This is a genomic window from Vibrio profundi, from assembly GCF_005281835.1.
Classification (GTDB): domain Bacteria; phylum Pseudomonadota; class Gammaproteobacteria; order Enterobacterales; family Vibrionaceae; genus Vibrio; species Vibrio profundi.
In genome coordinates, this window is sequence record NZ_RZIS01000007.1 from 1 (window position 1) to 227,975 (window position 227,975).

231 protein-coding genes, 5 tRNA genes and 1 riboswitch are annotated in these 227,975 nt (G+C 44.9%); of the genes, 133 read left to right on the forward strand and 103 right to left on the reverse strand.

The features are described from left to right. The first annotated feature begins 43 nt into the window (after window positions 1–43). A tRNA-Asp gene (locus tag ELZ11_RS16305) sits at window positions 44–120 on the forward strand. 710 nt (window positions 121–830) lie between these two features. On the opposite strand, the gene pssA is transcribed toward ELZ11_RS16305, so the two are convergent. Both pssA and ELZ11_RS16315 read right to left on the reverse strand, forming a co-directional pair. Next, complete coding sequence (gene pssA / locus ELZ11_RS16310; RefSeq protein ID WP_137358482.1) at window positions 831–2,171, reverse strand: CDP-diacylglycerol--serine O-phosphatidyltransferase; 1,341 nt, start codon at window positions 2,169–2,171, stop codon at window positions 831–833. A gap of 91 nt (window positions 2,172–2,262) precedes the next feature. Further along, window positions 2,263–2,694, reverse strand: a complete 432-nt coding sequence (locus ELZ11_RS16315) for a GNAT family N-acetyltransferase (RefSeq protein ID WP_137358483.1) — start codon at window positions 2,692–2,694, stop codon at window positions 2,263–2,265. A gap of 67 nt (window positions 2,695–2,761) precedes the next feature. On the opposite strand from ELZ11_RS16315, the gene murB reads away from it, so the two are divergent. After that, window positions 2,762–3,808 (forward strand): UDP-N-acetylmuramate dehydrogenase, encoded by a 1,047-nt coding sequence (murB, locus tag ELZ11_RS16320; RefSeq protein WP_137358484.1) that lies wholly within the window; start codon window positions 2,762–2,764, stop codon window positions 3,806–3,808. After that, window positions 3,805–4,770: a bifunctional biotin--[acetyl-CoA-carboxylase] ligase/biotin operon repressor BirA gene (birA, locus tag ELZ11_RS16325; RefSeq protein ID WP_137358485.1), complete on the forward strand. Its 966-nt coding sequence runs from the start codon at window positions 3,805–3,807 to the stop codon at window positions 4,768–4,770. The genes murB and birA overlap by 4 nt, the downstream gene beginning before the upstream one ends. Before the next feature lie 14 nt (window positions 4,771–4,784). Here the strand turns inward: birA and coaA are convergent, their stop codons facing one another. Continuing rightward, window positions 4,785–5,708, reverse strand: a complete 924-nt coding sequence (coaA, locus tag ELZ11_RS16330; RefSeq protein WP_137358486.1) for a type I pantothenate kinase — start codon at window positions 5,706–5,708, stop codon at window positions 4,785–4,787. Between the two features lie 208 nt (window positions 5,709–5,916). Between coaA and ELZ11_RS16335 the strand changes: the two genes are divergently transcribed. The 13 genes from ELZ11_RS16335 (at window position 5,917) to rpoC (ending at window position 19,827) form a co-directional block, all read left to right on the forward strand. Continuing rightward, window positions 5,917–5,992 (forward strand) — tRNA-Thr (locus tag ELZ11_RS16335). 45 nt (window positions 5,993–6,037) lie between these two features. Beyond that, window positions 6,038–6,122 (forward strand) — tRNA-Tyr (locus ELZ11_RS16340). Between the two features lie 38 nt (window positions 6,123–6,160). After that, window positions 6,161–6,235: transfer RNA gene (locus tag ELZ11_RS16345), tRNA-Gly, on the forward strand. 14 nt (window positions 6,236–6,249) lie between these two features. Next, window positions 6,250–6,325: transfer RNA gene (locus ELZ11_RS16350), tRNA-Thr, on the forward strand. A 98-nt stretch (window positions 6,326–6,423) separates the two neighbouring features. After that, the gene (tuf, locus tag ELZ11_RS16355) at window positions 6,424–7,608 is read left to right on the forward strand and encodes an elongation factor Tu (protein ID WP_137358487.1); all 1,185 of its coding nucleotides are present in this window, start codon (window positions 6,424–6,426) and stop codon (window positions 7,606–7,608) included. A gap of 226 nt (window positions 7,609–7,834) precedes the next feature. Then, on the forward strand, window positions 7,835–8,212 hold the full coding sequence (secE, locus tag ELZ11_RS16360; protein ID WP_137358488.1) for a preprotein translocase subunit SecE: 378 nt from the start codon (window positions 7,835–7,837) through the stop codon (window positions 8,210–8,212). A gap of 12 nt (window positions 8,213–8,224) precedes the next feature. Further along, on the forward strand, window positions 8,225–8,773 hold the full coding sequence (gene nusG, locus ELZ11_RS16365) for a transcription termination/antitermination protein NusG (RefSeq protein ID WP_032549909.1): 549 nt from the start codon (window positions 8,225–8,227) through the stop codon (window positions 8,771–8,773). A 211-nt stretch (window positions 8,774–8,984) separates the two neighbouring features. Beyond that, window positions 8,985–9,413: a 50S ribosomal protein L11 gene (gene rplK, locus ELZ11_RS16370; protein WP_137358692.1), complete on the forward strand. Its 429-nt coding sequence runs from the start codon at window positions 8,985–8,987 to the stop codon at window positions 9,411–9,413. Window positions 9,414–9,417: 4 nt separating this feature from the next. Then, a complete protein-coding gene (rplA, locus tag ELZ11_RS16375) occupies window positions 9,418–10,122 on the forward strand; it encodes a 50S ribosomal protein L1 (RefSeq protein WP_137358489.1) in 705 nt (234 codons plus the stop codon). A 243-nt stretch (window positions 10,123–10,365) separates the two neighbouring features. Continuing rightward, a complete protein-coding gene (gene rplJ, locus ELZ11_RS16380; RefSeq protein WP_137358490.1) occupies window positions 10,366–10,860 on the forward strand; it encodes a 50S ribosomal protein L10 in 495 nt (164 codons plus the stop codon). A 57-nt stretch (window positions 10,861–10,917) separates the two neighbouring features. Next, complete coding sequence (gene rplL / locus ELZ11_RS16385; RefSeq protein ID WP_137358491.1) at window positions 10,918–11,286, forward strand: 50S ribosomal protein L7/L12; 369 nt, start codon at window positions 10,918–10,920, stop codon at window positions 11,284–11,286. 237 nt (window positions 11,287–11,523) lie between these two features. Beyond that, window positions 11,524–15,552, forward strand: coding sequence for a DNA-directed RNA polymerase subunit beta (gene rpoB / locus ELZ11_RS16390; protein WP_137358492.1), 4,029 nt, complete (start codon window positions 11,524–11,526; stop codon window positions 15,550–15,552). Window positions 15,553–15,627: 75 nt separating this feature from the next. Beyond that, window positions 15,628–19,827, forward strand: a complete 4,200-nt coding sequence (rpoC, locus tag ELZ11_RS16395; RefSeq protein ID WP_137358493.1) for a DNA-directed RNA polymerase subunit beta' — start codon at window positions 15,628–15,630, stop codon at window positions 19,825–19,827. Window positions 19,828–19,985: 158 nt separating this feature from the next. Here the strand turns inward: rpoC and rsd are convergent, their stop codons facing one another. Beyond that, window positions 19,986–20,483, reverse strand: coding sequence for a sigma D regulator (gene rsd, locus ELZ11_RS16400; RefSeq protein WP_137358494.1), 498 nt, complete (start codon window positions 20,481–20,483; stop codon window positions 19,986–19,988). 173 nt (window positions 20,484–20,656) lie between these two features. Between rsd and nudC the strand changes: the two genes are divergently transcribed. Then, entirely contained in the window at window positions 20,657–21,454 is a 798-nt protein-coding gene (nudC, locus tag ELZ11_RS16405; protein ID WP_137358495.1) for an NAD(+) diphosphatase, read from the forward strand. A gap of 257 nt (window positions 21,455–21,711) precedes the next feature. Further along, the gene (gene hemE / locus ELZ11_RS16410) at window positions 21,712–22,779 is read left to right on the forward strand and encodes a uroporphyrinogen decarboxylase (protein ID WP_137358693.1); all 1,068 of its coding nucleotides are present in this window, start codon (window positions 21,712–21,714) and stop codon (window positions 22,777–22,779) included. 48 nt (window positions 22,780–22,827) lie between these two features. Here hemE and ELZ11_RS16415 read toward each other — a convergent pair whose 3' ends face one another. After that, a complete protein-coding gene (locus ELZ11_RS16415; RefSeq protein WP_137358496.1) occupies window positions 22,828–23,403 on the reverse strand; it encodes a uracil-DNA glycosylase family protein in 576 nt (191 codons plus the stop codon). Continuing rightward, a complete protein-coding gene (locus ELZ11_RS16420) occupies window positions 23,403–24,329 on the reverse strand; it encodes a D-2-hydroxyacid dehydrogenase (RefSeq protein WP_137358497.1) in 927 nt (308 codons plus the stop codon). Before ELZ11_RS16420 ends, ELZ11_RS16415 begins: the two co-directional genes overlap by 1 nt. A 71-nt stretch (window positions 24,330–24,400) precedes the next feature. Between ELZ11_RS16420 and ELZ11_RS16425 the strand changes: the two genes are divergently transcribed. After that, window positions 24,401–24,994 (forward strand): YjaG family protein, encoded by a 594-nt coding sequence (locus tag ELZ11_RS16425; protein ID WP_137358498.1) that lies wholly within the window; start codon window positions 24,401–24,403, stop codon window positions 24,992–24,994. A gap of 52 nt (window positions 24,995–25,046) precedes the next feature. Here the strand turns inward: ELZ11_RS16425 and ELZ11_RS16430 are convergent, their stop codons facing one another. Beyond that, window positions 25,047–26,135, reverse strand: coding sequence for a CNNM domain-containing protein (locus ELZ11_RS16430; RefSeq protein WP_137358499.1), 1,089 nt, complete (start codon window positions 26,133–26,135; stop codon window positions 25,047–25,049). Between the two features lie 267 nt (window positions 26,136–26,402). Here ELZ11_RS16430 and hupA point away from each other — a divergent pair, with 267 nt between their 5' ends. Together hupA and ELZ11_RS16440 are read left to right on the forward strand one after the other, a co-directional pair. Then, on the forward strand, window positions 26,403–26,675 hold the full coding sequence (gene hupA, locus ELZ11_RS16435) for a nucleoid-associated protein HU-alpha (RefSeq protein WP_004729753.1): 273 nt from the start codon (window positions 26,403–26,405) through the stop codon (window positions 26,673–26,675). Between the two features lie 47 nt (window positions 26,676–26,722). Continuing rightward, window positions 26,723–27,421 (forward strand): DUF1481 domain-containing protein, encoded by a 699-nt coding sequence (locus ELZ11_RS16440; protein WP_137358500.1) that lies wholly within the window; start codon window positions 26,723–26,725, stop codon window positions 27,419–27,421. 68 nt (window positions 27,422–27,489) lie between these two features. Here the strand turns inward: ELZ11_RS16440 and purD are convergent, their stop codons facing one another. Beyond that, the gene (gene purD, locus ELZ11_RS16445) at window positions 27,490–28,779 is read right to left on the reverse strand and encodes a phosphoribosylamine--glycine ligase (RefSeq protein WP_137358501.1); all 1,290 of its coding nucleotides are present in this window, start codon (window positions 28,777–28,779) and stop codon (window positions 27,490–27,492) included. Between the two features lie 215 nt (window positions 28,780–28,994). Next, window positions 28,995–30,587, reverse strand: a complete 1,593-nt coding sequence (purH, locus tag ELZ11_RS16450) for a bifunctional phosphoribosylaminoimidazolecarboxamide formyltransferase/IMP cyclohydrolase (RefSeq protein ID WP_137358502.1) — start codon at window positions 30,585–30,587, stop codon at window positions 28,995–28,997. Between the two features lie 294 nt (window positions 30,588–30,881). On the opposite strand from purH, the gene zntR reads away from it, so the two are divergent. Continuing rightward, window positions 30,882–31,328 carry a Zn(2+)-responsive transcriptional regulator gene (zntR, locus tag ELZ11_RS16455; protein ID WP_137358503.1) on the forward strand — a complete coding sequence of 149 codons (447 nt, stop codon included), beginning with the start codon at window positions 30,882–30,884 and terminating at the stop codon, window positions 31,326–31,328. On the opposite strand, the gene ELZ11_RS16460 is transcribed toward zntR, so the two are convergent. The 11 genes from ELZ11_RS16460 to ELZ11_RS16510 all read right to left on the reverse strand — a co-directional run bounded on the left by ELZ11_RS16460 (window position 31,325) and on the right by ELZ11_RS16510 (window position 44,207). After that, window positions 31,325–32,284, reverse strand: coding sequence for a GGDEF domain-containing protein (locus tag ELZ11_RS16460; protein WP_137358504.1), 960 nt, complete (start codon window positions 32,282–32,284; stop codon window positions 31,325–31,327). The two genes, zntR and ELZ11_RS16460, sit on opposite strands and share 4 nt — an antisense overlap. A gap of 186 nt (window positions 32,285–32,470) precedes the next feature. After that, the gene (locus tag ELZ11_RS16465) at window positions 32,471–34,111 is read right to left on the reverse strand and encodes a methyl-accepting chemotaxis protein (RefSeq protein ID WP_137358505.1); all 1,641 of its coding nucleotides are present in this window, start codon (window positions 34,109–34,111) and stop codon (window positions 32,471–32,473) included. Window positions 34,112–34,328: 217 nt separating this feature from the next. Continuing rightward, window positions 34,329–34,625 (reverse strand): DNA-binding transcriptional regulator Fis, encoded by a 297-nt coding sequence (gene fis, locus ELZ11_RS16470; RefSeq protein WP_004729744.1) that lies wholly within the window; start codon window positions 34,623–34,625, stop codon window positions 34,329–34,331. A gap of 23 nt (window positions 34,626–34,648) precedes the next feature. After that, window positions 34,649–35,617, reverse strand: a complete 969-nt coding sequence (dusB, locus tag ELZ11_RS16475) for a tRNA dihydrouridine synthase DusB (RefSeq protein ID WP_167494709.1) — start codon at window positions 35,615–35,617, stop codon at window positions 34,649–34,651. Window positions 35,618–35,756: 139 nt separating this feature from the next. Next, a complete protein-coding gene (gene prmA / locus ELZ11_RS16480) occupies window positions 35,757–36,644 on the reverse strand; it encodes a 50S ribosomal protein L11 methyltransferase (protein ID WP_137358507.1) in 888 nt (295 codons plus the stop codon). 178 nt (window positions 36,645–36,822) lie between these two features. After that, window positions 36,823–38,166 carry an acetyl-CoA carboxylase biotin carboxylase subunit gene (gene accC, locus ELZ11_RS16485; RefSeq protein ID WP_137358508.1) on the reverse strand — a complete coding sequence of 448 codons (1,344 nt, stop codon included), beginning with the start codon at window positions 38,164–38,166 and terminating at the stop codon, window positions 36,823–36,825. Window positions 38,167–38,181: 15 nt separating this feature from the next. Continuing rightward, complete coding sequence (gene accB / locus ELZ11_RS16490) at window positions 38,182–38,652, reverse strand: acetyl-CoA carboxylase biotin carboxyl carrier protein (RefSeq protein WP_137358509.1); 471 nt, start codon at window positions 38,650–38,652, stop codon at window positions 38,182–38,184. Between the two features lie 97 nt (window positions 38,653–38,749). Next, the gene (gene aroQ, locus ELZ11_RS16495; RefSeq protein ID WP_137358510.1) at window positions 38,750–39,199 is read right to left on the reverse strand and encodes a type II 3-dehydroquinate dehydratase; all 450 of its coding nucleotides are present in this window, start codon (window positions 39,197–39,199) and stop codon (window positions 38,750–38,752) included. Window positions 39,200–39,508: 309 nt separating this feature from the next. After that, window positions 39,509–41,458, reverse strand: coding sequence for an acetate--CoA ligase (gene acs / locus ELZ11_RS16500; RefSeq protein ID WP_137358511.1), 1,950 nt, complete (start codon window positions 41,456–41,458; stop codon window positions 39,509–39,511). 226 nt (window positions 41,459–41,684) lie between these two features. Continuing rightward, window positions 41,685–42,320, reverse strand: a complete 636-nt coding sequence (locus ELZ11_RS16505) for a 3'-5' exonuclease (RefSeq protein WP_137358512.1) — start codon at window positions 42,318–42,320, stop codon at window positions 41,685–41,687. A 60-nt stretch (window positions 42,321–42,380) separates the two neighbouring features. Further along, the gene (locus ELZ11_RS16510) at window positions 42,381–44,207 is read right to left on the reverse strand and encodes a DUF294 nucleotidyltransferase-like domain-containing protein (RefSeq protein ID WP_137358513.1); all 1,827 of its coding nucleotides are present in this window, start codon (window positions 44,205–44,207) and stop codon (window positions 42,381–42,383) included. 223 nt (window positions 44,208–44,430) lie between these two features. On the opposite strand from ELZ11_RS16510, the gene ELZ11_RS16515 reads away from it, so the two are divergent. Beyond that, complete coding sequence (locus ELZ11_RS16515) at window positions 44,431–45,603, forward strand: 3-phenylpropionate MFS transporter (protein ID WP_137358514.1); 1,173 nt, start codon at window positions 44,431–44,433, stop codon at window positions 45,601–45,603. Window positions 45,604–45,699: 96 nt separating this feature from the next. Beyond that, entirely contained in the window at window positions 45,700–49,131 is a 3,432-nt protein-coding gene (locus ELZ11_RS16520) for a hybrid sensor histidine kinase/response regulator (protein WP_137358515.1), read from the forward strand. 64 nt (window positions 49,132–49,195) lie between these two features. Here the strand turns inward: ELZ11_RS16520 and ELZ11_RS16525 are convergent, their stop codons facing one another. From ELZ11_RS16525 to aspA, 9 genes are all read right to left on the reverse strand, one after another. Continuing rightward, window positions 49,196–50,581 carry a class II fumarate hydratase gene (locus ELZ11_RS16525; RefSeq protein WP_137358516.1) on the reverse strand — a complete coding sequence of 462 codons (1,386 nt, stop codon included), beginning with the start codon at window positions 50,579–50,581 and terminating at the stop codon, window positions 49,196–49,198. Between the two features lie 12 nt (window positions 50,582–50,593). After that, entirely contained in the window at window positions 50,594–50,974 is a 381-nt protein-coding gene (locus ELZ11_RS16530; protein ID WP_137358517.1) for a hypothetical protein, read from the reverse strand. 179 nt (window positions 50,975–51,153) lie between these two features. Beyond that, complete coding sequence (locus ELZ11_RS16535; RefSeq protein WP_137358518.1) at window positions 51,154–52,857, reverse strand: sodium:solute symporter family protein; 1,704 nt, start codon at window positions 52,855–52,857, stop codon at window positions 51,154–51,156. Between the two features lie 11 nt (window positions 52,858–52,868). Continuing rightward, on the reverse strand, window positions 52,869–53,135 hold the full coding sequence (locus ELZ11_RS16540; protein ID WP_137358519.1) for a DUF4212 domain-containing protein: 267 nt from the start codon (window positions 53,133–53,135) through the stop codon (window positions 52,869–52,871). Window positions 53,136–53,476: 341 nt separating this feature from the next. Beyond that, window positions 53,477–54,100 (reverse strand): MarC family protein, encoded by a 624-nt coding sequence (locus ELZ11_RS16545; protein WP_137358520.1) that lies wholly within the window; start codon window positions 54,098–54,100, stop codon window positions 53,477–53,479. A gap of 115 nt (window positions 54,101–54,215) precedes the next feature. Beyond that, the gene (locus ELZ11_RS16550) at window positions 54,216–54,851 is read right to left on the reverse strand and encodes a response regulator transcription factor (RefSeq protein WP_137358694.1); all 636 of its coding nucleotides are present in this window, start codon (window positions 54,849–54,851) and stop codon (window positions 54,216–54,218) included. Window positions 54,852–55,020: 169 nt separating this feature from the next. Then, complete coding sequence (locus tag ELZ11_RS16555) at window positions 55,021–56,868, reverse strand: protein-disulfide reductase DsbD (protein ID WP_374939836.1); 1,848 nt, start codon at window positions 56,866–56,868, stop codon at window positions 55,021–55,023. Window positions 56,869–57,010: 142 nt separating this feature from the next. Further along, window positions 57,011–58,318, reverse strand: coding sequence for an anaerobic C4-dicarboxylate transporter (locus ELZ11_RS16560; protein ID WP_137358522.1), 1,308 nt, complete (start codon window positions 58,316–58,318; stop codon window positions 57,011–57,013). Between the two features lie 159 nt (window positions 58,319–58,477). Then, a complete protein-coding gene (gene aspA / locus ELZ11_RS16565; protein WP_137358523.1) occupies window positions 58,478–59,929 on the reverse strand; it encodes an aspartate ammonia-lyase in 1,452 nt (483 codons plus the stop codon). A 284-nt stretch (window positions 59,930–60,213) separates the two neighbouring features. Here aspA and ELZ11_RS16570 point away from each other — a divergent pair, with 284 nt between their 5' ends. Further along, window positions 60,214–60,726 (forward strand): FxsA family protein, encoded by a 513-nt coding sequence (locus tag ELZ11_RS16570; RefSeq protein WP_137358524.1) that lies wholly within the window; start codon window positions 60,214–60,216, stop codon window positions 60,724–60,726. Between the two features lie 89 nt (window positions 60,727–60,815). On the opposite strand, the gene trmL is transcribed toward ELZ11_RS16570, so the two are convergent. From trmL to ELZ11_RS16590, 4 genes are all read right to left on the reverse strand, one after another. Beyond that, a complete protein-coding gene (trmL, locus tag ELZ11_RS16575; RefSeq protein ID WP_137358525.1) occupies window positions 60,816–61,295 on the reverse strand; it encodes a tRNA (uridine(34)/cytosine(34)/5-carboxymethylaminomethyluridine(34)-2'-O)-methyltransferase TrmL in 480 nt (159 codons plus the stop codon). A gap of 96 nt (window positions 61,296–61,391) precedes the next feature. After that, window positions 61,392–62,006 (reverse strand): superoxide dismutase, encoded by a 615-nt coding sequence (locus tag ELZ11_RS16580; RefSeq protein WP_137358526.1) that lies wholly within the window; start codon window positions 62,004–62,006, stop codon window positions 61,392–61,394. A gap of 73 nt (window positions 62,007–62,079) precedes the next feature. Next, window positions 62,080–63,462 (reverse strand): envelope stress sensor histidine kinase CpxA, encoded by a 1,383-nt coding sequence (gene cpxA, locus ELZ11_RS16585; RefSeq protein WP_137358527.1) that lies wholly within the window; start codon window positions 63,460–63,462, stop codon window positions 62,080–62,082. Further along, window positions 63,462–64,148 (reverse strand): response regulator, encoded by a 687-nt coding sequence (locus ELZ11_RS16590; protein WP_137358528.1) that lies wholly within the window; start codon window positions 64,146–64,148, stop codon window positions 63,462–63,464. Before ELZ11_RS16590 ends, cpxA begins: the two co-directional genes overlap by 1 nt. A gap of 196 nt (window positions 64,149–64,344) precedes the next feature. Here ELZ11_RS16590 and ELZ11_RS16595 point away from each other — a divergent pair, with 196 nt between their 5' ends. The 3 genes from ELZ11_RS16595 to pfkA all read left to right on the forward strand — a co-directional run bounded on the left by ELZ11_RS16595 (window position 64,345) and on the right by pfkA (window position 67,146). Beyond that, on the forward strand, window positions 64,345–64,842 hold the full coding sequence (locus ELZ11_RS16595; protein WP_137358529.1) for a CpxP family protein: 498 nt from the start codon (window positions 64,345–64,347) through the stop codon (window positions 64,840–64,842). 125 nt (window positions 64,843–64,967) lie between these two features. Continuing rightward, window positions 64,968–65,876: a CDF family cation-efflux transporter FieF gene (gene fieF, locus ELZ11_RS16600; RefSeq protein ID WP_137358530.1), complete on the forward strand. Its 909-nt coding sequence runs from the start codon at window positions 64,968–64,970 to the stop codon at window positions 65,874–65,876. A 307-nt stretch (window positions 65,877–66,183) separates the two neighbouring features. Continuing rightward, window positions 66,184–67,146, forward strand: a complete 963-nt coding sequence (gene pfkA / locus ELZ11_RS16605; protein WP_137358531.1) for a 6-phosphofructokinase — start codon at window positions 66,184–66,186, stop codon at window positions 67,144–67,146. A gap of 209 nt (window positions 67,147–67,355) precedes the next feature. On the opposite strand, the gene tpiA is transcribed toward pfkA, so the two are convergent. Then, window positions 67,356–68,126 carry a triose-phosphate isomerase gene (tpiA, locus tag ELZ11_RS16610; RefSeq protein ID WP_137358532.1) on the reverse strand — a complete coding sequence of 257 codons (771 nt, stop codon included), beginning with the start codon at window positions 68,124–68,126 and terminating at the stop codon, window positions 67,356–67,358. Between the two features lie 249 nt (window positions 68,127–68,375). Here tpiA and ELZ11_RS16615 point away from each other — a divergent pair, with 249 nt between their 5' ends. Further along, complete coding sequence (locus tag ELZ11_RS16615; RefSeq protein WP_137358533.1) at window positions 68,376–68,723, forward strand: 5-carboxymethyl-2-hydroxymuconate Delta-isomerase; 348 nt, start codon at window positions 68,376–68,378, stop codon at window positions 68,721–68,723. Window positions 68,724–68,766: 43 nt separating this feature from the next. Next, a complete protein-coding gene (locus ELZ11_RS16620) occupies window positions 68,767–69,192 on the forward strand; it encodes a DUF805 domain-containing protein (protein ID WP_137358534.1) in 426 nt (141 codons plus the stop codon). Window positions 69,193–69,233: 41 nt separating this feature from the next. Here the strand turns inward: ELZ11_RS16620 and ELZ11_RS16625 are convergent, their stop codons facing one another. The 3 genes from ELZ11_RS16625 to glpX all read right to left on the reverse strand — a co-directional run bounded on the left by ELZ11_RS16625 (window position 69,234) and on the right by glpX (window position 71,458). Next, window positions 69,234–69,563, reverse strand: coding sequence for a DUF3135 domain-containing protein (locus ELZ11_RS16625; protein WP_137358535.1), 330 nt, complete (start codon window positions 69,561–69,563; stop codon window positions 69,234–69,236). Window positions 69,564–69,678: 115 nt separating this feature from the next. Continuing rightward, entirely contained in the window at window positions 69,679–70,302 is a 624-nt protein-coding gene (locus ELZ11_RS16630; RefSeq protein WP_137358536.1) for a helix-turn-helix transcriptional regulator, read from the reverse strand. Window positions 70,303–70,450: 148 nt separating this feature from the next. Beyond that, a complete protein-coding gene (gene glpX, locus ELZ11_RS16635; RefSeq protein ID WP_137358537.1) occupies window positions 70,451–71,458 on the reverse strand; it encodes a class II fructose-bisphosphatase in 1,008 nt (335 codons plus the stop codon). Window positions 71,459–71,779: 321 nt separating this feature from the next. Between glpX and zapB the strand changes: the two genes are divergently transcribed. Then, window positions 71,780–72,022: a cell division protein ZapB gene (zapB, locus tag ELZ11_RS16640; RefSeq protein WP_137358538.1), complete on the forward strand. Its 243-nt coding sequence runs from the start codon at window positions 71,780–71,782 to the stop codon at window positions 72,020–72,022. Window positions 72,023–72,103: 81 nt separating this feature from the next. Here the strand turns inward: zapB and rraA are convergent, their stop codons facing one another. From rraA to priA, 7 genes are all read right to left on the reverse strand, one after another. Continuing rightward, window positions 72,104–72,616, reverse strand: a complete 513-nt coding sequence (gene rraA, locus ELZ11_RS16645) for a ribonuclease E activity regulator RraA (RefSeq protein WP_137358539.1) — start codon at window positions 72,614–72,616, stop codon at window positions 72,104–72,106. Between the two features lie 73 nt (window positions 72,617–72,689). Continuing rightward, window positions 72,690–73,607: a 1,4-dihydroxy-2-naphthoate polyprenyltransferase gene (locus tag ELZ11_RS16650; protein WP_137358540.1), complete on the reverse strand. Its 918-nt coding sequence runs from the start codon at window positions 73,605–73,607 to the stop codon at window positions 72,690–72,692. A 153-nt stretch (window positions 73,608–73,760) separates the two neighbouring features. Continuing rightward, the gene (hslU, locus tag ELZ11_RS16655) at window positions 73,761–75,095 is read right to left on the reverse strand and encodes an HslU--HslV peptidase ATPase subunit (protein WP_137358541.1); all 1,335 of its coding nucleotides are present in this window, start codon (window positions 75,093–75,095) and stop codon (window positions 73,761–73,763) included. Between the two features lie 59 nt (window positions 75,096–75,154). Next, on the reverse strand, window positions 75,155–75,703 hold the full coding sequence (gene hslV, locus ELZ11_RS16660) for an ATP-dependent protease subunit HslV (RefSeq protein ID WP_137358542.1): 549 nt from the start codon (window positions 75,701–75,703) through the stop codon (window positions 75,155–75,157). A gap of 122 nt (window positions 75,704–75,825) precedes the next feature. Continuing rightward, window positions 75,826–76,374: an SPOR domain-containing protein gene (locus ELZ11_RS16665; protein ID WP_137358543.1), complete on the reverse strand. Its 549-nt coding sequence runs from the start codon at window positions 76,372–76,374 to the stop codon at window positions 75,826–75,828. A 115-nt stretch (window positions 76,375–76,489) separates the two neighbouring features. Further along, entirely contained in the window at window positions 76,490–77,497 is a 1,008-nt protein-coding gene (gene cytR, locus ELZ11_RS16670; RefSeq protein ID WP_137358544.1) for a DNA-binding transcriptional regulator CytR, read from the reverse strand. A gap of 213 nt (window positions 77,498–77,710) precedes the next feature. Continuing rightward, window positions 77,711–79,912 (reverse strand): primosomal protein N', encoded by a 2,202-nt coding sequence (priA, locus tag ELZ11_RS16675; RefSeq protein ID WP_137358545.1) that lies wholly within the window; start codon window positions 79,910–79,912, stop codon window positions 77,711–77,713. 325 nt (window positions 79,913–80,237) lie between these two features. On the opposite strand from priA, the gene rpmE reads away from it, so the two are divergent. Beyond that, window positions 80,238–80,456, forward strand: a complete 219-nt coding sequence (gene rpmE / locus ELZ11_RS16680; RefSeq protein WP_137358546.1) for a 50S ribosomal protein L31 — start codon at window positions 80,238–80,240, stop codon at window positions 80,454–80,456. A gap of 210 nt (window positions 80,457–80,666) precedes the next feature. Beyond that, entirely contained in the window at window positions 80,667–81,941 is a 1,275-nt protein-coding gene (locus ELZ11_RS16685) for a malic enzyme-like NAD(P)-binding protein (protein WP_137358547.1), read from the forward strand. Between the two features lie 209 nt (window positions 81,942–82,150). Here the strand turns inward: ELZ11_RS16685 and metJ are convergent, their stop codons facing one another. Further along, window positions 82,151–82,471, reverse strand: coding sequence for a met regulon transcriptional regulator MetJ (metJ, locus tag ELZ11_RS16690; RefSeq protein WP_004415993.1), 321 nt, complete (start codon window positions 82,469–82,471; stop codon window positions 82,151–82,153). 209 nt (window positions 82,472–82,680) lie between these two features. Between metJ and ELZ11_RS16695 the strand changes: the two genes are divergently transcribed. From ELZ11_RS16695 to metF, 3 genes are all read left to right on the forward strand, one after another. After that, entirely contained in the window at window positions 82,681–83,865 is a 1,185-nt protein-coding gene (locus ELZ11_RS16695; RefSeq protein ID WP_137358548.1) for an O-succinylhomoserine (thiol)-lyase, read from the forward strand. Then, window positions 83,865–86,276, forward strand: a complete 2,412-nt coding sequence (locus ELZ11_RS16700) for a bifunctional aspartate kinase/homoserine dehydrogenase II (protein ID WP_137358549.1) — start codon at window positions 83,865–83,867, stop codon at window positions 86,274–86,276. The genes ELZ11_RS16695 and ELZ11_RS16700 overlap by 1 nt, the downstream gene beginning before the upstream one ends. Window positions 86,277–86,531: 255 nt before the next feature. After that, on the forward strand, window positions 86,532–87,431 hold the full coding sequence (gene metF, locus ELZ11_RS16705; protein ID WP_137358550.1) for a methylenetetrahydrofolate reductase: 900 nt from the start codon (window positions 86,532–86,534) through the stop codon (window positions 87,429–87,431). A gap of 84 nt (window positions 87,432–87,515) precedes the next feature. Here metF and ELZ11_RS16710 read toward each other — a convergent pair whose 3' ends face one another. From ELZ11_RS16710 to argE, 3 genes are all read right to left on the reverse strand, one after another. Further along, window positions 87,516–88,055 carry a PadR family transcriptional regulator gene (locus tag ELZ11_RS16710; protein ID WP_137358551.1) on the reverse strand — a complete coding sequence of 180 codons (540 nt, stop codon included), beginning with the start codon at window positions 88,053–88,055 and terminating at the stop codon, window positions 87,516–87,518. Window positions 88,056–88,408: 353 nt separating this feature from the next. Then, entirely contained in the window at window positions 88,409–91,039 is a 2,631-nt protein-coding gene (gene ppc / locus ELZ11_RS16715; RefSeq protein ID WP_137358552.1) for a phosphoenolpyruvate carboxylase, read from the reverse strand. Window positions 91,040–91,296: 257 nt separating this feature from the next. Continuing rightward, on the reverse strand, window positions 91,297–92,433 hold the full coding sequence (argE, locus tag ELZ11_RS16720; RefSeq protein ID WP_137358553.1) for an acetylornithine deacetylase: 1,137 nt from the start codon (window positions 92,431–92,433) through the stop codon (window positions 91,297–91,299). A 155-nt stretch (window positions 92,434–92,588) separates the two neighbouring features. Between argE and argC the strand changes: the two genes are divergently transcribed. The 4 genes from argC (at window position 92,589) to argH (ending at window position 97,888) form a co-directional block, all read left to right on the forward strand. Then, on the forward strand, window positions 92,589–93,593 hold the full coding sequence (argC, locus tag ELZ11_RS16725; protein ID WP_137358554.1) for an N-acetyl-gamma-glutamyl-phosphate reductase: 1,005 nt from the start codon (window positions 92,589–92,591) through the stop codon (window positions 93,591–93,593). A gap of 12 nt (window positions 93,594–93,605) precedes the next feature. Next, entirely contained in the window at window positions 93,606–94,394 is a 789-nt protein-coding gene (argB, locus tag ELZ11_RS16730) for an acetylglutamate kinase (protein WP_137358555.1), read from the forward strand. Between the two features lie 104 nt (window positions 94,395–94,498). Then, window positions 94,499–95,710 (forward strand): argininosuccinate synthase, encoded by a 1,212-nt coding sequence (locus ELZ11_RS16735; protein ID WP_137358556.1) that lies wholly within the window; start codon window positions 94,499–94,501, stop codon window positions 95,708–95,710. Between the two features lie 303 nt (window positions 95,711–96,013). Then, the gene (argH, locus tag ELZ11_RS16740; RefSeq protein WP_137358557.1) at window positions 96,014–97,888 is read left to right on the forward strand and encodes an argininosuccinate lyase; all 1,875 of its coding nucleotides are present in this window, start codon (window positions 96,014–96,016) and stop codon (window positions 97,886–97,888) included. Between the two features lie 163 nt (window positions 97,889–98,051). Here argH and ELZ11_RS16745 read toward each other — a convergent pair whose 3' ends face one another. Continuing rightward, window positions 98,052–98,318, reverse strand: coding sequence for a DUF3624 domain-containing protein (locus tag ELZ11_RS16745; protein ID WP_137358558.1), 267 nt, complete (start codon window positions 98,316–98,318; stop codon window positions 98,052–98,054). A gap of 88 nt (window positions 98,319–98,406) precedes the next feature. Here ELZ11_RS16745 and ELZ11_RS16750 point away from each other — a divergent pair, with 88 nt between their 5' ends. Next, window positions 98,407–98,769, forward strand: a complete 363-nt coding sequence (locus tag ELZ11_RS16750) for a RidA family protein (RefSeq protein ID WP_137358559.1) — start codon at window positions 98,407–98,409, stop codon at window positions 98,767–98,769. 104 nt (window positions 98,770–98,873) lie between these two features. On the opposite strand, the gene ELZ11_RS16755 is transcribed toward ELZ11_RS16750, so the two are convergent. Both ELZ11_RS16755 and ELZ11_RS16760 read right to left on the reverse strand, forming a co-directional pair. After that, window positions 98,874–100,340, reverse strand: coding sequence for a dihydrolipoyl dehydrogenase (locus ELZ11_RS16755; protein ID WP_137358560.1), 1,467 nt, complete (start codon window positions 100,338–100,340; stop codon window positions 98,874–98,876). Between the two features lie 263 nt (window positions 100,341–100,603). Further along, complete coding sequence (locus tag ELZ11_RS16760; protein WP_137358561.1) at window positions 100,604–101,332, reverse strand: glutathione peroxidase; 729 nt, start codon at window positions 101,330–101,332, stop codon at window positions 100,604–100,606. A gap of 174 nt (window positions 101,333–101,506) precedes the next feature. Here ELZ11_RS16760 and oxyR point away from each other — a divergent pair, with 174 nt between their 5' ends. Then, a complete protein-coding gene (gene oxyR / locus ELZ11_RS16765; protein ID WP_137358562.1) occupies window positions 101,507–102,400 on the forward strand; it encodes a DNA-binding transcriptional regulator OxyR in 894 nt (297 codons plus the stop codon). Window positions 102,401–102,475: 75 nt separating this feature from the next. On the opposite strand, the gene ELZ11_RS16770 is transcribed toward oxyR, so the two are convergent. Continuing rightward, complete coding sequence (locus ELZ11_RS16770; protein WP_167494710.1) at window positions 102,476–105,037, reverse strand: penicillin-binding protein 1A; 2,562 nt, start codon at window positions 105,035–105,037, stop codon at window positions 102,476–102,478. 156 nt (window positions 105,038–105,193) lie between these two features. Between ELZ11_RS16770 and pilM the strand changes: the two genes are divergently transcribed. From pilM to ELZ11_RS16860, 18 genes are all read left to right on the forward strand, one after another. Next, window positions 105,194–106,216, forward strand: coding sequence for a type IV pilus assembly protein PilM (gene pilM / locus ELZ11_RS16775; protein ID WP_137358563.1), 1,023 nt, complete (start codon window positions 105,194–105,196; stop codon window positions 106,214–106,216). Beyond that, window positions 106,200–106,799: a PilN domain-containing protein gene (locus tag ELZ11_RS16780; RefSeq protein ID WP_137358564.1), complete on the forward strand. Its 600-nt coding sequence runs from the start codon at window positions 106,200–106,202 to the stop codon at window positions 106,797–106,799. Before pilM ends, ELZ11_RS16780 begins: the two co-directional genes overlap by 17 nt. After that, complete coding sequence (locus tag ELZ11_RS16785) at window positions 106,792–107,385, forward strand: type IV pilus inner membrane component PilO (protein ID WP_137358565.1); 594 nt, start codon at window positions 106,792–106,794, stop codon at window positions 107,383–107,385. The genes ELZ11_RS16780 and ELZ11_RS16785 overlap by 8 nt, the downstream gene beginning before the upstream one ends. Beyond that, entirely contained in the window at window positions 107,372–107,890 is a 519-nt protein-coding gene (locus tag ELZ11_RS16790) for a pilus assembly protein PilP (protein WP_137358566.1), read from the forward strand. The genes ELZ11_RS16785 and ELZ11_RS16790 overlap by 14 nt, the downstream gene beginning before the upstream one ends. Before the next feature lie 61 nt (window positions 107,891–107,951). Beyond that, the gene (locus ELZ11_RS16795; RefSeq protein ID WP_137358567.1) at window positions 107,952–109,661 is read left to right on the forward strand and encodes a type IV pilus secretin PilQ; all 1,710 of its coding nucleotides are present in this window, start codon (window positions 107,952–107,954) and stop codon (window positions 109,659–109,661) included. Between the two features lie 174 nt (window positions 109,662–109,835). Beyond that, on the forward strand, window positions 109,836–110,354 hold the full coding sequence (gene aroK, locus ELZ11_RS16800) for a shikimate kinase AroK (protein ID WP_137358568.1): 519 nt from the start codon (window positions 109,836–109,838) through the stop codon (window positions 110,352–110,354). A gap of 24 nt (window positions 110,355–110,378) precedes the next feature. Further along, window positions 110,379–111,467 carry a 3-dehydroquinate synthase gene (aroB, locus tag ELZ11_RS16805; RefSeq protein ID WP_137358569.1) on the forward strand — a complete coding sequence of 363 codons (1,089 nt, stop codon included), beginning with the start codon at window positions 110,379–110,381 and terminating at the stop codon, window positions 111,465–111,467. Window positions 111,468–111,545: 78 nt separating this feature from the next. Further along, entirely contained in the window at window positions 111,546–113,102 is a 1,557-nt protein-coding gene (locus ELZ11_RS16810; RefSeq protein WP_137358570.1) for an AAA family ATPase, read from the forward strand. 69 nt (window positions 113,103–113,171) lie between these two features. Continuing rightward, a complete protein-coding gene (locus ELZ11_RS16815) occupies window positions 113,172–114,005 on the forward strand; it encodes a Dam family site-specific DNA-(adenine-N6)-methyltransferase (protein WP_137358571.1) in 834 nt (277 codons plus the stop codon). 257 nt (window positions 114,006–114,262) lie between these two features. Beyond that, window positions 114,263–114,937, forward strand: coding sequence for a ribulose-phosphate 3-epimerase (gene rpe / locus ELZ11_RS16820; protein WP_137358572.1), 675 nt, complete (start codon window positions 114,263–114,265; stop codon window positions 114,935–114,937). 76 nt (window positions 114,938–115,013) lie between these two features. Continuing rightward, window positions 115,014–115,700 (forward strand): phosphoglycolate phosphatase, encoded by a 687-nt coding sequence (locus tag ELZ11_RS16825; protein WP_137358573.1) that lies wholly within the window; start codon window positions 115,014–115,016, stop codon window positions 115,698–115,700. A gap of 126 nt (window positions 115,701–115,826) precedes the next feature. After that, window positions 115,827–116,846, forward strand: a complete 1,020-nt coding sequence (trpS, locus tag ELZ11_RS16830; protein ID WP_137358574.1) for a tryptophan--tRNA ligase — start codon at window positions 115,827–115,829, stop codon at window positions 116,844–116,846. A 384-nt stretch (window positions 116,847–117,230) separates the two neighbouring features. Continuing rightward, window positions 117,231–119,825 (forward strand): ExeM/NucH family extracellular endonuclease, encoded by a 2,595-nt coding sequence (locus ELZ11_RS16835; RefSeq protein WP_137358575.1) that lies wholly within the window; start codon window positions 117,231–117,233, stop codon window positions 119,823–119,825. A gap of 149 nt (window positions 119,826–119,974) precedes the next feature. Then, window positions 119,975–120,553, forward strand: a complete 579-nt coding sequence (locus ELZ11_RS16840; RefSeq protein ID WP_137358576.1) for an aminodeoxychorismate/anthranilate synthase component II — start codon at window positions 119,975–119,977, stop codon at window positions 120,551–120,553. A gap of 379 nt (window positions 120,554–120,932) precedes the next feature. Further along, window positions 120,933–122,144: an aspartate aminotransferase family protein gene (locus ELZ11_RS16845; RefSeq protein ID WP_137358577.1), complete on the forward strand. Its 1,212-nt coding sequence runs from the start codon at window positions 120,933–120,935 to the stop codon at window positions 122,142–122,144. A 95-nt stretch (window positions 122,145–122,239) separates the two neighbouring features. Then, window positions 122,240–123,259, forward strand: a complete 1,020-nt coding sequence (astA, locus tag ELZ11_RS16850; RefSeq protein WP_137358578.1) for an arginine N-succinyltransferase — start codon at window positions 122,240–122,242, stop codon at window positions 123,257–123,259. Between the two features lie 44 nt (window positions 123,260–123,303). After that, on the forward strand, window positions 123,304–124,761 hold the full coding sequence (gene astD, locus ELZ11_RS16855) for a succinylglutamate-semialdehyde dehydrogenase (RefSeq protein WP_137358579.1): 1,458 nt from the start codon (window positions 123,304–123,306) through the stop codon (window positions 124,759–124,761). Window positions 124,762–124,942: 181 nt separating this feature from the next. Beyond that, entirely contained in the window at window positions 124,943–125,734 is a 792-nt protein-coding gene (locus ELZ11_RS16860) for a DUF1338 domain-containing protein (protein WP_137358580.1), read from the forward strand. Between the two features lie 346 nt (window positions 125,735–126,080). On the opposite strand, the gene crp is transcribed toward ELZ11_RS16860, so the two are convergent. From crp to ELZ11_RS16885, 5 genes are all read right to left on the reverse strand, one after another. Continuing rightward, complete coding sequence (crp, locus tag ELZ11_RS16865) at window positions 126,081–126,713, reverse strand: cAMP-activated global transcriptional regulator CRP (RefSeq protein ID WP_004410522.1); 633 nt, start codon at window positions 126,711–126,713, stop codon at window positions 126,081–126,083. 242 nt (window positions 126,714–126,955) lie between these two features. Next, window positions 126,956–127,825, reverse strand: coding sequence for a phosphoribulokinase (locus ELZ11_RS16870; RefSeq protein ID WP_137358581.1), 870 nt, complete (start codon window positions 127,823–127,825; stop codon window positions 126,956–126,958). 88 nt (window positions 127,826–127,913) lie between these two features. Beyond that, a complete protein-coding gene (locus ELZ11_RS16875) occupies window positions 127,914–128,126 on the reverse strand; it encodes a YheU family protein (RefSeq protein WP_137358582.1) in 213 nt (70 codons plus the stop codon). Window positions 128,127–128,167: 41 nt separating this feature from the next. Further along, window positions 128,168–129,145: a hydrolase gene (locus tag ELZ11_RS16880; protein WP_137358583.1), complete on the reverse strand. Its 978-nt coding sequence runs from the start codon at window positions 129,143–129,145 to the stop codon at window positions 128,168–128,170. Further along, window positions 129,142–130,530, reverse strand: coding sequence for an aminotransferase-like domain-containing protein (locus ELZ11_RS16885; RefSeq protein WP_137358584.1), 1,389 nt, complete (start codon window positions 130,528–130,530; stop codon window positions 129,142–129,144). The genes ELZ11_RS16880 and ELZ11_RS16885 overlap by 4 nt, the downstream gene beginning before the upstream one ends. 131 nt (window positions 130,531–130,661) lie before the next feature. Between ELZ11_RS16885 and ELZ11_RS16890 the strand changes: the two genes are divergently transcribed. Then, a complete protein-coding gene (locus ELZ11_RS16890; RefSeq protein WP_137358585.1) occupies window positions 130,662–131,258 on the forward strand; it encodes a LysE family translocator in 597 nt (198 codons plus the stop codon). Window positions 131,259–131,294: 36 nt separating this feature from the next. On the opposite strand, the gene ELZ11_RS16895 is transcribed toward ELZ11_RS16890, so the two are convergent. Together ELZ11_RS16895 and ELZ11_RS16900 are read right to left on the reverse strand one after the other, a co-directional pair. After that, on the reverse strand, window positions 131,295–131,774 hold the full coding sequence (locus ELZ11_RS16895) for a TIGR02444 family protein (RefSeq protein ID WP_137358586.1): 480 nt from the start codon (window positions 131,772–131,774) through the stop codon (window positions 131,295–131,297). Beyond that, window positions 131,771–133,693: an ABC transporter ATP-binding protein gene (locus ELZ11_RS16900; RefSeq protein ID WP_137358587.1), complete on the reverse strand. Its 1,923-nt coding sequence runs from the start codon at window positions 133,691–133,693 to the stop codon at window positions 131,771–131,773. The genes ELZ11_RS16895 and ELZ11_RS16900 overlap by 4 nt, the downstream gene beginning before the upstream one ends. A gap of 179 nt (window positions 133,694–133,872) precedes the next feature. Between ELZ11_RS16900 and kefG the strand changes: the two genes are divergently transcribed. The 5 genes from kefG (at window position 133,873) to ELZ11_RS16925 (ending at window position 138,282) form a co-directional block, all read left to right on the forward strand. After that, window positions 133,873–134,457, forward strand: a complete 585-nt coding sequence (gene kefG / locus ELZ11_RS16905) for a glutathione-regulated potassium-efflux system ancillary protein KefG (RefSeq protein ID WP_137358588.1) — start codon at window positions 133,873–133,875, stop codon at window positions 134,455–134,457. Then, the gene (gene kefB, locus ELZ11_RS16910; protein WP_137358589.1) at window positions 134,444–136,240 is read left to right on the forward strand and encodes a glutathione-regulated potassium-efflux system protein KefB; all 1,797 of its coding nucleotides are present in this window, start codon (window positions 134,444–134,446) and stop codon (window positions 136,238–136,240) included. Before kefG ends, kefB begins: the two co-directional genes overlap by 14 nt. Window positions 136,241–136,284: 44 nt before the next feature. Further along, window positions 136,285–136,485: a YheV family putative zinc ribbon protein gene (locus ELZ11_RS16915; protein ID WP_137358590.1), complete on the forward strand. Its 201-nt coding sequence runs from the start codon at window positions 136,285–136,287 to the stop codon at window positions 136,483–136,485. A gap of 97 nt (window positions 136,486–136,582) precedes the next feature. Beyond that, window positions 136,583–137,164: a peptidylprolyl isomerase gene (gene slyD / locus ELZ11_RS16920; RefSeq protein ID WP_137358591.1), complete on the forward strand. Its 582-nt coding sequence runs from the start codon at window positions 136,583–136,585 to the stop codon at window positions 137,162–137,164. A gap of 140 nt (window positions 137,165–137,304) precedes the next feature. Next, complete coding sequence (locus tag ELZ11_RS16925) at window positions 137,305–138,282, forward strand: isoaspartyl peptidase/L-asparaginase family protein (protein ID WP_137358592.1); 978 nt, start codon at window positions 137,305–137,307, stop codon at window positions 138,280–138,282. A gap of 59 nt (window positions 138,283–138,341) precedes the next feature. Here ELZ11_RS16925 and ELZ11_RS16930 read toward each other — a convergent pair whose 3' ends face one another. Both ELZ11_RS16930 and ELZ11_RS16935 read right to left on the reverse strand, forming a co-directional pair. Continuing rightward, complete coding sequence (locus tag ELZ11_RS16930; RefSeq protein ID WP_137358593.1) at window positions 138,342–138,569, reverse strand: SlyX family protein; 228 nt, start codon at window positions 138,567–138,569, stop codon at window positions 138,342–138,344. Between the two features lies 1 nt (window position 138,570). Next, window positions 138,571–139,551 (reverse strand): WD40 repeat domain-containing protein, encoded by a 981-nt coding sequence (locus tag ELZ11_RS16935; RefSeq protein ID WP_137358594.1) that lies wholly within the window; start codon window positions 139,549–139,551, stop codon window positions 138,571–138,573. Window positions 139,552–139,682: 131 nt separating this feature from the next. Here ELZ11_RS16935 and fkpA point away from each other — a divergent pair, with 131 nt between their 5' ends. The 39 genes from fkpA to rplQ all read left to right on the forward strand — a co-directional run bounded on the left by fkpA (window position 139,683) and on the right by rplQ (window position 162,080). After that, window positions 139,683–140,459 carry an FKBP-type peptidyl-prolyl cis-trans isomerase gene (fkpA, locus tag ELZ11_RS16940; protein ID WP_137358595.1) on the forward strand — a complete coding sequence of 259 codons (777 nt, stop codon included), beginning with the start codon at window positions 139,683–139,685 and terminating at the stop codon, window positions 140,457–140,459. A 191-nt stretch (window positions 140,460–140,650) separates the two neighbouring features. Beyond that, entirely contained in the window at window positions 140,651–141,373 is a 723-nt protein-coding gene (locus ELZ11_RS16945) for a helix-turn-helix transcriptional regulator (protein ID WP_137358596.1), read from the forward strand. Beyond that, window positions 141,370–141,768 carry a sulfurtransferase complex subunit TusD gene (tusD, locus tag ELZ11_RS16950; protein WP_137358597.1) on the forward strand — a complete coding sequence of 133 codons (399 nt, stop codon included), beginning with the start codon at window positions 141,370–141,372 and terminating at the stop codon, window positions 141,766–141,768. Before ELZ11_RS16945 ends, tusD begins: the two co-directional genes overlap by 4 nt. Next, window positions 141,765–142,121 carry a sulfurtransferase complex subunit TusC gene (gene tusC, locus ELZ11_RS16955; RefSeq protein WP_137358598.1) on the forward strand — a complete coding sequence of 119 codons (357 nt, stop codon included), beginning with the start codon at window positions 141,765–141,767 and terminating at the stop codon, window positions 142,119–142,121. The genes tusD and tusC overlap by 4 nt, the downstream gene beginning before the upstream one ends. Before the next feature lie 8 nt (window positions 142,122–142,129). After that, window positions 142,130–142,405: a sulfurtransferase complex subunit TusB gene (gene tusB / locus ELZ11_RS16960; RefSeq protein ID WP_137358599.1), complete on the forward strand. Its 276-nt coding sequence runs from the start codon at window positions 142,130–142,132 to the stop codon at window positions 142,403–142,405. Between the two features lie 181 nt (window positions 142,406–142,586). Beyond that, complete coding sequence (gene rpsL / locus ELZ11_RS16965) at window positions 142,587–142,961, forward strand: 30S ribosomal protein S12 (RefSeq protein WP_004737194.1); 375 nt, start codon at window positions 142,587–142,589, stop codon at window positions 142,959–142,961. A gap of 104 nt (window positions 142,962–143,065) precedes the next feature. Next, window positions 143,066–143,536, forward strand: coding sequence for a 30S ribosomal protein S7 (gene rpsG / locus ELZ11_RS16970; protein ID WP_017073678.1), 471 nt, complete (start codon window positions 143,066–143,068; stop codon window positions 143,534–143,536). 143 nt (window positions 143,537–143,679) lie between these two features. After that, window positions 143,680–145,776 carry an elongation factor G gene (fusA, locus tag ELZ11_RS16975; RefSeq protein WP_137358600.1) on the forward strand — a complete coding sequence of 699 codons (2,097 nt, stop codon included), beginning with the start codon at window positions 143,680–143,682 and terminating at the stop codon, window positions 145,774–145,776. 147 nt (window positions 145,777–145,923) lie between these two features. Further along, window positions 145,924–147,108, forward strand: coding sequence for an elongation factor Tu (tuf, locus tag ELZ11_RS16980; protein ID WP_137358487.1), 1,185 nt, complete (start codon window positions 145,924–145,926; stop codon window positions 147,106–147,108). A gap of 210 nt (window positions 147,109–147,318) precedes the next feature. After that, entirely contained in the window at window positions 147,319–147,507 is a 189-nt protein-coding gene (locus ELZ11_RS16985; protein ID WP_137358601.1) for a (2Fe-2S)-binding protein, read from the forward strand. A gap of 67 nt (window positions 147,508–147,574) precedes the next feature. Beyond that, window positions 147,575–148,057, forward strand: coding sequence for a bacterioferritin (gene bfr, locus ELZ11_RS16990; RefSeq protein WP_137358602.1), 483 nt, complete (start codon window positions 147,575–147,577; stop codon window positions 148,055–148,057). A 368-nt stretch (window positions 148,058–148,425) separates the two neighbouring features. Beyond that, window positions 148,426–148,737, forward strand: a complete 312-nt coding sequence (gene rpsJ / locus ELZ11_RS16995) for a 30S ribosomal protein S10 (RefSeq protein ID WP_001181007.1) — start codon at window positions 148,426–148,428, stop codon at window positions 148,735–148,737. Between the two features lie 14 nt (window positions 148,738–148,751). Beyond that, the gene (gene rplC, locus ELZ11_RS17000; RefSeq protein ID WP_004738804.1) at window positions 148,752–149,381 is read left to right on the forward strand and encodes a 50S ribosomal protein L3; all 630 of its coding nucleotides are present in this window, start codon (window positions 148,752–148,754) and stop codon (window positions 149,379–149,381) included. Window positions 149,382–149,397: 16 nt separating this feature from the next. Beyond that, the gene (gene rplD, locus ELZ11_RS17005) at window positions 149,398–150,000 is read left to right on the forward strand and encodes a 50S ribosomal protein L4 (protein WP_108118502.1); all 603 of its coding nucleotides are present in this window, start codon (window positions 149,398–149,400) and stop codon (window positions 149,998–150,000) included. Continuing rightward, window positions 149,997–150,299 carry a 50S ribosomal protein L23 gene (gene rplW / locus ELZ11_RS17010; protein WP_004738802.1) on the forward strand — a complete coding sequence of 101 codons (303 nt, stop codon included), beginning with the start codon at window positions 149,997–149,999 and terminating at the stop codon, window positions 150,297–150,299. The genes rplD and rplW overlap by 4 nt, the downstream gene beginning before the upstream one ends. A 15-nt stretch (window positions 150,300–150,314) precedes the next feature. Then, window positions 150,315–151,139, forward strand: a complete 825-nt coding sequence (gene rplB / locus ELZ11_RS17015) for a 50S ribosomal protein L2 (RefSeq protein ID WP_137358603.1) — start codon at window positions 150,315–150,317, stop codon at window positions 151,137–151,139. A gap of 19 nt (window positions 151,140–151,158) precedes the next feature. Continuing rightward, on the forward strand, window positions 151,159–151,437 hold the full coding sequence (gene rpsS, locus ELZ11_RS17020) for a 30S ribosomal protein S19 (RefSeq protein ID WP_004736729.1): 279 nt from the start codon (window positions 151,159–151,161) through the stop codon (window positions 151,435–151,437). Window positions 151,438–151,447: 10 nt separating this feature from the next. Continuing rightward, window positions 151,448–151,780: a 50S ribosomal protein L22 gene (rplV, locus tag ELZ11_RS17025; protein WP_004736732.1), complete on the forward strand. Its 333-nt coding sequence runs from the start codon at window positions 151,448–151,450 to the stop codon at window positions 151,778–151,780. An 18-nt stretch (window positions 151,781–151,798) separates the two neighbouring features. Beyond that, window positions 151,799–152,497, forward strand: a complete 699-nt coding sequence (gene rpsC / locus ELZ11_RS17030; RefSeq protein WP_004738797.1) for a 30S ribosomal protein S3 — start codon at window positions 151,799–151,801, stop codon at window positions 152,495–152,497. Window positions 152,498–152,508: 11 nt separating this feature from the next. After that, window positions 152,509–152,919 carry a 50S ribosomal protein L16 gene (rplP, locus tag ELZ11_RS17035; RefSeq protein WP_004398466.1) on the forward strand — a complete coding sequence of 137 codons (411 nt, stop codon included), beginning with the start codon at window positions 152,509–152,511 and terminating at the stop codon, window positions 152,917–152,919. Further along, window positions 152,919–153,110 carry a 50S ribosomal protein L29 gene (gene rpmC / locus ELZ11_RS17040; RefSeq protein ID WP_004736737.1) on the forward strand — a complete coding sequence of 64 codons (192 nt, stop codon included), beginning with the start codon at window positions 152,919–152,921 and terminating at the stop codon, window positions 153,108–153,110. The genes rplP and rpmC overlap by 1 nt, the downstream gene beginning before the upstream one ends. Beyond that, window positions 153,110–153,364 (forward strand): 30S ribosomal protein S17, encoded by a 255-nt coding sequence (gene rpsQ, locus ELZ11_RS17045; protein ID WP_137358604.1) that lies wholly within the window; start codon window positions 153,110–153,112, stop codon window positions 153,362–153,364. The genes rpmC and rpsQ overlap by 1 nt, the downstream gene beginning before the upstream one ends. Before the next feature lie 162 nt (window positions 153,365–153,526). Continuing rightward, window positions 153,527–153,898, forward strand: a complete 372-nt coding sequence (rplN, locus tag ELZ11_RS17050) for a 50S ribosomal protein L14 (RefSeq protein ID WP_004738793.1) — start codon at window positions 153,527–153,529, stop codon at window positions 153,896–153,898. A gap of 11 nt (window positions 153,899–153,909) precedes the next feature. Next, a complete protein-coding gene (gene rplX / locus ELZ11_RS17055) occupies window positions 153,910–154,227 on the forward strand; it encodes a 50S ribosomal protein L24 (protein ID WP_113795478.1) in 318 nt (105 codons plus the stop codon). A gap of 24 nt (window positions 154,228–154,251) precedes the next feature. Continuing rightward, the gene (gene rplE, locus ELZ11_RS17060; protein WP_137358605.1) at window positions 154,252–154,791 is read left to right on the forward strand and encodes a 50S ribosomal protein L5; all 540 of its coding nucleotides are present in this window, start codon (window positions 154,252–154,254) and stop codon (window positions 154,789–154,791) included. A gap of 17 nt (window positions 154,792–154,808) precedes the next feature. Then, window positions 154,809–155,114, forward strand: coding sequence for a 30S ribosomal protein S14 (gene rpsN / locus ELZ11_RS17065; RefSeq protein ID WP_047047646.1), 306 nt, complete (start codon window positions 154,809–154,811; stop codon window positions 155,112–155,114). 29 nt (window positions 155,115–155,143) lie between these two features. Next, window positions 155,144–155,536 (forward strand): 30S ribosomal protein S8, encoded by a 393-nt coding sequence (gene rpsH, locus ELZ11_RS17070; protein ID WP_004738788.1) that lies wholly within the window; start codon window positions 155,144–155,146, stop codon window positions 155,534–155,536. Between the two features lie 13 nt (window positions 155,537–155,549). Next, entirely contained in the window at window positions 155,550–156,083 is a 534-nt protein-coding gene (gene rplF, locus ELZ11_RS17075) for a 50S ribosomal protein L6 (protein ID WP_137358606.1), read from the forward strand. Between the two features lie 9 nt (window positions 156,084–156,092). Then, a complete protein-coding gene (rplR, locus tag ELZ11_RS17080) occupies window positions 156,093–156,446 on the forward strand; it encodes a 50S ribosomal protein L18 (protein WP_137358607.1) in 354 nt (117 codons plus the stop codon). Window positions 156,447–156,460: 14 nt separating this feature from the next. Next, on the forward strand, window positions 156,461–156,961 hold the full coding sequence (gene rpsE, locus ELZ11_RS17085) for a 30S ribosomal protein S5 (RefSeq protein ID WP_137358608.1): 501 nt from the start codon (window positions 156,461–156,463) through the stop codon (window positions 156,959–156,961). 7 nt (window positions 156,962–156,968) lie between these two features. Beyond that, window positions 156,969–157,145, forward strand: a complete 177-nt coding sequence (gene rpmD, locus ELZ11_RS17090; protein ID WP_004736756.1) for a 50S ribosomal protein L30 — start codon at window positions 156,969–156,971, stop codon at window positions 157,143–157,145. Window positions 157,146–157,150: 5 nt separating this feature from the next. Further along, window positions 157,151–157,585 carry a 50S ribosomal protein L15 gene (rplO, locus tag ELZ11_RS17095; RefSeq protein WP_137358609.1) on the forward strand — a complete coding sequence of 145 codons (435 nt, stop codon included), beginning with the start codon at window positions 157,151–157,153 and terminating at the stop codon, window positions 157,583–157,585. Window positions 157,586–157,605: 20 nt separating this feature from the next. After that, complete coding sequence (gene secY / locus ELZ11_RS17100; protein ID WP_137358610.1) at window positions 157,606–158,940, forward strand: preprotein translocase subunit SecY; 1,335 nt, start codon at window positions 157,606–157,608, stop codon at window positions 158,938–158,940. Between the two features lie 40 nt (window positions 158,941–158,980). After that, window positions 158,981–159,094: a 50S ribosomal protein L36 gene (gene rpmJ / locus ELZ11_RS17105; protein ID WP_000868186.1), complete on the forward strand. Its 114-nt coding sequence runs from the start codon at window positions 158,981–158,983 to the stop codon at window positions 159,092–159,094. 148 nt (window positions 159,095–159,242) lie between these two features. After that, window positions 159,243–159,599 carry a 30S ribosomal protein S13 gene (gene rpsM, locus ELZ11_RS17110; RefSeq protein ID WP_017029081.1) on the forward strand — a complete coding sequence of 119 codons (357 nt, stop codon included), beginning with the start codon at window positions 159,243–159,245 and terminating at the stop codon, window positions 159,597–159,599. A gap of 19 nt (window positions 159,600–159,618) precedes the next feature. Continuing rightward, window positions 159,619–160,008, forward strand: coding sequence for a 30S ribosomal protein S11 (gene rpsK / locus ELZ11_RS17115; protein WP_004738778.1), 390 nt, complete (start codon window positions 159,619–159,621; stop codon window positions 160,006–160,008). Window positions 160,009–160,039: 31 nt separating this feature from the next. Continuing rightward, window positions 160,040–160,660, forward strand: coding sequence for a 30S ribosomal protein S4 (gene rpsD / locus ELZ11_RS17120; protein ID WP_137358611.1), 621 nt, complete (start codon window positions 160,040–160,042; stop codon window positions 160,658–160,660). A 22-nt stretch (window positions 160,661–160,682) separates the two neighbouring features. Beyond that, window positions 160,683–161,675, forward strand: a complete 993-nt coding sequence (locus tag ELZ11_RS17125) for a DNA-directed RNA polymerase subunit alpha (protein ID WP_004729813.1) — start codon at window positions 160,683–160,685, stop codon at window positions 161,673–161,675. Window positions 161,676–161,699: 24 nt separating this feature from the next. Continuing rightward, window positions 161,700–162,080, forward strand: coding sequence for a 50S ribosomal protein L17 (gene rplQ / locus ELZ11_RS17130; RefSeq protein WP_004729812.1), 381 nt, complete (start codon window positions 161,700–161,702; stop codon window positions 162,078–162,080). Window positions 162,081–162,224: 144 nt separating this feature from the next. Here rplQ and ELZ11_RS17135 read toward each other — a convergent pair whose 3' ends face one another. Together ELZ11_RS17135 and bamJ are read right to left on the reverse strand one after the other, a co-directional pair. Further along, window positions 162,225–162,713 carry a DUF2780 domain-containing protein gene (locus ELZ11_RS17135; RefSeq protein WP_137358612.1) on the reverse strand — a complete coding sequence of 163 codons (489 nt, stop codon included), beginning with the start codon at window positions 162,711–162,713 and terminating at the stop codon, window positions 162,225–162,227. Between the two features lie 96 nt (window positions 162,714–162,809). After that, the gene (gene bamJ, locus ELZ11_RS17140) at window positions 162,810–163,430 is read right to left on the reverse strand and encodes a BamJ family beta-barrel-assembly machinery protein (protein ID WP_137358613.1); all 621 of its coding nucleotides are present in this window, start codon (window positions 163,428–163,430) and stop codon (window positions 162,810–162,812) included. Between the two features lie 213 nt (window positions 163,431–163,643). Between bamJ and ELZ11_RS17145 the strand changes: the two genes are divergently transcribed. Beyond that, window positions 163,644–164,201 carry a LysM-like peptidoglycan-binding domain-containing protein gene (locus ELZ11_RS17145; RefSeq protein WP_137358614.1) on the forward strand — a complete coding sequence of 186 codons (558 nt, stop codon included), beginning with the start codon at window positions 163,644–163,646 and terminating at the stop codon, window positions 164,199–164,201. 23 nt (window positions 164,202–164,224) lie between these two features. Here ELZ11_RS17145 and ELZ11_RS17150 read toward each other — a convergent pair whose 3' ends face one another. From ELZ11_RS17150 to ELZ11_RS17200, 11 genes are all read right to left on the reverse strand, one after another. Beyond that, the gene (locus tag ELZ11_RS17150) at window positions 164,225–165,091 is read right to left on the reverse strand and encodes a DMT family transporter (protein ID WP_137358615.1); all 867 of its coding nucleotides are present in this window, start codon (window positions 165,089–165,091) and stop codon (window positions 164,225–164,227) included. After that, window positions 165,091–165,543, reverse strand: coding sequence for a GNAT family N-acetyltransferase (locus ELZ11_RS17155; RefSeq protein WP_137358616.1), 453 nt, complete (start codon window positions 165,541–165,543; stop codon window positions 165,091–165,093). Before ELZ11_RS17155 ends, ELZ11_RS17150 begins: the two co-directional genes overlap by 1 nt. Before the next feature lie 57 nt (window positions 165,544–165,600). Next, a complete protein-coding gene (locus tag ELZ11_RS17160; protein ID WP_137358617.1) occupies window positions 165,601–166,167 on the reverse strand; it encodes a Crp/Fnr family transcriptional regulator in 567 nt (188 codons plus the stop codon). A gap of 81 nt (window positions 166,168–166,248) precedes the next feature. After that, the gene (locus ELZ11_RS17165; protein WP_137358618.1) at window positions 166,249–167,994 is read right to left on the reverse strand and encodes a lysophospholipid acyltransferase family protein; all 1,746 of its coding nucleotides are present in this window, start codon (window positions 167,992–167,994) and stop codon (window positions 166,249–166,251) included. A 2-nt stretch (window positions 167,995–167,996) separates the two neighbouring features. Next, entirely contained in the window at window positions 167,997–168,449 is a 453-nt protein-coding gene (locus ELZ11_RS17170; RefSeq protein ID WP_137358619.1) for a hypothetical protein, read from the reverse strand. A 12-nt stretch (window positions 168,450–168,461) separates the two neighbouring features. Then, a complete protein-coding gene (locus tag ELZ11_RS17175) occupies window positions 168,462–168,899 on the reverse strand; it encodes a YHS domain-containing (seleno)protein (RefSeq protein WP_137358620.1) in 438 nt (145 codons plus the stop codon). Between the two features lie 24 nt (window positions 168,900–168,923). After that, window positions 168,924–169,673, reverse strand: coding sequence for an NRDE family protein (locus tag ELZ11_RS17180; protein ID WP_137358621.1), 750 nt, complete (start codon window positions 169,671–169,673; stop codon window positions 168,924–168,926). A gap of 1 nt (window position 169,674) precedes the next feature. Next, window positions 169,675–170,217 (reverse strand): DinB family protein, encoded by a 543-nt coding sequence (locus tag ELZ11_RS17185; RefSeq protein WP_137358622.1) that lies wholly within the window; start codon window positions 170,215–170,217, stop codon window positions 169,675–169,677. Between the two features lie 22 nt (window positions 170,218–170,239). Beyond that, window positions 170,240–171,373, reverse strand: a complete 1,134-nt coding sequence (locus ELZ11_RS17190) for an ATP-grasp domain-containing protein (RefSeq protein ID WP_137358623.1) — start codon at window positions 171,371–171,373, stop codon at window positions 170,240–170,242. Continuing rightward, window positions 171,370–171,957 (reverse strand): DedA family protein, encoded by a 588-nt coding sequence (locus tag ELZ11_RS17195; protein ID WP_137358624.1) that lies wholly within the window; start codon window positions 171,955–171,957, stop codon window positions 171,370–171,372. The genes ELZ11_RS17190 and ELZ11_RS17195 overlap by 4 nt, the downstream gene beginning before the upstream one ends. A gap of 569 nt (window positions 171,958–172,526) precedes the next feature. Further along, window positions 172,527–174,503, reverse strand: coding sequence for a bifunctional 2',3'-cyclic-nucleotide 2'-phosphodiesterase/3'-nucleotidase (locus ELZ11_RS17200; protein ID WP_137358625.1), 1,977 nt, complete (start codon window positions 174,501–174,503; stop codon window positions 172,527–172,529). A gap of 428 nt (window positions 174,504–174,931) precedes the next feature. Here ELZ11_RS17200 and cysD point away from each other — a divergent pair, with 428 nt between their 5' ends. The 4 genes from cysD to cysC all read left to right on the forward strand — a co-directional run bounded on the left by cysD (window position 174,932) and on the right by cysC (window position 179,769). Further along, window positions 174,932–175,876, forward strand: coding sequence for a sulfate adenylyltransferase subunit CysD (cysD, locus tag ELZ11_RS17205; protein WP_137358626.1), 945 nt, complete (start codon window positions 174,932–174,934; stop codon window positions 175,874–175,876). 19 nt (window positions 175,877–175,895) lie between these two features. Continuing rightward, window positions 175,896–177,323: a sulfate adenylyltransferase subunit CysN gene (cysN, locus tag ELZ11_RS17210; RefSeq protein ID WP_137358627.1), complete on the forward strand. Its 1,428-nt coding sequence runs from the start codon at window positions 175,896–175,898 to the stop codon at window positions 177,321–177,323. A 64-nt stretch (window positions 177,324–177,387) separates the two neighbouring features. Continuing rightward, a complete protein-coding gene (locus ELZ11_RS17215) occupies window positions 177,388–179,112 on the forward strand; it encodes an SLC13 family permease (protein ID WP_137358628.1) in 1,725 nt (574 codons plus the stop codon). A gap of 33 nt (window positions 179,113–179,145) precedes the next feature. Continuing rightward, window positions 179,146–179,769 carry an adenylyl-sulfate kinase gene (gene cysC, locus ELZ11_RS17220; RefSeq protein WP_137358629.1) on the forward strand — a complete coding sequence of 208 codons (624 nt, stop codon included), beginning with the start codon at window positions 179,146–179,148 and terminating at the stop codon, window positions 179,767–179,769. A gap of 17 nt (window positions 179,770–179,786) precedes the next feature. Here the strand turns inward: cysC and ELZ11_RS17225 are convergent, their stop codons facing one another. The 7 genes from ELZ11_RS17225 to ELZ11_RS17255 all read right to left on the reverse strand — a co-directional run bounded on the left by ELZ11_RS17225 (window position 179,787) and on the right by ELZ11_RS17255 (window position 185,272). Next, complete coding sequence (locus tag ELZ11_RS17225; RefSeq protein ID WP_137358630.1) at window positions 179,787–180,698, reverse strand: TIGR03899 family protein; 912 nt, start codon at window positions 180,696–180,698, stop codon at window positions 179,787–179,789. Window positions 180,699–181,001: 303 nt separating this feature from the next. Then, window positions 181,002–181,499, reverse strand: a complete 498-nt coding sequence (locus tag ELZ11_RS17230; protein WP_137358631.1) for a DUF3299 domain-containing protein — start codon at window positions 181,497–181,499, stop codon at window positions 181,002–181,004. Between the two features lie 14 nt (window positions 181,500–181,513). Then, window positions 181,514–182,773, reverse strand: coding sequence for an ABC transporter permease (locus ELZ11_RS17235; protein ID WP_137358632.1), 1,260 nt, complete (start codon window positions 182,771–182,773; stop codon window positions 181,514–181,516). After that, window positions 182,770–183,483: an ABC transporter ATP-binding protein gene (locus ELZ11_RS17240; protein WP_137358633.1), complete on the reverse strand. Its 714-nt coding sequence runs from the start codon at window positions 183,481–183,483 to the stop codon at window positions 182,770–182,772. The genes ELZ11_RS17235 and ELZ11_RS17240 overlap by 4 nt, the downstream gene beginning before the upstream one ends. 76 nt (window positions 183,484–183,559) lie before the next feature. Continuing rightward, window positions 183,560–184,303 carry a zinc uptake protein ZrgA gene (gene zrgA, locus ELZ11_RS17245; RefSeq protein ID WP_137358634.1) on the reverse strand — a complete coding sequence of 248 codons (744 nt, stop codon included), beginning with the start codon at window positions 184,301–184,303 and terminating at the stop codon, window positions 183,560–183,562. Between the two features lie 41 nt (window positions 184,304–184,344). Further along, window positions 184,345–184,635, reverse strand: coding sequence for a DUF2607 family protein (locus ELZ11_RS17250; protein ID WP_137358635.1), 291 nt, complete (start codon window positions 184,633–184,635; stop codon window positions 184,345–184,347). An 85-nt stretch (window positions 184,636–184,720) separates the two neighbouring features. Then, window positions 184,721–185,272, reverse strand: a complete 552-nt coding sequence (locus ELZ11_RS17255) for a YtfJ family protein (RefSeq protein ID WP_137358636.1) — start codon at window positions 185,270–185,272, stop codon at window positions 184,721–184,723. A 251-nt stretch (window positions 185,273–185,523) separates the two neighbouring features. On the opposite strand from ELZ11_RS17255, the gene ELZ11_RS17260 reads away from it, so the two are divergent. Then, window positions 185,524–185,724, forward strand: coding sequence for a DUF1107 family protein (locus tag ELZ11_RS17260; RefSeq protein WP_137358637.1), 201 nt, complete (start codon window positions 185,524–185,526; stop codon window positions 185,722–185,724). A gap of 32 nt (window positions 185,725–185,756) precedes the next feature. Here the strand turns inward: ELZ11_RS17260 and msrA are convergent, their stop codons facing one another. Then, window positions 185,757–186,389 carry a peptide-methionine (S)-S-oxide reductase MsrA gene (gene msrA / locus ELZ11_RS17265; RefSeq protein WP_137358638.1) on the reverse strand — a complete coding sequence of 211 codons (633 nt, stop codon included), beginning with the start codon at window positions 186,387–186,389 and terminating at the stop codon, window positions 185,757–185,759. A gap of 170 nt (window positions 186,390–186,559) precedes the next feature. Between msrA and tamA the strand changes: the two genes are divergently transcribed. From tamA to ELZ11_RS17285, 4 genes are all read left to right on the forward strand, one after another. Next, window positions 186,560–188,272: an autotransporter assembly complex protein TamA gene (tamA, locus tag ELZ11_RS17270; protein ID WP_137358639.1), complete on the forward strand. Its 1,713-nt coding sequence runs from the start codon at window positions 186,560–186,562 to the stop codon at window positions 188,270–188,272. Then, window positions 188,269–192,033 (forward strand): autotransporter assembly complex protein TamB, encoded by a 3,765-nt coding sequence (gene tamB / locus ELZ11_RS17275; protein WP_137358640.1) that lies wholly within the window; start codon window positions 188,269–188,271, stop codon window positions 192,031–192,033. The genes tamA and tamB overlap by 4 nt, the downstream gene beginning before the upstream one ends. Before the next feature lie 24 nt (window positions 192,034–192,057). Further along, the gene (locus tag ELZ11_RS17280) at window positions 192,058–192,402 is read left to right on the forward strand and encodes a gamma-glutamylcyclotransferase family protein (protein ID WP_137358641.1); all 345 of its coding nucleotides are present in this window, start codon (window positions 192,058–192,060) and stop codon (window positions 192,400–192,402) included. 91 nt (window positions 192,403–192,493) lie between these two features. After that, window positions 192,494–192,853 carry a DUF2799 domain-containing protein gene (locus tag ELZ11_RS17285; protein ID WP_137358642.1) on the forward strand — a complete coding sequence of 120 codons (360 nt, stop codon included), beginning with the start codon at window positions 192,494–192,496 and terminating at the stop codon, window positions 192,851–192,853. 90 nt (window positions 192,854–192,943) lie between these two features. Here the strand turns inward: ELZ11_RS17285 and ppa are convergent, their stop codons facing one another. Further along, complete coding sequence (ppa, locus tag ELZ11_RS17290) at window positions 192,944–193,471, reverse strand: inorganic diphosphatase (protein WP_137358643.1); 528 nt, start codon at window positions 193,469–193,471, stop codon at window positions 192,944–192,946. A gap of 149 nt (window positions 193,472–193,620) precedes the next feature. Here ppa and ELZ11_RS17295 point away from each other — a divergent pair, with 149 nt between their 5' ends. Both ELZ11_RS17295 and ELZ11_RS17300 read left to right on the forward strand, forming a co-directional pair. After that, entirely contained in the window at window positions 193,621–194,535 is a 915-nt protein-coding gene (locus ELZ11_RS17295) for an ABC transporter substrate-binding protein (protein ID WP_167494711.1), read from the forward strand. Further along, window positions 194,532–196,472, forward strand: coding sequence for an ATP-binding protein (locus ELZ11_RS17300; protein WP_137358645.1), 1,941 nt, complete (start codon window positions 194,532–194,534; stop codon window positions 196,470–196,472). Before ELZ11_RS17295 ends, ELZ11_RS17300 begins: the two co-directional genes overlap by 4 nt. A 33-nt stretch (window positions 196,473–196,505) precedes the next feature. Here the strand turns inward: ELZ11_RS17300 and fbp are convergent, their stop codons facing one another. After that, complete coding sequence (gene fbp / locus ELZ11_RS17305) at window positions 196,506–197,516, reverse strand: class 1 fructose-bisphosphatase (RefSeq protein WP_137358646.1); 1,011 nt, start codon at window positions 197,514–197,516, stop codon at window positions 196,506–196,508. A gap of 253 nt (window positions 197,517–197,769) precedes the next feature. Here fbp and mpl point away from each other — a divergent pair, with 253 nt between their 5' ends. The 5 genes from mpl (at window position 197,770) to thiQ (ending at window position 203,310) form a co-directional block, all read left to right on the forward strand. Further along, on the forward strand, window positions 197,770–199,131 hold the full coding sequence (mpl, locus tag ELZ11_RS17310; protein ID WP_137358647.1) for a UDP-N-acetylmuramate:L-alanyl-gamma-D-glutamyl-meso-diaminopimelate ligase: 1,362 nt from the start codon (window positions 197,770–197,772) through the stop codon (window positions 199,129–199,131). A gap of 41 nt (window positions 199,132–199,172) precedes the next feature. Then, entirely contained in the window at window positions 199,173–199,796 is a 624-nt protein-coding gene (locus ELZ11_RS17315) for a flavin prenyltransferase UbiX (RefSeq protein WP_137358648.1), read from the forward strand. A gap of 45 nt (window positions 199,797–199,841) precedes the next feature. Beyond that, a riboswitch (TPP riboswitch) is annotated at window positions 199,842–199,961 on the forward strand. A 50-nt stretch (window positions 199,962–200,011) separates the two neighbouring features. Then, window positions 200,012–200,998, forward strand: coding sequence for a thiamine ABC transporter substrate binding subunit (gene thiB, locus ELZ11_RS17320; RefSeq protein ID WP_137358649.1), 987 nt, complete (start codon window positions 200,012–200,014; stop codon window positions 200,996–200,998). A gap of 15 nt (window positions 200,999–201,013) precedes the next feature. Next, window positions 201,014–202,612 (forward strand): thiamine/thiamine pyrophosphate ABC transporter permease ThiP, encoded by a 1,599-nt coding sequence (gene thiP / locus ELZ11_RS17325; RefSeq protein ID WP_137358650.1) that lies wholly within the window; start codon window positions 201,014–201,016, stop codon window positions 202,610–202,612. Continuing rightward, on the forward strand, window positions 202,606–203,310 hold the full coding sequence (gene thiQ / locus ELZ11_RS17330; RefSeq protein ID WP_137358651.1) for a thiamine ABC transporter ATP-binding protein: 705 nt from the start codon (window positions 202,606–202,608) through the stop codon (window positions 203,308–203,310). The genes thiP and thiQ overlap by 7 nt, the downstream gene beginning before the upstream one ends. A gap of 76 nt (window positions 203,311–203,386) precedes the next feature. Here the strand turns inward: thiQ and yjgA are convergent, their stop codons facing one another. Then, the gene (yjgA, locus tag ELZ11_RS17335; protein WP_137358652.1) at window positions 203,387–203,911 is read right to left on the reverse strand and encodes a ribosome biogenesis factor YjgA; all 525 of its coding nucleotides are present in this window, start codon (window positions 203,909–203,911) and stop codon (window positions 203,387–203,389) included. Window positions 203,912–204,028: 117 nt separating this feature from the next. Here yjgA and pmbA point away from each other — a divergent pair, with 117 nt between their 5' ends. Then, window positions 204,029–205,372 (forward strand): metalloprotease PmbA, encoded by a 1,344-nt coding sequence (gene pmbA, locus ELZ11_RS17340; RefSeq protein WP_137358653.1) that lies wholly within the window; start codon window positions 204,029–204,031, stop codon window positions 205,370–205,372. Window positions 205,373–205,443: 71 nt separating this feature from the next. On the opposite strand, the gene mgtE is transcribed toward pmbA, so the two are convergent. The 12 genes from mgtE to ELZ11_RS17400 all read right to left on the reverse strand — a co-directional run bounded on the left by mgtE (window position 205,444) and on the right by ELZ11_RS17400 (window position 214,711). Continuing rightward, window positions 205,444–206,799: a magnesium transporter gene (gene mgtE, locus ELZ11_RS17345; RefSeq protein WP_137358654.1), complete on the reverse strand. Its 1,356-nt coding sequence runs from the start codon at window positions 206,797–206,799 to the stop codon at window positions 205,444–205,446. 129 nt (window positions 206,800–206,928) lie between these two features. After that, window positions 206,929–207,204 (reverse strand): HPr family phosphocarrier protein, encoded by a 276-nt coding sequence (locus ELZ11_RS17350; RefSeq protein ID WP_137358655.1) that lies wholly within the window; start codon window positions 207,202–207,204, stop codon window positions 206,929–206,931. 8 nt (window positions 207,205–207,212) lie between these two features. Beyond that, complete coding sequence (rapZ, locus tag ELZ11_RS17355; RefSeq protein ID WP_137358656.1) at window positions 207,213–208,076, reverse strand: RNase adapter RapZ; 864 nt, start codon at window positions 208,074–208,076, stop codon at window positions 207,213–207,215. Between the two features lie 18 nt (window positions 208,077–208,094). Beyond that, window positions 208,095–208,541 (reverse strand): PTS IIA-like nitrogen regulatory protein PtsN, encoded by a 447-nt coding sequence (gene ptsN, locus ELZ11_RS17360; protein WP_137358657.1) that lies wholly within the window; start codon window positions 208,539–208,541, stop codon window positions 208,095–208,097. 1 nt (window position 208,542) lies between these two features. Further along, entirely contained in the window at window positions 208,543–208,830 is a 288-nt protein-coding gene (gene hpf, locus ELZ11_RS17365) for a ribosome hibernation promoting factor (protein WP_137358658.1), read from the reverse strand. Window positions 208,831–208,877: 47 nt separating this feature from the next. After that, the gene (locus tag ELZ11_RS17370; protein WP_137358659.1) at window positions 208,878–210,350 is read right to left on the reverse strand and encodes an RNA polymerase factor sigma-54; all 1,473 of its coding nucleotides are present in this window, start codon (window positions 210,348–210,350) and stop codon (window positions 208,878–208,880) included. Window positions 210,351–210,404: 54 nt separating this feature from the next. Continuing rightward, window positions 210,405–211,130 (reverse strand): LPS export ABC transporter ATP-binding protein, encoded by a 726-nt coding sequence (lptB, locus tag ELZ11_RS17375; protein ID WP_137358660.1) that lies wholly within the window; start codon window positions 211,128–211,130, stop codon window positions 210,405–210,407. 2 nt (window positions 211,131–211,132) lie between these two features. After that, window positions 211,133–211,627, reverse strand: coding sequence for a lipopolysaccharide transport periplasmic protein LptA (lptA, locus tag ELZ11_RS17380; protein ID WP_137358661.1), 495 nt, complete (start codon window positions 211,625–211,627; stop codon window positions 211,133–211,135). Then, window positions 211,608–212,171, reverse strand: coding sequence for an LPS export ABC transporter periplasmic protein LptC (lptC, locus tag ELZ11_RS17385; protein ID WP_137358662.1), 564 nt, complete (start codon window positions 212,169–212,171; stop codon window positions 211,608–211,610). Before lptC ends, lptA begins: the two co-directional genes overlap by 20 nt. After that, a complete protein-coding gene (gene kdsC, locus ELZ11_RS17390) occupies window positions 212,168–212,725 on the reverse strand; it encodes a 3-deoxy-manno-octulosonate-8-phosphatase KdsC (RefSeq protein ID WP_137358663.1) in 558 nt (185 codons plus the stop codon). Before kdsC ends, lptC begins: the two co-directional genes overlap by 4 nt. Continuing rightward, window positions 212,725–213,696: an arabinose-5-phosphate isomerase KdsD gene (gene kdsD / locus ELZ11_RS17395; protein ID WP_137358664.1), complete on the reverse strand. Its 972-nt coding sequence runs from the start codon at window positions 213,694–213,696 to the stop codon at window positions 212,725–212,727. The genes kdsC and kdsD overlap by 1 nt, the downstream gene beginning before the upstream one ends. A gap of 49 nt (window positions 213,697–213,745) precedes the next feature. Further along, window positions 213,746–214,711, reverse strand: a complete 966-nt coding sequence (locus ELZ11_RS17400; RefSeq protein WP_137358665.1) for a calcium/sodium antiporter — start codon at window positions 214,709–214,711, stop codon at window positions 213,746–213,748. A 266-nt stretch (window positions 214,712–214,977) separates the two neighbouring features. Between ELZ11_RS17400 and mlaF the strand changes: the two genes are divergently transcribed. The 8 genes from mlaF to ELZ11_RS17445 all read left to right on the forward strand — a co-directional run bounded on the left by mlaF (window position 214,978) and on the right by ELZ11_RS17445 (window position 220,385). Continuing rightward, the gene (mlaF, locus tag ELZ11_RS17410; protein ID WP_137358666.1) at window positions 214,978–215,772 is read left to right on the forward strand and encodes a phospholipid ABC transporter ATP-binding protein MlaF; all 795 of its coding nucleotides are present in this window, start codon (window positions 214,978–214,980) and stop codon (window positions 215,770–215,772) included. A 1-nt stretch (window position 215,773) separates the two neighbouring features. Then, on the forward strand, window positions 215,774–216,553 hold the full coding sequence (mlaE, locus tag ELZ11_RS17415; RefSeq protein WP_137358667.1) for a lipid asymmetry maintenance ABC transporter permease subunit MlaE: 780 nt from the start codon (window positions 215,774–215,776) through the stop codon (window positions 216,551–216,553). Between the two features lie 2 nt (window positions 216,554–216,555). Next, window positions 216,556–217,041, forward strand: coding sequence for an outer membrane lipid asymmetry maintenance protein MlaD (mlaD, locus tag ELZ11_RS17420; RefSeq protein WP_137358668.1), 486 nt, complete (start codon window positions 216,556–216,558; stop codon window positions 217,039–217,041). Between the two features lie 8 nt (window positions 217,042–217,049). Further along, window positions 217,050–217,682 carry a phospholipid-binding protein MlaC gene (gene mlaC / locus ELZ11_RS17425; RefSeq protein WP_137358669.1) on the forward strand — a complete coding sequence of 211 codons (633 nt, stop codon included), beginning with the start codon at window positions 217,050–217,052 and terminating at the stop codon, window positions 217,680–217,682. A 2-nt stretch (window positions 217,683–217,684) separates the two neighbouring features. Continuing rightward, window positions 217,685–217,993, forward strand: coding sequence for an STAS domain-containing protein (locus ELZ11_RS17430; RefSeq protein WP_137358670.1), 309 nt, complete (start codon window positions 217,685–217,687; stop codon window positions 217,991–217,993). A gap of 13 nt (window positions 217,994–218,006) precedes the next feature. After that, a complete protein-coding gene (gene ibaG, locus ELZ11_RS17435) occupies window positions 218,007–218,261 on the forward strand; it encodes a BolA family iron metabolism protein IbaG (protein ID WP_137358671.1) in 255 nt (84 codons plus the stop codon). Window positions 218,262–218,269: 8 nt separating this feature from the next. Beyond that, a complete protein-coding gene (murA, locus tag ELZ11_RS17440) occupies window positions 218,270–219,535 on the forward strand; it encodes a UDP-N-acetylglucosamine 1-carboxyvinyltransferase (protein ID WP_137358672.1) in 1,266 nt (421 codons plus the stop codon). A gap of 109 nt (window positions 219,536–219,644) precedes the next feature. Beyond that, window positions 219,645–220,385, forward strand: coding sequence for a 1-acylglycerol-3-phosphate O-acyltransferase (locus tag ELZ11_RS17445; RefSeq protein WP_137358673.1), 741 nt, complete (start codon window positions 219,645–219,647; stop codon window positions 220,383–220,385). An 81-nt stretch (window positions 220,386–220,466) separates the two neighbouring features. Here the strand turns inward: ELZ11_RS17445 and ELZ11_RS17450 are convergent, their stop codons facing one another. From ELZ11_RS17450 to arcA, 5 genes are all read right to left on the reverse strand, one after another. Continuing rightward, window positions 220,467–220,856, reverse strand: coding sequence for a RidA family protein (locus tag ELZ11_RS17450; protein ID WP_137358674.1), 390 nt, complete (start codon window positions 220,854–220,856; stop codon window positions 220,467–220,469). A gap of 123 nt (window positions 220,857–220,979) precedes the next feature. Then, the gene (pyrI, locus tag ELZ11_RS17455; protein ID WP_137358675.1) at window positions 220,980–221,441 is read right to left on the reverse strand and encodes an aspartate carbamoyltransferase regulatory subunit; all 462 of its coding nucleotides are present in this window, start codon (window positions 221,439–221,441) and stop codon (window positions 220,980–220,982) included. A gap of 15 nt (window positions 221,442–221,456) precedes the next feature. Beyond that, window positions 221,457–222,386, reverse strand: coding sequence for an aspartate carbamoyltransferase (gene pyrB, locus ELZ11_RS17460; protein ID WP_137358676.1), 930 nt, complete (start codon window positions 222,384–222,386; stop codon window positions 221,457–221,459). Window positions 222,387–222,631: 245 nt separating this feature from the next. Beyond that, entirely contained in the window at window positions 222,632–223,636 is a 1,005-nt protein-coding gene (gene argF, locus ELZ11_RS17465) for an ornithine carbamoyltransferase (protein WP_137358677.1), read from the reverse strand. A gap of 157 nt (window positions 223,637–223,793) precedes the next feature. Then, a complete protein-coding gene (arcA, locus tag ELZ11_RS17470) occupies window positions 223,794–225,014 on the reverse strand; it encodes an arginine deiminase (RefSeq protein WP_137358678.1) in 1,221 nt (406 codons plus the stop codon). A 576-nt stretch (window positions 225,015–225,590) separates the two neighbouring features. Between arcA and rraB the strand changes: the two genes are divergently transcribed. Beyond that, window positions 225,591–226,007, forward strand: a complete 417-nt coding sequence (gene rraB / locus ELZ11_RS17475; RefSeq protein WP_137358679.1) for a ribonuclease E inhibitor RraB — start codon at window positions 225,591–225,593, stop codon at window positions 226,005–226,007. Between the two features lie 131 nt (window positions 226,008–226,138). Beyond that, complete coding sequence (locus tag ELZ11_RS17480) at window positions 226,139–226,939, forward strand: glycosyl hydrolase 2 galactose-binding domain-containing protein (RefSeq protein ID WP_137358680.1); 801 nt, start codon at window positions 226,139–226,141, stop codon at window positions 226,937–226,939. 13 nt (window positions 226,940–226,952) lie between these two features. Here the strand turns inward: ELZ11_RS17480 and ELZ11_RS17485 are convergent, their stop codons facing one another. Beyond that, entirely contained in the window at window positions 226,953–227,861 is a 909-nt protein-coding gene (locus tag ELZ11_RS17485) for a bifunctional helix-turn-helix transcriptional regulator/GNAT family N-acetyltransferase (protein ID WP_137358681.1), read from the reverse strand. Window positions 227,862–227,975: the final 114 nt, after the last annotated feature.

Sequence of the window (227,975 nt, forward strand, 5' to 3'; positions counted from 1 at the left end):
TAAATTATGAACGACTTGTCCATAGTGACAAGTAGTCCACTGCGGAGTGGTAGTTCAGTTGGTTAGAATACCGGCCTGTCACGCCGGGGGTCGCGGGTTCGAGTCCCGTCCACTCCGCCACTTATTAGAAGAGCCCGATACTCACGTATCGGGCTTTTTTACGTTTACAGCTTTCTATTGTTACTTTCAAAGCTTCTCTCAATTACTTCTGTTAACCGTCCCTTATTACGAAGCGTGTAAGCCCCATATTGTTTATGCCAACTTTGAAATGTAAGCACTTGAAAAGTTGGAGGGGGAAACCCCTATCGTTCTATGTATGCTTGCTACAAACATAAACAGTGCTGGGCTCTATTACCAAGCGTTAAACCATTGCAAGTTCACCTGGTCGTATCTGACCTGAATTATACTCACTTGTTTGCTCCTAGCTTCTAAGGAGGAGTGTAGTTCGTTAACAAATGTTAAGATACTACAATCAGGACCAATTTTTGGGGTGGAGGCTTTCTAGGCTCGCTATAGCATCATCTCCGTTCGTAGCTGAAATCGCTTGTTTGTAATGGAGCGATAATTGCCTTTCTAGAAGCTAATTGATGGGAATGAATTAATTTAAAGTTTCTTTAAAGCAAAGCAGCAAAGAAGAACTATGTAATATTCTGCTAGCCGAACTAAAGTTGAAAACTTTAGCACAGCGTGAGACCAACATTCACGGTAGTGATCTAGATGGTCACTTTTAGGTGAAGTAAAAAGAGTTCGTTGATGCTAGAAAGAAATAAGCGAGTAGGAAAAACTACATAGCGCTAAAAGAAAACGCTCAGCAAGTGCTGAGCGTTTAGTTATAGGATTTGCTTTAGAATACGGTCTGCTTTGACTCGTGTGATTTTCCTGATCAGTTTCTGTACCGCATCTGGATACGTTTCAATTTTATCTAGTTGTTTATAGGTACAGATAAGCTCTGTTTGTTCCAAGATATTATCAACTTCTTGCTGGAATTTATCTGCAAGGTGGTTGTAGTGATCTTGAACAAAAATCCCGTTTTCCAAGTCAAGTTTCCATGCTCTCGGATTTAGGTTATTACCTGTTAGCAGCATATAACGTTTATCGACCCAGATGCCTTTTAGGTGAAAGCTATTCGATTCATGTTTCCAAACATGAATTGATAGGTTTCTGCTCGCGATGTTAGCCTCGTTGGCTTTAGCAAAACGACGTAGGTTTAGTTCATATAGGTAAGGCAGCCCACCTATGGTTTTAAACTCTTCTTCAGGCGAAATAAAGAAATCGTTCGCGGTTTTATCTCCAACAACGATCGTTACTTTTACGCCACGCTTCAGTGCCTTCTTCACTTCCTTCGCTAAGCTTTTTGGAAAGTTGAAATATGGTGTGCAAATGAAGACTTCGTCTTTCGCCTGAGCGATAAGTTGATTGATGCCTTGATTTAACTGGTTACGACGTTTACCAATACCAACAAGTGGTGTTAACGCAACCTGCTCAGGAGTGACCTCTTGGCTATCGAAGCGATATTCAGATCGAGATAACGCTGCGCGAAGCTGTCTGATTGCTGGTTTTATTTCTTTAGTCGTCGGCTTGTGATTACCGCATAGGTCGTTTACAGCCGGATCTTCAATCATTTCGGAACGCACATACTCAAACATCGAGTTTGCTAGTTCTTTATTTTCGATGACGTGGTAGCGATCAAAGCGATAGCGGTCATGGTAATTCAAGTAGATATTATTAAGGCTGGCACCACTGTAGATAACCGTGTCATCAACGATGAAGCCTTTAAGATGTAATACACCAAATACTTCACGGCCACGTACAGGTACGCCAAATACCGGAACTTTGTGTTCATACTTAGACGCATAGGCCTTATACATGGCAGCATTGCCTTCAGAAGATTCTGCACCAATTAGCCCACGTTGAGCTCTATGCCAATCGACACAAACACTAATATCTAGCTCAGGGTTACGTTGTTTAGCTTCATATAGAGCCGTTAAAATTTCTCGGCCTGCTTCATCATCTTCTAGGTAAAGAGCAACCAAAGATATTCTGCTCGCAGCATGCTTTATTGAGTGCAATAAACGAGTTCTGAATTCTTCTGCAGAAAGTAGTACTTCAAACTTATCAGGATCTTGCGCTATGGTCGGCAACTGTTCGAATGGATTCCTACTGGCAATCATATTGGGTGTCTTACCTTAAAGTTTTGCAAAATTGCGAATCTGTAATTTTACCAAAGTAGCGTATCTCAATACTAGAAAATAGAGAGATTCTCTAACAATTTAGCTGAAAATGCATTGGAATGAGATCTTTACCGCTATTGGTATAGCGCTCATACAAAATTCGCAAACTGTTTGGAAGCTCTTTTGCATTGATTACTTGAAAATCGTGCCGTTTATAGAAGCTTTCTAAGTGAGCGTAGGCGAAGCAATAATCACTGTTATTGAGCACTTCTGCCTGGCAATGTTCCATAAGGGAGTGACCGAGCCCCAGTCCTCGTTTCTCAGTGCTAATAGCCATTCCGGTCAGTAGTCGATATTTATCTATCGTTCTAAATCGAACGACACCGTTTACCTGGGTGTCGATATAAAGAGCAATAATGAGTTCACTCTTGTTCGCCTTCCCGGATGGATAGTGCTCTTTATAAAAGCGTTTGATCAGAGGGAGTTTAATTGGGTCGAGTTGCTCGATCATGACATTGTTCATTCAGTCACTGCACTATAAGTAATATCTAGGATAGAATGCTGAGAGTTTAATTTAAGTAATCGTGACCATGCAATTTAATCCTCAAGCCAATTTACAACCGTTTCATACCTTTGGAATCAAACAGAACTGTGACTACCTCGTTGAAGTCTCTACGACCCAAGAGCTAGTCGATATATACCAAAATTCTGATTGGGCGGGCATCCCTAAACTTATCCTAGGGAAAGGCAGCAATATTTTGTTCACGGAACCATTTAAAGGCTTAGTTATTGTCAATCGAATTACCGGTAAAACGCTAACAGAAACGGACGAACACTATCAGATAAGGGTAAATGCGGGAGAAGATTGGCCTTGTTTAGTAGAGTGGAGTATTGAAAATTCTATTGGTGGATTAGAAAACTTAGCGATGATCCCTGGCTGTGCAGGATCGGCACCGATTCAAAATATAGGTGCTTATGGCAAGGAATTTAAAGATGTATGTGAGTATGTGGATTTTCTTTGTTTACAAAGCTTAGAGATAAAACGGTTATCACTTGAAGAATGTCAGTTTGGTTATCGGGATTCAATTTTTAAGAATGCTTTATACGAGAAGGGCATTGTTGTCGCTATTGGTTTGAAACTAATGAAGTGTTGGCAACCTTGTAACCATTATGGCCCTTTGCAATCGTTGACGGGGGCAGAACTTACACCGCGAGGTGTGTTTGAGGCAGTGTGCGATATTCGTACTAGTAAGTTACCTGATCCTAAACAGCAAGGAAATGCGGGCAGCTTTTTTAAGAACCCAGAGATCGATGTTGATCAGTTTGATCGATTGCAAACTCAGTTTCCTTCGATCGTAGGTTACCCAAGTAACGGAATGATCAAGGTGGCAGCCGGTTGGTTAATTGATCAATGTGAGTTTAAAGGCGTCACTGTTGGAGGTGCGCAAGTGCATCCAAAACAGGCGCTAGTTTTGGTGAATTACAAAGATGCGACTGCGGATGATGTTATCAAGCTTGCAAAATCAGTACGAGATGCTGTCTTTGAGCGTTATCAGATCACTCTCGAACATGAAGTGAGATTCATGGGAGCAACCGCAGAGACGAACCTAACCTGCATTACTGAGAAGATGTCATGAAAGAACACCACACAAAGTTAGCCGTGCTTCATCAATTGTCGGATGGGCAGTTCCACTCTGGAGAAGCACTAGGTGAATCGATAGGTATTTCTCGAGCAGCTATCAGTAAACATATCAAAGGTATACAAGAGTGGGGAATTGATGTCTACCGCGTGCAAGGTCGCGGATATCAATTGGCGCAATCACTTGAGCTACTGGATATTGAGAAACTTAGCGCACTGGAAAGTCATGGTAGCGTAGAGTTAATCCCAGTGATCGATTCAACAAACCAGTATTTGCTTGATAGAACTCATGCACTGGAATCTGGTGCAGTATGTATAGCCGAATATCAATCGCAAGGCCGAGGTCGAAGAGGGCGCCAGTGGGTGTCCCCATTTGGTGCAAACCTTTATCTTTCAATGTATTGGCGCTTAGATGCGGGTATGGCGGCGGCCATGGGGTTGAGCTTAGTGGTTGGAGTCGCGGTTGTTGAAGCATTAGAAAAGCTAGGTATCGATGGGGTAAAGCTTAAATGGCCAAATGACCTGTACCACAATGACAAAAAGCTTGCAGGTATTCTTGTTGAAATGTCAGGACAAGCAGGAGGCGCGGCTCACCTTGTTATTGGTATGGGGCTTAATATTGCGATGGAAACCGGAACTGAGAATATTGACCAACCATGGACCTCTTTGACCAGAGCAACACAGGGCAATTTACCGGAACGAAATGAGTTGGCCATATCCTTAATAGAAGCTTTACGCACTTCGCTTGTAGATTACGAGCAGTATGGAATGGCTGGTTTTGTTCCACGTTGGAACCGATTGGACAATTTCTTGGGACGAAACGTTAGACTTATCATCGGACCGAGAGAGATTGAAGGCGAAGTGATGGGGATCGACGAACAAGGTGCTGTAGTCCTTAGCACAGAACAAGGTATACAAAGTTATATTGGTGGGGAGATATCATTAAGGAAAAATGATTAGCAGGGGTGAGCCTCCTATTTCCTTAACAAGACTTCTTCTACAGTGTGATTCTCACCTTTCCTAAGAATAAGGTGAGCTCGCTCTCTTGTTGGTTGAATATTCTGCTCTAGGTTCAGGCCATTAATCGAGTGCCAGATACTAGAAGCTTTTTCGACTGCTGCGGGCTCGGTCAATTTTGTGTAGTGGCCAAAATATGAACCAGGCCTTGCAAAAGCACCCTGTCGGAATTTCATGAACCTTTCTACATACCACTTTTCAATTAATTGACTGTCTGCATCAACATATAAAGAGAAGTCTAAAAAATCCGAAATAAAGACACGATGTGGTTCGTGCGGATAGTTCATTCCCGTCTGTAGAACGTTTAGCCCTTCAATGATAAGCACATCGGGTAGGTCGACAACCTTTTCTTCGTCTGTGATGTTATAGGTGAGATGGGAGTAAACAGGCGCGGCGACATTACGCTTGCATGCTTTTACATCAGAGACAAACTGAACTAACCGCTTGATGTCGTATGACTCTGGAAAGCCCTTCTTAGACATCAGCCCTTTCTCTTCAAGAACTTCATTGGGATAAAGAAAGCCATCAGTAGTAATGAGTTCTACTTTAGGGTGGTTTTCCCAACGAGATAGCAGAGCCTTAAGTAAGCGAGCGGTTGTACTTTTTCCTACCGCAACACTGCCTGCAATACCAATGATAAACGGAGGCGCATGCTCAGATTTGCTAAGAAACTGATGAAGGACAGAGTTACGACTTTGCCTAGCTTCGACATATAAGTTCAGTAGACGAGAAAGCGGTAGGTAGATATCAACAGCTTCTTCCATCGTAAGATTTTCATTGATGCCTTGCAGCTCTTTTAAGTCTGACTCTGATAGCGTCATAGGTACAGAACTTCTTAGTTCAGACCAACTTGCACGGTCAAAGGACATAAATGGGCTCATACAATACTCTATGAAAATTAAATATAAGAGCATGGAAAATACAGCAAGTAACTAATAAATCAAATGACTAAACGGGTAGAACGCCGATTTTCACGACTTAAATTCGCCTATTTGTCGCTTCTGGCAACTAATTGCTGAGAATTTTAAATTTTTTTTAAATTAGGTATTGCAAGGTGGAAAATCATTCAATAAAATGCGCCCCACTTGTGCCGACTTAGCTCAGTAGGTAGAGCAACTGACTTGTAATCAGTAGGTCACCAGTTCGATTCCGGTAGTCGGCACCACTTTCTTCCCTTTCATTAGAAAGCGAGAAGGAAGCTTAAAAATTTGGAGGGGTTCCCGAGTGGCCAAAGGGAGCAGACTGTAAATCTGCCGGCACTGCCTTCGATGGTTCGAATCCGTCCCCCTCCACCATATTCTAAAGGTTAAATAGCTCAAAAGAGTTACGTGTTGCGTGCATCGTATAATGGCTATTACCTCAGCCTTCCAAGCTGATGATGCGGGTTCGATTCCCGCTGCACGCTCCAACTCATATTTGTGTGCTGATATAGCTCAGTCGGTAGAGCGCACCCTTGGTAAGGGTGAGGTCCCCAGTTCGACTCTGGGTATTAGCACCAGTCTAAAGCATACTTTTCCTTTTGATTTTAAATAACGCCATATTTTTTGGTTGCGTGGTCTTAAAAGCCACCTAAATCCGTACCTAGAGGGACACCCCATGTCTAAAGAAAAATTTGAACGTACGAAACCGCACGTAAACGTTGGTACTATCGGCCACGTTGACCACGGTAAAACAACTCTAACTGCTGCTATCTGTACTACACTTTCTAAAGTGTACGGTGGTGAAGCGAAAGACTTCGCATCTATCGATAACGCTCCAGAAGAGCGTGAGCGCGGTATCACAATCGCAACTTCTCACGTTGAGTACGACACTCCAACTCGTCACTACGCACACGTAGACTGCCCAGGACACGCGGATTATGTTAAAAACATGATCACTGGTGCTGCGCAAATGGACGGTGGTATCCTAGTTGTTGCTGCGACTGATGGCCCAATGCCTCAAACTCGTGAGCACATCCTACTTGGTCGTCAAGTTGGTATCCCTTACATCATCGTATTCATGAACAAATGTGACATGGTTGATGACGAAGAGCTACTTGAGCTAGTAGAAATGGAAGTTCGTGAACTTCTTTCTGAGTACGAATTCCCAGGTGATGACCTACCAGTAATCCAAGGTTCAGCTCTTGGTGCACTAAACGGCGAAAAGCAATGGGAAGACAAGATCGTTGAGCTTGCAGAAGCACTAGATTCTTACATCCCAGAGCCAGAGCGTGCAGTAGACCAACCGTTCCTACTACCGATTGAAGACGTATTCTCAATCCAAGGTCGTGGTACTGTTGTAACTGGTCGTATCGAGCGTGGTATCCTACGTGTAGGTGACGAAGTAGAAATCGTTGGTATCAAAGAGACTACTCTTACTACTTGTACTGGTGTTGAAATGTTCCGTAAGCTGCTTGACGAAGGTCGTGCAGGTGAGAACGTTGGTGCACTACTACGTGGTACTAAGCGTGACGAAGTTGAACGTGGCCAAGTACTATCTGCTAAAGGTTCTATCAACCCACACACTAAGTTCGAGTCTGAAGTATACGTACTTTCTAAAGACGAAGGCGGCCGTCACACTCCTTTCTTCAAAGGTTACCGTCCACAGTTCTACTTCCGTACAACTGACGTAACAGGCGACATCACTCTACCAGAAGGCGTAGAAATGGTAATGCCAGGTGACAACGTTCAAATGACTGTTGAGCTAATCGCTCCAATCGCAATGGACGAAGGTCTACGTTTCGCAATCCGCGAAGGTGGCCGTACAGTTGGTGCTGGTGTTGTAGCTAAAATCTTTGCATAAGATTTGACTAACCACTAGTAAAAAGGGCATCATTTGATGCCCTTTTTCTGCGCTAAAAAAAGTGTAACTTGATTTCATATCAAATGTACGCTTTCAGCAAAGAATTCGATGGCTAATATCATCGATATTTGGCTGTCAAATGTGTTGTATTGCAACGCAAAGGAATGTGCCCTGCAACAGCGGGGTTATTGTCGTCTATATTTAAGACTTATCACAGGTTGGTTTTATGAAAGCAAACGCTGAAACTCCTGATAGCTCAAGTGCAGCAGATACATTTAAGTGGGTAGTCGCTTTTGTTCTGCTAGCCGCCGCTGTTGTGGGTAATTACCTGTATGGTGAATTGTCTGTTGTAATTCGCGCTGCAGGTGTAGTTGTGCTGATTGCTGCCGCACTTGGCGTTGCAGCGACAACAACTAAAGGTAAAGCTGCGATCACGTTCGCTCAAGAGTCTCGAGTTGAAATTCGCAAAGTGGTTTGGCCTACTCGCCAAGAAACTATGCAAACTACGTTGATCGTTCTAGCTGTATGTATTGTTATGTCTCTAGTACTTTGGGGAATTGACGGCATTATGGTTCGTCTAGTTTCTTTTGCTACTGGGGTGTGAGGGTTCTGATTCATGAGTGAAGCTCCAAAAAAACGTTGGTATGTAGTTCAAGCCTTTTCTGGTTTTGAAGGTCGTGTAGCACAGTCTCTACGCGAGCATATTAAAATGCACAACATGGAAGAATTGTTTGGCGACGTACTAGTACCTACTGAAGAAGTAGTGGAAATGCGTGCGGGTCAACGCCGTAAGAGCGAACGTAAGTTCTTCCCTGGCTACGTATTAGTGCAAATGATCATGAATGATGAATCATGGCACTTAGTTCGTAGTATTCCTCGTGTAATGGGCTTCATTGGTGGTACCTCTGATCGTCCTGCACCTATCACTGATAAAGAAGCTGACGCTATTCTTAACCGTTTAGAGAAAGCAAGCGAAGCACCTCGTCCGAAGACGATGTTTGAAGCTGGTGAAGTGGTACGTGTTAACGATGGTCCATTTGCTGACTTCAACGGTACTGTTGAAGAAGTAGATTACGAGAAGAGCCGCATTAAGGTGTCTGTATCGATCTTTGGTCGTGCAACGCCAGTTGAGCTTGAATTTGGTCAGGTTGAAAAACTGGACTAAGACTCGATTGATTTGAGTAAGCTGTGGATAAATATTCAATAAGCTGTTCAAAATAAAAGAGTATAAAAAATCACCTTTTTAGGGTTGTTTAAGGCGCGAATTATGCTTATAATTTCGCGCCTTTTTGCAGGTATCACTGCAAAAAGATTTTAATGAAAATACGGGGAGCTTACCGAAAGGTTGGCGTATGAACCCAAAATTAGGAAATATCATGGCTAAGAAAGTTGAAGCTTATATCAAACTGCAAGTTGCAGCTGGTATGGCAAACCCGTCGCCACCGGTTGGTCCTGCTCTAGGTCAACACGGTGTGAACATCATGGAATTCTGTAAAGCGTTCAACGCAAAAACAGAATCTATTGAGAAAGGTCTTCCTACTCCAGTAGTAATTACTGTTTACAACGACCGCTCTTTCACGTTCCTAACTAAGACTCCACCTGCTGCTGTTCTTCTTAAGAAAGCTGCTGGCGTTAAGTCTGGTTCTGGTCGTCCAAACACTGAAAAAGTGGGTACAGTAACTGACGCTCAAATCCAAGAAATCGCAGAAACTAAAGCTGCTGATATGACTGGTGCTGACATCGAAGCAATGAAGCGTTCTATCGCTGGTACTGCTCGTTCAATGGGCCTAGTGGTAGAGGGATAAGATCATGGCAAAACTTACTAAGCGTATGCGCGTAATCCGCGAAAAAGTTGACGTAACTAAAGAGTACGAAATCAACGAAGCTGTTGCTCTTCTTAAAGAACTAGCTACTGCTAAATTCAATGAGTCTGTTGACGTTGCTGTTAACCTAGGCATTGATGCTCGTAAATCTGACCAAAACGTACGTGGCGCAACTGTGCTACCTCACGGTACTGGCCGTGAAATCCGCGTTGCTGTGTTCACTCAAGGTGCAAACGCAGAAGCAGCTAAAGAAGCTGGCGCTGATGTTGTAGGTATGGAAGATCTTGCTGAGCAAGTTAAGAAAGGCGAAATGAACTTCGACGTTGTTGTTGCTTCTCCAGATGCAATGCGTGTTGTTGGTCAACTAGGTACTATCTTAGGTCCACGCGGTCTTATGCCAAACCCTAAAGTTGGTACTGTAACTCCTAACGTTGCTGAAGCAGTTAAAAATGCTAAAGCTGGTCAGGTTCGTTACCGTAACGACAAGAACGGCATCATCCACACTACTATCGGTAAAGCATCTTTCGAAGCTAACCAGCTTCAAGAGAACCTAGAAGCACTTCTAGTTGCTCTTAAGAAAGCTAAGCCTTCTTCTGCGAAAGGTACTTTCCTGAAGAAAGTAAGCATCTCTACTACTATGGGTGCTGGTGTTGCTGTTGATCAGGCTAGCCTGAACACTCTAGCAAACTAATTTGCTTAGGTGCAGATTTATGTGTATACTTCTGCGCCTAATATTTGTGGTTGGGTGATTTTTGAAGCAATTCAAATCATCTATCCCAAGACCGTAGGCGCTGTACTCTTCGGAGATATGGCTTAATAAAACCTACGTAGGCGATGTTGTAGTTTAAAACGAATTTATTTGTTTTTAATAACATCGTAAACGCTCATTACATTTTGTAGTGAGTGCTGTAATCACAACCAGAGGTTAATCCAAATGGCTTTAAATCTTCAAGACAAAAAAGCAATTGTTGCTGAAGTCAACGAAGCTGCCAGTGGTGCACTTTCTGCAGTTGTAGCTGATTCTCGTGGCGTTGAAGTTGGCGCAATGACTTCTCTACGTAAGCAAGCTCGCGAAGCGGGTGTTTACGTGAAAGTTGTTCGTAACACACTAGCACGCCGTGCGGTTCAAGGTACAGACTACGAGTGTCTAGTAGACACTTTCACTGGTCCTACTCTGATCGCATTCTCTAACGAGCACCCAGGTGCTGCAGCGCGTCTTTTCAAAGACTTCGCTAAAGAGAATAAAGATTTCGAGATCAAAGCTGCTGCATTTGAAGGCGCAGTTACTGATGCTGAAGTACTAGCGACACTACCAACTTACGACGAAGCAATTGCACGCCTAATGATGTGCATGAAAGAAGCTTCTGCTGGCAAGCTGGTACGTACTATCGCTGCACTACGCGACCAAAAAGAAGAAGCTGCGGCTTAAGCCTTGCTTTTCACTGGTTGCTAAATAAACTTATTGTTGACTTAAAAGAGAATTGTTATGTCTATTACTAACGAGCAAATCCTAGACGCAGTTGCAGAAATGTCTGTAATGCAAGTTGTTGAACTAATCGAAGCTATGGAAGAGAAATTCGGTGTATCTGCTGCTGCTGCAGTAGTTGCAGGTGGCGCAGCTGGCGGCGAAGCTGCTGCTGAGCAAACTGAATTTGACGTAATCCTAACTGCTGCTGGCGGTAACAAAGTTTCTGTTATCAAAGCAGTACGTGGCGCAACAGGTCTAGGCCTTAAAGAAGCTAAAGGTCTTGTAGACTCAGCTCCAGCACCTCTAAAAGAAGGCGTTGACAAAGCTGAAGCTGAAGCTCTTAAAGCACAGCTAGAAGAAGCAGGCGCTTCTGTTGAAATCAAGTAATTATTATTTGATTTCTTAGCCGTAAGGCTAATGGCTGGTGGTTATTTAACCACCGGCCTTTTTGCGCTGTAGGGCTTTGATGAATTTTCCCGCTGTTTAAACATCATCGTCCGAGCAAAAAACCAATTCATGTTTTCGAAATGATTGGTCACTACAGTAAACAGCCGTTTGTCACTACCCCCTCTGTGAGAGTGTTTTGGGTAGTTTGGGTCACTTATCAGCGAGCTGAGGAACCCCATGGTTTACTCCTATACCGAGAAAAAGCGCATCCGTAAGGACTTTGGTACTCGTCCACAAGTTTTGGACATTCCATACCTGTTATCGATCCAGCTTGATTCTTTCGATAAATTTATTGAACAGGATCCTGAAGGTCAGTACGGTCTTGAAGCTGCTTTCCGTTCTGTATTTCCAATTCAGAGCTACAACGGCAATTCTGAGCTGCAATACGTTAGCTACCGTCTTGGTGAGCCAGTTTTTGACGTTAAAGAATGTCAAATCCGCGGTGTAACTTACTCAAAGCCACTACGCGTTAAATTACGTTTAGTTATCTTTGATCGAGACGCACCTGCAGGTACTGTAAAAGACATTAAAGAACAAGAAGTCTACATGGGCGAAATTCCGCTTATGACAGACAATGGTACTTTCGTAATTAATGGTACCGAGAGGGTTATCGTATCCCAGCTGCACCGAAGCCCAGGCGTGTTCTTCGACAGCGATAAGGGTAAGACTCACTCATCAGGTAAAGTTCTTTATAACGCACGTGTAATTCCTTACCGCGGCTCATGGCTAGACTTTGAGTTCGACCCTAAGGATAACTTATTCGTACGTATCGACCGTCGTCGTAAGCTACCTGCTTCAATCATCCTTCGTGCACTAGGTAAATCGACTGAAGAGATCCTTGATCTGTTCTTCGAGAAAGTGAACTTCGAAGTGAAAGACCAAACTCTACTTATGGAGTTGGTTCCTGATCGTCTACGTGGTGAAACTGCGTCATTCGACATTGAAGCGAACGGAAAAACTTACGTTGAGACTGGTCGTCGTGTTACTGCTCGTCACATCCGTCAACTTGAAAAAGATGGCGTTGAGCACATCGAAGTACCAGTAGAGTACATCGTTGGTAAAGTTGCATCGAAAGATTACATCAACGAAGCAACTGGCGAGATCATCGTTGGCGCGAACCAAGAAATCAGCCTAGAAGCACTTGCGAACTTGTCTCAAGCAGGTCACAAAGCTCTAGAAGTTCTGTTCACGAATGACCTAGACCATGGTCCATTCATGTCAGACACTCTACGTGCAGATAGCACTGTAGATCGCATCTCTGCATTGGTAGAAATCTACCGCATGATGCGCCCTGGCGAGCCACCAACAAAAGAAGCTGCAGAATCTCTATTCGAAAGCCTATTCTTCTCTGAAGAACGTTACGACCTATCAACTGTAGGCCGTATGAAGTTCAACAGCTCTATCGAGCGTGAAGAAGAAGAAGAGCGCGGTACGCTAGACGAATCAGACATCATCGAAGTGATGAAGAAGCTGATCGCTATCCGTAACGGTAAAGGTGAAGTTGATGATATCGACCACCTTGGTAACCGTCGTATCCGTTCAGTAGGTGAAATGGCAGAGAACCAATTCCGTGTTGGTCTAGTTCGTGTAGAACGTGCCGTTAAAGAGCGCCTAAGCCTTGGTGACCTTGATGCAATCATGCCTCAAGACCTTATCAACGCTAAGCCTATTTCTGCTGCTGTTAAAGAATTCTTTGGCTCTTCACAGCTTTCACAGTTCATGGACCAAAATAACCCATTGTCAGAAGTTACGCACAAACGTCGTATCTCTGCTTTAGGTCCTGGTGGTCTTACTCGTGAGCGCGCAGGCTTCGAAGTACGTGACGTTCACGTAACTCACTACGGTCGTCTATGTCCGATCGAAACGCCTGAAGGTCCAAACATCGGTCTAATTAACTCGCTATCTGCATTTGCACGTTGTAACGATTACGGTTTCCTAGAAACTCCGTACCGTCGCGTAGTAGATGGTGTGGTAACAGACGAAGTTGATTACCTGTCTGCAATCCAGGAAGGTCAATTTGTAATCGCGCAGGCGAACACCGTTCTTACTGAAGAAGGTACGTTCGCAGATGAGCTAATCACTGCTCGTCAAAAAGGTGAATCTGGTCTTCACCCTCGCGACCACGTTGACTACATGGACGTTGCAACAAACCAAGTAGTATCTATTGCTGCATCGCTTATCCCGTTCCTAGAACACGATGATGCGAACCGTGCATTGATGGGTGCGAACATGCAACGTCAAGCAGTTCCAACTCTAAAAGCTGATAAGCCTCTAGTTGGTACTGGTATTGAGCGTAACATCGCAGTTGACTCTGGTGTTACAGCTGTTGCTAAGCGTGGCGGTCAAGTTCAGTCTGTAGACGCTTCTCGTATCGTAGTTAAGGTTAACGAAGATGAGCTGGTACCTGGCGAAGCTGGTATCGACATCTACAACCTAACTAAGTACACGCGTTCGAACCAAAACACATGTATCAACCAACGTCCTACTGTGCTTCCAGGTGAACCTGTATCACGTGGCGATGTACTAGCTGACGGTCCTTCAACAGACCTTGGTGAACTAGCACTTGGTCAGAACATGCGTATCGCATTCATGCCTTGGAACGGTTACAACTTCGAAGACTCGATCTTAGTATCTGAGCGCGTAGTTCAAGAAGACCGTTTCACGACTATCCACATCCAAGAACTATCTTGTGTGGCTCGTGATACTAAGCTGGGCTCTGAAGAGATCACAGCGGATATTCCAAACGTAGGTGAGTCTGCTCTGTCTAAACTAGACGAGTCAGGTATCGTTTACATTGGTGCTGAAGTTAAGGGTGGCGACATCCTAGTTGGTAAAGTAACGCCTAAGGGTGAAACGCAACTGACTCCTGAAGAGAAGCTACTACGTGCAATCTTCGGTGAGAAAGCATCTGATGTTAAAGATACTTCTCTACGTGTACCAAACTCTGTTTCAGGTACGATCATTGATGTACAAGTCTTCACTCGCGATGGCGTAGAAAAAGACAAGCGTGCACTTGAAATCGAACAGATGCAGCTGAAAGAAGCTAAGAAAGACCTAACTGAAGAGTTCCAAATTCTTGAGGGTGGCCTTCTTAACCGTGTTAAAGCTGTTCTTCTGTCTGGTGGTTACTCTGAAGCTAAGCTTGATGCAATCGGCCGTAAGAAATGGCTAGAGCAAGCACTAGAAGACGACGCGCTACAATCACAGCTTGAGCAACTTGCTGAGCAGTGGGATGAGCTAAAAGCGGACTTCGATAAGAAGTTTGAAACTAAGCGTCGTAAGATCACTCAAGGTGATGATCTAGCGCCTGGTGTACTGAAGATTGTTAAGGTTTACCTAGCAGTTAAACGTCGCATCCAGCCTGGTGATAAGATGGCGGGTCGTCACGGTAACAAAGGTGTAATCTCTAAGATTAACCCTGTTGAAGACATGCCATACGATGAGAAAGGTCAACCTGTCGACATCGTACTAAACCCACTGGGTGTACCATCGCGTATGAACATCGGTCAGATCCTAGAAGTACACTTAGGTCTGGCTGCGAAAGGTATCGGTGACAAGATCAACCAAATGGTTAAGGAACAACAAGAACTGCATAAGTTCCGCGAGTTCCTACAGAAGGTTTACGATCTTGGTGATACTCGTCAGAAAGTTGACATTGCTGAACTGTCTGATGATCAAGTTCGTACTCTGATCAAGAACCTACGTGGCGGTCTACCGATTGCTACTCCTGTGTTCGATGGTGCTTCTGAAGCGTTAATCAAAGAACTACTTAAACTGGGTGACCTACCAGAATCTGGTCAGCTAACTCTGTTTGATGGTCGTACTGGTGATGCGTTTGAGCGTCCTGTAACTGTTGGTTACATGTACATGCTGAAACTGAACCACCTTGTTGATGACAAGATGCACGCTCGTTCAACTGGTTCTTACAGCCTAGTAACTCAGCAACCACTTGGTGGTAAAGCTCAGTTCGGTGGTCAGCGTTTCGGTGAGATGGAAGTATGGGCACTAGAAGCATACGGTGCTGCTTACACGCTTCAAGAAATGCTAACAGTTAAGTCGGATGACGTTAACGGCCGTACTAAGATGTATAAGAACATCGTAGATGGCAACCATAGCATGGAACCTGGCATGCCAGAATCGTTCAACGTATTGTTGAAAGAGATCCGCTCGCTAGGTATCAACATCGAGCTAGAAGACGAAGAGTAATCCCTCGGGATTATTTGGTAGAAGGGGGCTCACTTTAGCGGGTGGGCTCCTTTTAACTCCTTACAGGAGCTGAATGTGAAAGACTTATTAAACTTTCTAAAAGCACAGCATAAGACCGAAGAATTTGATGCTATCAAAATCGGTCTATCTTCACCTGACATGATCCGTTCATGGTCTTTTGGTGAAGTTAAAAAACCTGAGACGATCAACTATCGTACGTTCAAACCTGAGCGCGATGGTCTGTTCTGTGCGCGTATCTTTGGTCCAGTTAAAGACTACGAATGTCTTTGTGGCAAATACAAGCGTCTGAAACACCGTGGTGTTATCTGTGAGAAGTGTGGCGTTGAAGTTACACAAACTAAAGTTCGTCGTGACCGTATGGGCCACATCGAGCTTGCTTCACCAGTTGCTCACATCTGGTTCCTAAAATCACTACCGTCTCGTATCGGTCTACTAATGGATATCCCACTGCGTGATATCGAACGTGTTCTTTACTTCGAAATGTACGTAGTAACTGAACCAGGTATGACTGATCTAGAAAAATCTCAGATGCTTACTGAAGAAGAGTATCTGGATCGTCTAGAAGAGTGGGGTGACGAATTCACTGCTAAGATGGGTGCGGAAGCGATCAAAGATCTGCTTTCAACTATGGACCTTCATCAAGAAGCAGAAGAAATGCGCGAAGAGTTGGAAACAACTAACTCTGAAACTAAGCGTAAGAAAGTCACTAAGCGTTTGAAGCTAGTTGAAGCATTCATCCAGTCTGGTAACGATCCACAATGGATGATTCTGACTGTACTTCCTGTGCTTCCGCCAGATCTACGTCCTCTAGTACCTCTAGATGGCGGTCGTTTTGCGACTTCAGATCTGAACGACCTTTACCGTCGTGTGATCAACCGTAACAACCGTTTGAAGCGTCTTCTAGAGCTAGCGGCTCCGGACATCATCGTACGCAACGAAAAGCGTATGCTGCAAGAGTCTGTTGATGCACTTCTAGATAACGGTCGTCGTGGTCGTGCAATCACAGGTTCGAACAAGCGTCCTCTGAAATCTCTTGCTGATATGATCAAGGGTAAACAAGGTCGTTTCCGTCAGAACCTTCTAGGTAAGCGTGTAGACTACTCTGGCCGTTCTGTAATCACAGTAGGTCCATACCTTCGTCTGCACCAGTGTGGTCTTCCTAAGAAGATGGCACTTGAGCTATTTAAACCATTTATCTACAGCAAGTTAGAAACTCGTGGCATGGCTACGACAATCAAAGCTGCTAAGAAGATGGTAGAGCGCGAAGAAGCTATCGTTTGGGACATCCTAGACGAAGTAATCCGCGAACACCCAGTACTACTTAACCGTGCACCTACACTTCACCGTCTAGGTATCCAAGCGTTTGAACCAGTACTAATCGAAGGTAAAGCGATCCAGCTTCACCCACTAGTGTGTGCGGCATATAACGCCGACTTCGATGGTGACCAAATGGCGGTTCACGTGCCTCTAACTTTAGAAGCACAGCTTGAAGCTCGTACTCTGATGATGTCGACAAACAACATTCTGTCGCCAGCATCGGGTGATCCGATCATCGTACCTTCTCAGGACGTTGTATTGGGTCTTTACTACATGACACGTGAGAAAATCAACGTGAAAGGTGAAGGTATGTACCTTGCTGGCCCTGAAGAGGCTGAGAAGGCATACCGTACTAAGACTGCTGAGCTACACGCTCGCGTTAAAGTACGTATCACTGAAACAGTAGTAGACGAAGACGGCAATAGCACTACAGAGACTAAACTAGTTGATACAACCGTTGGTCGTGCAATGCTATGGCAAATCGTACCGAAAGGTCTTCCGTACAGCATCGTTAACCAAAAGCTAGGTAAGAAACAAATCTCTAACCTACTTAACGAAGCGTACCGTAAGCTTGGTCTTAAAGACACGGTAGTATTTGCTGACCAAATCATGTACGCAGGTTTTGCTTACGCAGCACTTTCTGGTGTTTCTGTAGGTATCAACGACATGGTTGTACCTCAAGCGAAGTACGACGAAATCGAATCTGCTGAAGAAGAAGTTCGTGAAATCCAAGAGCAATTCCAATCTGGTCTTGTTACTGCGGGTGAGCGTTACAACAAAGTTATCGATATCTGGGCGTCTACGAACGACCGCGTTGCGAAAGCGATGATGGATAACCTTTCTTCTGAAACGGTTGTTAACCGCGATGGTGAAGAAGAGCAGCAAGAATCGTTCAACAGCATCTACATGATGGCCGACTCGGGCGCACGTGGTTCTGCAGCTCAGATTCGTCAGCTAGCAGGTATGCGTGGTCTGATGGCGCGTCCAGATGGTTCAATCATCGAAACGCCGATCACTGCGAACTTTAAAGAAGGTCTAAACGTCCTTCAGTACTTTATCTCAACGCACGGTGCTCGTAAGGGTCTTGCGGATACAGCACTGAAAACAGCAAACTCGGGTTACCTAACTCGTCGTCTAGTAGACGTTGCTCAAGACGTTGTAGTTCACGAACATGACTGTGGCACACATGAAGGTGTCGACATGATGCCTCATATCGAAGGTGGTGACGTTAAAGTTGCACTTTCTGAGCTGGCTCTTGGTCGTGTAGTAGCTGAAGATGTTCTTAAGCCAGGTACTGAAGATGTACTGATCCCACGTAACACTCTGATTGATGAGAAGTGGTGTCAGATCATGGAAGACAACTCTGTAGATAGCATGAAAGTGCGTTCTGTTGTTACCTGTGATGCAGACTTCGGTTGTTGTTCACAGTGTTACGGTCGTGACCTAGCACGTGGCCACCTAGTGAACCAAGGTGAAGCAGTTGGTGTTATCGCTGCACAATCTATCGGTGAACCTGGTACACAGCTAACGATGCGTACGTTCCACATCGGTGGTGCAGCATCTACTGCAGCAGCAGAGAACAGCATCCAAGCGAAAACAACTGGTACTGTGAAACTTCACAACGCTAAGTTCGTTATCAACAAAGAGAAGAAACTGGTTATCACCTCTCGTGCATCTGAGATGACGATTGTTGATGAGTTCGGCCGTACTAAAGAGAAGCACAAACTTCCTTACGGTTCTATGCTGAACAAAGCAGACAACGACGCAGTAGAAGCTGGTGAAGTTGTAGCTAACTGGGAAGCGCACACCATGCCAATCATCACTGAAGTGGCAGGTCGCATTCAATTCGTTGATATGATCGATGGTGTTACTGTTTCTCGTCAGACAGATGACCTAACTGGTCTATCTTCTTCTGAAGTGACAGATGCAGCCGCTCGTCCAGCAGCAGGTAAAGATATGCGTCCAGCTATCAAACTTGTTGATGACCAAGGTAACGACGTAATGATCCCTGGTACTGATATGCCAGCTCACTACTTCCTACCAGGTAAAGCGATTGTTAACATCGAAGATGGCGCTGAAGTTGGCATCGGTGACACACTATCTCGTATCCCTCAGAAATCTGGCGGAAACAAAGATATCACCGGTGGTCTACCACGCGTAGCTGACCTATTCGAAGCTCGTAAGCCGAAAGAGCCTGCGATTCTTGCTGAGCACACAGGTACTGTGTCTTTCGGTAAAGAAACGAAAGGTAAGCGTCGTCTTGTGATCACTCGTGACGGTGGCGAAACTTATGAAGAAATGATTCCTAAGCATCGTCAACTGAACGTGTTCGAAGGTGAGAAGATCGAACGTGGTGATGTAATCGCTGATGGTCCAGAAACTCCACATGACATTCTACGTCTACGTGGTATTCACGCTGTGACTCAGTACATCGCTAACGAAGTACAAGAAGTTTACCGTCTACAAGGCGTAAAGATTAACGATAAGCACATCGAGACTATCGTTCGTCAAATGCTACGTAAGTGTACTATTACACACGCTGGTGACTCTGAGTTCCTACCTGGTGAGCAAGTTGAGTATTCTCAAGTTAAGATTGCTAACCGTGCTCTAGAAGCAGAAGGTAAAGAACTAGTACGCTTCGAACGTGAACTACTAGGTATCACTAAAGCATCTCTTGCTACTGAGTCATTTATCTCAGCGGCATCATTCCAAGAGACAACTCGCGTACTAACAGAAGCTGCGGTTTCTGGTAAGCGTGATGATCTACGTGGTCTGAAAGAGAACGTTATTGTTGGTCGTCTGATCCCAGCTGGTACTGGTTTCGCATACCACCAAGATCGTCAAAAGCAACGTGAAGAGCAAGAAGGCCCATCTGCTGAACAAGCAACGGATAACCTAGCTGCACTTCTAAACGCTGGTTTCTCTTCTGACGAGTAATCGTTAAGAGATACGAAAAAAGGCACCTTCGGGTGCCTTTTTTGTAGGTGTTACTTTAGAGCCTGATGACGAGATAAATTTAACCGAAAAGATTTACGGCTCGTAACGATGCACTTGAACTGCTTAACAGCTCAAGCGCAGATTTGGATTAATCGAGCTTACGCGCCTGGTGGCACTGCTAAGCTATCAGCAATCTGTTGGATCAGTTGATCTTCTACTTCAAATCTTGCCTCAATGATTTCGCCAATAAGCGATAAATCACTATCAAACGATTCAAGTTCATCATTATTTGATATGGCGGCGTACCTGTCAGTGAAATTGAGCAGAGGCTCAGTGGTGAGTACGATATGCCCATAAGTCTGATTGATTTCTTCTGTGACTTTAAAGCCGGTTGCCTGCCACTTATCCATGACCATGTCATAGATCTTGAAGTGTCCTTCAGAAATATAGTCGACTAAGTGTTGGCAAAAAGATTGGAGTTCATCAGAAGAGGGGAGTTCAGCGATAGTAGAGTTTTTAGTGGTACAAGGTTGAAGTGCAGCAAGTTTACAATATTCGACAATCAGTGATTGACGAGTCTCTAGCCAATGATCGATGACCTCGTGTGAGCCACCCCATTGTTCTTGTGTTTGTTTGAATTTATTTAGCATGACCATGTCCTCATGATCTGATCACAGCCGTGTGATCAAAGTAAATTGCCGAAGCAGGGAATCCATTTCATATTATTGTTAATACTAAAAGTAATAGCCGGAATAATTCTTTGCAACAACTCTAGTATGAAATTAGATTGCCAGTAAAATGAACGAACTGCAAGCGGTGAGAGGCAAGGATGTTAAAAAAAAGTGACAAGATAATGACTGAGCCAGCGTATTGGTGTGTTGTTGCGGGAAGTGAAATTTGGACGCTAAATGGTGCGCTTCCTTTTGGAAGTGCCGCTGAGTTTGAGATCCCAGTTGATCAAGCCATTTGTATTGGGCGACATTTAGATAAGCCAGTATATTGGGTGAATGAGTCAGAGCTCTCGCAAGCATTAGAACTCACATCCCTTCGTTCGTTATTAGATTGGGATGAGGCGGCTTTTTTGTTAGCCAGTAAAGCGGTGCAATATGGGCACATGACTCAAACGATACGTTTTTGTCCACAATGTGGCGGGCGAACATTTTTAAACCATAATCAAATCGCCATGCAGTGTAGCGATTGCCGAACTTTACATTATCCTAGGATCTTTCCCTGTATTATTGTCGCTGTCCGCAATCAATCCCAAATTCTGTTAGCGCAGCACCCTCGTCATCGCACGGGTATGTATACTGTGATTGCGGGTTTCCTTGAGGTTGGGGAAACATTAGAGCAGTGTGTTGCGAGAGAAGTGAAAGAAGAAACGGGTGTTGATGTAAAAAACATCGAATACTTTGGCAGTCAGCCATGGGCTTTCCCTTCTAGTATGATGATGGGGTTCATTGCTGAATACGCTGGTGGTGCGTTGAAACCGGACTACAGTGAGCTGTCTGATGCTCAGTGGTTTTCACCGAATGATATGCCTGAAATTGCCCCAAAAGGCACCATCGCTCGAGCATTGATCGAACATACGCTTTTGCAAATAGAAAATGCCAAAGATATTGAAAAATAAGTAAAAAAAACCCTCCACAAGTGGAGGGGGTAAGTAAGATGTCGTTATGAGATGCTGAGTACTGTGTACTCAGTTTATAATTGTTATTTTCGCTAGCGAACAAATTTTTAACATGCTCCCCTAAGGGGTGCAAACTAAGCATTGATTTAAAAGTTAATAACTTGATCTAGGTTGCAAAGCACACAGCTTTTATAGGTGAATCAGTGTTAGAATACCTGCCATCAAAACTAGACAAGATTGAATTGGAATTTAACGGAATGACCGAACTAAAAAATGATCGCTATTTACGCGCACTGTTAAAGCAACCTGTAGACCACACGCCAGTATGGATGATGCGTCAAGCAGGCCGCTATCTTCCTGAATATAAAGCGACTCGTGCTGAAGCTGGTGATTTCATGTCTCTGTGTAAAAACGCAGAACTGGCATCAGAAGTGACGCTTCAGCCTTTACGTCGTTTCCCATTAGATGCGGCAATCTTGTTCTCTGATATTCTGACTATCCCAGACGCGATGGGCTTAGGCTTATACTTCGAAACTGGTGAAGGCCCTAAATTTGAGCGCCCTATCACGTGTAAAGCTGACGTAGAAAAAATTGGCCTACCGGATCCAGAAGGTGAACTGCAATACGTAATGAATGCAGTTCGTCAGATCCGTAAAGATTTGAACGGCGACGTTCCATTGATTGGCTTCTCTGGCAGCCCGTGGACGTTGGCTACTTACATGGTTGAAGGTGGCAGCTCTAAAGCGTTCACTAAGATCAAAAAGATGATGTACGCAGAACCTCAAACGCTGCATCTGCTTCTAGATAAGCTGGCCGACAGCGTGATCGAATACTTAAACGCGCAAATCAAAGCGGGTGCTCAATCGGTAATGGTATTTGATACATGGGGTGGTGTACTGACTCCTCGTGACTACAACCTATTCTCACTGCAATACATGCACAAAATCGTTGATGGCTTGATCCGTGAAAACGATGGTCGTCGTGTACCAGTAACACTATTCACTAAGAATGGTGGCATGTGGTTAGAGTCTATTGCTGCTACAGGTTGTGATGCGGTTGGTCTAGATTGGACGATTAACATTGCTGACGCGAAAGCACGAATCGGCGATAAGGTTGCTCTACAAGGTAATATGGATCCATCGATCCTTTATGCTCAGCCAGAGCGTATTTGTCAAGAAGTGGCATCTATCTTAGAAGGCTTCGGCGATGCGGGTACCGGTCACGTATTTAACCTAGGCCACGGTATCCATTTGGATGTGCCGCCAGAAAACGCAGGTGTATTTGTAGACGCGGTACACGAGCTTTCTAAGCCTTACCACAAGTAAGCCAAGCTTATTGTTATAAAAACGCCGATTCAGTGAAGTCGGCGTTTTTTATTGCGTGATGGCTGGGGCTAGTTGTTTGCGTATGAATGGCAGAACATCACGCTCAAACCACGGGTTCTTTTTAAGCCAGATGTTGTTGCGTGGCGACGGATGAGGTAAAGGAATATATTGTGGAGCCCAACGTTTCCATTGTTCTACAGTCTCAGTCAGCGTTTTAGGCTTGTCCGCTAAATAATAGTTCTGAGCGTATTGGCCAATCAGTAGCGTCATTTCTACATTCGGGAGTAGTGCCCGTACTCGTTTGTGCCACAGCGGAGCACATTCTTTCCGCGGAGGTAAATCCCCACTTTTCCCTTTGCCTGGATAGCACAGCCCCATCGGCATAATGGCTATTTTCTTGGGATCGTAGAAGTCATCCACTTTGATGCCTAACCAGTCCCTTAGCCGCTCCCCACTTGCATCGTCCCAAGGGGTGGAACTCCTGTGAACTTTAATCCCAGGTGCTTGGCCTATGATCAGAAGTTTCGCTTCCACAGATGCTTGAATCACAGGGTTTGCCCCATGCGTTAGACTTGCGGCGCATACCTGGCATTGGCGAATTTCACTGAGAAGGTTATCGAGCATTAATAGCCTTTTTCGAAATCAATCGTGTTATCCAATTGGAAACCGTCACGCCATAACTGGTAATTACGTGCGAATATATTCACCACTTGCCTCGGTTCACTTAACGCGGCGATATGGGGCGTGACCGTGATTTGCGGTAAGCTCCAATATGGGTGGTTTTGTGGTAACGGTTCCTGCGTAAAGACGTCTAAGAAAGCGTGTTCAACCCAATGATTCTTGAGTGCGAGCAGCAGTGCTTTATTATCCAATGTTTCCCCTCGTCCTACATTGAAGAGTAATACACGTTTACAGTAACTGAGTGTATCTTCGTTAAGCAGTGCTCGGGTTTCGTCGGTTGCGGGCAAAGTATTGACTACGATGTCGGCTTGTTCGAGCGCGGCTTTGATCTCGTTAATGTGGAATGTATCTTTAAAACTTAAGCTTTTAGAAGGAATACCGGTACGGTTAATGCCGACGGTGTGAAGCCCCAAAGCGGCTGCTGCATGAGCAAGGTGGCTACCAATTGAGCCTGTACCCAAGATAACCATGACTTTCCCTGACAGCGACGAGTATAGGTGTGGTTGCCATTGGTTTTGAGATTGTTGCTGGTGGTATAGCTGAAAGTGACGATAGTGATGAATACTATAGCCTAATACGTACTCTGCGATGGCTGGACCAAATATGCCTTTAACGTTGGTCAGAGTGTAGTCTTGGCGCAAATGATCATTAATGAGTGTATTGATTCCCGCGTAGGTAGACTGTAGCCAGTCTAACTGAGTAAAGCGATCGAGTTGGTCTACAATCAAAGGGGGAGAGGCGAGCACTATCTCGGCGTCTTCTGGTGATTCACAAATTTCCAGCTCAGGTAAAGACTGATTGATGATGAGCTGTTTATAGGTGTCGTTGTGCTCAGTGAGGATATAAAGCTTATTCGTGAAATTGTTCATAGGCTTGCCTTTTTTCCCTTGTATTTATCAAGTACACTTCCGCTGTCTTTTTCTGCAATTATTGAGTGACTATGCTACAGAATCCACTTCAGGTTCGTCTTGAAAAGTTAGAACCTTGGCAACAAATTACCTTCATGGCGTGCTTATGTGAGCGTATGTACCCTAACTATGCCATGTTTTGTGAAAATACAGAATTTGCCGAGGCACGTATTTATCGCGATGTACTTGATAGTGTTTGGGAAATTCTGACAGTCAAAACGGCAAAAGTGAACTTTGAGCGTCAATTAGAAAAGCTGGAAGAGTTATTTCCTAGTGCAGACGATTTCAATTTTTACGGCGTATACCCTGCGATGGATGCGTGCCAAGGTTTATCGACGTTACTTCACGGCTTGTTAGATCGCGAGCATCTGTTTGAAGCAATGTTAAAATTGAGCCAGCAATCGGTACAAACAGTCGTTGATTTAGAGCAGGCGCAAGGTAGTGAAGAAATCACTAACGATAATCAGAAAGAAAATGAAGCAGTATGTGAAGAGTGGGACGTGCAATGGGCTATTTTCCGCCCTCTACGTGAAACTCAAGAGCGTGACATTGAATTGATTAAAGACTTACGCTTGGAGCTGCGAGAAGACGCGGTGAGCAACATAGGCGTAACGCTAGAACATTAATAAACAAAGGCTCCTAATGGAGCCTTTGTTTTATGTGAGGTTTAAAGCCGAGTTAGCTTTCTTTCTTCTCTTGCGGTTCGGCTTCTTCATCGTCATCACGATTCTCAATTACCCCATGCTTTTCCTTCCAGCTTTCCCAGCGCTGAAATGCTAGCTCTTGCATGTCAGTATTTTTATCCGCTTCATCAACAATTTCTTCACCCAGTAAGTGCTCGAAAATATCTTCTAATGTCAGTAGGCCTTGAATTGTGCCGTATTCATCGACCACTAGCGCCAGTTGCAAGCGGTTAGACATCATCTGGTCAAAAGCTTTTGCTAAGCCAAGGTTGTTGAGTAACACGTGAATTGGACGCATCACATCACCCAGTGATTTATCACCACAGCCTGCTTGTTGCAGCCTAAATAGCTCTAACCTGTGTACAAAGCCGATGATGTTGTCCGATTGCTCTGAATAGACCAAAGGGCGCGAGAACGGCGTGTCTTTGTGTTCTTCAAGGAAAGCATTAATTGTCATTTCGGCATCAACGCGAAATACCACAGGGCGAGGCGTCATAACTTGCGTGATAGCGACATCTTGAATACCCAGTAGGTTGCTCAAGATTTTAGATTCACCTTCTGCAAATTCACCACTTTCTTTGGCTAGAATCGCCATCGCAGACAGCTCATCACGCATTTTTGGTGCTTGATGGCCGCTAGCCAGTCGTTTGGTGATTTGCTCTGAGAACCATACGAATGGTGTTAAGAAGAATACCATCCAGCGCAATACAGTGGCTGATGCAGGAGCCAGTTGACGCCAGTACGTCGCACCAATGGTTTTTGGTACGATTTCAGACAAGACCAAAATACCCAGTGTCAGAACCGCGGAGAATGCACCTAGCCATTGGCTACCGAATACGACCGCAGCTTGAGCACCTGCTGTCGCAGCACCAATCGTGTGGGCAATAGTATTCAGCGTAAGAATGGATGCCAGTGGGCGATCGATGTCTGTTTTCAGCTTATCTAAAGACGCCGCTGCAGGGTGATCTTGTTGCTTCAGTTGAGCGATGTAGCTCGGGCTAATACTCAAAAGCACGGCTTCTAAAACAGAACAGATGAATGAAATTCCGATAGCAACGGAAACGTATAAGGTTAGCAGCAGCATAATTGACCTTGCATAAATGTAATTTAGGTATCCAGAAATCGTTCGTACTCTAACAAATACGCTTGCTCTGGTACCTTATAAATTGGCCCGAAACCTTTATAAAACAAGGTTTCAATACGATGAAGAAGTAACAAATTGTGAGTTATTACTCATATTATGGCTAAAAGTGCGGCATTAGAGCTAAAGATCGTCGACAAACCTTTGCCAGATAGGGCATTTATGTTTTAGAGTGAATCCGAATTCAAAATTACAAAGAAGGGAAACCTAATGAACAAGACCCAATTAATCGACTTTATTGCTGAAAAAGCGGACCTTTCTAAAGCTCAAGCAAAAGCAGCACTAGAAGCGACTCTTGGCGGTGTAACTGATGCTCTTAAAGACGGCGACCAAGTTCAACTAATTGGTTTTGGTACTTTCAAAGTAAACCACCGTGCAGCTCGCACTGGTCGTAACCCTAAGACTGGCGATGAAATCCAAATCGCAGCAGCAAATGTTCCAGCATTTGTAGCGGGTAAAGCACTGAAAGATTCAGTGAAATAATCTAAACTGTACCGAGGTAGTTTCACCTCACCTCGGTACAGGTTTTTATGAACAAAGCATTTCTAATCGTTCCACTTTTATCTTCTCTCATTATCGGATGTTCCTCATCCAACCCTCGTTCAAATTTAGATCAATTTGTAGAATCCTCTGGCGGCCAAGTCATGGGAGATGCCACAAGCTTTTACTGGGTGACCAATAAACTGACGACGCCTGACACGGCTTCTGATTATGTTACGGTTGGGGATTACGGCTGGTACAAAAGCGAATATCGTTGGCAAGATGGCAACTTAAGAGAGTTTGTTCGCCAAGGTGAACAGCGCAATTCTGTTAACGATTTGGTTCCATACCGTATTCATGTTCGTTTTAATAAAGAAAACGAAGCAATCTATCAGCAATATCGCATTGATAACCGTGTATTGCCTATTCAAGCTGAACAACTACAACGCTACCAAAAAGAAGCTAACTCTGTTCTAGAGCGCACTCAGGAGCAGAAAAGCGATGGTTTGGAGTTGATTCAAGGTTATTGGGACGGCAGTACTTTCGAAACATGTTCTGGCAAAGAATATGAAGATTTGGAGTTCAACCAAACTCTTCCAAGCTTTGTGATCAACCGATTAGCAAGCGTCGATAGTTATGCTGCATTCCTTGGGAGTCAGTCGCTAGGAAAGGTTTCAGTAGAAGAATTGTTGATGTTGGCGGAAGATAGCCAAGATTGCATCGAGCGAACTGCGCTTTTAGAAGAGTAAGCGGTCGTTATATCTTAGAAAACGAAAAAGGCGCAATTAAGCGCCTTTTTGTATTTTTGCAGTGATTATTACTGCTCTTGCTCGCGCGCAATCGCACGGTAACCAATGTCATTGCGGTGGAACATACCATTCCAGCTCACTTGTTTAGTTAGCGCGTAAGCACGCTCCTGAGCTTCAGAAACCGTGTTACCTAGTGCTGTAGCACAAAGTACACGACCACCGTTTGTCACAACATCGCCAGCTTCGTTATTTGCAGTACCTGCGTGGAAAATCTTTTGACCTTCAACTTCGCTTGTCGGTAATGAAATTACGTCACCTTTTGCGTAGTCAGCAGGGTAGCCGCCAGCTGCAAGAACAACACCAATTGAAGCTCGTGGATCCCACTTAGATTCAGCTTCGTCCAGCTTCTCGTCGATAGCCATTAGGCAAAGTTCAACAAGGTCTGACTCCATACGCATCATGATAGGTTGCGTTTCTGGATCGCCGAAGCGGCAGTTGTATTCAATAACTTTAGGAGTACCGTCAGCGTCAATCATTAGGCCAGCGTAAAGGAAACCAGTGTAAGGTGCACCTTCTGCATCCATGCCACGTACTGTTGGGTAGATAACTTCTTCAAGGATACGGTTGTGGATTTCAGGCGTTACCACTGGAGCTGGAGAGTAAGCACCCATGCCGCCCGTGTTAGGACCAGTGTCTTTGTCGCCAACACGTTTGTGGTCTTGGCTGGTGGCCATAGGCAGAACGCTAGAGCCGTCAACCATCACGATGAAGCTCGCTTCTTCGCCTTCAAGGAACTCTTCGATAACTACGCGGCTGCCAGCTTCGCCAAATGCGTTGCCTGCTAGCATATCTTTGATTGCGTCTTCCGCTTCTTCAAGAGTCATCGCAACGATAACGCCTTTACCTGCCGCAAGGCCATCAGCTTTAACTACGATTGGTGCACCTTGTTCACGAACGTAAGCGATAGCTGGCTCAATCTCAGTGAAGTTCGCGTAAGAACCGGTTGGGATGTCGTGACGAGCTAGGAAGTCTTTAGTGAATGCTTTAGAGCCTTCTAGCTGTGCTGCCGCTTGGGTTGGACCAAAGATAGGCAGACCCACTTCGCGGAATGCGTCAACCACACCAATGACGAGTGGTGCTTCTGGACCAACGATAGTCAGTTCGATTTTTTTCTCTTGAGCAAACGCCACTAGACCGGCGATGTCTTCAACGCCGATGTTTACGTTTTCTAGTTTTGGCTCAAGTGCAGTACCTGCGTTACCTGGAGCAACGAAGACTGTTTCAACGTTTGGGTTTTGTGCTGCTTTCCAACCTAAAGCGTGCTCACGACCGCCGGCACCAATAATAAGTACATTCATTTTATTTTACCTTTGATAGCTTCATCAGATTGCCGATTTCGTCGTCAAACATGCTCACTTATTGTCATAAGCTCCGCGTGTTTTCCTTGAACTAGGCAATCTGATTTTGCTCTAAAAATTAAAATTTCTCTTAATGTTGATGATAAAAACGCCAACATTAATGAGCGGTTAAACGAATAAAAAAGGCTCTAGGAAAACCTAGAGCTTTGTTTTGATTAGTGGCGGAAGTGACGCATGCCCGTAAAGATCATCGCCATGCCGTGCTCATCTGCTGCAGCAATAACTTCGTCATCACGCATAGAGCCACCCGGTTGGATAACACACTTGATGCCCGCTTCAGCCGCCGCGTCGATACCGTCACGGAATGGGAAGAATGCATCTGATGCCATTACACAACCTTCAACCTGTAGACCTTCGTCTGCAGCTTTGATGCCTGCGATTTTCGCAGAGTAAACGCGGCTCATTTGGCCTGCGCCTACACCGATAGTCATGTCACCTTTCGAGTAAACGATCGCGTTAGATTTCACGTACTTCGCTACTTTCCAGCAGAATAGGGCATCTTTTAGCTCTTCAGCGGTTGGTTGACGCTTAGAAACGACTTTAAGGTCATCTTCAGACACCATGCCTTGGTCGCGGTCTTGAACCAGTAGGCCGCCGTTAACGCGCTTCACGTCAAAGCCAGTTGTCTTAGTTGTCCATTCGCCACACTCAAGTAGGCGAAGGTTTTTCTTAGCCGCAACGATTTCTACCGCTTCAGCAGAAACAGAAGGAGCAATGATAACTTCAACGAATTGGCGCTCTGTGATAGCCGTAGCTGTTGCTGCGTCTAGTTCGCGGTTGAATGCGATGATGCCGCCAAATGCAGACGTTGGGTCTGTTTTGAATGCACGGTCGTAAGCTTTTAGGATATCTTCACCTAGAGCTACACCACATGGGTTAGCGTGCTTAACGATCACACATGCTGGCTCGTCGAACTCTTTCACACATTCAAGTGCTGCATCTGTGTCAGCGATGTTGTTGTAAGAAAGGGCTTTACCTTGGATTTGGCGAGCAGTAGAAACGGATGCTTCTTCAGGGTTTGCTTCAACGTAGAATGCTGCTGCTTGGTGGCTGTTCTCACCGTAGCGCATGTCTTGTTTCTTCTCGAACTGTTGGTTGAATGTGCGAGGGAATTTGCTCTCTTCATCACCTTCTTTGTTCTCTCCATAAGAAGGAACCATAGTGCCGAAGTAGTTAGCGATCATGCCGTCGTAAGATGCTGTATGCTCGAATGCTGCGATAGCAAGGTCGAAGCGTGTCTCTAGTGTTAGAGACTTCTCGTTCGCGTCCATTTCAGTGATAACACGGTCGTAGTCGTGAGCGTTAACAACGATAGTGACGTCTTTGTGGTTTTTCGCTGCAGAGCGAACCATTGTTGGACCACCGATGTCGATGTTCTCAACGGCATCAGCAAGGGTACAGCCTTCTTTAGCTACGGTTTCTGCGAATGGGTATAGGTTTACAACAACCATATCGATAGGGTTGATACCGTGAGTTTCCATCACGTCATCGTCTTGGCCGCGACGGCCTAGAACACCACCATGAACTTTTGGATGCAGAGTCTTAACACGGCCGTCCATCATTTCTGGGAAACCAGTGTAGTCAGATACTTCTGTAACAGAGATGCCTTTTTCAGCAAGCAGGCGAGCAGTGCCACCAGTAGATAGAATATCTACACCACGGTTAGCAAGAGCTTGTGCAAATTCAACGATACCAGTTTTGTCTGATACGCTGATTAGAGCGCGGCGAATTGGACGAGCGTTATTCATGCTTCCATCTTCCTCAAATTCATGGAGTTAAAAATAAAGATATTTGCCAAAAAAGAACTTGTTTCTATCTCTATCGATTGCGAGATAAAATATTGGCCAGTTTTGGTAAAGACCTTTTTGGTTAGACTACTGTATAACCAACTCCAAATTTGATGGCGCACATTCTAACTAATTTATTACAAAAAAGCTCGCGCAATCGTTTGGCATCTCAAAATTAATTATGAAAATCTCAATTTCAGCTTTAAAAGTAACGAGATGGTTAAATAAAGGCATTGACGAAAAATAGGGAAAATTATGTTTCAAATCGGTGAATTAGCCAAACGTTGTGGTGTGACGACGGATACCTTACGTTTTTATGAAAAAAATGCGCTGATCTCGCCAGCGGGAAGAAGTGAGTCTGGTTACCGTTTATATAGTGAAGAAAACCAGAAACAGGTCAGTTTTATTCTTAAATCTAAAGAGCTGGGCTTAAGCTTAGATGAAATTCGAGAGTTACTAGAAATCAAGTTAGAAGCGACCGAGCATAGCTGTGCGGAAGTTAAAGCGATAACCACGGCAAAACTGACGGTTATCGATCAAAAAATCAATGAGCTCGGCAGAATAAGAACGGCACTTAAAAAGATTAATGATGCGTGTTGTGGGCATGTTGACGATAACGCCAGCCATTGTTCTATCTTAGGAGCATTAGCAAGTGAAGAACATCCAGATTCTTGCTGCTCTAGTGAAACGAAATCAAGCTAAGAGGCTCTGAGAATTTTAGCTTTTAGCTGTGCTTCCGTTTTGATATCAGGAAGGTTAGGGTAGTAAATCGTAACCTGATTTCGTCCAGTTTGTTTTGAATAATACATGGCTTTATCAGCTTGGATTAATAGTTCTTTGACTGACGTAACTTGTGGGTTGGTCTCCGCGATACCAATGCTCACGGTAGGGTAAATCACATGGCCGTCGAAAGTGCACGGTGACGCCTCAATGGCCTCACGAATTTGTTCGGCGACGTCATAAGCTTGAATAGCACTGGTATGAGTGAGTACGACACCAAATTCTTCGCCTCCAAGACGCCCAATATAATCACACGCCTTAATGGCAGTTTGGCAAGTGTTTGCGACTTGGGTAATTACTTCATCACCAGATAAATGACCCACTTGATCGTTAATTTCTTTGAAATGGTCAATATCAATCATCAAGCACGTAAAATGCTGCTCTGAAGCTTGCTTAAATTGGTGCTCTAACCCCAACATAAAAGCGCGTCGGTTGAGTACGCCCGTTAACTCATCTGTTTCCGACAAGCGTTTGAGTTCTGCTTCACGAAGGTAGTCACGCGTAATATCTCGTTCTTGCCAAAGCGTGTAGGTATGCCCATCACGAGGTGCTAATGGCTTGAAGGTTGATTCAAACCACCTTAGCTCGGTATCTGCCTGTGCATCCAGTTGTTCGATGGAAAGCTGCAATTGCTGGTGAGGCGAAATGCAATATTTTACTTTCTGGACACTTTGGTTAGTAATCGCTTGGTCTAACTGCTGCTGAAGTTGAGCTGCAATGGCTGGTGGCAATAGGTCGTTGAGGGTTTGATTTTTGCATGTGCTTTGGGCATCGCCAAAGCTGTCGACGACACGTCCGTTTTTATCGAGAACAAGTAGACGTTCAGGAAGTTCGCTTAGCATTAGGCTTAGCCATTCTTCCCTTTGCATATCAAACATGTAGCCTTTCCGGACGTTAGAGTAATTAATCATTATATCGGTAGTGATGAGGTTATCAATCGTAACGGATCACAGAATGATGAATATTTGTCCAAAGGGGTAGGCATGGCGCAGTAGAAAACGCTCCTTTAAAGAAAGGAAGAGCATGAAAGCTGCGAAGGCTCTCATGCTCTTGGAATCGCTTTCTTATACTTTGAAGATGCTAAGGTTGCTTTGTAGTTGCTCTCCGCTTTCTAATAAATTGTTGCTCGCTTGTGCGACTTGGTCGGCTTGTGATGTGGTTTGGACGCTGTGATCGGCGATATGGGTTAAGTTCTGGCTGATTTCTTCGGTGGCGGTGGTTTGTTGAGAGCTGGCTTCGGCAATTTGCTCATTCAGCGCCAGAATAATGTTTACTTGCTCTTCGATAGCGCCTAGCGCACTTTTCGCGAGCTCGGCTTGCTCTTGTGTCGCAGAGGATTGAACTTGGGTTTGTGCCATAGAGTCCGAGACCTCTTTCGCTCGGTTTTGCAGGCTCACGACGATTTGCTCTATTTCATCGGTACTGGCTTGAGTTCGAGTGGCTAAGGTTCGAACTTCATCGGCCACCACTGCAAATCCTCGGCCTTGTTCACCAGCACGCGCAGCCTCGATAGCAGCATTGAGCGCCAGTAAGTTAGTTTGTTCGGCAATCCCACGGATCACATCCAGCACAGTGCCAACGTTTTGCGAGTCTTGAGCCAGTTTATTGGTATTTTCTTCTGTTTGGCTAAGTAAGGCGGATAACGAATCAATTTGCCCAGAAGCTTTGTCGATGACTATGGTGCCTTGGGTACCTTTTTCACTCGCTTCTTGCGCCGCGGTGGCTGCATTATGCGCAGCGTTCGCGACTTCTTGGTTGCTTGCGTGCAACTCATTCATCGCAGAGGCAACGGTGTCTACCGCTTGATGTTGTTGGTTGGCTTTGTTGGAGCTGTCTTGTGCGACGTTATTAAGTTCGACTGCCGCAGAAGAAATATTATTACCGATCGGAGTCATGTCGAGGACGATCGAGCGAATTTTGCCTGTGAATTGATTAAAGGCTGTCGCAATTTGGGTTAGCTCATCATTGCCTTTCTGTGAAAGCTGCTTGGTTAAGTCGCCTTCACCGCTGGCGATATCGTTAAGCGCATCTAGCGTCTCTTTACATGGCAAACTGATACTACGGCTAATCCATATGGCTAGCATCGCCATGACGGCCAGAGAAAACACCAGAGTAAAGATAACCAGTCGGATTCTATCCCACACCAATGCTTCGATATCGTCGACGTACACGCCCGTCCCTATGATCCAGCCCCAAGGTTTAAAGAGCTTGATATAAGAAATTTTCTCAACGTCGGTTTCAGAGCCTGGCTTTGGCCACATGTAACTCACGAACCCTTGTCCATCGGCACGGGCCACTTGCACAAACTCAACGAATAACGCTTTACCTGTCGGGTCTTTCACGCCAGAAACGTCTTTACCATTGAGTGCGGGCTTGATTGGGTGCATCACCACCATTGGCTGCATATCGTTGATCCAGAAGTAATCTTTGGTTTCGTAACGTAACGCTTCGACGGCGTCTTTGGCTTGTTGTTGTGCCTGTTCAGAGGTTAAATCTCCAGAAGCCTGTTGCTGATAAAAGTGATTGACCAGCGTATGTGCTGATTCAACTAAGTGACGAGTTTTTAGTTTTTTTGCTGTCATTAGATCGTCTTGGTATTGATTAATGACATATAGAAGTGGGATCAAAAGCATGATGGTGATTAGGGTTGTTAATAAAATTAGACGCTTCTGAATGGTAAGTTTACGTAGGCCAAAAATATCCATAGCACAGTCCTTTTGCACAAACTTTTCTTGGTTGGGGGATATCGTTTTTATATTGATACATTTAACTGTAGTGGACAGGGTCTAGATTGGTAGTTTTCCTTATCAGGAAAAGGGTTATTAGAGAAAGTCGGCGGTGAAATACAAGCGTGCAGGCACAAAAAAAGCCAAGCTAAACAAGTTAACTTGGCTTTAAATTCAATAAATTACGAAAGAACGATTAGTTCATGCCGTATTTTTTAAGCTTCTTGCGAAGAGTACCGCGGTTGATACCCATCATAGTTGCTGCGCGAGTTTGGTTACCGCGAGTGTACTGCATGATGGTGTCTAGTAGTGGCTGTTCAACTTCAGCTAATACTAGTTCGTATAACTCGCTGACTTCTTGACCGTTTAATTGAGCAAGGTAATTTTTCAATGATGCTTTAACTGAGTCACGTAGTGGCTTCTGCGTGATTTGGTCTTGTGATGTAACTGTCGTTACTGTCAATGCTTCTGAAGTCAGATTTTGTTCGAACATATTCGGTCTAGCTCTTCTCGTAATTATGGTGCAACGTTATCAAAAAAACCTTCTAGCGCCTCAAGCTGCAGATCACCTGCTTCGAGTGCGTTGAAGGTACGGCGAAACTCACTAGCTTGCTCATGCTCTTTTAGATACCAACCCACATGCTTACGAGCGATGCGAGGGCCTAAAAACTCACCATAAAACTTATGGAGAGCGTCAACATGGCCAAGCATGATGTCTTTCACTTCCGCAGTTGGAAGTTCATCCATCGTGGTGCCGTTTTCCAAATAGTGTTGGATTTCTTGAAAAATCCACGGACGTCCTTGGGCAGGACGACCAATCATTAAAGCGTCAGCGCCGGTGTACTCCAGCACAAACTTTGCTTTCTCAGGGCTATCGATATCACCGTTAGCGATAACCGGTATAGAGACAGCGTGTTTTGCCGCTTTAATGTGTTCATATTCGGCCTCACCTTTGTACATACAAGCGCGAGTTCTCCCGTGAAGGGCAAGTGCCTGTATGCCGCAGTCTTCGGCTAATTTAGCGATTTGGACACAGTTTCTATTTTCTGTATCCCAGCCAGTACGGGTTTTCAACGTTACGGGAACGTCTACTGCATCTACCACCGCTTTCAAGATCTCTTCGATGAGAGCTGGATGCTGTAGCAGCGCAGAGCCGGCTAGCTTCTTATTCACTTTCTTTGCTGGGCAACCCATATTGATATCGATGATTTGCGCACCGTTCTCAACATTAAACTGAGCTGCCTCTGCCATGAGCTGTGGATCTGCACCAGCGATTTGTACTGAGCGAATGCCCGATTCGCCTTCATGTACCATACGCTGCTGAGACTTCGACGTTTTCCAAACCTTAGGATTGGAGGACATCATTTCACTGACGGCCATTCCGGCACCATAGCGAAGACACAACTCACGGAATGGTCTATCCGTTACGCCAGCCATAGGAGCGACGATTAGATTATTCTTAAGTTGATAGTTTCCGATTTTCAAAACGTCATCACAGTTCTGTACTAGCAAGGGCGCGCATTTTACGCATTTTTTTGCCGCGTGAAAAGACTAATATTTGAGCATTTACAATTTGTTTTTGTAATCTGCTTAAATTTCAATCAATTAGGCCGCAAAGTCTTACCTAGCCTTGCTTGCGACCAGAGATACGACACCACTCTTGTTGCTCGGCAATCGGATCAATGTGAAGTTCATCACGGTAATATGTGGCTACGTCTTCCGCTTGTGTATCTAAAACACCCGACATCGCAAGCACGCCGTCTGCTTTTACTAGACCTTTAATGATGCCAGAAAGTTCACGAAGTGGACCCGCAAGGATGTTCGCAACAACCACATCCGCAATCAGGCCTTCTGGTTGATCTTGTGGTAGGTAAACTTCTAGCTGGTCAGCGACGCCGTTACGTTCAGCATTGTCTTTAGATGCAAGCAATGCTTGAGGATCAATGTCGATCCCGACCACTTTTGCAGCGCCAAGTTTGATCGCAGCGATCGCCAAAATGCCTGAACCACAGCCAAAATCGATTACGGTTTTGCCAGTTAGATCTAAGCCTTCAAGCCATTCTAGACATAAAGCGGTAGTTGGGTGGGTACCGGTACCAAATGCAAGGCCAGGGTCTAGCATTACGTTTACGGCATCTGGCTCTGGGATATCGCGCCAGCTTGGGCAAATCCATAGGCGTTCGCCGAATTTCATTGGGTGGAAGTTATCCATCCACTCACGTTCCCAATCTTTATCTTCAATCTGCTCTACTTTATGTGCAAAGTCAGCAGGGAACATGTTGCTCGCTTTGATTTGCGCTAGAACGACGCTAGTGTCAATTTCCGCATCATAAAGCGCTAGGATGTCAGTATCACCCCAAAGGCGCGTTTCACCCGGCAGAGGCTCAAATACAGGGGTATCCTGTGCATCAAGAAAAGTTACAGAAAGAGCACCTGTCTCCTCCATTAACATATCGCCAATTTGTTCGGCATTTTCATTAGTTGCATTGAGCTTGATTTGAATCCAAGGCATGGCTGCGTCTTCTATCTGATAAAAAATGGATGGCGAGTCTAGCAGAAATTATGAACAAATTCACGAAAAGCCCGCGCTTTGATTGGGAGTGATAGCGTAAGAATTTTGAGGCTATAAAAACAAAAAATGCCCACCGAGGTGAGCATTTTAAATTCTTCAATTAACTATTCGTTATTTGTTACTGAAGACCAAGCTTCTTCTCAAGGTAGTGGATGTTTGCACCACCGTGTTGGAAGTTTTCGTCGTTCATAATAGATTCTTGAAGAGACACGTTTACTTTGATGCCTTCAACAATCATTTCACCCAGAGCGTTCTTCATTCGAGAAATCGCTACATCACGGTTTTCACCGTAAGTGATCAGTTTACCAATCATTGAATCGTAATGAGGTGGCACTGTGTAACCCGTGTAGATGTGAGAATCCCAACGAACACCCATACCGCCTGGTGCGTGGAAACGCTCAATCTTACCTGGTGAAGGTAGGAACTTCTCTGGATCTTCCGCGTTGATACGACACTCGATAGCGTGGCCGCTGATCTTGATGTCATCTTGCGTGAAAGATAGAGGCTGACCAGCAGCAACGCGCAGTTGCTCTTTGATTAGGTCAACGCCCGTTACCATTTCAGTTACCGGGTGTTCTACTTGAATACGCGTGTTCATTTCGATGAAGTAGAATTCGCCATTTTCGTATAGGAACTCAAACGTACCTGCACCACGGTAGCCAATCTCAAGACATGCACGAGTACAACGTTCACCGATGTACTTACGCATTTCAGCTGTGATACCTGGAGCTGGCGCTTCTTCCACAACTTTCTGGTGACGACGTTGCATTGAACAGTCACGCTCACCTAGGTGGATTGCGCCACCTTGGCCATCAGCAATTACTTGAACTTCAACGTGACGTGGGTTTTCTAGGAACTTCTCCATGTAAACCATGTCGTTGTTGAAACATGCTTTTGCTTCCGCACGAGTCATTGCGATTGCTTCAGTTAGCTCGCCTTCAGAGCGAACAACACGCATGCCACGACCGCCGCCGCCGCCAGATGCTTTGATGATTACTGGGTAACCAATACGCTTAGCGTGTGCTTTGTTCTTTGATTCGTCATCATCAAGTGGGCCATCAGAACCTGGTACACAAGGTACGCCAGCTTTTTTCATTGCTGTGATTGCTGATACTTTGTCGCCCATAATGCGGATAGTTTCCGCTTTAGGACCAACAAAGATGAAGCCACTGCGCTCAACTTGCTCAGCGAAGTCTGCGTTTTCAGATAGGAAGCCGTAACCAGGGTGGATAGCCACCGCACCAGTTACTTCTGCTGCACTGATAATACGAGGAATGTTTAGGTAGCTGTCGATACCACGAGCAGGACCGATACAAATAGTTTCGTCTGCTAGTAGTACGTGCTTAAGATCGCGGTCAGCTGTTGAGTGAACAGCAACGGTCTTAATGCCAAGCTCTTTACATGCACGCAAAATACGTAGTGCAATTTCACCACGGTTCGCGATTACTAATTTATCTAACATAATGAGGGCTCTCTATTATTCGATAATTACTAGAGCTTGATCGAACTCAACAGGTTGGCCGTCTTCAACTAGGATAGCGGTAACAACACCAGACTTGTCAGCTTCGATTTGGTTCATCATTTTCATTGCTTCAACGATACATAAAGTTTCGCCAGCAGTTACAGATTGGCCAACTTTAACGAATGGTTTTGCATCAGGGCTTGGAGCGCTGTAGAAAGTACCAACCATTGGAGAAAGAACTTGATGACCCGCAGGAACTGCTGCTTCTGCCGGTGCTGCTGCAGGAGCCGCTGCCGCTGGAGCAGGTGCCGCCGCTGGAGCAGGTGCTGCTACTGGCGCAGGCGCTGCTGCGTATTGAACTGGCGCTACAGGTGCAGTGCTGTTACGGCTGATTCGTACTGACTCTTCACCTTCAGAAATTTCTAGCTCAGCAATGCCAGACTCTTCAACCAATTCGATCAGCTTTTTGATTTTGCGAATATCCATCGTATCTTTCTCTTTTATCTGTTAATTGACCTTACTCTATGACTGAGTAGGAAAGTATTAGTTCTATCTATGTGTGATTACATCACGATATTTATAGTTACTTCGATTTCAGAGCGTTAATCGCTGCCGTCAAAGCAAATTGATAACCTTGCGCACCTAGTCCGCAGATAACGCCTTCGGCTTTATCTGAAAGGTATGAGTGATGGCGGAAAGCTTCTCGCGCATGCACGTTGGACAGGTGAACTTCAATAAATGGAATAGCAACACCTAATAGAGCGTCACGCAATGCAACACTGGTATGCGTGAATGCCGCTGGGTTGATAATAATAAAATCAACCTTCTGATAAGCTGCGTGGATCGCCTCTATCAGTTCATATTCACGGTTCGATTGTAAATGAGACAGCTCGACATCTTGGCTATTGGCTTGCTCTGTTAGTGACGCAATGATCTGATCAAGCGTTTGAGAACCATAATGAGCAGGCTCTCTAAGTCCCAAAAGGTTAAGGTTTGGGCCATTAAGAACTAGAATGCTTAACTTTGTAGACATCTTGGGGCTATCTTCCTTTATCGTGAATACGAATGTGAATGTTGCCATTTTATTGAAAATTTGGAGTCAATTTCTAGTAAGAAAAGCCCAAATTTAAAAATTAGAACCAGATTATAGCTAATTCAGCGCAAATCGCAGCAATTTACTGGTCTAATCTCCTGATTTAATGGCATGAAACTGTTATCAAGTTAACAAAATATAGCGGTAACCTTTACATGGATGTGGATATTTGGGAGCCCGATCAGGCATAAAAAAACCGCCACATAGTGACGGTTTGCTTTGTTGAGCTGTTTTAAACGTGAGTGACGATTATGCTAATTCCGCTTTTTCAGCGATAAGCTTATCAACCACACTTGGGTCAGCCAGCGTTGAAGTATCACCTAAGTTGCTGGTATCGCCCGTAGCGATCTTGCGTAGAATACGACGCATGATCTTGCCTGAACGAGTTTTCGGTAGTGAATCTGTCCAGTGCAGTACATCAGGAGTGGCGATTGGGCCAATTTCTTTACGAACCCAGTTCTTCACTTCTTTGTGCAGTTCAGCGGTAGGGAACTCACCATCATTTAACGTAATGTAAGCGTAAATCGCTTGGCCTTTAATATCATGTGGAATACCGACAATCGCTGCTTCTGCAATCTTATCGAACGCAACTAATGCTGATTCAATTTCCGCGGTACCCATACGGTGGCCAGATACGTTTAGTACGTCATCCACACGGCCAGTGATCCAGTAGTAACCATCTTCATCGCGACGTGCGCCATCACTGGTGAAGTACATGCCTTTAAAGGTGGAGAAGTAAGTTTGCTCGAAACGTTCATGGTCACCGTAAACGGTACGCATTTGCCCAGGCCATGAATCTAGAATAACGAGGTTACCATCAGTAGCCCCTTCAATAATGTTACCCATGTTGTCGACAAGCGCTGGCTGTACACCGAAGAATGGGCGAGTCGCAGAACCTGGTTTCAGGTCGGTTGCGCCTGGAAGTGGGGCAATCAAGATGCCGCCAGTTTCAGTTTGCCACCATGTATCAACGATTGGTGATTGCTCGTTACCTATGGTTTTGTAGTACCACTCCCATGCTTCTGGGTTAATAGGTTCACCTACCGAGCCCATGATACGTAGACTGTCACGTGAAGTGCCTTCGACGGCTTCATTACCTTTTGCCATCAGAGCACGAATTGCGGTTGGCGCAGTATAAAGAATATTCACTTGGTGCTTATCAACGACTTCACTCATACGGCTAGTATTCGGGTAGTTTGGCACGCCCTCAAATAGGATTGTTTTCGCGCCGTTAGCCAGTGGGCCGTAGATTAGGTAAGTGTGGCCGGTAATCCAACCCACATCAGCCGTACACCAGAAGGTTTCACCTTCTTGGTAGTCAAATACGTATTTGAACGTCATGGCTGCATAAACTAGGTAGCCACCAGTGGTATGTAGAACACCTTTAGGTTTACCAGTAGAGCCAGAGGTATAAAGAATGAATAGTGGGTCTTCAGCATTCATTTCTTCAGGAGGACATTCAGAAGAGACATTCGCTGTCGCTTCGTGCCACCACACATCACGATGTTCATGCCATTCGATATCGCCACCAGTACGTTTCATTACGATGACTTTTTCAATCGTTTTCACTTCTGGGTTAGTCAGCGCTTCATCGACATTTTTCTTAAGCGGGACTGCACGGCCGCCGCGCACGCCTTCATCGGCAGTGATCACGACTTTTGAATCTGAATCGATAATACGACCAGAAAGAGCTTCAGGGGAGAAACCACCAAATACGACAGTATGAACCGCACCGATTCGAGTACACGCCAGCATTGCAACCGCAGCTTCAGGAACCATCGGCATATATAGACAAACGACATCGCCTTTACGAACGCCTTGCTCTTTTAATGCGTTTGAAAACTCACATACTTCTTTGTGCAATTCATTAAATGTCAGTGTTTTATCGTCAGCTGGGTCATCGCCTTCCCAAATAATAGCGACTTCGTCACCACGATCGGCAAGATGGCGGTCAATACAGTTAGCCGATACGTTGAGTGTACCGTCTTCGAACCAGCGAATATCAACGTGGCCTGTATCAAACGAGGTGTTTTTTACTTCTGTGAATGGTTTGATCCAATCGACAATTTTACCGTGCTCGCCCCAGAAAGCGACTGGGTCAGAAACGGACTGCTGGTACATGGCTAGGTAAGTGTCATTATCCGCGTGTGTCGTTGATTTAATATTTTCTTTTACCGGATAAACGTGGGCTTCACTCATTGCTTCTCTCCTTGTGCCTAAATTCCTTGTGAACTGGGCAAATTTCCGTGGTGTGCTCCAACCGAGCGTTGTTGGCCATATAGTATGATTCGGCCATTAATTCTTTAGATAAACTGTATGCTCTTCACTTTCTGCTAGGTGACGAATTTCTACAATTAGACTTTAGGATGAGAAGGGGCTATCCACTTAAAAAATAGCCAGTTAAGTTAAGAATTGCGAAGTTGATCTAGCGGCTGTAAGAAGATTTAAAGTTTGGGATGTTGCCATGTTTTAAACGGATGAAAACTAACGCTGCTGAAATCGCATCTTGTAAGGCATCGTGTTTATTGGTCTGTTGAGGGAGTCCGAGTTGTTTGCATATGGCATCCAAACTGAGGTCGAAATACGCATTGGGTAAACTCTGTACTAACTTGTCGTGATAAAGCTGGCTAACTTCCACTAACGAATTGGGAAGCGGAAAGCCAAGCTGCTTACGGCAAGCTCGGTCTAAAATTTTCTTATCGTAGCGGATGTGGTAGCCCACAAGAGGACGGTTACCGATGAATTCTAGGAGCTTCAATAGTGCCTGTTTTTCATCGATGCCATTGGCGAGGTCTTGATGCCGAATACGATGAATCTTTACCGAACCTGAATCGAGTGATTGCGGGGCTCGAAGGCGTACTTCAAAAGGTTGACTCGTGATGATCCGGTTACCAATAATTTTGGTTGCGGCTATTGTGACAAGTTCTGCACGGTTTGGATCTAAACTCGTGGTTTCACAATCTAAAGACACGTATTCACTTTGATGAGGAGAACGAAACAGCGGCCGAAAAGGGGAACCTTTCAGCTTGTTGTGCCAATATCGTCGTACTAACCAATTCACGGTATTTCCTTAGATGAGTGCTCATCACGGCTTTCAAAGGTATGGATCAATGGGTGCGATTTAGTCGCGGATTTGATAGTGGTAGCCAAGCCATTGTTTAAACTTTTTCACGACATGCAAACTGTGTCGTAATAAATCGCGCTCAGAGCGGTCCATCAATTTGATGTCGAGGTTGTTGCTACTCGACTGCTGAGCGAGCCTTTGCGCTAAACGCCACTTAAAAAACTCTTTGAGCGCTTCACTGAGATTATCTGCGGTGCTGTGCTCCAATACTTTCTTATCAACCAACGCCTGAATACGATCAAAGGTGTTCTTTTCGGTGACTGCATATTCCAAGCTTAATGCGCGAATCCCGTGGACAATCGGAAAAATGCCGCCTCGTTTTATGTCTAACCCCGACTTAGAGCTCTTCACTTTGCCAAACAAAGTGAGTGGGACAGAGAAGTTAATCGCAGGACGGCAAAACTCAGTCAGAATCAGTTCTTGGCCAGCCATTAACTGACTTAAGTGCTCTTGAATTTCTGGCAATAATTCGCGATTGCCCGCTACGGCATGAGCATCGGCCATTATCGCAATGTCCATTACCTTTTCCGGTGTTGCCGATTTGACCCAATGAGATAACTCTTGTTTCCATTCGTGCTGAGTTTTGACCCATTTAGGATTGCTGACCATGACATTGCCGGGGCACAGCGGATAACCGAGTTGCTGTAGAGTATGAGTTAAGGCATTCATCACCTCAGAACATTGTTGCCAATCTAAACCGTCTTCAATGATGAGCGCGTTGTCCTGGTCTGTTTTAAGAATCTGCTCGCCACGCCCCTCGGAGCCTAAAACGATAAGGCAGCAGTGGTCATGCAAGGCTGGAGGGACGACAAGCTCAAAGGCTTTTTCGATGATCTGTTCATTTACTGCGGAAATCAGTTCCATGATAAAGCGAGTACGTATGCCATTGCTTAATAAACTTTCCACCAAGTTACGTTGCTTATTAGAGGCTAAAGCCAGCTCCTCTACGCTGGTGGCTCGTGCAATGCTTAAGGTTAAAACGTGCGAATGAGTAGAAAAGGCGCTGAGGATTTGGGTCATGTCGAGCATGCCAATCGCTTGATTACCATCGCAAACCATGACTCGCTTCATTCGGTTACGTGTCATGGTGATCATGGCATTAAATAAAAAGTCGCCCTCTTCGACGTAATAAACAGGGAATGTAGCGATTTCAGACACTGGAGTATCTAGTTTGCGATTTTCCAGCATTACGGCATGCAGCATATTTGTGCGTGTCACTATCGCATAAGGGTGAGCATTAGGGTTTTGTCGAAGGCGTTGGTCGTCTGGAGCCAGTGCCACTAACGCCGAGTCGAGTCCATTATCTTTTAACTGCTGCGTCACTTGATTAATTGGTGTGCTGGGTTCGAGTAACATTGGCGGGTGGTAAATACTGCGATCGACTTTCGTCAGAATAAATTCTGCGAGGTTCTTCTGTTCTTTTGCAGCTTCGATAAGTGCTTGGCGACGGGCCAAATTACTGTCGAAGTAGGCAGCGAATTGGCCGTTCTCTTGATACAGTTCGAGAAATACCTGCTTGGGGAGTAAATAACTAAGCGTGTCTTCCAGCGCTACATAGTGGTGTTTCACTATGCCTTCTAGTTGGCCTCGCACATCAAAAATATCGTCATTAGCGTAGTGCGCATAGATCTCTTGGCTGTTTTCATCACGTTCTTCTACTGCGCCTTTGATGAGGATATGTAAGTGATGGCAAGCCTTTCCGGCTTCTAGGATGGTTTCTCGGTCGCGATAATATGCGACATCTAACGAAGATCTGAGCCTGAGTTGCTGGCTTTCGGACAAGCGGTCGAAAGGGGGAGACTGCATATTGAATTTGTCAGGCATGATCGTGTCACTAGCTAGAAGGAGGTAGGTCCAGTCTGACAAATCCTGCTTGAAGCTCCAGACGACTTTAGTCTAATCAGTCTAAATTCAGGGAGTGGGGGGGATTTAAGCGGTTATTTCTAATAAGGAAACAGAGCGTCGCCAATTATTCCCTTTTTTAGAGAAAGGAAGGTGGGCATAATTCATTCGGCTTTTTCCGTTTTACATTTTAGCAGGTTAATCGATGCGTCATCCTTCTCCACATGGCTGGATATCTCAATACTTTATAGGTTTCTTTTTTGCCTACGGTGTTTATTTGCCGTTTTGGGCGTTGTGGTTTGAAGACCAAGGGGTGACACCAAGTGATATCGGTCTGCTGATCGGTATTGGATTTGCCACGCGTTGTGTCGCGAATATGGTGTTGACGCCACGCATCCATAAAGTGGAACACTTAATGCCTGCGCTGCGCTGGTTAAGTGCAGCCGCTCTTATTTTTATTGGCTTCCACTTTTTTACTGGGGGTGACTTCTGGCTGATGGCATTGGCCACGGTACTATTCAATCTATGTTGTGGGCCGATTGTGCCGCTCTCCGATGCCATGGCGAATTACTACAGCCGCTTAAAGCTGCTTGATTATGGGCGTACACGTTTATGGGGCTCGATAGCGTTTATCGCTGGTTCCACCGTTGTGGGGTTCCTGGTGGCTGAATTCGGTACCAGTATGATCTTGTACACCGCATTGGCTGGCGTGTTGTTCTCATTATTGGTGGGTTTACGAAATCCAAATGTGATGCCGGAAACCAAGTCTGAAGAAGTGGCTGAAAGACCGAAGCTATCGCAACTGCTACGAGAACCGTCAGTGGTGAAGTTTTTAACCTTAGTGGCGCTTATTCAAGGTAGCCACGCGGCGTATTACAGCTTCAGTGCGATCTACTGGAAAGAGGCGGGGCATTCAGAGGCAATTATTGGCTACTTGTGGAGTCTAGGCGTGGTCGCAGAAGTCGCGATATTCGCTTTTAGTAAGCGTTTGTTCTCTGGTTGGACATTGAGAGCTCTGTTTGTTGCGGCTTCAATTGGCGTGATGATGCGCTGGGGAATTACGGCGTCGACGACGACGATTTTTGCTCTGGTTGCTGTTCAGTTATTACACGGTGTGACCTTCGCGATGGCGCATATTGCTGCAATCCAATACATTCAATCGGAAGAGGCCAGCAAAATGGTGGCGTTACAAGCTTTGTATAATGCGATTCCACTAGGTGCGTTTATTGCTTTGATGACCACCTTAAGTGGTTGGGGTTATGAGCAGTGGGGCGCGAATGTTTTCTGGGGAATGGCTGCTATGGGTGTGCTGGCCTTATTCGTTAAAGTCGACAGCAGAAGTAATGTCACGGAATTAGAGCCTAAAGCACAGAATTAGCCCGTACTGATTGTGTTCAATATCCATCCTTAGTTAAATGAAACCAAGCATAATGAAAGCCTGCGTATTGCAGGCTTTTTCATAAGGATTTGGTGAATGCAAGGTTGGATCGTAGTACCAGTATCCCTCGCGTATTTAGGGGTACTGTTTCTTATTGCTTGGTATGGAGACAGACAAACGCGTTGGTTGTCGCGCTGGCGACCTTGGATCTACAGTTTGTCGATTGCTGTGTATTGTACGTCGTGGACTTTCTACGGCACGGTAGGGCAGGCGAGCAATAACCCTTGGTCCTTTTTACCCATCTATATCGCTCCGATTTTAGTCTTCACTTTTGGTTGGCGGATACTCGCCCGGTTGATCCTTATCGCTAAGCGCGAACACATCACGTCTATTGCCGATTTCATCGCGGCCCGTTATGGAAAATCTCAAGGGCTGGCGGTCGTGGTAACCCTTATTGCCGTGGCTGGGATATTGCCTTACATCGCATTGCAGCTTCGTGGTATCACCATGGGCTTGGACATTGTCGCACCGAATTTGGCGGCTGACTTTGGCTATCAGGATTATCACGTGTCTTGGTTTGTGGTGGGAGCGTTAGCTATTTTCACCATGCTATTTGGTACGCGACATATTGATAATACGGAACATCACCGCGGTATGATGATGGCGGTTGCCTTTGAGTCAATCGTTAAACTGGTGGCGTTCTTATGTGTGGGTATTTTCATTATTTACTTGGCGTGGAATCACGACACCGTCAACTTACTTGAAGTAGCCTCTGCGACTTACGAATCTCCTAATCTTCCCACCCTAGCCATTCATACCGTGTTGACGATGTTGGCGATTGTCTGTTTACCGCGCCAATTCCATACCATGGTGGTGGAAAATGAACGCCCGCAAGATCTGCATACTGCGCGCTGGTTGTTCCCGGTTTACCTGATCCTCATGGGGCTGTTTGTTCTGCCAATTGCATGGGCTGGTCAAGGATTATTGAGCGGCTCATCAGCCGATACTTATGTGATTAGTGTACCGATGGAAGTGGGGGCGAATCATATCGCATTGCTTGCCTTTTTAGGTGGTACATCGGCGGCGAGCGGGATGGTAATTGTATCCACCATTGCACTGGCGATCATGGTGTCTAACGACTTAGTTATGCCTTTGCTATTACGCCGAATGCGTTTAACGCAGCGTAATCATCGCCACTTCTCCGGGCTACTTTTGGTTATTCGTCGTGGATTGATCTTGTTGCTTTTGCTCGGCGCTTGGGGCTTTTACCAAGCATTAGATAGCATCCACTCACTGTCGGCGATTGGCTTCTTGTCATTTGCAGCGATTACTCAGTTTGCCCCGGCATTAATTGGCGGTATGTATTGGCGCACGGGTAACCGAAAAGGGGTCTACGTTGGCCTGATGTTCGGTTTCCTAATTTGGCTGATCACATTGATGAGCCAAACTGACATGCTGGCCGGGGATGGTGAAACCAACCCATTGCTGTGGATAGTGACGCCACCGGACTTTTTGAGTAGCTGGGATATTCGAAGCTCAGACTGGGGGATCGTGCTGAGTGTCAGCGTCAATACACTTTGCTATGTATTGGTTTCTTTAGTGACCCGCTCAAGCCTAAGTGAACGCTTACAATCGGCGTCATTTGTCGGCACTCCTTTGCCAGAAAGCGAAAATATCAGTTTGTACCAAAGCCGAGTAACGGTGGCTGAATTAGAAATGCTTGCATCTCGATTTGTTGGTCGCACAAGGGCTAAAAGTGCATTTAGTACCTATTGGCAGCAGCAAGAGGAAGTACTGTTGCCCAATCAGCAGGCCCCTGCAAGTCTGATCCGCCATGCAGAAAGAGTATTGGCTGGGGTGTTTGGTGCATCGTCAGCTAAGTTAGTGCTTACTTCTGCATTGCAGGGCAGAAATATGCAGCTTGAAGAAGTGGCAACGATCGTTGATGAAGCGTCTGAGCTGTATGATTTTAGTCGTGGGTTACTGCAAGGCGCGATTGAACATATTGGTCAAGGCATAGCGGTAATTGATAAACAAATGCGGCTGGTGGCTTGGAACCAACGTTATTTGGAACTGTTTGAATTCCCTCCTGGTTTAATTCAGGTAGGTCGCCCGATTGCAGATGTGATTCGCCACAATGCGGAGCAAGGTCTCTGTGGCCCAGGAGATCCAGAAGACCATGTTCGTCGCCGTGTATTCCACTTAGAGCAAGGCACGCGCCATACCTCTTCTCGTATCCGCCCTGATGGCCGAGTGATAGAAGTGCAAGGAAACCCAATGCCGGGGGGCGGGTTTGTGATGAGCTTTACCGATATCACGGTCTTTAGGGAAGCGGAGCAAGCGCTGAAAGAAACCAATGAAAGTTTGGAGTTTCGAGTGCATGAACGTACCCAAGAACTGGAAAAGCTGAATCATAGGTTAGTACGAGCCACGCAAAAGTCTGAACACGAGTCTCAGTCAAAAACTCGCTTCTTAGCTGCGGTGAGTCATGACTTAATGCAGCCTTTGAATGCAGCTCGGTTGTTCGCTTCTTCGTTATCCGAAGTGGCGAAAGAGCAAGAAGTGAAACAGTTGTCTTCGCATATCGAAAGCGCACTAGGAGCAGCAGAGGACTTGATTGGCGACTTGCTTGATATTTCTCGATTGGAGTCTGGCAAGCTGGAAGTCAATGTACACGGCTTCGCCATTAATGATGTGTTTTCTAATCTCAATGCCGAATTCAGTGCGCTGGCGAAACAACAGAAAATCGACTTTGAGATGATTCCATCGACACTGTTTGTGAAGTCCGATCCGAAGCTGTTACGCCGAGTGATTCAAAACTTCTTAACGAATGCGTTTCGCTATAACCCGCAAGGTAAGGTGATATTGGGTGCTCGACGCGTTAATGGACAAGTACGGTTGGATGTGTGGGATAACGGTACCGGGATAGACGAAGATAAGCAGCAGGAAATCTTTGAAGAATTCACCCGAGGCAGCCAAGTTCGTTCAGACCAAGGGTTAGGGCTAGGACTCGCGATTTCAAAAGGCATCGCTCACGTACTTGGCCACCAGATATCGATGCGCTCATGGCCGGGGCAAGGTAGTGTATTTTCACTCACTTTGAATCGTGCCGATAAAGTGGTTGCTTCGCCTCAAGCAGTGGTTGCTGCGCCAAGCGGTGAGCTTGATCATTTGAAAGTACTTTGTGTCGATAACGAAAGCGATATTTTAGTCGGGATGGAAAACTTGATTGGCCGCTGGGGCTGCGAAGTAAAAACGGCTCTAGACTTAGTTGATAGCCTAAAAGCACTGGAAGATGATTGGGTGCCCGATGTGATTTTCTCTGATTACCGACTCGATAACGGTCGTACGGGGTTAGAAGTTTTACAGCAATGTAGGCTTCGCTTAGGCGATAAATTTGAAGGGGTGATCATCAGTGCCGATAGGACCGATGAAATGATGTCGGCGATTAAAGGCAATGGTTTTGGCTTTATTCCTAAGCCAGTCAAACCATTGAAATTGCGTTCAATCTTGAATCGAGTAGCTTAATTTTAGATACGCTGCTGTTATCGAAAATTTAAAGGCCTCATACGAGGCCTTTGTTCTTTTGAACTTAGTCAGCGATGCCGCCTTGCGTGAGTTTTGCAGGATCGAGTAAACGGGCTAATTCGTCACGGTTTAGATCGGTTTCTTGCTCTGCTACATCGAGAATTGGTCGACCTTCTTTATAGGCTTTCTTGGCGATATCCGCCGCTTTTAAATAACCAATCACGGGATTAAGTGCAGTCACTAAGATCGGGTTCTTAGACAAAGCGAGATCTAGATTATCTTGACGGACTTTAAAGGTGGTGATGGCTTTGTCTGCCAAGGCAGTAGAGCTGTTCGCTAATAATTGAATACTTTCTAGTACGTTGTGGGCAATGACTGGCAGCATCACGTTGAGCTGGAAGTTGCCCGATTGACCGGCGACTGTGATTGTGGCGTCATTACCAATCACTTGCGCAGCGGCCATAGCGGCTGCTTCCGGGATCACTGGGTTTACTTTACCCGGCATGATGGATGAACCTGGTTGAAGCGCTTGCAGTTCAATTTCACCTAAGCCAGCTAATGGGCCTGAGTTCATCCAGCGAAGATCGTTGGCGATCTTCATGATCGCTACCGCGGTAGTTTTAAGTTGGCCGGATAGGGCGACGATCGCATCTTGGCTGCTTAGATTAAAGAAGAAATTTTCACTGGCTGTGAAGCTAAGTTTGGTGGCTTGCGACAAGCTATCGGCAAATTTAGCAGTAAAACGTGGATCGGCGTTGATCCCTGTTCCTACCGCTGTGCCACCTTGAGCGAGCGCTTTGACAGACTTCAGGCTACCTTCAATACCTTGCTTAGCATGTTCAACTTGGAACTGCCAACCGCCAAGCTCTTGCGCGAAGGTGACTGGCATCGCATCCATCAAATGTGTACGGCCTGTTTTCACTACATCGGCTAGCTCTTGCTGTTTGTTTGCTAAGGCGGCAGATAAATGAGTAAGCGCAGGAAGCAACTGCTTCTCGATGGTTAAGGCGACACTTACCTGGATGGCAGTGGGCACGACATCGTTACTGCTTTGACCCATGTTAACGTGGTCATTTGGGTTCACTTGTCCGCCAAGTTGTAAAGAGGCCAGAGTGGCAATCACTTCATTGGCGTTCATATTTGAACTTGTACCTGAACCGGTTTGGTAGACATCAATGGGAAAGTGCTCTAAATGCTCGCCATCAATGATTTCTTGGCTGGCGTCGATGATTGCGCCTGCGATATCGCCTTCTAGTAACCCGAGCTCAGCATTGGTGGCGGCAGCGGCTTGTTTCACATAAGCCAGTGCTTGGATGAAGCTGTGTGGCATGGTGTGATTGCTAAACGCGAAATTGTCGACTGCACGTTGGGTTTGAGCTTGGTAAAGCGCATTAGCGGGAACTTTCACTTCCCCCATGCTGTCTTTTTCAATTCGGTATTCTTGGGTCATGTTCTATCCTTGTTAGCCAAGTGGTGCTTGGACTTGTTTTAATGTGGTTTGTAGAGTTAAGTATCGTTGATCGCCGTCGATTTGCTGGCAGTAATGGCGTTTCAAACTGAATAGCGGTGAGTGGATTGAATCGAGGCACATTTGGCGGAAAGCCAGGCTGTGATGAGGAGACTCAATAGCATCAATTAAATGGAAGAAGACTTGGCGCAGGAAAAGTTCGCATAACAATAGGTTTTCGTGCTCGGCATGCTTCTCATAATAGGATGCGAGCGTTAACCCCCAGTGAATGTACTCCTGAATAATATCGGGTTCAAAACCCACAGGTGTTATAGGCTGAGTAAAACGATCTTGCGCTTTGTAAAACATTGAATAGAGAATTTGTTGTTCTTCCATAAAAACCTCTCGATAATGTAATGATAATTATTATCAATTGGATTTTTAAAAACAACCTCTTTTTAGAAAAGAAAAAGCCGATGCATTGGGCATCGGCTTTTGAGCTTGGTTTCAGTTTAAACCCCTACAATCTAAACTGAATTTTTGAGCAGTATGATGTGGCTTGGTTACCGATCGGTTTAGTGATCGTGCGCTTCGCCAGCACCTTTAGGGTATCGAATTGACTCAACCATTTCTTGTACATCTTCAGGAACTTCAGCTGTTACTTTGTTAACTGCGATAGACACTACAAAGTTTAGACACATACCTAGTGTACCGATGCCTTCTGGGCTGATACCAAACCACCAGTTCTCAGGTGTACTTGCGGCTGGGTTCACGAACTTGAAGTAAATGATGTAAGTTGCTGTGAACACGATACCTGCCAACATACCTGCAATCGCACCTTCTTTGTTCATCTTCTTGTAGAAGATACCTAGGATGATTGCTGGGAAGAAGGACGCTGCAGCTAAGCCGAACGCAAAGGCAACTACCTGCGCTACAAAGCCTGGTGGGTTAATACCCAAGTAACCTGCACCGATAATCGCGACCATTGCTGCCAAACGTGCGGCTAACAGTTCTTGTTTGTCGGTCATGTTTGGTCTGAAGCCTTTCTTCAACAAGTCATGTGAAATCGACGTTGAGATTACTAGCAGTAGACCTGCGGCTGTTGATAGAGCGGCTGCTAGGCCACCGGCTGCTAATAGTGCTACAACCCAGTTTGGTAGTTTCGCCAGTTCTGGAGAAGCCAGTACGATGATGTCACGGTTAATCTTCATCTCGTTGCGCTCATCGCCCGAGTAGAACATCTTGCCATCGCCGTTCTTATCATCCCAACCTACTAGGCCAGTGCTTTCCCAGTTTTTATACCAGCTTGGTGCTTCTGCTGCTGGTACACCTTGCATGTCAGGACCATTGATAGTTTCGATCATGTTTACACGAGCGAATGCTGCAACACCTGGTGCTGTTGTGTATAGCAAAGAGATGAACAGTAGTGCCCAACCTGCAGAGATACGAGCATCACGTACACGAGGTACCGTGAAGAAACGAATGATTACGTGTGGAAGACCGGCAGTACCTACCATTAGAGCTGCACAGATGAAGAATACATCCACCATGCTCTTGTTACCTTCGGTATAGGCGGTGAACCCGAGTTCTTCGGTTAGTCCGTCCAGTTTGTCTAATAGGTAAACATCAGTTCCCGAGATAGTTGAACCCATACCAACTTGTGGAAGCGGGTTACCTGTCATCATGATTGATGTAAAGATTGCTGGTACAAGGAAGGCGAAAATGAGGACACAGAATTGAGCTACCTGCGTATAAGTGATGCCTTTCATGCCACCAAGCACTGCGTAGAAGAACACAATACCCATACCAATGATGATACCTAGGTTAATGTCGACCTCTAAGAAACGAGAGAATACAACACCAACACCACGCATTTGGCCTGCAACGTACGTGAATGATACGAAGATTGCACAGAATACCGCTACCATACGTGCTGTTTTTGAGTAGTAACGTTCACCGATGAAATCAGGAACTGTAAACTGCCCGAACTTACGTAGGTAAGGTGCTAAACATAGCGCAAGCAGTACGTAACCACCTGTCCAACCCATTAGGTAAACGGCGCCGTCGTAACCTACGAATGAAATAATACCCGCCATAGAAATGAACGACGCTGCCGACATCCAGTCAGCGGCTGTTGCCATACCATTCGCAACAGGGTGTACACCACCGCCTGCTACGTAGAATTCACTGGTTGAGCCCGCGCGAGCCCAAATTGCAATGCCGATATACAGTGCGAATGTAATACCGACGAGAATAAACGTCCAAGTTTGAATATCCATGTTCTAAACCTCTAGTCTTCCTGTACGTTGTATTTTTTGTCTAGCTTGTTCATGCGAGACACGTAAACAAAGATTAGGGCGACGAAGGTGTAGATCGAACCTTGCTGTGCGAACCAAAATCCTAGCTTAAAGCCACCAAATTGAATGGTATTGAGGGCATCAACGAATAAGATGCCTGCGCCGTAAGAAACAACAAACCAAACGGCTAGCAGTGTTCCCATTATTCCCAAGTTTTCCTTCCAGTAGGCTTGAGCATGTTCTGTAGATTCGAACGCCATGGCCTTCTCCTTTATTTCATTCCGTAGAAAGATGTTGTGTTAACGTAATGTTACGATTTGAAATGTAGCAAGGATAAGTCAAGGGATCTGTGCAACTTTAGTCGGGGCAAAAAAATCGGAAAATGTCCGTGGAATGGGCATTTATATAAAATATGAATGTAAAGTGTGATGTTAATATGTTGTTAAATTAGCCAAAGGTCTAAGGTGATGCAGTGATTCTTATACGACTTTGAGTAAAAAGTCGTTTTAAACCGAGAGGTCGTAGGGAAGGGGGATGGTGCTTAGCTTGATGAGAAAGGGTTAAACGCCCAAGCAAATATGAAATGACTTGGGCGGTTCGATTATAGGTAAAAGTCTTTGATGCCGAGCAGCAAATTGTTGACCGCTACTGCCGCAAGTATGAGCCCCATGACACGGCTAATGATGGCTGCGCCGACATTTCCAATCACCTTCTGAATGGTTGTTGCGCCTAGAAGTAATAATAACGTAATGATCAGTACTGCCAGCATCACGCCTGCGGTAATGCTTTGGTCAACCAACGAGTAACGATGGTTGTCTGTCAGCATAACAATAGCCATCATTGCGCCCGGTGACGCTATCGAAGGGATAGCAAGTGGGTAAACCGCTAAATCGGCCAATTGGGAATGGCTCACTTCTTCAGAGAGTTTTTGCTCTTGTTCTGGTTTGCTCTCACCAAAAATCATGGTTAATGCAAACAACAATAAGACCAACCCACCGGCTGCTTGGAATGCGGGTAAAGGTATTTGCATGGCTTCTAGCAGTAGTTGGCCTGCTACAAGAAAAAAGAGTAAGACACCAGCTGAAATTGCGACTGCTTTTAATGCGACCAAGCGTCTTTGTTTTGGAGTTAAGCGCTGCGTTTGAGAAAGATAAACCGGTACCGAGCCGATAGGGTCAATCACGGCCCACAGAACAACGAATTGAGTAATGATGATGCTAAGCAAAAGTTTTGCCTCCCAGAGTTGGTTACAGAGGGATTAAAGGCCGCCTGTTGGCAGCCTTTGTATTATAGCGTTTGCTATTCTTTTTAAGTCATTGCTGTGTGAAGACTTAAAATAATTAGCTTTCAGGTTCCATTTGTTGCAGCAAGATAACCGCTTGAGTGCGATTTTTGACATCCAGTTTTCGGAAGATCGCTGTCATATGTGCTTTGATGGTTGCTTCCGATACATTGAGTTCGTAAGCGATTTGTTTATTGAGTAGGCCATCAGAGAGCATGCCGAGTACTTTATATTGTTGCGGCGTCAAGGTCGCTATTTTTTCCGCTAAGTCGGTGCAGGCGGCGCTGTTCGTAATCAAGCCCTCTGGGAAGAAAGGGTCGCCATCTAACACTTGGTTTAAAGCGCTGACCAATTCACGCATGTCACTGGATTTCGGGATGAAACCAAATGCGCCATGGCTTTTCACTTGTGTGACTACGCTGGCATCTTCGCTAGCAGAGATCACAACAATAGGGAGATCGGGATATTCGGCTCTTAATTGAATCAAACCTGACATACCATTCGCGCCAGGCATTTTAAGATCCAATAGTAATAGATCCGGCTCATCTTCTTTTTTTAATAAGCTCAGAAGGGCATCAAGCGAGTCTGCTTCGAGTAAGTTGGCCCCGCTGATCGCCATGTGCACAGACTGGAACAATGCGTTGCGAAAAAGAGGGTGATCATCGGCAATGATGATGGTGTAGGTCGAATCCATGACGGTATACACTTCTAGCAATTAAATTCCATTTATTATTGTCTCGATTGCGTATCTGAACAATCTCTAAGCACTAAAAGTCTGAACTCAATCGACTTTTGATAGGATGTCACGAGGTGGCTTTCATTAGTGTCATAAAAAAGCCGCACAATGTCGTGCGGCGTTTTTATTAGAGCTGGTGGCCATTAATGTGGGCTAAGAATTTCTCGGCATTCATAAAGCCAGTGACCCGAGCACTTGGAATGTGGTTGCCTTCTCCATCCCAGAATTCGATCGTTGGTAAGCCAAGGACTTTGAGCTGGGAAAGAAGCTCGATATCTTGAGGTTGGTTACGTGTGACATCCGCTTGTAGCAGGACAAAACCTTGCAGCTTGGCTTCAACATCGGCTTGATGGAAAGTGTATTTTTCAAACTCTTTACACGCAACGCACCAGTCAGCATAGAAATCTAACATCACAGGTTTGCCAAGCTTCTGTGCTAGCGCGAGCTGCTCTTCGAGTTCTTGCACATTGTTCACACGAGTAAACTGCACTTGTTGCTGAACAGTTTGCTGAGCTTGACTTGTAAACCAGTAATTTAGTGCCGGTTGAGCAGAAGCAAATAACCCTAGCATCGCGATAATACCAACCGCGCTCTGCTTCCAGCCGCCAAATGGCAATGCGTTCTTACTGTGGTAAAGCCAGCCAAATGCGATGAAGCCAAGCAGGGACCATAAAGCGGTAGACCAAAGTTCTGGCAAGATCCGCTCAAGTAAGAAGATCGGTGCTGCCAATAGAATGAAACCGAAGACGATTTTGACTTTATCCATCCAGCTGCCTGCTTTTGGCAGAAGTTTATTACCAAAGACCGCCACTAAGATAAGTGGAATCCCCATTCCCATCGCTAGGGCGTAAAGCGCAATACCGCCCGTTACTAAGTCGCCGCTTTGAGCGACGTACAATAGCGCGCCAGATAATGGGGCTGTGGTACAAGGTGAACATACCAAACCTGAGATTGCGCCCATCGCAAATACGCCAGCACCATTGCCGCCTTTTTGTTTATTCGAGAGATTGTTTAGCCAAGTTTGCGCACTACTAGGTAACTGCAGGCTGTAAAGGCCAAACATTGACATTGCCAGTGCAACGAAGAGTAGGCTCAAGCCGATCAATACATAGGGGTGTTGCATGGCCGCTTGAAATTGCATGCCTGCAGAAGCGACAACTAAACCTAGTAAGGTATAGGTGAGCGCCATGCCCTGAACATAAATGAACGATAGCCCTAATGCACGGCGTTGGTTGAGCTTACCGCCTCCAAGCACTATCCCGGTCAGGATCGGGTACATAGGCAATACACAAGGGGTGAAAGCTAAGCCGACTCCAAGCGCTAAAAATAGGAATGGTGTCCACCAACTGTCACCAAGTTTATCCGCTAAGTTAGTTTCTTGAGTGACAGGTGCCGCTGATTGAGTAGGAGCAGGCTGAACTGTGTTTTCATGAACTTTCTTTTCAAGATCTTTGTTTTCAGGTGCCTTGGTGGTTTGAATCGAAGGTGTCGCAGAAGCGTTATTAGTATCAAACGGTTGTAAGTCTATAACGCGTGTTTCTGGCGGATAACAAAAGCCGGCTTTCGCACAACCTTGGTATTGCACAATCAGTTTCGCGCCATCTTGATAGTCAGAAAGAGGAACTTCTACAAACAGTGGCTGAGTGTAAATGTTCACCTTACCGAAAAACTCATCTTGGTAAGGCTGACCTTCTTCCATCACCACATCGCCGACCACCGCATTTTCTGCGCTAAAAGACATCCGGCTTTGATAAAGGTAGTAATCTTCTTTTACTTGCCAATCGAGTAGGACTTTATTGTCCTGCTGATAGAAATTAAATGGAAATGCTTGATCGACAGGGACAAAAGTATTGTTACTGTTGCCTAGGGTTAAGCCTTGGTCGTTCTTGCCAAACAAAGCAAGAGCAGGGTTGGACAAAGTTAAAAGCCCAATAAAGATAAATGAGATGACAGCGCGCATAGAGAAATTCGTCATTATTAAGTTGAATGTATCTTAACGTAATCAGACAGGCTAGGCGCTTAATAAGTTTCACATTTACATCATCAAGTTGAAGAAAACTTCGAATAGATAAAGAAAAAGGAAGCCGAAGCTTCCTTTTTTCGATGAGGTTCAAAGGCTAGATAAGTAAGCCGCCGAAGCCAAAGCCAAGTGCAACTGCAGTCGCGATGGTTACCACACCTGGGATAAAGAACGGGTGGTTAAAAACGTAATTACCGATACGTGTTGAGCCAGTGTCATCCATTTCTACCGCGGCAAGTAATGTAGGGTAAGTCGGCAGAACGAACAACGCACTTACTGCAGCGAATGAAGCAACCGCTGTAAGTGGTGCCACACCAATTGCTAATGCAGCTGGCATCAGCGCTACCGTCGTTGCACCTTGAGAGTAAAGCAGCATAGACGCAAAAAAGAGTACTAGAGCGAGCATCCAAGGGTAGTCAGACAATAGAGCGCCCGCTACATCTTTGATTGCATCTACGTGAGCGTTCACGAACGTCGAGCCTAGCCATGCCACACCTAGTACACATACACATGCCGTCATACCTGAACGGAAAGTTGGTGCAGAAGCGATTTTCGATGCATCAATTTTAGTGAACAGTACGATACCGGCCGCAGCCGCAAGCATCACGCTCATGATCGCTTCATTACGACCGAGTGCTGGATTTTCAATTAAGCCAACCGAGCTAGAAATCGCCGCCGCGTAACACACCACAAAGCCGATCGCAGCGAGGAAAATGAACGTCGCTTTCTTTGCCGTAGGCAAAATTTCACGCTGTTTTTCAGTCGCCAGTTTGATTAAGCCTTTTTCTAGGCGTTCCTGATACACAGGGTCATCTTTAAGATCGCTGCCCATGAAGTTCGCAACAAAAGCTCCCACCATACAAGCGATAAACGTGGTTGGGATGCACACCGCTAATAGTGTTAAGTAATCGACGCCAAAAGGTGCCAGCATTGCCGCAAACGCGACGACAGCAGCAGAAATTGGTGAAGCGGTAATCGCGATTTGAGAAGCAACCACAGCAATCGATAATGGACGAGAAGGACGTACACCTTGGCCTTTTGCTACTTCTGCAATAACAGGCAGCGTAGAGAATGCTGTGTGACCCGTACCCGCCATTAACGTCATTAAGAAAGTCACAACAGGTGCGTAGAAGGTGATGCGTTCAGGGTGTTTTCGGAGAAAGTTCTCAGCAATTTGTACTAACCAATCCATACCACCTGCGACTTGCATAGCGGCAATGGCAGTAATCACCGACATGATGATTAAAATTACGTCTACCGGAATGAAAGCTTGGCTGGTCGGTACGCCAAGGATGAGTGAAAGTGCAATAACACCAGCGCCGCCCGCAAAGCCGATTCCGATGCCACCGATTCTGGCCCCCAAGAAAATAAAGAGCAGTACAACAAAGAGTTCAACCGCAATCATAGTGATACCTCATTTTTTAGATTTTAATTATCTGAAAACTCAAGGATTGAATGTTCAGATAATTGTTCTCAACAGCGTTCGCAAAATAACCATGAATAAAATAAGGTTAACCGTATTCAAGCCGAAAAAAGGGCTCCGAGAGGAGCCCTATTTCTGCGATTATTCGTAGCGTTTCGCTTTATATTGAGGATTCATGAGGTTGTCAACAGAGAAGATGTCATCAAGCTCTTCTTCGGTTAATAAACCGCGCTCAAGGACGACTTCACGTACACTCTTACCGGTTTCCGCACAAATCTTACCAACAATGTCACCTTCGTGGTGGCCAATGTATGGGTTTAGGTAAGTCACGATGCCGATAGAGTTAAATACGTGCGCTTCACATACTTCTTTGTTTACTGTGATGCCATCAACACACTTGTCACGTAGGTTCACACACGCGTTAGTTAGAATATCTAGTGATTCAAACATGCTTTGTGCGATCACTGGTTCCATTACGTTCAACTGTAGCTGTCCGCCTTCCGCTGCGAAAGAAACCGTGTTGTCGTTACCTAGTACTTTAAAGCAGACTTGGTTAACCACTTCAGGTACCACCGGGTTTACTTTAGCTGGCATGATTGAAGAACCCGCTTGCAGTTCAGGCAAGTTTAGTTCGTTTAGACCCGCACGAGGGCCAGAAGATAGCAGACGTAGGTCGTTACAAATCTTAGACAGTTTCACAGCCAGACGCTTAAGTGCGCCGTGCGTCATTACGTAAGCGCCACAGTCTGACGTTGCTTCAATCAAATCTTCCGCTGGTACACACTCAAGGCCTGTGACTTCAGCTAGGTGTTTCACTGCTAGCTCTTGGTAGCCTTTTGCTGCGTTTAAGCCAGTACCGATTGCCGTCGCACCAATGTTCACTTCAAGTAGTAGCTTAGACGTGTATTCTAGGTTTTTGATTTCTTCGTTTAACGTTACTGCCCAAGCATGGAACTCTTGACCAACCGTCATTGGCACAGCGTCTTGTAGCTGAGTACGGCCCATTTTTAGAATGGTGTTGAATTCTTGGCTCTTAAGCTCGAATGCGCCTTTTAGGTATTCGATAGAATCAATTAGCTTACGCACGCTGTTGTAAACAGAAATACGGAAACCAGTCGGGTAAGCACAGTTAGTTGATTGGCTCTTGTTTACATGGTCATTCGGGTTAATGAATTCGTACTGACCTTTTTCTTTACCCATCAATTCAAGTGCAACGTTCGCGACCACTTCGTTCGCGTTCATGTTCACTGAAGTACCGGCACCACCTTGGAAAACATCCGATGGGAACTGATCCATGCACTTGCCTGTATCTAAGATAACGTCACACGCTTGGATGATGTATTTCGCGACTTCGCTAGGTATTACGCCTAACTCTTTGTTTGCTAAGGCCGCCGCTTTCTTTGTCATGACCATGCCACGTACGAATTCTGGTACGTCAGAAATCGTTACGCTAGAAATGTTGAAGTTCTCAATTGCGCGTAAAGTGTGAATGCCGTAGTACGCGTCTGCAGGAACATGACGTTGACCAAGTAGGTCTTCTTCGATACGAGTTGCTTGATTTGCGGTTTGAGGCGCTTGGGATAGGGTAGTCATAACAGGATCCTTAGAGAATTATTCTGACAATATAGTAAATTATTAGCCATTTCTGTGCGCTAAGAGTCCGTTCGCTAGAATTTTTGGCTGATAAATCCGTCCTGACTTATGTGGCACATAATACTGTACCTAGCGCATAAAAATAGTAACTGGATCACCTTTTTTACTTTTCTTAAGTCAATATTTTGCAAGGTTAAAATTCGGCTTCAAACATGGATTTTTACACGATAAATTTGAGCTCTTAGTCCCTTTACGCGTACACTGAGGGCAACAAAGGAGGGCGTGTGTTTCCTATCTTATTATTACTCTTTATTTTTGTTCCTATCATTGAGATCGGACTCTTTATTCAAGTTGGTGGATTTTTAGGTCTGTGGCCGACGATTGGATTGGTATTAGTGACCGCATTTGTGGGGGCGTCATTAGTGCGTAGCCAAGGTATTCAGACGTTAATGTCGGTACAAGGGCGATTACAGCAAGGTGAATTACCTGCTCAACAGATTCTTGAAGGCGTAATGCTAGCGGTAGCGGGTGTACTGCTGTTAACTCCAGGCTTTATGACGGATGCGCTAGGTATGTTAGTGCTACTACCGGCACCGCGCGCGATTATTGCGAAAAAGCTGATGGAAAAAATGGTCGTGAAGAATATGTCGGGTGGTGGTTTTCAAGCTGGCTTTGGACAAAGCCCATTTGAGCAAGACCCGTTTCATCGTGACCCGTTCAACCATTCGAAGGATAACAATACCTTTGAAGGGGAGTATGAACGCAAAGATGACGATGACCGAAATAAACTGAATTAATAAAAAAGGCTCTAGATTGTTCTAGAGCCTTTTTTGATCGAGCTGAGTGTCTGATGGTGTAGAGAAAACCAGCGCAGATTCGTTGGCGTTTATACCGCGCCTTCAAACCCCATTTGACGCCATGCTTCAAACGCAATAATTGCGACGGCATTCGATAGGTTCAAGCTACGAGCATCTGGCATCATTGGAATACGAATACGTTGATCCATTGGCATGCTTTCAATGAAATCTGCAGGCAGGCCTCGAGTTTCTGGGCCAAACATCAGCACATCACCTTGCTGGAATTTAGCATCGACATGGTGGCCTGTCGTTTTGGTGGTGCAGGCAAAAATTCGAAAATCGCCTTCACGTTCATTTTCTAAGTACTCAATGAAAGCTTCTAAATTCTTATGGCGCTTTACTCGAGCTAAATCGTGGTAGTCCAGACCCGCGCGACGCACCTTCTTTTCTTCTAAATCAAAACCCAGTGGTTCAATTAAATGTAGGTTTGCACCGCAATTCGCGCATAAGCGAATAATGTTACCAGTGTTTGGGGCGATTTCAGGTTCATACAGAGCAATATCAAACATGCTAATTCACTATTAATAGAAGAAAAGTCGCTAGAGTATAAGGCGGCTTATTGTTGCAATACAAGCCACCTCTTGGCGAGTGTATGTGTTGATGGATTATTCTTGGAAGAGCGCGACTTCGTAGTTTTCGGCGACGGCGTCCCAGTTCACCACATTCCACCATGCTTCAATGTATTCAGGGCGGCGGTTTTGATAACTGATGTAGTACGCGTGTTCCCAAACGTCCAACGCTAGAATCGGCTCACCTTGCTCGGCTGCAGCGTCCATGAGTGGGTTATCTTGATTGGGGGTTGAAGTGATGTGTAGCTGTTTATCTTTCACGATTAGCCATACAAAGCCTGAGCCAAACGTATTGACCGCCGCTTGAGAGAAGGCTTCTTTGAATACATCAAACCCGCCAAAGGTTTCACGAATGGCATCGCCCAGCGCACCTTGTGGTTCACCGCCTCCATGAGGAGACATGCAGTACCAATACAATACGTGGTTGTAATAACCACCCCCATTATTTCTGATGGCCGGAGCATGGCTAGAGATATTGGCAAAAATGTCTCGGAGGGTAGCACTTTCTAAGCTGCTGCCATTTATCGCAGTCATGAATTTGTCGTAGTAAGTTTTATGATGCTTACTGTAGTGGACTTCCATGGTTTTCGCGTCGATATAAGGTTCTAACGCGTCATAAGCGTACGGAAGTTCGGGAAAAGAGTGTGACATGGTAAATCCTCCATAATTAGAGGACTTACCATAATGATAATAACAATCATTATCAACTGTGATCTTTGTAAGGTTATTTTCCTAGGAGTAGTGGCAAGGTGATTTCTATCTGCAATCCACCGAGTTGGCTGCGAGTGGCGACAATACAGCCACTGTGTTGGCGTATCGCACTTTCAGTAATCGCTAGTCCTAACCCTGTGCCACCTGAATGACGATCGCGAGCGGTCGATACTCGATAGAAGGGGCGGAAAATCGATTCCAATTCATCATCGGGTACGCCATCACCATTGTCTTCTACTCGTACTGTCAGTTGATCTTGCTCGACAGCGAAGTTAACAACCACCTGATCTTTACCGTAGTAAATGGCGTTGCGTGTAATGTTGTCGAGCGCACTCATTAGCAGTTTCGGGTTACCTGCAATCGAATGATCTGGAATCGCTGAAAAGGTCAACTGCTTGCCCATTTGTTCAGCTTCAAATTGCGCGTCTTTGAGGATTTCCTCCCACAAACTTGATAGCGGTTGTACTTCTCGAGTCAGGTGGCTATCGACTTGCATGCGAGACAATGTCAGCAACTCTCCGATCATTTGTTCCAATCGCTGCGCTTCGGTATCAATGCGTTCGTGCTCTTGGCTTTCTCCCTGTTTGCGTATGGCTAAGGCGTTTGCCATGCGTAAGCGAGTCAGTGGTGATCTTAGCTCGTGCGAAATATCAGACAGCAATCGTTGCTGACCAGAAATCATTTGGTTTACCGCTTCGACCATTTGGTTGAAGCTTGCTCCCGCTTGCCTAAATTCCGACGTGCCTTTTTCTAGTTCAGCATCAACTTCAAATTCACCGTTGGCCACACGTTTTGCCGCGCGCTCAAGTTTGCGTGCGGGTTGGCTCAATGCCCAAGCTAACCACAGCAGTAAAGGTGTACTGACGAGCATCACGGCCAATAAGAGCTGTAAGGGTTTATCGAACAGTCGCAGTAGGAAAGGCGAAGGCTGATTCCATTTAACACCGATGTAAAGCAACAGATCTTGCTGAGCAAGTTTTACTGGCAGTGGACCGGCAATCATATAGTGGCCATAGAGCTTTTGTTTTGGCTCTGCGGGAGTATCTATGGTGGTCACGAAGTTTTTGATCGCTTTGAGCTTAAAATCTACGTGCTTTTTGGTGGTTAAGACATTGCCTTCCAGATCGGTGACAAAAAATCTTGGACGCATGTCTTTACGGCTCATGGGTGCGTCTAGTTTAAATAAAATTCGCCCAAGGTTATCTTCGCCTTTAAAACGCTTTTCGACCTTTTTGGTCATTTGAATCAGGCTTTCGTAATGATCCGTCGGAATATCACGCGCTTTACGTGGATCTAAATGCGGCAGCGACAATACCGCCAATAGCACCAGTAACATGGTGAACCAAAAGATGGAAAAGATGCGCCCGTATAAGCTAGTGATCTTAGGGAAACGCATCAGTCTTCCTCAATTAACAAATAGCCGCGGCCACGCAACGTTTTAATGCGTGACTTGCCATCTTCACGCTCAGGCAGCTTTTTACGTAGGTTGGAAATGTGCATGTCAATAGCGCGGTCAAACGCAGCCAAGCGCTTACCTAGTACATCAAGGCTTAAGCTTTCTTTGGTGATCACTGTTCCTGGATGTTGAATGAGGTGGCTGAGTAAAGCGAATTCGGTGGTCGTGAGGTCGACCAATTGATCGTTGCAATACGCTTCTTGTTTACCCGGATACACTTTGATGTCTTGGTACTCGATTACATCGCTGTTGGGTTTAGCCCCCGTGGTTTGAGTGCGGCGTAAAATGGCGCGGATTCGGGCTAATAGTTCTCTGTCGCTGAATGGTTTCGGTAGGTAATCGTCAGCACCAAGCTCAAGACCAATGACGCGATCGATCTCTTCTCCCTTAGCGGTCAGCATCAGCACGGGTGTTTGCCAGTTTTCTCTGAGCTTTTTGAGGGTTTCCATGCCATTCAACTTCGGCATCATTACATCTAATAAGATGAGATCGATGTCATCAGAGATTGCTTCTAGGCCTGCATAGCCATCGTTCGCTTCCGAAATGGTGAATCCTTCGAAGCTCAAAATGTCTTTTAGTAAGCTTGTCAGTTCAGTGTCGTCATCAATAAGAAGAATATGTGCCATGGTTACCTTACCTCGTTGTGTACCATTTAATCTTACTGCGATTTTGCTATCGAATAATAGTCTTTACGATTCTTTACGATTTCTCAACGTTGCTTTACGACCAGCGGCCTATTCTACACTCAAGCGCTGACTACACAGCCACAACACATAGTGAACGAATAGACCCCACACCAGATATTGAATCGAGGCAAATATTATGAAAATGACGAAAAAACTTGTTCTAGCGGCAGCAGCTCTTCCTCTTGTTTTTGGTACCGCGAGTGCTTACGCATTTGGTGGTGGTAAAGGTGACCACAAAGACATGCGCGGTAAATGCGGCGGTTTTGATAAAAGCATGATGCGCCAGTTAGACCTAACTGAAGATCAGAAGCAGCAGCTTAAAGATATGCGTGAAGCAAGCCGTGATGAAATGAAAGGTAAGCACGGCGAGAAATTTGCTGGGATGCAAGCGAACCACGCAAAAGTTCAAGAACTCGTACTTGCGGACACGTTCGACGAAGCTGCCGCTAATGAACTGGCGACTCAAATGGTAGAGAAGCAAGCTGAGCGCCGCGTTGCAATGTTAAAGAAACAGCACCAAATGATGAGCGTATTAACGGCTGAGCAGAAAGACCAGCTGAAAGAGCTTCAACAAGAGCGCATGCAAAAGTGTTCTGACAAAATGGAAAAGCGCTTCGCGAAGCACGATAGTTAATCGAACTTCTCTCATGCAGAGCTAATAGCGTACAAAAAGCGGCCAATGGCCGCTTTTTTATTGTCATATTCAAGTGTTAGATTGCACGTTATACTTTTGCTATCTGTGCTTTGAATAGTTGAATTATGAAACAAGAATACGCACGTTTAGTCACGCTCGCTGCTTGGGCGGCAACCTCTATCGCGACGATTTTGCTGGTGGTGAAAGTTGCTGCCTGGTGGGTCACTGGATCAGTGAGTCTATTGGCGTCGGTGGTCGATTCATTATTGGATATTGCTGCATCGGTCGTGAATCTTCTTGTGGTGCGTTATGCGCTTCAACCTGCTGATAAAGAACATACTTTTGGTCATGGTAAAGCCGAATCTTTAGCCGCATTGGCTCAAGCTATGTTTATTTCGGGCTCTGCCTGCTTCCTTATCTTAAATGGTGTTGAACGTTTCTTCAGGCCTCACGAACTTAACTCCCCTGAAATCGGTATTTACGTCAGCTTATTTGCGATGATGATGACCTTTGGTTTGGTACGATTCCAACAACATGTTGTGAAGAAGACCGGAAGCCAAGCCATCGCGGCAGACTCCCTCCATTATCAGTCCGATTTGTACATGAATGCCGCGATTATGTTGGCGTTAGCACTGAGTTGGTTTGGCTTAGGGCAGGCGGATCCAGTATTTGCTATTGGTATCGGGTTCTACATTTTGTACAGCGCTTATCAAATGGCGATGGAAGCGATTCAATCTTTACTGGATAGGCAGCTTCCAGATGAAGAACTTGAGCAAATTAAACAAGAATCTTTGAGTGTGGAAGGCGTATTAGGGGTGCATCAGCTACGCACTCGAATGTCTGGTCCCGTTCGCTTTATTCAATTGCATTTAGAGCTAGACGATCAAATCCCACTAATTGAAGCGCATCGCATTTCTGATGAAGTGGAAGCTAAGCTTATAACGGCTTTCCCTGCAGCTGATGTATTAATTCATCAGGATCCTTATTCGGTGGTCTTTGGACCAGAAAAGCAGCAAAAGTCTGAGCAGTGGTGAGGTAAATAGGGGACTTGGTAAGGCCTCTGAATATGAACTACATTGAGTGGACGAAGAGAAAAGTTGGTGCTTTGAACGATTGATAGTAACAAGTTCTGTTGATTCTGATGTGAATCAACAAAGTGATCTGGCAAATCTGTAATACTCTTACATAAGTAGAAAAGTTACAGAAATTAGTGCGATTTGAGTGGCATTCTTGTTGAGGAAATGTAACATAGCGCACAAAATATAGAATTAATGTTTTGTTGATATACAATCAGCAAGAACGAAAAAATCAATAATAGATTCCCAAAAATCGAGGGTGAGCATGATTAAGAAGATCGGTGTTTTGACAAGTGGCGGTGACGCACCAGGCATGAACGCTGCTGTGCGTGGCGTAGTTCGTACTGCACTATCGGCTGGCATTGAGGTTTACGGTATTTACGATGGTTACCTTGGCCTAGTTGAAAACCGCATTGAGAAGCTAGATCGTTCAAGCGTTTCGGATGTAATCAACCGCGGTGGTACTTTCTTAGGTTCTGCACGTTTCCCTGAATTCAAAGATGTGAAAGTGCGTGAAAAAGGTATCGAAAACCTAAAAGAACACGGCATTGAAGCGCTAGTGGTTGTTGGTGGTGACGGCTCTTACATGGGTGCGAAAAAACTGACAGAAATGGGTTACCCATGTATTGGTCTTCCAGGCACTATCGATAACGATATTGCAGGTACAGATTACACAATTGGTTTCCTGACAGCGTTGAACACTGTTATCGATAACATTGACCGTCTACGTGATACTTCTTCTTCTCACCAACGTATTTCTATCGTAGAAATCATGGGCCGTCACTGTGGTGACTTGACTCTGATGTCTGCAATTGCTGGTGGTTGTGAATACATCATTACTCCAGAGACTGGCCTTGATAAAGAGCAGCTTATCAAGAACATTCAAGATGGCATCGCGAAAGGTAAGAAGCACGCAATCATTGCTCTGACTGAGCTGATGATGGATGCGAACGAACTTGCGAAAGAGATCGAAGCCGCGACTGGTCGTGAGACTCGCGCAACGGTTCTTGGCCACATTCAACGTGGTGGTCGTCCAACTGCATTTGACCGTGTTCTTGCATCTCGCATGGGTAACTACGCAGTTCACCTTCTTCAAGAAGGTCACGGTGGTCGCTGTGTTGGTATCGAAAAAGAGCAGCTAGTACACCACGATATCATTGATTGTATCGAGAACATGGAAAACCCATGTCGTGGTGACCTGTTTAAGGTTGCTGAAGAGTTGTTCTAAACCTTTATTGGTTACAGAATTAGAAAAGCCGCTGAGAAATCAGCGGCTTTTTTGTATCTGGTGATTGTGCTTCATCATCATAGAGTGCTAACCCAATGCTCATGTTGAGCGCGAAAATGGCGCCAACGAAGTGAAATTAATCAACCGTTACAAAAAAGGTCAGCATACGCTGACCTTTAACTTACCGAGCCTTACGGCTAAGCAATCAATTAAGCTTTAGCTTCTGCTGCTGCTTTTGCGATAGCTGCGAAGCTTTTCGCGTCTAGCGCTGCACCGCCAACTAGAGCACCGTCGATGTCTGGTTGTGCGAAGTAAGCTGCTGCGTTTTCTGGCTTAACAGAACCGCCGTATTGGATTACTACGTTTTTCGCTACTTCTTCAGATTTCTCTGCGATGTGAGCACGGATTTGAGCGTGGATGCGTTGTGCATCTTCAGCTGTTGCTGCTTTACCAGTACCGATAGCCCAGATTGGTTCGTAAGCGATGATTGCGCCTTCAAGAGCTTCAACACCTTGAGTATTGATTACTGCGTCGATTTGACGAGCACATACTGCAACAGTTTCGCCCGCTTCGTTTTGTGCTTCAGATTCACCGATACAAAGAACTGGAGTTAGGCCGTTCTCTTTTAGGAATGCGAATTTCTTAGCAACGAACTCATCTGATTCGTTGTGGTATTCACGACGCTCAGAGTGACCGATGATGATGTGAGAAGCGCCGAACTCTTTAAGCATTGCTGGAGACATGTCGCCAGTGAATGCGCCGCTGTTGTTTAGGTCAGTGTTTTGTGCACCTAGGATTACTGCGCTACCAGCTTCTGTAAGCGTACGCTCAGCTAGGTCAACGAAAAGTGCAGGTGGAGCAACTGCTACGTCTACGCCTTTAACGCCTTCAAGTTCAGCGTTAAGACCGTTAAGTAGTTCAACAACCATTTCTTTGCTGCCGTTTAGTTTCCAGTTACCCATAACTACAGGATGACGCATAGGAATATCTCCAAGTATTTAAAATATATAGAATGTAAAAAATAAACTTAATTACGAAATAATATAACAGATTAATATCAACAGATCATGACTGTGGTCATGTCTTTCTAGGATCTTATTGAATGGTCAGAGTAGATTTTGAAGACTTATCAGTGATCCAGCAGACAGAATAATAGTGAAGCTCTCGGATTTTTCACGGTTAATTGTTATTAAAGGACAAACGATTGCGTGAAAGTATAGGAATTGAGAATGCCCAACCTAGTTTTAGAGTATTCAAACTCAGTGGACGAACGAGTGAACCTTCAAGGCTTATTAGAAGATTTGCATGATGTAACGATGAATTGTGGTTTGTTCGATGCAAGCTCGGTGAAATCACGCGCACTGCGTTGCCATAACTGGTTGGTGGGTGAAGAAGGCGATAATGTGGATTTCATTCACATCAGCTTTGAGCTTCTTGAGGGAAGAACCGAGGAGCAAAAGCGTGAATTGTCGAGGCAGCTAATGGAAGTTTTACAGCAACAGGCTAGCCATGTTCGTAGTCTAACCGTTAATATGAGAGACATGGATAAGAGCTGTTTTCAAAAAGTGATTAACTAGTTTGCTGCCTCGCTTTGGCGGCTTTTTATATTGAGTGTGTAAGATGTCGATGAAAGAATTACTGTTCTCATTCAAGGGTCGGATTGGTCGTAAGACATTCTGGACTTGGAATATTGTTTACTACGTATCTATTTTTGGCTTCGCTTCGGGCATCAGTGTTCTGTTCCCAGCGTATGCCTACATTCTGCTACCTGTTTTCCTGCTGTTTTTATTGATCCCAGATTTAGCCGTCACGGCTAAGCGTTGGCACGACAGAGATAAATCGAATCTATGGTTGTTGTTAAACATTCCTTTGGTCTTAGGTCGATTAGCGACTCCAATGGCTGCGCCATCAGCAGAAGGAACGAGCACTATGCAGATGGTGGCGACCACGGCGGCATTAGCATGTGGATTATGGATTTTGGTTGAATGTGGCTTTTTGAAAGGCACTGATGGTAAAAACCAATACGGTTCTGACCCTGTAGCGTAATCAATGATGTTCAATAAAAAGGAGGCTTAATGCCTCCTTTTTTAATCACTTAGCTTAAACGGGATAATGTCTGCGGTTGTCTCTTCATGCCCGTAGCTGTCTCCCTCTAAAACTTCTTGAAACTTAAACATCTGGCAGCGCAGCTCTTGCATCAGCACTACGTTAGTATGGTCTGGATTTTTACAGCGACTGACGACGAGGTCGATGTGGCTTTGTTGAGCTCTAAGCCTATCTTGCATCCCTGTAGAAGCGGAACATATCATTTCTTCACACATCTCATGCTTGAACTGATTGAAGGCATCTGGATTTTTTGCCAGTTCAACGAGTTCATCAAAAGGCGGCAGGGGCTGATCAATTTGTGGGTATCCCATAAAAACGTCCTCAGTGCTTACTGATAACAAACACACTACTTAAAGCATAAGAGAGGATAGTGATTATATCTTGGCCAAATTGTCATGTTCTCAAAAGTGAGACTGAAAGGTGAGGTTAGCTTTGAAGTGGGGTTATGGTGTAGGTGCAGCGGCGCTCGCCGGCAATTATGTGTTCAGCTCGAGCGATGTCGCATTCATCTTTTAATAACTCTTTGAATACGTTGAGCTCCGACTGACATAGGCTAGGGCAGCGAGTTGCAGCTTTGCAAATCGGACAGTGATTCTCGATCAAGACGAAGTGGTCAGTTTCATGGATAAGCTCGGCCATGTAGCCTTCATCTTCGCGAAGCTGAGTTAAAGTTTGTAGCTTGGATTTCAGATCTAAACTGTTTTCTAGTGCAGAGCGATATTGCTGAAGTGTGGTGGCTTCACGCTCGGCTGTGACCTTGGCTAAGCCTTCTTTACCGAATAAATTTTGAACCGCATCGATGACTTGAATCGTCAGTTCACCATGACGATCCGCAAATTGAGCGTGGCCATGAGGCGTGAGAGACCAATGACGAGTAGGGCGACCGACTTTGACTTTGACATCATGAAACGCAAGCACGCCGTCATCTTCTAAGCTTTGTAAGTGCTGGCGTGCCCCCATAGTTGTCATACCGAATTCTTCTGACAATTGCTTAGCCGTGACTGCACCATGGCGTTTAATCGTATTTAAGATGCGATCGCTTGTTTTCATGTTATCCCTACCTTGATTATCTTATCTATTATGAGGCAAGGCGTTTATAAAGCAAACCATTTACTATATGAAAGCGTTATCCTTGCAGAGGTGAGATACAAAAAAGGCTGATATCACTATCAGCCTGTTGATGTCTAATTATGTCACTTTAAAGAATGTGTCCGATCACTTCTGGATCTTTACGCTCTAAGTAGTGAATCGACTTGATACGACGAATGGTGCGGCAACGTCCACGGATCAACAGAGTTTCCGTAGTTGCGATATTGCCTTGACGAGTGATACCTTCTAGTAGGTCACCTTTGGTAATCCCTGTCGCAGAGAACACAACGTTGTCGCTGCGTGCCATGTCTTCCATCTTCAATACGATGCCTGCAGTTACGCCCATTTCAGCGCAGCGTTCTAGCTCAAGTTCGCCGTGCTTACGGTTTTCTTCGGTATCACCTTTTACTTCATGGCGAGGTAATAAGCGCCCGTGCATGTCACCATCAAGTGCGCGAATAACTGCAGCAGACACAACACCTTCAGGAGCGCCACCAATGCAGTACATGACATCTACTTCGCTGTCAGGCATACAAGTGAGAATGGAAGCTGCGACATCTCCATCTGGCACTGCGAATACACGCACGCCCATCGATTGCATTTGAGCAATCACTTGGTCGTGACGAGGCTTCGCTAACGTAGTGACAACTAAGGTATCCAGTGTTTTCCCTAGTGCCTTCGCGATGTTTTCTAGGTTTTCTTTCAGTGGCAGTGCTAAGTCGATCGCCCCTTTTGCGCCTGGGCCTACCACTAGCTTTTCCATGTACATGTCAGGTGCTTTAAGGAAGCTGCCTTTTTCACCAGCGGCTAATACAGCAAGCGCATTGGATTGGCCCATTGCTGTCATGCGAGTCCCTTCAATTGGATCAACGGCAATGTCTACGGCATCGCCGCCAACACCGACATTTTCACCGATGTATAGCATAGGTGCATCATCGATTTCGCCTTCACCAATAACAATCTCTCCGCTGATTTCTGTTTTGTTTAACAGGCTACGCATCACTTCAACTGCAGCGCCATCGGCTGCGTTTTTATCACCACGGCCAAGCCATTTATAACCGGCCAGTGCTGCACCTTCAGTGACACGAGAAAATGCCATTGCTAAATCGCGTTTCATGCGGACTCCAAAATATTCAAAAGGGGAATAGAAATTTCGCGCGGATTTTACCATATCACAAAGGAAACGTTTGCTTTTTTACATGGGCGCTATTGTGGCGGATCAATGTGGTGGCCGATTTGCTAAATATTCACCCGACTAATTAATAAGCGTGAGATTTGACCTTAACGAAAGTCAATCTTAGGTCAATTGCGATGTTTTTTTAGCCGAATGACGCAAAATATACAATATAGAGAGTGTTTATCCGCGCCGTGCTGAGTAGAATGGGGAAATATAGTGGAGTAACCTTCAACTCAACCGGACAATTAAAGGTAGGCTAAGATGTCTTTTGAAGTACTAGAGCAACTAGAAGCAAAAATTCAAACAGCAGTAGATACAATTGCACTTCTTCAAATGGAAGTGGAAGAGCTTAAAGAAGAAAAAGAACAACTTGCGTCTGAAGCGAACGAGCTAAAAGCAAACCGCGAAGAGCTTGAGCAAAAAGCACAACAAATGCAGCAAGAGCACGCAGCATGGCAAGATCGCATCCGTAACCTTCTAGGTAAAATGGATGAAGTAGAGTAAGTCTACGCCCAGGATTTAAAAAGCCCGCTCATTGATAGCGGGCTTTTTTATTGATGCGAAATCTGAGTCGGTTACTCGACGTTAAATGTCGTCTTCTTCCTCGAGCTCTAAATCGATATCGAGTGGCTCTTGAGATAAAATAATGCCGGTATTGTCGGCATACAGGTAATCTTCGGGCAGAAAAGTAACGCCACCAAAATTAACAGGAACGTCTTTTTCGCCGACACCACTTTGGCTCGCCCCGACAGGAATAGAGGCAAGGGCTTGAATGCCGATGCTCATGTCTTCTAAATCGTCCACTTCACGCACACAGCCGTAAACGACAATGCCTTCCCATTCGTTTTCTTCGGCGATCGCGGCAATTTCAGCATCGATCAGCGCTTTACGTAACGAACCACCTCCGTCGATCAACAATACGCGGCCAAGACCATCTTGTTCGACGACTGAGCGGATAAGCGCGTTATCTTCAAAACACTTAAGCGTCGTGACTTGGCCAGCAAAGGATGCGCTGCCCCCAAAGTTACTAAACATCGGTTCTACGACATCTACTTGATCTAAATAAATATCACACAGTGCTGAGGTGTTGTATTCCATGACGTACCTTTTGGGCTAGGAGCTTAATATTGAGTATATCGGTGGTTAAAACCAATGCAATACTATCCCAGAATTAACTGAGTAGAGTTTGAGCTACGACAACCCCAGCAAACAATACGTTAGTGATCAAAGAACATTTCACAATCACGGGCATCATAGGGGCAATCTGCGCAGGTTTCACAGTCTCCCAGACATCTTTACCGTGCTTTGAGACGACGATGATACTGAGCAAGAAAGGCAAACTAATCCATAGTGGTTTACCTTGGATAATCAGGTAAGCAGCAAAAGAAGCGATGGCAAATCCAAGTAATAAAAAGTGATAGTGCTTGGCTTTACGTTGCCCTAATCGAACTGCCACAGTGCGCTTGCCACATTCGCTGTCGTTTTCGATGTCGCGCATGTTGTTGATATTGAGCACGGCAACCGCCATTAGCCCACAGCCTAAAGCTGGTAGAAATAGGCTGGCTTCTACATTGCCAGTATGTAAGAAGTAGGTTCCTGAGACTCCCAGTAGTCCAAAGAAAATAAAGACCGACAAATCTCCCAGCCCAATGTAGCCATATGGTTTATTACCGACGGTATAGGCGATAGCCGCAATAATCGCGAGCACTCCTAAGCCAATGAAAGCCAAAATACTTTCTATGCTGGTCAGGGCATGAAACACCAAAGTCAGCCCTGCGATCATGGTGAAGACTATATTTAGCACAATGGCTTGTTTCATTGTTTTGGCATCGACCGCGCCGGATTGCATTGCACGGACAGGCCCCAAACGTTTGTCGTTGTCTGTACCTTTAACAGCGTCGCCATAATCATTGGCAAGGTTAGATAGGATCTGTAATAGCGTGGCTGTAATGAATGCCAGTAGGGCAACCGACAGTGAGAAGTGCCCGGTGGAGAAGGCTAGGCTACTTCCGGTTAAAATGGATACTAGCGCAAGAGGCAAAGTTTTTGGTCGCGCGGCATCGAGCCAAATAAGCAGGGATTGTTTCATCGGCACACACTGATTCATAAAGTCGGTTTCATAAAGTAAAATCAGTATACGCCCATTTTTTGGCGAATAAAAAGCCCACTGAACAGTGGGCTTTAATTTGGTTAATTAGCTGCAATTTCCTTGAGATAGAGCAACTAGTGTTGATTTTCTGTGCTACAGAATGAAGCGGCTTAGGTCTTCGTCTTCAACGAATTCACCCAGTTTCGACTTCACGTAACCTGCATCGATGGTCAGCTTGCTGCCGGCTTTATCTGTCGCATCAAATGAAATCTCATCCATTAGACGCTCCATAACAGTGTGTAAACGACGAGCACCAATGTTCTCTGTGGTTTCATTGACCTGCCATGCCGCTTCAGCAATTTGAGTGATGCCATCTTCAGTAAACTCAACATCAACATCTTCGGTTTTCATTAGAGCGATGTATTGTTCAGTTAAAGAGGCTTTCGGCTCTGTAAGGATACGCTTAAAGTCGTGGCTGGAAAGCGCTTCAAGTTCTACGCGAATTGGTAAACGACCTTGAAGTTCTGGAATAAGATCAGAAGGCTTAGCAACTTGGAAAGCGCCTGATGTCACGAACAAGATGTGATCGGTTTTCACCATGCCGTGCTTAGTCGATACTGTGCTACCTTCGATCAGTGGCAGCAGGTCGCGTTGAACCCCTTCACGAGAAACATCTGGGCCTGAGCTGTCGCCACGCTTACAAATCTTATCGATCTCATCAATGAAGACGATACCGTTGTTTTCAACGTTGTAGATCGCGCTTTCTTTTAGCTCTTCTTGGTTCACAAGCTTAGCCGCTTCTTCTTCAGTTAGGGCTTTGAATGCATCTTTGATTTTTAGCTTACGCTTTTTCTTTGTATCACCCGCAAGGTTTTGGAACATGCCCTGCAGCTGGTTAGTCATCTCTTCCATGCCCGGAGGTGCCATGATCTCTACACCCATTTGTGGTGCAGCAACATCCACTTCGATTTCTTTGTCGTCTAGCTTGCCTTCACGCAGCTTCTTACGGAAAATTTGGCGAGTGTTAGAAGAAGATTCGTCGGCTTGTTCGTTCTGACCCCAAGCATCACGCGCTGGTGGCAGTAGCGCATCAAGAATGCGCTCTTCAGCTTGTTCTTCTGCGCGGAATTGTACTTTTTCCATTGCTTGCTGATGAGTCATCTTGATCGCTACGTCAGTCAGATCGCGAATGATGGTCTCAACTTCTTTACCTACGTAACCAACTTCGGTGAATTTTGTTGCTTCAACTTTAATGAAAGGTGCATTAGCCAGCTTCGCTAGGCGACGTGCGATTTCAGTTTTACCTACACCTGTAGGACCAATCATTAGGATGTTCTTTGGTGATACTTCTACGCGCAGGCTTTCGTCAAGCTGCATACGACGCCAGCGGTTACGCAGTGCAATGGCAACAGAACGTTTAGCGTTTTCTTGGCCGATAATGTGACGATTGAGTTCGTGAACAATTTCGCGAGGAGTCATTTCAGACATGGTATTTCCTTAATTCTTTTAACTTACGGTTGATAGCGCTGTTTGTGGAGTGCGGCTGATTATTCAGGCTTAGGCAGTTCAACAGTGCTTTCGAGTTCTTCAACCGTATGATGATGGTTCGTGAAGACACAGATATCACCAGCAATGGTTAGGGCTTTTTCTGCGATGTCACGAGCGTCTAAATCTGTGTTGTCTAATAATGCAGTTGCAGCGGCTTGAGCGAAGTTACCACCAGAGCCAATTGCGATAAGGTCGTTTTCTGGCTGAACCACATCGCCGTTACCAGTGATGATAAGAGAAGCGGTTTCATCTGCGACTGCTAGCAGAGCTTCTAACTTACGTAGCGCGCGATCGCTGCGCCAATCTTTTGCGAGTTCAACCGCTGCTTTGGTTAAATGACCTTGGTGCATTTGCAGTTTGCTTTCAAATTTTTCGAATAGCGTGAAAGCATCTGCTGTACCGCCAGCGAAACCTGCCAGTACTTTGTTGTTATATAGGCGGCGAACTTTACGGGCGTTGCCTTTCATTACCGTGTTGCCTAGAGATACTTGTCCATCACCCGCGATGACGACTTTATTATTACGGCGTACAGATACAATGGTAGTCACGAGTAGGGCCTCTTAATGCTTTTTATATTTGGGTATAGGAAGTATATGAGGATAACGCTGGGTAATTTCAAGGGAGCTAAAGCGCAGAAAGCCTTCATTGCTGAAGGCTTTCTGGTAAATATTTATTGCGATTCTTTCCAAATTGCACACGGCTCAATTTTCGCACGCTGCAGTTTATGACGATCGCGTTCAGCATCACGCTTAAACTTGTATGGGCCAAGAACGACTCGGTACCAACTGCTGTTTTCTTTTTTACGAACTTTGCTGTTGATGCCTTGGAAGGCGATGTCTAATTTACGCGCTTCTGCTTGGCTCAGTTTTTTATACGCGCCGCACTGCATGATGTAAGGAATTTCCGAAACTTGTTGTTCCTTCGCTTTCACTTCTACTTGACGATTCGGCAATGTTTCCACGTAATCCCATTTTTCTTCAGGGGGCGGTGGAATTGGCTTACTTGGTTTCGGCTTAGGTTTTGGCTTGGTCACTGTGGTTGGCGGTGGCGGCTCAGGATCGTTGCTGAGCAGATACAGGCCGTAGCCAAATCCGCTTAATAGGAAGACTGCTAAAAGGCCACTACGCCAAGGTTTACGGCGAGGGGCTTGTTTACTGGTTGTTTTTTTTGTCGGCTTCTTAGGAGCACGACCTCGTCTCACATAATCTCTATTGGCCACAAGACAGTTTCACAATTACGAATACTGTTCTCATGGTAATCCAGATTGTTCAGATATGACAGTGTAGAAATGGAAGCGGCACATCAAAATGTGCCGCGACAAATAGCGAGTATCGTTATTGCATTCGTGGTGGAGCGGTACTGCCACGGACAACCAGTTCCGTTTCAAGGAGTCGGGAACCTGCTTGAACTTCATTACCTTTTAGCACGTCTAGCATCATCAGCATGGCTTGGCGGCCAATCTCGTAACGAGGCTGAGAGATAGTCGTTAACGGAGGATCGCAGTATTGAGCAAATTGAATATCATCAAAGCCAACCACCGATAAATCTTGAGGAACGCGCAGGCCGAGCTTCTTCGCTTCTTGGATTGCACCAATCGCCATCGTGTCATTATGACAGAACACTGCGGTCGGTTGCTCTGGTAAGGCTAACAGCTGGCGAATCGCTTTAGCGCCCGCTTCGAAAGTGAAGTCACCGCCAGTGCAATAGGTAGGGTTCATAGCGATCCCTGCGCGGCGTAAGGCTTGTTGGTAGCCTTGCTGACGGAACTGACACAGCGCTGCAGTCTTTGGCCCAGAAATCTGGCCGATGCGTTTATGGCCGAGCTGGGTTAAGTAATTCACCGCTTCAAACGCTGAAGTCAGGTTATCGATATGAACGGTTGGTAGCTCTAACTCTGGTGCAAACTCACACGCCATTACCATAGGCGGTAAGTTTTTTTGTTCTGGTTTGCTGACATCAAATGGGTGGTCGGTACCCAAAAGCAACATGCCGTCGGCTTGTTTAGTGAAGACTAAGTTCACAAACGAGCTCTCGCGTTTTTTCTGTTGGCCGCTGTCGCCAAGCAACACTAAGTAGCCATGCTCGACCGCTGCATCTTCAATACCGCGAATGATTTCAGTGAAGTAAGGATCACAAATGTCGGGAACAATAGTGACAATGGTTTTGGATTCGTTGCGGCGTAGATTTCTCGCTAACGAGTTTGGTGAGTAGCCAGCTTCGAGTACAGCATCTTCGACACGCTTACGTGTAGATGAAGATACTTTTTCTGGATTCATAAGCGCGCGTGAAACTGTCGCTGTCGAAACCCCTGCGAGCTGGGCAACATCCTTCATTGTCGCCATAAATTGACCTCTTAATTTCCTTGTTATGCCATCGACTGAGGCATTTAATTGTTGTTCTTATTGATAAAACTATGTGAAAACGCGGTTAACACTTTACGCCAGAAACAGTTTATTCATTTACAGACAGAAAGTTACGGCTAGATTAACAAAAATTGCATTGCTAGTGTGAACTCACTCACGATAAATATGAAATATCGATTCAATGTGAACAACTTAGCTGAGATCTTGTGGCTCAATGTCTAATGACCAACGCACTTTTTTCGCTGTCGGCAGTAAGTTGATGGCCGGTTTTGCACTGGTTAATAATCTTTGCATTTGCGAGCGAGTTTGAGTTTGTAAAATCAACTGCCAGCGTGATTTCCCCGCTCTTTTCGCGAGTGGAGCTGGTGTAGGACCAAGTACCATGCAATAGCCATCAAATAGTGGGTGAGCTTCTAGCGTATGGCGAACTTGGCGTAAAAAATCTTCGACCAACTGCGAATTATTTGCTTCGGCGCGAAACATGGTCATAAACGTATAAGGTGGCAGCATCGCTTGTTTACGCTCGGCTAGCGCGGTTTGAGCAAAGTGATTGTAGTCCTTATGCAGCAGAGCTTGCAGCAACCCGTGTTCAGGGTGATGCGTTTGCAAGATGACTTCTCCGGGTTTACTCGCACGCCCCGCACGTCCCGCCACTTGAATGAATAACTGGGCTAAACGCTCTGACGCTCGAAAGTCACTGCTATAAAGGGAACCATCCACGTCGAGTAGCGCCACCATAGTCACATCAGGAAAGTGGTGACCTTTTGCGAGCATTTGGGTTCCGATGAGAATTTGGTACTCGCCGTTACGAATCGACTCCAGTGCAGCCTCTAAGCTGCCTTTACGACGCGTGCTGTCACGGTCGATACGAATAGTTTTGTAATCAGGGAATAACTGGCCCAATTGCGTTTCTAGTTGTTCTGTACCGACGCCTAATGTGACAAGCTGATGGGAACCACACCCTTGGCACTGGTGAATAACCGGCTGTTGCGAACCACAGTGGTGGCAACGGATTTCATTGCTGTTCTGATGGTAGGTGTAGTAAGCGTCACAGCGTTTGCATTCTGCGGTCCATCCGCATTCGTGACACATTAAAGCTGGCGAGAACCCACGGCGGTTCAAAAAGAGCATCACTTGGTTGCCCGCTTGCAAATGGCGCTGCATTTCAGCAATGAGTGGTGCCGATAAGCCACTTTCCAAATATAAGCCTTTTACATCGAGCACTTTATTGGTTGTTGGAACGGCAGCCCCTGCACGCTGAGTTAAGGTTAAGTGCGCGTATTTCCCGACTTGTGCATTGTGTATGGTTTCGAACGCTGGCGTGGCAGAACCGAGCACGACTGGGATCTTGGCTTTATGTGCGCGCATGATGGCGACATCACGGGCGTGGTAGCGCAGGCTATCTTGTTGCTTATACGAAGAGTCGTGTTCTTCGTCGACAATAATAATCCCAAGATCGGCAAATGGCGTGAATAACGCCGAGCGAGTGCCAATCACGATGCCAGCTATCTTATCTCGAGCAGAAAGCCAGGCATTGAGGCGCTCAGTATCGTTCAATCCAGAGTGGATGACTTCGACCGGAACATTGAAACGTTTTTTGAAGCGATTGATAGTTTGTGGAGTCAACCCAATTTCAGGTACCAGAACTAAGGCTTGTTTACCTTGTTCAAGTACCGGCTTGATCATATTAAGGTAAACCTCAGTCTTGCCTGAACCCGTGACCCCTTCTAATAAAAAGCAGGCAAAATCATTCTGGCTATTCACGGTGGCGATAGCGATGGCTTGCTCTTCATTGAGTTTAGGTTTGAACTGGTCGCTTTCTATTTCGGTCGGCCATTGAATGCGTGTGGGCTTTTTCTCTACCGATTCGATCCAGTCTTTTTCTTGCAATGTTTTTAATACTGCGCTGCCAACTTCTTGGTCGATAAACTCTTGATGTGGCACTGGGCCGCTTTCAAGCATGTGCATGACTTTGGCTTGCTTGACCGCTCGGCCAAAGCCCTGCATCAATTGATTTTTACCCAGTGGTGTTAACTGCCATTCTACTAGTGTCGCGAAGTCTGCTGCTTTACCTTTGCGTAGCGCACTTGGCAGCGCATTGGCGAGCGTTTCCCCAAGTGGGTATTGATAAAATTGGCTACACCACGTTAATAGTGAATAGACGGAATCTGGCCACACCGGTTGATTGTCTAGTATCGCCTTTATCGGTTTCAGTTTATCGATGCTGAACTCTGATTCGTTGACTAGCGAGGTGACAATACCAACAAGCGTTTGTCGTCCAAATGGAACGGAAACACGGCCACCGATGATCGGAAACAGATGATTAGGGATGGTATAATCAAACTGCTTGTCCAGAGGGACGGGCAGTGCCACACGGGCGATAGTTGGACGCATACTAAGAGAGCTTTACCTGGGGGAAATCGAATCCACAGTCTAAAGGATTCACCTATTAAATTCGAGGTGCAGTTGCGCTTTGAAAGCGTCTCAGCTTCAAGCTGAACGACTGAATGGTGGCTAATAATATAGAGGCAATAAAAGATTGGTGAAAAATGTATCAAATGAGTTGATCCCACTTCACAGATTCATTACTATACTGCGCCTTGAAGGTATGGCTTCGTCTCCTTGTGTTTCGATGCGGTGTCTTTAATTATTATTTTTTAACTACGTGTGGTGTCCGGCTTAGAATCGGATGGCGACACGGCCTAATTGAGGTTATCCCATGAAAGTTGGTATCCACCCAGAATACAAAGCTGTAAAAGCTACTTGTTCTTGCGGCAACACATTTGAATTCAACTCTACTCTAGGTAAAGAAGGTATTCACCTAGACGTATGTGACAAATGTCACCCATTCTACACTGGTAAGCAACGTATCGTTGATACAGGCGGCCGTGTAGATCGCTTCAACAAGCGTTTCGGTGCTCTTTCTAGCAAGAAGTAATTCTCGCTATTTAGACATAAAAAAGGACACTTCGGTGTCCTTTTTTATTGCCTGTCGTTTAGGGATTTCAACTGCTCACTGGTCTTATTAGTAGTCAAATCTCGTTTTTTAATGAGACAGGGGGCTTTCCTATCTAGGAACTTTGAAGTACATCCATTAAAATCAAACTTCTTACCCAATCATTATAATATCTTTAGGAAACCTACACCTATGTCAGACGACACTCGCCAAGAACTTTCTCCACAAGAACAATTCCGCCAACAAGCGCTTGATTACCATGAATTTCCAATCCCAGGTAAGATTGCCGTAGAGCTGACTAAGCCTGCAAACTCAGCAGAAGACTTAGCCCTTGCCTACAGCCCAGGTGTAGCAGAACCAGTACGTGAAATTGCTCAGAATGTAGATAACGTTTACAAGTACACAGGAAAAGGCAACATGGTTGCTGTTATTTCTAATGGTACGGCGATTCTTGGCCTAGGTAACCTTGGTCCTATCGCGTCTAAGCCTGTAATGGAAGGTAAAGCGTTACTATTCAAACGCTTTGCTGGCTTAGACTCTATCGATATTGAAGTTAAGCACCGTACAATCGATGAGTTTGTCGATACTGTAGCAAACATTGCAGACACGTTTGGTGGTATCAACTTAGAAGATATTAAAGCACCAGACTGTTTTGAGATTGAACGCCGCCTAATTGAGCGCTGTGATGTTCCTGTTTTCCACGATGACCAACACGGTACAGCAATCGTAACGGCAGCTGGCATGTTGAACGCAATTGAGCTGCAAGGCAAAAAATTAGAAGAGTCTAAGATCGTATGTCTAGGTGCAGGCGCAGCTGCGGTGGCATGTATGGAACTACTGATCAAATGTGGTGCTCAACGTGAGAAGATTTACATGTTGGACCGTAAAGGCGTAATCCACACTCGCCGTGATGATCTGAATGAATACAAGCAGTTATTTGCGAACAACACAGATAAGCGTACGCTTGAAGATGTGATTGATGGCGCAGACCTTTTCCTTGGTGTATCTGGCCCGAACCTACTTCCAGCAGAAGCGTTGAAGCTTATGGCGGACAAGCCAATCGTCTTTGCATGTTCAAACCCAGATCCAGAAATCAAACCTGAACTGGCTCACGAAGTGCGTGAAGACTTGATCATGGGTACTGGCCGTAGTGATTACCCGAACCAAGTGAACAACGTATTGTGTTTCCCATTCATCTTCCGTGGCGCACTGGATGTTCGTGCAAGCGAAATCAATGATGAAATGAAGCTAGCGGCAGTAAATGCAATTCGTGAGTTGGCGAAAGAAGAAGTACCAGCGGAAGTATTGGCAGCTGCGGGTGCGACTTCTCTTGAGTTTGGTAAAGGTTACATCATTCCTAAGCCAATGGATCCACGTCTATTACCGCGTGTTGCTAAAGCAGTTGCACAAGCAGCGGTTGATTCTGGTGTGGCTCGTATCGAAATGCCAGAAAACTATATGGCGTAATATATGGCATAGAGCGATTAACATAGAGAGCTGTGCTGCGTGCATTGGCTCTCATGCTCTGGCTACTAGATTGATAAAGAAAAAGCCGACTTACGTGAGTAAGTCGGCTTTTTTGCATTTTGATGTCTAGTTTAATAACCAGACAAAATGATGATTCAGTATTGGCCGCAGGCGAATAAGAAGATGCTGACGTGTGACTGGTGTTATTTTTATTCTTCGTCAAACGCTTCGAATTCGATACCCATCTCTGTCATCAGCTTTTTCACTTCAGCAGGAATATCGTCTGGGCGGTCTTTACGTAAGTCTTCGTCCGTTGGTAGTGGCTGGCCTGTATAGGCGTGAAGGAATGCTTCACATAGCAACTCACTATTAGTGGCGTGGCGTAGGTTGTTAATTTGACGGCGTGTACGCTCGTCAGTTAGCACCTTTAATACTTTTAGAGGGATAGAAACTGTGATCTTTTTTACTTGTTCGCTTTTCTTTCCATGCTCTGCATATGGGCTTATGTATTCACCATTCCAGTCGGCCATTGCGCACCTTCATCATTTTTGTTGTTTGATTAAAATTTAGAATGGTGATTTTAGCGGGATTTACCGCCATAAGCAAAGACATATAGACGTCTAGAAGTGTTGACGGCTTAATGTAATGGAAGTAAAGTGAATAACATATATCTAACACAGCAGCCTATACGCGACAAGCTACTGTGAATTTCAAGCATCCAAATTGAAAGGAAACACCTATGAGCAGCCGGAAGCCAGCCACCATTGCAGTTCGTACTGGTATCGAGTCAGACACTCAACACCACGCCGTTGTTCCACCTATTTATCTGTCCACGAACTATGGATTTCCTGCATTTGGTGAAGTGCCAAAGTATGATTATACCCGTTCAGGCAACCCAAACCGTGGCTTGCTAGAAACTGCGCTGTTTGAATTGGAGTCCGGTAAGGGCGCTGTAGTGACTAACTGTGGCACTTCAGCATTAAACCTTTGGGTATCGGCTTTTTTAAGTGGTGATGACTTAATCGTCGCGCCACACGATTGCTACGGCGGTACATATCGTCTATTCAACACTCGCTCTCAAAAGGGTGACTTCAAAGTGTTGTTTGTTGACCAATCTGATCAAGCCGCTTTGGATGCAGCAATCGCACTTAAACCTAAATTAATTTTGCTTGAGACTCCATCTAACCCTCTTGTTCGCGTTGTGGATATTGCAGAAACCTGCCGCAAAGCCAAAGAAGTGGGTGCACTTGTCGCAGTCGACAATACCTTTTTGACACCTGTGTTCCAAAAGCCATTAGAACTTGGAGCAGATTTTGTTATTCACTCAACCACTAAGTACATCAACGGCCACTCGGACGTTATCGGTGGTGTTGTGATCACGAAAACAGAAGAGCATGCAGAAGAACTAGCATGGTGGGGCAACTGTATTGGCGCAACGGGCACTCCGTTTGATAGCTACATGACGCTGCGCGGCATTCGTACTTTAGGCGCTCGTATGCGCGTTCACGAAGAAAGCTCGCGTGATATTTTAGTGGCACTGCAAGAGCAAGATCTTGTCGGTACGATTTACCATCCAAGCCTACCGGATCACCCGGGGCATGAGATTGCGAAGAAACAGCAGTCAGGTTTTGGCTCGATGCTGAGCTTTGAGTTTGCAGGCTCTTTCGAAGCGCTTAAGTACTTTGTTGGCGAGCTTGAGCTGTTCTCTCTCGCTGAGTCGCTAGGTGGAGTAGAAAGCTTGATTTGTCACCCGGCTTCAATGACGCACCGTGCAATGGGTGAAGCTGCTCTAGAAGAAGCTGGCGTTTCACAACAACTGCTACGTTTATCTGTCGGTTTGGAAGATGCAGAAGATTTAATTGCAGACCTTAAGCAAGCGCTCGCCAAAGCACAGGCTTTCATTGAAAATGGGGAGAAGCGTTAATGACGGTTTTACGCCAACTGCACAAATTTGGTGGCAGTAGCCTAGCTGATCCAGAATGTTACCAACGCGTGGTGAACATTCTTAAAGAATACTCTAAGCCTAATGATTTGGTGGTGGTGTCGGCGGCTGGCAAAACCACGAATCGACTCATTGAATTTCTAGAAGCGCTGGATAAAGATGGCCGACTTGCTCATGAATGTCTGCAGTCTTTACGTCAGTTCCAGTTGGAACTGATTGAAGGTTTATTAACAGGTGAGCAGGCGGAAAAGCTCACTGTTCAGTTGCAAAGTGAGTTTACCGCGCTTGGTGAGCTGGTTGCTCCGTTGAGCGAAGCACAAAAAGCACAGGTGCTCGGCCATGGTGAAGTATGGTCATCTCGTTTACTGGCTGCGCTTTTGGGTCAGCATGATCTTCAAGCTGTCGCGCAAGACGCACGTGAGTTTTTACGTGCAGAAGCGGGCACTCAACCAGAAGTGGATCGCTCTCGCTCGTACGCTTTGATTAAAGAAGTACTTGCACAGCATACTCATTGCCGTGTGGTCATTACTGGCTTCATGGCGCAAAACTGCCAAGGCGAAACCGTATTACTAGGGCGTAATGGCTCCGATTACTCGGCAACGGTCATCGGCGCGCTGGCGGAAGTCGATCGTGTCACGATTTGGAGTGACGTGGCAGGTGTTTACAGCGCAGACCCGCGCTTAGTGTCTGATGCGTGTCTATTGCCGTTATTGCGTTTAGATGAAGCAAGTGAGCTGGCACGTCTGGCAGCTCCTGTATTACACAGCCGTACATTACAACCTGTCGCGCAAAGTGCGATGGACTTAAGCTTACGTTGCAGCTACCAGCCAGAGTCTGGTTCGACCCAAATTGAACGCGTTTTGGCTTCTGGTCGCGGCGCTAAGATTATTACCTCACTCGATGAAGTGTTACTGGTCCAGCTTAATTTTGGGCATGGTCATGACTTTGAACGCCTAGAGATTGATGTATTAGAGGGGCTGAAGCGTGCTCAACTGGAGCCTCTAGCTTACGAACTTCAACCAGATCAAAACTGCTTACGCCTTGCATACACTGCGGAAATCGCTGGTGGTGCGTTGGAGTACTTACAAGATCACGCAGTCGAAGCCGAAATCAAGTTGAAAGAAGGTTACTCCTTAGTTGCCGCTGTGGGTGCAGGTGTAACTAAGAACCCTAACCATTGTTATGGTTTTTATCAGCAGCTAAAGAATTCTCCAGTGGAGTTCATTTCTGAAGCTGCTTCAGGCTTGAGCTTAGTGGCGGTGATGCGCAAGTGCGAAACGCCAGTATTGGTGAAAGGTGTGCATTCTCAGCTGTTCCAAGCCCAGAAGCGTGTGGCGATTGCTCTCTGTGGTAAAGGTAATATTGGTTCAAGCTGGCTGAAGCTGTTTGCAGAGCAGAAGTCGGATCTAGAAAAACGCCGCGGCATGAGCTTTGATCTTGTTGCGGTCGTAGATAGTCAAACATATTGGTATAACGAAAACGGCATCGATGCGGATAGTGTGTTTGATCATTTCGATGACGAAGCCGTAAAAAACAACGACGGTGAGTGGCTTGAACGATTAGGCTCCATCCAAGGCTACGATGAAGTGGTTGTGCTAGACGTCACTGCTAGCCAAGTGTTGGCAGAAAAGTACTTGGATATTGCTCAGCAAGGCATTCATCTAATCTCGGCAAACAAGGTGGCGGGTAGCGCTTCTAGTGAGTACTACCATCAAGTACAAGATGCCTTCGCTAAGATCAGCCGCCACTGGTTATATAACGCAACGGTTGGCGCAGGGTTACCAATAAACCATACCGTGCGCGACCTACGTGAAAGCGGTGACGATATTATCGCTCTGTCTGGTATCTTCTCAGGTACGCTTTCTTGGTTGTTCCAACAGTTTGATGGCAGTGTGCCATTTAGTGAACTTGTGGATTTAGCATGGCAGCAAGGCCTAACTGAACCGGACCCTCGCGCCGACTTAGACGGCTCAGACGTGATGCGTAAACTGGTCATCCTTGCCCGTGAGTCTGGTTTAGATATTGAGCCGGAAAATGTAAAAGTAGAGTCACTGGTTCCAGCTGAGTTACAAGATCTATCGGTTGATGATTTCTTCGATAAAGCTTCACTACTGAGTGAGGAGTTAGCGGAGCGCTTACAAAAAGCGCAATCAGAACATAAGGTGCTGCGCTATGTTGCTCGTTTAGAGAAAAATGGTAAAGCAACGGTAGGCGTTGAAGCACTTGCTAAAGAGCATGCGTTGGCAAACTTACTTCCTTGCGACAATATCTTTGCTATTGAGAGTAAATGGTATAAAGACAATCCGCTTGTTATCCGTGGTCCAGGTGCTGGGCGTGAGGTAACGGCAGGAGCGATTCAGTCTGATTTAAACCGAATGTCTAGTTTGTTTTAATGCGTTAAAACTTCCTTTTAGACATATATAAAACAATAGAGGCTGAAGGCAGCATAGCGCGCTTTCAGCCTTTTTATTCTCTGCTTGTTCTCATCTTTCTTCTTGAACTTTGTTCACGATCTACTTGAAAATAATTCATAATGGATCTGTTGACATTAAATCGTATTCAATACATTCTGTAGACATATAGACGTCTAAACGTCGTTTTAAGGATAAGAATTTTTTCGTGGTTGAGTTGGCCACATGGAGAGTAAGATGGGATACACACACGCTAGTCATATTGACGCTTTAAATCAGAATATCGCTGAACTTTCTGACAACATTAACGTATCTTTCGAGTTTTTCCCGCCGAGTAGCGAGAAAATGGAGGAGACATTGTGGAACTCTGTACACCGTCTAAAAACTCTTCAACCTAAGTTTGTTTCTGTTACTTACGGGGCTAACTCAGGTGAGCGTGACCGTACTCACTCAATCATTAAAGAAATTAAAGATCAAACGGGTTTAGTTGCGGCTCCGCACTTAACTTGTATCGATGCTAGCCGTGAAGAATTAATTCAAATCGCTGATGACTACTGGGCGAATGGTATTCAGAGCATCGTTGCACTACGTGGTGACATTCCTGCTGGTGGCGGCGTCCCTGAAATGTACGCATCTGATCTTGTTAAACTGCTTAAGGCGCGCCATGACTTTGATATCTCAGTCGCGGCTTTCCCAGAAGTCCACCCTGAAGCGAAAAGTGCACAATCAGACTTACTGAACCTAAAGCGTAAAGTAGATGCGGGTGCGAACCGCGCGATTACTCAGTTCTTCTTTGATGTAGAAAGCTACTTACGTTTCCGTGACCGCTGCGTAGCCGCTGGCATTGATGTAGAGATTGTACCGGGCATCCTGCCTGTTTCTAACTTCAAACAAGCTTCTCGCTTTGCTGAAATGAATAACGTGAAAGTCCCGGGCTGGATGGCTCAGCAATTTGAAGGCTTGGATGATGACCCAACGACTCGTCAGTTAGTAGGCGCAAGTCAGGCGATTGATATGGTGCGTACACTAAGCCGTGAAGGGGTGAAAGACTTCCACTTCTACACACTAAACCGTGCTGAAATGACTTACGCACTATGCCACACACTGGGTGTTCGCCCACAAGTGATTGCTCAGTAACTTCCCAGCCACAGATAAACAAAAAGGCTTGCACTCATAGAGTGCAAGCCTTTTGATTTTTAGCGCGTTAAAAAATGCGTTGGCTTAAGCCATTGCACCTAGTTCTTGTAGAACTTCTTCAGCCCAAAGAATCCAAGCTTCACGAATCACAAGGTTGCGGCGTAAAGTTAGACGCTCTAGACGAGCTTGCTTGTCTAAAGTTGCTGGTGTTGCGTAGTAAGCTGATTCGATCTCTTTGTAGTGAGCCACAAGCTTACGAGACTCTTCTACTAGTTCAGCAAGTTGAGTGCGGTATGCATCAGACGGTTGAACTGCACAAGCCATTAGCTTAGCAGAGAACTCATCACGTACAGTTGGGTGTGCTGTTGGCTGTTCAAACCATTCACCAAGAGCGCTACGGCCAGCGTCGGTAATAGAATAAACTTTACGATCAGGCTTACCTTCTTGAGGCTCTAGCACACAAGTCACTTGCTCGTTCTGAGCCATTTTATTTAGTTCACGGTAAACTTGTTGATGGCTAGCTTTCCAGAAGTAACCAATACTTGCTGAAAATTCTTTTGTGATATCGTAACCAGTAGCATCGCGCGTACTTAAAACAGTTAGGATTACGTGTGGTAATGACATGTCTTCAATCCAAATGGTCAATAAACAGTAAACAATGCTTAAACATCAAGTGTGCTTCTAATGGCACGTTATGTTGGAATTCGTTTAAGCAGCACCAACTAAGATCGTTGGTAATGTCACCTTACAAAGCCGTTTATCACCTAGATTGGCCTGTTATACAAACCAATATGCTGTGGAATATTTTATTATTAGCTCTCACAGCGGAGCAGTAGTATATCTAAATAATAAGCATAAAGTGGAATACATGGACAAAATAACCCAAAAAGCTGATAAAAAACTCAATAGCGATAATTTAACAAAATAAAAGGCCGCTTAATGCGACCTTTTGTCTTTTTGGTAGTTCTATAAACTGCTTATCCGGTATTGCGCATACCAGCAGCTATACCTGCAATCGTCACCATTAGTGCTTCTTCAAGCTCTGCAGGTGGTGTTTCACACTTACGAGTACGATATAGAAGTTCAGCTTGTAGCATGTTCAATGGCTCTACGTAGATGTTACGTAGGCGAATTGATTCAAGGCCCCATGGGTCACTTTGCATCAAGTTTTCGTTATTTTCTACGTTCAGTACTGTTTTGATATCTTGCTGTAGCTGTTCACGCAGTCGCTCACCTAGTGGTAGCAGCGGCTCATCAACAAGACGTTGATCGTAGTACTGAGCGATTTCCATATTACATTTCGAGTACACCATTTCCAGCATACCTAAACGTGTAGAGAAGAATGGCCATTCACGGCACATCTCTTCCAGTAAAGCTTGGTGACCTTTATCAACAGAATATTGAATTGCTTCACCAGCACCTAACCACGCAGGAAGAACTAAGCGGTTCTGACTCCAAGAGAAAATCCATGGTATCGCACGTAGGCTTTCTACACCACCGTTCGGGTTCCGTTTTGCTGGGCGAGAACCTAAAGGCAGCTTGCCTAGCTCTAGCTCCGGTGTTGCTTGGCGGAAGTAAGGAACAAACTTTTCTTCACCACGAACTACGCTGCGGTACGCTTCACAAGATACTTGAGATAGCACTTCCATTAGGTCGCGCCATTCTTGCTTCGGCTCTGGTGGTGGCAGAAGGTTCGCTTCTAGGATCGCGCTCGCGTACATGTTGAAGCTATTCACCGCTACTTCTGGTAGACCAAGCTTGAAGCGGATCATCTCGCCTTGTTCTGTTACGCGCAAGCCGCCTTTAAGGCTTTTCGGTGGTTGAGAAAGTAGTGCAGCATGTGCTGGTGCGCCACCACGACCAACAGTACCGCCACGGCCGTGGAATAATGTTAGCTCTACACCTTCTTCTTCTGAAACTTTAACTAGCTTATCCATGGCATCGTATTGAGCCCAGCCTGCTGCCATTACACCGGCATCTTTCGCAGAGTCAGAGTAACCAATCATTACCATTTGGTGATTTTGGATAAAGCCACGGTACAAGTCGATGCCCATCAACTGTTTAATGACATCTTCTGAGTTGTTCAAATCGTCCAGCGTTTCAAACAATGGACAAACATCCATACGATACGGGCAACCAGATTCTTGCAATAGCAGGTGAACAGCCAGAACATCAGAGGCTGTGCGTGCCATTGAAATGACATAAGCGCCAAAGGCTTCGCGTGGTTGGGCTGCAATTATCTTACAGGTGTCCAAAACCTCTTTAACCTGTTCTGACGGTTCCCAATCGCGAGGAAGTAGCGGGCGCTTGGAGCTTAATTCATTGGTTAGGAAAGCAATTTTGTCTTGCTCGCTCCACTGGTCGTAATCACCAATGCCCAGGTAACGCGTCAGTTCTGAAAGGACATCCGAGTGGCGAGTACTTTCTTGGCGAACATCGAGGCGAACTAAGTGGACACCGAATGCTTTAATACGACGAAGTGTATCGAGTAGTGAACCGTCTGCGATCACGCCCATGCCACATTCATGCAGCGATTGGTAACACGCGTACAGCGGTGCCCAAAGTTGGTCGATGTTCTGAAGCGTGGTCTTCTTCGGCACGTCCGCTTCGTGAATTTCAGCGTCTAATACTTCTAAGGTATCGTTCAGTAACGTGCGTAACCCTTTCAGGATTGCACGGTAAGCTTCGTGTTCTTCACCCGCTAGCTCACGTACTGCATCGTTGCACTTAGTCATCGATAGTTCAGTGATGAGCTCGTTAACGTCGTTCAGATACAAATCAGCCGCTTTCCAGCGAGATAAGCGTAATACTTCTTTGGTAATGGTATGAGTTACGAATGGGTTACCGTCGCGGTCACCGCCCATCCAAGATGAGAAATGCACAGGACGAGCGTCAATTGGTAGGCCTTCACCAAGGTAACCTTTTAGTCGGCCATCCATTTCACGTAGGAAATCAGGTACCGCCTCCCATAGTGAGTTTTCTACAACCGCAAAGCCCCATTTCGCTTCGTCTAGTGGCGTAGGGCGCTGTTGACGAATGACATCTGAGTGCCAGCCTTGAGCAATCAACTGCTCTAAGCGACGTTCTGTTTTTACGCGCTCTTTGTTTGATAGGTCACTCAGCTCTAATTTTGAGAGACACTCATTAATCTTAACCAGCTTATTGATCATAGTGCGACGAGTGATTTCCGTCGGGTGAGCAGTCAATACGAGTTCAATGTTCAGATCGCGTACTGCTTGAGCAGCATCGAGTTTGCTTACGTCGTTTTGGCTAAGCTTAGAAAATAGAGCTTGGAGTGCGTCTGGCTCGCAGACATGTTCCTCACAGTGGCGAGAGATCGTATGGTACTGCTCTGCCATGTTAGTGAGGTTTAAGAATTGGTTAAATGCGCGAGCAACAGGAGTCAATTGCTCATTTGGCAGGTTTTTAATTTCTTCAACTAAGCTGTCACGGTCAGCTTGATTGCCTGCGCGGGCGGACTTGGAAAGTTTACGGATAGTTTCCACTTTCTCTAAGATAACGTCACCATGTGCGTCTTGGATAGTGTTGCCGAGCAAGCGTCCTAGCATGCTTACGTTACTCTTGAGAGCGGCGTATTTCTCGTTCATTGTCATCCTGCCTCGTAAAAAAATTACATCCATTGTTCCTTGTTAAGTACACAATCTAGCGAAAAGTGCTGTCTATAGTCAAATAAAGCATTCTAAGATTGCATTTATTAGTTTTCTTCATGACGTAAGACAAAAATTTGCTTTGCATCGCATATAGAGTGAAATTTAATTACAACTAAATGAAAGCAAATAAAATTACAGCATAAAAGCGAAGTGAAGAAACTCGCTCTCATGCTAAGGCTGATAATTGATAATAATTAGAAACAATATTTACGAATGGATTTACCTAAGATATCGATCGTTGGGTCGATAAAATCGAAGCTTAAGAACTCATCAGGCTGGTGAGCTTGGTCAATTGAGCCCGGGCCGAGCACTAATGTAGGGCATAGCTGCTGTAAGAAAGGGGCTTCTGTGCAGTAGTTTACAGTTTCTGAAGGCGTGCCGCATACCGATTCCATTCCGCCAATGAAAGGGTGATCGTGTTGACACTCATAGCCTGGAATAGGCTCGTGCAATGGATTAATTTCAATTCTGCCCGGCCATTTTGTTTCGACATCTTTTAGCGCACCACGCAGCATGTTATTTAACCCATCTAAGCTGATCCCTGGGAGAGGGCGCACATCGTAATGCAATTCACAACAGCCACAGATACGGTTCGCGCTGTCTCCACCGTGAATATGGCCTAAGTTCAATGTTGGGCTAGGGATGGCGAAACCTGGGTGGTGATATTCTTTGATCAGTTTGTCACGCAGCCGCATCAGAGCAAACAGTACTTCGTGCATAATTTCGATCGCATTAACCCCTAATGCAGGATCGGATGAGTGGCCAGATTTACCGGTTACGCGAACGGCATTTGCTACATGCCCTTTATGGCCACGAATCGGAACTAAGCTAGTTGGTTCGCCAATGATGCAGTAATCAGGCTTAAACGGGGCGTTTTCAGTGAAGTGACGTGCACCAAGCATGGTCGTTTCTTCGTCACAGGTCGCCAATACATAAAGTGGCTTGGTTTGCTTGCTCCAGTCGATTTTTTTGACTGCTTCATAAATAAAAGCAAAGAAGCCTTTCATGTCGGCAGTACCTAATCCATAGAATCGATTGTTTGATTCAGTCAAAGCGTGAGGATTGAAGTTCCAGCGTCCCTCGTCAAATGGCACTGTATCACTGTGGCCCGCTAGTAGTAGGCCACCTTCTCCAGCCCCTTTTTTAGCAATCATATTGTGTTTACCCGGTTCGACTTCGATCACTTCGACGCTAAATCCAAGATCTTTAAACCATGTCGCCATCTTTTCGATGACCTTTTCATTGCCGTGATCCCAAGTTGGATCGGTAGAACTAATGGATGCGGTGGAAATCAGGCCTTCATAGACCTCAAGAAAACTCGGTAATTGCATAATATCTTCACTTCTACTATTGACAGAAAAACCATAAGACGGTAAAACACATATTAAATCATATTTAATGAATAAAAAATCAAATAAAGCTAAAAATTAAGTATGAATAGTCAAATTCTAAATATGAACAACCTCAAAAAATTGGATGTGTTGAGATGTTAAAAACCACAATCATTGGCGCAAGCGGCTACACAGGAGCGGAACTGGCTCTGATGGTAAATAAACACCCTGAACTTACGCTATCAGGTTTATATGTATCCGCCAATAGTGTCGATGCTGGCAAATCAATCGCTAAACTGCACGGTAAGTTAGCGGGCTTAATTGATATGCCGGTTCAACCATTGGTTGATCCAGAAGCGGTTGCGAAAGCTTCTGATGTGATTTTTTTAGCAACGGCCCATGAAGTGAGCCACGACCTAGCGCCTATATTCCTTGAAAACGATTGTCAGGTTTTTGATTTATCTGGTGCGTTTAGGGTGAAAGGCGAAAACTTCTACCAAGAGTTTTACGGTTTTGAACATCAACACGAACAGTGGTTAGACAAAGCGGCTTACGGCCTAGCTGAGTGGAACGAACAAGAAATAAAAGAAGCTCAGCTGGTTGCCGTAGCGGGTTGTTACCCAACGGCGTCTCAGCTAGCGATTAAACCACTAGTAGAAAATAAGCTGATCGACGAAAACCAATGGCCAGTGATTAATGCAACCAGCGGTGTGACGGGAGCAGGTCGTAAAGCGAGCATGACCAATAGCTTTTGTGAAGTGAGCTTACAGCCTTATGGCGTTTTTAATCACCGTCACCAACCAGAAATCGCCTCCCATTTAGGGTGTGATGTGATTTTCACTCCGCATTTAGGAAACTTTAAGCGTGGCATTCTAGCGACCATCACAATGAAGCTGGCTGAAGGCGTAACAGAGCAACATATACAAGATGCTTTCGAGCAAGCTTACCAAGGCAAGCCTGCGGTGAGATTACTCGAAGAGACATTACCAAGAATCCAAGATGTAGAAAACACGCCTTTCTGCGATTTAGGTTGGAAGGTTCAAGGCCAGCACATCATTGTGGTATCGGCGATAGACAATTTGTTAAAAGGTGCATCCAGCCAAGCGATGCAGTGTTTAAATTTACGGTATGGCTTTCAGCCATTAACTGCGCTAGTGTAAGGAGCCCTGAAAATGAGCCTGAATAAGCAACCTTTAGTCGTAAAATTAGGTGGAGCTGCATTGTCTTGTGGTGAAACGCTCAGCAAACTTTTCGGCGCGATCTCTAGCTATCAGCAACAAGCTCAACGTCCAATCGTCATTGTTCATGGCGGTGGCTATTTAGTTGATGACTTAATGAACCAGCTAAATCTAGAAACGGTGAAGAAAGACGGCCTACGCGTGACTCCTTACGACCAAATCCCAGTGATCGCAGGGGCATTAGCAGGCACCGCGAACAAACTGCTGCAAGGCCAAGCGATTAAAGATGGATTAAAAGCTGTGGGTTTAAGCCTAGCGGATGGCGGTTTATGCCAAGTGGAAGAGCTTAATCCAGAACTAGGCGCTGTAGGCAAAGCGGCTCCCGGTGATGCTTCTGTATTACAAGCCATTCTCTCAACCAACGCACTACCAATTATCAGTTCTATCGGGTTAACCGAAGAAGGACAATTAATGAATGTGAATGCCGATCAAGCGGCAGTTGCAGTGGCAGGAGCATTGGACGCGGAATTGGTTCTACTGTCTGACGTGAGCGGCGTACTCGACGGTAAAGGTCACTTAATTTCCAGTTTGAATCAGCAAGAAGCAGACGATTTGATCGCAGGCAAAGTGATTACCGATGGCATGATAGTCAAGGTTCAAGCGGCTCTGGAAGCGGCGAACGATTTAGGACGTCCAATTGAAGTCGCTACGTGGCGCTACCCAGAAAAACTCACAAAATTATTTTCAGGTGAAAGCATAGGCACACAGTTTTTACCTCAGTAACTTATTTGACTTAAGAAAGTTAAGTTTAAGAATTTTTAATGTAAATGGATAAACCCCGAGGAACTGACCGCCAAGCGCAGGCCCGGGTATTTAGGAGAACTCAAATGAGCAAGGTTAAAGTAAATAAAGTAGTTGTAGCCTATTCTGGCGGTCTAGACACTTCGGTAATCATCCCGTGGTTGAAAGAAAACTATGATTGTGAAGTCGTTGCGTTTGTAGCGGATGTAGGCCAAGGTGATGAAGAGCTGATTGGCATTGAAGAGAAAGCGAAAGCGTCTGGCGCGTCTGAGTGTTACATCGCTGACCTAAAAGAAGAGATGGTGGCAGATTACATCTACCCAACGCTAAAAACGGGTGCTTACTACGAAGGCAAATACCTACTAGGTACTTCTATGGCTCGTCCAATCATTGCTAAAGCGCAGGTTGAAGTCGCACGTAAAGTAGGTGCAGACGCACTGTGTCACGGCTGTACAGGTAAAGGTAACGACCAAGTTCGTTTTGAAGGCGCATTCGCTGCACTAGCACCAGACCTACACGTGATCGCACCATGGCGTGAGTGGGATCTAGTGAGCCGTGAAGAATGTCTAGATTACCTAGCTGAGCGTAACATTCCTTGTACTGCTTCTCTGACTAAGATCTACTCACGTGACGCAAACGCATGGCACATCTCAACGGAAGGTGGTGTTCTAGAAGATACATGGAACGCGCCAAACGATGATTGCTGGGCATGGACTGTTGACCCAGAGCAAGCGCCAAACGAATCTGAATCAGTAACGCTGAAAGTAGAAAAAGGCGAAGTGGTAGCTGTTGACGGCGAAAACATGACGCCATATAACGCATTGGTTTACCTGAACGAGAAGGGTGCTAAACACGGTGTTGGCCGTATCGATATCGTAGAAAACCGTTTGGTTGGCATGAAGTCTCGTGGTTGTTACGAAACTCCTGGTGGCACTATCATGATGGAAGCGCTACGTGCAGTTGAGCAATTAGTGCTAGACAAAGCGGCGTTCGAATTCCGTGAAGAGCTAGGCGTTAAAGCTTCTCATCTTGTCTACGATGGTCGTTGGTTCACTCCATTATGTAAGTCAATCCTTGCGGCAACGGAAGAACTAGCGCAAGACGTAAACGGTGAAGTGGTGATCAAACTTTACAAAGGCCACGCAACGGTGACTCAGAAGCGTTCTGATAACAGCTTGTACTCAGAAGAATTCGCGACCTTTGGTGAAGATGAAGTTTACGACCAAAGCCATGCAGAAGGCTTCATCCGCCTTTACTCGCTATCAAGCCGTATCCGCGCACTGAACAGCCAAAAGTAATGACAAAGGTTCACGGCTAGGCTCAGAATTACCTGCCGTGAATACTTGTAAAAAGAAGCCCGTTAGAGACTAATTGAAGTCACTAACGGGCTTCTTTTTTGTATTTATTGGTTATTATGCGCACTGTGAACTGTATAATGAGCACGTAACAAAGAACTTTTGAATAAATATGTAGAAATAATGAATTAATTCTTTATTTTTGAATGGAATTACCGTAAGTTTGAATCATCAGAAAAATACTGATTCATAATCAGAATTAAGACTTGCACTAGACAGTAGCACTGAGCATTTAGGAGATACACAATGGCATTATGGGGCGGAAGATTTACCCAAGCAGCAGACACGCGGTTCAAAGATTTCAACGATTCACTTCGCTTTGATTACCGATTGGCTGAGCAAGACATTGTTGGCTCGATTGCCTGGTCTAAAGCTCTGTTGTCAGTCAACGTATTGTCTGAAGAAGAACAGCAAAAACTTGAGCTTGCATTGAACGAGCTTAAGTTAGAAGTGATGGAAAACCCGGAGCAAATTCTGCGCTCTGATGCCGAAGACATTCATAGCTGGGTTGAACAACAACTTATCGGCAAAGTCGGTGATCTGGGTAAAAAACTTCACACAGGCCGTTCTCGTAATGACCAAGTGGCGACAGACCTGAAACTATGGTGTCGTCAGCAAGGCAACCAACTGCTGCTCGCGCTTGATCGTCTGCAGAGTCAAATGGTTAACGTTGCTTCTCAGCATCAAGAAACGGTGCTTCCTGGCTATACTCACTTGCAACGTGCTCAGCCAGTAACGTTTGCTCACTGGTGCTTGGCTTACGTTGAAATGTTCGAGCGTGATTACTCTCGTTTGAATGATGCAATCAAACGCCTAGATACTTGTCCATTAGGCTCTGGTGCTCTTGCGGGAACCGCTTACCCAATGGATCGTGAAGCGCTTGCTCACAACTTAGGTTTCCGTCGTGCAACTCGTAACTCGTTAGATTCAGTATCTGACCGTGACCATGTGATGGAATTGATGTCGATTGCTTCTATCTCTATGCTTCACCTTTCTCGTCTTGCTGAAGATATGATTTTCTACAACTCTGGTGAATCAAACTTCATTGAGTTAGCCGATACCGTGACATCAGGTTCATCTCTGATGCCACAGAAGAAAAACCCGGATGCGCTAGAACTTATCCGTGGCAAAACAGGCCGTGTATACGGTTCACTTGCTGGCATGATGATGACAGTGAAAGCGCTTCCGCTTGCTTACAACAAAGATATGCAAGAAGACAAAGAAGGTCTATTCGACGCTTTGGACACGTGGAATGATTGTATGGAAATGGCCGCGCTATGTTTTGACGGCATCAAAGTCAACGGTGTACGTACGCTAGAAGCGGCAAAACAAGGCTACGCAAACTCTACGGAATTGGCTGATTACCTAGTAGCGAAAGGCATTCCTTTCCGTGAAGCTCACCATATCGTAGGCGTGACAGTAGTGGCGGCGATTTCTAAAGGTTGTGCACTGGAAGAATTGACCATTGAAGAGATGAAAGAGTTCTCTGACGTCATTGAAGATGATGTATACGACATCCTGACGATTGAATCGTGTCTTGAAAAACGTAGTGCGCTGGGCGGTGTATCACCGAAGCAAGTAGCGTATGCGGTTGACCAAGCTGAGAAGCGCTTAGCACAGCGTGATACCTCTATCGTTAAGGTTCGTCCTGCTCGTTTGACTGACATCGAAGCTCTTGAAGGTATGGTCGCTTACTGGGCGAACATGGGTGAAAACTTACCTCGCTCTCGCAATGAACTGGTGCGTGATATCGGCTCGTTTGCTGTCGCAGAACACCATGGTGAAGTAACAGGTTGTGCGTCTTTGTATGTGTATGACTCTGGTTTAGCGGAAATTCGTTCGTTAGGTGTGGAAGCTGGCTGGCAAGGACAAGGGCAGGGCACCGCGATTGTTCAGCACCTAGTTGAAAAAGCACGCCAGATGGCAATTAAGAAAGTGTTTGTATTAACACGTACGCCTGAATTCTTTATGAAGCATGACTTCTTGCCAACATCGAAATCTCTGCTGCCTGAGAAGGTACTGAAAGATTGTGACCAGTGTCCTCGCCAACATGCATGCGATGAAGTGGCTCTAGAAGTGAACCTAGTTGAGCAAGTTATTACTAAAGTAAACGTCGCGTAACTGACTGATTTTAATATTCGAAATAGTTATTCAAAAAAAGATCAAAAAAGATCGATATTTTGAGGAACTAATAGGAAAGAGCTAGGTCTATTAAAGTACCACTGCTTTTTCTTAGAATTATATCTAGGAGAGCCCCAAAACCGATTGGTCTTGGGGCTTTTTTCTATCTGCGATTTGAGGAAGGTTTACCTCGAGTGCGTAGAGGTAGAAAAATAAATTTCATTAATAAGTGGATCGTTAGTAAACCATTGAAAGCGAGGTTCGCCATTATCAAAGCAATCGAATTGATGCTTTTGGGAGAATCTCTGAATACTGCCCACCATATTCCCCAGCCTACGATAGATAACACGGTCAACTGAATCATGCATCGATGGCATCGACCAAGTTTTTGGCTAAGTTTGTTCTCTTTATTGCAATGAGGGCATGTCATCTTAGGCTCTATTCGCGTTATCCTTATCTATTCAACTATAACATGTCGAATGCCGAGGACGGCATCCTAACTGAATAAGAGAATTAGCATGATTGTTCGTCAAGAAACTAAACAGCGTATGAGCCGTATCGTGAAGCATAACGGTACTATTTACCTATGTGGCCAAGTTTGTGCCGATGCGACTAAAGGCATTACAGAGCAAACTCAGACGATGCTAGATAAAGTGGAAGCATTGCTAGAACAAGCAGGCAGTGACAAAGAGCACATGCTTTCAGCGACAATCTACCTTAAGTCGATGGATGATTTCCAAGAGATGAATGCAGTATGGGACGCGTGGGTACCAGAAGGCCACGCTCCAGCTCGCGCATGTGTTACTGGCGACATGGCTCGCGAAGCGCTACTTGTTGAGATCTCTGTGATTGCTGCTGAGAAGAACAGCAGCTGCTGTTAAGTTCTGAGAACTTGGAGTGACAAAAAGGAAAGCCGATGGCTTTCCTTTTTAGTATCTAATCTCTGTTAACAGACCAAACCGCGATCTGCCCCAATGAGCTGAGGTTAACAACCAGGGCCACAATCTAGACAGTGTTTCACCATCTCAGGGCCTAAGTGTAGTTTCGCATTCAGGTCACGCAGTGCAGTTCGTACACCTTCTTCAATTACTGGGTGATAGAACGGCATGTCTAGCATTTCAGAAACCGTCATCTTGTTTTGGTGTGCCCATGCTAACAAGTGCGCCAAGTGTTCTGCGTTTGGTCCCATCATTTCAGCACCAAGGAAGCGACCTGTACCTTGTTCGCCGTAAACGTGCAGAATACCTTTGTTGCGTAGCATCACTCGTGAGCGGCCTTGGTTCTCGAAAGATACTTCACCTGTTGCGAAACAACCACATGTACCTAAGCGGGTGGTGATCTCTTTGTAAGTTTCACCAACCATCGCGATTTGCGGGTCAGAGAAAACCGCTGAGATTTTAGAGCGGCGTAGGCCTGCACGAATCTCAGGGAAGCGACCTGCGTTGTCGCCAGCAATGCGAGCTTGGTCTGCTGCTTCATGTAATAGAGGTAGTTGGTTGCTAGCATCGCCTGCAATAAAGATTGATGGTAACGAAGTTTGCAGTGTGTAGTGGTCTGCAACTGGCACACCACGCTCATCAAGCTCAAGAGAAGTATTCTCTAAACCAAGTTTATCCGTGTTAGGACGACGACCTGTTGCGGCCAGCACGTATTCAACGATGTTGGTTTCTAGCTCACCTTGTTTATTGATGAACTGGATTTCAACACGTGGCTCACCCGATTCAGTGGTAATACGCTTCATACTTTCGATTTTTACGTCGGCATCTAGGTAAAACTCTTCATTGAAGGCTTTATCTGCGTAAGCCATGATCTCTGGGTCTGTTACTGGGCCAACTTGACCACCCAGACCGAACAGTTTGGTCTTCACACCTAAGCGATGTAGCGACTGACCAAGCTCAAGGCCAATTACACCAGGGCCAAATACGGCCACTGATTCTGGTAAATCATCCCAGCTGAACACGTCATCGTTGATGATGAGGCGGTCGCCAAGTTCATTCCAAACAGCAGGGTATGCAGGGCGAGAGCCGGTTGCGATAACAATACGCTTAGCAGTCACAACTATGTGGTCATCAACTTGAAGTGTGTTGTCGTCTAAGAATTTTGCGTAGCCAGAGATTTTATCTTGCTCTGGGATTTCATCGACGCCTTCTAAAACAAAACCAACAAAACGGTCACGTTCAAACTTCACTCGGTCCATGACTTCACGACCGTTAATTACGATATCGCCTTGTGGGTGAACGCCAAAAACCGGAGCTTTCTCGATTTGGTGAACGCTTTCCGCGGCTGCAATAAGCAGTTTAGATGGCATACAACCAACACGAGCACAGGTTGTACCGTAAGGGCCGCCTTCAATCATCACGACACTGTCAGTGTGTGCTTTTGCAGCGCGGTATGATCCTAGACCTGCCGTACCGCCCCCGATAACTGCTACATCTACATTGACTTGTTTCATAATAATTTTCTCGCAATGGCTAAATTTAGTTTGAACGACCCCCTCCAACTCATGTGATATTTTTAGTGAGTCAGGATAGCGGGTCAGTTTTGTGGTTCTGTTTTATTAGGTTTAGCTTGTGACTCTGCTTTTTGTTACTAACTATAGGTTAGTTAAAGACGGGCGAGCCACAAGCTATGTTCTTTTTCCAAAGCTCACATGAGAGTGGTTTGGAATAGCTAACCCACAAGAGGGTGGGTTAGCAGATGTTAGCTTCGAAGTAATTAACCTAGGAACGTTTCTAGTTCTTCGCTGCCACCGATGTGCTTACCACCGATGAATACTTGAGGAACCGTTGTGCGACCTGAGATAGCACGTAGGCTTACAGTAGTCGCGTCTTTACCTAGCACTACTTCTTCGTAGTTTAGACCTTTGTCGATTAGGTTCTGTTTCGCTTTCATACAGAAAGGACAGCCTGGCTTAGTGAATACTGTGATTGACTCTTGCTCTTTGTGCTCTGGAGCAATGTAGTTCAGCATAGTGTCTGCATCAGAAACCTTGAACGGGTCGCCTGGTACGTCTTCTTCGATGAACATTTTCTCTACCACGCCGTTCTTAACCAGCATGCTGTAGCGCCATGAACGTTTGCCGAAGCCGATGTCGTTTTTCTCAACTAGCATACCCATGCCGTCTGTGAAATCACCGTTACCATCTGGGATGAATGTGATGTTTTCTGCTTCTTGGTCTGCTTTCCATGCGTTCATTACGAACGTATCGTTTACAGAAACACAAAGGATGTCATCAACACCGTTTTCTTTGAACACTGAATGTAGTTCGTTGTAGCGAGGAAGGTGGCTTGACGAACAAGTTGGCGTAAACGCGCCTGGTAGGCTGAATACGATCACGGTTTTGTCTTTGAATAGCTCTTCAGTCGTTACGTTAACCCATGTATCACCTTGGCGAGTTGGAAATGTTACTTGAGGGATTGATTGACCTTCTTTAGATGCAAACATAATGGTTTTCCTTATGGATAATTTTAGTAATTCGTATAGAGCTTAGCTGGTTTCTTTTGTGCTGCCCGTTTTGTTGAAGCTATTATTGAAGATTCTCTTTGATAGATCTAATCGTTTAATGTTATGGTTTTGATAGGTATTTTCTATCAAAAATAAAAGGGTTAGGCTGAAACTATGAACATTCGTGACTTTGAATACTTGGTGGCATTAGCTGAGCATAAGCACTTTCGAAAAGCGGCGGAAGCTTGCTTTGTGAGCCAGCCAACCTTGAGTGGTCAAATTCGTAAGCTAGAAGACGAAATTGGCTTGCAGCTGACAGAGCGTAGCCCAAGAAAAGTGATTTTTACTGAATCTGGTTTGCAGCTGGTGGAGCAAGCGAAGCGTATTTTGGCAGAGGTGAAGACTTTTAAAGAAATGGCGAGTGGCCATGGCGGTGCGATGACTGGCCCTATGCATATTGGCTTTATCCCTACGGTTGGGCCATACATTTTGCCACGCATTATTCCTCACTTGAAAGAAAGCTTTCCTGAACTTGAGTTGTATTTACATGAGGCACAAACGCATCAGTTGGTGAGTCAATTGGAAGACGGAAAACTGGATTGTCTGGTATTGGCAGCAGTTGATGAAACGTCGGTGTTTAAAGAAATTGATGTTTACGATGAGCCGTTAAGTGTCGCGGTGCCATGTGGTCATGAGTGGGCGAATCAAGATGCCGTTGATATGCTGCAACTTAGTGGCAAGACTGTACTCGCGTTGGGAGATGGTCACTGTTTAAGAGATCAAGCTTTAGGTTTCTGTTTTGCAGCTGGTGCAAAAGATGATGAACGCTTCAAAGCTACCAGCTTAGAAACGTTGCGTAACATGGTTGCGGCAGGCGCAGGGATTACGTTGCTTCCAGAATTATCTTTACCTGCGGAAAAGGAAAAAGATGGCGTGTGCTATGTACCCGCTGTTAACCCTACACCATCGCGTCGTATTGTGGTGGCGTATCGACCTGGTTCACCACTGAAAGCGCGTTTTGAGCAGCTGGCTTCTGCGATTAAGCAGCAGCTTGAAGGGTGTCAGTAGGGCTATTTGGGGTAGCTAGACAATAAAAAAGGTTGATGCTTTCACATCAACCTTTTTGCTTTCTAGCGCTTGAAATTAGAACAGCTCTTCACTTTCACCAGTCGTTGAAGTGGAGTAGATGTCGTCATTCAAGGTTTCTGTTACATACTCTGTTGGTTCTGTACCTTTTAGGAAGAACTCAAACATTGAAGTGCCATCGAACTTATTGGTCAGTAGACCTGTATCGCGGTCGATACGAACACGCACAATGTTTTCCGGCAGTTGCTTTCTTTGAGTTGGTACGTCTGAAAGTGCTGTGCCCATGAAGTCAACCCAAGCTGGTTGCGCTGTTTTTGCACCCGCTTCCGCACCTGTAATTTGGTTCTTACCTAGGTTGCTGTTGGTTTTAGTGCGGCCTAGTTTGCGGTTGTGGTTATCAAAGCCAACCCAAACCGTAGCAACAATGCCAGGACCGTAACCACTGTACCATGTGTCTTTTGAATCGTTGGTTGTACCGGTTTTACCTCCGATATCTCGACGTTTCAGTGGTTGAGCACGCCAACCTGTACCGTTCCAGCCTGTACCTTCACGCCAGTTACCACCGCCCCAGATGTTGCTGTACATCATTTCACGCACTAGGAACGCAGTCTGCTCTGAGATAACTTGCGGTGCATACTGTGTTTCTGCATCGACATCTTGCTCTGCAAATTCGTCAGCAATCGGATTTGCTTCTAGGTTCGTTTCACAGTCTTGGTGACAAACGACTTTTGGTGATGCCTCAAACTCTATATCACCAAATGGGCTTTCAACACGGCTAATGTAGAAAGGTTCAACATAGTAACCGCCATTAGCAAACACTGAGTAACCCTGTGCCACTTTCATTGGTGTTAAGCTACCAGCACCAAGTGCGATGGTTTCAGAGCGAGGCACTTCATCAATATCAAAACCAAAGCGAGTCAGGTAGTTACGCGTATCATCGAGGCCAACTTCACGCAGTACACGCACTGCCATTACGTTCTTCGATTGCGCTAAGCCAATGCGAAGGCGAGTTGGGCCTACATACGTCGGTGGCGAGTTCTTTGGACGCCACGCAGTACCTTGGCTCTTATCCCATTGGTTAATTGGTGCATCGTTAATTAGCGATGCCAGTGTTAAGCCTTTGTCGATAGCCGCTGAGTAGATAAAAGGTTTGATACCTGAACCCACTTGACGAATTGACTGGGTCGCACGATTGAATTTGTTGTGAACAAAGTTAAAACCACCCACCATAGAAAGCACTGCACCATTATCCGGATTCATCGCAACAAAAGCGGTGTTCGCATTCGGTACCTGGCTTAAACGCCAGTTAGTGGGTGCTGCATTAGCGAGTTCTGTTAACTCTTCACTTTCTTCGGTTGTTGCTTCGTTGCCTGAGGTCACTTCATTGCGAACCCAGATCTGTTCACCGACCGTTACTATTTCTTGTGCGTTTGATGGAGCAGGACCTTGGCGGTCGTCAGTTAGGAACTTACGCGCCCAGCTCATGCCTTGCCATTTAATAACGCCTTCACCTTGATTTTTAACCCAAACTTGTGCGCTTTGAGCATCTACTTTTGTCACGACCGCAGGCGTTAAGTCACCATAGGTTGGCTGTGATCTTAGATGTTTGATGATTTGTTCTTGATCCCAAGCCGATTGCTCGGTTTGCCACAGTACTTTTTCAGCACCACGATAGCCGTGTCGCTCATCGTAGTTAAGAAGGTTAGTGATAGCTGCACGGTTTGCTGCATCTTGCAGAGTTGAATCAACAGTAGTGTAGACCTTCATGCCTGATGTATAGGCATCTTCACCATAGCGCTCTACCATCCATGCGCGAGCGACTTCTGCCACATACGGTGCGCTTAGTTCGATTTCAGCGCCGTGGTATTTCGATACTAATGTTTCACTACGCGCATCATCAAACTCTTCTTGTGTGATGTACTTTTCGTCTAGCATACGACGCAATACAACGTTACGACGATTTGTAGCGCGCTCAACTGAGTATATCGGGTTCATTGTCGATGGTGCTTTTGGCATACCAGCGAGCGTGGCTAACTCACTTAACGTTAAATCTGGTAAGTCTTTACCGAAATATACACGTGCCGCAGCGCCAAAGCCGTATGAACGGTGACCTAGGAAGATCTTATTAACGTAAAGTTCCATGATCTCTTCTTTGCTAAGCAGTTGCTCGATATGGATAGCAATGAAGATCTCTTTAATCTTACGCATGATCTTCTTTTCGTTAGATAAGAAGAAGTTTCGGGCGAGCTGCTGAGTGATGGTACTCGCACCTTGCTTAGCGGAACCTGACATCGCAACGACAATTGCCGCTCGAGTGATACCAATCGGGTCGATCCCTGGATGATCGTAGAAACGACTGTCTTCTGTCGCTATTAGAGCTTCAATAAGATGGCGAGGGATTTCGTCATATTTCACTGGGTTACGGCGCTTTTCACCGAACTGTGAAATGAGCTTTCCGTCTTGGCTGTACACCTGCATTGGCGTCTGAAGCTCGACATCGCGGAGGGTCGCAACATCGGGTAATTCTGGTTTTACGTAATAATAAAATCCAAAGATTGTACTGACTCCAAGAATCATGCAAATCAATGAAAATATGAACAATCGCTTTATGAACTTCACCGGATAATCCCTGATTAGTTAAGGCTGTTAAGCTGTAAACCCTTGTACTCTAGGCTAAAAAAATAGCTTTCGTTTATTAACGCTTATTTAACCAATAATCACAACCTTTTCGAACTAAGCAAACGAGAAAGCTATGCATTTCAGGAGCTAGGTTACATGGGGTCATCATTAATAACAGGTATAGATATTGGCAGTCACAGTATTAAAGCTGTGGTTTTGAAGCCGGTCGGAGAGCTGTATGCGTTAGTCGGCTACAAGGAGCTAGCCATTTCGGACGACATTTTCACTGATAACCATACCTTGGAGTATCAGAAAATTGTAAAGAAACTCAAAGAACTAAGAAAGACTTTACCCCTATTTAGTCGCAAAGTGGCGATGTCTGTCCCCGATAATGCGGTAATTAGTAAGGTTTTACAGATAGATAGTGACTTAGAGCATCGAGAAAAAGAGTTCGCTATTTATCAAACCTTCGCACACCAGTCCCCATTTCCTATCGAAGAGCTCATCTTAGATTTTGTTGAAATTGAAGAAAAACGCGTCGGAAAAACAGCGACGACGAGCTATCAAGTTTACGCTACCCGTAAGGAAGTCGTAGACAGCCGGATTGAAGCAAGTAAGAAAGCGGGATTTCAGCCTGTGGTTGTCGATATTCAAGCGCACAGCTTATTAAATATTTGGCAACTGGCCTCACGCATGAACCCAGATAAACAGCGCTGGCTATTGATAGATGTAGGTGTCAATCACACGTCGTTAGGTATTATTCCTTTTGGTCGCTCTCCTTTTTACAAAGATATGGCGTATGGCACTAAGTATCTTAAACAAGATAGTGATGGTGGTTTACCAGACATACTAGGGACTGGCCCTGAAACACAACTCTTCATTAATGAATTGATCGACCGCCTTAAGCGTCAATTACAGTTATATACGTCAGTCAATGCTTCAGAACCCATTGCTGGAGTTTGGTTGATGGGCGATGGGGCAAATACCCCAATGTTAGCTGAAGAAATCGAACGTCAGCTGAAACTGGATTGTGAGTTGCTTAATCCTCTTAGTCTGTTTGAAAACAAACTGGCGAAAAAGCGTCGATATAACGTGGATTGGCAAGCGTTTGGTTTGGCTGCTGGGTTAGCGATCTGTGGATTGCAATGGGAGGCGACTAAGCATGTTGCATCAAATTAATTTACTCCCTTGGCGTGATGAAATCAGAGCTCAGCATCGACGACGCTTTGTCGGTCTGTTGGCTGTAGGCACGATTATCGCGGTGATTGCTCAATGGAGCATCGGTCATTATTTCAAGCAGCAACAGAATGAGCAACAGGCTCGTTTAAGCTATCTCAATCAATACATTTCGCAGTTGGACCAACGGATCCGCTCGCTGAAAATCGCGGAGCAAGAACATCAAGCGATTCTCACGCGTTTAGATGTTGTCGAGTCATTACAAAGTGGCCGGAATAAAACCACTGAGTTCATGAACTTAATGCCAAAGATGATCCCTGAAGGGGTATACGTCGACAAGATCAAAATGAACGGTCAAGATCTTGAGATCTCGGGGATCAGTGACAGTACTGCTCGGCTTGCCACCATGCTCGACAACCTAGAGCGCTCTCAATACCTCAAGAATGTGGAAATGCATTCGATCATTCATAACCGAAAGCGCTTCAGTAAAGAGTTTCAGACTTTCAAAGTATCGTTCACTTTAAAGCCTAGTGTTTTGCAAGATAAAACGCCTCTGGAACCCATCAAAGGAGCGCGTAATGGCTAGCCTGCAAGATTTGGATATTGATGAAATAACCGAGTGGCCAATATTGCCTCAGATTTTGGTCGTTGTTCTATTGATGCTCGTAATTCAAGGTTTTGGAGTATGGTTTTACATTATGCCGCAGCAAGAAACTTTAGATCGGTTAAAGCTAAAGGAGCAGACGCTGAAAGCAACGTTACAGATAAAAGCCAATAAAGTGGCGACCTTGCCAAAGCTGCAAAGCCAAGTGGATGAACTCACCAGCCGTTACGACTATTTATTGCAACAACTCCCGGTTCAGAAAGAGCTGGCAAGTATGTTGGCAGCTGTAAATGAGTTAGGGATAGACAATGCATTGACCTTTACTCGCATAGATTGGGGAGAGAAACAAAATAAACAGTTCTTGTTTCGTTTACCTCTCAACATTGAACTGACTGGTGACTATCACGATATTGGCGATTTCTCGGCCGCTATTGCTAAGCTCCCTCGAATCATCAGTTTTGATGACGTGAGCTGGCAACGAGTGAGCCAAGAGAGTAGCACTCTGCATTTTCGAGTTCGCGCTTATACCTACCAATTTAAACCGGAGGTAAAAGATGAAGCGAACTAGATTTTGGTTCACTTTACTGAGTTTCATGACGTTAATCGGCTGCAAAGCCAATCAAGAGCCTCTCAGTGATTTCGTGTCTCAAGTTGAAGCCAAAGCTCGAAAAGATGTTGAGCAACTTACCCCTTCTCTTGATTTTGTTGCAGCCAAATATCAACAACGTCAGTTGAGGGCTCCATTTGTGCTTCCAGAAGCTGCGATTGTGCAAGACCAACCCGTCGCGAAGAAAAATTGTTGGCAGCCAACAGCGAGAGCGAAAACGGGCAAGCTCGCAAAGTACCCACTAAGTAAGTTACGTCTAAAAGGCGTAATGGGCAGTGGTGGTTCAGTATCTGGCTTGGTGCAAACGCCTTCAGGTAACGTTATCAAAGTAAAAAATGGTCAGTTTATCGGTTTGAATAACGGCAAAGTGACTAAGGTCACCAGTCAATATGTATTAATCAATGAAACCCTCCCTGATGGCTTAGGTTGCTGGCAAAAGCGCAACGTAAAGCTTGCTCTGAAATAACCCAATGATGTCCCTTTTGTGGATATGAGATGTAATTATGATTAAAGGAATAACAGTACCCATGAATAAGGTATTTCAGAGTGTTTTACTCTTGGTCGCCTTGGTTTGTTCCGTTGCGATTCAGGCTGAACCTGATTCAAGCAATGAGCTGAAAAGTATTGATTTTAGGCTGAATAAAGAGAAAAACGCAGTCATCATCATTGAACTAGCAAGCACTTCGGCCGTTGTAGATGTGCAAAGGGCTCAAGAAGGACTCAGTATTGAACTGCTTAATACTCGCGTGGCAGATGAGAAATTGTATTTATTGGACGTGAAAGATTTTTCAACGTTAGTGGAAAACATAGAAGTATTTCGAAAAGAGCCAAGTACGCGGCTATTAGCATCGATCAGTGATGATTACCATTACGAATACACGTTGAAAGATCGATTTATCGAAGTGGTCATTAGCAAGCCTGAGCAAGATGTCCCTGTTGCTGAAAAAAGTATTTTGGAAAAAGAAGGCAAACTCATCTCGATTAATTTCCAAGATATTCCGGTACGAAATGTTTTACAGCTTATCGCAGATTACAACAGCTTCAATTTGGTGGTGTCGGATTCGGTTTCAGGGAATTTAACGCTGCGTTTGGATGGGGTGCCATGGCAGCAAGTACTAGACATTATTTTACAGGTGAAAGGGTTAGATAAACGTGTAGATGGCAATGTCATACTTGTTGCACCAAAAGCAGAACTTGATTTACGTGAACAGCAGGCGTTAGAAAAATCCCGACTCGAAGAGGAGCTCGGTGAGCTTAAATCGGAAATCATCAAGATCAACTTTGCTAAAGCATCCGACATTGCGGATATGATTGGCGGTGAAGGAACGGTGAGCATGCTGTCTGATCGTGGTTCAATCACTATCGATGAAAGAACCAACTCGCTGTTGTTAAGAGAACTTCCTGAGAACATTGAGGTAATTCGAGAAATTGTTCAATCGCTCGATATCCCAGTAAAGCAAGTGCAAATTGAAGCACGTATCGTGACGGTGAATGAAGGTAATTTGGATGAGCTGGGGGTTCGATGGGGATTCTCTTCAACCAACGGTAATAATACCGTTGGTGGCTCTATTGAAAGTAATCTCGCGACCATTGGGCTTTATGATGGAGGCGGAGAAGACGGTGAAGGCAGCAGTGCCAGCATTGATGATTTTCTTAACGTGAATTTGGCAGCGACATCCCCCAATGCTTCAAGTATAGCGTTTCAAGTGGCGAAATTAGGCTCAGATACACTCTTAGACCTTGAGCTTTCAGCATTGCAGCGTGAATCGAAGGCAGAAATTATCTCCAGCCCCCGTTTAATAACCACTAACAAAAAGCCGGCTTATATCGAGCAAGGCACGGAAATCCCTTATCTAGAATCTTCTTCGAGTGGTGCGACGTCTGTTGCATTTAAGAAGGCAGTCTTGAGCCTTAAGGTGACCCCGCAAATCACGCCAGACAACCGGTTAGTTCTTGATTTAAGTGTGACTCAAGATAGGCCAGGGCAAGTGGTTAAAACTGGAACTGGAGAGGCGATAGCGATCGATACGCAGCGAATAGGTACGCAAGTTCTGGTGAATAACGGTGAAACAGTGGTATTAGGGGGAATTTTTCAGCACAGCATTACCAATAGTATCGACAAAGTTCCGCTGCTAGGTGATCTCCCATTGCTAGGGGCTTTGTTCCGCCGAAGCTACGAAAATGTAGGTAAAAGTGAGCTGCTTATCTTCGTTACACCGAAAGTTGTGATTCAGTAAGGTACAATTAGATCGAAAATAAAGTTGCATTAGTGGCACCTAACCTTGATAATTTCGGGTCTTATCACGAATTATCTGTGAGGAATCGGTGCCACAGGCCTTTAAATTTCAGTATTACTACTGACCTACCTTGTGGCGATGTCATTGAATTAACGTTGTAAATTACTGCTAAACATGGCTGAGAAACGCAATATTTTTCTTGTTGGCCCAATGGGCGCCGGCAAAAGTACAATTGGTAGACACCTAGCTTCCCAACTTCATATGGAGTTTTTGGACTCTGACACTGTGATTGAAGAGCGCACTGGCGCTGATATCGCGTGGGTATTTGATGTTGAGGGTGAAGAAGGTTTCCGTAAACGTGAAGAATCTGTAATCAATGATCTGACAGAAGAACAGGGTATCGTTCTTGCGACAGGTGGTGGTTCAGTGATGAGCAAGGAAAACCGTAACCGTCTATCTGCACGAGGTATCGTTGTTTACTTAGAAACAACGATTGAAAAGCAACTTGCTCGCACAAACCGCGACAAGAAGCGACCTTTACTTCAAACAGACAATCCTCGCGAAGTTTTAGAAGACTTAGCGACATCACGTAATGCACTATACGAAGAAGTGTCGGATTACACAGTTCGAACTGACGACCAAAGTGCAAAAGTGGTAGCCAACCAGATCGTAAAAATGCTAGAAGAACGTTAAGTTCATTTTTTCGGAGAGCAAACCATGGAACGGATTACGGTCAATCTAGCTGAGCGTAGCTACCCAATCTCTATCGGCGCCGGGTTATTTGAAGACCCGGCGTACCTTTCTTTCTTATCTGCAAAGCAAAAAGTAGTGGTCATCAGTAATGTGACAGTTGCTCCTTTGTACTCAGATAAGATTTTGTCTTTATTAGATAAAGTAGGTTGCCAAGCTTCATTGTTGGAGTTGCCTGATGGCGAGCAGTACAAAACCTTAGAAACGTTTGATTCAGTGATGAGCTATTTGCTTGAAGGGAATTACAGCCGCGATGTGGTTGTGATTGCTTTAGGTGGTGGCGTTATTGGTGATTTAGTAGGTTTTGCAGCGGCTTGTTATCAGCGTGGTATCGACTTCGTACAAATTCCTACGACTTTATTGTCACAGGTAGACTCTTCTGTTGGTGGTAAAACCGCAGTCAATCATCCTCTGGGTAAGAATATGATTGGTGCTTTTTATCAGCCGAAATCCGTGATCATCGATACTAATTGCTTATCAACGTTACCTGAACGTGAGTTTGCAGCGGGTATTGCTGAAGTAATCAAATACGGAATCATCTATGACGCAGAGTTTTTCTCTTGGTTAGAAACTAACTTAGAAAAGCTTTATCAACTGGATGAACGAGCACTGATGACTGCTATTGCACGCTGTTGTGCGATTAAGGCTGAAGTGGTTGCTTTAGATGAAAAAGAGTCGGGAATCAGAGCGTTATTGAACCTAGGTCATACATTTGGTCATGCGATTGAAGCTGAACTAGGCTATGGTAATTGGTTACATGGTGAGGCTGTGTCATCGGGTACAGTGATGGCTGCTAAAACCGCTCAATTACAAGGGTTGATTTCCGAGCAGCAACTTGAGCAGATTATTTCTATACTCAAGAATGCGAAGTTACCAGTGCACACTCCTGAAAGCATGTCTTTTGAAGACTTCATGAAACACATGATGCGCGACAAGAAAGTGCTATCTGGCCAGTTACGTCTAGTACTGCCAACTGGTATTGGAACTGCTGAAGTGGTTGCTGATGTGCCTCAAGACATTATCAAGCAAGCGATTGATTTCGGCCGTACCCTTTAAATAGGTTCTTAGGCTACTCAGCTCCAAAAGCTGAGTAGCCGACTTAGTGTACTGATGCCACGTCAGTAGGGATGTCGAATGAGTTTGGCTCATGAGTTAAGAGTATTAGAGTTAGAGTCTCAGATAGAGTTGCTAGAACGTTTGCAGCTCCTGACGAACTTTGGTTCGAATTTAGTCACAGTCGGCGGGAAAGCGGGCTCGGGTAAATCATGGCTTGCTCAGCGCTATCTTGAAGCATGGGTTCCTGAAAAGAATCAATGCTTACTCTTGTGTCACCCTAGTCAAGACGACCTTCAGCGTCGCTCAATGATTCTAAGTCAAATTGTTCCAGACCCTCTATTCAATCAACAAGACTCATTATCCGATAGCCTAGACCGGCTGCTCGATGGTGAAGCTTGTGATGTCGTTATTGTTATTGATGGTGCCCATCAACTTACCGAAGTATTAGTCTCTGAATTGTGGATGTTAGTGCTTGAAGCGCAGACGAATCCTCAGTGGACGATTAACGTGGTGCTCTTTTCAGAGTCGGGCAATCTAGATTCCTTATTGACTCGCTTAAGCTATGGCCAAGACCATAAGCCTGTCGACTTAGAAATCGACGATCTCACTTCAATTGAAGCACTGCAATTCTTTGAATCATTAGTGATTCGCTACGTCGATGATGATGCAGAAAAACGAGTACGTTCAGCATTCAAAAAAACCAACCCAATTCCTGGTGAATTGATGGCTCTCGGAGAGTTAAAAGTGGAAAAAAGGATTATTATTCGTTCAATTATTGGTTCACCAGCGACAATTGCATTGTTGGTCGCACTATTACTGGTTGTCATTGGCGGCGGGTACTGGTGGATGATGAGTCAACCTTCGCCACAAGATAAAGTGGAAGCGTTGACGACCTCTATTGAACAAACAGCCATTCCGACTTTTGAACCTTCAGTCAGTGATGCTCAAACTACTTCCATGATGAATCAAAACGATGATGCATCAGTGATGGCAGAAACGATGGATCCAAGTTACCAAGGTGCTGATGACGATTCTTCGTCCCTTCCTCCTGCGGTTGTGGGTGATACGGCGAGTGTGGGTAACGTCGAGCAAGACCAACAGCGCGTAGTGATCACTTCAGATGTGGTTGATGCGTTACTGGAAGATAAGCCACAAACGGTGGACACCAGTACTATTGAAGCGGCAGTAGAAGAAAATACGACCATTGCAGCCAGTTCAGAGATTCCAAAAGCAGAAGAAAGTGTCGCAGTTGAAACGGCTGTTGAAGATGACGTCTTAGCACCGACTCTTACTGAACAGGAAACCGCTGAAAAACCGGCAACGAAGATTACGTTCTCCTTCGCTCGTGATGAGCTCAAAGCCTTGTCACCTCGTGGCTATACATTGCAACTTGGTGCGATGACTTCCTTAGAAGATGTGCAGTCATTCATCGAAAAATACAATGTTGAAAATGATGTTCGTATCTACCCTACATTACGTAACGGCACGGAATGGTTCATCATCACATATCAAGATTATCCAACGATCCAAGTAGCGCGAGATGCTGTAGAAAGCCTGCCAGCAGCGCTGAGAAACTTAGGTCCATGGGCAAAATCATTGAATCAAGTTCATCGAGAGATAGATCGTGCGAAATAACGCTGAGCTTCGCTTAAAAATGTGTTACATTCCGCACCCTTATTTTTCGGTTGATAGATAGAGCAGTAAATGAAGAAGCAGCGTGCCTTTCTAAAATGGGCTGGTGGTAAATATGGCCTCGTTGAAGATATCCAACGCCACCTGCCACCTGCTCGTAAGTTAGTCGAACCATTTGTTGGTGCAGGTTCAGTATTTCTCAATACTGACTATGACCAATATCTACTTGCTGATATCAACCCTGATCTTATCAACTTATATAACTTGTTGAAGACTGACCCGGAAACTTACATTTCAGAGTCAAAACGTTGGTTCTGCCCGGAAAATAATCGTAAAGAAGCTTATCTAGACATTCGTGCGCAGTTTAATGCGACTGATAACGTGATGTACCGTTCTTTGGCGTTCTTGTATATGAACCGCTTCGGTTTCAACGGTTTATGTCGTTACAACAAGAAGGGGGGCTTTAACGTTCCATTTGGTTCGTACAAAAAGCCATACTTCCCGGAAGCTGAGCTCGAATTCTTTGCTGAGAAAGCGCAGAAAGCGACATTTGTATGTGAAGGCTACGTAGAAACTTTCCGCCGCGCGCGTAAAGGTTGCGTTGTGTATTGCGACCCTCCGTATGCGCCCTTATCGAATACCGCCAATTTCACTTCGTACGCTGGTAATGGATTCAGCTTGGACGATCAGGCTGCTCTAGCTGATGTAGCTGAAAAAGCAGCAACTGAGCGTGATATCCCTGTTCTGATTTCCAATCACGATACTACGCTTACGCGTCGCTTGTATCATGGTGCAGATCTAAATGTGGTAAAAGTGAAACGCACCATTAGCCGTAACGGTGCAGGGCGCAATAAAGTTGATGAACTGCTGGCTTTATTCCACTCGGAAAAAAATACTCAATCCTAAGGAAATCGGGCAGTGGAGTTGGTGTCATTTATTCAGATACGACACACAAAATGGATAGCCCGTTTTCACTTCTTTTGATCTACCATTTCCCACTAAGCTCTTTCGACGCTTAGCTAACATTTCTTCAACTTATCTTTCGTAGCCCTAGGATCTCTGAGGTGGCTTAGGTAGAATTGCGCCCATATAAGTTCATTGTGTTTTTTATATACAGTGGATGAGAGCTTTGTCGCTATTTACTCACTCTTAAGAGGTCAGGTATGAAAGATTTTCTAATCGCCCCATCTATTTTGTCTGCAGATTTTGCTCGTCTTGGTGAAGACGTCGAAAGAGTATTGGCAGATGGTGCCGATGTTGTGCACTTCGATGTTATGGACAACCATTACGTGCCAAACCTGACTTTTGGTGCTCCTATTTGTAAAGCTCTGCGTGATTACGGTATTACAGCGCCAATCGATGTTCACCTAATGGTGAAGCCAGTGGACAACATTGTGCCTGAGTTTGCGAAAGCGGGCGCTTCAATGATCACTTTCCACGTGGAAGCATCTGAGCACATCGATCGCACTCTACAACTGATTAAAGAGCACGGCTGTAAAGCAGGCGTGGTGCTAAACCCTGCAACACCACTATCTTGCCTAGACTACATCATGGATAAAGTCGATATGATTCTATTGATGTCTGTGAACCCTGGTTTTGGCGGCCAATCATTTATTCCAAATACGCTAGATAAGCTACGTGCAGTTCGCAAAATGATTGATGAGTCTGGTCGTGATATCCGCTTGGAAATTGATGGCGGCGTAAAAGTAGAAAACATTCGTGAAATTGCGGAAGCTGGCGCAGATATGTTTGTGGCGGGTTCAGCTATTTTTAACCAACCAAACTACAAAGAAGTTATCGACGAAATGCGTGCAGAGCTTGCAAAAGTAAACGCATAATCGTAGAACTACAGATAGATTTGATTTTAAGGGGCGTATTGCCCCTTTTTTAATACGTAATTTAGTAGGAAGAAAGATGTCGTTAAGCTCAATAAAACTGATTGCCTTCGATTTGGATGGAACCTTGTTAGACAGTGTGCCTGATTTGGCGGTCGCTGCGGATCAAGCATGTCAGGAACTTGGCTTCCCTTCAGTGACTGAAGCGCAAGTGCGTGACTATGTAGGCAATGGCGCTGATGTATTAATTGGCCGTTCACTGAGTCGTAGCCTTACGGTTGACTCAAGCCTTGAACCTGAATTGTTGCAAAAAGCACGTATTCTGTTTGATGATTTTTATGAACAGGGCGGTCACAAGCTGAGCCACTTATATCCATCGGTAAAAGAAACATTAGCAGAACTTGATAAAGCCGGTTTTACAATGGCGCTCGTAACCAACAAGCCTTCGAAGTTTGTACCTGATGTTTTGGCTCAGCATGGTATTGCTAAATACTTTGTTGACGTGATTGGTGGTGATTCATTCCCAGAGAAAAAACCTAATCCAATGGCGTTAAATTGGTTGCTTGAAAAACACAACGTTAAAGCTGATGAGATGCTAATGGTCGGCGATTCAAGCAACGATATTAAAGCGGCTAAAAATGCTGGCTGTTACTCATTTGGTCTAACTTATGGTTACAACCATGGTGAGTTAATTTCTGTATCTAATCCTGACTATGTTGCCGATGACATTGCGCAATTGCTAGAAGTTGTCCTAGTTTCAGCATAAAGCACAGAAAACTTAGCCAAACCCTCTAGTAATATACTCGCCAATGAGTACACTGCTTAAACCGTGTTGATAAAATCGACACGGTTTTTTTAATCAAATTTTTATGAAGTCAAAGGAATCATAAGCATGAGCAAACCCATCGTATTGAGTGGTGTTCAACCATCTGGTGAACTAAGTATCGGTAACTACTTGGGTGCTCTACGTCAATGGCAACAGATGCAAGATGACTACGATTGCCAATACTGTGTTGTAGACCTTCACGCAATTACGGTTCGTCAAGATCCGAAAGCGCTGCATGAAGCGACTCTAGATGCATTAGCAATCTGTCTAGCTGTAGGTGTTGATCCAAAGAAGAGCACGCTATTTGTTCAGTCACACGTACCAGAGCATGCTCAGCTTGGTTGGCTTCTTAACTGTTATACCCAAATGGGTGAACTGAGCCGTATGACTCAGTTTAAAGATAAATCTGCACGTTACGCGAACGATGTAAATGCCGGTTTGTTTGGTTATCCAGTACTGATGGCTGCAGACATTCTGCTTTATGGTGCGCATCAAGTTCCTGTTGGTAATGACCAAAAGCAACACCTAGAGCTTGCTCGCGACATTGCGACTCGCTTTAACAATGTTTACAGCACACCAGAACAACCAATCTTCCAGATTCCAGAGCCGTACATCCCAACGGTAAATGCTCGCGTAATGAGCTTGCAAGATGCGAAGAAGAAGATGTCTAAATCAGATGATAACCGTAAGAATGTTATTACTCTGCTAGAAGAGCCTAAGTCGATTCTGAAGAAAATCAACAAAGCGCAAACAGATACTGAAACGCCACCACGTATTGCCAATGATTGGGAAAACAAAGCGGGTATCTCTAACCTAATGGGCCTTTACTCGGCAGCAACAGGTAAATCTTTTGAAGAGATTGAAGCGCAATACCAAGGCGTTGAAATGTACGGCCCTTTCAAGAAAGACGTGGGTGAAGCCGTGGTTGCTATGTTAGAGCCAATTCAGTCGGAATACCGTCGTATTCGTGAAGATCGCGCTTACATGGACAGTGTAATGAAAGCAGGCGCCGAAAAAGCATCGGAGCGTGCAGCCGTAACACTGAAAAAAGCATACGAAGCAGTAGGTTTTGTTACTCGCCCGTAGGATAAATTAAATACGCTTCATTAAGATGCTAGCCCAAAGTGAGCTTTTGTTTACTTTGGGCTTTTTTGTGCTTATCAATTATGAGTTTGGAAATAAGTACTTGTTTAAATCGAAAATTTACCAAGCAAGTGGTTAGCATAATAGTGAAGTTGTTTTTGAGGGTGAGCTCTAATTAACTGATAAAATCATTTTATAAATAATGGGTGATTTCAGTTTTTGTTGGAAACCTAAAACGTGCCAAACATTTGATTATTCTAAGGTGATAGATTCCTCATTTTCTTGCCATCTGACTTATTCCTTTCATAAATAAACCTGATAGTTAACGCAAATTACATGCTTACTCATAGAAAGTAGCGAACATACATAACGAACTCAGGTGAAATCATGGATCTTTTTCATAAACCCTCATTGCTGGCTGTAGCAATTGGCAGCCTCCTTTCAACAAGTGCAAATGCGGAACTTTTTATCTCGCAGTATGTAGAAGGCGGTAGCTACAATAAAGCGGTCGAAATTGCGAACAGTGGCGATAGTGCTATTAACTTAGATGGTTATTCATTAGCAAAGTCGGCGAATGGTAACGATTCATGGGGCACCACTTTACCTTTAGATGGACACGTTTTGGCTCCCGGTGAAGTTCTTGTCGTTGCGCACACGAGTGCGAGTGATGAGATTAAAGCTGTTGCAGATATCTTAAATGCTTCAATCGCTAACCATAATGGTGATGATCCACTCGCAATACTCAACTCTGATTCCAGCGTTCACGATATGGTTGGATTAATGGGAGATATAGATTGGGGTAAGGATGTGACATTAGTTAGAGCTGTGCAAACGCCTTCAGCGACTTTTGATGCATCTCAATGGGTATCTTTGCCAAAAGACAGTATTGATGGACTTGGGTCGTTAGATTCTGTGGAACTACCTGAAGCGTTTGAATGTTCACAGGACGGTGCTGAGCCAGTATTTACTACTATTCAGGAAATCCAAGGTGAAGGCGCAACATCACCATATATTGATGGCTACCCGTACATAACTGACGATGAATACTTTGTGAAAGGAGTGGTAAGTGCGGTCACTACTGGATTGACAAAAGGGTTCTATTTACAAGCGTTAGAAGACGATTTTAACTCGAGCACATCTGAAGGATTATTTGTTCATACCAACCAGTCGAGCTCAGAGCTTAAAGCGGGTGACGTAGTTTGTGTGAAAGGTAAAGTTCAAGAGTACTATGATCATACTCAACTCAAAGCGGAAAATAGCCAGTGGGTTAAACAAGGTGAGCAACAAGCGCCACAAGCTACAGAGATAGAGATCCTAGAAAGCGACGAGAACTTCAAAGCTACGCTTGAACGTTATGAAGGTATGCTCGTAAAAACAACTGAAGCATTGGATATGCGTGTAACACGCACTTTTGGTTATGATTATGCTGGCCGTAGAAACAACATGGTACTGGCACATGAGCGTATTAACATGCAGCCAAACCAATTGTTTGCAGCGGGGTCAGAAGATGCGATTGCTCAAACTGAGCAAAATGCAGATCGCCGTTTGTTTGTGGAATCTGACCAGTCTGCTGCAGATGGTCAAGTATCATTCTACCCAGACTTTGGCCGTACTGATGCAGACCAAAATGGTTCGACGGAAGATTACATCCGCGTGGATGACACTATTGTCGGATTAGAAGGGTTACTGACTTATAGCTATGGTGAGTACCGCTTGATTGCGACTAACCAGCTTTCAGCAGAGAATTTCGTTCGTAATGATCCTCGTACTGAGAAGCCAGAAATGGATGAAGGTGACTTGCGTATTGCAACATTTAACGTATTGAATTATTTCAACTCTCCATTTGGTGGTGATGCAAACTTACATGGTGATAGCCGTGGTGCAGATACGTTGACTGAGTTTGAAGTCCAGCAAGAAAAAATTGTTAACGCTATCTTACGTTTAGATGCCGATATCATTGGATTAATGGAAATTGAAAATAACGGTTTTGGCGACGGCTCAGCTATTCAACAGTTAGTGAACCAGTTGAATGACCGTATTGACGCTAAAAAAGACCGTTATGAATTTGTCTCTGTAGATTCAAACGAAGATGGTATGACCGATGAACTAGATTCCATTGGTACTGATGTCATCACAACGGGTGTTATTTACCGTAATAAAGTTGTGAAATTGAAAGAAAGCCGAGTGATCGCGATGCCAAGCCAACAAGCTCCTGAAGTGTTGGATGATGATGGTAAAGTTATCGAGGATGGTAAAAACTATCAACGTGATTCATTGGCGCCGACCTTTAAAGTGAAAGGTACTAATGAAAAAATTACCGTTGCAATTAACCACTTTAAATCGAAAGGCTCAAAGTGTTGGGAAGATGCTGCACCTGTTGAGCAAGGTGGGCAAGGTGGTATAGATGCGGATAAGCAAGGTTCTTGTGAGAACTTCCGTGTCGCTGCTGCTGTTGCTTTGGGTGAGGCATTGGATGGTATTAAGGGTCATAAGGTTATCTTGGGTGATATGAACTCTTATGGCATGGAAGATCCTATGTTGGTTCTTACGGATTACACTGCTGAGAAGTACGGTAAGGAAATCAAAGCGGCTCGTAATACGTTTATTGCAGGTGTTGAACAGTTTGGCGATGAAGGTGCTGTGATCACTAAAAATTACGGTTACGTGAATGCTGTAGCTCAAAAACATCCAAATAGCTGGAGCTATTCATACAATGATGAAGTTGGTGCATTGGATCACTTGCTGATCAGCGACAGCTTGAAAGACATGGTTGTTGATGCAACGGATTGGCACATCAATGGTGGTGAGTCTACCCTATTTGATTATAACGAAGAGTACAAAGGCGATTTACCTAAGTACCAAGATCATTTCCGTTCTTCAGATCATGACCCAGCTGTACTTGAACTGCAAATGGGTGGCTCTTTTGGTTTAGGCGCATTGGCATCGTTATTCGGTATCGCAGCATGGCGTCGCCGTAAGTAACAGACCGTAACCTGTAAACAATTAAGGTCAACTTAGGTTGGCCTTAATTTTTAGCCAATTGCAGTTTCCACTTGCCTTTCCCTATGGGTATTGCACAATACCGCCCCTATATCTCCAATCACTTAGTATTTAGCAAACGATTTCGACCCATGTTACTTATCATCGATAATTACGACTCTTTTACCTATAACTTGTATCAGTACTTCTGCGAGTTAGGGGCAACTGTGAAAGTTGTTCGTAATGATGAAATTGATATTGCAGGCATTGAAGCGCTAAATCCTTCTCACTTAGTGATTTCGCCTGGGCCATGTACCCCGGATGATGCCGGTATTTCCCTGGCGGTAATTGAACACTTCTCTGGCAAGTTGCCAATCATGGGGGTGTGTTTAGGGCATCAAGCGATCGCTCAAGTATTTGGTGGTGAAGTCGTGCGAGCTAGGCAAGTTATGCATGGTAAAACGTCGCCAATTCGCCACAATGGTAGAAGCGTATTCCAAGAATTGAATAATCCACTTACGGTGACTCGCTACCACTCATTAGTGGTTAAAAACGGAACATTACCTGATTGCTTTGAGCTGACGGCGTGGACAGAGTTTGCAGATGGTTCTATGGATGAAATCATGGGCTACCAACATAAAACTTTGCCAATTGATGCGGTGCAATTCCACCCTGAATCAATTAAAACAGAGCAAGGACACCAGTTACTGGCTAACTTTCTAGCGCGTTAAGCGTTTAAGCTTGTCTGACCGCGATCACTTTTTATAACATTTCTTTCATTCATTTTCACAATTACCTTCTTTGCAAACTTATTCGCCGTATTTAGTGCGGATAGGTCGCTTCTGCTGTGCGCGCTAAGCTTAATTACTGTTTGCTATACCATTAGTAAAAAAAAGCTTCATAAAATAGATTACTTGATGCATAAATAGTCATAAGTAGTGATGTTTGCTCAGTTGATTTGCAGAGTGAAAGAATAATCTACTATTGAAATGGTTAATTAAATGTAAATACAATGCTGCAGCAGGATAAAAGCGGAACAAAATATTTTTGGCTCGCTTATGAATCATTACGCTTATTTGCAAAGCATGCGGTATCGAGAAGGAATGTGCGATGACAGTGGAAAATAAAGTAGAACGTAGTCTTTTTAACGAGGTGATGGTGCCTTGTTATAACCCAATGGAAATGATCCCTGTAAAAGGGGAAGGCGCACGAGTATGGGACCAAGAAGGTCGTGAATATATCGACTTTGCTGGTGGTATTGCTGTGAGCTGTTTGGGTCACTGTCACCCTGCAATGGTTAACGCAGTGACAGAGCAAGCAAATAAGTTATGGCACCTAAGTAATGTGATGACTAACGAGCCAGCACTTCGTCTAGCTAAAAAGCTAACGGACGTAAGTTTCGCGGATAAAGTCTTTTTCTCTAATTCAGGCGCAGAAGCGAATGAAGCAGCATTGAAGTTAGCTCGTCGCTGGGCAGCGGATGTTCATGGTGAAGAAAAGTCAGAAATCATCGCATTCCAACAAGGCTTCCACGGTCGTACTTTCTTTACCGTAACAGTAGGTGGCCAAGCGGCTTACTCTGATGGTTTTGGTCCTAAGCCTGGTGATGTAACGCATCTACCTTACAACGATGTAGCTGCACTAGAAGCTCAAATCTCTGATCGCACTTGTGCAATCATGATGGAGCCACTGCAAGGTGAGGGCGGGATTATTTCTCCAACACCTGAATTCGTTAAAGCGGTACGTGAACTATGTGACAAGCATAATGCACTATTGATCTTTGATGAAGTTCAGACGGGTAATGGCCGTACTGGTGATTTCTACGCTTACCAAGGTCTAGGCATTAAGCCAGACATTTTAAGCACTGCAAAATCTTTAGGCGGCGGTTTCCCTATCGGCGCTATGCTAACGACAAACGAACTAGCACCACACCTGAAAGTGGGTACTCATGGTTCAACGTACGGTGGTAACCCACTAGCGTGTGCAGTCGCTGAAGCGGTAGTTGATGTTGTCAGCCAACCAGACACGCTATCAGGCGTTAAAGAGCGTGAAGCGCTATTCCGTGAAGGTTTGACTAAGATTAATGATAAGTACCAAATCTTCAGTGAAGTTCGTGGTAAAGGTTTATTACTTGGTGCAGCGCTGAACGAAGAATGGCAAGGCCGTGCTCGTGACGTACTAGTTGCAGCAGGTAAAGAAGGTTTGATGGTATTAGTTGCGGGCGCAAACGTTGTACGTTTCACACCGTCACTGGTTATCACACCACAAGAAATAGAAGAAGGTTTAGCTAAACTGGATAAAGCGATTGCTTCTCTAGTTTAGTCACAGGTGACGCCATATCAGGAGTCGATATGGCGTAAACCACAGGGCCCCCGGCTATTAGTCTTGGGCCTGTTTTGCATCTGGAGGGAGTATTGATGCTAGTTGTTCGCCCTATAAAATTATCTGATTACGATGCGTTGCACACATGTGCCGTTGAATCAGGACATGGATTCACATCTCTTCCGGTTAACGAAGAACTGTTAACCAATCGAATTACCCACTCTGAATATAGCTTCGCTAAACCCAATGTGACTGAACCGGGTGACGAAGGCTACCTAATGGTTGGCTTTGACAGCGAAACAGGTGAGGTAGCAGGTACGACCGGCATAGAAGCATCGATTGGCTGGGACGTTCCATTTTATTCTTACCACATCAGTAAAGTTGTCCACTCTTCTCAAAAGCTTGGCGTGAATAACGTCGTGAAGCTACTGACATTTGGTAATAACTACACAGGTTGTAGCGAGATCTGCACCTTGTTTTTACGCCCTGATTTTCGTGGTGGATTGAACGGTCGCTTAATGTCTAAGTGTCGCTTTTTGATCATGGCAGAGCACCCAGAGCGTTTTTCTGAAACCATCTTCGCTGAAATGCGCGGCGTTTCTGATACTGAAGGTAACTCTCCATTCTGGCAATGGCTACAAGAGCACTTCTTCTCGATTGATTTCACGTTAGCGGATTACCTAACGGGCATTGGTAAGAAAGGCTTCATCGCGGACTTAATGCCGAAGCTGCCAATTTACATCAATCTATTGAGCCAAGAAGCACAAGATGTAATCGGCCAAGTTCATGACAACACACGTCCAGCATTGAAGCTGCTTGAGCGTGAAGGTTTTACCAACCGTGGTTATGTAGACATCTTTGATGCTGGGCCGACAGTGGAATGTGACCTACGCAATATTGAATCAGTAAGACACTCAATTCGTGCGCAAGTGACGGTAGCGGAGCATTCAAGCTCTCAAGACTTTTTGATCGGTAATACCTCATTTGAAAACTTCCGAGCGACAGCAGCAAAAGGTGCATACGACCAGGCTAGCGGGAAAGTAATTTTGTCACCAGAAGTGGCAAACGCATTGGAAGTGAAAGAAGGCGACTTTGTTCGCATGTTAGCTCAGTAAGAGCGCATTTATCTCTGTGATAAATTGAATTTAAGGAAAGTAGTATGACTCAGTGGATAGCAGGGCAATGGGTAGCTGGCCAAGGCGAAGCAATGGCTTCGGTAAGCCCTTTCAACAATGAAGTGATTTGGAAAGGCGATAGCGCGACTCCAGAGCAAGTTAACGCAGCAGTGAAAGCCGCGCGCGACGCTTTTGTTGATTGGAAAAAACTTAGCTTTGAACAGCGTGAAGCTATCGTGTTGGCTTTCGCTGAAAAAGTGAAAGAAAACAGCGAAGAAATTGCACAAATTATTGCTAAAGAAACGGGTAAACCAATTTGGGAAACTCGTACTGAAGCGGGCGCAATGGCAGGTAAGATTGCTATCTCGATCCGTGCTTACCACGATCGTACTGGTGAAGCTTCTCGTGAGGCTGCAGGTAATCAAATCGTACTTCGTCACCGTCCTCTAGGCGTGATGGGGGTATTTGGGCCGTATAACTTCCCTGGCCATTTACCAAATGGTCATATCGTGCCAGCACTGCTTGCTGGTAATACGGTGGTATTCAAACCGTCTGAACAAACGCCATGGACGGGTGAATTCGCCATGAAGCTGTGGCAAGAAGCGGGTCTTCCTGCTGGCGTGATTAACCTTGTACAAGGTGCGAAGGAAACCGGTATTGCACTGGCCGATGCTAAAGGCCTTGATGGCGTGCTATTCACTGGTAGTGCGAATACTGGTCATGTACTGCACCGTCAATTTGCAGGTCAACCTGGCAAGATGCTGGCGCTAGAAATGGGTGGTAATAACCCAATGGTGATCACTGACCAATACGGTGATGTCGATGCGACGGTTTACACCATTATTCAATCGGCATTCATCAGTGCAGGTCAACGTTGTACTTGTGCGCGCCGTTTGTACGTACCAGTCGGTGAAAAAGGCGATGTGCTACTAAGCAAGCTTATCTCGGCAACGCAAAAGATTCGTGTCGACCAACCTTTCGCAGAGCCTGCACCTTTCATGGGGCCTCAAATCTCTGAAGCAGCTGCGAAATTCATTCTTGATGCTCAAGCTAATTTGCAGTCTTTAGGTGGCGTGAGCTTGGTTGAAGCGAAAGCTGGCGAAGCGGCATTTGTTACGCCAGGCATCATCGACGCTACCAATATTGCTGAACTTCCAGACGAAGAGTACTTCGGCCCGCTACTACAAGTCGTGCGTTACGAAACGTTAGAGCAAGCCGTTGAATTGGCTAATGATACGCGCTTTGGTTTGTCTGCAGGTTTAGTTTCGACAGATGATTCAGAATGGGAATACTTCGTTGATCATATTCGTGCGGGTATCGTTAACCGTAACCGTCAACTAACGGGCGCAAGCGGTGATGCACCATTTGGCGGTCCAGGGGCATCTGGTAACTTACGTCCAAGTGCTTACTATGCGGCGGACTACTGTGCGTACCCAATGGCATCGATGGAAGGTGGAGAAACACTACTTCCAGCAACATTTAGCCCAGGTATCGAACTGTAATACTTTTTACACCGCTCTCAATGTAGAGCGGTGAATTATTGCTAAAAATACGAAAACTACAGTCATTATAATAACAAGAATACATACGTCACAGGTTGATGGCTCAACCCGCATGGGGCGAGCCTTTCACCTTTAAATCCAATTATTCTAGCTTGCTAGACACCCCCGACAAGGAGTCATCATGACGCCAGATGTATTATTCACTGCTTTATGGAACGATTACATTCAACGCCTTTGCCCTTCTGCTGATAAAGTTCACCAGTTGTTGCAAGAAGACGAAGTGCTAATTAACGACCATATTGCCTTGAGAACCTTCAATTCAGCACCACTTGGCATCGCAACACTAGCTCAACCATTTTTGGACGCAGGCTACAAAGCTTGCGGTGATTACGTGTTTGAAAGTAAAAAGCTGGTCGCGAAACACTATGAGCACCCTGATAGCACTCAACCTAAAGTGTTCATTAGCGAGTTGAAAGTTGAAGAGTGCTCTAGCGAGCTACAAGCGATTGTGGCGAAGTTGGTCGCACAAGTGGATACATCAAAACTGTCGAGTCATGAATTTTTGTCATCGGGGCGGCTATGGGATCTAAGCTTCGAAGATTATCAAACATTGGCTAAAGAGAGTGAGTATGCTTCTTGGCTTGCGGCGCATGGCTATGGTGCGAACCACTTTACCGTGAGCGTGAACCAGCTAAACGCTTTTGAGGAAGTGAAAGGGGTGAATGATCATTTACGCCAGTCAGGGTTTACGATCAATGAATCCGGTGGTGAAGTAAAAGGCACGCCAGAAGTGCTACTTGAGCAATCTTCAACGATGGCGGATAAAGTCCCGGTTACTTTCACGGAAGGCTCTGAGATTGTTCCTGGAGGCTTCTACGAGTTTGCTAAGCGCTACCCAATGGCCAATGGCGAGCTATATACAGGCTTTGTTGCAGCATCTGCCGATAAAATCTTCGAAAGCACTAACGGCTAATTAGCGTTTTTTAAATTAAGCTACCCTGCGATTGATACTTGCTCGGTAGCTTTTTTGATCCTGAAAGGTCTAATGATGGTGCATTGCACTGACTTAATGCTTTTGTGTTGAGGGGAGATATTGAAGCTTTCACGCGAAGTGAAAGTGAGGATTTGAGTATGGAAGGTTTGGTGAGATTTCCTGAATAGGGAGCAGAAATTTAAGCACTTTCTGACTTAGTTTGTTATTTCCCAGTGGTAATCAGATAAGGCTCTTCAATATGATTGAGAGATCGCTAGAAAACAAAAAGCCTAGCGAGTGCTAGGCTTTATCATTCTTAATAACATAAGCGATGTTCGCTGAGTTATTATCGAGTACCGTAAACAACGATAGTCTTACCGTGAGCAGAAATCAGGTTTTGCTCTTCTAGCATCTTCAAGATACGACCTACCGTTTCACGAGAACAACCAACAATTTGGCCAATCTCTTGACGAGTGATCTTGATTTGCATGCCGTCTGGGTGAGTCATTGCATCTGGCTGTTTAGCTAGGTTTAGTAGCGTTTGAGCGATACGACCAGTTACGTCTAGGAAAGCTAAGTCACCTACTTTTTGGCTAGTCACTTGTAGGCGGCTTGCCATTTGAGCTGATAGACGCATCAGGATATCTGGGTTCACTTGGATAAGTTGACGGAATTTCTTGAAAGAAATCTCAGCCACTTCACAAGGAGATTTTGCACGAACCCAAGCAGTACGCTCTTGGTCTTCTTCAAATAGACCAAGCTCACCGATAAAGTCGCCTTGGTTTAGGTAAGAAAGAATCATTTCCTTACCTTCTTCGTCTTTGATAAGAACCGCAACAGAACCTTTAACGATGTAGTACAAGGTTTCCGCTTTTTCACCAGCGTGAATTAGCGTGCTTTTTGAAGGGTACTTATGAATATGACAATGTGAAAGAAACCACTCTAATGTTGGATCGGTTTGAGGTTTACCTAGAACCATAATATCTCACTTCCTCTGCAGGGTATGCTTGCTGCTTTCCATAATATTAGCTAAGCCTAAATTTGACTTACTAGGATAAGAGCACTTTCTCAGTGCTGCAAGCTATCTTGTGTTTCGGTTTAAAATAGTATCCTTTTTCGGATGCGATTTCTTGATTTTAATCGTGACAAGGCTACGTTTTTTTACGCAAAATTGTGCACATGATCACGGTATGAAAAGTAACCGTGAAGAACAGCGGACGGTTAACCGATTTTACCGGTTTCAATCAGCTGCTGTAGGATCGGTCTAACGATAAGCTCCATTGCGAAACTCATCTTGCCACCGGGCACGACGAGAGTGTTATGACGTGACATAAATGAGCCGTCTATCATTGCGAGCAGGTACGGGAAATCGACGTTTTTTATACCGCGCAAACGAATAACTACGAAACTTTCGTCAAGGCTTGGAATGCCTTTTGCGTTTAGCGGATTGGATGTGTCGACCGTTGGAACACGCTGAAAGTTGATGTGAGTACGAGAGAATTGTGGGGTAATGTAGTTTAGATAATCGTCCATCGAGCGGACAATCGAATCCATTACGGCTTCTCTAGAATGACCGCGATCTCGGGTATCTCGAACAAACTTTTGTATCCATTCCAGGTTTACAATTGGCACCATACCGATCAGTAAATCGACATGTTGTGAAACGTTGATGTCACCATCGACGACGCCACCATGTAACCCTTCATAAAACAGCACATCGGAATTATCGGGAATGTCTTGCCATGGGGTAAATGTACCAGGCATTTGATTATATGGCACCGCTTCATCGAAGGTGTGTAAGTAGCGACGAACTTGCCCTAGACCTTCGTTACCGTATTTACGGAAAAACTCTTCAAGCGCTCCAAAGTCGTTAGCTTGTGGACCAAAGTAACTGATGTGTTTTCCTTGCTCACGTGCCTTACGAATTTCGACATCCATTTCTGGGCGAGTAAAACGGTGAAAGCTATCTCCTTCCACCCACGCCGCTTTGACGTCCATCATATTGAACATCTTACGGAACGCTTCTGAGGTGGTAGTGGTACCGGCTCCTGAGGAACCTGTTACGGCAATAATTGGATGTTTTGCGGACATGACAACCCTTGTCTGTGTAGTAACTTACTTGTTAGCAATCGTTTTCTACTATAACACGACTGATTTATTAGGACAGTAAGACGTATGGTTACATTCGTTTACGCAGTTGAATGTCGACAGTCTCATGCAGTTCAGAGAACACAATAACCGCTTCGCCGCTTGCAAGCTGTTGTCGTACTTGGTCGATTTTATTTTGCAGGGAGATTTCCATTTCGCCGTAATCGGTACCTTCACGCAGTACGAATTCTTTGATTAAGTTGTCGAGCGTATCGGCTGCAATGTCTTGCCAAGGGATGATCATAAATACCTCATGATTTTATGTTCGGTGTTGTGTGCGCGCTATTATGCCGAATCTTGGATGCTTTCATAGTAGGCCGGCAATGCTTCTTCTAACCAAAAGCGTGGTTTGAGTGCACTGCCGGTAATAAACCCAACGTGGCCACCATGTTGGAACAAGCGATAATCTATATTGTCAGGCAGGATAAACTTTGGGATCACCGCTTCTGTCATAAATGGATCGTCTTTGGCGTGAATGATCTGAGTGGGTAAGGTGATCTTTTTGAGTTTATGTATCCCAGAGCACTGCGCGTAATAATCTTGGGCATTTTTAAAGCCATGGAGTGGTGCCGTGATCAGATCATCAAACTCATACAAACGTTTAATGTCTTTGATCGTTTGGTCGGAGATCCCTAACTCTTCCATCAGTAAGTGGTGCTTCTTGAGGGCATTCTCTTTGAGTGAATCAAGTAAGTACTTACGATAGACCCGTGAGAAACCTTGCTCGATACGAAATGAACAAGAGGCTAGATCGAGCGGCGCTGAAATGATGGTCGCGGCGGTGAGTAGTGGATCTTCGGCGTAGTCAGCCAAGTAGTTGGCTAGCATGTTCCCGCCAAGTGAAATCCCAACGGCGACCTTTGGTTGATCGGGAAACAATTCATGTACATGCTGTAAGAAGAAGCGAGCGTCTTCCACCTCTCCTGAGTGATAGGCTCTCGCGAGTCGATTCGGTTTACCGCTACATCCCCGAAAATGCATCATGACGGACAACCAGCCATCTTTGGCAAAAGCATTCATCAACCCGTTCGCATACGGGCTTTCAAAACTGCCTTCTAAGCCATGGAATAAGATGAAAATAGGCTTCTTCTTTTCATCTACAGACTTCGGATCTTCACTCCATGCTAGATCGAGAAAGTCTCCATCATCGGTTTCGAGGGTTTGCCAAGTTGGGTGAAACAAAGCCTGTTTTCTAATAAATCTAGGAACTAACGTTTGTAAATGCGGGTTGGCTAAGCCAGTTGCCGCGGTAAATATGGTCATAAAGCAAACTCAGTTAATGGGTCTGTATTAAGTAATGTTTGGAGCTTGGTAAGCCCATGTATTAACTGAGCTTGGTCTATAGGCGAGCTGAGTGCAAGTCTCACATGTGGGCTGATGCTGCCTGCTGGTGGCGAAAATAGCTCGCCTGACTTTACAGTAACCCCTTGTTTTTCTGCGGCTACCACAAAATCACTCATTCGCCATTGTTCCGGGATTGGTAGCCAAATATGGAAGCAATCTTTCTTAAAAATGGGCTCGAATGGTGCCAAGTACTCTAGTGAAGTTTCAAGTCTCTGGCTGATTTGTTGGCGGATATCCATCAGCACTTCGTCAGCGGCTCCATTTTCGGTGAGCTCACAAACCAATGCGGTTAATAAGGGGCTGATCATCCAACTGTGATTTTGCAATGTCGCCACAAGAGGTTGGTAAAGTGGTGTAGGGGCATGGACATATCCCACACGTAATCCAGGAGCTAATATTTTCGAGAAAGCACCAATATGTATTACTTGCTCCGGAGCTAAATTAACAAGTGGTGGATTTACGTTTTCAGCGAGCAGCCCATTGATATCGTCTTCGATGATCAGCAAATCATGTCGCTTACAGACCTCTATGATAGCTTGGCGCCTTTCGAGCGACATGATGGCAGTGGTTGGGTTTTGAAACGTTGGCGTAAGGTAGATGAACCTAGCTTGGTTTTGTTTGCATGCCGACACTAGACTCTCAGGAATAACGCCCTCTTCATCCATCTCAATGCCTTTGACTGATAACTGCTTTTGCCTTGCTAGGCTCAACAGGCCAGGGTAGGTGTACTTCTCGACAAATAGAGTGTCACCAGCACGAGTAAAGGTATCGATTACCATTTGAATACCATGTTGCGCACCGGAGCTAAAGAGCAGCTGATCGCTGTTCAAATGTACCGATTTAGATGCCAGCCATGAACAGACTTGTTGCCGGTGCGACTCAATGCCATTGGGGCTTTGGTACATCATCAATTGATTTAGCACTGATGGTGATTGTGAAAGCTTAGCCATGGCCTGTGTCAGCATATCACTACGCTCGATCTGTGGAGGGATGTTATAGCCAAAGTTGCATTCATCTCGCGAAGCAACGCTTTCTTCAAATACCCAGCTGGTTTTTTGCTTGTCGGTGACAAAGGTACCTGAACCAACTCGAGCTTCAATTAAACCACGACGTTCAGCTTCTGCATAAGCACGGGTAATAGTACCTACCGTCACACCGAGCTGATCAGCAAGCTTACGGTGTGTAGGTAACTTCTGATTAGCTTTTAGATCACCATGATCTATTTGCTTGGAAAGCTGATCAGCGATTTGTTTATACAGTGGAGCGTTGGATTGCTTACAAAGCGACATATCTTGAATTGTCATGGTGACAATAAACCTTTTGATTAATCAAATAGCGATTGTTATGGTTATTTTGTCGACAAAAACAGTATAGATCAAACAAATTACGCAAATTGTATCGGTACAATTTGACGTGTACGACATAAGGATATCGTATGGAGTGGCAATTTTTCTTTTCAGTGACAGTTTTTGCACTTGTAATGACAGGTACACCTGGGCCAAACAACGTGATGCTCACGGCTTCTGGAGCCAATTTTGGTTATCGCCGTTCTATCCCACATTTCATTGGAATCGGCTTAGGCCTAGTGAGCTTGATCATTTTGAATGGGGTTGGGCTGGGTGTGTTATTTCAAACTTATCCTATGATCCAACAGGTTCTTAAAGTATTGGGTAGCTCTTACTTACTGTACTTAGCATGGAAGATAGCGGCTTCACAATCAAACCCAAGTGATAGCCAAATAACAGGTAAACCAATGACTTGCTTTGAAGCGATGCTCTTTCAATACTTGAACCCAAAAGCCTGGATGATGTCGATTACGGCCGTAGGTTCGTTCGCTTATAGTGATGAAGGGTATTGGGGCTCCGTATTGGCGATTTCTGCAATCTTCATCTTAGTTCAAATACACACATCGTCAGTTTGGGTTGGGTTTGGCACTTTGATACGCCGATGGCTTTCTAGCCCGCAAGCTTGGCGACGTTTTAACGTTGGCATGGGCGCACTCACCGCAAGCTGCGTCGTGTTTATCTGGTAGGCGTAGGTGAGCGGTTTGTTGGTTGTAGGATATTGATTATTGGTTAGCGATTTTTGAGGCGGGCTCAGCGAAGGATTCATACAAATCTTCACCACCTAATAATCTGCAATAACGTAAAGTAAGCGGTTCATGGTGGTTAATGATGAGTGGGAGAGAATTGATGCAGTCGACTAAGTCAGATTGTTGCTGCTTCTCTAGCTGTAGCTCAAACTGTAACGCTTCTCGATAAAGAGAGTCGACCACATGATGCTTGAGTCGTTTTCTAAGTTCCCGGTAACTGTGAAGTAAAGCTTCTGAGCGGCCCAAGCATTCCTGTACTTTATGCCAATCTTCTTCGTGAAAAGATACTTGCTGCTCATCTAACCATTTTAGGAGTAGCAGCAAGTTCACATTACCATTGTGATTGTTTTGCAGAGATAAGCACGCATCTTTCACCTCTCGTACACTGTAGTACTGAAGGCTAAACTGCCAAAGTCTTTCTAAGGTCAGAGATATTTGTGCGTGCTCTAGGCTCATAGGCTGTCCATTTCCTGCTGCATTTGCTCAAGTTCTTCCTGAGCTGACATCCAATCCATTTCAACGTCTTCAAGTTCAGATTTACTGGAGGCTTGTAATGCCAATACTTGGTTAAGTTTAGCTTTATTTTCGGCTTCATAAAGAGAAGTGTCTGACAATTGTTGCTCAGCCTCCTCTAAAGCAGCACTGAGCTTATCCATTTGTTTCTCTAGCTGTGTCAATTTCTTGCGAATTGGTGCCGTTAGTTTTCTGAACTCGGCTTCTTTACGCTTTTGATCTTTTTTCGCTGCGGCACTGTTGGTGCTTTCTTTTACTGGCGTTAATGCCTGAGCCTCTTTGCGCTCGACTTTTTGTTGTTCAGTCAGCCACTTATAGTAATCAGCAAGATCACCATCAAATGGTGCGACTTGGCGGTCATGAACGAGATAAAGGTCATCAGTCGTTGCGCGCAGTAAGTATCTATCGTGGCTGACGATAACCATTGCACCTTCGAAGGTCTGTAAAGCGAAGGTCAGTGCCTGACGCATATCCAAATCAAGGTGGTTGGTTGGTTCATCGAGCAGTAATAGGTTGGGTTTTTGCCAAACCAGTAGCGCTAATACTAATCGTGCTTTCTCACCGCCAGAAAAAGGAGCGACTTTATCCAGTGCTTTTTCTCCTTGGAAGCCAAAGCTGCCTAAGTAATCACGCAGTTGTTGCTCTGTGTGTTTCGGAGCTATTTGCATCATGTGCTGTAGCGGTGTTTCTTCTGGATGCAAGGTTTCGAGTTGGTGCTGTGCAAAGTAGCCAATTTTAACCCCTTGCGAGTAAGTTAAATCCCCACCTTGCTGTTTCAACTCACCTGACAGCAACTTGATTAGAGTCGACTTACCCGCACCGTTGCGGCCTAGCAGACCAATACGACTACCAGGAACGAGATTTAAGCGAATCTTTTCAAGAATTAAGTTATCACCGTAACCAGCAGACACCTCATCCATCATCATTATTGGATTGGGTAGCGCTTCTGGCTCTCGAAATTCGAAACTGAATGGGTTGTCGAATTGAGCTGGCAGTACTTGTTCCATTTTTTCTAATGCTTTAATACGGCTTTGTGCTTGGCGGGCTTTAGATGCTTTGTAACGGAAGCGGTCAATGTAGCTCTGCATATGCGCCATTTGCTTTTGCTGCTTTTGGTACATAGCTTGCTGTAGGACCAGCTTTTGGGCACGCTGCGTTTCGAATGAAGAATAATTACCCGTGTATTCGTTAAGTAGTTGGTTCTCTACGTGAATAATTCGGTTAACAATTGGATCTAAAAAGTCCCTATCGTGCGAGATAAGGATTAGGGTGCCAGGGTAATTTTGTAGCCAGCGTTCTAACCACATGACGGCATCTAAATCCAAGTGGTTGGTTGGTTCATCGAGCAGCAACAGATCGCTTCGGCATAACAGGGCTTGGGCCAAGTTCAAACGCATACGCCAACCACCCGAAAATTGAGTTAAGTTCCAACTCATTTGTTCTTGGCTGAATCCTAAACCGTCTAATAGCTCTGCGGCACGAGCACGAATGCTGTATCCACCGATTGTCTCAATTTTGCCGTGGATCTCAGCCACTAAGGTTCCGTTGTCTGCTTGCTCCGCTTTGGCTAAATCGTCTTCTAACCCTCGGTATTCTCTATCTCCATCAATCACGTATTCAATGGCTGTTCGTTCTAATGCGGGGGTTTCCTGTGCAACCCAAGCCAACTCCCAATGGGCGGGCTGGCTAAAGTTACCAGCGTCAATGGACAGTTCATCTTTGATCAACGCAAAGAGGGTGGATTTACCACAACCGTTTTTCCCGACTAGGCCGACCTTGTCACCCGGATGAATCGTAGCAGAGGCTTGATCAAGTAATGGCTTTCCGCCACGAAGAAGTTGAATATCTGAGAAAGTAATCATAGAGAATGCATTGAGATTTGAGGTAATTAGACGCCTGCATAGTAGGCTGAAACCAGATAAAAGTCGATCATTAACCAATTTGGGTTATGATGCATATTGGATAACATATTGATAACCTTTGTTTTGAAAATTTTGTGGCGTTGCCACCGCTTTGTTTTGTTAAGGAAACTCTCCAAGGAATGAATAATAGTCCGTCTACTGATGCCGCCGTACCTAAAGTATTGGTGATTTACGCTCATCCTGAACCGCAGAACTCGATTGCCAATCAAGTCATGATTAAAAAGATCGAGGCGCTGCCGCACGTCAAAATCCATGACCTCTACGGCACCTATCCAGATTTCTTTATTGATGTTGCCTATGAACATCAATTACTCAGTGAGCATGATGTGATCGTTTTCCAGCACCCTCTTTATATGTACTCGTGTCCAGCTTTGCTAAAAGAATGGTTTGATCGAGTATTAGGCAAAGGGTTTGCGTTTGGGGAGCAAAGCGCACTAGAAGGCAAACATTGGCGCAGCATTATTACCACAGGTGGTAAAGCGGAAGCCTTTGGTGAAGGGGGCTATAACAAGTATCCGCTGCAGCAAATCTTACAGCCATTTGAATTGATGGCAGCTCTATGCCAAATGCATTGGATGGAGCCCTTAGTATTGCATTGGGCTCGTAATGTAACTGATATGGATCGTTATCAACACGCAGAGAAATACCGACATTGGTTGCTAAACCCCTTGCAACAAGTAGGAGTCGAAGATGGCACTGACTAATGATTTCCTGCAGAGCAGCGTAATATTTTTATCGGCGGCTGTGGTCGCGGTACCTTTGGCTCAACGTGCTGGTTTAGGGTCAGTACTTGGCTACTTGTTAGCGGGCGTCGCGATTGGCCCATGGGGCTTTGGACTAATCAGTGATGTAGAAGAGATTCTGCATTTTTCTGAATTCGGGGTCGTACTGCTCTTATTTTTAATTGGTTTAGAACTGAACCCGAAAAAACTGTGGCAAATGCGAGGGCCAATTCTTGGTTTGGGCGGCGCTCAAGTGATGATCACGACTGCACTTATTGCGGCAGCGGCAAGCTTGTTTGTGGATAGTTGGCAAACCAGTTTGGTTATCGGCATGGGCTTAGCTCTCTCCTCAACAGCAATCGCATTACGTGTGATTGAAGAGAAGGGGCTCGCAGGTAAAGAAGCCGGCCATTCTGGATTCGCGGTATTGCTATTCCAAGATATTGCCGTTATCCCTATGTTGGCGATATTACCTTTATTAGCAGGCAGTACTGGTGGCGGATGGCAAGATGCCGCTTGGATGGTTGGCGGAGTGGTTGGCTTATTTATCGGAGGCCACTATTTAGTTCGACCATTATTCCGATACGTTGTGATGAGTGGTGTTCGTGAGCTATTCACGGTCGCAGCGTTACTACTGGTGATCGGTATTGCAGTGTTGATGCAGAAGATCGGCTTATCTATGGCATTAGGTACTTTCCTGGCCGGCGTACTACTGGCAGAAAGTGAATATCGACACGAACTAGAAATCGCGATCGAACCTTTTAAAGGATTGCTGCTAGGCCTGTTCTTTATCTCGGTTGGTATGGCGGTTAACCTTGGCTTGTTAGGTTTAGAGCCGTTTAAAGTTTTGATTGCCGTCGCGGCTTTAGTGGTAGCGAAAGGTATGGTGCTGTACTTATTGGCTAGAATTTTTCGGATTAGTGCCAAAGCCAGAAGCCGAATGGCGATGATTTTGAGCCAAGGTGGTGAATTTGCTTTTGTTATCTTTACTGCAGCCAGTGCGCAAGGGATCTTAACGGCAGAGCAGTCTTCGTTCTTACTGGTTGTTGTGAGTCTTTCAATGGTAACCACACCAATCATGCTGAAGCTTCAAGATAAGTGGTTCGCGAAAAAACTGAATCAATTTGGTGAAGGCTCGATGTCTTCCGATGTTATTGATCGTAGCCCGAAAGTGATCATCGCTGGTTTTGGACGCTTCGGGCAAATCATTGGTCGATTAATGTATGCCAATAAGATCCGGATTACGGTTTTAGAAAGTGATGCCAGCCAAATTCACTTATTACGTAAATTTGGCTACAAAGTTTTTTATGGTGACGCTACACAGCTCGACTTATTGCGCGCAGCTGGTGCGGATAAAGCTGAAGCGATAGTGATCTGTACCGACTCGCCAGATGAAATAATGAAGATTGTCGATTTGTGTAAGCATCACTTCCCACGTTTGAAGATTTTGGCGCGAGCTCGAAGCCGAGTAGAAGCGTACCAACTGTTGAACCACGGCGTAGATAATTACTCGCGTGAGACTTTCTTAGGTGCACTAGACTTGGGACGCCAAGTGTTGACTGAACTTGGCATGCATCCATATCAAGCGAAGCGAGCTGAAGCGCATTTTAAGAAGTTAGATAATGCTATGCTCAAAGAGCTGTTACCACAGCACAATGAAGACAAAGAATTAGCCTTAAGAGCTAAAGAAGCCCGTAAAGAGTTGGAAGAAATTTTTGGTCATGAGATGGAAAATGATCGCCAATCTCGTAATTACTGGCAGTAGTAACCTGATTTATCGATAAATACTTTATCGAGAGGATGTAGAACGTGAAACAGAAGAAACGCTTTATTGCTGGTGCAAGTTGCCCAAGCTGTAAAACTCAAGACACTTTACGCTGGTGGATTGAAAACAATATCGAGTTAGTCGAATGCGTCGAGTGTGAATTTTCAGAGCAGCGTAAGCCGAAAGCTGTAGAAAAAAATGAACATGCTAAGCAAGAAATGATCGGCATTTTTAAGCCGGAATGATTGAGTTTCGATAATTTGTCCCCATAATATTCGGGAACAAAATTTATTCCTAGGGCCTAGCGTATTGAGCCTAGGACCTAACCTCCTTGGAGCCCCCATGAAAATTGAAAAGAACGTAGTAGTTAGCGTAGCGTACCAAGTAAAATTGGAAGATGGCGTAGTTGTTGATCAATCTACTGCTGAAGCACCGCTAGATTACCTTCACGGTCACAACAACCTAATCACTGGCCTTGAAAAAGAGCTAGACGGTAAAGTGGCTGGCGACAAATTCTCTGCGACGGTTGCTCCAGAAGAAGCATACGGTGAGCACAACGACGCTCTAGTTCAACGTGTACCTGCTAATGTTTTCCAAGGTGTGGAAGAAATCGAAGTTGGCATGCGCTTCCTTGCGGATACTGACCAAGGCCCTATCCCAGTAGAAGTAACTGAAGTCGACGGCGACGAAGTTGTTGTTGACGGTAACCACATGCTTGCTGGCCAGACGCTAACGTTTGACGTTGAAGTAGTCGCGGTACGTGAAGCAACTGAAGAAGAAATTCAACACGGTCACGTTCACCAAGAAGGCGGTTGTGGTCATGACCACGATCACGAAGGTGGCTGTTGTGGTGGCGAAGGTCACGATCACGCTGAAGAGAAAAAAGACGGCTGCTGCGGTGGCGGTAGCTGTGGTTCTCACTAAGAACGATATTGTTTTTAGTTGAATGAACGCACTGATTAGCCCCCTTCATTGGGGGCTTTTTTATGCCTATCGAAAAATATGATTGAACAAGTAGCGGTTATATTGATACTGGAAGGTAATGATTAAAAAGGAGAGCAGTAATGACACAACCTTTCTCAATAGCGATTCATGGTGGGGCTGGCACCATTTTACGTTCCCAAATGAGTGACGAATTAAAATCGGAAATCACCTCGGCGTTAGAGCAATCGGTACTGGCTGGCCATCAAGTGCTTAAAACGGGTGGTGATGCGGTTGATGCGGTGGTTGAAGCCGTGAAAGTCATGGAAGATTGCCCTCACTTTAATGCTGGTAAAGGTTCAGTGCTGACTCACGATGAAATTGTCGAAATGGACGCTTCTGTCATGCATGGTCGTGAGATGGATGCGGGTGCAGTAGCAGGTGTTCGTCATATTAAAAATCCGGTGGAACTAGCTCGTGATGTGATGAACAAAAGCGATCATGTGTTGTTAATTGGCGAAGGTGCTGAGAAGTTTGCTTTTGAACATGATTACGATTACACCGAGCAAGATTATTTCCACACTGAGCGTCGTTATGAACAGCTACAATCGATGAAAGAAAAAGGTTTGTTTGCTTTATCTGAATCTAAGTTTCCCGAAAGTGCCTCCCCGGATGAAAAGCCGCAATATCCGGATGACAAGAAGTACGGAACGGTCGGGGCAGTGGCACTGGACCAGCAAGGTAACTTGGCCGCTGCAACCAGCACTGGTGGCGTGACGAATAAGAAGTATGGCCGTGTAGGTGATTCCCCTGTAATAGGCGCAGGCACCATTGCTGAGAATGGCAATGTTGCGGTGTCAACGACAGGAATGGGAGAGTTCTTTTTACGTAAAATGGTCGCTGGTGATGTTGCTGCTCGTATGCGCTATCTAAAAGAAGATGTACATGTCGCGTGTGAGCATATTATTCAAGGTGATTTAAAAGCGATGGGTGGCGAGGGCGGCTTGATAGCGGTTGATCATCTAGGGGATATTCATTTTGGTATGAATAGCTCTGGTATGTACCGGGCGAGTGTTGATGTGTCTGGTAATGTCGAAGTAAAAATCTATGCGGATGAATAGCGATTGCTAAAGGTAACAGTAAAGCCTGTTACCTTCGTTTCACTAGCGCACATTGAAGATTAATAATGTGGTGGTGGCGTTTCTTCAGAAGCGTCAGCCAAATTAGAGCTGTCCATATTCTTTACTTTACCGACAACATACTTCATTTGATCTTGCATTTTAGTGATCAAAAGTTGCTGTTGAGTGAGAGCTTCGTTGAGGTCATCGATAGTTTGTTCTTGAAACGCTAGTTTGCATTCCAGATCATCAATTCGATTGAGCAAAGGTTGAATGTCTTTATCTGTCATCTTAATCGTCGATAGTCCAAGCTTGTGCTATACCTGCCGAAGTGGCAGTAATCACTCGCTGCTGTGAATCAAAGGCAGCATCATACACTACCGCGCGAGGAGGGCGAGCATCTTTTAATGGCTCGACTTCATAGTTAGATATCTTGTCACCTGTCTGAGTATCCCACACTGACACTCGCCCTGAGGGCGTGCCAGTAATTAGCTGAGAGCCATCATCTGAAAAACGAGCACTCGAAAAGATTAGCTGGCGAGACCAACTGCTTAATTGCGCTAGCTCTTCTCCAGAATCTAAATCCCACACAACGGCTTGGTTACCGCCATCTGATGTGAATGCTAGTTTCCCATCACGCTGTAAAGCGACTCGATTGACGCGTTGTTCGTGTTCGAATGTACGTAATACTAGCCCTGATTGCGTATCCCATAAGTAGGCTTTGTAATCATTTCCGCCTGAAAGTGCAAAGCGGCCATTTGGTGATAGTGCAACAGAATTCACTTTTTCTCGGTGAGCAAGGAACTCTAAGCGACGGCCGCTGACTAAGTCCACATAGATAGCTTTCCCGTTGGATAAGCCAAGGAGTACTTGCTCACCATTACTGGAAATATCGACATCGCGAATGAGGCCATCTGAAATAGACCATAGCCCCTCAGCTTGAGTCCATGAAAGGTCCCAAACAGCGAAATTAATTTGGCTAGCGGTAATCGCGAAGCGGCCATTGTCTGATATGCGGATTCGATTGACTGAATTGGCGTCGGGATCTTGTTGGCCAAGTTGAGCTAGCTCTTTATTTTGGGCGAGGTCCCACAGCAATAAGTGCTTTTGTTTGGAATATAAAAGTGCAAAACGGCCTTCTCGACTTAACGCGAAGCTGGTGGTGCCATTGGGCTCAATATCCCAACGTTCTACGTCTTTGGCAGAGAAAAAGCAGCCATTTAACATAGCGATGACAAAGGCACATAGTAATGAGTGAGAAATTATTCGCATTACATCTAATAATCCGGTTTGTGTCGACAGACATATAACTAGTATATTGGTATAACTAACATATTCACACCAATCTAAACACTAGATTTGTGCACAATAACCAATGGCTTGGCCATTAATTGGAGAATTTAATGAAATCAGTTTTAAAAGTATCACTGCTTGCCGCAACGGTTATGCTAGCAGTTGGTTGTCAGAAAGAAGAACCAAAGGCAGAAGCTCCTCAAGTAGAAGAAGTTAAAGTAGAAGCAGTAAACTTTAAAACCGAAGATGACAAAGCGGCATATGCAATCGGTGTATCTTTCGCAAACTACCTGAGCACAAGCATTGATAAGCCAAGCGAGCTAGGCATTAACCTAGACAAAGACATGGTTCTTCAAGGTATTGAGGATGTCTTCGCAGAGAAAACTGCACTTAACGAAGAAGAAACTCGCGCGGCATTAGAAGCACTAGACAAGCGTGTTGCTGAAACTATGCAAGCTCAAGCTGCTGAAAAGTCAGCTGCAGCTAAACAAGCTGGCGATGACTACCGCACTGAGTTTGCGAAAGAAGAAGGTGTAACTAAGACGGATACTGGTCTTCTTTACCAAGTAGTAACGGCAGCTGAAGGTGAGTCTCCAAAAGACACTGATACCGTTCAAGTACACTACAAAGGCACACTGATCGACGGTACACAGTTCGACAGCTCTTACGACCGCGGCGAACCTGCAACGTTCCCTCTAAACCGTGTAATCCCGGGTTGGACGGAAGGCGTACAGCTGATGCAAGTAGGTTCTAAGTACAAGTTTGTTATCCCGCCAGAGCTAGCGTACGGTGAGCAAGATACTCCGACAATTCCGGCGAATTCAACGCTAGTATTCGAAGTTGAGCTACTAAAAATCGATAACGGTGACGAAACCGCTACTCAGTAATTCGCTCTCATATTGAATCCAAAGGCCTAACTTAGTTAGGCCTTTATTGTTTCTAGCTCTCTGAAATGTAGGGCTTTTAAATTTATTATTTGTTCTAAATCACTAGTTGTTATGTTAGCTAGGTGTGCAATTAAAATTTTCTGATAAACTTACATAAATTTGTTGATTTTTCACACGAAGGTAAGGAATAAGTGACAACTACAGAAACGATCAACGCTGATATGTTACTTGAGATGGAATCTGTCAATGTAATGCCATTCAGTGAACACGATAAAATTATTCTTAGATCTTACGAAGCGGTTGTCGACGGCATTGCGAGCTTAATTGGCCCGTTCTGTGAGATCGTTTTACACTCATTGGAAGATCTGAATACATCAGCGATTAAGATTGCCAACGGTGAAAATACGGGTCGACAAGTAGGTTCTCCAATCACCGATTTAGCGCTGAAAATGCTAAAAGACATTGAAGGCTCGGAACGCAATTTCTCTCGTTCGTATTTCACTCGTGCTAAAGGTGGTGTCTTAATGAAGTCGATCACCATTGCTATCCGCAATGGTGAAAATCGAGTCATTGGTTTGCTATGTATCAATGTCAATCTAGACGCACCATTCTCGCAAGTCCTGCAATCTTTCATGCCAACTCAAGAAGCAAAAGAAGCAGCCTCTTCAGTAAACTTTGCTAGTGATGTTGAAGAACTTGTTGATCAGACTGTTGAGCGCACGATTGAAGAAATCAACGCAGATAAATCAGTGTCGAATAATACCAAGAACCGTCAAATCGTGATGGAACTGTACGACAAAGGTATTTTCGATATTAAAGATGCGATTAACCGTGTTGCTGATAGATTGAACATATCTAAGCACACTGTCTATCTTTACATCCGCCAACGTAAAACTGAGGACGAAGAAAGTTGAGTTCACGCTTAACCTATACCCTGTTAGTTAATGGTGCTGTCTATGGGTCTCAATCTGCACGTAATGCCTACTTGTTTGCCAGGGAAGTAGTAGCACAAGGGCATCAACTGAAAAGTGTGTTCTTTTATCAAGATGGCGTAACCAATGGTTCAGGTTTAACGGCACCTGCTAATGATGAGTTTGATCTCGTTAAAGGGTGGCAAGAGCTGGCGCAGGAACATAACGTCAGCCTAGAAACTTGTGTAGCGGCAGCATTGCGACGTGGCATCATCAGTGAGGCGGAAGCGAAGCAGCATCAATTAGATTCATCAAACTTAGCGCAGGGCTTTGAACAAACTGGGTTAGGCAGCTTAGCAGAAGCGTTACTCACACAAGATAGGGTCGTTCAATTTTGAAAAAATTAGCCTTTGTTTTTCAAAGCTTACCGCATTCCAATTCTGCAGGCCGAGAAGGGCTAGATGCGCTTTTGGCGGCATCAGCCTATAGCGAAGATATTCATGTTTTCTTTCTTGGTGATGGCGTGACTCAGTTGGTGGGCGAACAGAAACCACAAGAGGTGCTTAGTCGTGATTACATTAGTGCATATAAGCTAATGGATTTATACGATATCGAGAATATTTATGCTTGTGAGCAAAGCATAAATAATTTTGGTCTGCTGAATGTGGATAAGGTAATCGATGTTGATGTGCTACCGACTGAACAAATTTGTCAGCGTTTAGCTGAATGCGATCAAGTTTTAACCTTCTAGGCTAGAATATGCTTCATATTATTAAATCTCTCGATAAACTACCTTTGGTCTTTAACTACATAGCTAGTGAAGATCACGTGTTGTTGGTGGAAAATGCCGTCTATGCTGCTAACCCAAACCATCAAATGCACTCTGCGTTAATCGATTTAAATCGTATCTCTGTGTTAGAGGAAGATTGCTCGGCTCGAGGCCTAGTATCAGTGCTATCAAAAACGATTTCTATGGTCAGCTTTTCAGGCTTTGTAGAACTTACGGTTTTGCATAACAAATCAATGACTTGGTGATTGTTATCAATTGCATTTTCTAGAGCTAAAACTTCCTGAGCTCTAGATGGCTAAAAAAGATCTGTATATTTCTTGACACACCTCCCACTGCTGAATAGAATTTTGCGTCCCTATTTATACTATGTGTAAGTAGGGCTAGATTTTTCACAAGCTTACTTTTAAGTAAATCAGGAGCTAGTTAATGGCAACTATTAACCAGTTGGTTCGCAAACCTCGTGTAAAGCAAGTTGTTAAAAGCAACGTGCCTGCACTAGAAGCGTGCCCACAAAAACGTGGTGTATGTACTCGTGTTTACACTACTACACCTAAAAAACCTAACTCAGCACTTCGTAAAGTATGTCGTGTTCGTCTAACGAACGGCTTCGAAGTAACATCGTACATCGGTGGTGAAGGTCACAACCTACAAGAGCACAGTGTTGTTCTAATCCGTGGCGGTCGTGTAAAAGACCTTCCGGGTGTACGTTACCACACTGTACGTGGCGCACTTGACTGTGCTGGCGTAAATGACCGTAAACAAGGTCGTTCTAAGTACGGTGTTAAACGTCCTAAGTCTTAATGGATTCCGTTAAGTAAGGCCAAACACTAAATTAATTTAAATTCTTAATTTTTGAAAAAACTGTAAAGTTTTGGATAACCTGAAGAAGACAACGGAGAATATCCATGCCACGTCGTCGCGTAATAGGTCAGCGTAAGATCCTTCCAGATCCTAAGTTCAAATCTGAATTGCTGGCAAAATTCGTTAACATCCTAATGGTTGACGGAAAGAAATCTACTGCAGAGAAGATCGTTTACACTGCACTAGAAACTATGGCTGAGAAATCTGGTAAAGATCACTTAGCTGTATTTGAAGAAGCTCTTGAAAATGTTCGCCCAGCGGTAGAAGTTAAATCTCGCCGTGTAGGTGGTTCAACTTACCAAGTACCTGTAGAAGTACGTCCGGTTCGCCGTAACGCACTTGCTATGCGTTGGGTAGTTGAAGCTGCGCGTAAGCGTGGTGAAAAATCTATGGCTCAACGCCTAGCTGCTGAAATGCTAGACGCGTCTGAGAACAAAGGTACTGCGGTTAAGAAACGTGAAGACGTTCACCGCATGGCTGACGCAAACAAAGCGTTCGCACATTACCGTTGGTAATACCTTTTCAGTGCTGCAAGGTTCCTTGCAGCACTTCTTTAGTTCCTATGCGTATGCTAGGAACTATTGCTATTTCTAGGGCAAGCAATTTTAAATCCTAGGCATAGCAATAGTCCCTAAGTCTCTAATAAGAGGATTCAACCGTGGCTCGTAAAACTCCTATTGAGCGCTACCGTAATATTGGTATCGTTGCTCACGTAGATGCAGGTAAAACAACCACAAGTGAACGTATTCTGTTCTATACCGGTCTTTCTCACAAAATCGGCGAAGTTCACGATGGTGCAGCAACCATGGACTGGATGGAGCAAGAGCAAGAGCGCGGTATTACGATCACTTCAGCAGCAACTACTACGTTCTGGCGTGGTATGGAAGCGCAATTCCCAGATCACCGTATCAACATCATCGACACTCCTGGACACGTTGACTTCACTATCGAAGTTGAACGTTCTCTACGTGTACTTGATGGTGCGGTTGTTGTGTTCTGTGGTTCATCTGGTGTTGAACCTCAATCAGAGACAGTTTGGCGTCAAGCTGATAAGTACCAAGTTCCACGTATGGTTTTCGTTAACAAAATGGACCGTACTGGCGCAGACTTCCTGCGTGTTATTGAACAGATCCAGGATCGTTTAGGCGCAACTCCTGTTCCGATTCAACTGAACATTGGTGCTGAAGAAAACTTCCAAGGTGTTGTCGATCTTATCAAGATGAAGGCAATCAACTGGAACGAAGCTGACCAGGGTATGACTTTCACGTACGAAGACATTCCAGCAGACATGCAAGAAATGGCTGAAGAATATCGTACAGAACTTGTTGAAGCAGCGGCAGAAGCCTCTGAAGAGCTAATGGATAAGTACCTTGAAGAAGGTGAACTAACAGAAGCTGAAATTAAACAAGGTCTTCGTACTCGTACCCTTAATAATGAAATCGTACTAGCAACTTGTGGTAGTGCTTTCAAAAACAAAGGCGTACAAGCTGTTCTAGATGCAGTCGTTGATTTCCTTCCTTCTCCAGTTGATGTACCTGCAATCAAAGGTATCGATGAAGACGAGAATGAAGCAGAGCGTCATGCTGACGATAATGAACCATTCTCAGCGCTAGCATTCAAAATTGCTACAGACCCGTTTGTTGGTACTTTGACTTTCGTTCGTGTTTACTCTGGTGTTGTTGAAAGCGGAAAAACAGCTTACAACTCAGTGAAGAAACAACGTGAACGTTTAGGTCGCATTGTTCAAATGCACTCAAACAAGCGCGAAGAAGTAAAAGAAGTTCGTGCGGGTGACATCGCGGCTATTATTGGCCTAAAAGATGTGACCACAGGTGAAACTCTGTGTGACCAGAACCATAAGATTGTTCTTGAGCGCATGGAGTTCCCAGATCCAGTTATCCAGATCGTTGTAGAGCCGAGCTCACAAGCTGATCAAGATAAAATGACTATTGCGCTAAGTAAATTAGCAGCAGAAGACCCATCGTTCCGCGTCGATATGGATGACGAAACAGGCCAGACACTAATTTCTGGTATGGGTGAACTACACTTAGATATCATCGTTGACCGTATGAAGCGCGAATTCAGCGTGAACTGCAACGTTGGTAACCCGCAAGTGGCTTACCGTGAAACCATTCGTGGTACAGCGAAAGCGGAAGGCAAATTTATCCGTGAGCATGGTGGTAAAGGTCAGTACGGTCACGTATGGCTGAAACTGGAACCATCAGAAGTTGGCGAAGGCTTTGTCTTCGTGGATGAAATTGCCGATGGTACAGTACCTAAAGAGTTTATCGCTTCAGTGGCTAAAGGCGTTGAAGAGCAGATGAACAATGGTGTGCTTGCTGGCTATCCAGTTTTGGATATCAAAGCTACACTATACGATGGTTCTTACCATGAAACAGATTCAAGTGAGATGGCGTTTACAATCGCTGCCTCTATGGCTTTCAGAACGGGTGCACTTGAAGCGCAACCTGTTCTGCTTGAGCCTATGATGAAAGTTGAAGTGACTACTCCAGAAGACTGGATGGGTGACGTTGTTGGCGATATTAACCGTCGTCGCGGCATCATCGAAGGTATGGACGAGGGGACAGCTGGCCTGAAGATAATTCGTGCACAAGTTCCGTTGTCTGTCATGTTCGGTTACTCAACTGATTTACGTTCTGCGACACAAGGTCGTGCTTCTTACTCTATGGAGTTTAGTGAGTACGCTGAAGTGCCTAACAATGTTGCAAAAGCAATCATTGCAGAGCGTGGTTAAACAAAAGGAACGCATTTTTTTCATTTTTTGAAAGATCTAATGCGTCCAAATATTGCGCTAGCGAGAGTTGGCGCATAAAATAGCAATTTCTGGCGCGTCTCGATCAATAAGGATCGTGGCGAATCATAACTAGGAAGGAACACGCTCGTGTCTAAAGAAAAATTTGAACGTACGAAACCGCACGTAAACGTTGGTACTATCGGCCACGTTGACCACGGTAAAACAACTCTAACTGCTGCTATCTGTACTACACTTTCTAAAGTGTACGGTGGTGAAGCGAAAGACTTCGCATCTATCGATAACGCTCCAGAAGAGCGTGAGCGCGGTATCACAATCGCAACTTCTCACGTTGAGTACGACACTCCAACTCGTCACTACGCACACGTAGACTGCCCAGGACACGCGGATTATGTTAAAAACATGATCACTGGTGCTGCGCAAATGGACGGTGGTATCCTAGTTGTTGCTGCGACTGATGGCCCAATGCCTCAAACTCGTGAGCACATCCTACTTGGTCGTCAAGTTGGTATCCCTTACATCATCGTATTCATGAACAAATGTGACATGGTTGATGACGAAGAGCTACTTGAGCTAGTAGAAATGGAAGTTCGTGAACTTCTTTCTGAGTACGAATTCCCAGGTGATGACCTACCAGTAATCCAAGGTTCAGCTCTTGGTGCACTAAACGGCGAAAAGCAATGGGAAGACAAGATCGTTGAGCTTGCAGAAGCACTAGATTCTTACATCCCAGAGCCAGAGCGTGCAGTAGACCAACCGTTCCTACTACCGATTGAAGACGTATTCTCAATCCAAGGTCGTGGTACTGTTGTAACTGGTCGTATCGAGCGTGGTATCCTACGTGTAGGTGACGAAGTAGAAATCGTTGGTATCAAAGAGACTACTCTTACTACTTGTACTGGTGTTGAAATGTTCCGTAAGCTGCTTGACGAAGGTCGTGCAGGTGAGAACGTTGGTGCACTACTACGTGGTACTAAGCGTGACGAAGTTGAACGTGGCCAAGTACTATCTGCTAAAGGTTCTATCAACCCACACACTAAGTTCGAGTCTGAAGTATACGTACTTTCTAAAGACGAAGGCGGCCGTCACACTCCTTTCTTCAAAGGTTACCGTCCACAGTTCTACTTCCGTACAACTGACGTAACAGGCGACATCACTCTACCAGAAGGCGTAGAAATGGTAATGCCAGGTGACAACGTTCAAATGACTGTTGAGCTAATCGCTCCAATCGCAATGGACGAAGGTCTACGTTTCGCAATCCGCGAAGGTGGCCGTACAGTTGGTGCTGGTGTTGTAGCTAAAATCTTCGCTTAATAGCGAATTGATTTTGCGATAAACGCACATCATAAAAAAGGAAGCTTCGGCTTCCTTTTTTTATACGTAGAGTTTGTGGCTTTCAGTAAAGTTCAAACGGATCTTGTGGGTATAACGCTTATTACAAATCGATCTAAAGGCAATGTGTTCAACACTAGAAATGCTAACTATTATCGTTTATATTTTCTTTAATTAGAAAAGGTAGTAAATATGTTCGTTTGTCTTTGTAACGCTGTATCCGATAAAACCATACGTAAGCTAGTTAGAGAGGAAGGTATTACGGATGTCAAAGGCATCAAAAAGTGTACTGCGTTGGGCTCACAATGTGGTAAATGCATTAAACAAGCGAAGGTGATTATCGAAGAAAATACTATCGAATGTTTAAAACTCGCAAGTTAGTCTGACTTTTTTTTGACTACTCTTCATTTGCTTCTACATTTAAAGGAGCCAAAGAGGAGGGCTTGTCATGAAAGGCGATCCAATCATAATCCAGCACCTAAACAAAGTACTTGGCAACGAACTCGTTGCTATCAATCAATATTTCCTTCATGCACGTATGTACAAAGACTGGGGTTTAAAGCACCTAGCGGATAAGGAATATCACGAATCTATCGATGAAATGAAGCATGCCGATCACCTAATAGAACGTATTCTATTTTTGGAAGGTTTACCTAACCTCCAAGACCTAGGTAAACTAAATATTGGTGAAGACACGAAAGAAATGTTGGAAAGTGATCTCGACGTAGAGATGAAGGCTATTCCTGATTTAAAAAGTGCGATAGCTTATGCAGAAGATACTCACGATTATGTATCACGCGATTTGTTCCAAGATATACTTGAAGATGAAGAAGAACATGTCGATTGGCTCGAAACTCAACTCGGACTAATCAAAATGACCGGCATTGAAAACTACCTACAAGCCCAATATGTCGATGACGACGAAGACTAGCTGCAGTAAGCCAACAAGTTGAGTTTACTTGTTGGCTTCCATCAAAATCTCCTCAATTAAATCATATTCGATTAATTTCCCAACAGCACTTGCAAGATAAAATGTGATCTGTATAATGCACCGCACTGGCTTAAGCTGGTTGTGAACCAATGAGCACTGAGGAGTAGGCCTTGCCTAGTAATGTATACTCAGCTTATGTTCGCGGTTAATAAAAATAGTAAGTTTCGTACTTACTTCAAAAGTTAACTGACAATGCGTCCTAATTTTGGATGCTACGGTTTCACATAAATCAATCGGCATTCTCTCGTTTTATCGAGTTTGAGTGGCGATATTGTTTGTGTAATTTTTAATAATTGGAGCTCTGTCTCATGCAGAACCAACGTATTCGTATCCGCCTTAAAGCTTTCGATTACAAACTAATCGATGCTTCAACTGCGGAAATCGTTGAAACAGCAAAACGTACTGGCGCACAGGTTCGTGGTCCTATCCCACTTCCTACTCGTAAAGAGCGTTTCACTGTTCTTATCTCTCCACACGTCAACAAAGATGCACGTGACCAGTACGAAATTCGTACTCACAAGCGTTTGATCGACATCGTTGAGCCAACAGACAAAACTGTTGACGCTCTAATGCGTCTTGATCTTGCTGCTGGCGTTGATGTTCAAATCAGCCTAGGTTAAGGGAGATAAGAATAATGATTGGTCTAGTCGGACGTAAAGTGGGTATGACCCGCGTATTTACTGAAGAAGGCGTTTCTATCCCAGTAACTGTTGTTGAGGTTGAAGCGAACCGTATTTCTCAAGTTAAAACTCTAGAGAACGACGGCTACGCAGCAATCCAAGTAACTACTGGTGCTAAGAAAGCTAACCGTGTAACTAAGCCTGAAGCTGGTCACTTTGCGAAAGCAGGTGTTGAAGCAGGCCGCGGTCTTTGGGAATTCCGTTTAGAAAACGGTGAAGAGTTTGAAGTTGGCGCTGAGCTAAACGTAGAACTTTTCAATGAAATTAAAAAAGTAGACGTTACTGGTACATCTAAAGGTAAAGGCTTCCAAGGCGCTGTTAAGCGTTGGAACTTCTCTACTCAAGATATGACTCACGGTAACTCTTTGTCTCACCGTGCACCGGGTTCAATTGGCCAATGTCAAACTCCAGGTCGCGTGTTTAAAGGCAAGAAAATGGCAGGTCACATGGGTGCTGAGCGTGTAACGACTCAAAACCTAGAGATCGTACGTGTTGACGCTGAGCGCAATCTGCTTCTTATTAAAGGTGCAGTACCAGGCTCAACAGGCGGCAACGTGATCGTAAAACCTGCTGTTAAAGCATAACGTCTAGGAGTAAGTAATGGAATTGATGGTTAAAGGTGCTGATGCACTAACTGTTTCCGAGACTACTTTCGGACGTGACTTTAACGAAGCTCTTGTACACCAAGTAGTTGTTGCATACGCAGCAGGTGCTCGTCAAGGTACTCGTGCTCAAAAGACTCGTTCTGAAGTATCAGGCGGCGGTGCTAAGCCATGGCGCCAAAAAGGTACTGGCCGTGCACGTGCTGGTACAATTCGTAGCCCAATCTGGCGTACAGGTGGTGTTACTTTTGCTGCGAAACCACAAGATCACAGCCAAAAAGTAAACAAAAAAATGTACCGCGGTGCTATGAAGAGCATTCTTTCTGAGTTGATTCGTCAAGAGCGTCTAATCGTTGTTGATAACTTCTCTGTAGAAGCACCAAAAACAAAAGAACTTGTAGCTAAGCTTAAAGAGCTTGAGCTAAGCGACGTTCTGATTGTAACTGGCGAAGTAGATGAAAATCTATTCTTAGCTGCTCGTAACCTATACAAAGTTGATGCACGTGATGTTGCTGGTGTTGATCCAGTTTCTCTAATCGCATTCGACAAGGTTCTAATGACTGCTGACGCAGTTAAGCAAGTTGAGGAGATGCTAGCATGATCACTGAAGAACGTATCTTAAAAGTTCTACGTGCTCCGCACATCTCTGAAAAAGCAACTATGGCAGCTGAGAAAGCGAACACTATCGTTTTCAAAGTAGCTAAAGATGCAACTAAGAAAGAGATCAAAGCAGCTGTAGAAAAGCTATTTGAAGTTGAAGTTAAGTCTGTAAATACTCTTGTTCAAAAGGGTAAGACCAAGCGTCAAGGTATGCGTGAAGGCCGTCGTTCAGACGTTAAGAAAGCCTACGTTACTTTGAAAGAAGGTCAAGATCTTGACTTCGTTGGCGGCGCGGAATAACAGGAGTAGTTAAAAATGGCTATTGTTAAATGTAAGCCGACTTCCCCTGGTCGTCGTCACGTCGTTAAAGTTGTTAACGCTGACCTACACAAGGGTAAGCCATACGCACCACTTCTAGAGAAAAACTCTAAGAACGGTGGTCGTAACAACAACGGTCGTATCACAGTACGTCACATCGGCGGTGGTCACAAGCACCACTACCGTGTAATTGACTTCAAACGTACTAAAGATGGCATCCCAGCGAAAGTTGAGCGTCTAGAATACGATCCAAACCGTAGCGCAAACATCGCTCTAGTTCTGTACGCAGACGGTGAGCGTCGTTACATCATTGCACCAAAAGGTGTTCAAGCAGGTGACCAGATTCAATCTGGTGCGGATGCGCCAATCAAAGCAGGTAACACTCTGCCGATGCGTAACATCCCAGTAGGTTCTACTGTACACTGTGTTGAACTTAAGCCTGGTAAAGGTGCTCAACTAGCTCGTTCGGCTGGTGCTTATGCTCAAATCGTTGCTCGCGACGGTGCATACGTAACAATCCGTCTACGTTCTGGTGAGATGCGCAAAGTACTTTCTGAAGGTCGTGCAACGATCGGTGAAGTTGGTAACTCTGAGCATATGCTACGTGAACTTGGTAAAGCTGGTGCTTCACGCTGGCGCGGCGTACGTCCAACCGTACGTGGTGTAGTAATGAACCCGGTGGATCACCCACACGGTGGTGGTGAAGGCCGCACATCTGGTGGTCGTCACCCAGTTTCTCCTTGGGGCGTTCCTACTAAGGGCTTCAAGACTCGTAAGAACAAGCGCACTGACAAGTACATCGTACGTCGTCGTAACAAATAATCTATAAAGAGGAATCGCCATGCCACGTTCTCTCAAGAAAGGTCCTTTTATTGACCTACACTTGCTGAAGAAGGTAGAGAAAGCGGTGGAAAGCGGAGACAAAAAGCCTATTAAGACTTGGTCCCGTCGCTCAATGATCATCCCAACAATGATTGGTTTGACCATCGCTGTCCATAATGGTCGTCAGCACGTACCAGTATTCGTTACCGAAGAAATGATCGGTCACAAACTGGGCGAATTTGCACCAACTCGTACTTATCGCGGTCATGCTGCAGATAAGAAAGCTAAGAAGAAGTAAGGAGTAGATGATGGAAGCTTTAGCTAAACATAACTTTGCTCGTATTTCTCCACAGAAAGCTCGCTTAGTTGCAGACCAAATTCGCGGTAAGTCGGTAGACCAAGCTCTAGAAATCCTAACTTTCAGCAACAAAAAAGCTGCTGTTTTAGTTAAGAAGGTTCTTGAGTCAGCTATCGCTAACGCGGAACATAACGAAGGTGCAGATATCGACGATCTAAATGTCGCTAAAATCTTCGTAGATGAGGGCCCTATCATGAAGCGTATTATGCCTCGTGCTAAAGGTCGTGCGGATCGTATCTTGAAGCGTTCAAGCCACATCACTATTGTTGTAGCAGATCGCTAAAGACTAGGAGAGTAAGCAATGGGTCAGAAAGTACATCCTAATGGTATTCGTCTTGGCATCGTTAAGCCTTGGAATGCTACATGGTTTGCTAATACCAAAGATTTCGCTGACAACCTAGACGGCGACTTCAAGGTACGTCAGTTCCTTACAAAGGAACTACAAAAAGCATCACTATCTCGTATCGTTATCGAGCGTCCAGCTAAGAGCATCCGTGTGACTATTCACACTGCTCGTCCTGGCGTTGTTATCGGTAAGAAAGGTGAAGACGTTGAGAAGCTACGCGCAGCTGTAGCTAAAATCGCAGGTGTACCAGCGCAGATTAACATCGCTGAAGTACGTAAGCCTGAGTTAGATGGTCAGCTTGTAGCTGATAGCATCGCGTCTCAACTAGAGCGTCGTGTTATGTTCCGTCGTGCTATGAAGCGCGCAGTACAAAACGCAATGCGTCTAGGCGCTAAAGGTATCAAAGTGGAAGTAAGTGGTCGTCTAGGCGGCGCTGAAATCGCACGTTCTGAGTGGTACCGTGAAGGCCGTGTGCCTCTACACACTCTACGTGCAGACATTGATTACGCAACTTCTTCGGCTCACACTCAATACGGTGTGATCGGCATTAAAGTTTGGATCTTCAAAGGTGAGATTCTAGGCGGTATGCCAGCTGCTAACGCAGTAGAGCCTAAAGGCGATAAGCCTAAGAAGCAGCGTAAAGGCCGTAAGTAAGGAGTCGAACGATGCTACAACCAAAACGTACTAAGTTCCGCAAGGTTCAGACTGGTCGTAACCGTGGTCTAGCTAAAGGTACTGAAGTGAGCTTCGGCGAATTCGGTCTTAAAGCTGTAGGCCGTGGCCGTATCACTGCTCGTCAAATCGAAGCGGCACGTCGTGCTATGACGCGTCACATCAAGCGTCAAGGTCAAATCTGGATTCGTATTTTCCCAGACAAACCGATTACTGAAAAACCTCTTGAAGTTCGTCAAGGTAAAGGTAAAGGTAACGTTGAGTACTGGGTAGCACAAATCCAACCTGGTAAGGTTATGTACGAAATGAATGGCGTACCTGAAGAGTTGGCACGTGAAGCGTTCCGCCTAGCGGCACGTAAACTGCCTGTTAAAACTACTTTTGTAACTAAGCAGGTGATGTGATGAAAGCACAAGATCTACGCGAAAAGAACGTTGAAGAGCTTAACGCTGAGCTTTTGAATTTGCTACGTGAACAGTTCAACTTGCGCATGCAAGCTGCAACTGGTCAACTACAGCAAACTCATACTCTAAAAGCTGTACGCCGTGATATCGCACGTGTGAAAACTGTTTTGACTGAAAAGGCAGGCGCATAATGAGCGAAACTAACCGCATCCAGCAAGGTCGTGTTGTAAGTGACAAGATGGACAAGTCTATCGTTGTTGCTATCGAACGTACTGTAAAACACCCAATTTACGGTAAATACGTTAAGCGCACGACTAAAGTACACGCACACGATGAAGACAACGTTTGTGGCCTAGGCGACAAAGTTGAAATCGCAGAGTGTCGTCCTCTGTCTAAGACTAAGTCTTGGACATTGGTTAAAGTTATAGCAAAAGCGAAGATTTAATCTTTGTAATTCTATAGCTTTCAAGCGGCTCCAAAATTTTTTTTGGGGCCGCTTGTTTTTTGTCTACCCAATTTAAAAAAAGGGTGGTACAATTCGCGTCCCTTTTAAAGAGGCAGCCCGACCCGAGAGGGTCTAGTTTTAATATTTAGCGGAGCACTAACAATGATCCAGATGCAAAGTACACTTGACGCAGCAGATAACTCTGGCGCGCGCAAGGTAATGTGTATTAAGGTTCTGGGTGGCTCTCACCGCCGTTATGCACATATCGGTGACATCATCAAAGTTACAGTTAAGGAAGCAATTCCTCGCGGTAAAGTAAAAAAAGGTGATGTTCTGAAGGCGGTAGTAGTGCGCACCCGTAAAGGCGTTCGTCGCCCAGACGGTTCTGTCATTCGCTTCGACAGTAATGCTTGTGTATTGTTAAACGACACTACTGAGCAACCAGTCGGCACACGTATCTTTGGTCCTGTGACTCGTGAACTTCGTAACGCGAAATTCATGAAAATTGTGTCACTAGCACCTGAAGTTCTGTAAGGAGCGGCAACATGGCAGCTAAAATCCGTCGTAATGACGAAGTAATCATTCTTGCTGGTAAAGATAAAGGCAAGAAAGGTAAGGTAACTAAGGTTCTGACAACTGGTAAAGTTATCGTTGAAGGTATCAACCTTGTTAAGAAACACCAAAAGCCGGTTCCGGCTCTAGGTCAACAGGGTGGCATCGTTGAACAAGAAGCAGCTATTGATGCTTCTAACGTTGCAATCTTTAACGCGGCTACTGGTAAAGCAGACCGCATCGGTTTCCGTATTGAAGATGGTAAGAAAGTTCGTTTCTTTAAATCTAACGGCGAAATCGTTTCTAACTAATTAGAAGTAATTTGGAGTTCTACTATGGCGAAACTGCATGATTACTACAAGTCGTCTGTAGTCGCTGAGCTTACCAAAGAGTTCAGCTACACAAGCGTCATGCAAGTCCCTAGGATTGAGAAAATCACCCTAAACATGGGCGTTGGTGAAGCAATCAACGATAAGAAACTGCTAGAAAACGCAGCAGCTGATATGGCAACGATCTCTGGTCAAAAGCCTCTTATCACTAAAGCGCGTAAATCTGTAGCTGGTTTCAAAATTCGTGAAGGCTACCCAATTGGTTGTAAAGTAACCTTGCGTGGTGAGCGCATGTGGGAATTTTTAGAGCGTTTAATCTCTATCGCACTTCCACGTGTACGTGATTTCCGTGGTGTTAGCGCTAAGTCTTTTGACGGTCGCGGTAACTACAGCATGGGCGTTCGCGAGCAAATCATCTTTCCGGAAATCGACTACGATAAAGTCGATCGTGTCCGCGGTCTTGATATCACTATCACGACGACTGCTGGTTCCGATGAGGAAGGCCGTGCTCTGCTGGCTGCCTTTAACTTCCCATTCCGTAAGTAAGGTGTAGGGTTACTGTTATGGCTAAACAATCAATGAAAGCACGTGAAGCTAAACGTGCGAAACTAGTAGCTAAGTTCGCTGAAAAGCGTGCTGCGCTAAAAGTTATCATTAGCGATGTAAACGCATCTGAAGAAGATCGTTGGAATGCGGTTCTTAAACTGCAATCTCTTCCACGTGATTCAAGTGCATCACGTCAGCGCAACCGTTGCAACCAAACTGGTCGTCCACACGGTTACCTACGTAAGTTCGGTCTAAGCCGTATTAAGGTTCGTGAAGCTTGCATGAAAGGCGAGATTCCGGGTCTTCGTAAGGCTAGCTGGTAATTGCCACTTAATCATTTGGAGTAAATCTTATGAGCATGCAAGATCCGATTTCGGATATGCTGACCCGCGTTCGTAACGGTCAGGCAGCAAACAAAGTTGCTGTAAAAATGCCTTCTTCAAAGCTTAAAGTTGCAATTGCTGCATTGCTTAAAGCTGAAGGTTACATCGTTGACTTCGCTGTTGAAGGCGAAGCAAAACCTGAGCTAGAAGTTACTCTTAAGTACTTCCAAGCTAAACCTGTAATCGAGCAAATCAAACGTGTATCACGTCCTGGTCTAAGAGTTTATAAAAATAAAGACTCTTTACCAACTGTGATGGGCGGTCTTGGTATTGCTGTTGTTTCCACTTCCAAAGGTCTTATGTCTGACCGTGCTGCTCGCAAAGCAGGTCTTGGTGGTGAAATCATCTGTTACGTAGCTTAATAAGGAGTAGACTATGTCTCGTGTTGCTAAAGCACCTGTCGCTATTCCAGCTGGCGTAGAGGTGAAACTAAACGGCCAAGAAATCACTGTAAAAGGTGGTAAAGGTGAGCTAACTCGCGTTCTTAACGGCGCAGTAGTGATTGCACAGGAAGAAAACAACCTAACTTTCGGTCCGAAAGAAGGTGTTGCTAACGCATGGGCACAAGCTGGTACAGCTCGCGCACTAGTTAACAACATGGTTGTTGGTGTTACTCAGGGCTTCACTAAGAAATTAGTGCTTAAAGGTGTAGGTTACCGTGCTGCTATGAAAGGCAACGCTGTAGGTCTAACACTTGGCTTTTCTCACCCAGTAGAGCACGCTCTACCTGAAGGTATTAAAGCTGAATGCCCTAGCCAAACTGAGATCATTATTACTGGTTGTGATAAGCAACTAGTTGGTCAAGTTGCGGCTGACATTCGTTCTTACCGCGAACCTGAGCCTTACAAAGGTAAAGGTGTTCGTTACGCAGATGAAAATGTGCGTACTAAAGAAGCTAAGAAGAAGTAAGGTATCACTATGGATAAGAAAGCATCTCGCATCCGTCGTGCTACACGTGCACGTCGTAAGATTGCAGAACTTGGTGCAACTCGCCTGGTAGTACACCGTACTCCTCGCCACGTTTACGCACAAGTTATCGCGGCAAACGGCTCTGAGGTTATCGCAGCTGCTTCTACTGTAGAAAAAGCGATCCGTGAGCAAGTTAAGAATACTGGTAACGTTGACGCTGCTAAAGCTGTAGGTAAAGCTATTGCTGAGCGCGCTATCGAAAAAGGCATCTCTGATGTAGCTTTCGATCGTTCTGGTTTCCAATACCACGGTCGAGTAGCGGCACTAGCAGATTCTGCTCGTGAAGCTGGTCTGAAATTCTAAGGTAGGGTTGGAAGATGGCTAAAGAACAACAACAAGCTAATGATTTGCAAGAAAAGCTGATCGCAGTTAACCGTGTATCTAAGACGGTTAAAGGTGGTCGAATCATGAGCTTCACTGCACTAACAGTAGTTGGTGACGGTAATGGTCGCGTAGGTTTCGGTTACGGCAAAGCTCGTGAAGTACCTGCAGCGATTCAAAAAGCAATGGAAAAAGCGCGCCGTAACATGGTTACAGTTGCGCTAAACGAAGGCACTCTTCACCACCCGGTGAAAGGTCGTCATTCGGGCTCTAAAGTTTACATGCAGCCAGCTGCAGAAGGTACAGGTGTAATTGCCGGTGGTGCAATGCGTGCTGTACTTGAAGTTGCAGGTGTACACAACGTACTATCTAAAGCATACGGTTCTACGAACCCTATCAACATCGTTCGTGCAACGATTGATGCTCTAGCTAGCATGAAGTCACCAGAAATGGTTGCTGCTAAACGTGGTCTAACTGTTGAATCTATTTCGGAGTAAGCACACGATGGCAACTATTAAAGTAACTCAAACTAAAAGCTCAATTGGTCGCCTACCTAAGCACAAAGCGTGCTTGAAAGGTCTAGGCCTTCGTCGCATCAACCATACAGTAGAACTTGAAGATACTCCGTGCGTACGCGGTATGATCAACAAGGTTTACTACATGGTTAAGATTGAGGAGTAATCAGAATGCGTTTGAATACTCTATCACCGGCTGCTGGCTCTAAACCTTCTAAGAAGCGTGTAGGTCGTGGTATCGGTTCTGGCCTTGGTAAAACAGGTGGCCGCGGTCACAAAGGTCAAAAGTCACGTTCTGGCGGCTCTGTTCGTCCAGGTTTCGAAGGCGGTCAAATGCCTCTGAAACAACGTCTACCTAAATTCGGTTTCACTTCTCGTAAGAGCCTAGTGTCTGCTGAAGTTCGTCTAGCTGAGCTAGCGAAGGTAACAGGTGACGTAGTTGACCTAAACAGCCTTAAAGCTGCTAACGTAATCACTAAGAACATCGAGTTCGTAAAAGTTGTTCTTTCTGGTGAACTTAGCAAAGCTGTGACTGTTAAAGGTCTACGCGTGACTAAAGGCGCTAAAGCTGCAATCGAAGCTGCAGGCGGTAAAATCGAGGAATAATCTCGAGGAACGAGGTACAGATGGCTAAGAAACCAGGACAAGATTTTCGTAGTGCTCAGAGCGGCTTAAGTGAACTAAAGTCGCGCTTATTATTCGTAGTGGGTGCTCTTTTAGTATTCCGAGCCGGCTCTTTTGTGCCGATTCCTGGTATTGACGCAGCTGTACTTGCCGATTTGTTCGAACAGCAAAAAGGTACCATCGTAGAAATGTTTAACATGTTCTCCGGTGGTGCTCTTGAGCGTGCATCTATATTAGCATTGGGCATCATGCCGTATATTTCGGCATCTATTGTTGTCCAATTGCTAACTGTAGTTCATCCAGCGTTAGCGGAACTCAAGAAAGAGGGTGAAGCAGGCCGTCGTAAGATCAGCCAATATACACGCTACGGCACGCTTGTACTTGCAACATTCCAAGCTATTGGTATTGCAACTGGCTTACCAAACATGGTCGATAATCTGGTTGTTATCAACCAAACCATGTTTACGCTAATTGCTACCGTGAGTTTAGTAACTGGTACCATGTTCTTAATGTGGTTAGGTGAACAAATCACTGAGCGAGGAATCGGTAATGGTATTTCCATTCTGATTTTTGCAGGTATTGTTGCTGGATTGCCTTCGGCAATCGGTCAAACAATCGAGCAAGCGCGTCAAGGTGAATTGCATGTGCTTCTTCTGCTGTTAATTGCGGTTTTATCTTTTGCTGTAATTTACTTCGTAGTTTTCATGGAACGTGGTCAACGTCGTATCGTCGTTAACTACGCGAAGCGTCAACAAGGTCGTAAAGTTTTTGCAGCACAAAGTTCTCACTTGCCTCTTAAGATTAATATGGCAGGTGTTATACCAGCGATTTTTGCATCAAGTATTATCCTGTTCCCAGGAACATTGGCTCAGTGGTTCGGTCAGAACGGTGAGAGCAGCGCATTCGGTTGGTTAACTGATGTGTCTTTGGCTCTTAGCCCAGGTCAGCCTCTGTACGTAATGCTTTATGCTGCAGCTATTATCTTCTTCTGTTTCTTCTATACAGCGTTGGTGTTTAACCCGCGTGAAACAGCTGATAACTTGAAGAAGTCTGGTGCATTCGTACCCGGTATCCGCCCAGGTGAGCAGACAGCGAAATATATCGATAAAGTGATGACAAGATTGACCCTAGCGGGCGCTCTATACATTACTTTTATCTGTCTGATTCCTGAATTCATGATGGTCGCGTGGAACGTTCGTTTCTACTTCGGCGGTACATCACTACTTATCGTAGTAGTTGTAATCATGGATTTCATGGCACAGGTACAGACTCATCTGATGTCACAACAGTATGATTCTGTGTTAAAGAAAGCGAATCTGAAAGGTTACGGCCGTTAATCGGCGGTAACAGTTTCAGTTCCATTTACGGAGTTTAGCAATGAAAGTTCGTGCTTCCGTTAAAAAAATCTGCCGTAACTGTAAAGTTATCAAGCGTAACGGTGTCGTTCGCGTGATTTGCAGTGAGCCAAAGCATAAGCAACGCCAAGGCTAATTAGCAGAAATTTTTACTTGAAATATAAGGTAGTGTCGAGTATATTCCTCGGCCTACCTTTTGCGTGCAAAAGAAGTAGTATGCCGCAGCGTATCCATAACGGGCTTTGCTGCGGATAATTCTTTTATGAACCCCTTAGGAGTGAATAATGGCCCGTATAGCAGGCATTAACATTCCTGATCACAAGCATTCTGTGATTGCATTAACTGCAATTTACGGCATCGGTAAAACTCGCTCTCAAGCTATCCTAGCTGAAGTGGGTATTGCTGAAAATGCTAAGATCAGTGAACTAACTGAAGAGCAGATCGATCAACTGCGTGATGGTGTAGCTAAGTACACTGTAGAAGGTGATCTACGTCGTGAAGTATCGATGAACATCAAGCGTCTTATGGACCTTGGCTGTTACCGCGGTCTTCGTCATCGTCGCAGTCTACCACTACGTGGACAGCGTACTAAAACCAACGCTCGCACCCGTAAGGGTCCGCGCAAGCCGATCAAGAAATAATCGGATAAGGTAGAGTACAATGGCAAAACAACCAACTCGCGCGCGTAAGCGCGTACGCAAGCAAGTAGCTGATGGCGTAGCGCACATTCATGCTTCTTTCAACAACACAATCGTAACTATCACTGACCGCCAAGGCAACGCTCTTGCATGGGCTACAGCAGGTGGTTCAGGTTTCCGTGGTTCTCGTAAATCTACTCCGTTCGCAGCACAAGTTGCAGCTGAGCGTTGTGGTGAAATGGCTAAAGAATATGGCCTAAAGAACTTGGAAGTTATGGTTAAGGGTCCAGGTCCAGGTCGCGAATCTACTGTTCGTGCACTGAACGCTGCTGGTTTCCGTATCACTAACATTGTTGATGCGACACCAATCCCTCATAACGGTTGTCGTCCACCTAAGAAACGTCGCGTTTAAGTTTCGTTTCTAGGAATATTGGAGAAAGATCATGGCAAGATATTTGGGTCCTAAGCTGAAGCTTAGCCGTCGCGAAGGTACAGACTTATTCCTTAAGTCAGGTGTACGCGCGATCGATACCAAGTGTAAAATTGATAACGCACCAGGTGTACACGGCGCTCGTCGCGGTCGTCTATCTGAGTATGGCGTTCAGCTTCGTGAGAAGCAAAAAGTTCGTCGTATCTACGGCGTTCTAGAAAAACAATTCCGTAACTACTACAAAGAAGCTGCACGTCTTAAAGGCAACACAGGTGCAAACCTACTTCAGCTTCTTGAAGGTCGTCTTGATAACGTAGTTTACCGCATGGGCTTTGGTGCAACTCGCGCTGAATCTCGTCAGCTAGTTAGCCACAAAGCTATCCTAGTTAACGGTAAAGTTGTAAACGTTCCTTCTTTCAAAGTAGCGGCTAATGACGTTGTTTCTATCCGCGAGAAAGCTAAACAGCAATCTCGTATCAAAGCTGCTCTAGAAGTTGCTGAACAACGTGAAAAACCAACTTGGATTGAAGTAGATGCTGGCAAAATGGAAGGTACATTCAAGCGTATGCCTGAGCGTTCTGACCTATCAGCTGACATCAACGAACACTTGATCGTCGAACTTTACTCTAAGTAAGGTTAAAAAAAGAGAGGACACAATGCAGGGTTCTGTAACAGAATTTCTTAAGCCGCGTCTTGTTGACATTGAACAGATCAATACGACACACGCAAAAGTAACTCTTGAGCCATTAGAGCGCGGTTTCGGCCACACTCTAGGTAATGCTCTTCGCCGCATTCTTCTATCTTCTATGCCGGGTTGTGCCGTAACAGAAGTTGAAATTGAAGGTGTGCTACACGAATACAGCACTAAAGAAGGCGTTCAGGAAGATATCCTAGAAATCCTTCTAAACCTTAAAGGTTTGGCTGTACGCGTTGCTGAAGGCAAAGATGAAGTGTTTATTACACTGAACAAATCAGGCTCAGGCCCTGTTGTTGCAGGTGACATCACCCACGATGGTGATGTAGAGATCGCTAACCCTGAGCACGTAATTTGTCACCTAACGGATGACAACGCTGAGATCGCTATGCGTATCAAAGTTGAACGTGGTCGTGGTTACGTTCCAGCTTCAGCTCGTATCCATACTGAAGAAGATGAGCGTCCAATCGGTCGTCTACTTGTTGACGCTACATACAGCCCGGTTGATAAAATCGCTTACGCTGTTGAAGCGGCACGTGTAGAGCAACGTACTGATTTAGACAAGCTTGTTATCGATATGGAAACGAACGGTACTCTTGAACCTGAGGAAGCTATCCGTCGTGCAGCTACAATTCTAGCTGAACAATTGGATGCGTTCGTAGATCTTCGTGATGTACGTGTACCTGAGGAGAAGGAAGAGAAGCCAGAATTCGATCCAATCCTACTGCGTCCTGTAGACGATCTTGAACTAACAGTTCGCTCTGCTAACTGTTTGAAAGCAGAAGCGATTCACTACATCGGTGATCTTGTACAGCGCACTGAGGTTGAGCTACTTAAAACGCCAAACCTTGGTAAGAAATCTCTTACAGAGATTAAAGATGTGCTTGCTTCACGTGGTCTTTCTCTAGGCATGCGTCTAGAAAACTGGCCACCAGCGTCAATCGCTGAAGATTAATCGAAAAGTTAGAAGGATTAGGTCATGCGCCATCGTAAAAGTGGTCGTCAACTCAACCGCAACAGCAGTCATCGTAAAGCGATGTTCAGCAATATGGCTAGCTCTCTTGTTCGTCACGAAGTTATCAAAACTACCGTGCCAAAAGCAAAAGAACTACGTCGCGTAATTGAGCCGTTGATTACCCTAGCTAAGACAGACAGTGTTGCTAACCGTCGTCTTGCATTTGCACGCACTCGTGATAACGAAGTTGTTGCAAAACTATTTAATGAACTAGGCCCGCGTTTTGCGGCTCGTCAAGGCGGTTACACTCGCATTCTTAAATGTGGTTTCCGTACTGGTGATAAAGCTCCAATGGCTTACATTGAGCTTGTAGACCGCCCAGCTGCTGAAGAAGCTGCTGAGTAATCTATACTAGATTGTTAATACAAAAAGCCGAGCATTAGCTCGGCTTTTTTGTATCTGTCGCATTTTCCACTTATAAAACCACTGTTCGTTTTAAATACACTTTCGTTGTACGTTAGGTTACTTCAACCCACCTTAGCGTTTGTCTTATTGCCAAATATTCCCAAGTGAACTTAACAGCGAAGAGCTTGCTCCTTGAGATTGAAGCACTTGCAGAATAATTGGAGCAAAGGTGCTAATCAAAGATGGATCCATACCTAAGCTTGAGAATGCACTCGCAACAGTACTGTTGTCACTGAGTAGGCTAGTCAGCCCTGTTTGTTGTAGTGTAGACATTCCTGGAATCAGACCGCTTAGCTCATTATTTTCTGCTGAGCTTAATGAGCCTTGGGCTAATGCTAACAAAGAACCAATACCACCAGCAGCTTGTTCAGTAGTCACTGAAGCTTGCTTGGCGACTGTATCTGTTAGTTCTGAACTTTGGCTTTGTTGGTTCCACATTGAAAGCGCAGTCGATAACGCAGATTGGGAGAGCTGAGAGTAGTTAGTTGAAGAAGTGTTATCTGACGAATCAGAAGTACTTGCGCATGAAATAACAGCCAAGCTGCTTAGAGCCACTACGATTGCTTTTTTCATTATTCGTCCTTAAGTAATAAAGCAAAAAGTACTATCACTATAAACGAAAAACGGCGATGTTACATCGCCGTGAATATCTATTAAGCTTATATTTACTTAAAGAATAGCTAGTAGCTCAACTTCGAATACTAGTGCTGCGAATGGTGGGATTGATGCACCAGCGCCACGCTCACCGTAAGCAAGATCTTGAGGGATGTATAGTTTCCACTTAGAACCAACAGGCATTAGTTGAAGAGCTTCAACCCAACCTTTGATTACGCCAGTTACAGGGAACTCAGCTGGTTGACCACGAGATACAGAGCTGTCGAATACAGTACCGTCTGTAAGTTCACCGTGGTAGTGAACGCGTACTTGTTTGTCTGAAGTTGGGATTTCGCCAGTACCTTCAGTTAGTACTTCGTATTGAAGACCAGACTCTAGAACCGTTACTTCTGAACGAAGAGCGTTGTCTTTTAGGAATACTTCACCATCTGCAGCAGCAGCTTTTGCAGCTTCTTGACGAATCGCTTCTGCACGAGTGTGTAGTTCTTGAAGAGCGTTGTTGATCTCATCAATTTCGATAGCTGGCATGTCGCCAGTTAGAGCTGTTGCGATACCAGCAGCGATAGCGTCAACGTTTAGGCCTTCAAGACCAGAACCTGCAAGTTGTTGGCCCATTTGTAGACCGATACCGTAGCTAGCTTTTTGCTCAACGGTTTCAAATTTTACTTCAGACATGAATGTCACTCTTATTTGTGTAGAGAAAGGGAAAGGATACCAGTTCTGACTTATTGAAGAAATCCCTTGCCCTACGGATATCCGCAAAGCATCGTACTTAGCTCTCAAAAATGTTTGAATTCTGTCATTTCCGGTAAGGAAGCTTTGAAAAACCTATACTCAACGGCATTTGCTTTTTATACTCATACTAGTTTTATTCTCAGGCTAGGATCTATGAATCGTCGTCATAAAAAAAAGCAACAAGTGGATTATGTTGAGTTAATCAAGACTCGGCTTAATAGCATTGATGTGTCACAGCTAAAGACGAAGGTCAGCTCCGCTTGGCTTACATTACCGGCTTTGCATCGCAAGCTGCTGATGGTCATTGTGCCAATTGTCGCGATTCTTCTTGTACTACCTGCTCCAAAACCTTCAGAACCCGAAGTGTCTCCAACTACGCGCGTTGAGCTTGAAATTAGTACGGTAGGCTTGAGTGAACAAAAAAGCACAGAACAGAAAGAGCTAAAGTCGACTCAGTGGAAGGAATACAGCGTTAAAAAAGGCGACACTCTGGCACAAGTTTTCCGTAATAATCAATTACCGCTCGCAGACCTCAACGCCCTGGTTAAAATTGAAGGACAAGACAAGCCGTTGAGCCGTATTCGACAAGGGCAATTGGTGCGTTTCAAATTAGCGGAAAGCGGTAAGCTTGATATTTTGCAGCTAGAAAAAGACGGGACGTCGGTTATGTTTTTCAGGCTTTCCGATGGCGGTTTTGGGCGAAGCAAGTAAGGGGTCTTGCCCCTTAATATTCACTAAAACTCTGTCGCTTTACACGGACTCTTTTTACGCTTAGCTCTTTTAAGTGGCATCAGCGGCAGAATAATCAGCAAAATTCCAGCGGCAGTAAGCCAATCTGGTACTTCACTGAACCACCATATCCCAAATAACGTAACAAATATGAGCCCCGAATATTCCGCGAGGGCGATCTGTCCTGCCGGTGCTTTACGATAAGCAGCAACAGCCAGCCCGTTATAACTCAAAATACATATAGCGCTTAATGCCACATACCCAAGAGCTTCCCAGCTTACAGGCTGCCAATATAACAAGCATAACCCTAATGACACTGGAATAGAGAATAACGTTGTCCACCAGAGTGTTGTGATTACAGTTTGCTCGCTAGGCAGTTTCCTTACCAACACATTGAATAGAGCGAGTGTACAAGCGGTACCTAGCGCAAAGAATGCAGCCCAATGGAATTGCGATGGTCGTAATACAATCATCACACCAATGAAGCCAATCACTGTCGCGATGACTTTGGTCAATGGCGGTGTTTCTTTCAGTAGAACAATTGATAGTGGGAGCATAAGCAAAGGAGCGGCATAGAACACCGCATTAGCCGTAGCTAAGGGAAGGTAGGTGACTGCCACAACCATACAGCCACTTCCGATGAGAATTAAATGAGCTCTCAAGAAAGTGACTTTAGACTGCTTTAATGTTCGTTGTGCTTTATTTTGAAGTATCCACAAAGGAAAAATGAAAATGAGCGACAGCAGTTGGCGAGCGAACATATATTGATAAGGAGAGACTGCTCCATCCAATACTTTTACAGAGACGTCAGAAAGCGCAGCTAACAAGTTGCCTAAAACCAGCAAAAGAACTGCTACGCTTTGGCTCGACATTATTTAGATAATCTCATATCAATATGAGGGATATCATCTTCAAGGTACATCTCAGAAATTTGTTCAAAGCCATGAAGCTGATAAAAAGCTTTTAGGTGCTCTTGAGCGCCGATGTCTATTGTGTTGTCTGGCCATAATTGCTGGCAACGTTGCAGTGATTGCGTCAGTAATTGGTGCCCTAAGCCATTTCCACGAGCAGACTGCTTGGTGGCGATTCGGCCAATGCTCACGTTATCGTAGGTCGTGCCTGCTGGTAGCAAGCGAGCGCAAGCGACGAGCTCGCCTTTTATGAACCCCATTAAGTGCTGAACCCCTGTTTGATGGTCTTTATCATCCAACTCTGGATAAGGACAGGTTTGTTCAACGACAAAAACATCAACTCGTAGTTTGAGTAGTTGATACAGCTGAGACGTTGATAATTCAGAGAATGGAATGCACTGCCAAGTAATCATGATGGGGTCCTGAAGTAAAAAGGATCATGACTGTAGCAGCGCCGGTTTAATTCAGCATTAACAATTGTTAAGGCGTGCTTTAATTCTACTTAAACTTATTGCAGTAATGCCTAGGTAGGCCGCTATTTGATTATCGTTGAGCCTTTCTTCAAGGTCAGGATAGTGTTCACAGAACAACTGATAACGCTGCTCTGGGGTGTACAGCAACATAAAGCGTTCTTTGTTCTCTTTATGCATGAGTTGCGTTTCCAACAGCTTGATGTATAGCGGATTGGATTCCGTTCTCCATTCCGCTAAGGCGCTCATTGGTAGTTGCAAAAGAACGATCGGTGTTAATGTTTCAAGTAGGTAAGGCGAGGCTTGTTGCTTGATTAGGCCCTCAAAGCCCATTACCCAATCTTGCTCCCAGTAAAACTCTTTACTGAATTGCTTACCTTCCTCTGTGAGGTAACAAGCATGACACAGCCCTTCAATAATAAAATAGAACGACTCTGCGACTTCACCTTGGTTGATCAAGATATGACGGGTAGGCAATTCAAGCGGTTTGGCGATATCAACCAGTGAATCAATTTCACTGTCGGTAAAGTTAAACGCTTTTAATTGTTGAATGAAAGTCGAGTGCATAATAGAAAATAAGCCAAGAATGATAACGAAATAATGTCATCATTCTTGGCCTACGTACAGTCTTAGCCGACGTGACTAGTATTACTGATCCAAGTAGGTTTTCGCTTCGTCTTTACCCATGTATTTCCCAAGCGTTTTCAGCGGCACCTTTTTAAGGTTCACAACAATCAGCCCATCGAGTGCATTGTTAAAGGCTGGGTCAACGTTAAAGCACACCAATTTCCCATTCATGCCTAGATATTGACGTAATAAGACGGGCAGTCCTTTTCCTTGTTCCATACGCGCTAGTACTTTCGATAACAAAGGGACACTCGCCAAAGAGCTCAATAAATGCGTTTGCCAGAACACATTGTTGTTGGATCTCAGTGGGGAGGAAGCTGATACAAGCGTCGCCTTTTCTTGATCGTAGTGATGTATCGAAAGCGTTGCCGCCATAAGTTGGCGTGCAGTGTGACTGTAGTCGTTACTGATACTGACAGGACCGAAAAGGTGCGTATATTTCGGGTTTCGCGCCACAAAAGTCGCGATACCTTTCCACAGCAGTAATAGAGAATTGAGACTACGTTGATAATTTTTACTGACGACAGAGCGGCCGAGTTCAATACTATTGTCGAGTTTAGTAATGAAACTTTCGTCGTAGTTGAACAAGCTTCGAGAATAGAGCCCTTGCAAGCCATGTTCTGCAATCAGTTCATCGACTAGCCCCATTCGATAGGCCCCAACGAGTTCGCGATTACCATTGTGCCAGACGAATAGTTGGTTGTAGTAAAGGTCGTATTCATCGACATCACAAGCGAGCCCGCTGCCTTCTCCTACCTCTCGAAAACTTTCTTCTCTGATTCTCCCTATTTCTTGCATGAGTTTGGGAATGTGATGGCTCGGTGAGTAGTAAACGGAAAACTCACCTTGTTCAAGGAGCAACAAAGAGCTGGGTAAAGCATCGATTTCTCGTTGTAGCTCTATCGCGTTAACCGGTTCAATGATCGGTGTATTAAAGTGAGGGGCGGAGTCGGTATCAAGATTTACTTCATCGCTTTTGCTCATTAGATAAGTATTGAGGCGTAAATAGCTGACAATATCGACGTCTTTTTCAAACCCCTTTACTTCCGAAAAGGGAATCGCTGATCCAATAGAAATTGAAATGGTTTTTGCTTGTTTGTTTAAAAGTTCTCGACCTAATAGCGCGGTGCGTAGGAGAGGGTGAACTCGACCGGCTTGATAGAAAAGCTCGCTGTTTTTTCCACTAATGAAAATTGGCACCGTTGTGGCTTGATTACGCTTGACGAATTTCGCGACCGATTTACTCCATTCAATATCGGTGAGTTTCTTCTCTCCTTTCGGGTAGGCGGATACTTCCCCTGCTGGGAACACAATCAATAATCCGCCATCGGCCAAATGACGATGTGCATCGCGTACCGCTTTGGAGTTGGTGTGCTGAGAGCCTTTACCATTGAATACGTCAATGCCGATAAAAAGATCATCGAGTTCGGGTAAGCGTTTGAGGAGCTGATTCGCTAGAACTTTTACATCCTGCCTGACGGATCCAATGAGATCGGCAAGGATCACACCTTCAATAGCACCTAGTGGGTGATTTGCCACAATGACGACAGGCCCTTCACTCGGGATATGATCGATAGTGCCGCTTTCCACATCGTACGCAATGTTAAGTGCATCGAGTGTATGATTCATAAATTCGAAGCTGGATAGCTTTTCAGGGCGTTGCTGATAAAGATGATCCAGTTTAGATAGTCCTGTTGCCCACTCGACAACGGATTCACCTAAACCAAAAGGTGTGTAACGAGGTAAACGAAACGGACTACTAATCATAATTATGCTGCCTTATTAACAAGTTGATATAAGAAACCGTTTTGATCTTTTAAATCTTTAATGCTCAAGAAAGCGCCACATAGCCACACGAGACACGCCATACCAAACAATAAGCCACCGTCATGTCCGACAATCTCACCGGCCGCGTTAAACTCTGGCATTTGAATACCGAGTGGTGTGAACAAGTGGAAAAAAATCGCACCAGTCATGATTCCGGTGCTCATTACCGCGCCCAACCCATGAAGTTTGCTGAATAGTAAAATGGCCGCAAACAGTTCAGCGAAGCCAATCATGTAGCCACCAAATACGCCAAACCATGTAAGGCCTGACCATTCGGCAAGCGTGCCAAAAATATGCTCTGTTTCGTATGAGCCTGTGAACTTGAAGAACAGAGATTGAACAAACACAAATGCGATGAAAGCCGATGGAATGTGTTTAGTTGCTTGAAATGTCATAAGTGATCCTTGTTATTTAATTAGCTCAGGCCAGTTTTTGTCTGCTTGTGTAATGTGCTGTGGACGGTCGGCATCCCAGCGCTGTTTAATTTCTTTGTCGTAGTTGAGGTACAACTTGTCATCCACAATGGCCCAATACATAGGATCACCAGGGGCAAAATCATTTTTCGCAGATACTGCCCATGCACAATATCCACCATACTGAGGAGCATATTTTTCAGGATTATGAACAAAGGCATCTAAATTCGACTGAGAAGCGAAGTACCACGTTGCACCTTTGTATTCAGTCGTGAATTCTTTACTGCCTTTAACTGGTTGGCTTTCGGTGAAATACGCTACGGTGTCGTAGCCCTCTAGCGCTTTACTGCTGAAAAATCCTGTGTAAATTTCGTCCGCGGCAAAAGCCATTTGGCTGATGGAAAACAGCAATAGCGCAAATATTTTTTTCATGACAATTCCTTATCTGTCCCTGTGTTAGGCGATCAGAGATTCTAGTTGGGTAAAGGTATAACGATGTTGATTGAGTGATTGGGCATTGAGCCCATGACATGGAGAGCCCGGTATGTAACTCATGGCTAGCTGGCGATCAGTTACGTTTAAATGTGTGAAGCTAACGGTATGAGCGTCTTCTCTGTGCATGCAAGCCGACAAATAGCCATGCTCTGGGTGGTGATGAGCGTGGAAGGTGAGCAAGGTTTGCTGGGTTTTATTATCAAATGTTAGCGTGTTGTAGAGCTCTCTACGGTAATGCTGTACTTCTTCGAGCGCTATACCTGACGAAAACAGAGGTGAATCAGTTTGCTTAATATCAATGTTGGTTCCATCCCAGGCGAAAGCAAAGACTTCCGGATTGACGAGAGAAAGCGTAGGGCGAAAAACCAATAATGTGAATGGAGCAAAGCGCTGAATGTCTAGCTGATTGAAATGTTCTGTTACTTGCTCAAGGCTGGTGCTAGAAGACAGTAGTTTTAATAATAAACCGCGGCTTAATAGAGGGCCTTCGGGCATTTTTCCTTGATAATTATTGAGTAAACAAAGAGATAATCCATGCTCGTTTAAGCTGATCCAACTGCCTTTGCCAACCGGGTCGATTGGCATCAATACCTTAGTACCATTGTGTGTGAGTTGTTGAGGTGGTGTGGCTAATGCGCGAGATTTTTGTTCATCTCGATTAAAGAATACTTGGTAGCCTTCTTCGTTCAGTAGCCAAGTGACAGAACACATATCATTGCCCTCTCAAATAGCTGGTTGTGGTTGGTGCGAAACCAAAAGTATTCGTCACCTGAACTTGTAGGAAAGTGGCGATCACTTTCATCATGGCGTAGTGGTGGTTCGCGTGTAAGGCGGCAAAAGTGATCTCGCGCTCTAAGCTTGACGTCATGGATTGGCAAACCTGGTTATTAAGCGACACTTCCGTTTCTATCGTTACTGGGTTGGTCAGTGCGGTCGGGTTTAATTGCTCTAACCAATCGGAAATGTATTTTATTTCTTCTAATGCGATAGCTCTGCTGGTTTCAATATCATGCCCACGACGGCGCGTGTTGTAATTAATCTGTTGGTTTTCTTGCAGAATCAACGCATGGAACAGATCTAGCGTATGACGAAAGTGCTCCCCGATAGAGCTGTCGACATGAGGTTTGGCTTTGTAGGTATAGTCCTCATCACTGATATCCGAAAGAAAGTGAAGTCCCTGACGAAGAATATCCACGGCCCCTTGAATCGTAGAAGGAACAGAGATTTGAGATGAGGTATTACTGGCTAAACTCATAATATTTCCTTATTCAGACGAACTAGTCCGTCGTTGGATATTGTTCGGTCAGGCGTTTCTCTTCACGCCAAGCGAGAATTAATTCTTTGAATGCAGGTGTTTTATGACCTCGTTGCTGCTGCTTAGCGCCAATGTCGAAAAGAATGCGGTATTGGCTAAGTAGAGTGCTGAATATTTCTTTGAGAGGAGTGCGACGATCCCAGATATGAGCAGCCTCGCTGCTGGCGCCATTGATCTCAAGAATCGTGAACGCTTCACCTGCCATCAAGCTATGAATATCTTTAAATTTGATGTCGAGGCGACCATAGTGAAAACCTTCAAAGTCATCGAAGATCTCATCCAAACGTTGAGCAAGTGCATCGGAGATATATTGGTTACCGTTGCGAAAAATTGAGCCCCGGCTGTGACTACCAGCGAAGGCGAGTTGAAATTCAGTTCCCAAATCTGGAACCCAGTCCAGTTTGTCCTGATGGCGCGGTAAATAGAGGTGACTTAATTGCCCCGCACGTGGGCATTGCTCTATTAACTGCTGAAGTGTACTCACACCATCTCCAACCACTGAAGGGGCATATTTGAGGGTGATAGAGATGATTTTTCCGCGCTTTTTCCCTGGGTAACGCACGTAAAATACCCCTGCTTCAGCTTGGTATGGGGCTTTTTCTTGGATTAAGAAACGCGCACCTTCGGGAAAGCCAGCAATGTAGCTAGTTAGTTGCTCTTGAGACTTAACCAACTTCACTCCCGCCCCACGACAGCCTAGATCTGGTTTTGCAACGACAGGAAATGAAATCTTGGCGCTGTGCATAGATTCCAACGCCTGAGCGGTTTGGCTTGAGATTCCAACATCGGATTTAGTGATGGTCACGAAGGGGGAAATCCACTCTAAAGAGCGCTTACCTGCCAAGCTTAAAATGTCGTGTTTAGACTCGCCAACCATGCCACTTAATTTGATGCTTGGGTTAGCGATTAAAGGCAGTTTCCAGTTTCCATATCTCAGCCCTTGAGCCAAACTTTGAATGACTACGGGGGTATAAAAAAACCAGCTAGGGAGAAATTCATAAGGCGATACGCTTTGCTTAGTGTCTACTTCTAGCAAGGGCATGCCGGCATTAATTTTTTCAGGTGCAATGCATTGGATTTCTGGTTGGGAACTCATGACAACCCTCTTGAGTAGGTGTGATTAAGAAGCTTATTGGTAGAGAAAAGCAATAAAATCGCCGCAGGAATTAACATCCATTGATACTCAGAGGCTTGAACCCAAGCTGACGTCCCTAAGTAATAAATAGTTGAGAAAACTAAACATGTCCAAAGTGCTGTGGCGAGAATGACTGCGCTCATAAACAGCTTCAGTGGGATAGAGAAGAAGCCACTGAGCGTGAATCCTACAGTCCTTAGCCCTGGTATAAATCGGATAATGAATAGGTTAAGGAAAGCCTGCTGGTGGAGTTTTCTACGGATAGATTTGAAATGTCGGTTGGTGAGCGCTCGATAGCGTATGCCACGAAAATGCTGGCAATATTTACCTAAATAGTACAGACCAAGGTCACCAGTTGCGATCCCGACAAAGATTGCCAGCAAGGCTAGGCTTGGCGGCATTAATTCTTGGCTGGCAAGCCCAGCCGCAGAAACAATGGCTAAATCTTCTAGTAGGTAAGACAGCAAGATCACACCGACAAACAGAATAGGAACTGATTGCGAGCTTGTTGTGAGTAATGTTTGTAAGGATTCAACCAATAACACATCGCTTCCTGAATTTAACTGTATGATATTTTGTTGGCAATTAGCTGCTGTATTAGCAATGAATTGGCTTTAACAAATAATCAAGGTAAATGGTTCATGTTTTAAGAGACCGAGCATAGGATGGAAAAATTACATTTTTGGTGAGTGATTTTTATAACAATAGTCTGTTTGGCGGTTTTTTAGCGGCTTTGCTCGGTTTTCCGAGTGTACGAAATCGTTCTTTTTTCGCTTTTATTGCCTAGGGGAGCATTATTGTGTGGGTGTTAGTCGCACTGGCGAAAGCTCAGTCGAGAATGTACGTTTTAGTGTTCAGTATTAGCTTAATACTGTAGGGCTCGTTTGCTTTAATGAATATACGGTGGTTTAAATATGAGCTCGCAACTGTATTCATGGTAACCAGTGGAGGTGAACTTTCTGAAGAAGTAGGGGGTATATTCAGAGGGACTGGCTTTGGTGAATATAGCTGTGGGGAGTGTAGCGGCGAACGCTACGGTCTGATGGATTTGTGTAGCAAGTAAATATAAAAAAACGCGGCTAATACGCCGCGTTTTTTAGTTAAGCAAAAGGGATTACTTGCTTAAGTCAATTTGGTATACACCGAAACCAACATCGTCTGTTGCGACACGTTTCATCGGGTATTGACCTTTATCTTTGATGAACTGTGCAGCTTTATCACTTGGCGAAGTTTCAAAGCGGATATCTAGCGCTTTGTCTGACTTAATTGGCGCGAATGACCAGTTGTTGTCCGCTGTTGGGCTCACTTGGCCTTGCTCTTTGCTCACGCGAGAGATGTAGTTAGCAAGAACAGTACGGTTTTCATCTGGTGCATCGAATGCGATGAAGTCTTCACCTGTGCCTGGGAACTTGTTGCTGTATGCGCGGTAGTTGTTGGTCGCGATAATGAAGTATTGCTTCATATCGATTGGCTTACCTTGGTAAGTTAGGCCAACGATACGCTCAGAACCTTCATTGATTAATTTACAGTTTCCATCGTACTTAGCAGGTTGTGTTACATCGATCTGGTAGTTAACACCGTCAATAACATCGAAGTTGTAGGTGCGGAAACCATCCCAATCGATTAATTGCTGAGGAGCTGTACTATTTACATCAATCTGTTTGAATTGACCCGCAGAACACTCAAGCCATTCTTTTACTTCGTGACCGGTTACCTTCATTGCAACTAGCGTGTTCGGGTAAAGATATAAGTCAGCCGCGTTGCGGAAAGTCAGTTGGCCAGATTCAACTTCAGTAAAGTTAGCTGGGTCATTCTTACGACCGCCCGCTTTAAATGGTGCTGCTGCTGAAAGTACTGGAGTACCGTCTAGGTCTGGGTCACCTTGAATAAAGCGCTCAACGTAATCTTTCTGTGCAAGGTTAACAATTTGTACCGTTGGATCGTCTTGTACTAGCGATAGGAAGCTGTACATTACGTCGTCTGCTTTACCAATTGGTTGGTTTACAAATTCACGAGTACCAGCGTGGTCTTTTTCTAGCGCAGTTACGATGCCTTTATCGGCATCCGCTAGAGATTTCTTCTCGATTTTGTCGTAAATAGGGCGTGCTTCTGATTGGCCTTTAACCACTTCCCATTTACCGTCTTTTTGCGCCAGTGTTAGATCCATAACACCCACGTGGCTACCCCAACGACCTGGCATAACTGCCGCAACACCGTTCATGGTGCCGTTTTCGTTGTCGATGCCTTGAATATCGTCAAAGCCTTTGCCTGGGAACACAGCGTGAGAGTGACCAAATGCAATTGCATCGATACCTTCAACTTCTGATAAGTAGAACGTTGAGTTCTCTTCGCCAGTTTTGTATGGGTCTGTTGATACGCCAGAGTGTGGAATAGCAACGATTACTTCAGCGCCTTCTGCTTTCATTTGAGGCACTAACTCGTTAGCGGTCTCAATGATGTCGCGAGCGATCACTTTGCCTTCAAGGTTCTTCTTATCCCACGTCATGATTTGCGGTGGAACAAAACCAATGTAACCAACTTTTACTTCGTGTTCAACGCCAGCAGTATCTGCGAATGTATGCGTTTTGATGATGTATGGCGTGAAGTAGTGTTCTTTGGTTTCTGCGTCGTAAACGTTCGCACTGATGTATGGGAAATCAGCGTCGTTGATTGACTCTTCTAGGAACTCAAGGCCGTAGTTAAACTCGTGGTTACCTAGGTTGGCAGCGTCGTAGCTTAGTTGATTCATTGCTTTGTATGCAGGGTGAACTTCGCCTACTTCGATGCCTTTGTCTGCCATGTAGTCACCCATTGGGCTACCTTGCAGTAAGTCACCGTTATCAACCAATACGCTATTCGTTACTTCGCTTTGAGCTTCTTTTACTAAAGTTGCAGTACGTGCTAAGCCGATTTTTTTCGATGGCTTGTCTTTGTAGTAATCGTAGTCCATTAGGTTGGTATGGATGTCCGTCGTTTCTACGACACGCAGTTTAATCACTTCATCGGTATCTGGTGTTGTTGTGCAGCCTGCTAGAGTCAGACCAAGACCTGCAAGTACAGCCAATGATAAAGGTTTCATTGCAACTTTCATTTTGTAGCTCCAAAGTGGATAGTAGAAAATTTCGTTGCGTAATGTAACAAAACAGAATGAAACAATGATTACAGCGAATGTTAATTCGTGACTTAGATCGATTACTTTATGGTGTTCTGCAAGATGCCTCCCAAAGCTGCTCAATCAACGTACAAATCTTATCAATGAGAATGCTCAATTTATTCCACCTAATTATCTAATAACTTCATCCCTTATCAGCTTTTCGAATAAAAAATGAAATTTTAGAATTTCCGGTAATATAACAAGCTAGTCATAATGCCAACATCAAGGACGTATTAGGAGGCAATTATGACTCGCTTAACCAGCCAGTTCACTGCTTCACAAGCGCAACAGTCTCGATACTCCCATTAACTGTTTCACCAGTTAGCCAGATACCCAATTCGGTAGTTTCATTATCGAGTGAAGAAATGCTCGTTAGCCCGAGCCTTAAAGGAAGCACAGAAATGGACCAACAACGTTTAACCCACTTAAAACAGCTAGAGGCGGAAAGTATTCATATTATCCGTGAAGTCGCTGCTGAGTTCGACAATCCGGTGATGATGTATTCAATCGGTAAAGATTCTTCAGTAATGCTGCATTTAGCTCGTAAAGCTTTTTACCCAGGTAAAATCCCGTTCCCACTTTTGCATGTTGATACCGACTGGAAATTCCGTGAAATGATTGAATTCCGCGATCGTACTGCAGAGAAATACGGTTTTGACCTATTGGTGCATAAAAACCCTGAAGGTCTAGAAATGGGGTGTAGCCCATTTGTCCATGGTTCTTCTAAGCACACCGATATCATGAAAACTCAAGGGCTAAAGCAGGCGTTAAACAAGTATGGCTTCGATGCGGCTTTTGGTGGTGCTCGTCGTGACGAAGAGAAATCTCGTGCAAAAGAACGTGTGTATTCATTCCGTGATAAGAACCATACATGGGATCCAAAAAACCAACGCCCTGAGCTTTGGAAAACATACAACGGTCAAGTAAACAAAGGTGAAAGCATTCGTGTGTTCCCATTATCAAACTGGACCGAGCTAGATATTTGGCAATACATCTACCTAGAAAATATTGAAATCGTTCCACTATATCTTTCAGACAAACGTCCAGTTGTTGAACGTGATGGCATGCTGATCATGGTTGATGATGACCGTATGGAACTGAAAGAAGGCGAGAAGATAGAAGAGAAAAGCGTTCGCTTCCGTACGCTTGGCTGCTACCCGCTAACGGGGGCGATTGAGTCTGAAGCAAATACGTTAACAGGGATCATCGAAGAAATGCTGGTAGCCACCTCTAGTGAACGTCAAGGTCGAGCGATTGACCATGACCAGTCTGGTTCGATGGAGCTCAAGAAGCGCCAAGGTTATTTCTAAGAAATCTAAGGAAAGAAAAATGAATAGTGCAGTAGAAGCCGAACTAGCCGAGCTAGGAATTGAAGGCTACCTGAGTCAACACCAACATAAGTCGATGCTTAGATTTTTAACGTGTGGTTCTGTAGATGACGGGAAAAGTACGCTAATTGGTCGCTTGCTCCACGATACCAAGCAAATTTATGAAGATCAGCTAGCTGCGGTTCACTCTGATAGCCAACGTGTTGGTACTACTGGTGAGAAACCAGATTTAGCCCTTCTAGTGGATGGGTTACAAGCAGAGCGTGAACAGGGCATTACTATCGATGTGGCTTATCGCTATTTCTCTACGCAGAAACGTAAGTTCATTATTGCAGATACTCCAGGACATGAGCAGTACACACGTAACATGGCAACCGGCGCATCGACGTGTGATCTTGCCGTGATCTTGATTGATGCTCGTAAAGGGGTGTTGGATCAAACGCGCCGTCACTCGTTTATTTCTAACCTGCTTGGCTTGAAACATTTCATCGTAGCAGTGAATAAAATGGATCTCGTGGAATACTCTCAAGATCGTTTTGAAGAGATTCGCGATCAGTATTTAGAGTTTGCTGAGAACCTTGAAGGCGATACCAATATTCAGATCTTACCGGTATCTGCATTGGAAGGAGCAAACGTTGCTGCCGCAAGCCCTGAAATGGCTTGGTTTAAAGGCCCTTCACTATTAGAAGTGCTTGAGAATGTGGATATTGACCAGACGCGATCCGCTGGTGAGTTCCGTTTCCCTGTGCAATATGTGAATCGTCCTAACTTAGATTTCCGCGGTTTCGCAGGTACGGTTGCATCAGGCTGCGTCAAAGTTGGCGATGAAATCAAAGCGCTACCTTCTGGTAAGAAATCAAAAGTCGCTCGTATCGTAACCTTTGATGGTGATTTGGAGTCGGCTCAAGCTGGCCTGGCGGTGACGCTAACGCTGGAAGATGAAATTGATATCAGCCGTGGTGACTTAATTGTTCTAGAAAATGCGGAAATTGAATCAACGAATCACATTCTTGCGGACGTGGTGTGGATGACAGAGCAACCACTTCAATCAGGTAAAGCTTACGACATTAAGATCGCAGGCAAGAAAACCGTTGGTCAAGTGGAAGCGATTCGTCACCAGTACGACATCAACAACCTATCAAGCTATGAAGCACAAGAGCTACCTCTTAATGGTATCGGTTTGTGTGAGTGGTCACTGAATGAATCGGTAGCACTGGATAAATACTTAGATAGTGCGGACACCGGTGGTTTCATCGTGATTGATCGCCTAACTAACGTCACTGTTGGCGCAGGTTTGATTCGAGACAGACTTGATTCTGTTGAGCTGCAAACTGGTGATTTCTCTGCGTTTGAAGTAGAGCTCAACGCTCTGATTCGTAAGCACTTCCCACACTGGGATGCGAAAGACTTAAGTCAGCTATTGAAGTAATTCGTTACTGAACGACTGACAATCATAGGTGGAAGCACCTGCTTCCACCTTTAAAGGACGAGTTATGTGGGAACAAGGATTTGTATTAGCGATACTGCTTGGCATTATTACTTGCCTGCTTGTAACTCGAATTAAACCTAGCTTTATTTTTGCTGGCGCTGCGTTTTTGGCGTTTATCGGTGGATTGATTGATCTGTCGAGTTTAGCGACAAACTTTACCAATTCATCTTTACTGACATTAGTTCTTCTTATACTTGCCTCTAGTGCATTGGAGAAAACTCGCTTGATCAGCTGGGTTAGCCGAAATATATCTGAAGGTCGGCTAGGCACAGTGGTTGCAAAGTTGGGTATTTCCACAGCGTTACTTTCTTCCTTTACTAATAATACAGCGGTTGTCGTGTCGTTGATCGGTGCGATCAAACGTAATCAACAGCATGCGCCCTCAAAATTATTGATCCCGCTTTCTTACGCTGCGATCTTAGGCGGCACATTGACATTGATCGGTACTTCCACAAACTTGATCATTAATAGTTTTGTTGAAGACGCTGGCTTGCCAAGTTTAGGCTTTTTTGCACCCACGTTGATCGGTCTAGCTGTGCTTGTTGGTGGGGTGTTGATCTTGATCCCGCTGAGTTACCTGTTACCAAGTTATGACGAGCATTCTCAAGATGATTTACCGTACTTTTTAGAAGCGCGAGTGGAGCCAGGGTCACCATTAGTTGGCCGTAGTGTGAGTGAAAACAATCTACGAGCATTAAGAAAGCTGTTTCTAGCTGAAGTGATTCGAGATGGTGAAACTACGGCTTCGATTGATCCCGACTTTGTATTGCAAGCGCGTGATAGGTTGCTGTTTTGTGGTGACATTGAAAGTGTTGCTACCTTACAAGAGATTCAAGGGCTGACTTTATTTGGTCAGCATCATTTAAACGGGCAAAGTTTTGTTGAAGTGGTCGTTAGTTCATCGGCCAGCTTCTGTAATAAGACATTAAAAACTAGCCAATTTAGAGACAAGTTTGATGCGGTTGTTGTGGCGATTCGTCGTGGCCATGAACGTTTAGAAGGTGGCCTTGGCAATATCGTATTAACTGCAGGGGACACCTTGGTTCTGGTTCCTGGTAAGCGATTTGAACAGCAACGCCAAGAACACGCTAAAGAGTTCGTGTTGATGAATGATCTTGATTCTAGTGCTAAGTTGGATGGAGATAAGTCAGCCTATGTTTTGCTTGGTTTTGCGGCAGTAATTGGTTTCGCATTGACGGGCTATGTACCGATCATTAAAGGGTTAGCGGTCTTTATCTTATTGCTTATTGGCTTTGGGATTGTCCAACTGTCAGAGCTTCGTCGCCGTTTCCCTGTAGATATTGTTGTGATTGTTGGTTCTGCCTTGTCGATTGCCCAGCTGATGTTGTCTTCCGGCTTGTCGGTGCGGATGGGCGATATGTTTATCGAAGCATTTAATGGGTGGGGCGTGTTTGGCGCGTTGATTGCAACTTACTTTATGACGCTTATCCTTACGGAGCTGGTGACCAATAATGCAGCCGCAGCGCTGTCATTTCCTATTGGCTATAGCATGGCGGTGGGTTATGGCGTCGACCCGATGCCATTTATCATGGCGGTTTTGTTTGGAGCGAGTGCGAGTTTTATTTCTCCCTATGGTTACCAAACCAACTTACTGGTGTATAGCGTAGGCAATTATCACCTGACCGATTACCTGAGAATAGGGATACCTATTTCAATCGTGTACTCAGTATTAGTGCTGAGCCTAATCCCTTACTTTTTCCCATTTTAGCGTTGTGATGCAAGTTTATTTTAAGGATTATTTATGACTACTTCCCCTCAGCCAAAAGACGAAAACATCGTATGGCACCAGCATTCTGTTGATAAAGATTTTCGTGCCAACTTAAAATCGCAAAAACCGGCTGTGCTTTGGTTTACTGGCTTGTCTGGCTCAGGAAAATCGACGGTGGCAGGGGCGCTGGAAACGCGTTTGGCTGAAATGGGTTACCACACGTACTTGTTGGATGGTGACAATGTTCGCCACGGCTTGTGTAGCGATTTAGGATTTTCTGAGCAAGACCGCCGTGAGAATATTCGCCGTATTGGTGAGTTGGCGAAATTGATGGCCGATGCTGGCTTGATTGTGCTGTCTGCTTTTATTTCACCACATCAAGCGGAACGTCAATTAGTACGAGACTTAGTGCCAGATGGAGAGTTCTTAGAAGTATTTGTGAATACGCCGCTCGAGATATGCGAGCAACGCGATCCTAAAGGGTTGTACAAGAAAGCGCGGGCTGGTGAGATCCCTAACTTCACCGGAATAAGCTCGGTATATGAAGCGCCAACTGATCCTGAAATCGACCTGCCAGCGGGCGATAAATCTCTGGACGAGTTGGTTGAGCAATGTGTCGCCGCGCTAACTGAGCGTAATATTCTAGCTAAACGCTAAACGCTAAACGCTAAACGCTAAACGGTGTGGTGGATGTTACTTTTAACTTCTGTTTGCACCGTGAACTTTTGACTGAGTAGGGCGATCAATTGATCGTAATACTGCATGTTAGGTTTGTTGCCAAGTAACTGACACAGTTCATTGCCTGTTGGGCTGAAGCGGTAATACACGAGCTTCACTCCTTTTGAGATTGGCAACAAACTCATATTCTTTCCTTGATAGCTCAGATTGAGTGCTGGGTCGAAATCAATCTCCCCCGACTCCAATTCAGTACCAAGTAATAACCCCAGTTCAATCAAATGAAGCAAACTGGAGTAAGGCAGCTTGAAGGTGCCTAAGTTGACTGTGCTGGTGGTATCGCGCTTACCAAAACTAAAAATCCCGCCATGTGCTTTATAGCCGAGTAGTAATTTACGGCTGTTATCGCTACCAAAGCTACACGCTAAAGATGCGGCTCGCTGCAGGTTTTGTGCTTCTTTTGGAGTCATATCTTGCAGAACTTGGAGCGCTTTCATCGACGTTGAACCTGGGTTGGTTACTTCACGTTTGAGTACCTGCGCCCATAGCCTTTGCATAGAGGTGTTATGGATGTTCTGTGCCATATCAAAGAAGCGATACAACCAATCTTGATCTGGGTCGCCAGCTGTCTCATCTTTGCAGGATACATGAGCCAGTTTCAGAATTTGCTCTAAGTTTTTTTGACACTGCTCTTTGTGTTTTTTCTCACGCAATAAAGCGCGTTCTAGCAGGCTTTTTTCTGCCTCATCCGTACCCTTTGAAGTTTTGAGTAAGGAATCTAATCCAAACTTTTGCGCAATATCGAGTACGCGACTCGCGCTGTCTTTTATGTAGGCTTTCTTCTCATGATGAGCAGAGCTTTGTGCACCACTATCATGATCAATAACAACTGGCTGCTTGCTATCTGACATATGTTTACCATTGCAAAAATAAGACCTTAACGGTTTAAAATGTAACTCTTTATGCGTTGAGTTGCTAGATAAACCCGCTCTACAAAGTAGGGTAAAGAATTTTGACTTTAGCTAATGATAAAAAAATGTTAAATTTGTTGAGATTTTAATGGAGGGTCTATGCGGCAACTAAATGAGAATAAGCTGAAAAAGCAGTTGTCTGTTGTGTTTTTACTGGTGGGCTATGTCGCAGTGCTAGCTTATCTATCTAAATATATCATTTAAAACAGACAAGCTAGCTCGTTATCAAACTGTTAATGACATCTACATGTCATCGTAAGCTTCTATTTCCATTCCTTCGATCAAATACCCTGTCTCAGCCAAATCGTGGCTCATACTTTCCGTTTTTAGCGTTCCTATTACGTAAATGACATCCCATAGCTCTTGCACTGGTGCACCTTTTGGAAACTTAACGTAAATGATTTGGTTCGGCGGTGGCGGTGGTACGTGAATACATGCACCAAAATAAGGGACCAGTAGAAATTCAGTCACTTTATCTGCGTCACCTTCCAATGGAATAACAAACCCAGGAATCTTAACGGTACTACCATTAAGCTCACTACGAACCGCGCCGATTTTAGACTGCTGAGCTTGAGGGTTGGAGTGATCCACCGTTGGCATGCCAAATGGGTCAAGCTGTGCTCGCTCATTTTCAGGGATCAAATCAATCCAATCTAGCGTCAGCATTGAATCGCTGTCGCTCGCTAAGCTATAAGTTGGCATTAGCATTAAGCCAACCATAAGTAACAATATTTTTTTCATCGATAACTCCGATACTAAATTCTGATTGTCATGCCATCGGCAAGAGATTGACGATAAGCACGTAAAGCTGGAATGAATCCGATTAAAATGCCCGAGCCTTGAACCAGCGCTAGAAGCTTCCATTCGTATGCGGTAAGCGCAGAAACGGAGACATTGATGCCATAGGCTTGCTGGATGATTGGCGCGGCAATACTGATGAGTGCGAAGAGTCCCCCGACGCCTAACAAGATGCCTAAGCTCGTCAGCGCACTAGCTTCACTTATTAATAAGCTGAAGACATGTCGTGGCCTTGCGCCCATTGCTCTTAAGATCGCCATTTCTCTGCGTCGTTCTTGCAGGCTGGTTAACAAACTACTTAGCATCCCTAGTAGGCCGGCAACAACCACAAACCCGGACACAACCAGCAAAGCTTGTTCTGCAACTTCCATCATGCCCCATAATTCATGTAAGGCGATGCCCGGCATAATGGCGCTTAATGGCTCTTGACGGTAGGTATTTATCTCTCTTTGCAGCGCAAAAGTCTGAATTTTTGAATTGAGCCCCAAGAGCATCGCAGTGATTTGCTTTGGCTCAAATTGATGTTGTTTGAGTTGTTCTATATCTGGAGTGTGTCCAAGGTTCGCTCCCGACTCCCAACCAACGTGGATCGCTTCAATCGCTTGTAAGGAAACATGCACGGTTTTATCAACGGGCGTCCCTGTAGGAGCAATGATTCCGACAATTTTGAATGGTAAGTTGTCATGGCGGCTAAAGGCGACATCGCTAATTCCATGCGCCAAAATGATCTCATCACCCAGCTTATAACCTAGCTTTTTGGCTACTTCAGAGCCGAGAACCGCTTCGAATGTACTTTCAAACTCACGCCCTTGCTGCAAGGTTAGTAATTGCTTACTTCCGTAACGGTAATGTTCAAAGTAACTTTGGTCGGTACCCATGACTCTAAAGCCCTTGTGGGAATCGCCTAAAGAAATGGGTACTGCCCATTTGACCGATTTGTGTTGGCTAAACTCTTGGTAGCTTTTCCAGTCGATATTATTGGTGGCATTGCCGATTCTAAACACAGAATAGAGCAGTAAGTTCACTTGACCAGAGCGTCCGCCGACAATCAAATCGGTGCCAGAAATCGTGTTCGCAAAGCTGCTTTTAGCTTGAGTTCGAACGCGCTCTACACCTAGTAATAACACAACAGAAACGGCGACCGTCAGAATGGTGAGAATTGCGGTCGCTTTGCGGTTGAGTACACTTTTGAGTGCTAAGTGAGTAATTACTTTCATACAGCCACCTTAGCGTTATTGAGTTGTTTGAGATCGATCGTACGGCTAAATAGTTTTTCTAACGTCGGATCGTGGCTGACGAAGACCAAAGTTGATTCAGCTTGATTAGCTTGTTCCATTAGCAGCTCAATAAATAGCTCACGGTTGTCGTGGTCAAGTGCAGAGGTTGGTTCATCTGCAATAATCAGCTTAGGCTTACCAATCAATGCACGCGCGGCGGCGACACGCTGCTGTTGTCCAATACTCAATTCAGTCACCGGCTTTTCCATTAAGCTCTGTGGCAAGTGAAGACGTTCGAGTAAGTGGATGGCCGTTTGTTTTAGGTCTTTATCGACTTTTTCTTTTCGAGGCTTAGAAAACTGGCACGGTAAGATGACATTCTCTAACACAGATAAATACGGCAATAAGTTAAATTGCTGGAAAATATAGCCAATGTGTTCAGCGCGAAATTTGTCTCTTTGGCTTGGGCTCAGTTGGGTGATGTCTTGCCCTAAAATCCTAACTTGGCCTTGCTGTGCTTGATTGATGCCTGTTAATAAGCCGAGTAGTGTCGACTTACCACAGCCACTTGGCCCTTTAATAAATAGGTGCTCTTGAGGCGAGATATGGAGTGAGGCGATTTCTAATGTTGGGGCGAGTTCAGGCTTCCAGCTAAAACTCACGTTGTTTAGCTCAACAACCAGTGTTGGTTTTTCATGTTCACGAGACATGGTAGCTCCTGCAAGCTAATAGCGAATCTGGTAACGGTGAAGTAAGTAGACACTTACTTCACCGTGGAGTTTCAATTTAGAAGCGGAAACCAGAGTTTTCTGCGGTTAACTTCTGCTGAGTTTGAACTTTATCGGTCAGTAGGTTAACTGTGATCGACTCAGTATCAGTAAACTTAGCAAACCATTCTGTATCAACAGAGTTTAAATCTTCGATTGAGCTACAGTTGTAATGGTACTCAACGGTAAATTCACCGTGACCTGAATGCTCGTGCTCATCGTGATCGTGACCTTCATGATCGTCATGATGTTTGTGTTCATCGTGGTCGTGACCTTTATGGTCGTCATGATGTTCGTGCTTATCGTGGTCGTGGCCTTCATGATCGTCATGATGTTCGTGTTCATCGTGGTCATGACCTTCACGGTCGTCATGATGCTCGTGTTCATCATGGTCATGCTTATGTTCGCCACTGTGATCATGGCCTTCATGATCATCGTCTTTTGATAAGGTGTTAGTCACGGATTTGAAAGTAAGCTCACATTGCGCTTTGCTTGCAAATTGGAACATTACTTCTGGTTGATTTAGCAATGTGGTTGCTTGTTGGATAGCCGTTTTTTCTTGCTCGGTTTTTGGAGCATATTCAAAGCCAACGACATCAGAACCAGGGGCGGTGACTTCTAGTAATAGCTCATTACCATCTTGAGCAATGTTCACTTCTACATGGCCATGTACGTGTGCATCGTGAGAACGGTAAGAATCTTCCGCGATAACTGGCGCTGAAAGAGCAAGGCTAACTAACATAGCGATTGAAGAGTGTTTCATCTGTGTAATTCCTAAATATTTAATAAGTGAGTAAAAAGTGTTCAGCTTATTAACTTAGGAGGAGAGCGTGCTAGAAAGGCAAAGTAGAGGCGTTCTACATCTCTTTCTTCCAGTGCATTGAAAACATAGCGATGACTATCAACATCGGGCACGACTGGTGATGAGTGAGCTAAGCCTTGCTGGGCAATAGAAAACAGCTCACACTGGTGATGGAGGTGATGAGTCGGGTCGTCATCGAAGGCATGCGCAACGGCGGCCACGTTGAGCATCAGTACAAAGACCAGTGCTACGCAGGAAACTAGTTTTAGTTTTGCCGAAAAATATTGCCACATTGCCGATAAGTCAGAATAAAAAATGGATATTGTTACAATATAACAATATCCATCGGGGATTTCTTTAAAAAGAAGTAATAAGTTATCAGATGTTTGCCGCGATAAGTTTAATTACTTGATTCACTTCATCTTCAGATAATGAGCCTTCTTTGACAAATAGAACTTTACCCTGTTTGTCTTGAACGATAATCGCAGAGCTTTCTTCTTGAAGATCCCACGCTTTAGCGACTTCACCTTCTTCGTCAACGACCATGGAAGACCAAGGAAACTCTTGTTTGCTGCTTTCTGCAGAAGACTTAACGAATGACCCCGTTCCCCAAATAGAATCGTCTTGGTTGATCACGGTAGTGGTCTGGTAGTTCTCTGCATCAAACTTAGACGCTGTGATCGCAGCCATTAGCGGTGCGTTCATTTCTTTCGAGCTACTACGGCCCGCAATCGCTTGAATTACGCGAACTTTACCTAGCAGTTGCTCGGTTGCCCAAGCTTGGTAAGCCGTGTCATTGTCGTTCAGTACGATTTCACCGTGAGCACTTACTTTTACAGCGGGTACTGTTTGACCTACCGTAAGGTTGTGCGCGTTAGCAAGCAGTGGGGAAGTCGCGAGTAGGAGAGCGAGAAGTTTCTTTTTATTCATTGTTTTATGTTCCGTTTGTTGGTTTGCTGTCGAAGTATAATATGCTTTGCATAAAATACAGCATTGTTAGTTTAACGTACGGCGTGGAAAAATGTTGCAGTCTTGTTTCACAAAAGTATAATGTATTGCATTCGCTAATACAGTGTTGAATTGTATTGGTTTAGCCATAGGACTTGGCTGATAAGTAAAGCAATAACTGGATAAGTTGGTGCTTAATACTGTTGTACCGCAAATGGATGTTGAGGTTGTATATGCTACGTGAATTTTCTACCTACCGACCACGTCAAGTGGCGCGTTTCGTTAAAATCCTTTTTAAAGGCCAATTTACTATTGAAGGTGTTGGTAAGTTCCAATTCGATCAAGGTAAAGTGCTTCTTCCTGAAGTCGCCAATAAACAAAAGCTCTCAATATTTAAAGAAGTGAACGGCACAATTGCCGCTCTACCTCTATAGCTTTTTGTTACTAATGACTTCGTTTGCTTTCACTAAGATTCAGGTGGAAAGCAAACACCTGTACCACCTAAACCGCAATACCCATTTGGGTTTTTAGCTAAGTATTGTTGGTGATACGTTTCTGCAAAGTAGTAACGTCCTGCCGGTAATACTTCGGTTGTGATCGTTTGTGCGAGCGATTGGGTGATAGCGGCTTGGTAATCTTGTTTAGATTGCACAGCTTGGTTGTGTTGCTCTTCACTAAAGGTGTAGATAGCAGAGCGATATTGAGTTCCAAGATCGTTGCCTTGCTTCATGCCTTGAGTGGGATCGTGACGTTCCCAAAATGTTTGCAACAATTGGTTCAGTGAGATCTGCTGCGGATCAAAGATGACTCGTACGACTTCGGTGTGGCCGGTTTGTCCGGTACATACTTGTTCGTAAGTTGGATTGACGGTGAATCCACCCGCGTATCCGACTGACGTTGAAATTACGCCGTCAAGTTGCCAGAACAAACGTTCGGCTCCCCAGAAGCATCCCATTCCCAACAATACTTGTTGTTGAACTGAGCTAGGTTCAGCGTTGAGATCGGTTTGGTTAACGGAGTGAGGTTCAGTTACTTCAATGGGGTTGGGTTGGCCAGGCAGAGCGGTATCTGCCGTTACCATCAGTTGTTTGTTAAGCATTTTTCTATTCCTTTATCACATACGACCGACTCGTAACGTTGTTCGAGTTAGTTCACTAAGTTAATCAATGAGACCCTTTGAATGCCTTATTTCTTACAGACTTAGTGATCTTTTAGCGGTATTATTTCTGTAATTCTTAACGTATTGATCACCTACTCGCCCAATTAAGCATGATAAGAAAAACATTGCCAGTGCTGATTAGCACATTACTTTCTTCGACGGTGGCTTTCGCTGATGTCTCCCTTGAATTTGAAGGGCTAGACGGCGCATTGAAAGACAATGTGGACGCTTACCTGCTCGCGATTCCTGAAGAAGAATACGCGACCACCTTACGATTTCAATCTCGCTTAGAGAAGCTGATCAATGAAGCGTTAAATGCGTTGGGTTACTACCACGCGGAGGTGACGTTTACGCCTTCGGAAGATGGTAGTGAACTGCAAGTTATGGTTAAGCAAGGTGAGCCAGTCCGTATTTATCAGTCAGACATACAGTTGAGTGGCGAAGCTGAAAAAGATCCTGATTTTTTAGCGTTACTGGCGTCTGCGAATCTCAAAGAAGGCAGCATTCTTAATCATAGTGCTTATGATTCACTCAAGTCTTCCATTCGTAATTTAGCCTTACAAAAAGGGTACTTTGACGGTGAGTATCTGGTGAATCGTTTGGAAGTGGTGCCAGAGCTGAATCGCGCGTACGTGCGTTTGCATTATCAAAGTGGTATGCGTTACCACTTTGGTGAAACTCAAATCAATGGCAGCCAAATTGAAGAAACCAAAGTGGATTCCTTAAAGTCGTATGAGTTGGGTGACCCATACTTAGTTTCAAAAGTTGGTGAATATAACCAGAATTTGTCGAATACGGATTGGTTCTCATCGGTGTTTGTCGAACCAGATTTGGCTCATTTGGGCAAAGGGCGTCAGATCCCGATGAAAGTCTCGCTTGCTCCACAATCTAAAAATCAACTGGAAACGGGTATTGGCTTCTCGACGGATGTGGGCGTTAAAGGCTCTCTTAAATGGAAAAAGCCTTGGGTTAATGAACAAGGGCATAGCTTCAATACTAGTTTATCTATTTCTAAGCCTGAACAGACTATTACCGCCAGCTATAAGATCCCTTTGGAAGATGTTTTAAATGATTATTATCAAATCCAATATGGGATGAAAAACGTCGACAACCGAGACACCAAAAGTTTGGAGTCTAACCTAGCTGTTGAAAGGCATTGGCGTCTCGATAGTGGGTGGCACCGTACGGTGTTTGTCCGTTACCTCATTGAAAACTATGAGCAAGGTATTCAAGACGATGTTGGTCAGTTCGTATTACCGGGTATTTCGTTTTCGCGCAGTCGTACCAAAGGTGGTGCGATGCCAACCTGGGGTGACAAGCAAAGCATCATGGTGGAAGCGGGTGACGATTCTTTGTTGTCTGAAACTCGTGTGGTGCGCTTATTAGGCCGCAGTTCGTGGATTCGCAGCTTAGGCGAGAATCATCGTGGTTTGGCTCGTGTCGAAGTGGGCGCTAACTTTGCGGATGACTTTGACTCTCTTTCTCCTTCCTTACGTTTCTTCGCGGGTGGTGATAACAATTTACGTGGTTATGGCTATGAGTCGATCTCTCCAACTGATGAAAGTGGTGCATTAAGTGGTGCAAAATATATTGCGACCAGTACATTGGAGTACCAATATCGCCTAGTCGGTGACTGGTGGATCGCTGCTTTTGCGGATGTTGGTGATGCCTTCAATGAAACCGCTGAATGGAAAACCGGTACCGGAATGGGGGTGCGTTGGGCATCTCCTGTTGGGCCTATTCGTCTTGATTTTGCTTGGGGGCTAGACGCTAACCCAGGCGATGAATTCCAAGTGCACTTCACTTTAGGACCTGAGTTATGATTAAAGTGATCTTCAAATGGACTAAATGGTGTTCTATTAGTCTGGTGGTATTGCTGCTACTGATCACCACTGCATTAGCGGGTGTGCTGTTCACTAACCCAGGGTTGAATTTAGTCTTATGGGGAGCTGAAAAAGCATTGCCCCAGCTAAAAGTCGCTAGCTCTCAAGGCTCTATATTTCCAAAATTCAGCCTTAATCAGGTGCAGTTTACAGACCCTAACTTGAATATAGACACTAAAGTTGATCAGCTAACGTTAGCCGTTAATCCTCGTTGTCTTGTGGATCCTATGCTGTGTGTTGACGAAGTTGCGATTCAAGGTTTGGATTTTGCGCTGACTTCACTTCCTGAGAGCGACCCTCTAGCTGAAACTGAACCTTCCCCTCCTGTGACTTCCGTAGCGATGCCGCTTCCGATACGGGTAGGCAAAATTAGTTTGTCTGACATTCAATTGGATATTCTTGGCAACAAGATCGATTGGACTCTATTTTCTACCGCATTGAAGATGAACGGTGATCGCCTGACGATCGCCCCTACGTTATTGAATAATCTTACTGTTGAATTAGCACAAACCACAGATAGTGAAGAGGTTGCAGAAACCAATGCCCAAGAACCGGCAACAAAGCAAGCGATTCAACTTCCGGAAGTGTGGATTCCGTTAAATATTGATTGGCGTCGCTTCGATTTGAATCGATTTACTTTGGTGCAAGAAACTCCGGTTGTTGTCAATCATTTAGGGTTAGAAGCCAAAGCTGGTGGCAATAGCGTTGATATCAAAACGCTAGAGGTTGATGTACCACAAGCAACGGCGAAGCTTTCGACTCAGGTTGAGCTTAAAGATGACTACCCGTTGGAATTATCACTCAGCACTAATGTGAAGCAAACGGAACTCTCTGGGCAAAAGTTAACGTTAACAGCGAGTGGTAGCGTTGCCGATTTAAGTTTTGATTCGAATTTTTCTGGTGTCGTAGAAGCCGCGTTATCGGGAAGTATTCAACCGTTAGAGCCGACATTGCCTTTTGATTTAAAGCTAACGGATGGTATTGCTCAGTGGCCTTTGAAAGGGAAAAGCGATTATCAGGTCGATATTTCTAAGCTCAATACTAGTGGTTCTTTAGATGGGTACATCCTTGACCTTACAACCAAAATAGTAGGGAAGCAGATCCCTCCACTGCAAGTTGACGTTGCAGGTAAAGGCACCTTGCAACAAATCGATTTGGAGTCGATCAAATTGGGTACGCTTGGCGGTGAAGTGAGCGGTAAAGTCATGGCTAATTGGCAAGCCCCGATCAATTGGCAAGCTGACATCGCGCTCGATAACATTCAGCCTGGTCTACAGTGGCCAGAAGCCGAAGGCAATATTAGCGGTACGTTGCAGACGTCTGGTCAGTTAACGGAAGCTGGCGGATGGCAAGTTGAACTACCGGTATTGAATATTAATGGTGTACTACGCGAATACCCTCTGAATATCGCTGGCCAGCTCAATGCTTCTGATGTTAAAGCTGATGGGAACATCAAACTCGACACTCAAGGTTTAGCCTTATCTCATGGGCCGAATGCGCTACGAGCAAAAGGCGCATTAGATCAAGAATGGAAAATGGACGTGGCTGTCGATTTCCCTGATTTGGCCAAAAGTGTGCCTGACTTAAAGGGAACTATCTTAGGTGATATTCACCTGAAAGGGGCCATGAAAGAGCCAAACGTTCAGCTAGCACTCAACGTCAATCAACTTAATTGGCAAAATGAAGCCAAAGTTGAAAAGCTATCCTTAAAGGGGAATGTGACCCCACTTCCGCACCCTCAAGCCGATTTGAACTTAGCCGTAACGAACGCACAATATCAGGACAATACAATTGATAGCGTCGCTTTGCAGTTGGAAGGTGGTGAAAAAGAACATCGCCTAACACTAGATGTCGTATCCAACATAGTGTCGACTAGCTTAGCGATATCGGGCAGTTTTACTCAGTCCCCTGAAATGATATGGGATGGTCAGTTAGAGCGCGTTAAAGTCACGTCGCAACAAGGTCCGTGGGAATTACAGTCTCCGACGGCGCTGAAAGTCGAAATCGATAAGCAACAAGCAAATGTCCAAGCTCACTGCTGGCAGCAAGCAAAATCCAGCGTGTGTTTAACGGAAGATGTTGTTGCAGGGAAGTCGGGAGAGGCACATCTCGCCGTTAACCAGTTCGACTTTGAACAGGTAAAGTCATTTTTACCAAAGGCGACCCAAGTGCAAGGATCTGTTGATGCTGTAGCGTATGCAAAATGGCAAGAAAATACAGCACCGGAAGTGAAGGTGCAGGTGACGTTACCAAAAGGTCAAGTGGGACAAAAACTAGAAGCACCACTGCAAGTCGGCTGGGAAAGCATTGCGGTTAATGCGCATATTAAAGACAACCAGCTACAGGCAGATTGGTTATTAGATGTCACAGATAATGGTGATCTGTCTGGGCGAGTCATGTTGCCGGATGTACAGGCGCAAGATAAGCAAATAGACGCTCAGGTTTCTTTATCGACGTTCAATTTAGATTTTCTTAAACCTTTGATCGGTGACTACAGCTTGCTTGAAGCTTTATTGCAAACGGATCTTGAGGTGAAAGGTCCGTTAATGCACCCACAAGTCTTTGGTCAATTCTCGATTAATGAGATGAAAGTGAAAGGGGACGTCACTCCAATCGACGTTAACGGCGGTAAAGTTGAGTTAGACTTCAATGGTTATAGCGCCGACCTTAATGCTGGCATTCAAACACCGGATGGTGAACTTAAAGTGTCGGGTAAAGGTGAGTGGCAAGATTTAAAAGATTGGAGCACGAACGTTCGAGTCTTTGCCGAAGAGCTGAAAGTTGATTTACCTCCAATGGTGAAGATCAAATTGGTACCGGATATGACCATAGATGTTTCACCTAAGTTGGCTAAAATTAGCGGTGATATTGCCTTGCCTTGGGGACGCATCGTTGTCGAAGAATTGCCACCTAGTGCGGTTGGGGTATCCAAAGATCAAGTGATTTTGAATGAGGATCTTGAACCAGTTGAAGGGGCGAACACCATTCCTTTCGAGGTGGAAACCAATGTAAATATTTCAATTGGTGATGACTTCTTACTATCGGCATTTGGTCTAGAAGGCGGGTTGATAGGTAAACTGAATGTGGCGCAGAAAGACAAAGGCCCATTCATCACTGGTGAAGTGAATATCGAAAACGGTACTTATCGTTCGTTTGGTCAGGACCTTATCATTAATGAAGGTAAGATTTTGATGAATGGACCAGCTGATCAGCCATACGTTGCGATCAGTGCGATTCGAAACCCTGATAACACACAAGATGATGTGACGGCCGGGGTGCGAGTGACGGGGCCTGCGTCAGAACCTGCGGTGGAGATTTATTCAGAGCCTGCGATGCCACAAGCCAATGCGCTTTCTTATTTATTACGTGGACAAGATATCGATGGTGAGTCAGGGGGTAACTCCATGACGACGACACTCATCGGCTTGAGCTTGGCTAAGAGTGGTCAAGTGGTGGGAGAGCTTGGCGAAGCCTTTGGTGTTCAAGATTTGCAGCTAGATACCGCTGGATCGGGTGACGATTCTCAAGTTACGGTGAGTGGTTATGTATTGCCTGGCTTACAAGTGAAATATGGAGTTGGTATCTTTAACTCATTGGGTGAATTCACCGTGCGTTATCGCTTAATGCAAGATTTGTATGTGGAAGCGGTCTCTGGTTTGGATAGTGCTGTGGATTTGCTTTACCAGTTTGAATTTGACTAAATAGGTTAAATGGAGAATTGAACGATGCAACACTTAGTTTTCGTATACGGTACCTTGAGATGTGGTGAGTCGAACCATCACTACCTCAGTGATAGTGAGCTGCTGGGCAGCTTTCAATCAGAGCCTCATTTCTCACTCTTTGACTTAGGCGCTTATCCGGCTGTTGTGGAAGGAAAGAAAAGCGTGCTTGGCGAGGTCTACTTAATTAACGACGATGTGTTAGCTGAGCTGGATAAGTTAGAAGATGTGCCTGTTGAATATCGACGCGAGCAAATAAAGACGCCTTTTGGTCTTGCTTGGATCTACTTGTATCAAGATTCAAACCTTACCCAGGAAATACACAGCGGAGATTGGTGCCAGAGAATATAGTGCGTGAACAGGTGAGGCGCTGACGAGTTGCTCGGTATGTTTACGAGGTTCACGTTGTCATACGGTGTTTATTTTTCACGTGGAGGAAAATATGAAACCCTTATGGTTGTGTAGCGTATTGTTATTGCTTGGCTGTGTTCAGACTTCATTGCCCACAAGCTTTACAAAAGAGGCTTGGCAAGATTACGGCACGCAACGTGCGATGAATGGCAGCTTAAAACAGTCCCATGAATCATTATCTACGTTACTTGCACCTGAAGCCGTTACAGAAGCGCAGTTTGCTGCGTATGCAGCGGGGTATGAAATCGGACTTGAACGGTATTGCGAGCAAAACGCTTACATTTTAGGTGTGAAAGGTCAGCAGTATTTAGGTATTTGTGATGAGATGAATATTTGGTTTAAGGACGACTATATCTCGGGCCGAAAATCGACGGCCAGTTTTGGTCTCTAGGTGTTTTAATGCTTTTGTAATTTGGTCGTTCGTTACACCGTTTAAATAAAAAGAGAGCCGATGATAGGGCTCTCTTTTTTATGACTCTTTTTATTTGTTGGCGCGTTGATAAGAGGTCAGAATCTCTTCTCGAGCAGCTTCAGCATTATCCCAGCCATCAACTTTTACCCATTTACCTGCTTCTAGCTCTTTATAGCGTTCGAAGAATTGGGTGATTTGCGCTTTGAGTAATGCTGGGATGTCATCCACATCTTGAATGTGATCGTATTCTTTTGACAGTTTAGTGTGAGGCACTGCAAAGACTTTTGCATCTTCACCAGATTCATCCGTCATTTTCAGAACCCCAACAGGTCGGCAGCGGATCACTGAACCTGGCATTAATGGGTATGGAGTAGGGACCAGTACATCAACTGGATCACCATCTAAAGATAGGGTGTTATTCACGTATCCGTAGTTACATGGGTAGAACATTGGTGCAGACATAAAGCGATCGACAAATACCGCTCCAGTATCCTTATCTACTTCATATTTGATCGGATCGGCATTCGCTGGGATCTCAATCACTACGTAAAGATCGTCTGGTAGGGATAAACCAGCGGGCACGTTGTTCAAACTCATTCACGACTCCTTTCTGTCTCTAATCATTTATTCCGAAATTAACTATTCAATATAACTATCAGCATCATGTGGCAATTTGTCTATATTTAAAAAGAATCAATCAGACAGGGATCGCCAATAAAATGAGATGGATCTTAATATTGAGTTGTATGCTACTAAGTTCATGCGAGCAATATACAAAAAAGACAGTGCGAATCGCGATTAATCCGTGGCCTGGATACGAGTTTTTATACCTAGCGGATCAAAAGGGAATATTCGAAGATGTCGGTCTTGATATTGAGTTAGTTGAGTTGGCTTCTTTGGCAGATGTGCAGCGTATTTATGTGCAAGGTCGAGTCGATGGTATGGCGAGTACTATGATTGAAGTGGTGCATGTTGTCGGTGAGTCTCAGGAGCCCTTAACTATAGTACTGTTACCTGACTATTCGAATGGTGGCGATGTCATCGTGACGCGCTCTGATATTAAAAATCTAGCCGATCTGCGTGGCAAAGTGGTGATGGCTGAGCTCGGCTCGTTAGGTATGTTTATGCTGCATCTAGGGCTAGAAAAGGCGCAACTTAGTTTGAATGATGTGCAGCTTAATAACTCAGAGCAACTTGAAGTCCAATCGTTATTTTCTAGCCAAGCGATTGATGCGGCTGTGACTTATCCTCCTTTTTCTACGCAAGTATTACGTGACTCCAACTACCACATTATTTTTGATAGTTCAGAAATTCCGAAGCAAGTGATCGATGTTGTTTCGGTCAAGTCTGAAATCGTCAATCAGGATCCGACTTGGGTACCGCGTTTTCATCAAGCTTGGGGGAAAGCGCTAGCATTCGCGCGTGAAAATCCGCAGGAAGCGTACTCGATAATGGCGGAACGTGAAGGGATTTCAGTTGACGAATTTGAGGATGCATTGAGTGGGCTGCGCTTGGTTGATGAGGGGCAGCAAGCCAGCGCACTAGCGGATAAATATTTGCAACTCAATGCCCAGGCTGTGTGTCAGGTACTGGTTAGCAATCAACCGATGAATTTTGAATGTTCGGACATTAAAAACAAAGTTCAGGTGCCTGATTTATGAGTCGCCCGCAAAGAAAAATTGCCCGTAAGTTAGTATTGCCGCTAACGATAAGCTTAGTCTTGCTGTGCGCGATAGTCGTGGCGATACTTATGTTCAGTTATGAAATTGTCTTGAAAGAACAGCTAAGAGGGCGAGCGGTCGAATTATCGGAATCATTCGTGATTGCCGCTGAAACCAAAGTTAGCAGCGCTAATTTGATTCGTATTACTAATTCAACCGGCAGTTTTTATGATGTCCAGTTCGTTGCGCTACTTAAAGATGATGATTCAAAGATCATCGCTTCGAACCGTAATAAGTACACCAACCACTTTATTGATCAAGTGACGGACTTAGATATCCGCCAAGATCTAAAAAACGCGGTCGCCGCTGACCGAACCGATCAACTCGTTCAGTTTGGCGATTACTACCGTTTTGATTACAAGTTCTCATTGTTCTTTGATCCTAATACGCCTCCACAAGCGCTCACCTTATTCCTGTTACTGGATCCTAAAGCTGAACAACAAAAAGTAACGTACTTTATGTCCATTTTGGTGGCGGGTTTGTTGATCGGTTTGATCATTGTCGGGGTCGGTCTTTATCTCTCTATAGCAAAAGTCGTACTTAAACCGATCAAGCTATTGGTGAATGCGGTGTCGTTATCTGTACCTTTACCCCAATCTTCGCGAGAGTCGTTGGATAAAAATGATGAATTTGGCCGTTTGGCTTTTGCCTACGACTCACTCATGCGCAGGTTGGCCATTGAGCATGAAACCTTAATGCTTGAGAAGAAAAAAAGTGAAGCAGCAGTTGTTGCCAAAAATGAGTTTCTAGCAGTAATGACTCATGAAATTCGCACCCCGCTCAACGGTATTATTGGTTGCGGAGAGCTGATTAAAAGCACTCAACTTGATGAGGAACAGCTGCAATACGTGAAGTTGATGACTCACTCAGGAGAACAGCTGCTAACCATAGTTAACGATATTCTCGATCTTTCGAAGATAGAGGCGAGTAAGCTGCAATTAGAGCTGCGCTCGGTTGATATTATCGAGTTGTTGAATGAAGTCGTGTCGCTGTTTCGTTTTCGGACTCAAGATAAGGCGATTCAATTTTCGTTTTTCAATCACACTCAAGACCCTTTGTACGTTGGGGTAGACAGTACGCGTCTAAAACAGGTGCTGATTAATCTAGTGGATAACGCATTCAAGTTCACTGAAGAAGGGCGGATAGATTTAGTGCTCAGCGCTAAACCTATTGATGAGCATCATATGAAGCTTAAAATCGAGGTTAACGATACTGGGATAGGCTTGTCTGAACAGCAGATTGAAAAGGTCTTTGATAAGTTCTCGCAAGCGGACTCAAGCACCACCCGAAAATATGGTGGGACCGGTTTAGGGCTCAGTATTACTTTTCAGTTAATTGAGTTGATGGGCGGGCGTTTACACGTTTCTTCTCAACCAGATGTTGGTTCAAGCTTCTATTTTGAGTTTGATGTCGTCACCTACAATCCACACTCTAATATTGCCGTTGATACTCCTTCCGTGGAACCTGCGTTCCATGGTGAGTTGTCGATGCTGATTGTCGACGACACTAAAATTAATACTCTAGTTGCGAGTAAAATGTTGCGCCACGAAGGATTAGAGATCGATATTGCTTTGAGCGGTATTGAAGCGTTGAACAAATGCCGTCAGCGTTTCTATGATGTGATCATTATGGACTGCTTGATGCCGAATATGGATGGTTTTGAAACAACACGCCAAATCAGACAGCTTCAATCCGGTAAGCAAAGTTATATTTTTGCGTTAACGGCAAGTGCATTGAAAGAAACAGAGCAACGTTGTTATGACTCGGGGATGAATGAGTTCTTGATGAAGCCGTTAACCAAAGAAGGGGTGCAGGAAATCCATCAATACTTAATGAATATAAAACGAAACGGGCAAGCTGAAGTGATTAATCACTAGCTTGCCCGTGAATTAGCGTAGAGGAATGTTGGGTTAGTCTCTGTTTAGCTCAAGAAACTCTTCCACTTTTTCCACCATTTTTGGTGAACCAACAAAGAAAGGTACACGTTGGTGTAACTCAGTTGGTTTCAAGTCCATAATGCGATTTACACCGTCAGACGCTAGGCCGCCAGCTTGCTCCATAATGAATGCGATAGGGTTGCACTCATAAAGCAGACGCAGTTTACCGGTTGGGTGGCTTTCAGTACTTGGGTACAAGTAGATGCCGCCTTTAAGCAGGTTACGGTGGAAATCTGCAACCAATGAACCGATGTAGCGAGATGTATACGGGCGGTTATCTTCAGGCTCGCTTTCCTGGCAGTACTTGATGTATTTCTTCACGCCAGTTGGGAAGCGAATGTAGTTACCTTCATTGATTGAGTAGATCTTGCCTTCTTCTGGAATCATCATGTTTTCATGAGACAGACAGAAAGTGCCTAGAGAAGGATCGTATGTGAAGCCATTTACGCCTTTACCAGTGGTGTAAACCAACATAGTTGAAGAACCGTAGATGACGTAGCCCGCTGCAACTTGCTTGTTGCCTGGCTGTAAGAAGTCTTCTTCCGTTGGTGGTGTTCCGATTGGCGAAACACGACGGTAGATAGAGAAAATCGTACCAACAGATACGTTCACATCGATATTCGAAGAACCATCAAGAGGATCCATCAGTACAACGTACTTAGCATTCTTGTTCAGCTCTTTATTGAAAGCGACAGCTTCGTCTTCTTCTTCACTCGCAACACCACAAACTTGGTCACGAGCTTCTAAAGCAGCCTTAAACTTGTCATTCGCGTATAAGTCGAGTTTTTGCTGTTCTTCACCTTGAACGTTATCAACGCCAACAGCACCAGTAATATCGGCTAGACCCGCTTTGTTGATTTCACGGTTTACGATTTTTGCAGCAAGACGAATTGATGACAAAAGGGATGAAAGATCACCGCTTGCGTGGGGGAAGTCACTTTGTTTTTCAACAATGAACTCGCCAAGGGTGCGCATCTCAGACATGTTATTTCCTTAAACTTCTCTGAATAATAGGGGATTTTGGGCTTTGGACTGAGTAGGCCTCTTCGTGGGCTTTATTCATCTATGCACCTAATTTGATTTTAAGGGTTAGATCTTTTTAATGGTAATGAAGTAAGCGACCTAGATCTCACTTACTATGTCGACTGAATTTGTTTTGCATTGCGACTCGCTTTTCGGCGTGAATTCATGGTAATAAGTGCAATAGTCTTAATTCGCATCTATTTGGAAGCCATTTATGCATATTCACATCTTAGGAATCTGTGGCACTTTCATGGGCGGCGCCGCGGTTTTAGCGCGTCAACTTGGCCATAAAGTGACGGGCAGTGATGCCAATGTTTACCCCCCAATGAGTACTTTATTAGAGTCTCAAGGCATCGAGATTATTGAAGGCTTTGACCCTCAACAATTAGAGCCGAGACCTGACTTGGTGGTGATTGGTAACGCGATGAGCCGTGGCAACCCTTGTGTCGAATATGTATTGAATAATAATTTGAAGTACACGTCTGGCCCACAGTGGTTGCAAGAGTTCTTATTGCATGACAGATGGGTACTGGCGGTATCAGGAACACACGGTAAAACGACCACATCTAGTATGCTGGCTTGGGTGCTAGAAGATTGCGGTTATACGCCCGGTTTCTTGGTCGGAGGCGTGCTAGGTAACTTTGGGGTTTCAGCTCGACTTGGCGAGAGTATGTTTTTTGTCGTGGAAGCCGACGAATATGACAGCGCTTTTTTCGATAAGCGTTCTAAGTTCGTTCATTACCATCCAAGAACCTTGGTCATGAATAATCTGGAATTCGACCATGCGGACATTTTTGATGATTTAGAGGCCATTAAGCGCCAATTCCATCATTTAGTTCGTACGGTTCCTGGTAATGGCCGTATTTTTGCGCCGAAGCAAGACCAAGCTATTGAAGATGTATTGTCACGTGGCTGCTGGAGTGAAACTGAATTCAGTGGCAATGACGGGCAGTGGCAGGCAGAAAAGATCGAGAAAGACGGCTCAAAATTCACTGTGATTTTTGAAGGTGAAGCGGTTGGTGTCGTAGATTGGGACTTAGTCGGTGATCATAATGTCGATAATGCCTTGATGGCGATTGCTGCGGCTCGACATGTGGGGGTGACTCCGGATTTAGCGTGTGAGTCTCTTGCCAAGTTCATTAACACCAAGCGTCGCTTAGAGCTGAAAGGCGAAATTGGTGGTGTGACGGTTTACGATGACTTTGCGCATCACCCGACGGCTATCGAGTTAACGTTGGGTGGGCTACGCAACAAAGTGGGCGACCAGAAAATTATCGCTGTGCTTGAGCCTCGCTCGGCAACAATGAAACGCGGCGTGCATAAAGAAACGTTAGCGGATTCATTAAAGCAGGCAGATTCGACGTATTTATACCAACCCGCTAATATTGAGTGGTCTGTGCAAGATATTGCTGACCAATGCCATCAACCTGCTCATGTTGATGACGACATGTCTGCTTTTGTGGCGAAGATCGTAGCAGAAGCTCAGCCACAAGATCAGATTCTAGTGATGAGTAACGGCGGTTTTGAAGGGATACACCAAAAGCTATTGGATGGATTGACTGCAAAGTTTAATTAAAAGTCGCGAGGGGTGCCTCGCTGCTTAAGATATAGAAGATAATGACCAAGAAAAACAAAGCGATTACGCTCGCATTTACAGGGGCGTCTGGCGCGCCTTATGGCCTTCGATTACTTGAATGCTTATTAGCAGCCGACTACCAAGTGTATTTACTGATTTCATCGGCTGCGCGCGTTGTCATGGCGACTGAACACGATTTGAAGTTACCTAGTGGCCCAGGTGCCGCAAAAGCCGCTTTGGTAGAGCACTTGAATTGCAATCCTGACAACCTCATCGTGTGTGGCAAAGAAGATTGGTTTTCTCCTGTTGCTTCTGGTTCTGCCGCACCAAAGCAAATGGTCGTGTGCCCATGTTCTGCGGGTAGTGTTGCTTCGATAGCACATGGTATGTCTGACAACTTAATTGAACGCGCTGCTGATGTTGTTATGAAAGAACGCGGCCAATTGCTGCTGGTGGTGCGTGAAACGCCATTTTCGACGCTGCATTTAGAAAACATGCATAAGCTTTCGACGATGGGCGTCACTATCATGCCTGCCTCGCCTGGTTTCTATCATCAGCCACAATCAATTGAAGACTTAGTTGATTTTATGGTGGCTCGAATACTCGATCATTTAGGTGTTGAGCAAGGTCTAGTTCCACGTTGGGGGTACGATCAGCGCTCATAAACTGCGATCTAGTTGGCTAATTGAGTGAAATCGCATTACAATCCAAACCACTCATCGGGGAGCTAAGCATTCAGTTACTGAATGTGCGCTGAGATCAAGTGTCGACTTGGGACCCGTAAACCTGAACCAGATAATGCTGGCGTAGGAATTGAGTTAGGAACCTTTTCTATTTTCCTCCCTCAAACCTGTGCCGCTCAGACCAAGGAGAGCGTCCAGTGAAATTCGCATTAACGACTTTAGCTTTAGCAACATCATTTTCGGCCATTGCCGCAGACAATACTTTAACCGTTTACACATACGATTCATTTGCAGCGGATTGGGGACCAGGTCCTACCGTTGAAAAAGCATTTGAAGAGAAATGTGGCTGTGACGTTAACTTTGTGGCGCTTGAAGATGGCGTATCAATCTTGAACCGTCTTCGCTTAGAAGGTGGTAACAGCAAAGCTGATGTCATCCTAGGGTTAGACAACAACCTAATGGCCGAAGCGAAGCAAACTGGGTTGCTAGCCACTCACAGTGTCGATACTTCATCGGTCGCATTGCCTAACGGTTGGGCTGACGATACTTTCGTGCCATACGACTACGGTTACTTCGCGTTTGTTTACAACAAAGAAAAGTTAGCGAACCCACCAAAAAGCTTAAAAGAGTTGGTTGAGCAGCGCGACGACTTAAAAGTGATTTACCAAGACCCACGTACCTCTACACCTGGCCAAGGCCTAATGTTGTGGATGAAGTCGGTATACGGCGATGAGACCACACAAGCATGGAAACAGTTGGCTAAGAAGACGGTAACGGTGACTAAAGGTTGGTCTGAAGCGTATTCTATGTTCCTTGAAGGTGAGTCAGACATGGTGTTGTCTTACACGACTTCTCCGGCGTACCATTTAATTGCGGAAAACGATGCGAAGTTCGCATCAGCAGCGTTCTCTGAAGGTCACTACACTCAAGTTGAAGTTGCGGCTAAAGTGAAAGGCGCGAAGAACGAAAAGCTAGCGGATGAGTTCATGGCGTTTATCTTAAGTGATGAGTTCCAATCTGCGATGCCAACTGGCAACTGGATGTACCCAGTAACGAATGTAACGTTGCCTAAAGGTTTTGAAACGTTAACGGTTCCACAACAAGCGTTGAGCTTCTCTTCAGAAGAGATCGCTGAAAATCGTAAGCCATGGATCCGTGAATGGCAAAACGCACTAACTTTCTAATCTGTTTGGTTTTCTATGCAGAATAAGATTCCTAAAGTGGGCATCGGTGTTGCGATACTGATTGCCACTTTTGTTGTTTCCTCCGTCGGGGCATTGCTTAGCAATGCCCCTTCTCTTGATATCAGCCAAGTATGGTCAGATCCTTACTATTGGCACGTCACCAAGTTCAGTTTCTATCAAGCGTTTCTTTCAACATTACTCAGTGTTGGGTTAGCGATCCCAGTGGCTCATGCTTTGTCTCGTCGTCAGTTTTTTGGGCGAAGTCTGTTGTTGAAATTGTTTGCTTCTACATTGGTTTTGCCCGTGCTGGTTGGTGTATTTGGCTTATTAGCTATTTATGGCAACAGTGGTTGGTTGGCTAAAGGCCTTGCCCTGATTGACACAAAGCTGCCTTTCTCTATCTATGGCTTGAATGGTATTTTGCTGGCTCACGTATTTTTTAATCTGCCTTATGCCAGCCGCTTATTGTTGCAAGCTTTGGATACCGTACCAGCGGAACAACATAAGTTATGCGCGCATTTAGGCATGAGCCACTGGAATAAATTTAAGTGGATAGAGTGGCCGCGAGTTCGTCAGCAATTGCCTCACGTGTGTGGTTTGGTGTTTATGTTGTGTTTTACCAGCTTTGCCGCTGTGATGGCATTGGGGGGCGGACCTAAATCGACCACAATCGAACTGGCTATCTACCAGGCGATCAAATTCGATTTTGATTTACAGGCTGGGGCGTTATTGGGGATTTGGCAAATGCTGCTGTGTGGCATTTTGGCTATCAGTATCCAAAAGCTATCGAAGCCACTTTCCGTGGCATCCTGCCAACTATCACAAGATAAATTTTTGGTTAAAGACAGCCTTTGGTCGAAAGCGTGGGACAGCTTTTGGATCATAGGTGTCTCATTCCTTGTTTTGCCTCCGCTGTTGATGGTGTTGATGAGTGGGGTGAATGGCCAAGCGTTGCAAGTGCTTTCCAGTGAAGCTTTTTGGCAAGCGCTCGCTGCGTCGTTTAAGGTCGCGGTGTTAGCCAGCTTAATCGCGGTGTGTGCAGGAATTGCTATTTTGATGACCAGTCGTGCATGGCGCTTAAAGCATCAGAACTTCAAAGCAGACAAGATTGAATTGATCGGAACCATCATATTGGTGACACCAGGCTTGGTGATAAGTACCGGGTTGTTTCTTTTACTTCGCAGTATTACTGATGTATTCAGCTTAGCGTTTTTTGTGGTTGTGGCCGTGAATAGTTTAATGGCATTACCTTATGTTATTAAGACCTTAGCCCAGCCGTTATTACACCTTGCTCAGCAGTATCAGTATCTATGCCCTAGCTTAGGTATGACAGGGTTTAATCGATTTAAATTGGTTGAGTGGCGCGCATTGCGTAAGCCGATTGCTCAAGCTTTTTCTATTAGTTTTATGTTGTCGATAGGCGATTTGAGTGCGATTGCTTTGTTTGGCAGCCAAGAGTTTAGAACGCTACCGCTTTATCTTTTCCAGCTGTTAGGTAGTTATCAAATGGAAGCTGCTGCGGTTGTTTCTGTGAGTCTGCTGCTGCTAAGTGTGGGCAGTTTTACTGTGATTGAACGCTTACTGACCTCGAAACCAAGGAAGCCATCATGTTAACTATGAGCAATGTTCATTACCATTATCAGCAAGAGCTATTCACTTTCGATTTTGAAGCTCAGCAAGGCGATATTGTCGCTGTTATGGGGCCGAGCGGCGCGGGTAAGTCGACCTTATTAGCGCTGGTGGCGGGATTTATTGAACCGACCCAAGGCTCGATTACGGCTGATGGTACCCAATTAGTAGGACTAGAAGCGCATCAACGCCCATTGGCGATGTTATTCCAAGAGCATAACCTGTTTGCGCATTTAACTGTACGTGAAAACATTGGTCTGGGCTTACACCCTGGCTTGAAGCTTAATCAAGAGCAAAAGCTGCGGGTAGTAGATGCTGCAACGCAGGTTGGCGTGGAAGATTATTTAGACCGGTTACCTGAACAGCTCTCTGGCGGGCAGAGACAACGTGTGGCGTTGGCACGGTGCTTTGTACAGCCTCATGATATTTGGTTACTCGATGAGCCTTTCTCGGCGTTAGATCCGCTGCTCAGAGAAGAGATGCTCGCCTTAGTGAAGCAGTTAGCGGCTGAACGAAATATTACCGTCTTAATGGTGACCCATCATATTGGCGATGCTAGAAGCATTGCGAACAAGTTCGCTTTTGTTGCCCAAGGTAAAGTCTTAGTTGCTGAAGGCATTCAAGGGCTAACCAGTGATCACAACGAGCCTATTTTGAGTGGGTTTGTACGCGCTGGCGAATAGTGCTGTATGAAAGCGATAGATGCAGATACAAAAAGACCTAGCGAATGTGCTAGGTCTTTTTTATTGATACGCGAGATTAAGCGTCTTCGTTAAGTTCTTTCAGAAGTTGGAAGATCTCACGGAAAGCTTTTGCTGGCTTGTTTGCCTTTTTCTCTTTGTTCGCTTGGCGAGCAAGTTGGCGTAAGCGCTGGCGATCTACACTTGGGTGAGCTTCAACTACCTCTGAAATCGCGGTATCACCTTCAGAGATAATACGATCACGCATTTGTTCTAGTTTGTGCAGCTCAGCCGTTGCTTGAGAGTGCTTGTTACGTACTTTATCGAGAGCGGCTTGGATTGGCTCTGGATCGATATTACGCATTAGCTTACCGATGTATTGCAGCTGACGACGCTTCGCTTCATTTTTAAAACGTTGCGCGTCTTTGATTGCTTCAGCTAGCTCTTCTGACAGTGGAAACTTTTCCAACACAGAAGGCTTTAATGTTACTAATTCTTCACCTAATACTTGAAGTGCTTCCATGTCTTCTTTCATTTCGGTACGGCTTACCCAAATGATTTCTTCTTCAGGTTCCCAAGGGGCTTTCTGATTTTTGCGGGCCATCTTTTCTGCCTATATCACTATCTCATACGAATATATGGCTATTTTAGCAAGAATCGTGGGGAGAATGCGAAATTCTTGTTATCCTACGTAATATTGATATTAAAAATTAGATTAGATATGGATGTGAAACAGCAAGTCGCTCAGCAACGTGTTGAGCTAGAAGCAGCCGTTGCGAAAGCATTAGACATTGCCGCGGTTGGTGCAGACGCTGCAGAAGTGGCAATTACAAAGTCTACCGGCTTGAGCGTTTCTACTCGCATGTGTGAAGTGGAAAACGTTGAATTTAATAGTGATGGTGCACTTGGTATTACGGTTTACCGTGGTCAGAAAAAGGGTAGCGCATCTACATCTGATTTAAGCGAAAAAGCGATTGCCCAAACTGTGGCTGCCGCTTTGGATATTGCTCAGTATACCTCTGAAGATAAATATGCGGGTCCAGCGCCAAAAGAACTGATGGTTCAGGATATCCCCGATTTAGACCTTTTTCACCCTGATGAACCAAACCCTGATGCAGCCGCAGAAATAGCCATTGCAGCTGAGAGACAAGCATTATCATACAGCGATAAAATCAAGCAAAGTGATGGCGCGAGCTACGACAGTCACTATGGTTTGAAAGTGTACGGTAACAGCCACGGTTTGCTAGCTAGCTATGCTTCTAGCCGTCACAGCACCAGTTGTTGTGTGATTGGTGAAGGCAAAAACGGTGAAATGGAACGTGACTATAGCTACACATTAGCGCGTCACCGCGACGACTTGTGGACTCCAGAGAAAGTTGGCCAAGAAGCGGCGGAAAAAACGGTAAGTCGTTTAGATGCTCGTAAGTTAGCGACGGGGCAGTATCCAATTATGTTTGCCGCCGATGTAGCGACAGGCTTAATGGGTCACCTAGTGATGGCGATTAGCGGTGGAAACCTTTACCGAAAATCTTCGTTCCTATTGGACCACTTAGGCAAGCAAATCCTTCCTGAATGGTTCAACATTTCAGAGCGCCCGCATGTGTTACGTGGTTTGGCTTCTAGCCCGTTCGATAGTGAAGGCGTATTCACCCAAGACCGCGAAATTATCACTGATGGCGTATTGGCTACTTACTTGTTAACTAGCTACGCAGCTCGCAAGATGGATATGACGCCAACAGGCCATGCTGGTGGTATTCATAACTGGTTTGTTAAATCTACCGGTCAAAACCACGAACAAATGCTTAAAGAGTTAGGTACTGGCTTCCTAGTCACGGAAGTGATGGGGCAGGGTGTTAATACAGTAACTGGCGACTATTCACGCGGTGCTGCGGGCTTCTGGGTCGAAAATGGTGAAATCCAATTTCCAGTGTCTGAAGTAACGATTGCAGGTAACCTAAAAGATATGTTCAACCAGATTGTTGCTGTAGGTAATGATGTGGAAACGCGCTCTCAAATCCAAACGGGTTCTATTTTACTTGAGTCAATGAAGGTTGCGGGCGAGTAACTGAACTAGTCTTCAAATAAAAGAAAAGGGCTTGATAATCATCAAGCCCTTTTTGTTTATCTGTTTGATAGTTAGATCAAGATGGTGGCTAGTCCAAGGAATACGGATAAGCCAATTACATCGGTCACTGTGGTAAGCGCCATACCGCCTGCGAGGGCTGGGTCGATATTCATTTTCTTAAGCATTACAGGGATGGTTACACCTGCTATACCTGCAACAATTAAGTTAGTCATCATTGCTGCTGAGATGATCCCACCTAAAATCCAGTTTCCTTTCCACGCCACCACAATACCGCCAATGATGCATGCCCAAAGAATCCCGTTAAGGAAGCCAATCGCGGCTTCTTTGAGTAGAAGTTCGCGTTTGTTACTGTCACCGATATGACCAAGAGCCAAACCACGAATCACCAATGCAACAGTTTGGTTTCCGGCAACCCCACCCATCGAAGGAACAATCGTCATAAGTACCGCGATCGCAGCCATTTGATCTAAGGTCGCTTCGAACATGTTGGATACTGATGCTGCTGCAAGTGCCGCGAGCACGTTAGCACCGAGCCACACACTACGACGGCGCGCTGATTTTACGACCGGAGCGAAGGTGTCTTCATCGTCGTCCATACCCGCCATACTCATCATTGAGTGTTCGGCATCTTCACGGATCACATCTACCACGTCATCGATGGTAATACGGCCGACCAGATGTTGGTTTTCATCAACAACAGGAGCAGAGACCCAGTTACGCCTTTCAAATAGGCTAGCAATGTCTGAAGCACTGGTTTCAACGGCGATAGCTTCGTCTGCGTTTTCCATCACTTCTGACACTGGGACATCAGGTTGAGTGGTGATCAACGCCGTAATGGAGAGATTACCAATAAGACGGTTATCTTCATCAATGACATAAAGCGCATCTGTAGCTTCAGGCAGTTCGCCACGCATTCGCATATAGCGAAGAACGACATCGATGTCGACGTCACCACGAATGGTCACAACATCGGTGTTCATCAGTGCACCGGCGGAATCTTCTGGGTACGAAAGCGCGGTTTCTACTAAAGCACGATCAGCGGAGTCCATTTGAGATAAGACTTCACGCGAAACGTCATCAGGTAAGCTTCGAAGTACGTAGGCAACATCATCGGTTTCCATGCCTTCTGTTGCTTCTGCTAGAGTCTCTGGTGCCATTTTGGACACCAAAGCATCTTTTACGTCTTCGTTTAACTCATCAAGGATTTCACCGTAATCTTCGGGATCGGTGAGTTGCCAAAGCACTTCACGACTTTTTCGTGGGGAGGCTTCAAGCAGGTGCGCGATATCTTCAGGTTCCATGTCCTGAAGTTGGCGGCGTACATGAACAAAGCGGCCATTTTCTAAGGCTTCGCTGACTTCTTGGAGGGTTTGGTGAGCTTGGTCGAATTCTAATTGCTCTGCCATGTTTCCCCCTACCTCGTTATTCTCACAATGCTTTGAATAGTAACTTAATTCTAGGCCTTATTTAATAATAACTTGTGGGGGAAGCAGATTTAGTTGGCTGGTTGTACCAAAGGAGGAGAGGTTGGTGGGTTATTCGCCTTCATCAAACTTGTCTTCAATGAGATGACAGACGGCTTCAAGCGCCTCCCCTGCATCTGAACCATTCGCTTGAATAGTAATGTGCTGCCCTTGAGCGGATTCAAGCATCAGTAGCCCCATCACGCTATCTGCGGTTGCACATTTATCTTCTTCACTGAGAATGGTGATGGTGGCTTGATAGCTTTGGGCCAGTTCAACAAGTTTGACGGCCGCACGAGCATGCAGACCAAGCTTATTCTGAATCAAAACGGTTCTGCTTAGTTCCACAATATTTCCTATTTATTCTTTTCCAATGATGCGTGTCGAATTTGAACTTGGTGGCCAGATTCAGCAAAGTACTCACCAATTTTTTGCGTTAAGTACACAGAACGATGCTTGCCGCCAGTACAACCAATAGCAACGGTTAGATAGCTGCGGTTGTTCTTTTCTAGCATTGGCAGCCACTGCTCAACAAAGCTTTGGATTTGGTGTTTTAGCTCAATCACTTCTTGGTGCTGTTCCAAATATGAATGGATTGGCGCATCTAAGCCGGTGAGTGGGCGTAAATCGGGTTCCCAGTGAGGGTTGGGTAAGAAGCGTACATCAAAGACGTAATCGGCGTCGTTAGGTAGGCCGTATTTAAATCCAAATGATTGGAACACCATGATTAATTCTTGTTTCTCACGGCCTTCAATTTTCAGCCGCACCATTTCACTGAGTTCGTAAAGTGTTTGATTGCTGCTGTCTAAGATTAGATTAGCTTGCTCAATCAGAGGAGAAAGCAGCGTTTTCTCTAGCTCTATCGCTTGGTCTAAGGAAAGCTTCTCGGCGCTGAGTGATAGAGGGTGGATACGTCTCGTTTCACTGTAGCGTTTTAATAATGTTTCTTTGTTGGCATCGAGGAATAGGACATCGACGTCAATATTGTTTGACGCTTTGAGTTTATCTAAAGCATCAGATACCAACGTTGGCTCTTTAGGTAGGTTGCGAATATCAATGCTGACGGCAACGTTTTGGTTGCTATCTTTAATTGAAGAGACGAAGTCGCCTAATAGGTTAACTGGCAAATTATCAACACAGTAATAACCTAAATCTTCTAGCACTCGAAGTGCCACACTTTTTCCAGCTCCAGATTGGCCGCTGACAACGATTAATCGCATTTTATTCATGTGTAAAGTTTAGGCCGTGGTCATGATGTCGTACAGCTCTTGATCGGATTGAGCCCCGCGTAGCTGTTTTAGCGTTTTCTTATCGTTAAGTCGCTCTGCCATACAAGAAAGGGTTTTAAGATGCTCTTTACATTGTTCACTTGGTACCAGAAGAGCAAACAGTAGGTCAACAGGGCGATTATCGATAGAGTCGAATTCGATTGGATCTTGGCATTGGAGTAGCACAGCAATGGCTTTATCGCTTGAATGCATACGAGCGTGAGGAATGGCGATGCCGTTACCAATCCCAGTACTGCCCATTTTTTCGCGGCTGAGCATACATTCGAATAGCTCGGTAGAGTCTTGCCCCGTATTCTCAGCGACAATCTGGCTGATCAGTTCTAGGGCTCTTTTTTTGCTTGTGCATTGGACTGCACTTTTAGTGCAGTCCAATGAAAGTACTTCGCTTAATTGCATGTTAGTGACTACTTAGCTTTTCTTTGTGCTTATTGAGTTGACGGACAAGTTTATCGACGAGTGCATCGATTGCTGCATACATATTTTCATCGTCTGCCGTAGCGTGGATATCGCCTTGGTTTACATGAAGCGTGGCTTCTGCGATTTGATGAATTTTCTCTACGCGCAATACCACTTGAACGTTATTAATATGGTCGAAAAAGCGCTCTAGCTTTTCAAATTTTGAGTGAACATAGTCTTGCATTGAATCGGTAAGATCAACGTGATGGCCTTGAATATTGATTTGCATAGACGTTCCTTTTCAGTTAGTTGTCTGATATCTATAACTAAACTAGCTTATAGCAGGCGTTTACGCTGACTCGATGGGGCAATGCCCAGAGATTCACGGTATTTCGCTATTGTCCGTCTAGCAACCTGAATTCCTTGGTCAGCCAGTAAGGCAGCAATTTTGCTATCACTCAGTGGTTTGGCGATATTTTCCGCCGCTACCAACTTTTTAATCAGTGCACGTATTGCTGTTGATGAACACTCTCCGCCATTGTCGGTGTTGACGTGACTAGAGAAGAAGTATTTCAGTTCAAATATCCCACGAGGGGTGTGCATAAATTTCTGTGTTGTAACACGAGAAATTGTGGATTCATGCATGTCTACATCCAGTGCTACATCGTTTAGCACCATAGGTTTCATTGCTTCTTCGCCATGTTCGAAGAAATCGTGCTGATGTTCAACTATACATCTTGCAACTTTGAGCAGCGTCTCGTTTCGACTTTCTAGGCTTTTTATTAACCACTTTGCTTCTTGCAAATTCGAGCGAATGTACTGGCTATCAGCACTGTTGCCTTTACCTAACTGAGCGTACTGCTGGTTAACTTTTAATTTAGGCACGCTATCTGGGTTGATAGTGACAAGCCATTTGCCACGGTCTTTGAATACGGAAACGTCAGGCACTACATACTCGGTCTCATCTGGAGTGATTTTACTTCCTGGACGAGGGTCGAGTTGCTGTATGAGCTGCAGTACTTCTCGCAGTTCTGCTTCTTTCAACTTGGTTTCTTTGATGACCAGTTTGTAGTCACGATTACCCAGTTGATCAATATGATTAGACAGCACGAGTTTTGCTTCATTTAACCAAGGCGTGTCTTCCGGGAAAGTAGCAAGTTGCAGTAATAGGCAATCTTGTAGGTTGTTTGATGCAACGCCTAACGGGTCGAATTGCTGGACACGCTTACGCACGGCTTCAACTTCGTCTAACTCAATCTCTTCGTTATCAAAGCTTTCTAAGATATCTTCAACGGAGGTGGTGAGGTAACCGTAATCGTCAATGGCATCAATGATGGCAAAAGCGATTGTACGGTCGGTTTCGCTAAACGGAGTTAAATCGAGTTGCCATAATAAGTAGTCTTGAAGACTTTGCGTAGTTTCACCTTGGTAGACGGGCATGTCGTCATCGACAGCAATACCTGTACTGCCTGTATTGGCGCTGTAGACATCTTCCCAAGTGGTATCGATTTCAAGGTCGTTGCTGATTTCTGACTTTTCAATGAGGTCAGAACTGTCTGGTAGGTCGGCCTCTGTTGAAGCTTCTGAAGTCACTTCTGCTGAGGCTTCTTTTTCCTCATTACTTTGCTTTTCGTCTATTGCAGGTGTTTCTTCCCCTTCTTCTACGTCAAGTAGTGGGTTAGATTCGAGAGCTTCTTGAATTTCTTGCTGTAAATCCAATGTCGACAGTTGCAACAAGCGGATCGCTTGCTGTAACTGAGGCGTCATTGCTAACTGTTGACCTAGCTTAAGTTGTAATGAGGGTTTCATTCAGTATTACTTACCTTATTATTATTTTTAGACTTAGCGATGCTCTCTATCTAATCATAGACGGAATTGTTCACCTAGATAAACTTGTTTTACTTGTTCGTTATTGAGAACGTCTTCAGGTGTTCCTTCAGCAATCAGATGGCCTTGGCTTACGATATAAGCTTTCTCACACACATCTAAGGTTTCACGTACGTTATGATCGGTGATCAGTACGCCTAAGCCTCTATCACGTAGGTGTTCGATGATTTTTTTGATATCGATAACCGAGATTGGGTCCACGCCTGCGAATGGTTCGTCGAGTAGGATGAACTGTGGGTTAGCAGCTAACGCACGGGCAATTTCAACACGACGGCGCTCACCACCAGATAGCGCCATACCAGCGCTGTGTCGAATATGTTGAATATGAAACTCTTCTAGAAGATCTTCCAACTTATCTTGGCGTTGTTCATTAGTCAGTTCTTCACGCGTTTGCAGAACCGCCATGATGTTGTCTTCAACCGATAGCTTACGGAATATGGATGCTTCTTGCGGTAAGTAGCCGATACCTAAGCGTGAACGGTTGTGCATTGGCAGAATGCTGATGTCTTTATCGTCAATGCTGATGGTGCCTTCATCGCGTGCGACGAGGCCGACAATCATGTAAAAAGACGTGGTTTTACCCGCTCCGTTTGGCCCAAGTAGACCGACAATTTGTCCTGATTCCACCTGCAGACTTACGTCAGTTACTACTTTCCGTTTGCTATAGGTTTTCGCTAGGTTCTGCGCTTTCAATACTGCCATAGTTATTTATTCGCTTGAGCTGGTTGTAAGACGGTAGAAACACGTTCGTTTTCATTACTATCAGCGACTAGCTTCTGTGACGTGATTTGATAAGTGATCTTTGAACCGCGAATGGTGCTGCCATCTTGAGAGAGCATTGCATCATTGGTCATGATTAGCTTATCAGTGACGAGTTCATAGTTAAGTTCGTTCGCTTGGCCATTCAATGTTTTTCCGTCATCAGTCAGCTGAGAAAACGTAGCTGGTTTTCCAAAGGCTCTAATTGATTGGATTTCACTGGTCTTAGCATCTTGTGAAACAATGATCTTGTCGGCATCGATATTGATGCTGCCTTGTTTTAGCTGTACATCACCAACAAAAGTCACTTGACTGCTTTTCATATCAAGTTGCTGGGTGTCTGAATCGATGTAAACAGGCTGCTCAGTATCTGAAGACAGCGCTAGGGCGTTTGGAGCGGCAAACGCGAAAGCCAGTAAGCTAAGGTGTAAGAGTTTCATATCTACCTTGAACATTATTAAAGAGGGTTGCGGTATTGCTATCAAAATTGCCTTTCATAGCTTGCCCCTCTGTTTCAAATTGGGGACCGATCATATGTACTGGAGTATCAGACCGGAAATCACGGCTAACGAGTTCAATAATAAATTTATCCGTCGTCATCGTGTCAAAACTTGCATCGGGCAGTAGGTTTTTGACTACTACATTGTCGTATAGGGTAAGCTCTTGATCTTCGCTCATCACTGCGCGGCGAGCTGTGACTTGCCACTCAATCGTATGCCCATCTCGAAATACCGATAGAATAGGGTTCTCAAAAATAGTATCGCCACTTTTCGCGTAGTGATCTAAGTGAGTCGATTCGATTTGGTGACTGCGAATACCATCTGGATTATAGGTAATATTATCGAGCTTTTTTCCACTGAACATTGGTAGCTCTAAGTTAGGTGCTACTTGAACGGTGTGGCTGCTTTCTTTGTCGTACAGGTAATACGCCGACCAAGTGCAGATAAAAATTAGTATCAAATAAAGGATACGAGACAAACTCATATACTTAGGCCTTTATGACTATCAAGTTCATTACGTGCTTCGAGGATCAAGTCGCAAACTTCACGAACAGCACCATGGCCGCCTTTAATCGTGGTGATGTAGTTAGCACGTTGGGCAAGCAAAGGGTGTCCATCGGCCACACAAACTTTCAGAGCCACCTTTTCCATCACTGGCCAGTCTATTAGGTCATCCCCAATGTAACCAGTGTGCTCGGGTGCGATGTTGAGCTTTTCGCAGATGTCGTAATACGCCTTCACTTTGTCATCTTGGCCTTGGTAGATGAGTGATACACCTAAAGCGGTCATGCGATTTTCAACAATTTGGGATTTTCGGCCTGTAATGATGGCAATTTCAATGCCAGCATTCATCAGTGACTTTACGCCGTAGCCATCTCGCGTATGAAAAGTTTTAAGTTCTTCGCCATTATTGCCCATGTAAATTCGGCCATCAGAGAAGACGCCATCGACATCACAAATTAACAGCTTAATGTCTTTCGCTATATCTAAAATATTTTGGTCTACTTCGCCATATAATGTTTGAACGAGTTGTGACATTACATTACTCCAGCTTTTAGTAGGTCATGCATATTCAAAGCACCAACAAGAGTGCCGTTTTCGCATAGCATTAAGCCGTTGATACTTTTTGCCTGCATTAAGTTTAGCCCTTCGACAGCGAGCATGTTTGGCTCTGCCACGGTTGGGCTAACGGTCATCACTTCACCTATTGGGGTAGAGTGGATATCAATTCGTTTATCTAAGATTCGACGTAAATCGCCATCAGTGAAGATGCCAAGCATTTGGTTGTTATCATCGACAACCGCGGTCATGCCTAAACCTTTTTGAGAGATTTCTAGAAGCGCATCTCGGACAAGTGCATTTGGATGAACGATAGGCAATGCACTGCCTGTATGCATGATGTCTTCTAGTTTGAGTAACAATTTACGACCTAATGCACCACCTGGGTGGGATAACGCAAAATCTTCAGCGGTAAATCCTCTTGCTTGCAATAACGCCATAGCTAATGCGTCACCCATGACTAAGGTGGCTGTTGTGCTAGTCGTAGGGGCTAAGGCTAGCGGGCATGCCTCTTTAGGAATGGTGATTTGCAAGTGTAAATCAGCAAGCTTCGCCATGTTCGATTGTGGCTTGCCGGTCATACTGATGATGCAAATATTAAGGCGTTTGAGTACTGGAAATAAACTGAGTATTTCCGATGATTCTCCAGAGTTTGATATCGCAATTACGATATCCCCTGGCTCTATCATACCTAAGTCACCGTGAGCGGCTTCACCCGGGTGAACAAAGAAAGCAGATGTCCCTGTGCTGGCTAGTGTCGCGGCAATTTTATTACCAATATGGCCTGACTTACCCATACCCATCACAACAACCTTGCCTTTGTTGTTAAGGATACGGTCACAAGCTTGGCAAAAATCGTCGTTAAAATATTGGTCTAACTGAGCTAATCCTGCGATTTCAGTATCTAATACTTGCTTGGCAACACTACGATAATCAAATGATTGAGACATCTAATACTCCAGAGTTAATACACTGCACTCTAACTAAATCTATGGTTTGTTATGCGGCCATATTCATGAATAAGTAGGCTTGGTAAGCAAAGAAGCTCACCATGAGAATGCCACCTTCGATACGATTGACACTGCGAGATTTACCAAGCGCCATCACAACTAATAGTAGAGATACGCCAAGCATTACCCAAAAATCACGACCCATCGCAAACTCACTTAGAATCGATGGGTTAAGGATGCCTGGGATCCCCATAACGGCAAGAATGTTAAAGACGTTTGAGCCGATAATGTTACCTACTGCCATATCATCTTCACCCTTCATTACGCCCGCTAATGAAGCAGCTAGTTCTGGAAGGCTAGTACCGATAGCAATAATGGTTAGGCCGATCACAAGGTCACTCATGCCGAAGTATTTAGCTATGACAACTGCATTGTCGACAAGCATATCGGCGGCTAATGGTAAAATGATAAGACCGATTACCACCCACATTGCTGCTTTAGCATTGCTCACGCCTTCAGGGATTTCTGATTCTTGCTCTTCTAAAAATGCATCGCCTTTGTTTTTTTCTTTGCGGCTAATTTGCAGCATCGTAAATAAGAAAACACCAAAAAGAACAAACAGTAATACACCTTCGTAAAAACCTAAGTGGCTATCCCAAAGTAACGCACCTGCTAGTAAGGTGACACCAATCATCAATGGGAGTTCACGGCGAATAACGCCAGAGCTAATAGAAAGCGGCTTAATCAGTGCGGTAATACCAAGGATTAATGCAATGTTCGCGATGTTAGAGCCCAGAACATTACCTACTGCAGTATCCGTTTTACCATCTAATGCAGCGGTCGCAGAAACCATCATTTCCGGAGCGGATGATCCCATTGCAAGGATAGTCATACCGATCACTAGTGGAGAAATACCGACATTACGAGCAAGTGCTGCCGCGCCGAAAACCAGTTTATCAGCACTCCAAACTAAAAATACGAGACCTACAATAAGAAACGCAACGGCTTCAAGCATGATGATTCCTAAAAAAAATATAAAAAGAGACAATTAACCGCTAATTTTGACGTGTTGCTGGATAAAAGGGAAGCCACTGTTTCAATTAATTCTTAGTTAACTGTAAAGAAAGCGTGAAATACAGCAATTTACCCGACACTTTCCGTATTATTTGATGCGCTTATGGTTTTCCTTCCATAAATCGAACAGTGCTTTTAATTCCGTACTATAGTGCTTATGATAACGGCTATCATTAGTGCTTTCAGAGCAAGGATTAAAGCTAAATTATGCCTACTACTGAACTCGTGAAGGTGAATAACCTCAGCTTTTCACGAGGGAACAGACCCATTTTTGATAATGTCACCTTACAAGTCCCTAAAGGTAAAATTACCGCAATTATGGGGCCATCAGGGATTGGTAAAACGACATTGTTACGCCTCATTGGCGGTCAAATCCTTCCTGAGTCTGGGGAGATTTGGTTCGATGGTGAAAATATCCCATCTTTATCTCGACGTAAGCTTTATCGTGCTCGTAAAAAAATGAGCATGCTGTTTCAATCAGGCGCTTTATTCACAGATCTAAATGTATTCGACAATGTAGCGTTTCCATTGAGGGAGCATACTGAACTCAGTGAAGAGTTGATCCGGACTATTGTGTTATTGAAGCTTGAAGCGGTGGGGCTACGCGGTGCAGCGCAGTTGATGCCAAGTGAACTCTCCGGTGGTATGGCTAGACGTGCGGCGTTAGCTAGAGCAATAGCGCTGGACCCTGAACTCATTATGTATGATGAGCCATTTGTCGGTCAGGACCCAATCACCATGGGCGTACTGGTTGAACTTATTCGAAACTTGAACCAAGCACTAGGCCTGACGTCTATCGTGGTTTCTCATGATGTACCAGAAGTCATGAGTATTGCTGATTGGGTGTATTTATTGGCTGATGGCAAAATTATCGCCAGTGGATCTCCTGAAGAGTTACGCGCAAACTCAGACCCGCGAGTTCAGCAGTTTTTGCAAGGAGAAGCCGATGGACCTGTTCCATTTCGTTTTCCTGCGCAAAGTATAGAAAGGGATTTATTTTAGTATGATATTAAATTCTATCGCAGGTTTTGGTCGGCGAGCGCTGTCTATTTGTGAAGCTTTTGGCCGGGCAAGCTTAATGTTGTTTGGCGCGCTGGCGAGTCTACCTAGGCTGAAAAATTTTCCGCTTCTCGTTAAGCAGTTGTACAGCGTTGGCGTTCAGTCTTTAGCAATCATCATTGTGTCTGGTTTGTTTATCGGCATGGTGTTGAGCTTGCAGGGCTACGTAATTTTGATTGATTATGGCGCTGAAGGCAGCCTAGGTCAGATGGTGGCGTTGTCGTTGTTACGCGAGCTGGGCCCTGTGGTGACAGCATTACTATTTGCAGGCCGAGCCGGTTCCGCCTTAACGGCTGAAATTGGTTTAATGAAGGCCACTGAGCAACTATCGAGCTTAGAAATGATGGCGGTCGACCCTTTGAAAAGAGTCATAGCTCCTCGTTTATGGGCCGGACTGATCTCGATGCCTTTACTCGCAATGATCTTCATGGCTGTCGGCATTTGGGGCGGGCAATTAGTTGGAGTTGACTGGAAAGGTATCGACCACGGAAGCTTTTGGTCAGCGATGCAGTCCTCAGTCGAGTTAGGACGTGATATTGGCAACAGCATGATCAAGTGTATGGCGTTTGCAATTACGGTCACTTGGATTGCTTTATTTAATGGTTACGATGCAATACCAACCTCGGAAGGTATTAGCCGCGCAACAACACGTACCGTTGTGCACTCTTCTCTAGCTGTATTGGGGCTAGACTTTGTACTTACCGCATTGATGTTTGGGAATTAATCATGCAGCAAACACGAAAATTAGAATTATGGGTCGGCAGCTTTGTACTTGCTGGAATTTGCGCAATCTTGGTAATGATTTTTCAAGTTGCTGACGTAAAAGGCCTGGGCTCGAACAATACTTATACTCTGAAAGCAACGTTCGACAATATTGGTAGCTTGAAAGTACGTTCTCCAGTCAAAGTTGGTGGAGTAGTGGTTGGGCGAGTTAATAGTATCGAACTGGATCCAGAAAGTTATCTGCCTGTGGTATCGCTGTCGATTGACGGTCAATATTCGCAGTTCCCAGATACTTCTAGCGCTCAGATATTAACCTCGGGTTTGATTGGCGAACAGTATATTAGTTTAGTGCCGGGCTTCATCTTCGAAGACGAAGAGATGCTGGTAGATGGGGACTTTATTGAAGACACCAAGTCGGCTTTGGTACTTGAAGACTTAATCGGCCAAGTGCTTTACAGCGTTGGCGGCTCTGACGAGAAAACAGAATAGAGGCAACAATGAAAAAACTATTTGTAATCGCGATGGCATTTCTTTTTTCATCGCAAGTGTTGGCTCAAAAAGTTGATAGCACTCAACCGTACCAAATGATGAGGCAAGTGGCGGAAGTGTCGTTTGAACGTTTGAAGAGTGAACAAGCGAACATTCAGCAAGACCCTGAGTTATTAAAGGTGATTGTTGAAGAAGAATTGATGCCATATATCAATGCCAAATATGCCGCATTGAAGTTGTTAGGTCCTAATTTAAAAGGGGCAGACAGAGCAGATGTAGGTGTGTTTATTGATGCATTTAGAAGCTACTTAGTAACGTCTTACGCTCAAGTGTTAACTCAATATACTAACCAAACGATCGAGTTTGGGCCAGAGCCAGTCATCAAACCTGATAGTCGCATTGCTAGCGTTAAAGTGGATATCGTTGACTCGCCTCGACCAAACATCAAACTGGAATTCAAGCTTCGCAAGAATAAGAAAACCGGGGAATGGAAAGCTTTTGATATGGTAGCGGAAGGCATTAGTTTATTGTCGAGTAAACAGTCTGAGTGGAACAGTAAAATTCGTCAGCAGGGCATTTTGTCAGTAGCGGAAGAACTGGAAAAACTGGCGCAACAACCAATTCGCTTTGAGAGTAAGTAGTAATGAGTCATTCTCAGTGGAAGCAGATAAGTAACAGCGAATTCTCGCTGAGCGGCGACCTGGATAGGGACTGTGTTCCTAGTTTGTGGAAGTCACTATCCCGTTTAAAAATCAATCAATCTCGCGCTGAGATTGATTTAAAAAGTGTCAATCGTATCGATTCAGCGGGAATGGTGATGCTAATTCACTTAATAGAGCATGCAAAAAATCAAAACTGTCATATAATGCTCAGTTTCGTGCCAGAACAATTACGAACGTTGTTCCAATTGAGCAATATCCAGCCATTGATGGCAGAACACATAAAAGATTAGGCAGGGGTAATTTGTGGACAGCACAAAAGTACAAGAATTATTAGCAGAGGCACTGAACCTTCAAGAACTTATCGTGAAGGGCGAAGGCAGCCACTATGAAGTTATCGCAGTAGATCCATGTTTCGACGGTATGAACCGCGTTAAGAAACAGCAACTGATTTACGGTCCGTTGATGGAGTACATTCAACGTAACGATATCCACGCTCTTTCGATTAAGGCTTTCACGCCTGAAGAGTGGGAACGCGATAAGAAACTGATGTCTCTGTAAGGTTTAAAATGGAAAAGTTTCGAGTTATTGGATCGGATGCTCCACTGAAAGGTGAAGTGACGATTTCAGGTGCAAAAAATGCTGCACTTCCAATTTTATTTGCTTCAATCCTTGCTGAAGAACCAGTAGAAGTAAGTAATGTTCCTCATTTGCGTGATATCGATACTACGATGGAATTGCTGAAGCGCCTTGGTGCTAAAGTAAGTCGTAATGGTAGCGTGCATGTGGATGGCAGCGGCATCAATGAATATTGCGCGCCGTATGATTTAGTAAAAACCATGCGTGCATCAATTTGGGCATTAGGCCCGTTGGTGGCTCGTTTTGGTCATGGCCAAGTGTCATTGCCTGGTGGTTGTGCGATTGGTGCTCGCCCTGTGGATCTGCATATTCACGGTTTAGAGCAGCTTGGTGCAACAATCGTTTTAGAAGACGGTTACGTAAAAGCAACGGTTGATGGTCGCTTGAAAGGCGCTCATATCGTGATGGATAAAGTGAGCGTTGGCGCTACTATCACCATCATGTGTGCTGCGACATTAGCTGAAGGTAAAACTGTACTAGATAATGCAGCACGTGAACCTGAAATTGTCGATACAGCTGAGTTCTTAAATAAGCTAGGCGCTAAAATTTCTGGTGCAGGTACTGATACTATTACTATCGAAGGTGTTGAACGCCTTGGTGGTGGTCAACATTCTGTAGTTGCAGACCGAATTGAAACCGGCACTTTCCTGGTTGCAGCAGCGGTATCTGGCGGTAAAGTGGTTTGTCGTAATACCAGTGCTCACCTTCTTGAAGCGGCATTAGCTAAGCTGGAAGAAGCGGGTGCTAAAGTTGAAACCGGTGAAAACTGGATCAGCTTAGACATGACGGATCGCGAACTGAAAGCGGTTAAGATTGTGACCGCACCTCATCCAGGTTTCCCGACTGATATGCAAGCGCAGTTTACGCTTCTGAATATGATGGCGAAAGGCAGCGGTGTGATTACAGAAACGATTTTTGAAAACCGTTTCATGCATATTCCTGAGTTACAACGTATGGGCGCAAAAGCGGAAATTGAAGGTAACACAGCGATTTGTGGTGAAACTGAGCACCTGAGCGGTGCGCAAGTGATGGCTACCGATCTACGTGCTTCAGCAAGCTTAGTAATTGCGGGTTGTATTGCGCAAGGCGAAACGATTGTCGACCGTATTTATCATATCGACCGTGGTTACGATAAGATTGAAGACAAACTGTCTGCTCTTGGCGCAAATATTGAGCGTTTTCGCGAGTCAGGGTAAACTAGCCGCCAGTTTGGAAAATAGTTAGAGCTAAACCGAAACTTAGGTTTCGGTTTTTTTATAAGTTGTACTTGGTTAGTAAGCCTAGCCTTGTTCGTGGAGAACAAAAATGATTGCACTGTTACGTGTATTAGCACTCGCAGTATTTGCGGTAGTGATGTTTGTATTTGGCTGTGGTTACTGCTTATTTAGCCCTCGTAACCCAAAGCACGTATTTACTTTCGGTCGTTACTTTGGCCGTATGTCTAAAGTATTTGGTATCACATTAGAATTGCGTATCCCTGAAGATGCGTACTCTCGTGGCCAGCATGTGTATATTGCCAACCACCAAAACAACTGGGATTTATTCACCGTATCATCAGCTGTGACGCCTAAAGTAGTAACTGTTGGTAAGAAAAGCCTAGCGTGGATGCCGTTGTTTGGTCAGCTTTACTGGTTGACGGGTAATATCTTAATTGATCGTGCAAACCGTTCAAAAGCAGTGGGTACGATCGATCAGGTAGTAAATAGCTTAAAAGGCAGTGATGTATCAGTATGGATGTTCCCAGAGGGGACACGTTCACGTGGTCGTGGCTTACTGCCATTTAAAACAGGTGCTTTCCATGCTGCAGTAGGTGCTGAACTACCAATTATTCCTATCGTATGTAGCTCTACTGACGGCATTAAGCTGAACCGCTGGAATAACGGACATGTGATTGTTGAAATGCTACCTCCAGTGAGTATTGAAGGTTACGACAAGTCTAACATCCGTGAGCTGGCGAATACTTGTCGTGAGCAAATGAAAGAGAAGCTTGAGTCTCTAGACCAAGAAGTTGAAATGCGAAACCAGAAGAAAGTCGCGTCAAACTAATTGTTATTGCTTGGATATATTTCTTCTAGGAAATAAAAAAGGTTGCCAAATTGGGCAACCTTTTTTGTATCTTGAATTCGCTTATTTGCGAACAGCGATAGCTTCAATCTCGATACCAACATCTTTAGGCAGACGTGCTACTTCAACGCAAGAGCGCGCTGGGTAGTTAGCTACACCGTGCTCGTCGAAGAATTTGCCGTACACTTCGTTCACAGTACCAAAGTCGTTTAGATCTTTAACAAATACGGTTAGTTTTACGATGTCTTTCACTGTTAGGCCAGACGCTTCTACAACAGCTTGTACATTCTCAAGAGATTGGCGAGCTTGTTCTGCGATATCTGCAGATACTTCACCTGTTGTTGGGTTTACTGGGATTTGACCAGAAGTCAGAACCATATTTCCTAGGTCAACACCTTGTACGTATGGGCCGATTGCTGCTGGAGCTGATTCTGTGTGAAGTACTTTAGTCATTGGTTATTCCATCATTTGTGAGATAAAAATCGTGATTCAGTGTGCCTAGAAAATAGGGTGAGGTAAAGCGCAAAATACCCCGCACAGGCGAGGTATTTCATAGTTTTGATAATGCGTTTTAGATTATCTTTCTGTCACGATCTCTCGTGAGAATACTTTTTCACAGTATTTGCACTTGAGTCGTACATCATCATTCTTTTCGAAGATCTTAAAGCTACTTTCAACTGGCTCATTATGAGTAATGCAGTTGGTGTTTGGGCACTCAAATACATCATTGATTTTTTCTGGCAGCTCTAACGCCAGTTTCTTAACGACTTCGTAGTCTTCGATTTGGTTCACGGTCGCATGTGGAGCATACAAAGCCAGCTTGTTGGCTTGCTCTTCAGTTACAAATACGTTCTCAATTTTGAGCAGATCTTTACCACCTAGTGCAGAAGAAGGCAGGTTTAAACCGATCGTGACACGTTGGTTGGAATTGTGCATATCAAAAAGCTTCAAAACCTTGATACCAATGTTTGCAGGGATATGATCGATAACCGTACCGTTTTTAATTGCTTCTACTTGCAATTGAGTTTCTTTAGTCATGATTTATCTCCTTGATTACAGGGTTTCGTTCAGCACAAGAGCAAGTAATGCTTCACGCGCGTACACGCCGTTTTCGGCTTGCTCGAAGTAATAAGCATGTGGCGTTTTGTCTACATCAGTCGTGATCTCATCAACACGCGGTAGCGGGTGTAGAACTTTTAGGTTCTCACGAGCGCCTTCAAGTAGTGCGGCTGTTAAGATATAGGCTGATTTAATGTGCGCGTATTCAGATTCATCGAAACGTTCTTTTTGCACTCGTGTCATGTAGAGAATATCTAGCTCAGGAATCACACTTTCCATATCGGTATGTAAGCTGTATTCGATACCCGCTTCATCCAATTCTTCACAGATGTAGTCTGGCATTGCGAGTGCATCAGGAGCGACGAAGTAAAAGCGAACGTTGGTAAATTTAGCCAACGCTTGGGTCAGAGAGTGCACCGTACGGCCATACTTTAAGTCACCGACGAAGGCTACATTTAAGTTATCTAGGCGACCTTGTGTTTCAGCAATTGAAAATAAGTCCAACAGGGTTTGCGTTGGGTGTTGGTTTGCACCGTCACCTGCGTTTATCACTGGTACGCCGTTAGAGAACTCAGACGCCAATCGCGCAGCGCCTTCTTGAGGGTGACGCATCACATAGGCATCAACGTATGAAGAGATAACCTGAACAGAATCTGCAAGCGTTTCCCCTTTTTTGGCTAAAGAGGTATTACCGCCGCTGTCAAAACCAATCACATCGCCACCAATGCGTTGGATTGCGGTTTCGAAAGATAAGCGAGTACGCGTAGAAGGCTCGAAGAAACAGCTCGCTATCACTTTGTTTTTAATCAGCTCAGGATTTGGTTCAGCTTTTAATTGACCTGCTGTCTGAACAATCAATTCAAGCTCTTCACGAGAAAGCTCTGGAATTGAGATAATGTGCTTTTGATAGAGCGAATTTGCCATGATCTTCTTCCCTACAATTAAGTAATAGCCATAAAAAAGCCCCCCAATAAGGGAGGCTCTAAAAACGTTCTGAAAAGCGGAAAAGACCGTTAAGTAAGCGCTTAGGCTTACTCGCAACGTTGAATGTATTGGCAACATTGATTGGTGTCATTTTCACTACTCTCAGACAAATTGCCGAGAATTATACGCTGAAGATTTGTGATCGCAAGCGATTACATCAAGCTTTTGATTACGCCATTTCGTGTTTACTGACCGAGAGTCGCGACCATGACTGCTTTGATGGTGTGCATACGGTTTTCTGCTTCATCAAATACAATGGAGTAATCAGACTCAAATACTTCGTCAGTGACTTCCAAACCATTCATGCCGTATTTTTCAGCGACTTGTTTGCCTATAACTGTTTCATCGTTATGAAATGCTGGGAGGCAGTGCATGAACTTCACGTTCGGGTTCTGTGTTTTCTCAATTACATCCATGTTGACTTGGTAAGGCTTCATTTTGGCGACACGTTCATCCCAAGCTTCTGGTGCTTCGCCCATTGAAACCCAAACATCGGTATACAAGAAGTCACAGCCATTAACCCCTTCTTCCACGCTTTCAGTTAAAGTGATTTTGGCTCCCGTTGACTGGGCAATTGCTTGGCACTGGTCGATTAACCCTTGCTCTGGCCAAAATTCTTGCGGGGCCACAAGGCGAATGTCCATGCCCATTTTTGCTGCGCCAACCAGTAGTGAGTTACCCATATTGTTGCGAGCATCACCAAGGTAAGCGAAAGTCATTTGATGGAGTAGCTTTCCACGGCCGTGCTCTAGCATGGTGAGGAAATCAGCTAAGATCTGAGTTGGGTGGAATTCGTCAGTTAAGCCATTCCATACAGGTACTCCTGCGTGTTCTCCAAGTACTTCTACGATGTCTTGGCCAAAACCACGATATTCGATGCCATCATACATTCTGCCGAGTACGCGAGCGGTGTCTTTCATTGATTCTTTCTGGCCAATCTGTGAGCCTGACGGGCCAATATAAGAAACCTGTGCACCTTGATCAAAAGCGGCCACTTCAAAAGCGCAACGCGTACGAGTAGATGCTTTCTCAAAGATAAGAGCGATATTTTTACCCGATAGCCTTTTTTGTTCCGTACCTGCATATTTAGCTTTTTTTAAGTCAGCAGAAAGATCAAGCAAGAACTGGATCTCTTTTGGAGTAAAGTCGAGTAGTTTTAAAAAGTTACGGTTGCGAAGATTAAACGCCATATCTCGCTCCTTGAGCTTAGAGAATCATATAGGAGCCTAGTTAAACATATAAATGCTACTTTTGTGAATAATTATTTGATCTTGAGTTTAAAAAAAGGCTGATGGATAACACATCAGCCTTTTTAGATTTCTGGGAGGTTTTAACTTCGAAGATTAGCTAGATACCATCACGCTCGATTGGGCAGCTCATACAGCGAGCACCACCACGGCCGCGGCCAAGTTCATTACCTGGGATCGTTAGGACTTCAATGCCCGCTTTGTCGTATTTCTCGTTCGTATAAACGTTACGCTCGTAGCCGATCACGACACCTGGTTTAACCGTTAGGACGTTGTTTGCATCATTCCATTGTTCACGCTCAGCTTCGTAGTTGTCACCACCAGTGGTGATGATCTTCAGCTGATCGATACCTAACGCGCCTTCAATTGCACTTAGGTAGTTGTCGGCTTTCTGAACTCGCATTTCGCCGTTTTCTTTTGGAGTTAGGCGCCATGTGTCGAGGTCTTTACGTACGATCTCTGGGTATACCGAGAAAGTATCGATATCCATATGAGTCATAACCGTATCTAAGTGCATGCACGAACGGTGTTTTGGTAAATCAATGGCGATCACTTCGGTTGCTTGACCTGACTTGAACAAGCTTGCCGCTAAGTTCTCAACGCCTTGCGGCTTAGTACGCTCAGAGATACCGATTAGTACCGCGCCCTTACCGATAACTAATACGTCACCGCCTTCAATGTTAGCGTTGTCGTAATGCAGATCTTCATCACCAAAGTACTTAATGAAATCTTGGCCAGCAAAGACAGGGTGCCAACGATAGATAGCACGCAGGTGGTTGGTTTCGCGTTGGCGAGCCGGTTTCATCATTGGGTTCAGTGAAACGCCGCCGTAAACCCAGCATGACGTGTCACGGGTAAATAGGTGGTTTGGTAGAGGCTCAATAACGAAATCGAGAGGGCGATGCATTTTTGGCAGCATCGACGATGATTTGATCGGTAGCTCAGAGTAAGCCAATCCACCAAGCAAGATAGTTGCAAGGTGCTCGTTATCCATTTGAGCTAAGTAGTTACGCAGGTCATGTGCGAAAGTCGGGCCGTAACGGAAATCAGAGATCTGCGTGTTGAGTAGCCACTCACGAGCTTCAGATACTGCTAACGTTTCTACGAGTAGATCATGCAGCAAAAGTACTTCAACACCTTGGTTGCTAAGTGTTTTTGCAAAAGCATCGTGCTCTTCACCCGCGGCTTCTACCGCAAGTACATCATCAAACAACAGTTCATGACAGTTAGAAGGGGTGAGGTGGGTGAGTGCTCGTTCTGGTCGATTTAATAATACTCGTCTTAATTGACCGACTTCAGAGCCAACGTACAGCTTACTCATTTTGCATCCTTACTTTTAATCCAGCCTCTATTTATGACAAGCTTCACACTAAGATGCAAGTAACGATATTGGTCATTCATTGTATGTTTTTTGGATAAATATGGTTTTTAATTCTTAATCTTATGGATTGTGTAGTTTATTTGGCTATTTTGTGGTTATTGAAACTGAAGGTGAAAAGTGATTTGTTATGCGTTAATGAATTCCTCTTTTGCAGAAGGCACTCCTGAATAATGTGAATGAATATTCACAAGTTAGATTAAATTGAAGAACCAATGGAATTTTATTCATTTTAACCAGCATGATTCTATGCAGATAACCCTAATAAAAAGGCAAATATCAGGCAGTGAAGAGGTTAAATAGAACAAAGACGATATTCTAAATTTATTGTTGGTTAATTATTTGTTAGAAAGTTGTTTCTGTGATTGTGGTTTTATTTTTCATAGGGCAACTATCAATAAACGACATAAGAAAGATCGCGATCTTCCCCTAATCTAGGTGGCTTTTAACCTCGATCCATGCCATATTTCGTGGCAATCAAATTTGATCCTTTCATAGTCAACACTCTGGAGCAGAAACATGTCTCACGAAGATGAATATCTATCAGTAGCGGAATTAATTGAATTTCAAAAGGAAGAGACTCGCGACATCATTGAAGCATTGATCGAAGATGGTAGCGATCCTGATGCTTTATACGATATTGAGCACCACCTATTTGCTGAAGATTTCGAAGTACTAGAGAAAGCCGTTGTTGAAGCATTCAAAATGGGTTTTGAAGTACTAGAAGCGGAAGAGACAGAAGACGAAGATGGCAACAAGCTACTTTGTTGTGATGCGACTATGCAATCTGCACTGAGTGCAGAAGCGATCGATGAGCAAGTTGAAAAGCTGGTAAACCTAGCGGAAAAATTCGACATCATCTACGACGGCTGGGGTACTTACTATGAAGGTGAGGATGCGATCTACCCAGAAGAAGATGATGAAGGCGAAGAGTAAAAACTTACTTCGTTCACTTTTTATAATGCCAGCTTAATCGCTGGTATTTTTTTGCCCATAGAAAAAGGCATGTCTTTATGTGTATGTATTCATTATAATGCTGCCAAATTTGATCTAGCGCAATTTATGACATGATGTTATCCCTAGCAGGCTTATGGCAAGTATCTCCGTTGACCGATCTTTCTATCCCTCAGGATGACATTACCTTTCCTGCGCCTTTGAGTTCTGTCCTACCTGACTCGTTAACAGAGCCCGAGATTGCTGCTCAAGAGTGGCATTTAATGCATGACATTGAAGTGGATGATTCCATGATGGCGTTTCCTGCTGTCGAGCTGGTGATGGCTGGAGTCGATTACTTTGCCGAAGTCAGGCTTAATGGGGTAGCGGTATTTGATTGTGATGGGACTCAGGCTGTTTACCGAAAGGACATTCGTCCGTATATGCAGCTTGGCCGAAATCGATTTGAAGTGCTGTTTCTTGAAGAAGAAGAGAGCTTGTTGCTAGAAGAAGATCTTCAAGATCTTTGCTTGTTACAAGAAGCGTTACCAGAGAAAACCGATGAAAGAATGGGAGTTTGGCAAGTGCCGTATCTCCAATTTATTCGGAACGTTAAGCTAGAGCAGGTGATCACCGAGCAGATCTGGCACCACGGTGGTGGGTGTGAATTTAAAGTCGATTTGCTTTATAAAACGCTTTCCCCTGGGTTGGTTTCGGCCTCGGTCAGATTTAATGGCATGAAGTATGTACTGCCAATTGATGTTAGAGCGGAGCATACCAGTGCAATCTTTCAAGTAGAAGCTCCTAAGTATGCTGAGCTAAATACGCCTAGCTCGAAAGATTTGTATTCGTTAGAGGTTGAGCTCGATGGACAGAGTGAGCAGGCGGAAATTGCGCTAAACCCTGCCGCGTGTATGAGTCATTTTTTAAGATAATCCCCTCTAGCATTTACTGTAACGATTTTACCATGACAACTTCGCACGCGTCATGGCCCGTATCTCCCCAAGCCGAATCGAGATGCTCAAAGCCTAATTTTTCATATAGCGCTACTGCTGCCCCTAAGCATTCCGTTGTTTCTAAATACATTGATTGATAGCCGAGTGTTCTGGCGTGCTTGATTGACATATTGACCAACTTTTTCGCTAGTCCTTTACCTCGTGTCTCTTCTAGAAAGTACATTTTTTGTAATTCACAAACTTCAGGCTTACCCGCTAATGGAGCAAAACCACCGCCACCGACAACTTTGCCATTCAACTCAATGACCCAATATTTGGACTTATCGTTGTCATAGACGCTGAACATATCCTCTAGTGTTGGATCTGCTACGCCGTAGCCTTTGTCTTCGGTGAGCCCATGCTCGTAAGAGACGGTTCTAATTACCTCAGCTACTGCAAGATTATCTTCAGCTTTGAGAGGGCGCACTACAAATGAGTCGGCTTCTTGGCTCTGTTTTAATGCTTTCAAATATTGTTGGAGGCTAGCGGATATTTGTACGCTTTCTTGTTCAGATAATCTCTCCAGTACGGAATCATAAAATTGGTTTTGTTGTTGATGCAGCGCTTCTAGTGTTTCAGAACCTGAAGGGGTTAATGAAGCAATAACGCTTCGTTTATCGTCGGGGTGAGGAAAAGTAGAAACCAGCCCGTGATTGAGTAAGTTGGTGAGTGCTCGGCTTGCATTGGATTTATCGATATTCAGGTTTTTAGCCAGTTGGTTAACAGTAAGCGGAACCGCTTCTAACTCGATAAGTGTGTGAGCTTGTATAGGGGACAAGGCAACGTCACCGCATTCTTTGTTGAGCATCCCTAGTTGTCTAACGAGTTGGCGAGAAAGTTCTCTAAGTTGTTCGGCTTCCATAATTCTTCTCATATAGTTGCGAGTTACAACTTTAAGTTAATTGCGTGTCGCAACTATGTCAAATGTTTTCAACTCAATTGGATAACACTTTATGGGTATTCATAAACATTATGA

Bases quoted from the DNA above. Each gene is read 5' to 3' on its own strand.
- rpmE (WP_137358546.1), top strand. From the start codon at position 80,238: ATGAAAGTTGGTATCCACCCAGAATACAAAGCTGTAAAAGCTACTTGT.
- hslU (WP_137358541.1), bottom strand. From the start codon at position 75,095: ATGTCTGAAATGACTCCTCGCGAAATTGTTCACGAACTCAATCGTCAC.
- trmL (WP_137358525.1), bottom strand. From the start codon at position 61,295: ATGTTTGATATTGCTCTGTATGAACCTGAAATCGCCCCAAACACTGGT.
- rpsN (WP_047047646.1), top strand. From the start codon at position 154,809: ATGGCTAAACAATCAATGAAAGCACGTGAAGCTAAACGTGCGAAACTA.
- ELZ11_RS17485 (WP_137358681.1), bottom strand. From the start codon at position 227,861: ATGGAAGCCGAACAACTTAGAGAACTTTCTCGCCAACTCGTTAGACAA.
- tusB (WP_137358599.1), top strand. From the start codon at position 142,130: ATGCTTCATATTATTAAATCTCTCGATAAACTACCTTTGGTCTTTAAC.
- ELZ11_RS16745 (WP_137358558.1), bottom strand. From the start codon at position 98,318: ATGACATGCCCTCATTGCAATAAAGAGAACAAACTTAGCCAAAAACTT.
- ELZ11_RS16540 (WP_137358519.1), bottom strand. From the start codon at position 53,135: ATGGCGTTCGAATCTACAGAACATGCTCAAGCCTACTGGAAGGAAAAC.
- thiP (WP_137358650.1), top strand. From the start codon at position 201,014: ATGCAGAATAAGATTCCTAAAGTGGGCATCGGTGTTGCGATACTGATT.
- ptsN (WP_137358657.1), bottom strand. From the start codon at position 208,541: ATGCAATTAAGCGAAGTACTTTCATTGGACTGCACTAAAAGTGCAGTC.
- ppc (WP_137358552.1), bottom strand. From the start codon at position 91,039: ATGAACGAGAAATACGCCGCTCTCAAGAGTAACGTAAGCATGCTAGGA.
- ELZ11_RS16790 (WP_137358566.1), top strand. From the start codon at position 107,372: ATGAAGCGAACTAGATTTTGGTTCACTTTACTGAGTTTCATGACGTTA.
- cysC (WP_137358629.1), top strand. From the start codon at position 179,146: ATGACTACTTCCCCTCAGCCAAAAGACGAAAACATCGTATGGCACCAG.
- ELZ11_RS17240 (WP_137358633.1), bottom strand. From the start codon at position 183,483: ATGTCTCGTGAACATGAAAAACCAACACTGGTTGTTGAGCTAAACAAC.
- astD (WP_137358579.1), top strand. From the start codon at position 123,304: ATGACTCAGTGGATAGCAGGGCAATGGGTAGCTGGCCAAGGCGAAGCA.
- kdsC (WP_137358663.1), bottom strand. From the start codon at position 212,725: ATGTCACAACTCGTTCAAACATTATATGGCGAAGTAGACCAAAATATT.
- rplL (WP_137358491.1), top strand. From the start codon at position 10,918: ATGTCTATTACTAACGAGCAAATCCTAGACGCAGTTGCAGAAATGTCT.
- rplX (WP_113795478.1), top strand. From the start codon at position 153,910: ATGGCAGCTAAAATCCGTCGTAATGACGAAGTAATCATTCTTGCTGGT.
- ELZ11_RS17230 (WP_137358631.1), bottom strand. From the start codon at position 181,499: ATGAAAAAAATATTGTTACTTATGGTTGGCTTAATGCTAATGCCAACT.
- rplW (WP_004738802.1), top strand. From the start codon at position 149,997: ATGATCACTGAAGAACGTATCTTAAAAGTTCTACGTGCTCCGCACATC.
- ELZ11_RS16555 (WP_374939836.1), bottom strand. From the start codon at position 56,868: ATGACGAATTTCTCTATGCGCGCTGTCATCTCATTTATCTTTATTGGG.
- ELZ11_RS16550 (WP_137358694.1), bottom strand. From the start codon at position 54,851: ATGGATTCGACCTACACCATCATCATTGCCGATGATCACCCTCTTTTT.
- ELZ11_RS16430 (WP_137358499.1), bottom strand. From the start codon at position 26,135: ATGCTGCTGCTAACCTTATACGTTTCCGTTGCTATCGGAATTTCATTC.
- fbp (WP_137358646.1), bottom strand. From the start codon at position 197,516: ATGTCTGAGATGCGCACCCTTGGCGAGTTCATTGTTGAAAAACAAAGT.
- lptC (WP_137358662.1), bottom strand. From the start codon at position 212,171: ATGAGTTTGTCTCGTATCCTTTATTTGATACTAATTTTTATCTGCACT.
- rplD (WP_108118502.1), top strand. From the start codon at position 149,398: ATGGAATTGATGGTTAAAGGTGCTGATGCACTAACTGTTTCCGAGACT.
- ELZ11_RS17280 (WP_137358641.1), top strand. From the start codon at position 192,058: ATGCAACACTTAGTTTTCGTATACGGTACCTTGAGATGTGGTGAGTCG.
- ELZ11_RS16515 (WP_137358514.1), top strand. From the start codon at position 44,431: ATGCGTCATCCTTCTCCACATGGCTGGATATCTCAATACTTTATAGGT.
- nudC (WP_137358495.1), top strand. From the start codon at position 20,657: ATGTTAAAAAAAAGTGACAAGATAATGACTGAGCCAGCGTATTGGTGT.
- ELZ11_RS16620 (WP_137358534.1), top strand. From the start codon at position 68,767: ATGTCGATGAAAGAATTACTGTTCTCATTCAAGGGTCGGATTGGTCGT.
- ELZ11_RS17315 (WP_137358648.1), top strand. From the start codon at position 199,173: ATGACCAAGAAAAACAAAGCGATTACGCTCGCATTTACAGGGGCGTCT.
- rpsD (WP_137358611.1), top strand. From the start codon at position 160,040: ATGGCAAGATATTTGGGTCCTAAGCTGAAGCTTAGCCGTCGCGAAGGT.
- ELZ11_RS16465 (WP_137358505.1), bottom strand. From the start codon at position 34,111: ATGGATATTTTTGGCCTACGTAAACTTACCATTCAGAAGCGTCTAATT.
- rplK (WP_137358692.1), top strand. From the start codon at position 8,985: ATGGCTAAGAAAGTTGAAGCTTATATCAAACTGCAAGTTGCAGCTGGT.
- lptA (WP_137358661.1), bottom strand. From the start codon at position 211,627: ATGAAACTCTTACACCTTAGCTTACTGGCTTTCGCGTTTGCCGCTCCA.
- aroK (WP_137358568.1), top strand. From the start codon at position 109,836: ATGGCTGAGAAACGCAATATTTTTCTTGTTGGCCCAATGGGCGCCGGC.
- argF (WP_137358677.1), bottom strand. From the start codon at position 223,636: ATGGCGTTTAATCTTCGCAACCGTAACTTTTTAAAACTACTCGACTTT.
- zapB (WP_137358538.1), top strand. From the start codon at position 71,780: ATGTCTTTTGAAGTACTAGAGCAACTAGAAGCAAAAATTCAAACAGCA.
- argB (WP_137358555.1), top strand. From the start codon at position 93,606: ATGAGCCTGAATAAGCAACCTTTAGTCGTAAAATTAGGTGGAGCTGCA.
- secE (WP_137358488.1), top strand. From the start codon at position 7,835: ATGAAAGCAAACGCTGAAACTCCTGATAGCTCAAGTGCAGCAGATACA.
- ELZ11_RS16895 (WP_137358586.1), bottom strand. From the start codon at position 131,774: ATGAGCCTAGAGCACGCACAAATATCTCTGACCTTAGAAAGACTTTGG.
- zrgA (WP_137358634.1), bottom strand. From the start codon at position 184,303: ATGAAACACTCTTCAATCGCTATGTTAGTTAGCCTTGCTCTTTCAGCG.
- lptB (WP_137358660.1), bottom strand. From the start codon at position 211,130: ATGGCAGTATTGAAAGCGCAGAACCTAGCGAAAACCTATAGCAAACGG.
- ELZ11_RS16880 (WP_137358583.1), bottom strand. From the start codon at position 129,145: ATGACCATATTTACCGCGGCAACTGGCTTAGCCAACCCGCATTTACAA.
- rpsM (WP_017029081.1), top strand. From the start codon at position 159,243: ATGGCCCGTATAGCAGGCATTAACATTCCTGATCACAAGCATTCTGTG.
- ELZ11_RS16795 (WP_137358567.1), top strand. From the start codon at position 107,952: ATGAATAAGGTATTTCAGAGTGTTTTACTCTTGGTCGCCTTGGTTTGT.
- cytR (WP_137358544.1), bottom strand. From the start codon at position 77,497: ATGGCGACAATGAAGGATGTTGCCCAGCTCGCAGGGGTTTCGACAGCG.
- ELZ11_RS16870 (WP_137358581.1), bottom strand. From the start codon at position 127,825: ATGTCCGCAAAACATCCAATTATTGCCGTAACAGGTTCCTCAGGAGCC.
- thiQ (WP_137358651.1), top strand. From the start codon at position 202,606: ATGTTAACTATGAGCAATGTTCATTACCATTATCAGCAAGAGCTATTC.
- rpsG (WP_017073678.1), top strand. From the start codon at position 143,066: ATGCCACGTCGTCGCGTAATAGGTCAGCGTAAGATCCTTCCAGATCCT.
- rpe (WP_137358572.1), top strand. From the start codon at position 114,263: ATGAAAGATTTTCTAATCGCCCCATCTATTTTGTCTGCAGATTTTGCT.
- bamJ (WP_137358613.1), bottom strand. From the start codon at position 163,430: ATGTCTGAAGTAAAATTTGAAACCGTTGAGCAAAAAGCTAGCTACGGT.
- ELZ11_RS17185 (WP_137358622.1), bottom strand. From the start codon at position 170,217: ATGAGTTTAGCCAGTAATACCTCATCTCAAATCTCTGTTCCTTCTACG.
- ELZ11_RS16685 (WP_137358547.1), top strand. From the start codon at position 80,667: ATGTCAGACGACACTCGCCAAGAACTTTCTCCACAAGAACAATTCCGC.
- tamB (WP_137358640.1), top strand. From the start codon at position 188,269: ATGATTAAAGTGATCTTCAAATGGACTAAATGGTGTTCTATTAGTCTG.
- ELZ11_RS16925 (WP_137358592.1), top strand. From the start codon at position 137,305: ATGACACAACCTTTCTCAATAGCGATTCATGGTGGGGCTGGCACCATT.
- ELZ11_RS16890 (WP_137358585.1), top strand. From the start codon at position 130,662: ATGGAGTGGCAATTTTTCTTTTCAGTGACAGTTTTTGCACTTGTAATG.
- ELZ11_RS16420 (WP_137358497.1), bottom strand. From the start codon at position 24,329: ATGAACAATTTCACGAATAAGCTTTATATCCTCACTGAGCACAACGAC.
- ELZ11_RS17160 (WP_137358617.1), bottom strand. From the start codon at position 166,167: ATGCACTCGACTTTCATTCAACAATTAAAAGCGTTTAACTTTACCGAC.
- rpoB (WP_137358492.1), top strand. From the start codon at position 11,524: ATGGTTTACTCCTATACCGAGAAAAAGCGCATCCGTAAGGACTTTGGT.
- ELZ11_RS16535 (WP_137358518.1), bottom strand. From the start codon at position 52,857: ATGGATATTCAAACTTGGACGTTTATTCTCGTCGGTATTACATTCGCA.
- metF (WP_137358550.1), top strand. From the start codon at position 86,532: ATGGGATACACACACGCTAGTCATATTGACGCTTTAAATCAGAATATC.
- ELZ11_RS16615 (WP_137358533.1), top strand. From the start codon at position 68,376: ATGCCCAACCTAGTTTTAGAGTATTCAAACTCAGTGGACGAACGAGTG.
- rpmC (WP_004736737.1), top strand. From the start codon at position 152,919: ATGAAAGCACAAGATCTACGCGAAAAGAACGTTGAAGAGCTTAACGCT.
- ELZ11_RS16845 (WP_137358577.1), top strand. From the start codon at position 120,933: ATGACAGTGGAAAATAAAGTAGAACGTAGTCTTTTTAACGAGGTGATG.
- coaA (WP_137358486.1), bottom strand. From the start codon at position 5,708: ATGAGCCCATTTATGTCCTTTGACCGTGCAAGTTGGTCTGAACTAAGA.
- ELZ11_RS17250 (WP_137358635.1), bottom strand. From the start codon at position 184,635: ATGTGGCAATATTTTTCGGCAAAACTAAAACTAGTTTCCTGCGTAGCA.
- ELZ11_RS17400 (WP_137358665.1), bottom strand. From the start codon at position 214,711: ATGCTTGAAGCCGTTGCGTTTCTTATTGTAGGTCTCGTATTTTTAGTT.
- ELZ11_RS17370 (WP_137358659.1), bottom strand. From the start codon at position 210,350: ATGAAACCCTCATTACAACTTAAGCTAGGTCAACAGTTAGCAATGACG.
- murB (WP_137358484.1), top strand. From the start codon at position 2,762: ATGCAATTTAATCCTCAAGCCAATTTACAACCGTTTCATACCTTTGGA.
- ELZ11_RS17445 (WP_137358673.1), top strand. From the start codon at position 219,645: ATGATTGCACTGTTACGTGTATTAGCACTCGCAGTATTTGCGGTAGTG.
- ELZ11_RS16440 (WP_137358500.1), top strand. From the start codon at position 26,723: ATGAACAAAGCATTTCTAATCGTTCCACTTTTATCTTCTCTCATTATC.
- rplO (WP_137358609.1), top strand. From the start codon at position 157,151: ATGCGTTTGAATACTCTATCACCGGCTGCTGGCTCTAAACCTTCTAAG.
- tuf (WP_137358487.1), top strand. From the start codon at position 6,424: ATGTCTAAAGAAAAATTTGAACGTACGAAACCGCACGTAAACGTTGGT.
- ELZ11_RS16935 (WP_137358594.1), bottom strand. From the start codon at position 139,551: ATGCGAATAATTTCTCACTCATTACTATGTGCCTTTGTCATCGCTATG.
- pmbA (WP_137358653.1), top strand. From the start codon at position 204,029: ATGGATGTGAAACAGCAAGTCGCTCAGCAACGTGTTGAGCTAGAAGCA.
- rplN (WP_004738793.1), top strand. From the start codon at position 153,527: ATGATCCAGATGCAAAGTACACTTGACGCAGCAGATAACTCTGGCGCG.
- fis (WP_004729744.1), bottom strand. From the start codon at position 34,625: ATGTTCGAACAAAATCTGACTTCAGAAGCATTGACAGTAACGACAGTT.
- yjgA (WP_137358652.1), bottom strand. From the start codon at position 203,911: ATGGCCCGCAAAAATCAGAAAGCCCCTTGGGAACCTGAAGAAGAAATC.
- ELZ11_RS16930 (WP_137358593.1), bottom strand. From the start codon at position 138,569: ATGACAGATAAAGACATTCAACCTTTGCTCAATCGAATTGATGATCTG.
- trpS (WP_137358574.1), top strand. From the start codon at position 115,827: ATGAGCAAACCCATCGTATTGAGTGGTGTTCAACCATCTGGTGAACTA.
- mlaE (WP_137358667.1), top strand. From the start codon at position 215,774: ATGATATTAAATTCTATCGCAGGTTTTGGTCGGCGAGCGCTGTCTATT.
- ELZ11_RS16530 (WP_137358517.1), bottom strand. From the start codon at position 50,974: ATGGAAGAACAACAAATTCTCTATTCAATGTTTTACAAAGCGCAAGAT.
- ELZ11_RS16520 (WP_137358515.1), top strand. From the start codon at position 45,700: ATGCAAGGTTGGATCGTAGTACCAGTATCCCTCGCGTATTTAGGGGTA.
- cpxA (WP_137358527.1), bottom strand. From the start codon at position 63,462: ATGCGTTTCCCTAAGATCACTAGCTTATACGGGCGCATCTTTTCCATC.
- ELZ11_RS17235 (WP_137358632.1), bottom strand. From the start codon at position 182,773: ATGAAAGTAATTACTCACTTAGCACTCAAAAGTGTACTCAACCGCAAA.
- ELZ11_RS17295 (WP_167494711.1), top strand. From the start codon at position 193,621: ATGCTACTAAGTTCATGCGAGCAATATACAAAAAAGACAGTGCGAATC.
- rplQ (WP_004729812.1), top strand. From the start codon at position 161,700: ATGCGCCATCGTAAAAGTGGTCGTCAACTCAACCGCAACAGCAGTCAT.
- ELZ11_RS16625 (WP_137358535.1), bottom strand. From the start codon at position 69,563: ATGGGATACCCACAAATTGATCAGCCCCTGCCGCCTTTTGATGAACTC.
- mlaF (WP_137358666.1), top strand. From the start codon at position 214,978: ATGCCTACTACTGAACTCGTGAAGGTGAATAACCTCAGCTTTTCACGA.
- rraA (WP_137358539.1), bottom strand. From the start codon at position 72,616: ATGGAATACAACACCTCAGCACTGTGTGATATTTATTTAGATCAAGTA.
- rpsL (WP_004737194.1), top strand. From the start codon at position 142,587: ATGGCAACTATTAACCAGTTGGTTCGCAAACCTCGTGTAAAGCAAGTT.
- rplR (WP_137358607.1), top strand. From the start codon at position 156,093: ATGGATAAGAAAGCATCTCGCATCCGTCGTGCTACACGTGCACGTCGT.
- fkpA (WP_137358595.1), top strand. From the start codon at position 139,683: ATGAAATCAGTTTTAAAAGTATCACTGCTTGCCGCAACGGTTATGCTA.
- ELZ11_RS16860 (WP_137358580.1), top strand. From the start codon at position 124,943: ATGACGCCAGATGTATTATTCACTGCTTTATGGAACGATTACATTCAA.
- ELZ11_RS16630 (WP_137358536.1), bottom strand. From the start codon at position 70,302: ATGAAAACAAGCGATCGCATCTTAAATACGATTAAACGCCATGGTGCA.
- ELZ11_RS16885 (WP_137358584.1), bottom strand. From the start codon at position 130,530: ATGACAATTCAAGATATGTCGCTTTGTAAGCAATCCAACGCTCCACTG.
- ELZ11_RS16785 (WP_137358565.1), top strand. From the start codon at position 106,792: ATGGCTAGCCTGCAAGATTTGGATATTGATGAAATAACCGAGTGGCCA.
- pilM (WP_137358563.1), top strand. From the start codon at position 105,194: ATGGGGTCATCATTAATAACAGGTATAGATATTGGCAGTCACAGTATT.
- ELZ11_RS16525 (WP_137358516.1), bottom strand. From the start codon at position 50,581: ATGACCCAAGAATACCGAATTGAAAAAGACAGCATGGGGGAAGTGAAA.
- kdsD (WP_137358664.1), bottom strand. From the start codon at position 213,696: ATGTCTCAATCATTTGATTATCGTAGTGTTGCCAAGCAAGTATTAGAT.
- pssA (WP_137358482.1), bottom strand. From the start codon at position 2,171: ATGATTGCCAGTAGGAATCCATTCGAACAGTTGCCGACCATAGCGCAA.
- ELZ11_RS16460 (WP_137358504.1), bottom strand. From the start codon at position 32,284: ATGTTTGATATGCAAAGGGAAGAATGGCTAAGCCTAATGCTAAGCGAA.
- kefG (WP_137358588.1), top strand. From the start codon at position 133,873: ATGAATAATAGTCCGTCTACTGATGCCGCCGTACCTAAAGTATTGGTG.
- tpiA (WP_137358532.1), bottom strand. From the start codon at position 68,126: ATGCGTCATCCTGTAGTTATGGGTAACTGGAAACTAAACGGCAGCAAA.
- crp (WP_004410522.1), bottom strand. From the start codon at position 126,713: ATGGTTCTAGGTAAACCTCAAACCGATCCAACATTAGAGTGGTTTCTT.
- rplV (WP_004736732.1), top strand. From the start codon at position 151,448: ATGGAAGCTTTAGCTAAACATAACTTTGCTCGTATTTCTCCACAGAAA.
- ELZ11_RS16415 (WP_137358496.1), bottom strand. From the start codon at position 23,403: ATGCTCGATAACCTTCTCAGTGAAATTCGCCAATGCCAGGTATGCGCC.
- tamA (WP_137358639.1), top strand. From the start codon at position 186,560: ATGATAAGAAAAACATTGCCAGTGCTGATTAGCACATTACTTTCTTCG.
- rplP (WP_004398466.1), top strand. From the start codon at position 152,509: ATGCTACAACCAAAACGTACTAAGTTCCGCAAGGTTCAGACTGGTCGT.
- argH (WP_137358557.1), top strand. From the start codon at position 96,014: ATGGCATTATGGGGCGGAAGATTTACCCAAGCAGCAGACACGCGGTTC.
- ELZ11_RS16315 (WP_137358483.1), bottom strand. From the start codon at position 2,694: ATGAACAATGTCATGATCGAGCAACTCGACCCAATTAAACTCCCTCTG.
- msrA (WP_137358638.1), bottom strand. From the start codon at position 186,389: ATGCTTAACAAACAACTGATGGTAACGGCAGATACCGCTCTGCCTGGC.
- astA (WP_137358578.1), top strand. From the start codon at position 122,240: ATGCTAGTTGTTCGCCCTATAAAATTATCTGATTACGATGCGTTGCAC.
- zntR (WP_137358503.1), top strand. From the start codon at position 30,882: ATGTTTCAAATCGGTGAATTAGCCAAACGTTGTGGTGTGACGACGGAT.
- ELZ11_RS17165 (WP_137358618.1), bottom strand. From the start codon at position 167,994: ATGATTAGTAGTCCGTTTCGTTTACCTCGTTACACACCTTTTGGTTTA.
- fieF (WP_137358530.1), top strand. From the start codon at position 64,968: ATGAAACAAGAATACGCACGTTTAGTCACGCTCGCTGCTTGGGCGGCA.
- argC (WP_137358554.1), top strand. From the start codon at position 92,589: ATGTTAAAAACCACAATCATTGGCGCAAGCGGCTACACAGGAGCGGAA.
- rpsH (WP_004738788.1), top strand. From the start codon at position 155,144: ATGAGCATGCAAGATCCGATTTCGGATATGCTGACCCGCGTTCGTAAC.
- ELZ11_RS16835 (WP_137358575.1), top strand. From the start codon at position 117,231: ATGGATCTTTTTCATAAACCCTCATTGCTGGCTGTAGCAATTGGCAGC.
- ELZ11_RS16425 (WP_137358498.1), top strand. From the start codon at position 24,401: ATGCTACAGAATCCACTTCAGGTTCGTCTTGAAAAGTTAGAACCTTGG.
- ELZ11_RS17150 (WP_137358615.1), bottom strand. From the start codon at position 165,091: ATGTCGAGCCAAAGCGTAGCAGTTCTTTTGCTGGTTTTAGGCAACTTG.
- ELZ11_RS16695 (WP_137358548.1), top strand. From the start codon at position 82,681: ATGAGCAGCCGGAAGCCAGCCACCATTGCAGTTCGTACTGGTATCGAG.
- ELZ11_RS16595 (WP_137358529.1), top strand. From the start codon at position 64,345: ATGAAAATGACGAAAAAACTTGTTCTAGCGGCAGCAGCTCTTCCTCTT.
- oxyR (WP_137358562.1), top strand. From the start codon at position 101,507: ATGAACATTCGTGACTTTGAATACTTGGTGGCATTAGCTGAGCATAAG.
- rpsQ (WP_137358604.1), top strand. From the start codon at position 153,110: ATGAGCGAAACTAACCGCATCCAGCAAGGTCGTGTTGTAAGTGACAAG.
- ELZ11_RS17155 (WP_137358616.1), bottom strand. From the start codon at position 165,543: ATGATTACTTGGCAGTGCATTCCATTCTCTGAATTATCAACGTCTCAG.
- ELZ11_RS16780 (WP_137358564.1), top strand. From the start codon at position 106,200: ATGTTGCATCAAATTAATTTACTCCCTTGGCGTGATGAAATCAGAGCT.
- aspA (WP_137358523.1), bottom strand. From the start codon at position 59,929: ATGACTACCCTATCCCAAGCGCCTCAAACCGCAAATCAAGCAACTCGT.
- ELZ11_RS16700 (WP_137358549.1), top strand. From the start codon at position 83,865: ATGACGGTTTTACGCCAACTGCACAAATTTGGTGGCAGTAGCCTAGCT.
- ELZ11_RS17135 (WP_137358612.1), bottom strand. From the start codon at position 162,713: ATGAAAAAAGCAATCGTAGTGGCTCTAAGCAGCTTGGCTGTTATTTCA.
- cysD (WP_137358626.1), top strand. From the start codon at position 174,932: ATGCTCGTTAGCCCGAGCCTTAAAGGAAGCACAGAAATGGACCAACAA.
- ELZ11_RS17190 (WP_137358623.1), bottom strand. From the start codon at position 171,373: ATGAGTTCCCAACCAGAAATCCAATGCATTGCACCTGAAAAAATTAAT.
- ELZ11_RS16750 (WP_137358559.1), top strand. From the start codon at position 98,407: ATGATTGTTCGTCAAGAAACTAAACAGCGTATGAGCCGTATCGTGAAG.
- argE (WP_137358553.1), bottom strand. From the start codon at position 92,433: ATGCAATTACCGAGTTTTCTTGAGGTCTATGAAGGCCTGATTTCCACC.
- ELZ11_RS17215 (WP_137358628.1), top strand. From the start codon at position 177,388: ATGTGGGAACAAGGATTTGTATTAGCGATACTGCTTGGCATTATTACT.
- rsd (WP_137358494.1), bottom strand. From the start codon at position 20,483: ATGGTCATGCTAAATAAATTCAAACAAACACAAGAACAATGGGGTGGC.
- ppa (WP_137358643.1), bottom strand. From the start codon at position 193,471: ATGAGTTTGAACAACGTGCCCGCTGGTTTATCCCTACCAGACGATCTT.
- ELZ11_RS16755 (WP_137358560.1), bottom strand. From the start codon at position 100,340: ATGAAACAAGTCAATGTAGATGTAGCAGTTATCGGGGGCGGTACGGCA.
- bfr (WP_137358602.1), top strand. From the start codon at position 147,575: ATGAAAGGCGATCCAATCATAATCCAGCACCTAAACAAAGTACTTGGC.
- ELZ11_RS17285 (WP_137358642.1), top strand. From the start codon at position 192,494: ATGAAACCCTTATGGTTGTGTAGCGTATTGTTATTGCTTGGCTGTGTT.
- rpsE (WP_137358608.1), top strand. From the start codon at position 156,461: ATGGCTAAAGAACAACAACAAGCTAATGATTTGCAAGAAAAGCTGATC.
- mpl (WP_137358647.1), top strand. From the start codon at position 197,770: ATGCATATTCACATCTTAGGAATCTGTGGCACTTTCATGGGCGGCGCC.
- rplJ (WP_137358490.1), top strand. From the start codon at position 10,366: ATGGCTTTAAATCTTCAAGACAAAAAAGCAATTGTTGCTGAAGTCAAC.
- mgtE (WP_137358654.1), bottom strand. From the start codon at position 206,799: ATGGCAGAGCAATTAGAATTCGACCAAGCTCACCAAACCCTCCAAGAA.
- hupA (WP_004729753.1), top strand. From the start codon at position 26,403: ATGAACAAGACCCAATTAATCGACTTTATTGCTGAAAAAGCGGACCTT.
- ELZ11_RS16580 (WP_137358526.1), bottom strand. From the start codon at position 62,006: ATGTCACACTCTTTTCCCGAACTTCCGTACGCTTATGACGCGTTAGAA.
- mlaD (WP_137358668.1), top strand. From the start codon at position 216,556: ATGCAGCAAACACGAAAATTAGAATTATGGGTCGGCAGCTTTGTACTT.
- kefB (WP_137358589.1), top strand. From the start codon at position 134,444: ATGGCACTGACTAATGATTTCCTGCAGAGCAGCGTAATATTTTTATCG.
- mlaC (WP_137358669.1), top strand. From the start codon at position 217,050: ATGAAAAAACTATTTGTAATCGCGATGGCATTTCTTTTTTCATCGCAA.
- rplB (WP_137358603.1), top strand. From the start codon at position 150,315: ATGGCTATTGTTAAATGTAAGCCGACTTCCCCTGGTCGTCGTCACGTC.
- hemE (WP_137358693.1), top strand. From the start codon at position 21,712: ATGACCGAACTAAAAAATGATCGCTATTTACGCGCACTGTTAAAGCAA.
- ELZ11_RS16840 (WP_137358576.1), top strand. From the start codon at position 119,975: ATGTTACTTATCATCGATAATTACGACTCTTTTACCTATAACTTGTAT.
- ELZ11_RS16710 (WP_137358551.1), bottom strand. From the start codon at position 88,055: ATGTCATTACCACACGTAATCCTAACTGTTTTAAGTACGCGCGATGCT.
- pfkA (WP_137358531.1), top strand. From the start codon at position 66,184: ATGATTAAGAAGATCGGTGTTTTGACAAGTGGCGGTGACGCACCAGGC.
- ELZ11_RS16985 (WP_137358601.1), top strand. From the start codon at position 147,319: ATGTTCGTTTGTCTTTGTAACGCTGTATCCGATAAAACCATACGTAAG.
- glpX (WP_137358537.1), bottom strand. From the start codon at position 71,458: ATGAAACGCGATTTAGCAATGGCATTTTCTCGTGTCACTGAAGGTGCA.
- ELZ11_RS17430 (WP_137358670.1), top strand. From the start codon at position 217,685: ATGAGTCATTCTCAGTGGAAGCAGATAAGTAACAGCGAATTCTCGCTG.
- rpmD (WP_004736756.1), top strand. From the start codon at position 156,969: ATGGCAACTATTAAAGTAACTCAAACTAAAAGCTCAATTGGTCGCCTA.
- ELZ11_RS17225 (WP_137358630.1), bottom strand. From the start codon at position 180,698: ATGTCAGATAGCAAGCAGCCAGTTGTTATTGATCATGATAGTGGTGCA.
- rpsK (WP_004738778.1), top strand. From the start codon at position 159,619: ATGGCAAAACAACCAACTCGCGCGCGTAAGCGCGTACGCAAGCAAGTA.
- rpmJ (WP_000868186.1), top strand. From the start codon at position 158,981: ATGAAAGTTCGTGCTTCCGTTAAAAAAATCTGCCGTAACTGTAAAGTT.
- slyD (WP_137358591.1), top strand. From the start codon at position 136,583: ATGAAAATTGAAAAGAACGTAGTAGTTAGCGTAGCGTACCAAGTAAAA.
- rpsS (WP_004736729.1), top strand. From the start codon at position 151,159: ATGCCACGTTCTCTCAAGAAAGGTCCTTTTATTGACCTACACTTGCTG.
- purD (WP_137358501.1), bottom strand. From the start codon at position 28,779: ATGAATGTACTTATTATTGGTGCCGGCGGTCGTGAGCACGCTTTAGGT.
- birA (WP_137358485.1), top strand. From the start codon at position 3,805: ATGAAAGAACACCACACAAAGTTAGCCGTGCTTCATCAATTGTCGGAT.
- ELZ11_RS16650 (WP_137358540.1), bottom strand. From the start codon at position 73,607: ATGAAACAATCCCTGCTTATTTGGCTCGATGCCGCGCGACCAAAAACT.
- ELZ11_RS17180 (WP_137358621.1), bottom strand. From the start codon at position 169,673: ATGTGTTCTGTCACTTGGCTACTGAACGAAGAAGGCTACCAAGTATTC.
- pyrB (WP_137358676.1), bottom strand. From the start codon at position 222,386: ATGGCAAATTCGCTCTATCAAAAGCACATTATCTCAATTCCAGAGCTT.
- nusG (WP_032549909.1), top strand. From the start codon at position 8,225: ATGAGTGAAGCTCCAAAAAAACGTTGGTATGTAGTTCAAGCCTTTTCT.
- ELZ11_RS17260 (WP_137358637.1), top strand. From the start codon at position 185,524: ATGCTACGTGAATTTTCTACCTACCGACCACGTCAAGTGGCGCGTTTC.
- ELZ11_RS17480 (WP_137358680.1), top strand. From the start codon at position 226,139: ATGATGTTATCCCTAGCAGGCTTATGGCAAGTATCTCCGTTGACCGAT.
- metJ (WP_004415993.1), bottom strand. From the start codon at position 82,471: ATGGCCGACTGGAATGGTGAATACATAAGCCCATATGCAGAGCATGGA.
- rpsC (WP_004738797.1), top strand. From the start codon at position 151,799: ATGGGTCAGAAAGTACATCCTAATGGTATTCGTCTTGGCATCGTTAAG.
- ELZ11_RS17200 (WP_137358625.1), bottom strand. From the start codon at position 174,503: ATGAAAGTTGCAATGAAACCTTTATCATTGGCTGTACTTGCAGGTCTT.
- ELZ11_RS16735 (WP_137358556.1), top strand. From the start codon at position 94,499: ATGAGCAAGGTTAAAGTAAATAAAGTAGTTGTAGCCTATTCTGGCGGT.
- rplF (WP_137358606.1), top strand. From the start codon at position 155,550: ATGTCTCGTGTTGCTAAAGCACCTGTCGCTATTCCAGCTGGCGTAGAG.
- arcA (WP_137358678.1), bottom strand. From the start codon at position 225,014: ATGAGTAAGCTGTACGTTGGCTCTGAAGTCGGTCAATTAAGACGAGTA.
- prmA (WP_137358507.1), bottom strand. From the start codon at position 36,644: ATGCCTTGGATTCAAATCAAGCTCAATGCAACTAATGAAAATGCCGAA.
- hpf (WP_137358658.1), bottom strand. From the start codon at position 208,830: ATGCAAATCAATATTCAAGGCCATCACGTTGATCTTACCGATTCAATG.
- ELZ11_RS17300 (WP_137358645.1), top strand. From the start codon at position 194,532: ATGAGTCGCCCGCAAAGAAAAATTGCCCGTAAGTTAGTATTGCCGCTA.
- pyrI (WP_137358675.1), bottom strand. From the start codon at position 221,441: ATGACTAAAGAAACTCAATTGCAAGTAGAAGCAATTAAAAACGGTACG.
- ELZ11_RS17255 (WP_137358636.1), bottom strand. From the start codon at position 185,272: ATGAATAAAAAGAAACTTCTCGCTCTCCTACTCGCGACTTCCCCACTG.
- murA (WP_137358672.1), top strand. From the start codon at position 218,270: ATGGAAAAGTTTCGAGTTATTGGATCGGATGCTCCACTGAAAGGTGAA.
- purH (WP_137358502.1), bottom strand. From the start codon at position 30,587: ATGAATAACGCTCGTCCAATTCGCCGCGCTCTAATCAGCGTATCAGAC.
- ELZ11_RS16590 (WP_137358528.1), bottom strand. From the start codon at position 64,148: ATGGCACATATTCTTCTTATTGATGACGACACTGAACTGACAAGCTTA.
- ELZ11_RS16560 (WP_137358522.1), bottom strand. From the start codon at position 58,318: ATGATTGCGGTTGAACTCTTTGTTGTACTGCTCTTTATTTTCTTGGGG.
- accC (WP_137358508.1), bottom strand. From the start codon at position 38,166: ATGTTAGATAAATTAGTAATCGCGAACCGTGGTGAAATTGCACTACGT.
- cysN (WP_137358627.1), top strand. From the start codon at position 175,896: ATGAATAGTGCAGTAGAAGCCGAACTAGCCGAGCTAGGAATTGAAGGC.
- ELZ11_RS16760 (WP_137358561.1), bottom strand. From the start codon at position 101,332: ATGTTTGCATCTAAAGAAGGTCAATCAATCCCTCAAGTAACATTTCCA.
- priA (WP_137358545.1), bottom strand. From the start codon at position 79,912: ATGCGTCCAACTATCGCCCGTGTGGCACTGCCCGTCCCTCTGGACAAG.
- ELZ11_RS17145 (WP_137358614.1), top strand. From the start codon at position 163,644: ATGAATCGTCGTCATAAAAAAAAGCAACAAGTGGATTATGTTGAGTTA.
- ELZ11_RS16510 (WP_137358513.1), bottom strand. From the start codon at position 44,207: ATGCCTGACAAATTCAATATGCAGTCTCCCCCTTTCGACCGCTTGTCC.
- rapZ (WP_137358656.1), bottom strand. From the start codon at position 208,076: ATGCGATTAATCGTTGTCAGCGGCCAATCTGGAGCTGGAAAAAGTGTG.
- aroQ (WP_137358510.1), bottom strand. From the start codon at position 39,199: ATGTCTACAAAGTTAAGCATTCTAGTTCTTAATGGCCCAAACCTTAAC.
- ELZ11_RS16900 (WP_137358587.1), bottom strand. From the start codon at position 133,693: ATGATTACTTTCTCAGATATTCAACTTCTTCGTGGCGGAAAGCCATTA.
- ELZ11_RS17170 (WP_137358619.1), bottom strand. From the start codon at position 168,449: ATGACATTTCAAGCAACTAAACACATTCCATCGGCTTTCATCGCATTT.
- ELZ11_RS16875 (WP_137358582.1), bottom strand. From the start codon at position 128,126: ATGATCATCCCTTGGCAAGACATTGCAGCCGATACGCTCGACAACTTA.
- rplC (WP_004738804.1), top strand. From the start codon at position 148,752: ATGATTGGTCTAGTCGGACGTAAAGTGGGTATGACCCGCGTATTTACT.
- rpsJ (WP_001181007.1), top strand. From the start codon at position 148,426: ATGCAGAACCAACGTATTCGTATCCGCCTTAAAGCTTTCGATTACAAA.
- ELZ11_RS17175 (WP_137358620.1), bottom strand. From the start codon at position 168,899: ATGAAAAAAATATTTGCGCTATTGCTGTTTTCCATCAGCCAAATGGCT.
- rraB (WP_137358679.1), top strand. From the start codon at position 225,591: ATGTCTCACGAAGATGAATATCTATCAGTAGCGGAATTAATTGAATTT.
- acs (WP_137358511.1), bottom strand. From the start codon at position 41,458: ATGAGTGAAGCCCACGTTTATCCGGTAAAAGAAAATATTAAATCAACG.
- aroB (WP_137358569.1), top strand. From the start codon at position 110,379: ATGGAACGGATTACGGTCAATCTAGCTGAGCGTAGCTACCCAATCTCT.
- rplE (WP_137358605.1), top strand. From the start codon at position 154,252: ATGGCGAAACTGCATGATTACTACAAGTCGTCTGTAGTCGCTGAGCTT.
- ELZ11_RS16815 (WP_137358571.1), top strand. From the start codon at position 113,172: ATGAAGAAGCAGCGTGCCTTTCTAAAATGGGCTGGTGGTAAATATGGC.
- ELZ11_RS17450 (WP_137358674.1), bottom strand. From the start codon at position 220,856: ATGACTAAAGTACTTCACACAGAATCAGCTCCAGCAGCAATCGGCCCA.
- secY (WP_137358610.1), top strand. From the start codon at position 157,606: ATGGCTAAGAAACCAGGACAAGATTTTCGTAGTGCTCAGAGCGGCTTA.
- ELZ11_RS16810 (WP_137358570.1), top strand. From the start codon at position 111,546: ATGAGTTTGGCTCATGAGTTAAGAGTATTAGAGTTAGAGTCTCAGATA.
- ELZ11_RS16825 (WP_137358573.1), top strand. From the start codon at position 115,014: ATGTCGTTAAGCTCAATAAAACTGATTGCCTTCGATTTGGATGGAACC.
- rplA (WP_137358489.1), top strand. From the start codon at position 9,418: ATGGCAAAACTTACTAAGCGTATGCGCGTAATCCGCGAAAAAGTTGAC.
- accB (WP_137358509.1), bottom strand. From the start codon at position 38,652: ATGGATATTCGCAAAATCAAAAAGCTGATCGAATTGGTTGAAGAGTCT.
- ELZ11_RS17125 (WP_004729813.1), top strand. From the start codon at position 160,683: ATGCAGGGTTCTGTAACAGAATTTCTTAAGCCGCGTCTTGTTGACATT.